The organism is Pseudomonas sp. URIL14HWK12:I6, assembly GCF_000514195.1.
GTDB lineage: Bacteria > Pseudomonadota > Gammaproteobacteria > Pseudomonadales > Pseudomonadaceae > Aquipseudomonas > Aquipseudomonas putida_A.
The window spans coordinates 57,672-244,768 of record NZ_AZVL01000010.1 but is presented as its reverse complement, the minus strand read 5'-3'; the positions used below and the strand labels follow the sequence as shown (position 1 = coordinate 244,768).

Annotated in this window: 172 protein-coding genes, 3 tRNA genes and 1 riboswitch (1 of these 176 only partly in view); of the genes, 73 read left to right on the top strand and 102 right to left on the bottom strand. The window is 59.5% G+C overall.

Annotated features, from left to right (window positions below):
* Positions 1-12 precede the first annotated feature (12 nt).
* The 6 genes from H043_RS0115690 to ltaE form a co-directional block, all read right to left on the bottom strand.
* Positions 13-89 (bottom strand) — tRNA-Arg (locus H043_RS0115690).
* Between the two features lie 107 nt (positions 90-196).
* Positions 197-287 (bottom strand) — tRNA-Ser (locus tag H043_RS0115685).
* A 62-nt stretch (positions 288-349) separates the two neighbouring features.
* A complete protein-coding gene (gene csrA / locus H043_RS0115680; protein ID WP_002554426.1) occupies positions 350-538 on the bottom strand; it encodes a carbon storage regulator CsrA in 189 nt (62 codons plus the stop codon).
* A gap of 188 nt (positions 539-726) precedes the next feature.
* Complete coding sequence (locus H043_RS0115675) at positions 727-1,968, bottom strand: aspartate kinase (protein WP_025112914.1); 1,242 nt, start codon at positions 1,966-1,968, stop codon at positions 727-729.
* Positions 1,969-2,058: 90 nt separating this feature from the next.
* On the bottom strand, positions 2,059-4,677 hold the full coding sequence (gene alaS / locus H043_RS0115670; RefSeq protein WP_027612645.1) for an alanine--tRNA ligase: 2,619 nt from the start codon (positions 4,675-4,677) through the stop codon (positions 2,059-2,061).
* A gap of 146 nt (positions 4,678-4,823) precedes the next feature.
* Positions 4,824-5,828, bottom strand: coding sequence for a low-specificity L-threonine aldolase (ltaE, locus tag H043_RS0115665; protein WP_027612644.1), 1,005 nt, complete (start codon positions 5,826-5,828; stop codon positions 4,824-4,826).
* Between the two features lie 275 nt (positions 5,829-6,103).
* Positions 6,104-6,275, top strand: a riboswitch (FMN riboswitch).
* Positions 6,276-6,376: 101 nt separating this feature from the next.
* On the opposite strand from ltaE, the gene H043_RS0115660 reads away from it, so the two are divergent.
* The gene (locus H043_RS0115660) at positions 6,377-6,886 is read left to right on the top strand and encodes a 6,7-dimethyl-8-ribityllumazine synthase (RefSeq protein ID WP_027612643.1); all 510 of its coding nucleotides are present in this window, start codon (positions 6,377-6,379) and stop codon (positions 6,884-6,886) included.
* Positions 6,887-7,038: 152 nt separating this feature from the next.
* On the opposite strand, the gene astE is transcribed toward H043_RS0115660, so the two are convergent.
* The 7 genes from astE to H043_RS0115625 all read right to left on the bottom strand — a co-directional run bounded on the left by astE (position 7,039) and on the right by H043_RS0115625 (position 14,904).
* Positions 7,039-8,049 (bottom strand): succinylglutamate desuccinylase, encoded by a 1,011-nt coding sequence (astE, locus tag H043_RS0115655; RefSeq protein ID WP_027612642.1) that lies wholly within the window; start codon positions 8,047-8,049, stop codon positions 7,039-7,041.
* A 12-nt stretch (positions 8,050-8,061) separates the two neighbouring features.
* A complete protein-coding gene (locus H043_RS0115650; protein WP_027612641.1) occupies positions 8,062-8,352 on the bottom strand; it encodes a hypothetical protein in 291 nt (96 codons plus the stop codon).
* A gap of 57 nt (positions 8,353-8,409) precedes the next feature.
* Positions 8,410-9,756 (bottom strand): N-succinylarginine dihydrolase, encoded by a 1,347-nt coding sequence (gene astB, locus H043_RS0115645; RefSeq protein WP_027612640.1) that lies wholly within the window; start codon positions 9,754-9,756, stop codon positions 8,410-8,412.
* Positions 9,757-9,919: 163 nt separating this feature from the next.
* A complete protein-coding gene (gene astD, locus H043_RS0115640) occupies positions 9,920-11,389 on the bottom strand; it encodes a succinylglutamate-semialdehyde dehydrogenase (RefSeq protein WP_177325634.1) in 1,470 nt (489 codons plus the stop codon).
* The gene (gene astA, locus H043_RS0115635; RefSeq protein ID WP_027612638.1) at positions 11,386-12,411 is read right to left on the bottom strand and encodes an arginine N-succinyltransferase; all 1,026 of its coding nucleotides are present in this window, start codon (positions 12,409-12,411) and stop codon (positions 11,386-11,388) included. Before astA ends, astD begins: the two co-directional genes overlap by 4 nt.
* A gap of 51 nt (positions 12,412-12,462) precedes the next feature.
* Complete coding sequence (aruF, locus tag H043_RS0115630; RefSeq protein WP_025112905.1) at positions 12,463-13,482, bottom strand: arginine/ornithine succinyltransferase subunit alpha; 1,020 nt, start codon at positions 13,480-13,482, stop codon at positions 12,463-12,465.
* Between the two features lie 201 nt (positions 13,483-13,683).
* On the bottom strand, positions 13,684-14,904 hold the full coding sequence (locus tag H043_RS0115625) for an aspartate aminotransferase family protein (protein ID WP_027612637.1): 1,221 nt from the start codon (positions 14,902-14,904) through the stop codon (positions 13,684-13,686).
* A 310-nt stretch (positions 14,905-15,214) separates the two neighbouring features.
* Between H043_RS0115625 and H043_RS0115620 the strand changes: the two genes are divergently transcribed.
* Positions 15,215-20,260: a DUF6543 domain-containing protein gene (locus H043_RS0115620; RefSeq protein ID WP_049827892.1), complete on the top strand. Its 5,046-nt coding sequence runs from the start codon at positions 15,215-15,217 to the stop codon at positions 20,258-20,260.
* 26 nt (positions 20,261-20,286) lie between these two features.
* On the opposite strand, the gene argR is transcribed toward H043_RS0115620, so the two are convergent.
* The 7 genes from argR to acs all read right to left on the bottom strand — a co-directional run bounded on the left by argR (position 20,287) and on the right by acs (position 28,564).
* Positions 20,287-21,279: a transcriptional regulator ArgR gene (argR, locus tag H043_RS0115615; protein ID WP_027612635.1), complete on the bottom strand. Its 993-nt coding sequence runs from the start codon at positions 21,277-21,279 to the stop codon at positions 20,287-20,289.
* Between the two features lie 232 nt (positions 21,280-21,511).
* The gene (locus H043_RS0115610) at positions 21,512-22,276 is read right to left on the bottom strand and encodes an ABC transporter ATP-binding protein (protein WP_003227281.1); all 765 of its coding nucleotides are present in this window, start codon (positions 22,274-22,276) and stop codon (positions 21,512-21,514) included.
* 27 nt (positions 22,277-22,303) lie between these two features.
* On the bottom strand, positions 22,304-23,416 hold the full coding sequence (locus tag H043_RS0115605; RefSeq protein WP_027612634.1) for a M14 family metallopeptidase: 1,113 nt from the start codon (positions 23,414-23,416) through the stop codon (positions 22,304-22,306).
* 1 nt (position 23,417) lies between these two features.
* Positions 23,418-24,116 (bottom strand): ABC transporter permease, encoded by a 699-nt coding sequence (locus H043_RS0115600; RefSeq protein ID WP_003227285.1) that lies wholly within the window; start codon positions 24,114-24,116, stop codon positions 23,418-23,420.
* Complete coding sequence (locus tag H043_RS0115595; RefSeq protein ID WP_003227287.1) at positions 24,113-24,802, bottom strand: ABC transporter permease; 690 nt, start codon at positions 24,800-24,802, stop codon at positions 24,113-24,115. The genes H043_RS0115600 and H043_RS0115595 overlap by 4 nt, the downstream gene beginning before the upstream one ends.
* A 91-nt stretch (positions 24,803-24,893) precedes the next feature.
* Positions 24,894-25,667: an ABC transporter substrate-binding protein gene (locus tag H043_RS0115590; RefSeq protein WP_027612633.1), complete on the bottom strand. Its 774-nt coding sequence runs from the start codon at positions 25,665-25,667 to the stop codon at positions 24,894-24,896.
* A gap of 941 nt (positions 25,668-26,608) precedes the next feature.
* Complete coding sequence (gene acs / locus H043_RS0115585; protein WP_027612632.1) at positions 26,609-28,564, bottom strand: acetate--CoA ligase; 1,956 nt, start codon at positions 28,562-28,564, stop codon at positions 26,609-26,611.
* Between the two features lie 475 nt (positions 28,565-29,039).
* Here acs and H043_RS0115580 point away from each other — a divergent pair, with 475 nt between their 5' ends.
* From H043_RS0115580 to H043_RS0115570, 3 genes are all read left to right on the top strand, one after another.
* Positions 29,040-29,300 (top strand): DUF2790 domain-containing protein, encoded by a 261-nt coding sequence (locus H043_RS0115580; RefSeq protein WP_027612631.1) that lies wholly within the window; start codon positions 29,040-29,042, stop codon positions 29,298-29,300.
* A 553-nt stretch (positions 29,301-29,853) separates the two neighbouring features.
* Positions 29,854-31,104, top strand: coding sequence for a ribonucleotide-diphosphate reductase subunit beta (locus tag H043_RS0115575; RefSeq protein WP_027612630.1), 1,251 nt, complete (start codon positions 29,854-29,856; stop codon positions 31,102-31,104).
* Between the two features lie 70 nt (positions 31,105-31,174).
* On the top strand, positions 31,175-32,029 hold the full coding sequence (locus H043_RS0115570) for a DUF2971 domain-containing protein (RefSeq protein WP_027612629.1): 855 nt from the start codon (positions 31,175-31,177) through the stop codon (positions 32,027-32,029).
* A gap of 60 nt (positions 32,030-32,089) precedes the next feature.
* Here the strand turns inward: H043_RS0115570 and H043_RS29155 are convergent, their stop codons facing one another.
* Genes H043_RS29155 through H043_RS29800 form a run of 3 tightly spaced genes read right to left on the bottom strand, consistent with a single transcriptional unit; the run spans position 32,090 to position 36,472 of the window.
* Positions 32,090-33,241, bottom strand: coding sequence for a hypothetical protein (locus H043_RS29155; RefSeq protein WP_049827891.1), 1,152 nt, complete (start codon positions 33,239-33,241; stop codon positions 32,090-32,092).
* Positions 33,241-35,454, bottom strand: coding sequence for an ATP-binding protein (locus H043_RS29805; RefSeq protein ID WP_027612628.1), 2,214 nt, complete (start codon positions 35,452-35,454; stop codon positions 33,241-33,243). The genes H043_RS29155 and H043_RS29805 overlap by 1 nt, the downstream gene beginning before the upstream one ends.
* 34 nt (positions 35,455-35,488) lie before the next feature.
* Positions 35,489-36,472 carry a DNA cytosine methyltransferase gene (locus tag H043_RS29800; protein ID WP_027612627.1) on the bottom strand — a complete coding sequence of 328 codons (984 nt, stop codon included), beginning with the start codon at positions 36,470-36,472 and terminating at the stop codon, positions 35,489-35,491.
* Positions 36,473-36,553: 81 nt separating this feature from the next.
* Between H043_RS29800 and H043_RS0115550 the strand changes: the two genes are divergently transcribed.
* The 3 genes from H043_RS0115550 (at position 36,554) to H043_RS0115540 (ending at position 39,059) form a co-directional block, all read left to right on the top strand.
* Entirely contained in the window at positions 36,554-37,741 is a 1,188-nt protein-coding gene (locus H043_RS0115550; protein WP_027612626.1) for a restriction endonuclease, read from the top strand.
* Positions 37,742-38,161 carry a very short patch repair endonuclease gene (locus tag H043_RS0115545; protein WP_027612625.1) on the top strand — a complete coding sequence of 140 codons (420 nt, stop codon included), beginning with the start codon at positions 37,742-37,744 and terminating at the stop codon, positions 38,159-38,161.
* A 388-nt stretch (positions 38,162-38,549) separates the two neighbouring features.
* A complete protein-coding gene (locus tag H043_RS0115540; protein ID WP_027612624.1) occupies positions 38,550-39,059 on the top strand; it encodes a Bro-N domain-containing protein in 510 nt (169 codons plus the stop codon).
* A 124-nt stretch (positions 39,060-39,183) separates the two neighbouring features.
* Here the strand turns inward: H043_RS0115540 and H043_RS0115535 are convergent, their stop codons facing one another.
* On the bottom strand, positions 39,184-39,612 hold the full coding sequence (locus H043_RS0115535) for a hypothetical protein (RefSeq protein ID WP_027612623.1): 429 nt from the start codon (positions 39,610-39,612) through the stop codon (positions 39,184-39,186).
* A 451-nt stretch (positions 39,613-40,063) separates the two neighbouring features.
* On the opposite strand from H043_RS0115535, the gene H043_RS0115530 reads away from it, so the two are divergent.
* Positions 40,064-41,047 (top strand): hypothetical protein, encoded by a 984-nt coding sequence (locus H043_RS0115530; RefSeq protein ID WP_027612622.1) that lies wholly within the window; start codon positions 40,064-40,066, stop codon positions 41,045-41,047.
* A gap of 3 nt (positions 41,048-41,050) precedes the next feature.
* Here H043_RS0115530 and H043_RS0115525 read toward each other — a convergent pair whose 3' ends face one another.
* The gene (locus tag H043_RS0115525) at positions 41,051-42,187 is read right to left on the bottom strand and encodes a hypothetical protein (RefSeq protein ID WP_027612621.1); all 1,137 of its coding nucleotides are present in this window, start codon (positions 42,185-42,187) and stop codon (positions 41,051-41,053) included.
* Positions 42,188-42,250: 63 nt separating this feature from the next.
* Positions 42,251-43,066, bottom strand: coding sequence for a sulfite exporter TauE/SafE family protein (locus H043_RS0115520; protein ID WP_027612620.1), 816 nt, complete (start codon positions 43,064-43,066; stop codon positions 42,251-42,253).
* Positions 43,067-43,177: 111 nt separating this feature from the next.
* Here H043_RS0115520 and H043_RS0115515 point away from each other — a divergent pair, with 111 nt between their 5' ends.
* Together H043_RS0115515 and H043_RS0115510 are read left to right on the top strand one after the other, a co-directional pair.
* The gene (locus H043_RS0115515; RefSeq protein ID WP_027612619.1) at positions 43,178-43,945 is read left to right on the top strand and encodes a helix-turn-helix domain-containing protein; all 768 of its coding nucleotides are present in this window, start codon (positions 43,178-43,180) and stop codon (positions 43,943-43,945) included.
* A 93-nt stretch (positions 43,946-44,038) separates the two neighbouring features.
* Positions 44,039-44,347 (top strand): hypothetical protein, encoded by a 309-nt coding sequence (locus tag H043_RS0115510; RefSeq protein ID WP_027612618.1) that lies wholly within the window; start codon positions 44,039-44,041, stop codon positions 44,345-44,347.
* A 9-nt stretch (positions 44,348-44,356) separates the two neighbouring features.
* On the opposite strand, the gene H043_RS0115505 is transcribed toward H043_RS0115510, so the two are convergent.
* Complete coding sequence (locus H043_RS0115505) at positions 44,357-45,874, bottom strand: amidase family protein (RefSeq protein ID WP_027612617.1); 1,518 nt, start codon at positions 45,872-45,874, stop codon at positions 44,357-44,359.
* 112 nt (positions 45,875-45,986) lie between these two features.
* On the bottom strand, positions 45,987-47,063 hold the full coding sequence (locus H043_RS0115500; RefSeq protein WP_027612616.1) for an MBL fold metallo-hydrolase: 1,077 nt from the start codon (positions 47,061-47,063) through the stop codon (positions 45,987-45,989).
* A gap of 216 nt (positions 47,064-47,279) precedes the next feature.
* On the opposite strand from H043_RS0115500, the gene H043_RS0115495 reads away from it, so the two are divergent.
* From H043_RS0115495 to H043_RS0115480, 4 genes are all read left to right on the top strand, one after another.
* A complete protein-coding gene (locus H043_RS0115495) occupies positions 47,280-47,888 on the top strand; it encodes a TetR/AcrR family transcriptional regulator (protein WP_027612615.1) in 609 nt (202 codons plus the stop codon).
* 156 nt (positions 47,889-48,044) lie between these two features.
* Positions 48,045-49,094 (top strand): diguanylate cyclase, encoded by a 1,050-nt coding sequence (locus H043_RS0115490; RefSeq protein WP_027612614.1) that lies wholly within the window; start codon positions 48,045-48,047, stop codon positions 49,092-49,094.
* 201 nt (positions 49,095-49,295) lie between these two features.
* On the top strand, positions 49,296-50,615 hold the full coding sequence (locus H043_RS0115485; protein ID WP_027612613.1) for a PAS domain-containing methyl-accepting chemotaxis protein: 1,320 nt from the start codon (positions 49,296-49,298) through the stop codon (positions 50,613-50,615).
* A 144-nt stretch (positions 50,616-50,759) separates the two neighbouring features.
* Positions 50,760-51,293 carry a DUF1003 domain-containing protein gene (locus H043_RS0115480; RefSeq protein WP_027612612.1) on the top strand — a complete coding sequence of 178 codons (534 nt, stop codon included), beginning with the start codon at positions 50,760-50,762 and terminating at the stop codon, positions 51,291-51,293.
* Here the strand turns inward: H043_RS0115480 and H043_RS0115475 are convergent, their stop codons facing one another.
* A complete protein-coding gene (locus H043_RS0115475) occupies positions 51,294-52,235 on the bottom strand; it encodes a LysR family transcriptional regulator (protein ID WP_027612611.1) in 942 nt (313 codons plus the stop codon).
* A 52-nt stretch (positions 52,236-52,287) separates the two neighbouring features.
* Between H043_RS0115475 and H043_RS0115470 the strand changes: the two genes are divergently transcribed.
* On the top strand, positions 52,288-52,989 hold the full coding sequence (locus H043_RS0115470) for a CTP synthase (protein WP_027612610.1): 702 nt from the start codon (positions 52,288-52,290) through the stop codon (positions 52,987-52,989).
* A complete protein-coding gene (locus H043_RS0115465; RefSeq protein ID WP_027612609.1) occupies positions 52,986-53,300 on the top strand; it encodes an antibiotic biosynthesis monooxygenase in 315 nt (104 codons plus the stop codon). Before H043_RS0115470 ends, H043_RS0115465 begins: the two co-directional genes overlap by 4 nt.
* 195 nt (positions 53,301-53,495) lie before the next feature.
* On the opposite strand, the gene H043_RS0115460 is transcribed toward H043_RS0115465, so the two are convergent.
* Entirely contained in the window at positions 53,496-53,822 is a 327-nt protein-coding gene (locus H043_RS0115460) for a DUF2025 family protein (protein ID WP_027612608.1), read from the bottom strand.
* A 222-nt stretch (positions 53,823-54,044) separates the two neighbouring features.
* On the opposite strand from H043_RS0115460, the gene H043_RS0115455 reads away from it, so the two are divergent.
* The 3 genes from H043_RS0115455 (at position 54,045) to H043_RS0115445 (ending at position 56,946) form a co-directional block, all read left to right on the top strand.
* Positions 54,045-55,169, top strand: coding sequence for a glycerophosphodiester phosphodiesterase (locus H043_RS0115455; protein WP_027612607.1), 1,125 nt, complete (start codon positions 54,045-54,047; stop codon positions 55,167-55,169).
* Between the two features lie 135 nt (positions 55,170-55,304).
* Positions 55,305-55,610 (top strand): PepSY domain-containing protein, encoded by a 306-nt coding sequence (locus H043_RS0115450; protein WP_007917758.1) that lies wholly within the window; start codon positions 55,305-55,307, stop codon positions 55,608-55,610.
* Positions 55,611-55,770: 160 nt separating this feature from the next.
* A complete protein-coding gene (locus H043_RS0115445; protein WP_027612606.1) occupies positions 55,771-56,946 on the top strand; it encodes a GAF domain-containing sensor histidine kinase in 1,176 nt (391 codons plus the stop codon).
* Positions 56,947-57,069: 123 nt separating this feature from the next.
* On the opposite strand, the gene H043_RS0115440 is transcribed toward H043_RS0115445, so the two are convergent.
* Both H043_RS0115440 and H043_RS30275 read right to left on the bottom strand, forming a co-directional pair.
* Positions 57,070-57,516, bottom strand: coding sequence for a hypothetical protein (locus H043_RS0115440; RefSeq protein WP_027612605.1), 447 nt, complete (start codon positions 57,514-57,516; stop codon positions 57,070-57,072).
* Between the two features lie 110 nt (positions 57,517-57,626).
* Complete coding sequence (locus tag H043_RS30275; protein ID WP_155953494.1) at positions 57,627-57,857, bottom strand: hypothetical protein; 231 nt, start codon at positions 57,855-57,857, stop codon at positions 57,627-57,629.
* 164 nt (positions 57,858-58,021) lie between these two features.
* Between H043_RS30275 and H043_RS0115435 the strand changes: the two genes are divergently transcribed.
* A complete protein-coding gene (locus tag H043_RS0115435) occupies positions 58,022-59,044 on the top strand; it encodes a transporter (RefSeq protein ID WP_027612604.1) in 1,023 nt (340 codons plus the stop codon).
* Between the two features lie 249 nt (positions 59,045-59,293).
* A complete protein-coding gene (locus H043_RS0115430; protein WP_027612603.1) occupies positions 59,294-60,910 on the top strand; it encodes an inorganic phosphate transporter in 1,617 nt (538 codons plus the stop codon).
* 120 nt (positions 60,911-61,030) lie between these two features.
* Here H043_RS0115430 and H043_RS0115425 read toward each other — a convergent pair whose 3' ends face one another.
* Positions 61,031-61,927, bottom strand: a complete 897-nt coding sequence (locus H043_RS0115425) for a LysR family transcriptional regulator (protein ID WP_027612602.1) — start codon at positions 61,925-61,927, stop codon at positions 61,031-61,033.
* 120 nt (positions 61,928-62,047) lie between these two features.
* Between H043_RS0115425 and H043_RS0115420 the strand changes: the two genes are divergently transcribed.
* Entirely contained in the window at positions 62,048-62,803 is a 756-nt protein-coding gene (locus H043_RS0115420; RefSeq protein WP_027612601.1) for an SDR family NAD(P)-dependent oxidoreductase, read from the top strand.
* A gap of 170 nt (positions 62,804-62,973) precedes the next feature.
* On the opposite strand, the gene H043_RS0115415 is transcribed toward H043_RS0115420, so the two are convergent.
* The gene (locus tag H043_RS0115415; RefSeq protein ID WP_027612600.1) at positions 62,974-63,411 is read right to left on the bottom strand and encodes a multidrug/biocide efflux PACE transporter; all 438 of its coding nucleotides are present in this window, start codon (positions 63,409-63,411) and stop codon (positions 62,974-62,976) included.
* An 89-nt stretch (positions 63,412-63,500) separates the two neighbouring features.
* Between H043_RS0115415 and H043_RS0115410 the strand changes: the two genes are divergently transcribed.
* Entirely contained in the window at positions 63,501-64,355 is an 855-nt protein-coding gene (locus tag H043_RS0115410; RefSeq protein WP_027612599.1) for a LysR family transcriptional regulator, read from the top strand.
* Between the two features lie 106 nt (positions 64,356-64,461).
* Here the strand turns inward: H043_RS0115410 and H043_RS0115405 are convergent, their stop codons facing one another.
* From H043_RS0115405 to H043_RS0115395, 3 genes are read right to left on the bottom strand one after another with little or no spacing between them, the layout of a single operon-like run.
* Positions 64,462-65,691 carry an RNA polymerase sigma factor gene (locus H043_RS0115405; protein WP_027612598.1) on the bottom strand — a complete coding sequence of 410 codons (1,230 nt, stop codon included), beginning with the start codon at positions 65,689-65,691 and terminating at the stop codon, positions 64,462-64,464.
* A complete protein-coding gene (locus H043_RS0115400; protein ID WP_027612597.1) occupies positions 65,684-66,028 on the bottom strand; it encodes a YciI family protein in 345 nt (114 codons plus the stop codon). Before H043_RS0115400 ends, H043_RS0115405 begins: the two co-directional genes overlap by 8 nt.
* Before the next feature lie 40 nt (positions 66,029-66,068).
* Positions 66,069-66,494, bottom strand: a complete 426-nt coding sequence (locus H043_RS0115395) for a nuclear transport factor 2 family protein (protein ID WP_027612596.1) — start codon at positions 66,492-66,494, stop codon at positions 66,069-66,071.
* A 141-nt stretch (positions 66,495-66,635) separates the two neighbouring features.
* On the opposite strand from H043_RS0115395, the gene H043_RS0115390 reads away from it, so the two are divergent.
* Positions 66,636-67,121: an N-acetyltransferase gene (locus H043_RS0115390; protein ID WP_027612595.1), complete on the top strand. Its 486-nt coding sequence runs from the start codon at positions 66,636-66,638 to the stop codon at positions 67,119-67,121.
* Positions 67,122-67,139: 18 nt separating this feature from the next.
* The gene (locus tag H043_RS0115385) at positions 67,140-67,745 is read left to right on the top strand and encodes a pyridoxamine 5'-phosphate oxidase family protein (protein WP_027612594.1); all 606 of its coding nucleotides are present in this window, start codon (positions 67,140-67,142) and stop codon (positions 67,743-67,745) included.
* A 135-nt stretch (positions 67,746-67,880) separates the two neighbouring features.
* Here the strand turns inward: H043_RS0115385 and H043_RS0115380 are convergent, their stop codons facing one another.
* From H043_RS0115380 to H043_RS0115365, 3 genes are all read right to left on the bottom strand, one after another.
* Complete coding sequence (locus H043_RS0115380) at positions 67,881-68,369, bottom strand: GNAT family N-acetyltransferase (RefSeq protein ID WP_027612593.1); 489 nt, start codon at positions 68,367-68,369, stop codon at positions 67,881-67,883.
* 324 nt (positions 68,370-68,693) lie between these two features.
* Positions 68,694-69,188 (bottom strand): GyrI-like domain-containing protein, encoded by a 495-nt coding sequence (locus H043_RS0115370; protein ID WP_027612592.1) that lies wholly within the window; start codon positions 69,186-69,188, stop codon positions 68,694-68,696.
* Between the two features lie 68 nt (positions 69,189-69,256).
* Positions 69,257-69,919, bottom strand: coding sequence for a LysE family translocator (locus tag H043_RS0115365; protein ID WP_007969355.1), 663 nt, complete (start codon positions 69,917-69,919; stop codon positions 69,257-69,259).
* 137 nt (positions 69,920-70,056) lie between these two features.
* On the opposite strand from H043_RS0115365, the gene alaC reads away from it, so the two are divergent.
* Positions 70,057-71,274: an alanine transaminase gene (gene alaC / locus H043_RS0115360; protein ID WP_027612591.1), complete on the top strand. Its 1,218-nt coding sequence runs from the start codon at positions 70,057-70,059 to the stop codon at positions 71,272-71,274.
* 177 nt (positions 71,275-71,451) lie between these two features.
* On the opposite strand, the gene H043_RS0115355 is transcribed toward alaC, so the two are convergent.
* Both H043_RS0115355 and H043_RS0115350 read right to left on the bottom strand, forming a co-directional pair.
* Positions 71,452-72,807 carry a GntP family permease gene (locus tag H043_RS0115355; RefSeq protein WP_027612590.1) on the bottom strand — a complete coding sequence of 452 codons (1,356 nt, stop codon included), beginning with the start codon at positions 72,805-72,807 and terminating at the stop codon, positions 71,452-71,454.
* Positions 72,808-72,889: 82 nt separating this feature from the next.
* Entirely contained in the window at positions 72,890-73,423 is a 534-nt protein-coding gene (locus H043_RS0115350) for a gluconokinase (protein WP_027612589.1), read from the bottom strand.
* Between the two features lie 216 nt (positions 73,424-73,639).
* On the opposite strand from H043_RS0115350, the gene H043_RS0115345 reads away from it, so the two are divergent.
* The gene (locus H043_RS0115345; protein WP_027612588.1) at positions 73,640-74,671 is read left to right on the top strand and encodes a LacI family DNA-binding transcriptional regulator; all 1,032 of its coding nucleotides are present in this window, start codon (positions 73,640-73,642) and stop codon (positions 74,669-74,671) included.
* A 147-nt stretch (positions 74,672-74,818) separates the two neighbouring features.
* Here the strand turns inward: H043_RS0115345 and H043_RS0115340 are convergent, their stop codons facing one another.
* Positions 74,819-75,691, bottom strand: coding sequence for a LysR family transcriptional regulator (locus tag H043_RS0115340; protein ID WP_027612587.1), 873 nt, complete (start codon positions 75,689-75,691; stop codon positions 74,819-74,821).
* 121 nt (positions 75,692-75,812) lie between these two features.
* On the opposite strand from H043_RS0115340, the gene H043_RS0115335 reads away from it, so the two are divergent.
* The 3 genes from H043_RS0115335 (at position 75,813) to H043_RS0115325 (ending at position 78,519) form a co-directional block, all read left to right on the top strand.
* A complete protein-coding gene (locus H043_RS0115335; protein ID WP_027612586.1) occupies positions 75,813-76,253 on the top strand; it encodes a PACE efflux transporter in 441 nt (146 codons plus the stop codon).
* A 125-nt stretch (positions 76,254-76,378) separates the two neighbouring features.
* Positions 76,379-77,803 (top strand): MFS transporter, encoded by a 1,425-nt coding sequence (locus H043_RS0115330; RefSeq protein WP_027612585.1) that lies wholly within the window; start codon positions 76,379-76,381, stop codon positions 77,801-77,803.
* Between the two features lie 155 nt (positions 77,804-77,958).
* Entirely contained in the window at positions 77,959-78,519 is a 561-nt protein-coding gene (locus H043_RS0115325) for a hypothetical protein (RefSeq protein ID WP_027612584.1), read from the top strand.
* Positions 78,520-78,645: 126 nt separating this feature from the next.
* Here H043_RS0115325 and H043_RS30935 read toward each other — a convergent pair whose 3' ends face one another.
* Both H043_RS30935 and H043_RS0115315 read right to left on the bottom strand, forming a co-directional pair.
* Positions 78,646-79,965 carry a PAS domain-containing methyl-accepting chemotaxis protein gene (locus H043_RS30935; protein WP_027612583.1) on the bottom strand — a complete coding sequence of 440 codons (1,320 nt, stop codon included), beginning with the start codon at positions 79,963-79,965 and terminating at the stop codon, positions 78,646-78,648.
* 405 nt (positions 79,966-80,370) lie between these two features.
* Entirely contained in the window at positions 80,371-81,261 is an 891-nt protein-coding gene (locus H043_RS0115315) for a LysR family transcriptional regulator (protein WP_027612582.1), read from the bottom strand.
* Positions 81,262-81,360: 99 nt separating this feature from the next.
* On the opposite strand from H043_RS0115315, the gene gstA reads away from it, so the two are divergent.
* Complete coding sequence (gene gstA, locus H043_RS0115310) at positions 81,361-81,954, top strand: glutathione transferase GstA (RefSeq protein WP_027612581.1); 594 nt, start codon at positions 81,361-81,363, stop codon at positions 81,952-81,954.
* Between the two features lie 125 nt (positions 81,955-82,079).
* Here the strand turns inward: gstA and H043_RS0115305 are convergent, their stop codons facing one another.
* From H043_RS0115305 to H043_RS0115290, 4 genes are all read right to left on the bottom strand, one after another.
* A complete protein-coding gene (locus H043_RS0115305) occupies positions 82,080-83,093 on the bottom strand; it encodes an ABC transporter substrate-binding protein (RefSeq protein ID WP_027612580.1) in 1,014 nt (337 codons plus the stop codon).
* Entirely contained in the window at positions 83,090-83,617 is a 528-nt protein-coding gene (locus H043_RS0115300) for a sigma-70 family RNA polymerase sigma factor (protein WP_027612579.1), read from the bottom strand. Before H043_RS0115300 ends, H043_RS0115305 begins: the two co-directional genes overlap by 4 nt.
* A 124-nt stretch (positions 83,618-83,741) precedes the next feature.
* Positions 83,742-84,533: a phosphate/phosphite/phosphonate ABC transporter substrate-binding protein gene (locus H043_RS0115295; RefSeq protein ID WP_027612578.1), complete on the bottom strand. Its 792-nt coding sequence runs from the start codon at positions 84,531-84,533 to the stop codon at positions 83,742-83,744.
* 157 nt (positions 84,534-84,690) lie between these two features.
* Complete coding sequence (locus H043_RS0115290; RefSeq protein ID WP_027612577.1) at positions 84,691-85,632, bottom strand: fatty acid desaturase; 942 nt, start codon at positions 85,630-85,632, stop codon at positions 84,691-84,693.
* Between the two features lie 324 nt (positions 85,633-85,956).
* Here H043_RS0115290 and H043_RS0115280 point away from each other — a divergent pair, with 324 nt between their 5' ends.
* Entirely contained in the window at positions 85,957-86,376 is a 420-nt protein-coding gene (locus H043_RS0115280; RefSeq protein ID WP_027612576.1) for a GNAT family N-acetyltransferase, read from the top strand.
* 128 nt (positions 86,377-86,504) lie between these two features.
* Here the strand turns inward: H043_RS0115280 and def are convergent, their stop codons facing one another.
* The 3 genes from def to H043_RS0115265 all read right to left on the bottom strand — a co-directional run bounded on the left by def (position 86,505) and on the right by H043_RS0115265 (position 88,352).
* The gene (gene def / locus H043_RS0115275; RefSeq protein ID WP_027612575.1) at positions 86,505-87,044 is read right to left on the bottom strand and encodes a peptide deformylase; all 540 of its coding nucleotides are present in this window, start codon (positions 87,042-87,044) and stop codon (positions 86,505-86,507) included.
* Entirely contained in the window at positions 87,041-87,997 is a 957-nt protein-coding gene (locus H043_RS0115270; protein ID WP_027612574.1) for a YihY/virulence factor BrkB family protein, read from the bottom strand. The genes def and H043_RS0115270 overlap by 4 nt, the downstream gene beginning before the upstream one ends.
* Before the next feature lie 163 nt (positions 87,998-88,160).
* Complete coding sequence (locus H043_RS0115265; RefSeq protein ID WP_027612573.1) at positions 88,161-88,352, bottom strand: CsbD family protein; 192 nt, start codon at positions 88,350-88,352, stop codon at positions 88,161-88,163.
* A gap of 195 nt (positions 88,353-88,547) precedes the next feature.
* Here H043_RS0115265 and H043_RS0115260 point away from each other — a divergent pair, with 195 nt between their 5' ends.
* Positions 88,548-88,925, top strand: coding sequence for a hypothetical protein (locus H043_RS0115260; protein ID WP_007969330.1), 378 nt, complete (start codon positions 88,548-88,550; stop codon positions 88,923-88,925).
* Between the two features lie 164 nt (positions 88,926-89,089).
* Here H043_RS0115260 and fadD1 read toward each other — a convergent pair whose 3' ends face one another.
* The gene (fadD1, locus tag H043_RS0115255; protein WP_003227414.1) at positions 89,090-90,787 is read right to left on the bottom strand and encodes a long-chain-fatty-acid--CoA ligase FadD1; all 1,698 of its coding nucleotides are present in this window, start codon (positions 90,785-90,787) and stop codon (positions 89,090-89,092) included.
* A gap of 362 nt (positions 90,788-91,149) precedes the next feature.
* Complete coding sequence (gene fadD2 / locus H043_RS0115250) at positions 91,150-92,838, bottom strand: long-chain-fatty-acid--CoA ligase FadD2 (protein WP_027612572.1); 1,689 nt, start codon at positions 92,836-92,838, stop codon at positions 91,150-91,152.
* 241 nt (positions 92,839-93,079) lie between these two features.
* On the opposite strand from fadD2, the gene H043_RS0115245 reads away from it, so the two are divergent.
* Both H043_RS0115245 and H043_RS0115240 read left to right on the top strand, forming a co-directional pair.
* Positions 93,080-94,024 carry an alpha/beta hydrolase gene (locus tag H043_RS0115245; RefSeq protein WP_027612571.1) on the top strand — a complete coding sequence of 315 codons (945 nt, stop codon included), beginning with the start codon at positions 93,080-93,082 and terminating at the stop codon, positions 94,022-94,024.
* A gap of 42 nt (positions 94,025-94,066) precedes the next feature.
* Positions 94,067-94,537 (top strand): MaoC family dehydratase, encoded by a 471-nt coding sequence (locus H043_RS0115240; protein ID WP_003227420.1) that lies wholly within the window; start codon positions 94,067-94,069, stop codon positions 94,535-94,537.
* A 124-nt stretch (positions 94,538-94,661) separates the two neighbouring features.
* Here the strand turns inward: H043_RS0115240 and H043_RS0115235 are convergent, their stop codons facing one another.
* The gene (locus H043_RS0115235) at positions 94,662-95,129 is read right to left on the bottom strand and encodes a PA2169 family four-helix-bundle protein (protein ID WP_003227422.1); all 468 of its coding nucleotides are present in this window, start codon (positions 95,127-95,129) and stop codon (positions 94,662-94,664) included.
* Positions 95,130-95,335: 206 nt separating this feature from the next.
* Here H043_RS0115235 and H043_RS0115230 point away from each other — a divergent pair, with 206 nt between their 5' ends.
* Together H043_RS0115230 and H043_RS0115225 are read left to right on the top strand one after the other, a co-directional pair.
* A complete protein-coding gene (locus H043_RS0115230) occupies positions 95,336-95,572 on the top strand; it encodes a DUF3820 family protein (protein WP_003227425.1) in 237 nt (78 codons plus the stop codon).
* 27 nt (positions 95,573-95,599) lie between these two features.
* A complete protein-coding gene (locus H043_RS0115225; RefSeq protein WP_027612570.1) occupies positions 95,600-96,781 on the top strand; it encodes an aminotransferase class V-fold PLP-dependent enzyme in 1,182 nt (393 codons plus the stop codon).
* 5 nt (positions 96,782-96,786) lie between these two features.
* Here the strand turns inward: H043_RS0115225 and H043_RS0115220 are convergent, their stop codons facing one another.
* The 4 genes from H043_RS0115220 to zwf all read right to left on the bottom strand — a co-directional run bounded on the left by H043_RS0115220 (position 96,787) and on the right by zwf (position 100,537).
* The gene (locus H043_RS0115220; RefSeq protein WP_027612569.1) at positions 96,787-97,512 is read right to left on the bottom strand and encodes an intradiol ring-cleavage dioxygenase; all 726 of its coding nucleotides are present in this window, start codon (positions 97,510-97,512) and stop codon (positions 96,787-96,789) included.
* Positions 97,513-97,687: 175 nt separating this feature from the next.
* A complete protein-coding gene (locus tag H043_RS0115215; protein WP_027612568.1) occupies positions 97,688-98,353 on the bottom strand; it encodes a bifunctional 4-hydroxy-2-oxoglutarate aldolase/2-dehydro-3-deoxy-phosphogluconate aldolase in 666 nt (221 codons plus the stop codon).
* A gap of 17 nt (positions 98,354-98,370) precedes the next feature.
* Positions 98,371-99,084, bottom strand: a complete 714-nt coding sequence (gene pgl / locus H043_RS0115210; protein WP_027612567.1) for a 6-phosphogluconolactonase — start codon at positions 99,082-99,084, stop codon at positions 98,371-98,373.
* On the bottom strand, positions 99,071-100,537 hold the full coding sequence (zwf, locus tag H043_RS0115205; protein WP_027612566.1) for a glucose-6-phosphate dehydrogenase: 1,467 nt from the start codon (positions 100,535-100,537) through the stop codon (positions 99,071-99,073). The genes pgl and zwf overlap by 14 nt, the downstream gene beginning before the upstream one ends.
* A gap of 226 nt (positions 100,538-100,763) precedes the next feature.
* On the opposite strand from zwf, the gene H043_RS0115200 reads away from it, so the two are divergent.
* Positions 100,764-101,624 carry a MurR/RpiR family transcriptional regulator gene (locus tag H043_RS0115200; RefSeq protein ID WP_169842436.1) on the top strand — a complete coding sequence of 287 codons (861 nt, stop codon included), beginning with the start codon at positions 100,764-100,766 and terminating at the stop codon, positions 101,622-101,624.
* Between the two features lie 137 nt (positions 101,625-101,761).
* Here H043_RS0115200 and H043_RS0115195 read toward each other — a convergent pair whose 3' ends face one another.
* The 11 genes from H043_RS0115195 to edd form a co-directional block, all read right to left on the bottom strand.
* On the bottom strand, positions 101,762-102,616 hold the full coding sequence (locus H043_RS0115195; RefSeq protein ID WP_007969321.1) for a D-hexose-6-phosphate mutarotase: 855 nt from the start codon (positions 102,614-102,616) through the stop codon (positions 101,762-101,764).
* Positions 102,617-102,728: 112 nt separating this feature from the next.
* The gene (locus tag H043_RS0115190) at positions 102,729-104,078 is read right to left on the bottom strand and encodes a carbohydrate porin (RefSeq protein WP_027612565.1); all 1,350 of its coding nucleotides are present in this window, start codon (positions 104,076-104,078) and stop codon (positions 102,729-102,731) included.
* 192 nt (positions 104,079-104,270) lie between these two features.
* On the bottom strand, positions 104,271-105,431 hold the full coding sequence (locus H043_RS0115185) for an ABC transporter ATP-binding protein (protein WP_027612564.1): 1,161 nt from the start codon (positions 105,429-105,431) through the stop codon (positions 104,271-104,273).
* Between the two features lie 2 nt (positions 105,432-105,433).
* Positions 105,434-106,279: a carbohydrate ABC transporter permease gene (locus tag H043_RS0115180; RefSeq protein ID WP_007969317.1), complete on the bottom strand. Its 846-nt coding sequence runs from the start codon at positions 106,277-106,279 to the stop codon at positions 105,434-105,436.
* Positions 106,272-107,180 carry a carbohydrate ABC transporter permease gene (locus H043_RS0115175; protein WP_007917874.1) on the bottom strand — a complete coding sequence of 303 codons (909 nt, stop codon included), beginning with the start codon at positions 107,178-107,180 and terminating at the stop codon, positions 106,272-106,274. Before H043_RS0115175 ends, H043_RS0115180 begins: the two co-directional genes overlap by 8 nt.
* Before the next feature lie 153 nt (positions 107,181-107,333).
* Positions 107,334-108,635 (bottom strand): ABC transporter substrate-binding protein, encoded by a 1,302-nt coding sequence (locus H043_RS0115170; protein ID WP_027612563.1) that lies wholly within the window; start codon positions 108,633-108,635, stop codon positions 107,334-107,336.
* A gap of 118 nt (positions 108,636-108,753) precedes the next feature.
* The gene (locus tag H043_RS0115165) at positions 108,754-110,013 is read right to left on the bottom strand and encodes an AGE family epimerase/isomerase (RefSeq protein ID WP_027612562.1); all 1,260 of its coding nucleotides are present in this window, start codon (positions 110,011-110,013) and stop codon (positions 108,754-108,756) included.
* Between the two features lie 225 nt (positions 110,014-110,238).
* Positions 110,239-111,708, bottom strand: coding sequence for an ATP-binding protein (locus H043_RS0115160; protein ID WP_027612561.1), 1,470 nt, complete (start codon positions 111,706-111,708; stop codon positions 110,239-110,241).
* A complete protein-coding gene (locus tag H043_RS0115155) occupies positions 111,698-112,429 on the bottom strand; it encodes a response regulator (protein ID WP_007917879.1) in 732 nt (243 codons plus the stop codon). The genes H043_RS0115160 and H043_RS0115155 overlap by 11 nt, the downstream gene beginning before the upstream one ends.
* 178 nt (positions 112,430-112,607) lie before the next feature.
* Positions 112,608-113,567: a glucokinase gene (locus tag H043_RS0115150; RefSeq protein ID WP_027612560.1), complete on the bottom strand. Its 960-nt coding sequence runs from the start codon at positions 113,565-113,567 to the stop codon at positions 112,608-112,610.
* Positions 113,564-115,390, bottom strand: coding sequence for a phosphogluconate dehydratase (gene edd, locus H043_RS0115145; protein ID WP_027612559.1), 1,827 nt, complete (start codon positions 115,388-115,390; stop codon positions 113,564-113,566). The genes H043_RS0115150 and edd overlap by 4 nt, the downstream gene beginning before the upstream one ends.
* Positions 115,391-115,610: 220 nt before the next feature.
* Between edd and gap the strand changes: the two genes are divergently transcribed.
* The 8 genes from gap to H043_RS0115105 all read left to right on the top strand — a co-directional run bounded on the left by gap (position 115,611) and on the right by H043_RS0115105 (position 126,471).
* Positions 115,611-116,612 (top strand): type I glyceraldehyde-3-phosphate dehydrogenase, encoded by a 1,002-nt coding sequence (gene gap / locus H043_RS0115140; protein ID WP_027612558.1) that lies wholly within the window; start codon positions 115,611-115,613, stop codon positions 116,610-116,612.
* Positions 116,613-116,803: 191 nt separating this feature from the next.
* Positions 116,804-117,322: an RNA polymerase sigma factor gene (locus H043_RS0115135; protein WP_027612557.1), complete on the top strand. Its 519-nt coding sequence runs from the start codon at positions 116,804-116,806 to the stop codon at positions 117,320-117,322.
* Between the two features lie 124 nt (positions 117,323-117,446).
* Positions 117,447-118,412 (top strand): FecR domain-containing protein, encoded by a 966-nt coding sequence (locus tag H043_RS0115130; RefSeq protein ID WP_027612556.1) that lies wholly within the window; start codon positions 117,447-117,449, stop codon positions 118,410-118,412.
* A gap of 122 nt (positions 118,413-118,534) precedes the next feature.
* On the top strand, positions 118,535-121,120 hold the full coding sequence (locus tag H043_RS0115125; RefSeq protein WP_027612555.1) for a TonB-dependent receptor: 2,586 nt from the start codon (positions 118,535-118,537) through the stop codon (positions 121,118-121,120).
* Positions 121,121-121,232: 112 nt separating this feature from the next.
* Complete coding sequence (locus tag H043_RS0115120; protein ID WP_027612554.1) at positions 121,233-121,829, top strand: biliverdin-producing heme oxygenase; 597 nt, start codon at positions 121,233-121,235, stop codon at positions 121,827-121,829.
* Between the two features lie 165 nt (positions 121,830-121,994).
* Positions 121,995-122,390: a YbaN family protein gene (locus H043_RS0115115; protein ID WP_027612553.1), complete on the top strand. Its 396-nt coding sequence runs from the start codon at positions 121,995-121,997 to the stop codon at positions 122,388-122,390.
* A 406-nt stretch (positions 122,391-122,796) separates the two neighbouring features.
* The gene (locus tag H043_RS0115110; protein ID WP_027612552.1) at positions 122,797-124,935 is read left to right on the top strand and encodes a methyl-accepting chemotaxis protein; all 2,139 of its coding nucleotides are present in this window, start codon (positions 122,797-122,799) and stop codon (positions 124,933-124,935) included.
* A 189-nt stretch (positions 124,936-125,124) separates the two neighbouring features.
* Positions 125,125-126,471, top strand: coding sequence for a CoA transferase (locus H043_RS0115105; protein ID WP_027612551.1), 1,347 nt, complete (start codon positions 125,125-125,127; stop codon positions 126,469-126,471).
* Between the two features lie 120 nt (positions 126,472-126,591).
* On the opposite strand, the gene arcD (H043_RS0115100) is transcribed toward H043_RS0115105, so the two are convergent.
* Positions 126,592-128,019, bottom strand: a complete 1,428-nt coding sequence (gene arcD, locus H043_RS0115100; RefSeq protein WP_027612550.1) for an arginine-ornithine antiporter — start codon at positions 128,017-128,019, stop codon at positions 126,592-126,594.
* Between the two features lie 423 nt (positions 128,020-128,442).
* Here arcD (H043_RS0115100) and arcD (H043_RS0115095) point away from each other — a divergent pair, with 423 nt between their 5' ends.
* The 12 genes from arcD (H043_RS0115095) (at position 128,443) to H043_RS0115040 (ending at position 143,234) form a co-directional block, all read left to right on the top strand.
* Complete coding sequence (gene arcD, locus H043_RS0115095; RefSeq protein ID WP_027612549.1) at positions 128,443-129,870, top strand: arginine-ornithine antiporter; 1,428 nt, start codon at positions 128,443-128,445, stop codon at positions 129,868-129,870.
* 31 nt (positions 129,871-129,901) lie between these two features.
* The gene (gene arcA / locus H043_RS0115090) at positions 129,902-131,158 is read left to right on the top strand and encodes an arginine deiminase (protein ID WP_027612548.1); all 1,257 of its coding nucleotides are present in this window, start codon (positions 129,902-129,904) and stop codon (positions 131,156-131,158) included.
* Between the two features lie 69 nt (positions 131,159-131,227).
* Positions 131,228-132,238, top strand: coding sequence for an ornithine carbamoyltransferase (locus H043_RS0115085; RefSeq protein ID WP_027612547.1), 1,011 nt, complete (start codon positions 131,228-131,230; stop codon positions 132,236-132,238).
* Positions 132,239-132,426: 188 nt separating this feature from the next.
* A complete protein-coding gene (arcC, locus tag H043_RS0115080) occupies positions 132,427-133,356 on the top strand; it encodes a carbamate kinase (RefSeq protein WP_027612546.1) in 930 nt (309 codons plus the stop codon).
* A 63-nt stretch (positions 133,357-133,419) separates the two neighbouring features.
* Positions 133,420-133,782 carry a DUF5064 family protein gene (locus H043_RS0115075; protein ID WP_027612545.1) on the top strand — a complete coding sequence of 121 codons (363 nt, stop codon included), beginning with the start codon at positions 133,420-133,422 and terminating at the stop codon, positions 133,780-133,782.
* A 212-nt stretch (positions 133,783-133,994) separates the two neighbouring features.
* Positions 133,995-135,503 (top strand): sigma-54-dependent transcriptional regulator, encoded by a 1,509-nt coding sequence (locus tag H043_RS0115070; protein ID WP_027612544.1) that lies wholly within the window; start codon positions 133,995-133,997, stop codon positions 135,501-135,503.
* Between the two features lie 438 nt (positions 135,504-135,941).
* The gene (gene gcvH / locus H043_RS0115065; RefSeq protein WP_027612543.1) at positions 135,942-136,325 is read left to right on the top strand and encodes a glycine cleavage system protein GcvH; all 384 of its coding nucleotides are present in this window, start codon (positions 135,942-135,944) and stop codon (positions 136,323-136,325) included.
* Complete coding sequence (gene gcvP, locus H043_RS0115060; RefSeq protein WP_177325633.1) at positions 136,322-139,189, top strand: aminomethyl-transferring glycine dehydrogenase; 2,868 nt, start codon at positions 136,322-136,324, stop codon at positions 139,187-139,189. Before gcvH ends, gcvP begins: the two co-directional genes overlap by 4 nt.
* A gap of 207 nt (positions 139,190-139,396) precedes the next feature.
* Positions 139,397-140,773, top strand: coding sequence for an L-serine ammonia-lyase (locus tag H043_RS0115055; RefSeq protein WP_027612541.1), 1,377 nt, complete (start codon positions 139,397-139,399; stop codon positions 140,771-140,773).
* Positions 140,774-140,907: 134 nt separating this feature from the next.
* Complete coding sequence (gene gcvT, locus H043_RS0115050; RefSeq protein ID WP_027612540.1) at positions 140,908-142,032, top strand: glycine cleavage system aminomethyltransferase GcvT; 1,125 nt, start codon at positions 140,908-140,910, stop codon at positions 142,030-142,032.
* A gap of 403 nt (positions 142,033-142,435) precedes the next feature.
* On the top strand, positions 142,436-142,648 hold the full coding sequence (locus H043_RS0115045; protein ID WP_007934683.1) for a cold-shock protein: 213 nt from the start codon (positions 142,436-142,438) through the stop codon (positions 142,646-142,648).
* A 97-nt stretch (positions 142,649-142,745) separates the two neighbouring features.
* Positions 142,746-143,234, top strand: coding sequence for an RDD family protein (locus H043_RS0115040; RefSeq protein WP_027612539.1), 489 nt, complete (start codon positions 142,746-142,748; stop codon positions 143,232-143,234).
* Between the two features lie 136 nt (positions 143,235-143,370).
* Here the strand turns inward: H043_RS0115040 and nadA are convergent, their stop codons facing one another.
* The 19 genes from nadA to H043_RS0114945 form a co-directional block, all read right to left on the bottom strand.
* Positions 143,371-144,429, bottom strand: a complete 1,059-nt coding sequence (nadA, locus tag H043_RS0115035) for a quinolinate synthase NadA (protein ID WP_003227499.1) — start codon at positions 144,427-144,429, stop codon at positions 143,371-143,373.
* A 271-nt stretch (positions 144,430-144,700) separates the two neighbouring features.
* Positions 144,701-144,776, bottom strand: a tRNA-Lys gene (locus H043_RS0115030).
* A gap of 62 nt (positions 144,777-144,838) precedes the next feature.
* Entirely contained in the window at positions 144,839-145,531 is a 693-nt protein-coding gene (gene queC, locus H043_RS0115025) for a 7-cyano-7-deazaguanine synthase QueC (RefSeq protein ID WP_027612538.1), read from the bottom strand.
* Position 145,532: 1 nt separating this feature from the next.
* Positions 145,533-146,180 (bottom strand): 7-carboxy-7-deazaguanine synthase QueE, encoded by a 648-nt coding sequence (queE, locus tag H043_RS0115020; protein ID WP_027612537.1) that lies wholly within the window; start codon positions 146,178-146,180, stop codon positions 145,533-145,535.
* A gap of 166 nt (positions 146,181-146,346) precedes the next feature.
* Positions 146,347-147,180: a tol-pal system protein YbgF gene (ybgF, locus tag H043_RS0115015; protein WP_027612536.1), complete on the bottom strand. Its 834-nt coding sequence runs from the start codon at positions 147,178-147,180 to the stop codon at positions 146,347-146,349.
* 6 nt (positions 147,181-147,186) lie between these two features.
* Positions 147,187-147,684 (bottom strand): peptidoglycan-associated lipoprotein Pal, encoded by a 498-nt coding sequence (pal, locus tag H043_RS0115010; RefSeq protein WP_003178634.1) that lies wholly within the window; start codon positions 147,682-147,684, stop codon positions 147,187-147,189.
* A 52-nt stretch (positions 147,685-147,736) separates the two neighbouring features.
* Entirely contained in the window at positions 147,737-149,017 is a 1,281-nt protein-coding gene (gene tolB, locus H043_RS0115005; RefSeq protein WP_164747834.1) for a Tol-Pal system beta propeller repeat protein TolB, read from the bottom strand.
* A 17-nt stretch (positions 149,018-149,034) separates the two neighbouring features.
* Positions 149,035-150,111, bottom strand: a complete 1,077-nt coding sequence (gene tolA / locus H043_RS0115000; protein WP_027612534.1) for a cell envelope integrity protein TolA — start codon at positions 150,109-150,111, stop codon at positions 149,035-149,037.
* On the bottom strand, positions 150,111-150,563 hold the full coding sequence (tolR, locus tag H043_RS0114995; RefSeq protein WP_161794900.1) for a protein TolR: 453 nt from the start codon (positions 150,561-150,563) through the stop codon (positions 150,111-150,113). Before tolR ends, tolA begins: the two co-directional genes overlap by 1 nt.
* A 23-nt stretch (positions 150,564-150,586) precedes the next feature.
* The gene (gene tolQ / locus H043_RS0114990) at positions 150,587-151,282 is read right to left on the bottom strand and encodes a protein TolQ (RefSeq protein WP_007912733.1); all 696 of its coding nucleotides are present in this window, start codon (positions 151,280-151,282) and stop codon (positions 150,587-150,589) included.
* The gene (gene ybgC / locus H043_RS0114985; protein WP_027612533.1) at positions 151,272-151,739 is read right to left on the bottom strand and encodes a tol-pal system-associated acyl-CoA thioesterase; all 468 of its coding nucleotides are present in this window, start codon (positions 151,737-151,739) and stop codon (positions 151,272-151,274) included. The genes tolQ and ybgC overlap by 11 nt, the downstream gene beginning before the upstream one ends.
* 127 nt (positions 151,740-151,866) lie before the next feature.
* Complete coding sequence (ruvB, locus tag H043_RS0114980) at positions 151,867-152,928, bottom strand: Holliday junction branch migration DNA helicase RuvB (protein WP_007962024.1); 1,062 nt, start codon at positions 152,926-152,928, stop codon at positions 151,867-151,869.
* Positions 152,929-153,537, bottom strand: coding sequence for a Holliday junction branch migration protein RuvA (ruvA, locus tag H043_RS0114975; protein ID WP_003227522.1), 609 nt, complete (start codon positions 153,535-153,537; stop codon positions 152,929-152,931). It lies immediately after the preceding gene.
* A 114-nt stretch (positions 153,538-153,651) separates the two neighbouring features.
* Entirely contained in the window at positions 153,652-154,179 is a 528-nt protein-coding gene (gene ruvC, locus H043_RS0114970; RefSeq protein WP_007962095.1) for a crossover junction endodeoxyribonuclease RuvC, read from the bottom strand.
* Positions 154,180-154,337: 158 nt separating this feature from the next.
* A complete protein-coding gene (locus tag H043_RS0114965) occupies positions 154,338-155,084 on the bottom strand; it encodes a YebC/PmpR family DNA-binding transcriptional regulator (RefSeq protein ID WP_003227527.1) in 747 nt (248 codons plus the stop codon).
* Between the two features lie 127 nt (positions 155,085-155,211).
* Positions 155,212-156,987, bottom strand: coding sequence for an aspartate--tRNA ligase (gene aspS / locus H043_RS0114960; protein WP_003227530.1), 1,776 nt, complete (start codon positions 156,985-156,987; stop codon positions 155,212-155,214).
* A gap of 100 nt (positions 156,988-157,087) precedes the next feature.
* Positions 157,088-157,309, bottom strand: coding sequence for an FmdB family zinc ribbon protein (locus tag H043_RS0114955; RefSeq protein ID WP_003227532.1), 222 nt, complete (start codon positions 157,307-157,309; stop codon positions 157,088-157,090).
* 133 nt (positions 157,310-157,442) lie between these two features.
* Positions 157,443-157,778, bottom strand: a complete 336-nt coding sequence (locus H043_RS0114950) for a ribbon-helix-helix domain-containing protein (RefSeq protein WP_027612532.1) — start codon at positions 157,776-157,778, stop codon at positions 157,443-157,445.
* 187 nt (positions 157,779-157,965) lie between these two features.
* A complete protein-coding gene (locus H043_RS0114945) occupies positions 157,966-158,436 on the bottom strand; it encodes a Dps family protein (RefSeq protein ID WP_007912745.1) in 471 nt (156 codons plus the stop codon).
* Positions 158,437-158,746: 310 nt separating this feature from the next.
* Between H043_RS0114945 and H043_RS30930 the strand changes: the two genes are divergently transcribed.
* A complete protein-coding gene (locus H043_RS30930; protein WP_027612531.1) occupies positions 158,747-159,349 on the top strand; it encodes a cold-shock protein in 603 nt (200 codons plus the stop codon).
* A 72-nt stretch (positions 159,350-159,421) separates the two neighbouring features.
* On the opposite strand, the gene H043_RS0114935 is transcribed toward H043_RS30930, so the two are convergent.
* Together H043_RS0114935 and H043_RS0114930 are read right to left on the bottom strand one after the other, a co-directional pair.
* Positions 159,422-159,628: a SlyX family protein gene (locus tag H043_RS0114935; RefSeq protein WP_007962092.1), complete on the bottom strand. Its 207-nt coding sequence runs from the start codon at positions 159,626-159,628 to the stop codon at positions 159,422-159,424.
* Between the two features lie 3 nt (positions 159,629-159,631).
* Positions 159,632-160,057: an HIT domain-containing protein gene (locus H043_RS0114930; RefSeq protein WP_027612530.1), complete on the bottom strand. Its 426-nt coding sequence runs from the start codon at positions 160,055-160,057 to the stop codon at positions 159,632-159,634.
* 897 nt (positions 160,058-160,954) lie between these two features.
* Here H043_RS0114930 and H043_RS0114925 point away from each other — a divergent pair.
* A complete protein-coding gene (locus tag H043_RS0114925) occupies positions 160,955-162,313 on the top strand; it encodes an OprD family porin (RefSeq protein WP_027612529.1) in 1,359 nt (452 codons plus the stop codon).
* Positions 162,314-162,557: 244 nt separating this feature from the next.
* Here H043_RS0114925 and H043_RS0114920 read toward each other — a convergent pair whose 3' ends face one another.
* A complete protein-coding gene (locus H043_RS0114920) occupies positions 162,558-163,400 on the bottom strand; it encodes a mechanosensitive ion channel family protein (protein ID WP_027612528.1) in 843 nt (280 codons plus the stop codon).
* 150 nt (positions 163,401-163,550) lie between these two features.
* Positions 163,551-164,036: a YajQ family cyclic di-GMP-binding protein gene (locus H043_RS0114915; RefSeq protein WP_003227548.1), complete on the bottom strand. Its 486-nt coding sequence runs from the start codon at positions 164,034-164,036 to the stop codon at positions 163,551-163,553.
* A gap of 140 nt (positions 164,037-164,176) precedes the next feature.
* Between H043_RS0114915 and H043_RS0114910 the strand changes: the two genes are divergently transcribed.
* From H043_RS0114910 to H043_RS0114900, 3 genes are read left to right on the top strand one after another with little or no spacing between them, the layout of a single operon-like run.
* The gene (locus H043_RS0114910; protein ID WP_027612527.1) at positions 164,177-165,094 is read left to right on the top strand and encodes a putative 2-dehydropantoate 2-reductase; all 918 of its coding nucleotides are present in this window, start codon (positions 164,177-164,179) and stop codon (positions 165,092-165,094) included.
* 45 nt (positions 165,095-165,139) lie between these two features.
* The gene (locus H043_RS0114905) at positions 165,140-167,176 is read left to right on the top strand and encodes a HAMP domain-containing sensor histidine kinase (protein ID WP_007962086.1); all 2,037 of its coding nucleotides are present in this window, start codon (positions 165,140-165,142) and stop codon (positions 167,174-167,176) included.
* A 3-nt stretch (positions 167,177-167,179) separates the two neighbouring features.
* Positions 167,180-167,764, top strand: a complete 585-nt coding sequence (locus H043_RS0114900; protein ID WP_027612526.1) for a cob(I)yrinic acid a,c-diamide adenosyltransferase — start codon at positions 167,180-167,182, stop codon at positions 167,762-167,764.
* 123 nt (positions 167,765-167,887) lie between these two features.
* Here H043_RS0114900 and H043_RS0114895 read toward each other — a convergent pair whose 3' ends face one another.
* The 4 genes from H043_RS0114895 to secA form a co-directional block, all read right to left on the bottom strand.
* On the bottom strand, positions 167,888-168,832 hold the full coding sequence (locus tag H043_RS0114895; protein ID WP_027612525.1) for a Nudix family hydrolase: 945 nt from the start codon (positions 168,830-168,832) through the stop codon (positions 167,888-167,890).
* Entirely contained in the window at positions 168,829-169,461 is a 633-nt protein-coding gene (locus H043_RS0114890; protein WP_027612524.1) for a glutathione S-transferase family protein, read from the bottom strand. The genes H043_RS0114895 and H043_RS0114890 overlap by 4 nt, the downstream gene beginning before the upstream one ends.
* Before the next feature lie 180 nt (positions 169,462-169,641).
* Positions 169,642-170,859, bottom strand: a complete 1,218-nt coding sequence (argJ, locus tag H043_RS0114885) for a bifunctional glutamate N-acetyltransferase/amino-acid acetyltransferase ArgJ (RefSeq protein ID WP_027612523.1) — start codon at positions 170,857-170,859, stop codon at positions 169,642-169,644.
* A 122-nt stretch (positions 170,860-170,981) separates the two neighbouring features.
* Positions 170,982-173,717 carry a preprotein translocase subunit SecA gene (gene secA, locus H043_RS0114880; protein ID WP_027612522.1) on the bottom strand — a complete coding sequence of 912 codons (2,736 nt, stop codon included), beginning with the start codon at positions 173,715-173,717 and terminating at the stop codon, positions 170,982-170,984.
* 307 nt (positions 173,718-174,024) lie between these two features.
* Between secA and H043_RS0114875 the strand changes: the two genes are divergently transcribed.
* A complete protein-coding gene (locus H043_RS0114875; RefSeq protein WP_027612521.1) occupies positions 174,025-174,498 on the top strand; it encodes a DUF721 domain-containing protein in 474 nt (157 codons plus the stop codon).
* Positions 174,499-174,606: 108 nt separating this feature from the next.
* Here the strand turns inward: H043_RS0114875 and H043_RS0114870 are convergent, their stop codons facing one another.
* Positions 174,607-176,094 carry a helicase HerA-like domain-containing protein gene (locus tag H043_RS0114870; RefSeq protein ID WP_027612520.1) on the bottom strand — a complete coding sequence of 496 codons (1,488 nt, stop codon included), beginning with the start codon at positions 176,092-176,094 and terminating at the stop codon, positions 174,607-174,609.
* Between the two features lie 186 nt (positions 176,095-176,280).
* Between H043_RS0114870 and H043_RS0114865 the strand changes: the two genes are divergently transcribed.
* From H043_RS0114865 to H043_RS0114850, 4 genes are all read left to right on the top strand, one after another.
* Positions 176,281-178,170, top strand: a complete 1,890-nt coding sequence (locus H043_RS0114865) for a methyl-accepting chemotaxis protein (RefSeq protein WP_027612519.1) — start codon at positions 176,281-176,283, stop codon at positions 178,168-178,170.
* A gap of 488 nt (positions 178,171-178,658) precedes the next feature.
* Positions 178,659-179,750 carry a glycosyltransferase family 1 protein gene (locus H043_RS0114860; RefSeq protein WP_177325632.1) on the top strand — a complete coding sequence of 364 codons (1,092 nt, stop codon included), beginning with the start codon at positions 178,659-178,661 and terminating at the stop codon, positions 179,748-179,750.
* Positions 179,743-180,519: a DUF2334 domain-containing protein gene (locus H043_RS0114855; RefSeq protein ID WP_027612517.1), complete on the top strand. Its 777-nt coding sequence runs from the start codon at positions 179,743-179,745 to the stop codon at positions 180,517-180,519. The genes H043_RS0114860 and H043_RS0114855 overlap by 8 nt, the downstream gene beginning before the upstream one ends.
* Positions 180,516-181,535, top strand: coding sequence for a lysylphosphatidylglycerol synthase transmembrane domain-containing protein (locus tag H043_RS0114850; RefSeq protein WP_027612516.1), 1,020 nt, complete (start codon positions 180,516-180,518; stop codon positions 181,533-181,535). Before H043_RS0114855 ends, H043_RS0114850 begins: the two co-directional genes overlap by 4 nt.
* Here the strand turns inward: H043_RS0114850 and H043_RS30430 are convergent.
* Complete coding sequence (locus H043_RS30430; RefSeq protein ID WP_177325631.1) at positions 181,498-181,674, bottom strand: hypothetical protein; 177 nt, start codon at positions 181,672-181,674, stop codon at positions 181,498-181,500. The genes H043_RS0114850 and H043_RS30430 overlap by 38 nt on opposite strands.
* 88 nt (positions 181,675-181,762) lie before the next feature.
* Positions 181,763-182,611, bottom strand: coding sequence for a formyltetrahydrofolate deformylase (gene purU / locus H043_RS0114840; RefSeq protein ID WP_003227580.1), 849 nt, complete (start codon positions 182,609-182,611; stop codon positions 181,763-181,765).
* A 338-nt stretch (positions 182,612-182,949) separates the two neighbouring features.
* Here purU and mvaT point away from each other — a divergent pair, with 338 nt between their 5' ends.
* A complete protein-coding gene (gene mvaT, locus H043_RS0114835; protein ID WP_003227581.1) occupies positions 182,950-183,327 on the top strand; it encodes a histone-like nucleoid-structuring protein MvaT in 378 nt (125 codons plus the stop codon).
* Between the two features lie 102 nt (positions 183,328-183,429).
* Here mvaT and sbcB read toward each other — a convergent pair whose 3' ends face one another.
* Positions 183,430-184,860 (bottom strand): exodeoxyribonuclease I, encoded by a 1,431-nt coding sequence (gene sbcB, locus H043_RS0114830; RefSeq protein ID WP_027612515.1) that lies wholly within the window; start codon positions 184,858-184,860, stop codon positions 183,430-183,432.
* A 181-nt stretch (positions 184,861-185,041) separates the two neighbouring features.
* Between sbcB and H043_RS0114825 the strand changes: the two genes are divergently transcribed.
* The 3 genes in view from H043_RS0114825 to H043_RS30425 are tightly spaced (each overlapping or abutting the next) and all read left to right on the top strand, a layout consistent with a single transcriptional unit that may run on beyond the window.
* On the top strand, positions 185,042-185,767 hold the full coding sequence (locus H043_RS0114825) for an RDD family protein (protein WP_027612514.1): 726 nt from the start codon (positions 185,042-185,044) through the stop codon (positions 185,765-185,767).
* Positions 185,764-186,741, top strand: coding sequence for a stage II sporulation protein M (locus tag H043_RS0114820; protein ID WP_027612513.1), 978 nt, complete (start codon positions 185,764-185,766; stop codon positions 186,739-186,741). The genes H043_RS0114825 and H043_RS0114820 overlap by 4 nt, the downstream gene beginning before the upstream one ends.
* Positions 186,728-187,097, top strand: the beginning of a protein-coding gene (locus H043_RS30425; protein ID WP_027612512.1) for a membrane protein. 1,175 nt of this gene lie beyond the right edge of the window; the window shows 370 of its 1,545 coding nt (coding positions 1-370); its start codon is at positions 186,728-186,730; its stop codon lies beyond the right edge, outside the window. The genes H043_RS0114820 and H043_RS30425 overlap by 14 nt, the downstream gene beginning before the upstream one ends.

Sequence of the window (187,097 nt, the reverse complement as noted above, 5' to 3'; positions counted from 1 at the left end):
ACAACTCTTAAATGGTGCACTCGACAGGATTCGAACCTGTGACCGCTCGGTTCGTAGCCGAGTACTCTATCCAGCTGAGCTACGAGTGCATTTGTTGCGCCGCATTATAGCCCGTCTAATCTCTATTCCAACCACTTTTTCTAATAAATTCAACAACTTACAGAAAAAGCCAGATTACAACGTACTAAGCAAATAATGGCGGAGAACGGGGGATTCGAACCCCCGACACCCTTTTGAGGTGTACTCCCTTAGCAGGGGAGCGCCTTCGGCCACTCGGCCAGCTCTCCGCAACACGGGGCGTATATTAACCACCTTCTTCCCCGTTTGCAAACATAAAAATCGATAAAAATTAATGGCTTGGTTCTTCGTCCTTCTCTTTCTTTATACGCAGGTAAATTTCCTCACGGTGCACGGCAACCTCTTTCGGGGCGTTGACGCCGATGCGCACTTGATTTCCTTTGACGCCGAGCACGGTCACGGTGATTTCGCCATCACCGATAATCAGGCTTTCTGCGCACCGACGAGTCAGAATCAGCATACCTTTCTCCTCACGCATTTCATTTCAGGGACAACAGTCTGCAAAAAAAAGGCACCCGACCTACAACCGGAGCGATCGTAGCCCTACATGCCTGAGTATTGACCAGCGCGAGCAAAAGAACAGTTCAGGGCTCGCGCCATTCAAAAAATAAAGGGCGCGGTCAGACCGCGCCCTTCAGGTGACCGGATTTACTCGCCCTGACGGGCCGGCGCGTCCAGTTCGAAAGCCGTGTGCAGGGCGCGCACGGCCAGCTCCAGATACTTCTCTTCGATCACCACGGAAACCTTGATTTCCGACGTCGAGATCATCTGGATGTTGATGCTTTCCTTGGCCAGGGATTCGAACATGCGGCTGGCCACGCCTGCGTGGGAACGCATGCCGACGCCGACGATCGAGACCTTGGCAATCTTGGTGTCGCCCACCACTTCCCGGGCACCGATCTCGCGAGCGGTGTTTTCCAGCACGGTCTGTGCGGCCTGGTAGTCGTTGCGGTGCACGGTGAAGGTGAAGTCGGTGGTGTTATCGTGCGCAACGTTCTGCACGATCATGTCGACTTCGATGTTCGCGGCACTGATCGGGCCGAGAATCTTGAACGCCACGCCCGGGGTGTCTGGCACGCCACGGATGGTCAGCTTGGCTTCATCGCGGTTGAAAGCGATGCCGGAAATGATCGGCTGTTCCATGGTTTCCTCTTCATCAATAGTAATGAGGGTGCCCGGACCCTCCTTGAAGCTGTGCAGTACGCGCAGCGGAACGTTGTACTTGCCGGCGAATTCCACCGCACGGATCTGCAGCACCTTGGAACCGAGACTGGCCATTTCCAGCATCTCTTCGAAGGTGATCTTGTCCAGACGCTGAGCGACCGGCACCACGCGCGGGTCAGTGGTGTAGACACCATCGACGTCGGTGTAGATCTGGCACTCGTCAGCCTTCAAGGCAGCCGCCAGTGCCACGCCTGTGGTGTCGGAACCGCCACGGCCGAGGGTGGTAATGTTGCCGTGCTCGTCGACGCCCTGGAAACCGGCGACAACCACCACGCGACCTGCTTTCAGATCACCGCGAATCTTCTGGTCATCAATCTGCAAGATACGCGCTTTATTGTGCGCACTGTCCGTCAGGATCCGCACCTGATTACCGGTGTACGACACCGCCGGCACACCGCGCTTGATCAGCGCCATGGCCAACAGGGCAATCGTCACCTGCTCACCGGTGGAAACGATCACGTCCAGTTCACGCGGAACCGGTTGCACGTCGCCACTGATTTGCTTGGCCAGATCGATCAGACGGTTGGTTTCGCCGCTCATTGCAGACAGCACAACCACCAGGTCATCGCCGGCATCGCGGAATTTCTTAACCTTGTCGGCGACCTGCTCGATTCTCTCGACAGTGCCGACCGAGGTGCCTCCAAATTTCTGTACGATCAAAGCCATTTCAAAGCCGCCTCTGCCCATGAAGGGCGCCCAATAATCACTCGAACAGCCGCCGGGCCCGCCACTAGACTGCGGGTCCGGCGGGCCGTCTTATAAACCCTGCTCGACGAATGGAACGGTCAGCGCCAGTGCGCCATCCAGTGCGCCGGCGTCAACACCGCCGCCCTGCGCCATGTCCGGACGACCACCGCCCTTCCCGCCCACTGCCGCAGCAGCCTGTTTCATCAAATCACCGGCTTTGAGTTGGCCAGTCAGGTCCTTGGTTACGCCTGCAACCAGTACGACCTTTTCCTCATGGACACTGCCGAGCAGGATCACTGCGCGGCCGAGTTTGTTTTTCAGCTGATCGACCAGCGCCAGCAGCGCCTTGCCGTCCTGACCATCCAGACGTGCAGCCAGAACCTTCACGCCCTTGACGTCGACTGCCGAGTTCGACAGATCGTCGCCCGCGGCGCTGGCGGCCTTGGCCTGCAACTGCTCGAGTTGCTTTTCCAGCGCGCGGTTGCGCTCCAGCACGGCCGACAGCTTGTCGATCAGATTGTCGCGGCTGCCCTTGACCAGGTTGGCCGCTTCCTTGAGTTGTTCTTCTGCAGCGTTCAAGTAGGCCAGTGCCGCAGCACCGGTGACTGCCTCGATACGACGCACACCCGATGCCACACCGCCTTCGCTGATGATCTTCAGCAGGCCGATGTCGCCGGTACGGTTGGCGTGGATACCGCCACACAGCTCGACGGAAAAATCGCCGCCCATGCTCAGCACGCGCACGTTGTCGCCGTACTTCTCGCCGAACAGCGCCATCGCGCCTTTCTGCTTGGCGGTTTCGATGTCGGTTTCTTCAGTTTCAACTGCGGAGTTCTTGCGGATCTCGGCGTTGACGATGTCTTCCAGCGCTTTGATCTGCTCCGGCTTGATCGCTTCAAAGTGGCTGAAGTCGAAGCGCAGACGCTGGCTATCCACCAACGACCCCTTCTGCTGAACGTGCTCGCCCAGTACCTGGCGTAGCGCAGCGTGCAGCAAGTGGGTGGCCGAGTGGTTCAGCGAAGTCGCGTGACGCACCTCGGCATCGACGTGGGTTTCCACTGGCGCGCCGATGGTCAGGCTGCCGGAATCCAGCACGCCGTGGTGCAGGAAGGCGCCGCCGGTCTTGGTGGTGTCACGGACGTCGAAACGTGCGTTACCGGCCTGGAGGAAACCGCAGTCGCCGATCTGGCCGCCGGATTCAGCGTAGAACGGCGTCTGGTTCAGCACGATCACCGCCTCTTCGCCTTCACTCAAGACGTCGACCGACTGGCCATCTTTATAGATAGCGACGATTTTTGCCGAACCGCTGGTGTCTTTGTAACCGGTGAACTCGGTGGCCACATCAACCTTGACCAGGGTGTTGTAGTCCAGACCGAACGAGCTGGCGGAACGCGCACGAACACGCTGGGCTTCCATTTCACGCTCGAAGCCGACTTCGTCGACGGTCAGGCCGCGCTCGCGAGCGATGTCGGCCGTCAGGTCCATCGGGAAACCGTAGGTGTCGTAGAGTTTGAACACCACGTCGCCCGGCACCACGGTGCCTTTGAGTTCCAGCAGATCCTGTTCGAGAATCTTCAAGCCGTGCTCCAGGGTCTTGGAGAACTGCTCTTCTTCGGCCTTGAGTACGCGCTCGATGTTGCTCTGCTGCTTCTTCAGTTCCGGGAAGGCTTCACCCATCTCGGCGACCAGCGCAGCGACGATCTTGTAGAAGAAGCTGCCAGTAGCGCCGAGCTTGTTGCCGTGACGGCAGGCGCGACGAATGATCCGACGCAGCACGTAGCCGCGACCTTCGTTGGACGGCAGCACGCCGTCGGCGATCAGGAAACCGCAGGAACGGATGTGGTCGGACACCACTTTCAGCGACGACTGGTCACCATTCTCGCAGCCGATGGCTTCAGCCGAGGCTTTGAGCAGGTTCTTGAACAGGTCGATGTCGTAGTTGGAATTGACGTGCTGCATCACCGCACTGATCCGCTCCAGGCCCATGCCGGTGTCGACCGACGGCGCTGGCAACGGATGCAACACGCCATCGGCGGTGCGGTTGAACTGCATGAACACGTTGTTCCAGATCTCGATGTAACGGTCGCCGTCTTCTTCCGGCGAACCCGGTGGGCCGCCCCAGATGTGGTCGCCGTGATCGTAGAAAATCTCGGTGCATGGGCCGCACGGGCCGGTATCGCCCATGGTCCAGAAGTTGTCGGACGCGTAAGGCGCGCCTTTGTTGTCGCCGATACGGATCATGCGCTCGACCGGCACGCCGATCTCTTTGGTCCAGATGTCATACGCTTCGTCGTCGGAGGCGTAGACGGTGACCCAGAGCTTTTCCTTCGGCAGTTTCAGAACGCCGGTCAGGAAGGTCCAGGCGAAGGTAATCGCGTCGTGCTTGAAATAGTCACCGAAGCTGAAGTTACCGAGCATTTCGAAGAAGGTGTGGTGACGAGCGGTATAACCGACGTTTTCCAGGTCGCTGTTCTTGCCACCGGCACGCACGCACTTCTGGCTGCTGGTTGCGCGGGTGTACGCGCGCTTTTCCTGGCCCAGGAAGCAGTCCTTGAACTGGTTCATCCCCGCGTTGGTGAACAGCAGGGTTGGGTCGTTGCCCGGAATCAAAGAGCTGGAGGCTACACGGGTGTGGCCTTGCTCTTCGAAGAAGCGAAGGAAGGCTTCACGGATTTCTGCGCTTTTCATTAGGTTCTTCCACGGAGGCTGCGGCCAAAGGCCTGTACGAAACGTCAACAGACGAAACGACGGCAAAGGGCCGCATTATATCGGCCCTTCGCGCGGGGTACAGCGTGTTTATACGATAGTAACGGTCAATTGGACGGCTAACGCTGTCACTTGCGCGAAAACTCGACGAATGTCGCGATCACTTGCTCGATTTGCGAGCGACTGACGTCCATGTGCGTGACCAGGCGCAAGCGCGCGGCGGCGCTCAACTTGATCCCGCGTTCGGCGGCAAACGCCTTGAGCGCTTCAGCCTGATCGCCCATTTGCACGTAAACCATGTTGGTCTGCACCGGCTCGACGCTGAACCCGGCCTCGCGCAGGCCTTCAGCCAGAAATTGCGCATTGGCATGGTCATCCGCCAGACGCTCGACATTGTGATCCAGCGCATACAGCCCCGCCGCTGCCAGCAATCCGGCCTGACGCATGCCGCCGCCGACCATCTTGCGCAGGCGACGCGCCTTGGCGATCAACTCGGCCGAACCGCACAACACGGAACCGACCGGCGCGCCAAGGCCCTTGGACAGGCACACCGACACCGAATCGAAATGCCGGGTGATTTCCCGCGCATCAACCCCAAGCTTGACCGCTGCGTTGTACAAGCGCGCGCCGTCCAAGTGCAGTTGCAGGCCGTTGTCCTGCGTGAACTTGCGCGCCCGCGCCAGATATTCCAGCGGCAGCACTTTGCCTTGCATGGTGTTTTCCAGCGCCAGCAATCGCGTCCGGGCAAAGTGGAAGTCATCGGGTTTGATCGCGGCGGCGACCTGATCGAGATCCAGCGAACCGTCGGCCTGCACTTCCAGCGGCTGCGGCTGGATCGAACCGAGCACCGCCGCGCCACCGCCCTCGTACTTATAGGTGTGCGCCTGCTGGCCGACGATGTACTCGTCACCGCGCTCGCAATGCGCCATCAGCCCGAGCAAGTTGCTCATGGTGCCGGTCGGAACGAACAGCGCAGCGGCGAAACCCAGCCTTTTCGCCAATTCGGCTTCCAGACGATTGACCGTCGGATCTTCGCCGTACACATCGTCACCGGTAGCCGCCGCAGTCATCGCGTCGAGCATGGCAGGAGTCGGTTGGGTGACGGTGTCGCTGCGAAGATCGATAACGCTCATGAACCTGGCCTCTGGTCAGCAGGGGAAATCCCTTTTCGAAGATGAATTACTGCGGTCATGGCGCCGATTAATCAACCCTTGAATGAGAAAAAGCACATTACTCCTTGAAAGGACGCAACCCAATGTGGGAGCGAGCCTGCTCGCGAAAGCGGTCTGTCAGTGACACATCTGCTGACTGACACATTGCTTTCGCGAGCAGGCTCGCTCCCACAGGTTCTGTGCAAGGCCGGAAAATATGTGATAAAAACGCTGCGCCGCCCGAGAAAGGGCGGCAAAAACGTTCTCAGGGCGGGGTGCAATTCCCCACCGGCGGTAATTGCGCGCAATGCGCATAGCCCGCGAGCGCTTGGCGACGAACACGGCAAAGGCTGTGATCGGCGACAAGGTCAGCAGACCCGGTGTGATTCCGGGGCCGACGGTCATAGTCCGGATGAAGAGAGAACGGGATTGACGCCAATGGGCCGCCCGCGCGCTTGTGTGCTCGTGCGTACCCTTGAATCCCTTTCAATTCATAACGCCCTGTTTTTCACACAAACAGGAGTCAGAACATGCAACCCACCGCTATCGACAGCAAAACCAAACACCCTCACGGCGAGCGCGTTGCGTTCATCCAGGCCTGCTGGCACAAGGAAATCGTCGACCAGAGCCGTAAAGGCTTCGTCGCCGAAATGCTGGCTCAGGGTTATCAGGAATCGGACATCGACTTCTTCGAAGTCGGCGGCGCCTTTGAAATGCCCCTGCACGCCAAGTTGCTGGCCAAAACTGGCCGTTATGCCGGCATCGTCGCGGCCGCTCTGGTCGTGGATGGCGGCATCTATCGTCACGAATTCGTCGCCCAGTCAGTGGTCAGCGGCCTGATGCAGGTGCAACTGGAAACCGAAGTGCCAGTGTTCTCGGTGTCCCTGACCCCGCATAACTTCCATGCCGGTGAAGAACATCAGAAGTTCTTCTTCGAGCATTTCGTGCACAAGGGTCAGGAAGCGGCGCGGACTTGCGCGGATACGCTGCAGAAGGTTCGTGCGTTGCGTCGCAGTGAGCCGCGAGCTGTAGCGGTCTAAAGCTGAGTGAGGTTTTGACCTCACTCAAATCAAATGTGGGAGCGAGCCTGCTCGCGAATGCGGTGTGTCAGCCATCATAATTGCTGGCTGACGGTCAGCATTCGCGAGCAGGCTCGCTCCCACAGGGGATTTGCGTCAGTTGCCTAATTGCGTCAGGCGAGATGTTCGTCAGTGGCCGGCACGATCAGGATGCCGGCGCGCAAGCCGTTCTTGACCTTGGGATTAGGGAAGATGATCCGCGCGCCCTCTTCCTCGATGACCCAGCGGGTATTGGCCAGATCTTCGGCCAGCACATAACCCACATCCAGTTCGGAAAAGTTCTCGATGTCCGCAGGCAGGTTCAGGCGGAACGCATCGCTGTGCTTGATGATTTCCCGGGCGACGCTGAACAGCTGCAAACCATCCAGTCCCTCTGCTGCCAGATCCGGCTCATTGCCTTCGATGATCTGCTTCAGACGAGTTTCCAGACGTGAAACATCCACCCCTTCGTTCTGCCCGAACGGCCGCGCCTTGCCCAGTTCCAGGGTGAAAGCCTCGGCACCGAGCTTGTCGTAGGTGTAGGAACTGAACACGATCGACGGCTTGTTCTGCAGCAGCACCGCTTCCATCCCGGCGGCGCGCAGACGCGCCAGTTCGCGGCGCGAATGCTGGCGACCTTCCTTCCACGGATACAGCGCGAACTGCTCGATCTTCGAACCACGAATGGCGGTGTGCAGGTCGTAGTGCAGTCGCTGCCGATCCGGCAGGCTGAAGAAGCTCGCCGCCAGCCGTTCCAGCTCACAGGCGCGGATGGCTTCGGAACCGCTGGTTTGTTCATGCCGGCCGTTGAACAGCCGGTTGACATCCTGCTCGACGAAGCGCTCGCCCTTGCGGATCGCTTCCGGGTTACCGAACAGAAACAGAATGCGTGCACGCGGCTTCAGATCGCCGCGAGCGATGTCATGCAGCAGCCGATCGAGCAACTCGATCGGCGCTGTTTCATTGCCGTGGATGCCTGCCGACAGCAGCAGGTCCAGGCCATTGTCGCGCGCTTCGGGCGGCCGGACTTCCAGCGCACCCTCGCTCAACCAGCGCATGCGCACGCCTTCGACAGTCAGTTGAGTCTTCTCCGCCGGTTCGCGGCCGGCGAGGGTCAGTTCAAGCAGTTTGCCGAGGGCGAGCATAGAGCGGTTTCCTTAGTGATCGTGGTTGCAATCCGGGCCGTGCACGTGGTCTTCGTCGTCGCCGACGTCAGCCGGTTCCATTTCCAGTTGCAGACTTACCAGATTAGTTGCCAATGGGCGCAGCAGCAGGTTGGCGTACTCTTCGTCACCTTCCTCGACGTCCACGCCGATCAGCAGTTGGCCACGGCCGTCCTGCTGGATCCACAGCTCTTTGCCTTGCCACATGACCGCGACGCGGGTGCACGAGGTTTGCAGTTGCGTGCCGTCGGTGTCTTCAAGGATCAGCTGCAGGGAATCGCTCATGTTTTTACTCTCTTGGGGAGACAAGCCGCGCGTCGTGTTCAGGCGACGCGCCGGCCATCAATTGATCTGGAATGGATAAACCGCGCCCAGTTTAAGGATTTGCGTCAGTTCATCCAGTGCCGTCCGGCATTCAAGCAGCAACTGCGGGTCCGCCAGATCGGTTTCGCTCAGGCGGTCGCGGTAGTGCTTTTCAACCCATGCGGTCAACGAACCGTACAACGGGGCCGTCATGATAACCCCTGGGTTGACCGCCGCCAGCTCGGTTTCGTTGAGCGCGACGCGCAGTCGCAGGCACGCCGGGCCACCGCCGTTCTGCATGCTTTGCTTGAGGTCGAAGACTTTGACTTCGCGGATCAGCCCGCCGGAGCTGGTCAGACCTTGCAGGTAGTTCCACACGCGCTCGTTGCCACGGCATTCTTCCGGCACGATCAGCAGCATCGAGCCATCCGGACGCGACAGCAACTGGCTGTTGAACAGGTAGGAGCGCACCGCATCGTCCACGGTGACCGCCGAACGCGGCACGCAGACCGACTGGAACTGGCCGCCGACCTTGGCCAGTTTGCCCTGCAACTCGGCCAGCATCTGTTCGGTGTCGAGGAACGCGTCCTCGTGATAGAACAGCACCTCGCCGTTACCCACCGCGATCACGTCGTTGTGGAATACGCCCTGGTCGATCACCGCCGGGTTCTGCTGCGCGTAAACCACGCCCTCGTCACGCAGACCGTGCAGACGCGCTACCGCTTGCGAGGCTTCCAGAGTCTGGCGCGCCGGGTACTTCTGCGGCGCTGGGTAGCGGGTGTCGAAGGCACTGCGACCGAACACGAAGAACTCGACACCGGCCTCGCCGTACTCACGGCAGAAACGCGTGTGGTTGGCTGCGCCTTCGTCACCGAACTGCGCCACTGCCGGCAACGCGGCGTGGTGGGCGAAGTGCTGCTGATCGGCGAACATCGCGCCGAGCACGCGGCTGGTGGTCGGGTGTTCGATGCTGCGGTGGTATTTGCAATTGAGGTTGGCGGCGGTGAAATGCACGCGACCATCAGCGGTGTCGGCACTCGGGCTGACAGTGGCAGCGTTGGCCACCCACATGCTCGATGCCGAGCAACTGGCGACCAGCAACGGCATGGCTTCTTTGGCGGCGCGCTCGATCACTTGCGCGTCGGTGCCGCTGAAACCCAGACGGCGCAGAGCGGCCACGTCAGGACGCTCCTGCGGCGCCAGCACGCCTTGCTGAAAGCCCATTTCCATCAGCGCTTTCATTTTCGCCAGACCTTGCAGCGCCGCTTCCTTCGGATTCGAGGATTGCTGGCTGTTGCTCTGGGACGCAACGTTGCCGTAGGACAGACCACCGTAGTTATGGGTCGGCCCCACTAGACCGTCAAAATTGACTTCATAGGATTTCATCAGCGAGGCTCCACGAGAATCTGTTGTTATAGGCTTCAAGTAACAATTCAGTCAGACCGAGGCGCGGCTATCGCGAGCAGGCTCACTCCTACAGGTTTGGCGGGGAACACACATGTTGTGTACGACACAAATCCTGTAGGAGTGAGCCTGCTCGCGATGGCCGTTACGCCATTTTGATGCCAGGCGTCAGGGCCGCCGGCAACACCAGGCTCGGTGTTTCCAGCGACGCCACCGGGTACGCGCAGTAATCCGCCGCGTAGTAGGCGCTGGCGCGATGGTTGCCCGAAGCGCCAACACCGCCGAACGGCGCGCTGCTCGCCGCACCGGTCAGCTGTTTGTTCCAGTTGACGATACCGGCGCGGCTTTCCAGCCAGAACTGCTGATAACGATCTTCGGAATCCGACAGCAAACCAGCCGCCAAGCCATAAGCGGTGTCGTTGGCCTCAGCGATCGCCGCAGCGAAATCGGCGTAGCGAATCACTTGCAGCAACGGGCCGAACAGTTCTTCGTCCGGACGCTCGGCCACGGCGGTCACATCCAGAATGCCCGGGGTCAGCAAGGCAGACTGCGCTTGCGGCTGAGTCATCGCCAGCAACGACACCGCGCCATTGGCCAGCAGGTGTTGCTGGGCATCCATCAGCGCTTTCGCCGCGCCAAGGGAAATCACCGAGCCCATGAATGGCGCCGGCTGTTGATCGAACGCACCGACTTCAATCGTTGCGCTGACTTCCACCAGACGCTTGAGCAGGCTGTCGCCCCATGCGCCTTGCGGCACCAGCAGACGACGCGCACACGTGCAGCGCTGACCGGCGGAGATGAACGCCGACTGAATGATCGTGTACACCGCCGCGTCCAGATCACCCACCTGATCAACCACCAGCGGGTTGTTGCCGCCCATTTCCAAAGCAAGAATCTTGTCCGGACGCCCGGCGAACTGCTGATGCAGGTGATTGCCGGTGCGGCTCGAACCGGTGAAGAACAAGCCATCGATGCCCGGGTTCGCCGCCAGGGCGATACCGGTTTCGCGAGCGCCTTGCAACAGGTTCAACACGCCGGCCGGCAGACCGGCTTCGATCCAGCACTTGACCGTCAGCTCGGCGACTTTCGGCGTCAGCTCGCTTGGCTTGAACAGCACGCTGTTACCGGCCAGCAGCGCCGGCACGATGTGCCCGTTCGGCAAATGGCCGGGGAAGTTGTAAGGGCCGAATACCGCCACCACACCGTGTGGCTTGTGGCGCAGTACGGCGGTGGCGTCGCCCAGCGGGCCACTCTTCTCGCCAGTACGTTCGCGGTAGCTCTGCACCGAGATCGCGATCTTGTTGACCATGCTGGTAACTTCGGTCGCGGCTTCCCACAGGGGCTTGCCGGTTTCCTCACCGATGGTGCGGGCCAGTTCGTCGCTGTGGTTTTTCAGGGCGGCGGCGAAGGCTTCGAGCACGCTGATGCGCTCGTCCAGCGAACGCCGCGCCCAACCCGGAAAGGCCTGACGCGCAGCCTGCACGGCCGACTCGACCTGAGCGGCGGTAGCGCCCTCCCCCGACCACAGGACTTGCTGGGTCACCGGGTTCAGCGACTGAAAGGCTTCGCCCTGACCGGCCAGCCATTCACCTGCGATGTATAGCGAATTCATTATTTCGACTCCCGAGCAGCAGACAACGCCACGGCGCGCACTTGATCGCCGGCGTTGAGTTGAAGACGTTTGGCGGTCAGCGGATCGACCACCAGCGTGCCAGCGGCCAGACGGGCCGGCGCAGCAGTGATGCGGCAGTCTTCGCGCTTGCGGTTATGGATGATGAACGGCGTGGCGTCATCGCCCGGTGTACCGATCGCCAGCACCAGCGCTTCGCTGTCGCGGACTGCGCGGATCTTGCTGGTTTCGCATTCGATGGCCGGGCCGGCGTCGAAGATGTCGACGTAACCCTGATAGCTGAAACCTTCGCTCTTGAGCATCGCCAGCGCCGGTTCGGTGTCCGGGTGCACCTGACCGATAACGTTACGCGCATCCGGCGACAGGAAGCAGGTGTACAGCGGGAATTTCGGCATCAGTTCGGCGATGAACGCCTTGTTGCCAACACCGGTCAGGTAGTCGGCCTGGCTGAATTCCATCTTGAAGAAGTGCCGACCCAGGCTTTCCCAGAACGGCGAACGACCGGCCTCATCGGAGACGCCGCGCATCTCGGCGATGATCTTGTTGCCGAACAGCTCAGGGAACTCGGCGATGAACAGCATGCGCGCCTTGGACAGCATGCGGCCGTTCAGACCGGTGCGGTAATCGGCATGCAGGAACAGCGAGCACAGCTCGGAGTTGCCGGTCAGGTCGTTGGCGAGGAACAGCGTCGGAATCTCGCGATAGATGTTCAGCTCTTGCGAGGCGCTGACGGTCAGGCCGACGCGGAAGTTGTACCACGGCTCGCGCAGACCGACCGCGCCAGCGATGGCGGAAATCCCCACCACGCGACCGTTGTCGTCTTCGAGCACGAACAGGTAGTCCGCATCGCCACGGCCGGCTTCGCCGCGAAAGGTCTTCTCGGCCCAGCCGACCCGATGGGTCAGGCGCTCTTCGTTGGCCGGCAAGGTGGTCAGGCCGGTGCCGGTGCTGCGGGCCAGGTCGATCAGCGCGGATAAATCGCTGCTGCGTACGGGACGAACAATCATGCTATCTCCTCAAACGGGCCGCCTTCGCCACCCGTGAAACTCGCTAAGGCGTTAAACCGCCACCAGGCGCACGCTGGCACCTTCACCGACGCCCAGGGCTTCGGCTGCTTCCAGATCCAGGGTCACCGGTTTGCCCGGCGCGTAATCGAGTTCCAGCAGCACCGCGCGGTAATCCTGCAACTGCGCGTTGGCCACCAGATACTGGCGCCCGGCGCCTTTCACCGGCTCGCCGATCTTCACTGGCACCACACGGCTCTGAGCGATCGAACGGATCCCCGAAACACGCGCATGCAGGGTCGGGCCACCGTCGAAAATGTCGATGTAGTGATCGGTCTCGAAGCCTTCGCGCATCAGGATGTCGAAAGTGATCTGCGCACGCGGGTGCACCTGGCCCATCGCTTCTTGAGCGGAATCCGGCAGCAGCGGCACATAGATCGGGTAATGCGGCATCAGTTCGGCGAGGAACGTGCGGCTCTTCAGGCCACACAGGCGTTCGGCCTCGGCGTAGTTGAGGTCGAAGAAGTTGCGCCCGATCGCGTCCCAGAATGGCGAATCGCCGTTCTCGTCGCTGTAACCGACGATCTCGGTCACCACCGAATCGGCGAAACGCTCCGGGTGGCTGGCGACGAACAGCAGGCGGCCACGGGAGTTGAGCTCGGCCCACGGCGACCCCACCAGCTCACGCTGCACGTAGAAACTGGTCAGCAAGCTGTTGCCGGTCAGGTCGTGGCATTGCGAGAGCACGTGGATCTTGTTGTGGATCTTCAGCTCGCGGGAGGCGTGGACGAAGGTCTCGTTGCGGAAGCTGTAGAACGGCTCGGAGTAACCGGCCGAGGCAACGATCGCCGAGCAGCCGACCAGTTTGCCGGTGGCGGTGTCTTCGAGGACGAAAAAGTAGCTCTCCTCACCGTTGAAACTCACTTCGGCAGCGAACGAGGCTTCGCTCGCGGCGATCTTGTCGCTCAGACGTTCCACGTCATCCGGCAAGGAAGTGACACCAATCGGACTGTCCGCAGCCAGACGCTGTACCTCGCCCAGATCAGCCATTTGCGCAGGGCGCATCACCAGCATGGTGTCACTCCTTTCTCTTATAAATTTACAGAAGAAAAAACACCGGACCTTGTAGGAGTGAGCCTGCTCGCGATTGCGGTCTGTCAGAAACCAATGAGTCGACTGACATACCGCAATCGCGAGCAGGCTCACTCCTACAGTGGATCGGGTCCGGCATAAAATTTTGATCGACGCCCGAATCCTCAGGCGTCGAAGGGTCTATCAGGCTTGCGTCAGTGCTGCTGCCGCGCGTTCGAAGCGGTCGAGACCGGCATCGATATCGGCGTCTTCCACCACCAGGCTCGGGGCGAAACGGATCACGTCCGGGCCGGCCTGCAGAATCATCAGGCCTTCTTTTTCAGCGGCGTTGAAGATGTCCTTGGCCTTGCCTTTCCAGGCATCGCTCAGCACACAACCGATCAGCAGACCGAGGCCACGCACCTGAGTGAACAGGCCGTACTTCTCGCCGATCTGCTGCAGGCGGGTCTTGAACTTGTCGTGCTTGGCGTTGACGCCGCTCAGCACCTCGGGGGTGTTGATCACGTCGATCACTGCCTCGGCAACGGCGCACGCCAGCGGGTTGCCGCCGTAAGTGGTGCCGTGGGTGCCGACGACCAGATGTTTGGCCAGCGCTTCGGTGGTCAGCATCGCGGCGATCGGGAAACCACCGCCCAGGCTCTTGGCGCTGGTCAGGATGTCCGGGGTCACGCCGTAATGCTGATAGGCGAACAGGTGGCCGGTACGGCCCATGCCGGTCTGCACTTCGTCGAACACCAGCAGCGCGTTGTTCGCGTCGCACAGTTCACGGGCACCTTGCAGGTAAGCCAGTTCGGCTGGCAGTACGCCGCCCTCGCCCTGGATCGGTTCGAGCACGACCGCACAGGTCTTGTCGGAAACCGCCGCTTTCAGCGCGGCCAGATCGTTGTAAGGAACGTGGGTGATGCCGGTGATTTTCGGACCGAAACCATCGGAGTACTTCGACTGGCCACCGACGTTGACGGTGAACAGGGTACGACCGTGGAAGCTGTTGAGCGCGGCGATGATCTCGTATTTTTCGCTGCCGAAACGGTCGAACGCCACGCGACGGGCCAGCTTGAACGCGGCCTCGTTGGCTTCGGCGCCCGAGTTGCAGAAGAACACGCGCTCGGCGAACGTGGCGTCGATCAGCTTGTGCGCCAGGCGCAGGGCCGGCTCATTGGTGAACACGTTGGACACGTGCCACAGCTTGTTCGCTTGCTCGGTCAAGGCACCGACCAGCGCCGGATGCGCGTGGCCCAATACGTTTACGGCAATCCCGCCGGCGAAGTCGATCAGCTCGCGACCGCTCTGGTCCCAGACGCGGGAACCGGCGCCACGCACCGGAATGAAAGCGGCAGGCGCGTAGTTGGGAACCATTACCTGGTCGAAATCGGCGCGTTGTACCGCAGCGTGCTCAACGGACATCGGAGTCTCCTGAAGAGGAACACCCGCCTGAAACTGGCGAGCGATGGGGGGATTGTAAGGACAGTTTGCAGCCCGGCCTTGCCGCCAAGCGACAACTTCTTATAGCGCAAACCCCGGATTTTCCCGGGTTTACGGCAATGCGACATATAGCGTCGCAAAGGCGCAGTTTAAACTGCACGCCGCCATTTGCGCAGACGTACCGGGGATCTTAATCAAGAGAGTTTTGTGGCGTGCGGTATATATGTACCGCACATTGAATCAACGGCCGGTGTTTGCTAGGGACCTTTCTCCAGGCAAACGGCCTCACCCCATGATTCAAGAAACCACACCCGCCCCCGCGACACTGCCCGACCCACTGCTGCTACCCCGGCAGGACGCACACTATCAACCGCTGCTCCAGGCCATCCCGACATGGCTGAGTCAGGCTGCGGCACACAAACGCGCGGCATTGAAACGGGCCAGTCCGCTACTGCCCGCCAACCTCAAACAGGCATCACGCACCGAGCATGCAAAACTGCGCGCGCTGAATGCCGCGCACTGGACCGCACACAACCGCGTCGAACGAAGCCTTGCCCGGTTGCAGGACGCCAAAGCGTTCGCCGAACCGCTGCTGCGCGCCGAACTGGAAAAGCGGTTTGGCTTGAATCTGGATGTCCGGCAAACCTTCCTGCGCCTGTACCTGCCCGACCATGTTCCGTGGCTACGCCTCAAATCCGGTGCCGCGCGCACCTGGACCGTCTCGTTGCTGGACGCCGCGCTGCACAATTTTGAAAGCAGCGAGACCAGCGCTGACGCCTTTGAGTCCGCCTCGGGTTATGTCAGCCAGCCCTCGTCCGACGGTCAGTTCAGCGTGCTGCCGAACATCCCCAAGGCGATGTCGATCCCTGCCTTCACCCGCCTGTGTCGCGAGCTGGATATCGGCCGCCGCTACAACACTTATCTGCAAGACAATTTGGGCGTCAGCAATCCGCTGGTCGCAGCCGTGCTGCAACCACAGGTTTGCACGAGTGACAAAGCCGCCCTGGTCGCCGCCCTGCAAATGGCCTACATGCAAAAGCTGCTGGGGGCCGATGTCCATCGCCTGATCCTCGGGCTGCTCGATGGCTTGCAGCATTTGCGCCTCAATCGTCAGGCGTGGCATTGCCATGTGCTGACGATGATGAAAGTCCGCCTGACCGGCATCGTGCTGTTCGCGCCGAATCTTGAAGCTGCACACGCAGCAGCGCGAGTCGTGGTTTACATTCCCGATGACCCACAACACCCAGTCAAGGAATACGCCAGTTCCGCTGCCTTCGCTGAGGAGCTGGCGCAACGCTTGCGCGATCCGGACTATCAGGTCTTCTTCAGCCGTTTTATCGACCACGCCGAGCGCGGCGCTTTCTTCGGTCAGTTGCGGGCCTTGCTCAGCCCCGTCACCTGGCAACCCTTACCGGCCGGCGATCCACGCCCCACCTGGCGCGAGCATCCGGCCGTGCGGCCTTTTATGCAGATCGTCGCGACCCCGATCCAGGGTGAGCTATGGGTGTATCTGTACCAACGCAAGCTCGACAAGATGCTCAACGATGCCCGCGTCATCGCCGTCTCGACGGCCATGGTCGATCGCAAGGCGCGCTGGGCACTCTGGGATTCCTTCACGGACATTGCACAGTCGCTGCTCAACCTCGTCGCGTTTGTCGCCTTGCCATTCGTGCCATTTCTCGGCGAGCTGATGCTTGCCTACACGGCCTATCAACTGCTCGACGAGACGTTCGAAAGCATCGTTGACTGGGCCGAAGGCCAGCCCCGCGAAGCGTTCGCGCATTTGATCGGCGTCGTAGAGTCCATGGTGCAGGTCGGCACTTTCGCCGCTGGCGGCGCTATCGCCGTCAGCAAGTTTCGCGCGCTGCTGCCTGCCGATGTCGTCCAGTTCATCGACCGCTTCATTCCGGTGAAAACGGCCAATGGCAAGACCCGCTACTGGAAACCCGACCTGCGCCCTTACGAGTGGTCCGGCACGCTGCCCAAAGACATCCGAACCGATGCACTGGGCCTGCAAACCCATTTGGGCAAGACCCTGCTGACCCTCGAAGACAAGTTGTATACCGTCAGCCTTGATGCCGAAACGGGCGCCTATCGCATCGACCATCCGACGCGTCCCGAGGCTTATAAACCCGCACTCAGGCACAACACCGCAGGCGCCTGGCAAACCGAAATTGACCAGCCACTGGCTTGGGATCGCGCCACCGTGCTGAGCCGCAGCAGTGCGCAGATGCAGCGCCTTCCCGCTGTTCTGCGGGAGCGCCTGCTGAATATCAGTGGCTGCGAGGAAAACACCCTGCGCCAGATGCACGTCGAGCGCGATCAATTGCCACCCTTACTCAGTGACACGCTGCAGCGCTGGCAGATCGATCAGGACATTCAATTGTTCATCGAGCAGATCGGCAGCCCGCATGCCGAGGATTACCTCAAGGCCGACCCGGCCACCCAACTGCAACTGCTTTTCGACAACGGCGACTGGCCTGCCGACCGAGGCCTGCAACTGATCGACCGTCAGGGCAGAACCCTGTGGCGCAGCCCCGTCGCCGACGTGCCCTTCATACAAATCGAGGGCTCACGACTGGACGATGGCGACCTGCTCAAGACCTGCCTGCAACGCCTGACAGAATCGCAACGAAGGCGGCTATTGAGCGAAGCCCTGCATACGCCCGCACCCTCGGCCGAGGCCCGCGCAACTAGTCTGCGGCGCAGCGTCGCCGAGCTGGCAAAGCGCAAACGCCAAAGCCTGTTCGAGGATCGATATCGTCAGTTACAGCGCGGCGCTAGCCCGCTGGTACAGGTACTGATGGATGCCGAACCCGGCCTGCCGAAGGCGTTGGCGCAATCGATACTGGAAACGGCAAGTGATGCTGAATACCTGCAACTACAGCGTGGAACACTCTCCGCAAGACTGGTCGCTCTGACCCAGGAAACGGGTCTGCAAGTGCGCGCAACCCGAGCCTTTGAAGGGCTGGAGCTGCAAGCGACAGTCAATAATCTGGATACGGATCGGCTGGCCCTCCATTCGCTGCCACGCTTGCCGGGCTGGTCGCCGTCGATACGAATGGAGCTCAGGCACTACAGCCATAGCGGGCAACTGATCGACAGCCTCGGCGCGCAGGACGCGCTCATTCGCAAAGTGCTGGTACTGACCGAACAGGGCGACTATCAGCCGTTCGACGCTAGCGGTGAGTCGCTCAGCGCGCCGGGGTCACTGTATTCAAGTCTGCTGCATGCCCTGCCCGACGCAGAACGTTCGGCGCTGAACATCCACATCACGCAAGACCTGCAGCTCAAGCAGCTGATTCGTGACCACGCGCTCGACCGTCAAGCGTTGCTGAACCTGCTGTCGCAAAATCCGATTCGCAAACCCGCTTACGACCCCACCGTGATGCGCCTGCGTGGCGGTACCAGTGGCTATCGGCGCATGCCTACCAATACGCCGACGCTGCACGCCCATGCCCACTGGCTGCTGCCGCACTTGCTGCCTGAAGAGCTCAACGCGTTCGTCGAGCGCCTGCAACGCCATCCGGACGGCCCGCGAGCGGAGCTGAGCCGTCTGATCACTGAACGCAACCGCCTCGACGCGGTGCTGAGTCCGTGGACTGAGGGTATTCCCCTCGTTCATCCGCAGTCCGGCGCCCGCCTCACCACCGAGCAATACGCGATCCAGCGTCATCGCCGACGGCAGATGCGGGTCGACATCCTGGACTGCTGGAAGCAGCAGGTTTCCTTGCCGGAGAACACCGAGCAGACCATCGATCTGCGCCTGTCACAGTCAATCATCGGAGAGCTGCCACAACTTGAGGTGAACTTCAGTCACGTGGACTACCTGACCGTCGAAGGGGTCGGCAGCACTCAGGGTATACACGGTTTTCTGAACTGCTTCTCCGGCTTGCGTCGCCTGGCGCTGCGCAATTTCCAGCTGGGCAACCTGCCGGAGTCGATCAGCCGTTCGCCACAACTGCGCGAGCTGATTCTCAGCGACTGCAGCATCACCCTGACAGCCGAGAGCCAAACCACACTGGCGGCGTTGACTCAACTGAGAACCCTGGACCTGTTCAGGAACCCGCTCGGGCTCACCCCCAACGTCGAAAAAATGCCCCGACTCAATTACATCGATGTGTCGGAGACCGGCATATCCGAACTGCCACCCGGCCTGCTCACGCGCCCGCTATTGCGCACCGCACTGCTCAACGACAACCAGATCCGATCGTTGTCGCCCGCCCTTTTCGAGCTGCCCTACAACGTTCCGGAAGGCTTCGACCTGAGCGGCAATCCGATTGCCAGCGCAGACCGGGAGCGCATCAAACGCCACTTCAACGACACCCGCCAGGACTTCGGCGTAATAGCCGAACAGGCTGATTTGCTGCGCGTACAGGCGCTGTACACACACATGGATCTGGAACAGGCCAGTGAATTTTTCTATCTGCTACCCGGCACCCTGGCCGAGGGTCGAATCGAACTTGCACGGCTTGAGCGTGAATACAGCGACTTGAGTAGCAACCTCGCCCACTGGGCGACCGACCATCCGGCCTTGCACCCGATCAGTGGCGAGCCCTTCACGATTGAGCAAGTGCTGAACGAGCACGCCGCACGTCACGAATTCAAATCGCTCATTGAGCAGTGCTGGCGCCGGGAAACCGAGCAAGACGAACCGGATCAGAACCTCCAGCCACTGCATGACTTGAACCTGGCGACAATCATCCGCGGCGACTTGCCCGTACTCAATGCCGATTTCAGCCATGTCACCCATCTGTACCTCAGAAGCCTGCCGGGCCAGACGTTTGGAATCGACAGGTTTGTCGAGACGTTCGCCAGCCTCAGAGGACTGACGATTTATCAATATCGGCTTGAACACATTCCGCCGGCGGTGTTTCGCATGGCTGAGCTGACCTATTTGTCGCTTTCACACTGCGATTTGACGCTCACGCCTCAAGCCGCCCTTGAGCTTGCGCAAATGGAGCGCCTGGATCACTTGGATCTGAGTGATAACCCGCTGGGTGAGACCCCGGATGTCAGCCAGATGACCCATCTGCAAACGCTGATGCTGGACAACAGCGGCATCACCAGCCTGCCGCCGGGCTTGCTGCAACTCGAACACCTGGAAATCGCCGACCTGAGCGACAACGCAATCACCCAGGTTCCCAGCGATATCCTGGAGTTGCCACAACAGCGTGCGGACAAATTCAGCCTGCTGGGCAATCCGCTCTCTGAGCTCAGCGTGCAACGGCTGATCGCCTACTTCAAAAAGCACCGCATCGATTTTGGCGTGGACGCCGTCATCGAACGGGCGGAAATGGAGGTGTCCACGTCTGAAGATTCGGGGGTCGATGAGTGACGCTCAGCGGGTTCTGCCGGGGTGCGTCAACCGCGCTCCGGCGGCACTGACGACAGTTCGAACGGACTGCTGCTGCGCCGCTGGTTGCGATCTTCACGCGGCGTGGCGCCGAAGAAGTTGCGGTAGGCGCTGGAGAAATGCGGCCCGGAGGAGAAACCGCAAGACAGGCCGATCTGGATGATCGACTTGCTGGTTTGCATCAACATCTGCCGGGCCTTGTTCAGGCGCAACTCCAGGTAGTACTGGCTCGGCACGCGGTTGAGGTATTGCTTGAAGATCCGCTCCAGCTGTCGACGGGACACGCACACGTGCTGGGCGATTTCGTCGGTGGTCAGCGGCTCTTCGATGTTGGCTTCCATGAGCAACACCGCTTGGGTGAGCTTCGGATGGCTTGAACCGAGGCGGTTCTGCAGTGGAATGCGCTGGCGTTCACCGCCCTCGCGGATGCGCTCGACCACCAGTTCTTCGGACACCGCACCGGCCAGTTCAGCCCCATGATCACGGGCCAGCACCGCCAGCAGCAGGTCGAGCACCGACATGCCGCCACACGCGGTCAGGCGATCGCGATCCCAGTCGAACAGGTGACTGGTGGCGATGACTTTCGGGAAACGTTCAGCGAAATCGTCCTGCCAGCGCCAGTGCACAGCCGCGCGGTAACCGTCGAGCAGACCGAGCTGCGCCAGCGGATAGACACCGGCCGACAAACCACCGATCACGCATCCGGCACGCACCAGTTGCTTGAGCGCGCTGCTGAGGGCCGGGGCCAGGGTGGTCGGCGGCTCGTCGGCGAGCAGGAACAGTTTCTGGAAGTTTTCCAGCTTGCCGGTCCACGCCTCGCCGGGCAGTTGCCACGCCCCCTCGGCCGCAACGTCTGTCACGGTTTCGGCCTGGAGGAACGACAATTCGTAAACCACCTCCGGATGCACCCGCTGAGCAACACGCAAGGCCTCCTCCGCCAGCGCCAGCGTCAGAGCTTTAGTGCTGGGCCAAATCAGGAAACCAATTCGATGGGCAGTCATGGGCGGGCAATCCGAAACGAAGAACGGTGATGAAGGCATGGGCCAATGCTAGCCCGTAATCGAAGCTGTCGCAGGTCCATTGTGGGAGCGGGCTTGCTCGCGAAGGCGGTGGTTCAGGCAGCAATGATGTTGACTGATCGACCGCTTTCGCGAGCAAGCCCGCTCCCACAGGGGGACCGAGCCAGCCTTCAGGTCGCGAAGCATGACCTAATCTGGTGCATAACGGCAGCGATTACTTGAGGCTGCCCGACAGGAATTGTTGCAAGCGCTCGGATTGCGGATTGACCAGCACTTCGCGCGGGTTGCCGCTCTCTTCCACAACTCCTTTGTGCAGGAACACCAACTGGTTCGACACTTCACGGGCGAAACCCATTTCGTGTGTGACCACGACCATGGTGCGGCCTTCCTGAGCGAGGGCCTGCATGACTTTGAGCACGTCGCCGACCAGTTCCGGGTCGAGCGCCGAAGTCGGTTCGTCGAACAGCATCACTTCCGGCTCCATCGCCAGCGCACGGGCAATTGCCACACGCTGCTGCTCGCCACCGGACATGTGTCCCGGGAACGCATCTTTACGATGGGCGACGCCAACCTTGTTCAGGTAGTGCTCGGCTTTCTCGCGGGCTTCGGCCTTGGACACGCCCAGTACGTGAACCGGCGCTTCCATGATGTTTTCCAGCGCAGTCATGTGCGACCACAGGTTGAAATGCTGGAACACCATCGACAGGCGCGAACGCATGCGCTGCAGCTGTTTCGGATCAGCGGCTTTCAGCGCGCCGTCCTTGTTCGCTACCAGCTTCAGCTCTTCGTTGTTGAGCAGGATCTTGCCCGCGTGCGGCTGTTCAAGCAGGTTGATGCAGCGCAGGAAAGTACTTTTGCCGGAGCCACTGGAGCCGATGATGCTGATCACATCGCCGGCTGCCGCTTTCAGGGACACGCCCTTGAGCACTTCGTGACTGCCATAGCGTTTATGCAGGTCTTGGACTTCAAGCTTGTACATGCGGTCGGTTCTCACAAAAACAGTCAGTCAGTCGTTGAGCAAGCGCCCGTGACGCAGCGCTTCGCGCCCCGCCACCTTGGCCAGCCAGAAACCGGGTTGGGCATAGCGCAGCCGTTCAATGGCAAACAGCACCCCGGACGTACCAGCACACACCGTGCTGACCCGATCGGACACAGGGTCGATCACTTCGAAAATCTCATCCCCGGCTTCAACCCACTCGCCGGGTTTACGCAGAAAACTCACCACACCGGGGTGCGGTGCCAACAGTAATTCAGTGCCTTCGAACGGCATGCCTTCGCACGGCTCGCTGGCCGGCTTCGGCCACTCGCCAGTGATCAGGCCTTGCTCGGCGAGGAACGCCAGAATGCCTTCAGCCCAGGCTTGCGCATCAACGCGGTCGGTATTGGCCTGACCGCCCAACTCGACGGTGGTCGCCAGGCACGCCAGAGGGATCTGCGCGTCCGGGAACTGCCGCGACAGACGCAACCACGGCAACGAGCACGCTTCATCGAAGGAGCTGCCGCCGGAATCTTCCGCCAGCAAACCGACCTTCACATTCAGATGTGCGGCCAGGGAGCGCCACTGCGGCCAGTGCTGCGGCAGCGCATACATGTGCAGCGCGGCTTCAGCGTCGCAATGCAAGTCGAGCACCACGTCGGCAGTGCAGGCGTGGCTGAGCAAAACGCGCTGCATGCCTTGCAACTGGCTGCTCGCCTCGGGCAATGCCGCCAGATGATCAGCCATGGCCTGACGGATCAGGCGAATGTTGGCGTGCGGATCGTCACCGAGACGCTCGGCCAGCTTCTCCGCAACCGGTGCGCTCAGCTCGACGAAATCGCGGTTGAAATTCTTGCCGCTGCCCGCCTCGAAACGCCCCTGATGATTGCCTTGCAGCAATTGGCCGAGGCCCAGCGGGTTGGCGACCGGTACCAACTCGATCACACCGTTGAGCAGGCCTTGGGCTTCGAGTTCGCCGAGGCGCTTTTTCAGCTCCCAGGCGGTGCGCATGCCCGGCAGTTCGTCGGCGTGCAGGCTGGCCTGGATGTAAGCCTTGCGCTCGCCGCTCCCAAACCGGAACACCGAAATCTTGCGCTCGCTGCCCAGGTGGCTCCACGGCAATACGTGGTCGATGCGTTCCATATCAGTGCTTCCGCGGGGCGAGGTAGCTCAACCAGCGGCGCTCGGCCAGCTTGAACAGCTTCACCAGGATGAAGGTCAGGCACAGGTAGAACACGCCAGCGGTGATGTACGCCTCGAACGGCAGGTAGTACTGCGCGTTGACGGTACGGGCCGCGCCGGTGATGTCGATCAGGGTCACGATGGACGCCAGACTGGTGGTCTGCAGCATCATGATCACTTCGTTGCTGTACTGCGGCAGCGCCCGGCGCAGGGCCGATGGCAACAGGATGCGCTTGTACAGTTTGAAGCGCGACATGCCCATGGCCTTGGCGGCTTCGATCTCGCCGTTCGGCGTGGCCTTGAGGCTGCCGGCGATGATCTCGGCGGTGTAGGCGCTGGTGTTGATCGCGAACGCCAGGCACGCACAGAACGTCGCGCTGGACAGCCACGGCCACAAGAAGCTTTCACGTACCGCTTCGAATTGCGCCAGACCGTAGTAGATCAAAAACAGCTGCACCAGCATCGGCGTGCCGCGGATCACGTAGGTGTAGAGCCACGCGGCGCCGTTAACGATCGGGTTCTTCGAGACGCGCATCAGGCCCAGCGGCAGTGCCGCCAACAGACCGAACAACAGCGACAGCGCGAGCAGTTTGAGGGTGGTCAGCAGGCCGCCGAGGTACAGCGGCATGGCCTCCCAAATGACGTTGTAGTCGAAGATCATAGATCAGCCGCCCTTACGCCTACCGAGTAGCGCTTCTCAAGGTGACGCAGCGCCAGCAACGAGACGCTGGTGATCACCAGGTACATCGCCGCCACTGCGAGGAAGAAGGTGAAAGGCTCGCGGGTGGCGTCTGCCGCCTGCTTGGCCTTGAACATCATGTCTTGCAGACCGACTACCGAAATCAGCGCGGTGGCCTTGGTCAGCACCAGCCAGTTGTTGGTGAAGCCGGGAATCGCCAGGCGAATCATCTGCGGCACCATCACCCGGAAGAACACCTGAAAACTGCTCATGCCGTACGCCATGCCCGCTTCGGCCTGGCCCTTGGGGATCGCCATGAACGCACCACGGAAGGTTTCCGACAGGTAGGCGCCGAAGATGAAACCGAGGGTGCCGATACCGGCGGCCAGCGGGTTCAGGTCGATGTAGTCGTCATAGCCGAGCATCGGCGCGACGCGGTTGAGCAAGTCCTGACCGCCGTAGAAAATCAGCAGGATCAGCACCAGGTCGGGTATCCCGCGGATCACCGTGGAATACAGATCGCCCAGCCACGCCAGCCAGCGAATCGGCGACAGGCGCAACGCGACCCCGATCAGCCCGAGAACGATGGCCAGGGCCATGGACGACAAGGCGAGCTGAAGCGTCAGCCATGCGCCATCGAGGATGACAGCCCCGTAGCCTTTCAACATGATTCAGGTCCTCGAAAGTTGGGATGAAAAAATGGCGCAAACCGCAGAGATCCTGTTGCTTGCGCCATTTCTGACTTGTCGCAGAGACGTGTTACTTGCCGTAGATATCGAAGGCGAAGTACTTGTCCTGGATGGCTTTGTATTTACCGTTTTCACGGATGGCCGCGATGGCAGCGTTGATCTTGTCTTTCAGCGCGTCACCCTTGCGCACAGCAATGCCTACGCCGTCGCCGAAGTATTTGACGTCGGTGAACTGCGGGCCAACGAAGGCGAAGCCTTTGCCGGAATCAGTGTTCAGGAAGCCGTCCTGCAGCAGGGTGGCATCCGCCACGGTACCGTCGAGGCGACCAGCAGCCACGTCGAGGTAGATTTCGTTCTGCGAGCCGTATGGCTTGATCTCGGCACCCAGCGGGGCCAGGACTTCGCGGGCGAAACGCTCGTGAATCGAACCACGTTGTACACCGATGTTCTTGCCTTTGAGCTCAGACAGGTTGTCGCTGACAACGGTGCCTTGCTTCATGACCAGACGGGCCGGGGTGTTGTAGTACTTGTTGGTGAAGTCCACGGACTTCTTGCGGTCTTCGGTGATCGACATCGACGACAGGATCGCGTCGATCTTGCGCACTTTGAGTGCCGGGATCAGACCGTCGAACTCTTGCTCGACCCACTGGCACTTGACCTTCATTTCTTCACACAGGGCATTGCCGATGTCGTAGTCGAAACCAACGATGCTGCCATCCGGCGCTTTGGAAGCGAACGGAGGGTAAGCCGCTTCGATACCGATCTTCAGAGGTTTTTCATCAGCGAAGGAATTCAGCGACAGCACGGACAGTGCCAGGGCGCCAAGCAGCACAAGTTTCTTCATCTTGGGACTCCATCGGTAAAGGGCAAAAACGGCAGAGTGAGCGACAGCCCAATATGCGAATGGGTGAATCGGGAAAGCGGTGCAGCATCGGTGGGAAATTTCCCGGTGAAACCTCCAGGGGTTTCAACGTCAGCCACGATGAGCGAGTGATCGGCATTCTAACGACAGGCCCGAAGCCGATATTTCTTCAATGCGACAACTAATTACAGATGCACAGAGAAACCCGCTTGAGCGCATTGACAGCCTTGCAAATTCATGCAAGAGCGAAAGACAGTGAACCGATCTATGCTGCAAATTGCGGGCCTATTATTCGCAAACCCTTCTAATCCGGCAAGCGCAGCGTTGTGTCTTATTTCTCACCGGGGGTTTTGAGGCTCTAAAACGGGGCATTGCGTTTCCCTTCGCCCCGCAGCGGGGCGGGCGGTTACACATTTGGTTACTCGGGTAGGCATGGGTAACAGCGGGAAATGGCTTGCACAGGAAATCGATAATTATTGGTTGGGTGGGTTTGGGTTTCTGACAGGGGATTACTGCGGCGTCTGACAGATTGTCTTCGCGAGCAAGCCCGCTCCCACAGGTTGATCGCATTCTGTCTGAAATAATGCAGGCCCACTGTGGGAGCGGGCTTGCTCGCGAAGAGGCCAGCAAAACCACCACAACCCCACCAGACAAAATAGCCCCGGCTGGACTGCATTCTTCCAGACAGAACACACATCGACCTGTGGGAGCGAGTTTGCTCGCGAAGAGGCCAGCAAAACCACCACAACCCCACCAGACGAAATAGCCCCGGCTGGACTGCATTCCTCCAGACAGAACACACCTCAACCTGTGGGAGCGGGCTTGCTCGCGAAGGGGCCAGCCCTGCCACCCCAAAAACCTCCAGACACAAAAAAGCCCCACCCGGCATCACCGGACAGGGCTTTTCAATGCATCAGACAGGCTTAAGCCACATTCATCGTCTTGTGCGTATCAATCAAATGCTGCACCACACCCGGATCCGCCAGGGTCGAGATATCCCCCAACCCATCGTACTCAGCCGTAGCAATTTTGCGCAGAATCCGCCGCATGATCTTGCCCGAACGGGTCTTCGGCAACCCCGGCGCCCACTGGATCACGTCCGGCGAAGCAATCGGGCCGATCTCTTTGCGCACCCAGTTCTTCAGTTCCAGACGCAGTTGCTCGCTCGGCTCTTCGCCATTCTTCAGGGTGACGTAAACATAAATGCCCTGCCCCTTGATGTCGTGCGGCACACCGACCACCGCCGCTTCGGCGACTTTCGGGTGGGCGACCATCGCGCTTTCGATCTCGGCGGTGCCCATGCGGTGGCCGGAGACGTTGAGCACGTCGTCCACGCGCCCGGTGATCCAGTAATAACCATCGGCATCACGCCGCGCACCGTCACCGGTGAAGTACATGCCACGGAAGGTCTTGAAGTAGGTGTCGACGAAACGGTCATGGTCGCCATACAGCGTGCGCGCCTGACCCGGCCACGAATCGAGAATCACCAGATTGCCCTCGGCCTCGCCTTCGATAATGTTGCCGAGGTTGTCGACCAGCGCCGGCACCACACCGAAGAATGGACGTGCCGCCGACCCCGGCTTCAGTGCATGCGCCCCCGGCAGCGGGCTCATCATGTTGCCGCCGGTTTCGGTCTGCCACCAGGTATCGACGATCGGGCAACGGGACTTGCCGACATTCTTGTAGTACCAGTCCCAGGCTTCCGGGTTGATCGGCTCGCCCACCGAACCGAGCAGACGCAGGCTGCTGCCATCAGCGCCCTCAACGGCAGCGGTGCCCGAAGCCATCATCGCGCGGATCGCGGTCGGTGCGGTGTAGAGGATGTTGACCTTGTGCTTGTCGACGATCTTCGCCACCCGGGTGATGTCCGGGTAGTTCGGCACGCCTTCGAACAGCAGCGTGGTCGCGCCATTGGCCAGCGGGCCGTAGACGATGTAACTGTGGCCGGTGACCCAGCCGACGTCGGCGGTGCACCAGTAGATTTCGCCCGGACGGTAGTCGAACACACGCTCGTGGGTCATCGCCGCGTACAGCAGATAACCGCCGGTGGTGTGCTGCACGCCCTTCGGTTTGCCGGTCGAGCCAGAGGTATAAAGGATGAACAGCGCTTCTTCGGCGCCCATCTCTTTTGGCGCGCAGACGGTGCCCGCCACTTTCATCAGATCTTCGTACCAGATGTCGCGATGCTGGTTCCACTTGATGTCGCCACCGGTGCGCTTGCACACGATGACTTTCTGGATACTGCTGGTTTCCGGGTTGGTCAGCGCGTCGTCGACGTTGGCCTTCAGCGAGATCTTCTTGCCGGCACGGATGCCTTCGTCAGCAGTGATCACCACTTTCGAGCGGCAGTCGATGATCCGCCCCGCCAGCGCTTCCGGCGAGAAACCACCGAACACCACCGAGTGAATCGCACCGATCCGGGTGCAGGCCAGCATGGCGACCACGGCTTCGGGGATCATCGGCATATAGATAGTCACCACGTCGCCGCGGTGTACGTCCTGACCACGCAGGGCGTTGGCTAGCTTGCACACTTGCTCGTGGAGTTCGCGATAAGTGATGTTGCGGCTTTCGGAAGGATCGTCGCCTTCCCAGATGATTGCGATCTGATCGCCGCGCTCGGCCAGATGACGGTCGAGGCAGTTGTAGGAAACGTTCAGGGTGCCGTCGGCGAACCATTTGATGTCGACATGGTGATCGTCGAAGGAAGTCTGCTTCACCGTGGTGAAAGGCTTGATCCAGTCGAGGCGCTTGGCTTGCTCGCGCCAGAAACCGTCAGGGTTGACGACCGACTGCTGGTACATGGCTTTGTAGGTCGCCTCGTCAGTCAGCGTATTGGCCAGAACCTCGGGACGAACGGGATACAGAGAAGCCGCACTCATCTTTCTTACCTCGGTGGAATAGTTGTTTTTGTATGACCCCGTTGTAGCCGGGCCGGGCCCATAGAACCATTCGACGATGGTAGTAACAAGCCCCTACAAAACATGGCGATACCCAGACAGCAAGCCCGACGCACTACCCCCAAACACCCCAAACCCCTTGTAGGAGCTTGCCTGCAAGCGATCCAGACAACTCGGTTCCCCAGACAAATTGCATCGCCAGAAAACGCTCTTCCCCACCCTGACGACCGATTGTTACCAAATCTGCCAAAAGTGTTTATCAAAACCCCACCTGTTTACCCCCACCCCACCTGCCTAAAATCGACTCCGCCAACAAGGCAAACGCGATTAACAACGTTACAGCCCCCACGAAGGCCGTTAATCCAGCTCTCAAGTAATAACTGCAAATGATGAAGTTCCACACGCAACCCTAAAAAGGTTGCGTGACCCCACTCGACCTCAAAAAGGTAAATCTGAAATGAAAGCTTTATTGGTTCTGGCCCTCAGCAGTCTGTGCGCAACCGCCATGGCAGACGAGGTCCCGACTGATGTCGCACAGCAACAACCGGTGATCGAGGAATACACTTACTCCACTCACCTGGACATCGCCAAAGTTGTATCGATGAGCGAAGTGCCGAATGTCTGCGAAGTGGTACCGGCCAAAATGGAGTACGACGACTCCAAGGGTCAGCGCCACATCCTGCGTTACAGCGTCATGGGTAACGGCTGCACCAATTGATGATCAAGACTGCACCGAATCGGACCGCTCAGCGCCTCATTTGAGGGTCGATTCCAGCCCGGCTTCGGTCGGGCTCAGTTGTGTCTGGAGTCGTCAAAAATGCTTGCAAAACACTAGATGTAGTGAAAATCCGGTTTTTCTGTTCGTTTTTTGAACAATTCCACAATCGCGAGATTTTTACGAAAAAAAATCTTCACCCGGCAAAGCCCTGTAAACCCGCACTCTCATCGAAAAACCACCCTCCTCGACCGCTTCATGCGCGGATTCGCCTCAGCACAGCCGTGTTTTTTTCCCTATAATGCCGCCCTAATCGGGTCAGCAATATTCCCTTACAGGGAACAAAAGCCATTCTGAAGCCCCGCAGCAGCGTCAACGCTGATCTGCGCCCGTCAGAGGCTCTCGGAAACCCGTACAAAATTCTGTTTTATTGCCTGCCTTGGCTGCCGCAAAAAACGATTCCTTAAGATCCAACGCGGTCTGTACGACCGTGTGAAAAACCAACCAATCAGGTTTCACACGGGGCGACAGGCCCTCACGCAGGAGACGACACGTCATGCTGAGCTGGGACGAATTCGACAAAGAAGACAGTGAAGTAGCAGCAGTGAAAGGCGCCAACGCCGGCCACGCTACTGAAGCCAACATGGACCGCCTCGACAGCGCCGGCGGTGCCGCAGCGCTGGAAGCCCGCGCCGTGACCGCCGACGACTCGGCCGCCGTGGCCCGCGCCAAGGCAGCACTGGATTCCCTCGACGTCGCCGAAGGCCTCGCCGAACTCGAAGGCGCCTCCGCCCGTGTCGCCGTTGACGAAAAGCGCATGATCAACTGCCGCGCCGACCTCAACCAACTCGTACCTTTCAAGTACGACTGGGCCTGGCAGAAGTACCTGGACGGCTGCGCAAACCACTGGATGCCGCAAGAAGTCAACATGACCGCCGACATCGCCCTCTGGAAAAACCCGGAAGGCCTGACCGACGACGAGCGCCGCATCGTGATGCGCAACCTCGGCTTCTTCTCCACCGCCGACTCCCTGGTTGCCAACAACCTGGTCCTGGCCGTGTACCGCCTGATCACCAACCCGGAATGCCGCCAGTACATCCTGCGCCAGGCCTTCGAAGAGGCGATCCACACCCACGCCTACCAGTACTGCATCGAATCGCTGGCCATGGATGAAGGCGAGATCTTCAACATGTACCACGAGATCCCATCGGTCGCCAAAAAGGCAGCCTGGGGCCTGAAATACACCCGCTCGATCTCCGATCCGAAGTTCGAAACCGGCACCCCGGACACCGACAAAGAACTGCTGCGCAACCTGATCGCCTACTACTGCGTTCTGGAAGGCATCTTCTTCTACTGCGGCTTCACCCAGATCCTCTCCATGGGCCGCCGCAACAAAATGACCGGCGTCGCCGAGCAGTTCCAGTACATCCTGCGCGACGAATCCATGCACCTGAACTTCGGCATCGACGTGATCAACCAGATCAAAATCGAAAACCCACACCTGTGGGACGCCGAAATGAAGGAAGAAGCGACCCAGATGATCCTGCAGGGTACGCAGCTGGAGATCGAATACGCACGCGACACCATGCCTCGCGGCGTACTGGGCATGAACGCGGCGATGATGGAGGACTACCTGAAGTTCATCGCTAACCGTCGTTTGTCGCAGATTGGTTTGAAAGAGGAATACCCAGGGACCACTAACCCGTTCCCTTGGATGAGCGAGATTATGGACTTGAAGAAAGAGAAGAATTTCTTTGAGACTCGGGTTATTGAGTATCAGACTGGTGGGGCGTTGAGCTGGGATTGATTAGAATCCTCCAAAAAACCCTGAGAAATCGGGGTTTTTTTTGGATATTTTTTATTATCAAGGAAGAAAAATGCTAGGTTACAAATATCGTGCAATAAATCAATACTCATTAGAAACCCTTCAGAACAATACAGTTTATTTCTCCCCATATACAGACTTCAATGATCCATTTGAATTCTCAACTCCCTTCCCTAATCTTCCGATTATGTACAGCAGGGCATCAACCGAACTGGACTTACTACACAAAAAAGGCATTTTAACCCGCCCCATATACTTACATCTAAAAAATATATGCGAAGATATAATAAAAAATGGAGATCCAAAGCTAGACAGCACTCATCATAAAATCAAAGAGAAGCTAAAAACCGTCGGAATTTATAGCTTGAGCAGCGTAAATGACGAAATACTAATGTGGAGCCATTATGCAGACAACCATAAAGGATTCTGTATAGGCTTCGATACGTTACACAAAAACACAACACCACAAACAAAGTCGTTCCCAGTAAATTACAGAAACACCTTTTCCGATCTTAACGACCCCGAAATAGTCATAAAATTCTACACAGATATTTTCAGTAAATACAAACATCTACCCCTCAAAGCGTGGCAGGCAAAGAGTGACAAGCTAGCCAGTGTTCTAAAAAGGGAAGATGATCTAAGGGGAGGGATATCCGTTTTAACAGACAAATACCACAAATGGTCTTATGAGCAGGAGTTTAGATTAGTAGATGAAAAAACTTACGGAGTGAAAAAATTCAAACCAAAATGCCTAAAGTCAATTACATTTGGGTTAAGAACTAGCGAAGAGGACAAGTTCAAAATAATTGAAATCTGTAAGAGGACAGATAAAAACCACGTTATTTTTTTTCAGGCAGAAAAGTCTAGGCATTCTTTCAAACTAGAAATAGTTGAAATTAAATCATAATAAACAGCATTTCTTAAAGAAAGCGGGAAACTAAAAAGTCTCCCTATACATTCCACCAATCTACGCACGCACGTTCTGCATCGCGAGAATTATGTCACCTGCAATAGTTTCAAAGTTAAGATCAGGCATACCAAATCGGCCATAATACCGTGCAAATTTAGCTTGAACACCCTCAGCAAACGGCGTATCCAAAGTTGCAATCTTAGTAAAACACTCGCCCTTTAAAAAGTCCTCCATCGGAATTTGCGATAGAAACTGGAAATCTGCAACAAGATGTGGGAGAAATGATGTACCCGGAAGATATTTATATCTATCTGGCTGCCCTCCAGCGATCTTTCTATTATCGCCGATCAAGCCAGTTAACTCCTTCCGTTTACCGCTACCGACAACCTGCTGCTCAGAAATCGCATTCCGAATACTCTCAAACTCAGAAAACTCTTCTATTCTGCTACATTTAACAAGCAAAACGACGTCAGCTTTTCCTTGCTCTAAATCGCAGGCCGGATTTATGACAAGGTAAATAGTTCCACTTTCATTAGCACTATACAAGTCACCCAAACTTACACGAAAATTCAGCGCGGGCCAGATATAATACTCAACAGGATGAACTTTTGAACCACCGACATATTCCGGATTAAAAAATTTTCGAATTGAAGACGCACTTAATGAGTTGGACAATCGACGAGCCAGGAGATAGGCCACTTCTCCTTCTTCCTTGAGCTCATCGGCGCTACCCCAATGTTCTTCAACATGCCCCCAAAGATACTTTCTTTGCTCATCCTGAATATAGCGAATCAATTCAGGCAACTTAGTCTCAAAAGTTTCTCTGACAACTCGACTCAGTTCACCTGCCGCCCCCTTCCTAACCACCTTAACGAAATGGCTTTGGAGGTGCATTATTTTCTCGGCATATCCAGTATTAAAAACAACAGGTATAAATTGCTTATCCTTGAGATAATCTAAAACCCTTTCGCCGCTTAGCCGATCGTCATCACCTTTATTATTTAGATCAGCACCTTCATCTTGAAGATCTAAAATAACCAAGTCAAAGTTCCCAGTTTCGACGTACCTCCTTGCATCTAAAAAATTATCTACGGTTGTACACTTGATTACATCCTCACCTAAAAATCCAGGCTCCTCTAACTCTTCAACTAAAAGCTCTAATATCTCTCGATCATCATCAAAAACCAAAAAATTCCATACCCTAGCCATCACACTCTCCTTTTCAATGTGACTCTAAAGGCAGCACCGCCCAATGGATTTGAATCCATCAGTTCAAAACTACCGCCGTAGTAGTCCGTTACAATATCACCAACGATGGACAGGCCCAATCCGATCCCATCATTTTTTGTAGTGAAATAAGGCTCAAAAATCAGCTCATGATTTTCCGTAGGAATTCCCGGCCCACTATCAGCTACAATAAGTTCGACTGCATTATCAGAGTTCCGCCTAACTGTAACAGCAATTACTCTTCGGTCTTCTGGCACTAGCCTTAACCAATAAAGACTATTTTGAAAGAGATTTACAATAATCTCTTGAAACTCAGACGGATCGACACTAACAAGAGTTTGTGAATTAGGAGAGGAAAACTCAACATTGTTCTTTTCAAACTCTTCAGCCAATATTTCATAAGAGTCTTTTATTAGCCTTTCTAAATACAGCTGCGAGGGACGCCCTCTTCTCCGTCCACCAAATGGCTCAATCCGACGGAACACACCATCTAGAACATCCCCCTGCCCTAAAATTTTAGTAAACCGCTCGATAAGCTTAGTCAAACTAGAACTGGAATTTCCTTCATCTCTCATACGCGTGACGCTATTCAAGCCTAATTGAGCATACCCAACTATCTTGGCTAGCGGATGACGCCCCTGATGCAGCAGCCGATCAATTAGCTGCCCAAGTGTAGCCAGTCCGTGATACCTAGCAACAACAAGTTTTATCTCTTCAATTTTTCGCAAATAATCTTTTTCTACTTTTTCGACGATATTTAGAGCAACCTTATCTGAAGGATGTTTTTCAGACAAATGGCTTTTAATACCTTCAAAATCTAAAGAATCGAATAGTCCCGGACGGCTTTTATCATCCTTCTTATCCTTCTTCTCATCTCCTTTTTTATACTGACGACGATGGACCTCTAACCTAGAGAGAATAGTGATCATTATCTCCCTCAAATCAAAGTACGCTTGATTCTCTCGCAACCCTTCACGATTTGACTGATCTTTCAGTTCTGGATTGCGATCCGCAGTTATCTGCACATAACCAAAAATCTGATTATTAGATATTCTAAGTGACGGATTCTGAATACGCCGTAAGTCTAAACGAAGCCAATCGTTATTAGGCTCACCGTAAGGTAAAACCCTAAAACCGTCCCGGTAAATATTCACACCTGCGAATGCATCGAGATCTTTTCGAACGTTAGAGATCGAGCTTTTAATCATCTGAACTATGTTTCCAAGATCATCACGATCCCAAACTCTAAGTTCAATATCCAAAGCGCCACATGCCGGGCTGCGAAAGTTCGCCTCATCACTTTCAGAGTTTGATTCCAGAAACTCCCAGCGCCCATCATCATTAACAGGAACAATACGCCCCTTTACTTTAACAGTACTGCCACTTGCTAGAACGGCATAAGTCAAATCCACTTCGCCGTTTTCAGAAATACTTCCAGAAACTGTGTAGTGAGGATATTTTACCGCCTGTGGAGGCTCGATGCTTTTAGAAAATTTCTCATATGGTGGGGGGGCTGATATTTTGATGTCAAAACCGTCCACCGCAGAAAAGGGCGAAACTAAACGAGAAAGGCCCCTCTGTAATGCAAGAAAGCTCATTTCCTCCCAGGAATTTCTCAGACCAATCATGCATAGCGCAGTACCATGCGCTTTATCTTCAGATTCAAAGAAATCACTAGGAACGTCTTTATTCAGAGGAGTAATTTCTGTCGGTGCACGCTGGAGGGTTTCAATCTTTATCTGATCAAGGTACTTTTCTTCATCATCAAATTGGCTCCAATCAAAAAATGCATAGGACTCAACGTCCTCACCTTTTTTCCGGCTTACCAGCGCTAATGAGACTGCCAAACGCGATGCAGCAAATCTCCCTACGCCTTTCTCTCCTAAAACGCGACGATTACCATCAAGACTATTTTTATTCTTTTTTTTCGAAGGAGTTGCAGGCTCCATCCAGGCTCCACGGACGGTATCGAGCCCCATTCCCATCCCATTATCGATGACAGTTATTCCGCCAGCCCCTGCCAACAGCTCATTCTCAAACCTAATTAAAACATTTTTTGCGCCGGCATCATAAGCGTTCTTGACAAGTTCGATAACGGCGACCGTATCGCTACTAATCAGCTCTTCACCCAGCGTCTTCATTATTCTAGCCCGAGGCCGAAAAGCTGAAGGCCCGTTTTCGTTATTATCTTCCATAGACACCTCGAAAACTTAAGATCTCACAGAAACATCAAGCTGCTTTACATACACTTCGCTTTGAAGATCTATCGACAATAGCCTTAACAATCTCCTCCATAACAGGCGAACATACCGCATTCCCCATCAGTTTTACTTTATCCCGCCTAGTAACTTCAGGAAAGATGTAATTATCAGGAAAACCCATCGCGCGCCTAAGTTCATCTGGCTGCAGCATTCTCATCATATGCCCACTAGGCGTAGGCATGACAAACGCAAACCTGTCGACCGTCGTTATAGTTCGCAGCGGATCATCCATTCTCTGCCAACCACCTGAACCATCTGTGCCGTAATAGACAATTAGAAACGCCTTATCTACCCCCAATTCAGCAATCGCTCGTTCCGCACGTGCAAGCGTATCTTTAGCTCGCCGAGGCGAACGTAGCGGATTCATTTTGTACTTCCCAGTTCGGTCCAAAATATCCCAAACATTTTTATATTGCGTATTACTTGGAACAATAACACCTGGAAGTTCTTGACGATCAGCAATCATAAACAATCGTCGCCGCCGTTGAGCAACCCCAAACTTCGACGCATCGATTACTTGCTCTCGAACTTTGTAATTCAACTTTTCTAATTCATTTAACAACTCGTCATAACGCGACCAAGGCTTCATATGAACCACATTTTCCAGCGTTATCCAACGAGGTTTCATTACTTTTGCATACCGGATAACTTGAAACGCAGTGTCCTTACTATCTTCAGAACGAGGTTTAGCACCACGCGCGCACGTATGATGAGTACATTCTGGTGATGAGATGAGCAGGTCAATAGGCCCAGTCGCTTTCAATATTTTCCTGGGGCTAAGCTTTCGCAGATCCCCCTGATAGACCTGAGCCTCTGGGAAGTTGAGCCGGAATGAGTCAACAGCTGGCCCCCAAAGATCCACGCCACCAACGATAGTCGCGCCCCCCTCTCGGGCTCCTAAACTGGCACCTCCTGCCCCGCAGAACATGTCAAACGCGCGAATCTGATCCATTTCAAGGCCTTTAAATTAATCTTCTAGCCAGGTTACCAGGTTCCCGGCACCATTCAACACTGATGGCACTAGGACACCACCATGACAGACAACCTGGTTTACTCTGTTGACGAGCTGTCAAGCTCAGATTTGATGATTGACGCCCGCTACGCCGGTAGCCGCAATGGCAATTCCAGCGATGATCCGCTGACGAAGCTACTGAACCTTAGCAATCAAGGTGGCTTCAGGATCAGAGGAAAACGAAATGACCCACGCCTCATAGCCCTGTTATCGAGCATGGAGGATCTTGATTGGCCCGACGAATTGGACCTCTCTACAGGTGTGTTCACCTACTACGGCGATAACAAGAAGCCCGGGCGTAAATTGGACGAAACCCATCGCTATGGCAACAATCTTTTAGAGCTTATTTTCGAGCGGCAGCACTCTGGCGACAGGGCAGATATCCCACCCATATTCGTTTTCACCAAAGCAGGAATCTATCGAGATGTAATTTTCAGGGGGCTTGCCGTTCCGGGTCGAATCGGAAGCACTCACAACGATGATTTGGTAGCTGTGTGGCATGCCAGCAAAGGTCAGCGCTTTCAGAACTACAGGGCGACTTTCACAATTCTTGACTTGCCAGAGATTTCACGGGATTGGCTGACGGACATCATCAATGGCATGCGAGCAAGCGATAGCGAACACGCACCGCTTGAGTGGATGAAATGGGTTCGCTCCGGGCAATACACTCCTCTGATTGCCAAGCGATCTCAGCCTATCCGCTCAAAAAAGGAACAGCTGCCATCTTCGAAAGAAGACATGAAAATGCTTTCGATCCTACACAAGCACTTCGAGTCAGATCCGTATGCATTTGAGGCATGCGCAGCACATCTGGTGAGGGTTTGTTTGCCTGATACGGTTGAACTCGATCTGACGAGGCGGTATCGCGATGGTGGTCGAGACGGTACGGGAAAACTCAGAATTGGAAGGCCAGAAACTTCAGTTCTAGTAGATTTTGCAATCGAAGCTAAATGCTACGGGATTGCTAACTCGGTAGGCGTTCGTGAAGTATCCAGGTTGATTTCTCGCCTACGGCACCGACAATTTGGCGTGATCATCACCACCTCCTGGCTTCATGACCAAGCCTACAAGGAGATCGTAGAAGACGGCCATCCTGTGATGATCCTTGCAGGAAGGGACATAGTTGAGCTTCTTCGCGAAACTGGACTACAAGACAGCAACGCAGTGATGACGTGGTTGAACATGAGCTTCCCCTTGAACGAGGTGTGAATGAGTGCAGACATAGTCTCCCCCGAGCACCGCTCCAGGATCATGTCCAAGATCCGGGGTAAGAACACAAAGCCAGAAATGGTCGTGCGTTCACTATGTCACCAGATGGGGCTCCGATTCCGCCTACACAGAAGAGACCTGCCGGGAACACCTGATCTGGTGTTCCCGAAATATCGCCTATGCATGTTCGTTCACGGCTGTTTTTGGCACCGACATCCCGAGTGTAAATATGCATATATGCCAAAAAGCAGGGTCGATTTTTGGCATACCAAATTTACGAAAAATGTTGAAAGGGATCTCAATGCCCAACAGGCTCTGATCAATCTTGGATGGCGGGTGGTAACAATCTGGGAGTGCCACACAAAAAACAGATATCTCCTACGCACTGAAATCCAAAAGGCGTTCAACGTTGAAGCCTAAGGACTACACGCATCTTCATCTCAGAATATTTCGCGTTTTTGAAGGCTTGACCATGCAACGTTGAGCCCCTAGGCTCACAACTCGGCGCCTAAGAAACGCCTCAACCAGAGCGGTCCTCCGCACCCGACAGTCATGCGGCTTTTTTCGTCTGCGGTTTCTCTACGCCTGCGAAAAATCCCGTTATGTCGGGAGTGGGCGAATACAAGACCCGAAAGGGGAATATGTCCGGCCCGTCTCTGGTGGGTTTCTTAGCTCCCGACACCCTAATGAATGCCCTAAGAAAGCAGCCAGAGGTAAATGGAAATGCCTGACTATCCAACCTTCATGATGAAGGTGAATCGCTGTAATCGCCGTTCGAATCCCGTGCTTCCAGGTCTGGAGGCATGCCATGTCTGAACCACTTCTCCCGACTCGTTTCACCCGCAACAAAACCCACCTGCATGCCCTACTGGTCGAGAACCAAGCGTGGTTCTGCGTCCATGAACTGGGCCGGTTAATGGGTAAACATCTTGATGAGCGCCAGTTGCGCAAACTCGACGCTGACCAGCGTCAGATGATTTGCGTGGAGACCTATGGCGAAGCTGAGGACCACATGATGGTGAGTGAGTCAGGTGTGTATGCACTGCTGATCTATCACTACTGTCCTGAGTACCGGCAGCTTCGTGAATGGCTGACGCATCAGGTCGTGCCTGCGCTGCGTGATGCTCGTCCGGCGCGCTCGGTTGAGCGTCCGATATTGAGTGTCTTGAGTTGGCCGCAGATGTCGCTGAGTACGTTGCACTGGCAGGACGAGCCGTGGATTCGGTTGCGGGATATGCCTTGTTTGCTGGCGAATGATCCGTTCACTAGGGAGAAGTCACGATGGCGTAATGCGCTACGGTTCCTTATAGAAAGGTAGTAGTTGGCAAATTAACTGATCCGCCGCCGTTTGCCGGCGGCGGATTAGATCGAGCAAAATACAGACGAAAAACTTGCAGTATTGAACGAGTCAGAGGAATTCAAAACGGGATAAAAATTAGCCTTCACCAAATGGAAAATGCGCGTGCGAGATGCTCCACGAGGGTATAAACGCAAAACAAAACAGAAAATATTATGGGCAGAAGTTTACCCATCACCATCGGACTGAAACCTTCCCATATGTTGTATTGCCGGATTTCTTCCAAAATCACACCTCCATCATCCTTACCTTTGTACTTATCCTCCAACTCCTTCATAACTCTCCACAGAGCACTATTTTTTCTATTGCCAGACTCCCGCAACAAAACACACAAGAAAAAAAACAAGACACATCCCATTACAAACAAATTAAAACCTGGAGATATCTTCGTGACAGATAGAGTAGCCAGAGAAAACCCAACCAAAATAACAATTAAACCACTTATTCCGGAAAGTCGTTTTTCGACGTAATCCGTATAAGCCTCGAGCAGTCTCTTCCGTTCGTAGTTGGTCATAACAATCAGTACCTGATATCAAATAATTAAAAATGAGCTCTTTTTAAACTCATACAGCTCAAAATTTTAGCGTGCGAGCTTTCGCCTCAGAACCAAACGGAACTAAAGGCCGAACAGCAAAAATCAAATCATCAACATGCATAATAACGCTCCTAGCGACAATCAATAGAAACACCGCCAAACAAACAACTTACCTTTCACTCCATAAAAGCCAATACCACTTTACGCTCACCAAACTAAAAAACCATCTTAAATGCATATATTTTTCTGCAGGTCGTCGCATCGTATAATATTTAAAGAAAAAAAACACCCCACACCAAGGTATCTAAAACGCGTATTGACACAGGTTATTCATTAGCCCAAATTCCACATCATCCTGAAAACAATCAGTGCAACCCGCCGCGCCTCCCGCTATTAATACCCCTCCCCACTCAAGGATCCGAGCCCCACCATGAAATTCGACCTCGCCTACTGCCTCAGCCTCGACGACAAGTTGTCGATCTATGACGTTCGCGATCTCAATTTCGATGAGACGGTGGCGTTTGACTCCGCGAAAGAGAATTTCCAGTGCCCCAACGATGCCTGTCGTTCGTCGTTCGATGCGTCGAACGAGTTAGGCACGTTCAACGCCAAGAACGTGAATTACGTGCGCACGCCGCACTTCAAGAATCTACCCACTACGCAGCATGTAGCGGGTTGTCCGTATGTAAGTTTGAAGGCGTCGGCATCTGGCGTTGAGACGGCGGATGGCGAAACGGATGACGCTCGCGAGGAACACTTCCCGTCGGAGTTGTTGCTGACGCGGCGTGAGTATGGGCACAAGCCAGCTGCGCCGGCGGGCGCGGCGGATGTGTTGCGGGATGATCCGGTGCGGGTGGCGCAGGTGAGTTCCAGGGAGTCGCCGGGGCGTGAGACGGCGCCGGACAAGACCAGTGTGTTTGCGCATCCGGTGGAGTGTTTTGTCTCTAATTTCGCCGACAAGGAGTTGCTCAAGCGCATGCCGTTGAAGATCGGCGAGCACACGGCGCCTTATGGCTCGTTCTTCAAGAAGATCGAGTATCTGACGGACAACAAGGGGCTGATTTACTGGGGCAAGATCAAGGAGATCAAGGATTACACCCAGAGTTTTCGCATCGATTTCGAGCAGAAGGTCTGGTTCAAGCAGGCGGATGAGGCGAAGAAGAAGCCGTATTCGGTGAACGTTTACTTGAGCAAGAAGTTGATCGACAACTACCGCAAGCGCAAGGCGTTTCTGGAAGAGATCAAGCATGCGATCGACAGCGACAAGGAGTTGTTCTGTTTCTTCTATGGCGTGACGCCGGAGTTGAAGCAGGTGCCGAGCAAGAAGAACCCCGAACAGACGTTCGGGGTGTTCAGTGCCAACATCGAGAACCTGGATCACTTCATTGTGCGGGAGGCGCCGGGGTTGGCGTGACGGTTAACCTTTGGGCAATTGCAGTTTGGCTGCGCCACGGTGCTGGTTGACCAGCGAGTACGGCAGCACTGACCAATCGGGGTTGTCGCAGTTACGTTGGTAACGGGCGAAGTAAGCGCCCAAGTAAATCCCCTTCGATGTGAAGTGCCAGTTGGAATAGCCCCAGACACTTTCATCGGTGTAATCGCAGTTGCCATCGTCTTCGGCGGGCTTCTTCATCTCTTCGGGATAGAGCGTGGTGAACTGTTTGACCAGCCACGGCGCCATGACTTTCATCTGATCGTATTCGGTGGTCGCGCTATTCGGTTCACCAATCCACACTACATCTTTGAGTTTCAACAATTCGCCAGTGTGGACGTCGAGGTTGATTGGCGAACTGCCGAAATCCGGGTGGGCACCGCCGCAGCTGTAACCGGTGGAGATGTCCAGGCTGACCACATCCGGCGAGAGAAACTCCGGGGCAGCCCCTTGATCGAACTCGGCATATTCCCCGCCATCCATCATGCAGCGGTGATAGTCGATGACTTCAGTCCAGAGCCGTCCGAGCAAGTGGTTGTTGATCCGCTGCTGCTCTTCCTTCGTATAGCCAGACTCGACACTGAACAGCGAAATCTTCGACTCAGGCTCCGTCCACCATTGCAGGTCGTAGCCCATGAAGTTTTCTTTCTTCTCCGGTTTGAGCTTGAGCCCCTGTAAGCGCAAATACTCGTAGGGATCGCTCTTCGGCAGAGTGGCAATAAAGGGCAGCGTAGTTGCGCTCGGCGCAGGAAGTTTGGCTTCGGTCAGTTGCACCGGTAGCTTCTTGCCCTTGGGGTTTTGCCATTCGCCCTGCCAGCCATTGGCGGTGGATTTCAACTTCAGGGTTGGCAGCGGTTTGTCGTCGCCATAGCGGTTGTTGCCTTCAACAAGGTTCAACGTGCTGTCTTGCAGCGAGCCACTGAGCTCCAGGTCGCGGTGATACTTCTCATAGAAGTAGCGGCCGGTAACTTCGTCCTGCTGCGTGGTGTTGAGCTCCACCACAATCGGCATCTTGCCCAGCGTACCGGTGAACACGCGTCGGCCATCTTCGGCATGGGCGGTGGAAATCAGTGTGAACAGCGCCGCAGCGTATGGCGCCAGGCGCAGCAGTCCCTTGAGCATGGATCGATCCTTGAATGAATGAGGCTGCGGAGTATGCAGAGGATGCGTGCAGGAATCGAGGCTCTACTTGAGCAGCATGCCCAACATCACGATGATCAGCAGCGCGATGTACACCCAAGCATGCAGCCGATCCGGTATCCGCCCGATCCACGGCGTGGCCATTCGAATCCCGACCAACGACCCCAGCGTCAGCACTGCAAACGCCAGCAAATCCACATACCCGACAAACCAAGCGCCCAGATCCGTCTCGCTGAAACCGGCCAGTGCCATGTAGGTCAACGTCCCGGCCACTGCCACCGGCACGCTCAACGGGTTCGCCATGGATGTGGCCTGGGACATGCTCAGTCCGCAGCGGCGCAGGAGCGGTACGGTCATGACGCTTCCTCCTACGCCGAGGAACGTGGCGATGGCGCCGATGCCTACACCGCCGGCGGATATTTCCTTGCGATCCAATCGGCGTGGGATGACGCCTTCGCTGCGGGTGAGGAAGCCGCGTCTGAGCAGGCAGTCGATGATGGTCACGCCGAGGTAGGCGATGAAGGTGTAGCGAATCACCTCGCCGCTGACCCACACCGCGGCGATCGCGCCGATGATCGCGCCCAGGGCGATGAAGCCGCCGAGGGGCCACAGGTAATGGCGGATCAGGTTGCCGGCGCGGCGGTGTTTGTCGGTGGCGATCAGGGCGTTGACGATCATCACGCAGGTCGAGGTGGCGACGGCGATGTGCATGGCCGATTGGCTGATGGGGTCGTCGGCGCCGTGGCTGGCGGTGAGCATGCGGTAGAGCAACGGCACGACGACGAAGCCGCCGCCGAAGCCGAAGAGCACGGCGGTGATGCCGGTCATACAGCCGAAAAGGGTCAACAAGAGATAGAACATGGCGCGTCTTCCGGTGGTGGCGAGCGGTTGACAATAGAGCGACGCGGCTTGGCCTGCTTCAGCAACTCAGCCAATAATGTTTGCGTTTACGCCAACTACCGGAAACGCTCGATGCGCAATGTTTCGATCAATCTGCTGGATCACACACCGCGCCCGGTGGTGGCGATCGGTACGGATTATTCCCACGGCCATCTGTTGCCGTTTCATACGCATCGACGGGCGCAGTTGTTGTACGGCGCGACGGGGGTGATGCAGGTTCGTACTCATGACGGCAACTGGGTGGTGCCGCCGCAGCGGGCGGTGTGGATTCCGCCGGGGGTGGCGCATGAGGTGCTGATGCTCGGCGTGAGTACGCGCAGTTTGTACATCGAGCCGGGGGCGGTGGACTTGGGTGGGCGCTGCCAGGTGCTCAGCGTTTCACCGTTGATGCGGCACTTGTTGATGGAAGCCGTGGAAGTGCCGCTGACTTATGACCTCGAAGGACGCGACGGCGTATTGATCGACCTGCTGCTGCATGAACTGGCGCGCAGTGCGCCCCTGCCCTTGCACATTCCGCTGCCGACTGACGGAAAGCTCCTGGCTTTGTGTCAGACCTTTCTGCTTCAGCCGAACGCCCATCAGTCGCCGCAACACTGGGCCGAGCAGTTGCACATAAGCTTGCGCACCTTCAACAGACTGTTTCGGCAGCAGACCGGGTTGAGCTTCAGCCAATGGCGGCAACAGGCCTGCGTGGTGCTGGCGCTGGCGCGGCTGGCGGCCGGTGAAGCGGTGACGCGGATCGCCCTGGACTTCGGTTACGAGAGCCCGGCGGCGTTCTCGACGATGTTTCGGCGCATCCTCGGACAGGCACCGTCCGTCTGGTTGGAGGCGGCGAACTAGGGCAAATCAAAAAATGCGTTTGATCCCGGCCGAAAACAACTGTACAAAAACACAGTACATTTTCAATCAGCACTCTTGAGCCCGGAGCACACCATGGCCTCTCTTGCGATGAACCACATCCTCGAACGCATTGCCCTTTTCCAGTTCACCCCGACGCACTGCGTCCAGGCCCGAGCGATGCTGGGCTGGAGCGTGGAACAACTGTCGCGCGAGGCGGAGGTTGCGGTGGATGATATCCAGCGGTTTGAAGCGCAGCAGGACGTGGCGGATGCGACGCGGCTGGCGTTGGCTTATCGGTTTGAGGCACAGGGGCTGGTGTTCTTTCCCGGGTTTGCGCCGGGTCGCAAATTGAATCCCCAGGCCATGCAGCAGAACGTTGCAGAGCGTGGGGATTTTGCTTAGGTGGAATGATTACTTGAACGCAGGGTGCCGCAGCTCGGCCGAGGCTTGTTCATAGCTGTAGGCCATGGCGAACAATTGCGGCTCGCTCCATGCTTTGCCGAAAAAGAACACGGACGTGGGTATACCGTTAGCGCTCATGCCCGATGGCAGGGTTACCGCCGGATAACCAGCCACTGCGGCAGAAAATTGCGAGTAACCATCCGCTTCGGCAACCATTGCGTCGAGGTTGTGTTCGCGCAGTTGCTCGTCAATGGCGTCCTTGAAGTTTTTGCTGATGCTCAAGATCGATCCGCTGGCCTGTTCGTGAGTCATGTCCAGCGCATTCATCGCTTCGAGCGTGGCCTGCCCATAGCCCTCCTTGCCGGGATTGAGCTGATTGAAGTCGATCAGGTCCTGCAACGACTGGATCGGCAGACCGGAACGGCTGACGAGATATTCAGGCAATTCGTACTTCATCGCGCCCATCAGACCGGGTACGAAATTATCGATATCAGGTAAACGAACGGTCACTGGCACGAGCGTCGCACCTTGTTTCTCGAGTGTGATCATTGCCTTCTGAAACTCCACTCCGGGAGTCAGAACCACGCCGTCCGTTCCCTCGTAAGCGGCGGGATAACCGATACGCTTGCCTTGCAGGGCATCGTTTGCCAGTAACGCGGTGTAGTCGATTCCTGTCGGGGCGATCGATGTCGCGGAGTCTGCCGCATCCGAGCCTTGCAACACGTTGAACATCATCGCCGCGTCACGGACAGTGCGTGTCAAAGTACCAGGGGTGTCTTGCAGACGGGTGATTGGCACCACCCCGGTGCGACTGAACAGACCCAAGGTGGGTTTGACGCCGATTACGCCATTGGCCGATGCCGGGCAAGTGATCGAACCGTTGGTTTCCGTGCCCAAGGAGATCGGCGCGAAACCGGCAGCCACGGCAGCGGCCGATCCAGAACTGGAACCGCAGATCTCCTCGCTCAGTGCATGCGGGTTTTTCCCTTGCCCACCACGTCCGCTCCAACCATGGGGTAACCCCATTTCCCGCACATAAGCCCATTCGCTCATGTTGGCTTTACCCAGAATAATCGCGCCGGCATCCCGTAGCTGTTTAACCACAAAAGCATCGTTGGCTGCCGGTTGACCGACCATGGCCAAGGAGCCGGCGCTGGTTTGCAGGCTGTCGGCGGTATCAAAATTGTCTTTGAGCAGCACCGGAATACCATGCAACGGGCCACGCGACTGTCCCTCGTTACGCTCGTTATCCAGCGCGGTAGCTATTTCGATGGCTTGTGAATTCAGTTCGACGATGGCGTGGATAGCAGGGCCTTGCTTGTCCAGCTCGGCAATTCGCTGATGGAAGTGTTCAACCAGTTCAACAGCAGTGAGCTCATTGTCGGCCATCATTTTGCTGAGTTCACTGACGCTGGCGTAATGAAGATCAGTGGCCGAATGGGCACTGGCGGCGACTCCTGTCGCTGCCAGTGCGACCAATATGGATCTCGTCAGCGTATTCACGCGACGTTTGAAGAAATGCGTCATGTCTATCGTCCTTGTTTAGGCTAATCACGAGTGATTCATTCACTCGCGACCAAGCCTACCGAGGACATAGGAAAGAGCTGTCAGCCAGCTGGACTACCGACAGTAGGAAAAGTCATCCCGACTTGTAGCCGCTACCAGCAATTGGGGCGTTTTCCGACACATCCTGCTCCATATTCAGCCACCACGTGTGCCCCCGCTGCGGCTGCATCAAATTAAACGCCTCGCCCATTCGCGGCGTGGTAATCGAAACACTACGCTCCCAGGCCAGCGCCAGAATCCGGTCAAACGGCTCATGCCAGGCGTGCATTGCCAGGTCGAAGGTGCCGTTGTGGATCGGAAACAGCCAGCGGCCCTTGAGGTCGAGGTGCGCTTGCAGGGTTTCTTCGGGTTGCATGTGCACGTGTGGCCATTCGACGTTGTAGGCGCCGGTTTCCATCAGGGTCAGGTCGAACGGGCCGTATTGTTCGCCGATGCGTTTGAAGCCGTCGAAGTAGCCGCTGTCGCCGCTGAAGAAGATCCGCGTGTCGCCGTCGATCATCACCCACGAGGCCCACAGGGTGCTGTTGCTGTCGAACAGGCTGCGGCCGGAGAAGTGCTGCGAGGGAGTGGCAACGAAGCGGATGCCGGCGATTTCGGTGCCCTGCCACCAGTCGTACTGGCGAACTTTACTGGCGTCGATGCCCCATTTGATCAGGGTGTCGCCGACGCCCAGCGGGGTCAGGAAATAGTTGGTTTTGGCCGCCAGTTGCAGTACCGCCTGGTAATCGAGGTGGTCGTAATGGTTGTGCGACAGGATCACCGCTTCGATCGGCGGCAACTGGTCGATGCTGATCGGCGGCTGGTGAAAACGTTTCGGGCCGGCCCATTGCACGGGCGACGCACGCTCGGCGAAGACCGGGTCAGTGATCCAGAATTTGTCGCGCATTTTCAGCAGCAGGGTCGAGTGACCGAGGCGATAGACGCTGTGATTCGGTGCTGCCAGCAGGTCTTCACGGGTCAGCGGTTGCACCGGGATCGCGGCGGCCGGTCGGGTATTGCGCGGCTTGTTGAAAATCATGTTCCACATGATCCGCAGCATCTTGCGCCCACCTTCGCGCTGCACCGGCGCATGGTTACGGAACAGCCCTTGATCCTGGCGAGAGGCTTCAGGCGTGGAAGTTTGATCCGCAGAAAAATCTGGATTGGCCATGACTGAGAGACTCCAGAAAAACCGCGCAATTCACGGTTTTTCACGGTGGGACGATAAATGGCCAAAGCACGCACGCATCAGCCGAACTGTCTGTTTTTTAGGTTGCGCGGATTAACGCAACATTACACTGGGCGGTGTAGTTTCTAGGTTGCATGAAACGTGATGACAAGTAAACTGCCAAGTGTAATTCCACCCCTTCTCTGCCGAAGCGTACTTATGACAGCTCCACAACGTCTCACCGACCGCAAACGCGAAGCCATCATCCAGGCGGCAATTGCCGAATTCCGTGCCAACGGGTTCGAGGTCACCAGCATGGACAAGATCGCGGCCACCGCCGGGGTGTCGAAGCGCACGGTGTACAACCACTTTCCCAGCAAAGAAGAGCTGTTCGCCGAAATTCTCAACCAACTCTGGGCACGGATTACCGACGAGCAAGCCGTGACCTATCGCGCGGATCAGCCGCTGCGCGAGCAACTGCTGCCCATGTTGCTGGCTAAACTGCAGATGATGGCCGATGACAACTTTCTCGGACTGGCGCGGGTGGCGATCGCTGCCACCATTCATTCTCCGGAGCGCGCGCAGGACATGGTGGCGCGCATGGGAGAGCGGGAGGAAGGCCTGACGGTGTGGATTCGCGCTGCGCTGGCGGATGGTCGGCTGAAAACCGTAAACGCAGAATTCGCCGCGCAACAGGTGCAAGGGCTGTTGAAGTCGTTCGGTTTCTGGCCGCAGATTTCCATGGGCCTGCCGCCGCTGGATGCAGACACGCAAAAAGCCGTGGCCGAGTCGGCCATGGAGATGTTTCTGGCCAGATACCAGCTCTAAACCGGCCCTCTCCTGCGCCCCGCCACGATTAAATGGCTCGGAAGGACACTGATTATTCCCGTTGGAATAAATGACAATGTCCGACAATTGACCGACGAACGGTCAACCTGAAAAAACACTTCAAAGTATTTCAGGATGAATCTGGCGCAGGACATCATGGAAAATCAACGCGGCAAAGGCTTGTCATTCGCCAGACGCATTTATCTGCCCAGGATTATCGGTCTGGGTGTCGGCTTTTTCAGCGTCGCGGCCGCGCTGTATCCGTTGCACATGCCGAACTGGCTCTGGGCGCTGCTGGTGTTCAACGGTTTTATCTGGCCGCATCTGGCCTATCAGATTTCGACCCGCTCGACCTTCCCCTACCATGCCGAACGCCGCAACCTGTTGTACGACTCGTTGTGCGGGGGGTTCTGGACCGCGTGCTTTCAGTTCAATCCGCTGACCACCGTGACCATCCTGTCGATGATGACCATGAACAATGTCGCCGCTGGTGGACGACGTCTGTTCCTGCTGGGCGCTCTCGCCCAAATCGCCGGCGTGCTGCTGGGCTGTTTACTGTTCGGCTTCAAGTTCAGCCTGACGATGACGCAAATCGAGGTTTGGGCCTGCCTGCCGATGCTGACCTTGTACCCCTTGGCCTTGGGCATGGTCAGTTACCAACTGGCGATCAAACTTGCACAACACAAACGTGCACTCAGAGACCTGAGCCGCACCGACAGCCTCACCGGGCTGCTCAATCACGGCGCCTGGAAGGATCTGCTCCATACGCGTTTCACCCGCTGCCGAGATAACAACACCCAGGACATTCTGGCGCTGATCGACATCGATCATTTCAAGACCATCAACGACAACTATGGGCACATCGTTGGCGACGCCGTGCTGCGCGAGTTGAGCCAGGCACTCAAAGGGCTGCTGGCCGAAGGTGAACGGGCCGGCCGTTATGGCGGCGACGAGTTTTGCCTGATCCTGCCCGACCAGCCACTCAATAAAGCCGAGGCGCAAATGGAACGATTGCGTCAGGCGATGGATCAATATCGGCACCCGGATGTGCCAGAGCTGCGCGTCAGCCTGAGTATCGGTCTGGCCCGGTTTCAGCCGTCGTACAGCGACGCGGTTGCCTGGCTGGATGACGCCGACAAAGCGCTGTACACCGCCAAACACACGGGGCGCAACACCATCAGCGTGGCGCTGAGCAGTCCGGGCTAAGAAGACGCCCCCCCGCCCTCAGCCTTGAAAAAACTGATTCGCAATTTCTTGTACAACTCAAGGTAGTTTGTATAAGATCGGCTCGTCAGCCTGGATGCTGGCACTTTGCAGTCAATGACAAATGCTCATCCAGCATTTGCTCTGCCAGCGCGGAAACAGGGACACAAACCTCGTCTTTCCCTACTTCCAGGTACTGCCCCTATGTTTTTCAAACGCCACCAGTCCGAACTCAACGACCTTCAACACACCATCACCGAACAGAACGGCCTGCTTGAAGCGATCAATCGCTCCATGGCGGTGATCGAGTTCGACCTTGAAGGCGTAGTGTTAAAGGCCAATGACAACTTCCTCAAAACCATGGGTTACCGCGCCGAACAGGTGATCGGCCAGCCGCATCGCTTGTTCTGCACCGCGGAGTTTGGCCGCAGCGCGCAATACACCGAACTGTGGTCGCGCCTGAAAAACGGCCAGTTCCAGTCCGGCACCTTCGAGCGGATCAACAGCCAGGGCCAGCCGGTCTGGCTGGAAGCCAATTACAACCCGATCAAGGATGCGTCGGGACGCGTGGTCAAAGTGGTCAAGTTCGCCATGGACGTGACGACCAAGGTTCAGCAGGAAAGCGAGGCCAACGCCAAGCTGCAGGCGATCGACCGGGCGATGGCGGTGATCGAATTCGACCTCAACGGCGGCATTCTCACCGCCAACCAGAATTTTCTGACGCGCATGGGTTACACGCTCGCCGAACTGAAGGGTAAACATCACCGTTTGTTCTGCCGCGCGGAGCTGGTCAACAGCAGCGCTTATGAGGATTTCTGGCGGCGCCTGAATCAGGGTGAACTGTTCCAGGGCCAGTTCGAACGTGTCGACAAGCGCGGCCAGAGTGTGTGGCTGGAGGCCAACTACAACCCGGTGTACGACGCCGCCGGGCGTTTGTGCAAAGTGGTGAAATTTGCCACGGACGTCACCGCCCGTGTCGAGCAGCACGAGCACGATGCGCGCAGCGCCAGCGCTGCTTATCACATCTCGGTGGAAACCCGGAAAGTCGCCGAGCAAGGCACTCAGGTGATCCAGCAGGCGGCCAGTGAGATGCGCGAAATCGCTGACGATATCGCGCAGTCATCAACGCTGATCGCGCAACTTGGCGAGCGCTCGGAGCAGATCACCGCGATCGTCAACACCATCCGCGCGATTGCCGACCAGACCAATCTGCTGGCGCTCAACGCAGCGATTGAAGCAGCGCGCGCCGGGGATCAGGGGCGCGGGTTTGCCGTGGTGGCGGACGAAGTGCGGCAACTGGCGGCGCGGACCAGCGGCTCGACGGCGGAGATATCCAACATGATCGGTTTGATCCAGAGCGAAACGCGACAGGCGATCAAAAGCATGGAAGGCACCCGCGGGCGTGCGGCGCAAGGCGTTGAACTGGCGGATCAGGCTGGCAGCGTGATTCTGCAGATCCGCGATGGCGCCAGTGAAGCGGTGCAGGCGGTGAGCATGTTTGCCAATGAGCGGGCGCCGGGCTGAGAGACCGCGTCGCGGCCTTCGCGAGCAGGCTCGCTCCCACATTGGAATGCGTTCCCCTGTAGGAGCGGGCTTGCTCGCGAAAGGGCCATAAGCCGCGATGCAGGACTATAGTGACCTTCAGTCCCAAGTCCTGCCGAGCCCATCATGACCACAGAAAAACCCGACGTCCCCGCGCCCGCCCCCGTCGACCACTTGCGCTTCCACCGCCCCCACGCCCACCTCAACACCACCTTCGGCAACGACACGTTCGCCTTGCGCGCTGAGGCCTTCGCGCGGTTCTTCGGCACGCCTACCTTTCTTGGCGCACAAACCCTGATCGTGCTGTTGTGGGTGTGCCTCAATGCGACGGGTATCACCACTTTCGACGTGTATCCGTTCATCCTGCTCAACCTCGCGTTCAGCCTGCAATCGGCTTATGCCGCGCCACTGATTCTGCTGGCACAAACCCGGCAAGCCGCGCGGGACAAGGCGCAATCGGACGCCGACGCGCAACACCGTGAAGCGCTGGCGGTGGCCAACAGCGAGCGCCAGGCGCAGGCCGCGCAGACCACCGCGCAACTGCTCGAACTGCTGGAGCAGAACACCCGCCTCACCGAAATGACCAAGAGCCTGACCGAACGCATCGAAGGCCTGACCCGCGAACTGCATGCGCACATCTGCCAGAACCCGCAACGCTGATCACGGCAACCGCAGTGCCCGCCCCAGTTCATCGAACAGCGTGACCACCGAGCGCAATGCTCGGCAATCCGGGCGGGTCAGCAACCACAGCGCGGTGTCGTAGCCGTGCAACGGTTCGCTGAGGGCCTGTAAACCTTCGGTAATGAGAAAGTCCGGCAACGCCGCCACACCGAGTCCGCCGCGCACCAGTTCCGTCACCGAGAGCATGCTGTTGCAGCGATAAGCCGGGGTCACACCGGGCAACTGCTGACGGCGCCAAGCGACGGTCGGGTGATCCGGCAGAAACTCGTCCGGGGCGATCCAGGTCAGCGCCGCCAGATCCGTCGCATCGACGTTTTGCAGATAACGCGCACTGGCGCAGACCCGGTAGGAAATCTTCGCCAGTTGCCGTCCGACCAGATGCTCTGGCGGCGTACGCGTCAGGCGCAGGGCGATGTCGGCATCGCGGCGGTTGAGGTTGGCGAAATCGTTGGAGGTGCTCAGCTCGAGAGTCAACGCCGGATAGTTCGGCATGAACTGCGCCAGCGCCGGCAACAGCAGGCCTTGCAGCACCGAGTCGGTGCAGGTCAGGCGCACCGTGCCGCTGACCACTTCGCCGCCCTGCTCGACACCGATCCGCGCCGCTTCCAGTGCCTGCTCGGCGCGTTCGGCCTGCTCGGCGAGAGTCTGCGCGAGGGTGGTTGGCAGGTACCCGGCGCGGCTCTTTTCGAACAGTTGCTGACCCAGCGCTGACTCCAGCCGCCGCACTGCGCGAAACACCGTAGACACATCTACCCTGAGCAGCTGCGACGCCCGGGCCAGAGAGCCGCCGCGCACCAACGCAAGGATCAGCGCCAGGTCCGGGTAATCGAGTCGATAGTGCGTTGCTGCATTGATCACTTGGGGAAACGCCAATATTGAGTGCGTGAACGCCAATCTATAGTGAGCCCCGGTGATCGACAACTGCACACCCTCACCACAGAGGTTCATCACTCACTCAAATCAAGGAAATCCCATGGACGCCATTTCCATCGCCCTGATCGGCGATCACGATCCGCAAGTCACCGCCCACCAGGCGATCCCCGTTGCCCTCGGCATGATCGCCGAGCAGTCCGGCCACAATGTGCAATTCGAATGGCTGCCCACCGAGCAGATCCACGCCGACACTGTGCTGGATCACTTCGACGGTTTCTGGTGCGTCCCGGCCAGCCCCTACAAAAGTGAGGCCGGTGCACTCAGGGCCATCCGTTTTGCCCGCGAACAACAGCGCCCTTTCCTCGGCACCTGCGGTGGTTTTCAGCATGCGCTGCTGGAGTTTTCCCGCAACGTGCTGGGCTGGGCCGATGCCGAGCATGGCGAAACATCACCGGATTCACCGCGAGCCGTGCTCACACCGCTGACCTGTGCGTTGGTGGAGGCGGTGGACAGCATTCATCTGGTCGCCGGTTCGTTGATCGCCAAGGCGTACGAAACGTCCGAGATTCATGAAGGCTATCGCTGCCGGTTCGGGGTGAATCCGCAGTTCGAACGAGATTTGCTGAGCCATCAGCTACGCGCCGTGGGGCATGATTCGGCAGGCGACTTGCGCGCAATCGAATTGCCTGACCATGTGTTTTTTGTCGCCACGTTGTTTCAACCGGAACGTGCGGCGCTCAAGGGCCAGGTTCCGCCATTGGTGCGGGCGTTCGTCGAAGCGTGTGCGGAGCAACGTCCATGAAGCCGAACGAGCCTTGCTTTGCGGTGATTTTCACCTCGACCCGCACCGAGGGTGACAACGGTTATGCGGCGGCGTCGGAACGGATGATGGAACTGGTCAGCCAGCAACCGGGGTTTCTCGGCATTGATTCGATTCGTGGGGAAGACGGGGTCGGGATCACCATTTCGTACTGGCAGAGCGAGGCGGCGATTCTGGCCTGGCGCGAGCATCCGGAGCACCGGGTGATTCAGGCGCGCGGGCGGGCGCAGTGGTATTCGAAGTTTCAGACCCGGGTGTGTCGGGTGGAGCGGGAGTATCGGTTTGGGCAGTGACTTTGGCGGCGCGCTGACTGGCCTCTTCGCGAGCAAGCCCGCTCCCACAGGTACCGCGTTTGGGTTTTGAATTTGGTTGTGTGCTCACTGGCCTCATCGCCAGCAGGCTGACTCCCACAGGGATTTGTGAACGCCACAGATCCAATGTGGGAGCGGGCTTGCTCGCGAAGAGGCCGGAACAGCCACTACAAAACTTCAGCCCTTCACCAGACTGCGCACCGCCACAATCTCCGGCACCTCAACCTTGCTCATGTACACCCGCAACGGCTCACTGATGTTGATCCGCTCATCGATGTTCTGATCCAGCAGCAACTGAATCAGCTCGCGCTTCAAGGTCATGGTCGTCTCAGAAGCCGGCGCCCAGATAAACTCGCTGGTGGGAATGATGCCGTCATCGGCGACGTCCATGCCGAACGAATCTTCGCTGAAACGCACGATGTACTGGCCGGTCTTGCGGTTGAGGCCGACGAAACCCTTGAGGTCATCGGCGGCCTGACAGATGAGTTGGGAAGTGATGCGCATGGTAAACCTCACGAAAAATCATCGATGGTTTACACGCAGGGCAACGGAATCGGCGCGCCCTCTGCCGGAGCGTCTGCCGAGGGCAAGCGTACTGCAAACCGCGCCACAAAAGTGCAGGAAAAATCGCTTTTAATACGTTTATGTCGGTCTGGCGATAGCACCCAATCGATTCAGTTGTTAAAAGGTACGTCTTTGAAAATGCCCTGCGAAAGGAACTCGAACATGCCCGCCACTTTCACCAAAAGCGCCCTCATGCTGAGCCTGCTGCTTGGTCTCGGCCAGGCCCACGCCGCCCAGACTGACGTCAACGCGCTTGCCGCCGCCCATGGCATCCCGCATCCAGCCGTGATCGCTCACCGTGGCGCGTCCTTTGATGCACCGGAGTCCACCGCCGCCTCCTACAAACTGGCCCGCGACCTCGGCGCCGACTACCTGGAAATGGATTTGCAGCGCAGCAAGGACGGCGTGCTGTTCGCCCTGCACGATAACAACCTGCAGCGCACCACAGACGTCGCGACCAAGTTCCCGGAGCGCAAGGACAGCCCGGCCACCGCCTTCACCATGGCCGAATTGAAAACCCTCGACGCCGGCAGCTGGTACAACAAGGCTTACCCGGATCGCGCGCGTCCATCCTACGCCGGGCTGAAAATCCTCACCCTCGACGAGATCATCGACATCGCCCAGGCCAATCCGAAACACAAGCCGGGTCTTTACATCGAAACCAAGGAGCCGCAGCTGTTTCCGGGCATCGAGCATGACCTGAAAGAGAAGCTGCAAGATCGCGGCTGGCTGAGCCCGGCCGGTTCGAAACTGGCGAAAAGCGAGTTGGCCGTCGGCCAGGGCAAAGGCAAGGTGATCCTGCAGACTTTCGAGAAGAACAGCCTCGAACTGCTGCAAAAGGAAATGCCGCAAGTGCCGAAAATCCTGCTGCTGTGGGTCGGCGAAGGCAGCATCGAGCCGAAATCGAAGGTGACCTTTGCCGAGTCCGGCGAGAAGGACAAAAACGTGTTCTACGGCAAGCAGGAGCCGAAGTCCGACGCCGAGTTCAAACAGTGGGTTGATTTCGCCAAGGCTCACGGCGCCATCGGCACCGGCCCTTCGGCGAAGCTGACCAAGAGTGGCGACCAGAGCTATTCGGATCTGGTGCAACCGTGGATGAACCAGTACACCCACGATCAGGGCATGCTGGTGCACGTGTACACCGTCGATGAGCCGGTGGACTTCGAGAAAGTCATGGCGGCCGGGGTTGATGGCATCTTCACCAACCGTGCCAGCGAACTGTTGAAGTTCTACAAGCGTCCGGCGACGGCCAGTGTTGATCAGGTGTTGAAGAACAACGGGTTCTGATCGGCAGACCGGGTTGTCCGCGCGAGCAGGCTCACTCCTACAAGAGCGCTGCACGCGATGTGGGGTTTTAAGGGTGAGTTAAGTTGTGGTGGTTAACCTGAACCCACTTCAACGAACAACCCAAGGAATGACCCGATGAAAACTTTGACTGCCCTGTTTACCGCCGCTGCCCTGACCCTGACTGCTGGCCTGGCCCAAGCCGATGTGCGTGTCGACCAGATCCCTGAGTTGGTCAAATCCGGCAAGATCAAGTCGCTGGAGTCGATGAACGCCGAAGCGCTGAAACTGCACCCGGGTGCGACCATCACCGACACCGATCTGGATAACCACTTCAACGGTTACGAGTACGAAGTCGAGCTGAAAACCGCCGATGGCAAAGAGTTCGACGTCGACTTCGACGCCACCACCGGCAAAGTGCTGAGCAACAAGCAAGACACCTGATACACCGCCAAAGCAAAGCCGCACGATCAGCGATCGTGCGGCTTTTTTGCGTCCGTTGCCCGGCGAATCACGCGGATGCAGCCTGAAGGGATGCCAAAACCGCCATCAGACCGCTAGTATGGCGACCATCAGATAACGATTGCAGCCGAGAACGATGGGCATGAGGCAGACAGCGGCAGCAGACATCGCGACAATCGGACGGATCAGCGCGGTTCCGGCGATCCTTCAGGTGATCCGCGAACTGACCGGCCTGCGCTTTGCCGCCGTAGCGCGGGTTACCGAGGATTCGTGGACAGCCTGCGCCGTCCTCGATCAGCTGGATTTCGGCCTGCAGGTTGGTGGCGAGCTGGATGTGGTCACCACGCTGTGCCACGAAATCCGTGCTGCGCACACCTCGGTGGTGATCGACAAGGCCAGCGAAGACCCGCTCTACCGTGATCATCACACCCCGCGTCTGTACAAGTTCGAGAGTTATATCTCGGTGCCGGTGTTCCGCACTGACGGACGGTTTTTCGGCACGATCTGCGCGCTCGATCCGAACCCGGCGCAACTCAAGTCGAGCAGCATCCAAAGCACCATGGAGTCGTTCGCGCGGATGCTCGCGTTGCAGATCGAAGCCGAGGAAAACGCGCAGCGCACCGAAACCGCGTTGTTGCAGGAACGCGAAACCGCCGAGTTGCGCGAACAGTTCATCGCCGTGCTCGGCCACGACTTGCGCAACCCGTTGTTCGCCATCAGCGCCGGCGCCGAAATGCTTCTGCGCAAGCATCCGGATCCGGCCATCGAAATGCGGGTACGCCATATCCTTGGCAGTGCGCAAAGGGCAACTCGGTTGGTGGATGATGTGCTCGACTTTGCTCGCGGACGTCTGGGCAATGGTATTCCGGTGGATATCCAGCCCTGCGCGGATTTGACCGAAGCCGTACAGCAAGTGGTGATGGAGATTCGCAACGTGCATCCGCAGCGCACGATTCGTGCGTCCATCGGCGACTTGCAGGGTGTGCCCTGCGACCGGGCGCGGATCGCTCAACTGCTGTCGAACCTGCTGGCCAATGCCGTGGCCCATGGCGACCCGGATGGGGATATCGAAGTGATCGCCCAGGTTGAGCACGGTGCGTTGATGCTGGCGGTGAAAAACCTGGGGCATATTCCCGAGGCGATCCTGCCGCATCTGTTCCAGCCTTACTCGCGCCCGACCGGCAACGCGCCCCAGGCCGGGCTCGGTCTGGGGCTGTATATCGCCAGCCAGATCGCCCAGTCCCATGGCGGGCATTTGCATGTGGCGTCCACCGCGCAGAGCGGCACGCTGTTCACCTTCAGCCTGCCAACCCTCTGAAACACACCGCAGTTCTCTGTAGGAGTGAGCCTGCTCGCGATAGCGGTGTGTCAGTCACCATGAATAAGGCAGATATACCGCTATCGCGAGCAGGCTCACTCCTACAGGGGAATCGCGTGATGCTTAAGCCGAAGTGCTGACCAGCGAGCCCGAGCTGCTCGATCCGGAATCCTGCAACGCCTGCAACAACGCCGCCGTCGCCGTCTGCAACGAAGCCGAGGTGCTGGAGATTTGCGACTCGGCGGACGCCACGTCGGCAGCCTTGGCATCAACGTCTTCCTGCTTGGCCTGAGCCGCTTGCAGCGCCTGCTGCTGTTCCTGCAATTGCTTTTGCAGCTCGGCGATCTGCTTGCGCAGTTCTTTCACCGAATCCGACTCACCGCTGCTGTCGGAACTGCTGTCGCCTGCCGGAGCCGCGCCACCGCCGGCCGCCACTTTGCTGGTATCGGCGCTGACGCCAGTGCTGCTGGTTGCAGGGGTCGAGGTGTCGTCACTGGCGTCGCTGATCCTGGTTTTGCTGGTGGCGGTGCTGACGGTCTGATTGATCGAAACGGAGGTGATGCTGACCATGGGCTGGCTCCAATGCCGGTTTTAGATAACCGGCCATCGGCGGCAGTCGTACGGATTTGAGATCGACTGTGTACCGACTCGGTATCCGAACCGGTACACGTCGGCGGACGTCAGGCGCTCAGGCGACGGATCACCGTGGCGGCATTGGCAATCTCACCACGCATCTGGGTGATGCTGTGAATGCGCTCTGCATGACTGACGTAACCAAGCGTGATCGGCGTACCAGAGCGCTTCTTGAAGAAAATCCGACCATTGGTAGGTGAATTAAAAGACTGTGATCGACCATGGCCCAGGGTGGGGCTTGCTCGCGAAAGCGGCGTGTCATCCACATCGTCACTCAATGAACATCCGCATTCGCGAGCAAGCCCCCTCCCACAGGGTTACCAGTGGATGAACCGGGTCACTGTCATTTTGCAGTCACGCAAACGTCATCTGCGGTTGCGATGATGCGGCTCAGTGAACCTGCCATTCCGCGACCGACGCGCCCTCCTCGCAGCGAGCCTCCATGAACCACAGCCTCGACCTCAGTCATCGCGATCCTGATTTGTTCGGTCTGCTTTACGGCTTCCGTTTTCGTCCCGGTGAACGTGGCCGCGAAGTCGATTCGGCGACCGCCCTGCGTTGTCTGCAAGACGACAGCGACAGTGATGAATTCCTCTGGCTGCACCTGAACCTGGCGCACGCCGCGTGCGAGCGCTGGATGAAAAGTCATCTGCAATTGCCCGAAGAGTTTTTCGAGGCGCTGCACGAAGGTTCGCGCTCGACGCGCATCGAACACGTTGACTCGGCCTTGCTGGCGGTGGTCAACGACGTGGTGTTCAACCTCAGCAGCATGGTTTCCTCGGACGTGTCGACGCTGTGGGTCTGCGTGCGCAGCAAACTGATCGTCAGCGCACGCCTGCAACCGCTGCACTCGGTGGACAAATTGCGTTCGTCGGTGAAGGCCGGCGAATGCTTTCGCTCGCCGTCGGAACTGCTGGTGCACTTGCTGCGTGATCAGGGTGAAGTGCTGACGCAGATCGTGCGCAAGACCAGCATGAGCGTCGATCTGGTCGAGGACGAATTGCTCTCCTCACGGCTGTCGACCAACCGCGCCGAACTCGGCGCCAATCGCCGGGTACTGGTGCGCCTGCAACGGCTGCTGGCGCTGGAGCCGGGTTCGCTGCTGCGCCTGCTCAACCGTCCGCCGCCGTGGCTGCAGAAGGAGGACGTCAAGGAGCTGCGCAAATCCACCGAGGAGTTCGCGCTGATCATCAACGACCTCACCGCCCTCGGCGAGCGGATCAAACTGCTCCAGGAAGAAATCGCCGCCAACCTCAACGAACAGAGCAACCGCACACTGTTCACCCTGACCGTGGTCACGGTGCTGGCGCTGCCGATCAACATCATCGCCGGTTTCTTTGGCATGAACGTGGGGGGAGTGCCACTGGCGACGGATCCGGAAGGGTTCTGGATTCTGGTGGCGCTGGTGGCGACGTTTACCGTGATTGCCGGGCGCTGGGCGTTTCGCAAGCGTGGGGATTATTGACCACCGAACCTGATGTCCAGCACAGTTCCCCTGTGGGAGCGAGCCTGCTCGCGAAAGCGATCTGTCATTCAACAATGATGGTGACTGACACGCCGTCTTCGCGAGCAGGCTCGCTCCCACAGGGGACCTCATTGACCTTCAGATCGGTGGTCTGGTTATTCAGCCAAACACTGACCTGCCGCAGTCTCTCTGTAATATTTAGCAACGATCATGACCGACACTCCTTCCCTCGCTCAGGACTGTCCGCTCATGGCTACTCCCTCCCTGACCGCCGCCCGCCCCACGTCCGCCGACGGCGGCCGGCCGGCACTTGATAAAAAACCCGGGCCGTTCACTTACGTGGTGTTCTTCGCGGTGCTCGCGATGGGGATGTTGTTCACCGCTTACAGCCTGATGCACGACATGCATGAGCTGGGCACCACCGTCACCACCTGGACCCCGTTCCTGCTGCTCGGCGTAGCGCTGCTGATTGCGCTGGGCTTCGAGTTCGTCAACGGTTTCCACGACACCGCCAACGCGGTCGCGACGGTGATCTACACCCACTCGCTGCCGCCAAATGTGGCGGTGGTCTGGTCGGGTTTCTTCAACTTCCTCGGGGTGTTGCTGTCCAGTGGCGCCGTGGCGTTCGGCATCATCGCCCTGCTGCCGGTGGAGCTGATTCTGCAGGTCGGTTCGTCCGCCGGTTTCGCGATGATCTTCGCCCTGTTGATCGCGGCGATCCTGTGGAACCTCGGTACCTGGTGGCTGGGCCTGCCGGCCTCCTCTTCCCACACGCTGATCGGCTCGATCATCGGCGTCGGCGTGGCCAACGCCTTGATGCACGGGCGCGACGGAACCAGCGGCGTGGACTGGGCGCAGGCGACCAAGATCGGTTATGCGCTGCTGCTGTCGCCGTTGGTGGGCTTCGGCTGCGCGGCGCTGTTGCTGCTGGCCATGCGCGCCTTCATCAAGAATCGCGCGCTGTACAAAGCGCCGGAAGGCAACAACCCGCCACCGTGGTGGATTCGTGGTTTGCTGATCGCCACCTGCACCGGCGTGTCTTTCGCCCACGGCTCCAACGACGGGCAGAAAGGCATGGGCCTGATCATGCTGATTCTGGTTGGCACCTTGCCGATGGCTTACGCGTTGAACCGCACCATGCCCGCCGATCAGGCGCTGCAATTCGCGGCCGTCGCCGAAGTCACCCAGCAAGCGCTGGTGAAAAACACCCCGCTGCCAGCCCCGGTGGATCCGCGTCCGGTGCTGTCGGATTACGTGCGCAGCAAGCAAGCCACGCCGCAACTGATCCCCGCCCTCGCCGCTCTCACCGGGCATATTGGCGAAGAGGTGAAAGGCTATGGCTCGCTGTCGAAAGTCCCGGCCGAGGCCATGGGCAACGTGCGTAACGACATGTACCTGGCCAGCGAAAGCATTCGCCTGATGGATAAAAACAAGGTCGGCAATTTCGACGCCGACACCACTGACAAACTGCAACTGTTCAAGCAGCAGATCGACAACGCCACGCGCTTTATTCCGTTGTGGGTGAAGATTGCGGTGGCCATCGCTCTGGGCCTCGGCACCATGGTCGGCTGGAAACGGATTGTGGTGACAGTCGGCGAAAAAATCGGCAAGACCCACCTGACCTACGCCCAGGGCGCCTCTGCGGAAACCGTGGCGATGCTGACCATCGGCGCGGCGGACATGTTCGGTTTGCCGGTGTCGACCACTCACGTGCTGTCATCGGGCGTGGCCGGGACCATGGTCGCCAATGGCGGCGGGCTGCAGATGAAGACCATCCGCAATCTGCTGATGGCGTGGGTGCTGACCTTGCCGGCGGCGATTCTGCTGTCGGGCAGCCTGTACTGGCTGTTCACCCAGATCTTCTGATCGACTCGGCCCCCCTGTAGGAGTGAGCCTGCTCGCGATAGCGGCGCTTCAGTCACATCTGCATCGACTGACAGCACGCCATCGCGAGCAGGCTCACTCCTACAGTTGATCTGCGGCGAGTTACAACGTCGAACGGATGACATCGCCCAACCACTCCATGAACACCCGCACCCGCAGCGGCAAATGCCGTTGCCGCGCATACAGGATTGAAATGCCCATCGCCGGCGCGGTGAACTGCGGCAGCACAGTCAGCAGCTCACCGGTGTCCAGATGCGGCTGCATGCCGGTGCGCGGCACCTGGATCAGGCCAAAGCCACCCAGGCACGCCGACTCGTAAGCATCGGTGCTGTTGACCGTGACGCTGCCAGCCATCGGCAATCGCCGCACCTGTCCGTCCTGTTCATACACAAACCCTTCCGAGCGCGAACCGAGCACGCCGACGTAGTGCACCAGCCGATGCTGCGCCAGATCCTCCAGCGTCTGCGGCACGCCGTAGCGCTGAAGGTACGCCGGGCTGGCGCAGTTGATCATCGGGAAGTCGCCCAAGTGCCGCGCCACCACCGATTGATCCGGCTGCGCGCCGATGCGCACCACGCAATCGAAACCCTCGCTGAGCAGATCGACACGGCGGTCGGTGCTGCTGATTTCCAGTTCCAGATTCGGGTGGCGCGCCATGAACTCCGGCAGCAGCGGCATGATCAGGCGCCGCGCGAGGATGTTCGGCATGTCGACACGAATCCGCCCGCTCAGCGAGGCCGGATCCTGCCGAAACAGCCCCTCGATCTCATCCATGTGTGACAGCAGATCCTTGCTGCGCTCGTACAACACCAGACCGTCCTGAGTCGCCTGCACCTTGCGCGTGGTGCGTTGCAACAGACGCGTGCCGAGCAGGGTTTCCAGGGCCTGGACGTGTTCGGAAACCGTCGAACGCGGCAGCCCGAGACTCTCGCCGGCCAGGGTGAAACTCGACAGTTCGCTGACCCGGACGAAGGTGCGCAGCAGTTCCAGTTTGTTCATCAGGACACCCGTTGATTGTTCGGCTGAGTCGATCAGTGATTCCGGTTTCAGTCTGTTTATCACCCCATGGCGGATAAATAAACTTTGCTCATCACCACTCACCGCAATCGAGGATTTCACATGAGCCGCAAAATCGCATTGATCACCGGTGCCAGCCGTGGCCTGGGCAAGAACGCCGCCCTGCACCTCGCCGCCGAAGGCGTGGACATCATCGGCACCTACAACAGCCGCGCCGATGAAGCCCAGGCGCTGGTGGCTGAACTGGAACAACGCGGCGCCAAAGCCGTGATGCTGCAACTGGATGTTGGTCGCAGCGAAACCTTTGCCGATTTCGCTTCGCGGGTGGAGCAGGCGCTGCAGCAACTGGAGCGTCCGCGTTTCGACTTCCTGATCAACAACGCCGGGATCGGAGTGCACGCGGCGTTCGCCGAGACCACCCCGGAACAGTTCGACCTGCTGATGAATATCCAGCTCAAAGGGCCGTTCTTCCTGACTCAGCAACTGCTGTCGCTGATCAATGACGGCGGCCGGATCATCAACATCTCCAGCGGCCTGACCCGCTTCAGCCTGCCGGGTTATGCCGCCTACGCGGCGATGAAAGGCGCGATGGAAGTGCTGACCCGCTATCAGGCCAAGGAGCTGGGCGCGCGGCAGATCGGCGTGAACATACTGGCGCCGGGCGCCATCGAGACCGACTTTGGCGGCGGTGCGGTGCGCGACAACGCCGCGTTGAACGCGATGGTTGCGAGCAACACCGCACTGGGGCGCGCCGGGCAACCGGATGATATTGGTGGCGCGCTGTCGATGCTGCTGGCGCCGGGTGCGCAGTGGATCAACGGGCAGAGGGTCGAGGCGTCGGGCGGGATGTTCCTTTAAATCCCCCATTCACTAAAAACTTTCTTGGTGAGAGCCTCTGTGGCGAGGGGATTTATCCCCGATGGACTGCGCAGCAGGCCCTTCTTTTCTGGATAAAAAGAAGGGCCGCTACGCGCCCCATCGGGGATAAATCCCCTCGCCACAGGTTTTGCATTAGCCACAGGTTGTGCTTATCCCGCGCATACCCGGCGGGTCACGAGGCGCTCGCGCACCACGTCATAGCCCCAGTGATACACATAGGTGTACGGCAGGAAAAACAGCAGAACGCCGATGTCGAGCAAGAACGCCTGCCACAGGCTGACCGACAACCACCAGGCAATCAGCGGCACGCCCATCACGATCAATCCGCCCTCAAACAGCAGCGCATGGACCACCCGCGTCCAGGCGTTGTGCGCGATGTTCAGGCGCTTGAGCATGCGGTCGAAAAAGCCGTTGAACAGCACGTTCCACGCCAGCGCCAGCAGGGCAATCAGCACGGTCACCGCGCCCATGTCCAGCAGCGGTTTGTCCATGATCCACGCCAGTAACGGGGTACAGATCAGGATCGCCAGACACTCGAAACCGATGGCCTGGAAGATACGTTCAGTGATGGATTTGTTGGCAGTCATGGCCTGACTCCTTGAGTGAAGAGGGTTGCCATGATCTGCCCTCGCACCGATACTTCATAATCAATAACCATCGATCAAGGCGATAGTTCATGGCTTCGCAGGAAGTGCTGCTGGCGTTTGTTCAAGCGGCCACTCAGGGTTCGTTTTCGGCAGCGGCGCGCAAACTGGGGCGCAGTCAGTCGACCATCAGTGCGGCGGTGGCCAGCCTGGAGATCGATCTGGATCTGGTGCTGTTCGACCGTAGCAGCCGCAAACCGACCCTGACCCCGGCCGGGCATGTGATGCTGCAACGGGCCGAGGCGATTCTGGCGGCCATCAATCGCATGGAAATGAGCGCCCGGCAACTGGCCCAAGGCGTTGAGCCGAAGCTGACCGTGGCGATTTCCGACACCTATCAATCGGCGCGTTTCGAAGCGGCGCTGGTCGGCTTCGAGCAGCGTTATCCGGACCTGGAACTGGAATGCCTGATCGCCGAGTGTGACGACCTGATCGAACTGGTCCAGCGTGGCCGCGCGCACCTGGCGTTTGCCGAAATGCAGGACACCTATCCACCGGATCTGGTGACCTCGACCGTCGCCGAGCGCACTGACCTGGCGCTGTTCGTCAAAGATGATCATGTGCTGACCCGTGTCGAACGGGTCGACCAGCAGGTGCTGGAGCAGCATCGCGAGTTGCGCCTGGCGACCATCGTCAATCCCTACGACAGCCGGGCGAAGGGCCGGGTGTGGTCGGCGCCGAGTTACCTGATGCTGATGGAAATGGCCGAGATGGGCTTCGGCTGGGCGGCGCTGCCGCGCTGGCTGGTGGCGCGTTTCGGTAATGGCTCGCTGGTGGAACTGACGGTGCGCGGCTGGCCGCGGCCGGTGTATGTCGATGCGTTGTGGTCGCGGATTTATCCGCCGGGGCCGGCGGGGAGCTGGTTGCTGAGCAAGATGCTGGAATAGCGGCGCGCCCATTCGCGAGCAGGCTCGCTCCCACAGTTGGAATGCGATCGCCTGTGGGAGCGGGCTTGCTCGCGAAGGGGCCGGCACTGCCAATGAATTCCTCGGATCAATCCAGCTCGCTCAGCCGCCCCTCGATAAACCGTTGCTCCGGCTCTTGCCGGGTCAGTTCCAGTGCTCGCCGATACGCCGCCCGCGCCTGCTCCACCCGACCCAACTGCCGACAAAACTCCGCCCGCGCCGAATGCGCCAGGTGGTAATCCTGCAACTCACCGCGATCCAGGATCCCCTCGATCAGCGCCAGCCCGGCCAACGCGCCATCGCGCTTGGCCACTGCCACCGCGCGGTTCAACTCGATCACCGGCGACGGCACCGCCCGCAACAGCACGTCATACAGCCCGACGATCTGCTGCCAGTCGGTTTCTGCCGCTGACGGCGCTTCGGCATGCACCGCGGCAATCGCCGCTTGCAGGCAATACGGCCCGAACCTTCGGGTGGTCAGCGCCCGCTCCACCAGCGCACAACCTTCGGCGATCAACCCGGCATCCCAGCGCGAGCGATCCTGGTCGTCCAGCAGGATCAATTCTCCACTGGGTGACGTGCGCGCCGGCCGACGTGATTCGTGCAACAGCATCAACGCCAGCAACCCCATGACCTCCGGCTCCGGCAGCAATTCCATCAGCAATCGCCCGAGCCGAATCGCCTCGCGGGTCAGATCCTCACGGGTCAGCTCGGCGCCCATCGATGCCGAATAGCCTTCGTTGAACACCAGATAAATCACCCGCAACACGCTGTCGAGGCGCTCGGGCAGTTCGCTCAGGCTGGGGACTTGATAAGGAATTCTGGCGTCGCGAATCTTCGCCTTGGCACGGACGATGCGCTGGGCAATCGCCGCCGGTGCCGAGAGAAACGCGCGGGCGATTTCCTCGGTGGTCAGGTCACAGACTTCACGCAGGGTCAGCGGCACTTGCGCATCCGCCGCCAGCGCCGGGTGACAGCAGGTGAAGATCAGCCGCAGGCGGTCGTCTTCCACGTCTTCGCCACTCCAGTCGGCCTGTTCCAATTCTTCGAGCTGCGCCAGCAACAGCGGCTGCGAGGCCTTGAACCGGGCGCGCCGGCGCAACACATCGATGGCCTTGAAGCGCCCGGTAGACACCAGCCAGGTGCGCGGGTTGTCCGGCACGCCATCGCGCTGCCAGCGCTCGACCGCGACGAAGAACGCCTCGTGCAAGGCTTCTTCGGCGAGGTCGAAATCCCCGAGCAGACGAATCAGGGTCGCCAGAATCCGCCGCGAGTCTTCGCGATAGACCTGCTCGACCCGCGCCCGGACTTCAGACATTCAACTGCCGCACCGGACGCACTTCAACGCTGCCGACCCGGGCCGCCGGAATGTTACCGGCGACCTGAATCGCTTCGTTGAGATCCTTGGCATCGATCAGGTAGAAACCGGCCAGTTGCTCCTTGGTTTCAGCGAACGGGCCATCTGTGATCGACAGCTTGCCGTTGCGCATGCGCACCGTGGTCGCGGTCTGCACCGACTCCAGCGCTTCGGCCGCGACCATCCGCCCGCTGCCCTGAATCGACTCGGCATAGGCCCAGCACTCGGCGTCTTCCGGGCTGTCGGGCGAGGTGTGCAGCAAGTGCTCGTCGCTGTAGACCAGGCATAGATACTTCATGGCTTTCTCCTGATTCGAACGGATCAACTATGGCTGAAGATCAGGGTTGCACATCGAACAGCGTGCTGCCGCTCATCGGATCGAACGGTGCAGACCAGTGCTCGTGAGCGATTTTCCACGTCCCGCCGACCTGCCGATAGCACGCGGTGGCGCGCATCCAGCAGCTCTGGGTTTCACCCTTGTCGTTGGTGCCGCCGCAATGCGTTACCCAATGGGCGAAGGCGAGGTTGTCGGCGGTCTCGATGGCGATCTCGTGAAACTCGAAAACGTGCGGGCCGGAACACATCTCCATGCAGGCTTCCCAGTGGGCACGGTAGGCCGCTTTGCCCTTGAATTGCAGGGCCTTGATCGCATCGAAGGAGACGATGTCGTCGGTGTACAACGTCATGACCTTGTCGACGTTCTTGGTCATTACCGCGTCGCGGTAGGTATTGATCAGGGTCTGGATTTCAGTCTGTGCGCTCATGGTGTTCTCCGTGGTTTTTGTGCTGAAGACACCCTTAGTCGTTCGGCCATCGTACGGATCGACAGACGAAACAAAAAATTTCCGCCGAACACAAAATCGCTAGAATCCGAGGCTCATCTTTGTAGGAAAAAGGAAATTCCCGTGTCAGCCCAACTCGTGCCGTACGACAGCCTGAACGCGTTGCAGCGTCAGCAGGTCGAGGCGATTGAAATCCATCCCGAGCAGATCAAGTTCTCCGGCGACATCCATGGCGCGCTGCACACGCTGCTGTCCAAACCTGGTCCCGGCGTCAAAGGCTTTGCCCTGCTGGCCGACCAGGTGCCGGTGGCGTTCCTGCTGCTCAAGCGCCCGCCCGTGTTGCCGGCCTGGGCCAATGAACACAGCGCCACCCTGCACGCCTTGCAGGTCGATCACCGGGCGCAGGGCAAAGGTTACGGCAAGGCCTGCCTGCAAGCGTTGCCCAAGGTGGCGCGTGAAGCATGGCCGGAGATCAAGGGGCTGGAACTGTCGGTGGATGCCGATAACGATGCCGCCATCGCGCTGTACGCCAAACACGGTTTCGTCGACAGCGGCGAAGCGTACAAGGGCCGGATCGGTTACGAGCGGCGTATGGGACTGTTTTTCTAAGTCATCGAGGGATGCACGATGATCGATTCAATCGAAGCACTGGAAGCTATTTACGGCCTGCCCCACGAGCGTGCGGTGCGCAAGCAGATCGGGTTTCTCAACGAGGATTATCAGGCGATGGTGCGCCTGTCGCCGCTGGTGATCATCAGCTCGGTGGGCGCCGACGGTCTCGACAATTCGCCGCGGGGTGATGCGCCGGGGTTCGTGCGGATCATCGACAGGAACACCCTGGCCCTGCCGGACCGCCCGGGCAACAACCGCATCGATACCCTGCGCAATGTGCTGCACGATCCTCGGGTGTCGTTGCTGTTCATCATTCCGGGCATTGGCGAGACCTTGCGGGTCAATGGCACCGTGACCATCAGCGCCGATCCTGAGCTGCTGGAAAGCTTTGCGGTGAACGGCAAACCGGCGAAAACGGTGTTGCTGGTGACGGTAGAGGCGGCGTTTTTCCACTGCTCGAAAGCCTTTGTGCGCTCTGACGCCTGGAACCCCGAAACCCACCTGCCGCGCTCGGCCCTGCCCTCTGCCGGCGCCTTCCACAAGCGCCTGAATGACGGGCAGTTTGACGCCGAGACCTACGACCGCGAAGCACCGAAAAGAGTAAGCGACACTCTCTACTGAACGGGGAACTCAAAACGCCACAACCCTCTGTGGGAGCGAGCCTGCTCGCGAAAGCGTCATATCAGTCAACAAATTGGTTGGTTGACACGCCCTCTTCGCGAGCAGGCTCGCTCCCACAGTTTTGAACGGGTTGAATCAGAGAGTAAGAATCATCTCGTGCCACGCCATCCCGCCATGGTCGGACTCCGACGGCTTGATGTAGGCAAAGCCGAACCCGGCGTACAGCGGAATATGCTTCTCCTTGCACATCAGATGAATCGTCGCTTTATCCATCCCGCGCATGCGTTCGATGAACTCGGCCATCAAGCGCTTGGCCAGACCCTGCCCCTGATAGTCCGGGTGCACCACCACCGACATGATCACCACGTTCGGCCCTTGCGGATCGTGACCGATCAGCTCCTTGAACGCCTCGTCGGACATCTGCACGTCAAATGCCGCACCGGAGTTCACGAAACCAGCGACTACGCCGTCCACTTCGGCGACGATAAAGCCCTCCGGCCAAGTAGCGATGCGCGTGGCGATCTTCTCGCGAGTGGCGGCTTCATCGCCTTCGTAGGCAACGGTTTCGATCGCGTAGCAGCGATCCAGGTCGGCGGCGGTGACGTTGCGGATGACGGTGTTCATGGCAGCTCGAAAATCAACGGAGAAAAGTGCGCAAAGCATAAAGGAATAAGGTGTTCATATCGATCCGCGCGGGGGGCGTAAAGCCTGCGTATAAGCGCTTTTCTTCGTGCCGGCGACGGGCTATTCCTGCGGTGTGTCTCTGATCACCCTTGGGGGTAACCGCTTATGAGCAGCGTTGAAATCGGCCTGTTGATGGTGTTGGGCATCAGTACGTTCGGCTTTATCACCCTGGGCATCGACCTGTTGCGGGCGCGACGGCTGGGCAAGGGCAAACGCGGTTGAACAGCATGAGGCGGATCAGTGATCCGCCTCATCGTCATGGGCTCATGCTTTGCTGTCGACCGGTACGCAGATTTCCAGTTTGCCGGTGTGCAGTCGCGGATTGAAATCGGCGCTGTAGCGTTCCAGTTCCGGGGCATTCAGTTCCACGTAATGGGAAGTCGGTAGCCAGGTCTTGTAGATGTATTGCAGGGTTTGCGGCAACTGGTCGAGCGGTCCCTTGTGCTCGAACACCGCGTACTGCCGGGGCAGCACTTCGACCCACTGGTAGACTTTCTGGTCGAGGTCATCGAGCTTGCTGATTTCCACCCCGGCGATGTAGTCGAAGCCACCCTTGCCGTCGAAATTGCTGCAGACGCCGTAGGTCACTTCGTTTTTTTGTCCCTGTATCTTTCCCAGGTGCGGCAAGAACTTTTCCCACAGCGCGGGGATGTCCTTGGCAGTGTCCTGGGTAAATCGTCCACGAAATCCCGCGATCAGCAGGAAGTGTCCATGTTCGAAGCGAGGTTCCGCCACTTCGACGCGTTTTTGCTCATCCATGACTCGACTCCTGGAACAAAAGTAGGGGTTCGGCTGCTGAGTATAGAAGCCAAACCCGATTCGCAATGTCACAAGGCGTGCAACTGGTCGGCGGCCCCGGAGCCAACGAACTCGTTATAACCGGATACGATCACGTAAACCGCGAAATAGCAGAAGATCGCCGCCGATGCCATGTAGGAGTAGCGCAACAGCTTGTCGCCGAGCAACTTGCCGCCGTGGCTCGCGGCAAAGCACAGACCGGCCGACCACAGCAGGCCGGCGCAGAGAAAACCGCCGAGAAACAGCGCCGAGCTGAGCGGGCCGCCGCCACCGGAACGGGCGATCAGGGTGCCGCCAACCGCGGCGAACCACAGAATCGCGCTAGGCGAGGACATAGCGAGGAAGATCCCTCGGAAGAATTCCTTGCGATGGGAGTTCTGCCCCACCTCCGCCGTCGCCGCCAACTGCGCTTCGTGGTGAATCGCCGAATAGATCATCTTCGCCGCAAAGTAGATCAGCAGCGCCGACCCGCCGATCCACAGCACCCAGCGCACGCTTTCGTACTGCAGCAGCACGGTCATCCCGGCCAGCGCCAGCACTGCGTAGATCAGGTCGCCGACGCAGGTGCCGAGGCCCAGCGCGAAGCCCTGAAAGTAACCGCGCTGCATCGCCAGGGTGATCATTGCGATGTTGGCTACGCCGATGTCCAGGCACAGCGAAAGGCTCAGCAAGAAGCCGCTGGTGAATTCCATTAAGCATTTCCTTGGAAAAAATTATTGTCGTGCACGCTGGACAGTCCGCCATCGCTGCCCTTATCTTCCGCCACAGGTCACCGCAGTGACCAGCGTCGCTCGGACGGTTCCGGGCGCTTACGTTATCCGAGGCAACAATGGCTGAACAAGGTTCGCCGCGCCGCTTTGCGCGCATTGATCGACTCCCCCCTTACGTTTTCAACATCACCGCCGAGCTGAAGATGGCCGCGCGGCGTCGTGGTGAAGACATCATTGACTTGAGCATGGGCAACCCCGACGGGGCCACACCGCCGCACATCGTCGAAAAACTCGTACAAGTTGCCCAACGTGAAGACACCCACGGTTACTCCACGTCCAAGGGCATTCCGCGCCTGCGTCGGGCGATTTCCAACTGGTACAAGCAACGCTACGCGGTCGACATCGACCCGGAAAGCGAAGCCATCGTCACCATCGGTTCCAAGGAAGGCCTGGCGCATTTGATGCTGGCCACCCTGGATCAGGGCGACACGGTGCTGGTGCCGAACCCGAGCTACCCGATTCACATCTACGGCGCAGTGATTGCCGGCGCCCAGGTGCGTTCGGTGCCGCTGGTGCCGGGCGTGGACTTCTTCGATGAACTGGAGCGGGCGATTCGCGGTTCGATCCCCAAGCCGAAAATGATGATCCTCGGCTTCCCGTCCAACCCCACCGCGCAGTGCGTCGAGCTGGATTTCTTCGAACGGGTGATCGCCCTCGCCAAGCAGTACGACGTACTGGTGATTCACGACCTGGCTTACGCCGATATCGTCTACGACGGCTGGAAAGCCCCGTCGATCATGCAGGTACCCGGCGCCAAGGACATCGCGGTGGAGTTTTTCACCCTGTCCAAGAGCTACAATATGGCTGGCTGGCGCATCGGTTTCATGGTCGGCAACCCGGAGCTGGTCAACGCCCTGGCACGGATCAAGAGCTATCACGACTACGGCACCTTCACTCCGCTGCAAGTGGCGGCGATTGCCGCGCTGGAAGGCGATCAGCAATGCGTGCGCGACATCGCCGAGCAGTATCGCCAGCGTCGTAACGTGCTGGTCAAAGGCCTGCATGAACTGGGCTGGATGGTCGAGAATCCGAAGGCTTCGATGTATGTCTGGGCGAAGATTCCCGAGGCGTACGCGCATCTGGGTTCGCTGGAATTTGCCAAGAAGCTGCTGGCCGAGGCCAAGGTCTGCGTCTCGCCGGGGGTGGGTTTTGGTGAGTATGGCGATGATCACGTGCGCTTCGCGCTGATCGAGAACCAGGACCGGATTCGTCAGGCGGTGCGCGGGATTCGCGGGATGTTCCGGGCGGATGGCTTAGTCACCAAAACTGGCGCCTGACACCTGCCCCCTGTGGGAGCGAGCCTGCTCGCGAAAGCGGTCTATCAGTCAACATATTGGTTGTCTGACATGGCCTCTTCGCGAGCAGGCTCGCTCCCACATTGGTTTTGGGTGAACCCTAAAATCAGCGCACAAAAAAACCGCATCGCTGCGGTTTTTTTGTGTCTGTGTGATCGCTTACACGAACAGCGACAACAGCAGGATAAAGCCCAGGCCCACCACCGACAGGATGGTTTCCATCGCGGTCCAGGTCTTGAAGGTTTCGGCCACGGTCATGTTGAAGTACTGCTTCACCAGCCAGAAGCCGGCGTCGTTCACATGAGACAGGATCAACGAACCGGCACCGGTGGCCAGCACCAGCAGCTCACGGTTGACGCCCGGAATCATTCCCACCACCGGCACCACGATGCCGGCGCCCGTGATGGTCGCCACGGTGGCCGAACCGGTGGCGATACGAATCACCGCCGCCACCAGCCATGCCAGCAGAATCGGCGAGATCTGCGCGCTGACTGCCATGTGGCCGATCACGTCGCCCACACCACTGGTCACCAGCATCTGCTTGAAGCCACCGCCAGCACCGATGATCAGGATGATCGCGGCGGTCGGCGCCAGGCTCGCGTCCAGCCACTTGAGCATCTGCTGCGAACCGATGCCCTGCTTGTGACCGAAGGTGTACAACGACAGCAGCAAGGCCAGCAGCAGTGCCGAGATCGGGTGACCGATCATGTCCATCCAGGTGCGGAAGAAGTGACCGTCCGGCAACGCGACGTCAGCGAAGGTTTTCAGCAGCATCAGGAACACCGGCAACAGCACGGTAATCAGGGTGATGCTGAAGCTCGGCAACTTGGTTGAGTCGTCGCTTTCACGGGCCAGTTGATCAACCAGTTCCTGATTCGGGTGACCGGGGATGTGCTTGGCGATGAAGGTACCGAAGATCGGACCGGCAATGATGGCGGTCGGCAGCGCGACGATCAGACCGTAGAGAATGGTCTTGCCGATGTCAGCGCCGAACACGCCGATGGCCAGCAGCGGGCCCGGGTGCGGCGGCACCAGACCGTGTACCGCGGACAGGCCGGCGAGCAGCGGGATACCGATCTTGATGATCGACACACCGGTACGGCGGGCAACGATGAACACCAGCGGAATCAGCAGCACGAAGCCGATTTCAAAGAACAGCGGAATACCGACGAGGAACGCGGCGAACATCATTGCCCACTGCACTTTGTCCTTGCCGAAGGCGCGGATCAGGGTCTGCGCGATCTGATCGGCGCCACCGGACTCGGCCATCATTTTGCCGAGCATGGTGCCCAGCGCGAGGATGATGCCGACGAAACCGAGCACACCACCGAAGCCGTCCTGGAACGCCTTGATGATGGTGCCGATCGGCATGCCGGACGTCAGGCCGAGGAACGCGGCCGCGATGGTCAGCGAGATAAAGGGGTGAATCTTGAATTTGGTGATCAGGATAATCAGGCCGATTACCGTGACCACTGCATCGAGCAGCAGGTAGGCGTCGTGGGACATGCCAAACATTGGGGGTGTCTCCTGGCTTGTTGTTGTTATTAAAGCGGGTTAAACAGAATTCGTGAGGACAGCGCTAGCTCTTTCAACACACTCATACCGCCTGTTTCAAACCGTGGGCCTGCCACCAGACGTGCGCCTGGGCAGCCAATTCTTCAACGCTGTGGATCGAAGCATTCAGCGCCAGGGTCAACGGCTCACCTACCGGCGATTCGAGGGTGGCGAACTGGCTTTCGATCAACGTTGCCGGCATGAAGTGTCCCGGGCGATGGGACACGCGGTCGGCGGCCACTTCCGGGGTCAGCTCAAGAAACACGAAGCCCAGGCCCGGCAAGGCACTGCGTAGCACTTCGCGATAACTGTGTTTAAGGGCCGAGCAGGTCAGCACCGGGCGTTTACCCGATGCATCGACGCGACGCAGTTCATCGCACAGGCTGTCGAGCCAGCCGGCACGGTCGTCGTCGTTCAAGGGGATCCCCGCGCTCATCTTTTCGATGTTGGCGGCCGGATGAAAAGTATCGCCTTCAATGGCAGTGGCGCCGCTCAATTGGCACAGGGCCTCGCTGACGCACGTCTTGCCGCAACCGGCAACGCCCATGATGACTAGGGCGGTGATGGGATGACTCATATAACACCTCAGCGCGCAGACAGCGCTACCTTTGCTAGCTATGACTCTAGTGCACAGGCAGAAGTTGCCGACGCCTTCTTGTCGTTTTTTTGGGTTGCAGCAGGTTTGTTCCCAACGCCAAAAAGCGAAGATCAGGCAGGACCTCGCTTACGCATTTGCAGCTGCATCAGGACAGCGCTACCTTAGTGCCTTGATTTTTGTTTGGCAAGCCGCCCGATGACCACCCCTAAAAACGATAAAAACACTCGCACCACCGGCCGTCCCACCCTTAATGAAGTTGCCCGCCTCGCCGGCGTGAGCCCGATTACCGCCTCCCGCGCCTTGCGCGGGGTCAGCACGGTCGCCACGGAACTGGTGGAAAAAGTGCAGAAAGCCGCGCTTGAACTCAACTACGTGGTCAACCCTGCCGCCCGCGCATTGGCCTCGGCGCAGAGCCATTCAGTGGTGGTGCTGGTGCCATCGCTGTCCAACCTGTTGTTCATCGATACGCTGGAAGCCATTCATCGGGTGCTGACACCCAAGGGCTTCGAAGTGCTGATCGGCAACTTCCACTATTCGCGCGATGAAGAAGAGAACCTGCTGCGCAACTACATGGCTTATCAGCCGCGTGGTTTGCTGCTGACCGGGTTTGATCGCACGGAAAGTTCGCGGCGGATGATCGAGGCCAGCAATATTCCCTGCGTGTACATGATGGAACTGGACAGCGCTGCCGGCGTGAATTGTGTGGGTTTCTCGCAGCTCAATGCCGGCGAAACTGCTGCCGAACATTTGCTCTCTCGTGGGCGCAAGCGTCTGGCCTACATCGGTGCGCAACTGGATCAGCGCACCTTGTTGCGCGGTGAAGGTTTCCGCAAAGCCCTGCAGAAGGCCGGGCGCTACGACCCGGATCTGGAAGTGCTGACGCCGCGCTCCTCGTCCGTGGGCCTGGGCGGTGAACTGTTCCTGCAACTGCTGGCAGCGCATCCGGATGTGGATGCGATCTTCTTTGGTAACGACGACCTGGCGCAGGGTGCGCTGCTGGAGGCGCTGCGCAACGGGATCAAGATCCCCGAGCAGGTGGCGATTCTCGGCTTCAACGATTTGCCGATGTCCGAACACATGGTGCCGCGCCTGAGCAGCATCAACACCCCACGCGAGGCGATCGGCCGGCGTGCGGCGGAGCAGATGTTGACGTTGATGGCGGGGAATAGTGTGGCGCGGCCGGTGGAAGATATGGGTTTTGAACTGAAGATTCGCGAGAGTACCTGAGCTCTGAAATCCTGTCGGAAGCAATCCCTGTGGGAGCTGGCTTGCCAGCGATGGCGTCAGGCCAGTCGATACAGTGTTGACTGATACACCGCAATCGCTGGCAAGCCAGCTCCCACAGTTTTTTGGTACACCCACCCTGTGCATGTATCAGTGGCTGAGCAGGTCGACGAGCGCCAGCGCGCCCTTCTGCAGCGGCTGGCTCTTGAGCCACACCGCGTGGACCGGCAGTACCAGGCCGTTTTCGATGTTGCGGAAATTCAGGCGCTTCAGTCGTCCGCTGTCCAGCCACGGCTGCACCACCGACAGCGGGAAATTGCCCCAGCCCAACCCCGCCTCGACCATCTCCAACGCAGTCTCCAGGGTGTCGGTGCGCCAGTGCGATTCGGCCACCAGCGGTCGAGTTTCGCTGATCGGCAAGTCGCGACTGGCGACGAAGATCTGCCGCACATGCACCAGGTCTTCGAGAAACAGATCCTGCCCCTGCAACAACGGACTGTCCGCCGCCAGCGTGGCGATCATCCGTTCGCTGCCGACAAACTGAAAACGCTCCAGCACGTTCATGCTCAACCCGGCGAACGCCAGGCACACGCTGACGCGGCCACGGTGCAGCATCGCCAGCACATCGTCCTGCGGCGCGGTCAGCACTTCGATGTCGAGCAGCGGATGACGCTCGGCAATCACCTTGATCGCGGCGAGCAAACGGCGACGGTCGACGTCCGCGACCACGCCTATCGACAGCCTGCTCTCCAGCCCCAGCGACAACTCCACCGCATGCACTTGCAGTTGCTTGAGCTGCTCGGCAATCAGCCGCGCGTGGGGCACCAGTGACAGTGCCATCGCTGTCGGCTGCGGCTCGCGATGGCTGCGGTCGAACAAGGCGTAGCCAAGCTCCGCCTCCAGATTGCCGATAGCCATGCTCACCGCCGACGGCACCCGCCCCAAAGCGCGGGCAGCAGCGGAAAACGAGCCACGCTCGATCACTGCGAGGAACAGTTCGATGCTGTCGCTGTTGAAATTCACTTCATCTACCTATCACCAAAACTGAAAGCTACTGACTTTTTCTGTCACGCCTATTGAAGCTATCTTTCGCCGCCTTCGCCAGTCCCGCTGGCCATCGAGTTCAAGACAGAGGCAAATCCCCATGCAAGGCGTCAAACGCAAACTGGTCTACGTGTCGCTCTACGAAGTGATCGGCATGACCTTCTCCGCCCTCGGCCTGGCGCTGTTATCCGGCACTTCGCCCGGCAGCACTGGCCCACTGGCGGTGATCATCACCACCATCGCCGTGACCTGGAATTTCATCTACACCTCGCTGTTCGAGCACTGGGAAAGCCGCCAGCAGTCACGCACCCGCACGGTCAAACGGCGCATCGCTCATGCAGTGGGTTTTCAACTGACGCTGATAGTGTTCCTGATTCCGCTGATTGCCTGGTGGATGAACATCAGTCTGGTGCAGGCGTTCCTGCTGGATCTGGCACTGATCATCTTCATCCCGTGCTACACGTTCGCCTTCAACTGGCTGTTCGATCGCATTTTCGGCTTGCCGGCGTCGGCGCTGCCCGATTCGACCGCTGCGGCATAAATCGTTAATTGGTAAGTAGTTATTGCAAGAAATCGGCGGTTCTCCGGGGCTAACCGCCGAAATTCACAATCCGTGAACTCCGATAGCAGGCTAAGCTTTTCCATCAATAAAAAATGGATCCGCCGATGACTGCTCACGCCCCCGCCGCCGCGCAACGCGACGGCATCGACCCGATACGCGCCGCCGAGATTTCCGCCCGCATCGACCGCCTGCCCGCCGTCGCCACCATCTGGCGACTGGTGGCGCTGTTGTCGATTGGCGGTTTCTTCGAACTCTACGATTTGTTCCAGACCGCCTACATCAGTCCGGGGCTGATCCGTGACGGGATCTTCGCCACCGGCAATCAGGGCGTGTTCGGTTTCTCCGATCAGGCGGCGTTCGCTTCCGCGACCTTCCTCGGCCTGTTCCTCGGCGCGAGCCTGCTCAGTCCGTTGGCTGACCGTTTCGGCCGCCGCGCAATCTTCACTTTTGCGCTGGTCTGGTACACCGTGGCCACGGTGCTGATGGGCGTTCAAAGCTCGGCGCTGGGCATTATCTGCATGCGTTTTCTGGTGGGCATCGGCCTCGGGATCGAGCTGGTGACCATCGACGCCTACCTCTCGGAGCTGGTGCCCAAACGCATGCGCAGTTCAGCGTTCGCCTTCGCCTTTTTTGTGCAGTTTCTCTCGGTGCCGGCGGTGGCACTCATGTCCTGGTGGCTGGTGCCGCAGGCGCCGTTCGGCGTGTCGGGCTGGCGTTGGGTGGTGCTGGCGAGTGCGGTGTTTGCGCTGTTCATCTGGTGGCTGCGCAAGCGCCTGCCGGAGTCGCCGCGCTGGCTGGCGCAGCATGGGCGGTTCGATGAAGCGAACAGGATTCTCGATGACATCGAAGCCCGCTGCGAGAAGGATCACCGCCAACCGCTGGACGCTCCGGAAACGGTGCCCGTGGATGTCGAGGGCAAGGGTCGCTTCGCCGACATCTGGCAGCCGCCATATCGGCGTCGCGCATTGATGCTGATCGTGTTTCACGTGTTCCAGGCGATCGGTTTCTTCGGTTTTGGTAACTGGCTGCCGGCGTTGCTTTCCGGCCAGGGCGTGAGCGTCACCCACAGCCTGATGTACGCGTTTATCATCACCCTCGCCTACCCGCTCGGGCCGTTGTTGTTCGTCAAGTTTGCCAACCGTTTCGAGAACAAGTGGCAGATCGTCGGCTCGGCCCTTGGCGCCATGACTTTCGGCACTTTGTTCGCGTTGCAGACCAGCGCCTTCGGCCTGATCTTCTGCGGGGTGATGATCACCTTTTGCAATGCGTGGCTGAGCTTCAGTTATCACTCGTACCAGAGCGAACTGTTCCCGACCAACATCCGCGCCCGAGCGGTGGGTTTCTGCTATTCGTTCAGCCGTTTATCGACGGTGTTCAGCAGCCTGCTGATTGGGCTGTTCCTCGATCACTTCGGCACGCCCGGGGTGCTCGCGTTCATCGTCAGCAGCATGCTGATCGTGATGCTGACCATCGGCTGGTTCGGCCCGCGCACGCGCAATCTGGCGCTGGAAAACATTGCCCACCGCTGAGGCCACACGGTCATCCTCTGCCGCCCGACGGCAAGGGATGACCGCTTTGTTCGGCGCACAAGTTGCGTAACTCGTTGAAATCATGTGTTTTTGCGCGAAGGCACGGTAATTGCTGCTTCAGGCCCGTCAGCAATTATCCATAGGGCTCCATCATGATGTTGGTCAGTGCCAAACAGCAGCAGCTCATTCACCTGCCCAAGCGGCTGGCGGATGACGCGACCACGACCGCCGCTGCCGGTCTGCAAAGCGGCCTGCACGGCGCCATGCTGCAATCGCTGCAGAACCAGGCCCAGTCGCAGGCGACCGACGCGACCTCCAAGGTTGAGGATTCGGCCACGCAGATCGCCACCCAGCAAGTGGCCGCCGCCACGCGCATCAGCGATAACGTCGACGAAGCGTTCGCCAAGACCCGTGTCGGCCTGCAAACCACCGACGCCACGGCGGCCGGCACCACCATCGGGACCTCGGCCACTGACGCGTTCAAGGACTACATGAGCAAGTCGCCGGAACAGCGCCTGCGCGACAGTATCCTTCAGAGCATGGGCATCACCGAAGACGACATCAAAGCCATGCCGCCAGAGAAACAACTGGCCATCGGCAAAGAGATCGCCGAGCGTCTGCAGGACAAGATGAAGCTGGCGCAAGCGGAAAAAGACAACGTCAATGACGTCAAGGACAGCGACAAACTGGCGGACAAGTTTCTCGCGGCGCTGTGATCTGAAAGTTGCTTAGAAACCAATGTAGGAGTGAGCCTGCTCGCGATAGCGATACATCAGTTACTTATCCTGTGACTGACGCACCGCAATCGCGAGCAGGCTCACTCCTACCGTTGTTGATGGGTGTCAGTTTAGTTGCAACGTCGCATTGAACTGCCCGATCGCATCCACCACATGCCGTGATCCCTGCTGAATCTCCAGAATCACCTCCCCCGCCTCGTTCGCCAGTTCCACACCCAGCCCGGTGCGGCTCAGGCTCGACTGCATGCTCGACACCGCGCTCAGCGACAGGTCATGGTTTTTGCGCACCACTTCGACAATCTCTAGGGTCGCCTGACTGGTGCGCGCCGCGAGACTGCGCACCTCGTCCGCCACCACCGCAAAACCGCGTCCGTGTTCACCGGCTCGCGCCGCTTCGATGGCCGCGTTGAGCGCCAGCAGGTTGGTCTGATCGGCGATGCCGCGGATGGTCTGGACGATGGTGCCGATGATGTCCGACTGCTTGCTGACCGCATCGATGCTCAGCGCCGCTTCGTTGAGGTCGCGGGAAATGTCCTGAATGATCTGCACCGTCTGCTGCACCACCTGTGAGCCTTTTTGCGCGCAGGCGTCGTTTTGAACCGAGGTGCTGTGGGCCGATTCCGCGGCGTTTTGCAACGTGGTCATTTGGCTGGTGATGTCGCTGGCGAACTTCACCACCTTGTACAAACGACCCTTGGTGTCGAACAGCGGGTTGTACGAGGCTTCGAGATAGACCATCTGCCCGGACTTGTTCTTGCGTTCGAAACGGTGCGAGTGATATTCGCCGCGATTGAGCGACGCCCAGAACGCCTTGTACTGCGCCGATTCGGATTCGGAACGGTGACAGAACATGCTGTGGTGATGGCCAACGATTTCGTTGAGCGAGTACTGCATGGTTTTCAGAAAGTTGTCGTTGGCGGTAATCACGTTGCCGTCCGGGGTGAACTCGATCACCGCCATCGAACGGCTGATCGCCGCCAGCATGCTTTCTTCTTCGTGTTCTTTATTGACCCGGGCGGTGATGTCCGACGCCACTTTGATCACACTTTTGACTTGTTTGTCCGGGCCGTACACCGGCATGTAACTGGCTTCGAGCCAGATCTCCTTGCCGGACTTGTTCAAACGCAGGAACGTGCCGCTGATCGGCTCACCCCGGGCCAGGTCGCGCCACAATCTGGCGTACTCCTCGCTGCGGTAAAACGCTTCTTCGCAAAACACCCGGTGATGTTTGCCGCGCACTTCCTCGGCGCTGTAACCCATGGTCTTGCAGAAGTTTTCGTTGGCATCCAGAACAATGCCCTCGGGGGTAAATTCGATCATCGCCATGGAGCGGCTGATCGCTTCGAGCTTGGCGTTGGCTTCGGTCAAGGCGCAGCTGAAACGCTCGATTTCCTGCAGGTCAGCCTTGTGATGTAGGTTGAACATGGTTGTATCACCTTCCGCGCGGTCTTTTGATTTGATGAAAGTCAGGTCTTTCAGCATCCACCACTACGTTCCACAGAACAGGCACACGCATTCCTCCACGGGAGGAAGTTGTCAGGTGATAAATGATGTTTAATCCGAGGGTCCATGCAGCGACGCTCTAATCAAGACATCCTTCTCTTGATAGCCCAGCAGCGGGCCAGCCCTAACGTGCAGAAAACTTCCATGTACAACTTGCTCCTTGTTGGTTCAGTGTCCGGTGCCTTGGGTTGCGCACTCTGGCAGCGTTGAAATCACGGCTAACAGATGACGGTCGACATAGTTAGTTACAGCTAGCATAGCCATCGCCATGCCGTGCGCAAGGCCACTAGTCGGCCAGTATCTGGCACTTTTTGCACAAGAAACGGTTCAGCGAGCTGTCGCGACCGCCGTCTCCGCCACCAGATCCAGCAACGCCTGCACCGCCGCTGGCGGCGTCTGCCCCGCAGGCAGCACCAGCGAAAAGACCCGTTCGATACGTGGCTGCAGGGCAATCACGCGCAAGCCCTGGCGCTCGGCCGGCAAGGTCATTTCCGGCACCAGGGTCACGCCGAGATTTTCCCGCACCAACGTGAAGGCGCTGCTCCATTCGCGCACCTCGACCCGCACGTCCTGCAACTGCAACCCGGCCTCGGCGGCGAGGCTGCGGGCGTTGGTCGAGCAACCGCCGGTGGCCAGCACAAAAGGCAGCGCCGTCAGTTCTTGCAGGCTGACGCCCTGCTCGGTTCCTCGCAGCGCCAGCGGATGCCCTGCCGGCACCACCGCTACCCATTCATCCCGACCCAATGGCCCGGCGTTACGCTCGGGTGTCGGGTTGAGCACCACACCAACATCCACCAGACCGGCCGCGAGCAGGGTTTCCACCTCGTCGTCGCTGACCTCCAGCGCCACCACTTCGATCCCCGGATACAGCCGATTGAACTGGCGCAACAGCGGCGGCAGAAAACTCGCCAGCACCATGGGAAAACTCGCCAGACGAATTGTCCCGCGCAGCATCGGGCGCACGCTGTCGACGGTCTGGCGAATGGTCTCCAACGCACCGAGCATCAGCCGCGCCTGCTCGATCACCGGCAGGCCGATGGCGGTGGGCAAGGTCTGTCGGCTTTCGCGGCTGAACAGTTGCACGCCGAGGGTTTCTTCCATCAGCGCCAAGGCCTGGCTCGCGCCGGACTGGGTCATGCCGACCCGCTCGGCCGCGCGGGTGATGTTGCCGTGATCGGCGACGGCGACCACCAGCCGCCAATGCATCAGGTTCATCATGCCAGTAGCTGTCCTTATGGCAGGTTTCTGAAAGATTAATTTTACCGAGGGTGCGGCGCACTATGACACTGGCGCCAATTCCTCACCAGAGAGCTGCCGATGAAGCTGTATTACGCCCCGCAAGCCTGTTCACTGGCGCCGCACATTGTGTTGCGCGAACTTAAGCTGCCCTTCGTGCTGATTCGCGTCGACAACCGCAGCAAGCGCACCGCCAGCGGTGAAGACTTTCTCGCGATCAATCCCAAGGGGTACGTCGCGGCCCTGCAACTGGACGACGGCACGGTACTGACCGAAGGCCCGGTGATCCTGCAATATCTGGCGGATCTGCAATCACAATCGGGACTGGCGCCAGCACCCGGCAGTTTTGAAAGGCTGCGTTTGCAGGAGTGGCTGAATTTCATTTCGAGCGAGATCCACGGCGGGCTTGGTGCGCTGTTCGATGAGCGGTTGCCGGCCGAGGTGATAAAGGAGAAGTTGTTCAAGCGTTTTGCGGAGTTGGTCAGGGTGCTGGAGCAGCAGGAGTATCTGTTGCCGAGCGGCTTCAGCGTCGCGGATGCCTTGTTGTTTGTGGTGTTGCGCTGGGCCGGGTTGTTCGGGATCGAACTGGCGCAGTGGCCGGCACTTGCGCGGTTTCAGGCGCGGATTGAGCAGCGGCCGACCGTGATGGCGGCGTTGGCGGCGGAAGCGGCGTAAGTCTTTAGATCATTCGCGAGCAAGCCCGCTCCCACAGGAGTTTTGTGCACGTCAAAAATCCAGTGTGGGAGCGAGCTTGCTCGCGAAGGCGGTAGCTCAAACGCCACCGATCAAACAGTTGAAACTCAAAGCCCCGCCGTCACCTTGCTCGCCACCTCCCCCGGCACCCACGCCCTCCACACCTGCGGCTGATCGCGCAAAAATGCTTCGGCTACCTGCCGTGGTGGCTGGCGCTTTTCGCTCATCCCGGCCAGCGTCTGGTTCAGCAGATCAATCGGCAAATCGACTTTCTCGAAGAACGACACCAGCTCCGGGTATTGCGCCTTGAACGGCGCCGACACGCCAATCGCCAGGCTGGCCGGCATCGAGCGGGTGCCCTTGGGATTCGGGTTGTTGGCATCGGCCAGGGTTTTCCAGGCTTCAGCATCGAACGGCGGCTCTTCGAGCTTCACCAGTTTGAAGCGCCCGAGCAGCGGCGTCGGCGACCAGTAATAGAACAGCACCGGTTTGCCGCGTTTGATCGACGACGCCACCTCGGCATCCAGCGCCGCGCCGGAGCCGGTGCGGAAGTTGACGTAGCTGTCGGTCAGCGCATAGGCCTTGAGCTTCTGGCTGTTGACGATCTCCGAAGTCCAGCCGGTCGGGCTGTTGAGGAAGCGTCCACGGCGCGGGTCTTCCGGGTCGCGGAACACGTCCTTGTAGCGCGGCAGGTCGGCCACCGATTTCAGCTCCGGGGCCAGCGGTTTGATCCCGCGTTCGGGGTCGCCCTTGATCACGTATTCCGGCACCCACCAGCCCTCGGTCGCGCCCTTGACCGTATCGCCAAGGCCGAACACCTTGCCTTCATTGGCCGCCTTGACCCACGCCGGACTGCGCCCGGCCCATTCCTCGCCGATCACCTGAATATCGTTTTTCGCCAGCGCCGCTTCCAGGCTGACGGTGCTGCCCGGCAGCGTGTCGGTCGGGTACCCGTAACCTTTTTCGACGATCAGGCGCAGCACTTCGGTGATGAAACTGCCGCTTTCCCAGGTGATGTCACCGAAGTGGATCGGTGCGGTTTTTTCCGCCGCCGAAACAGCGCCGACGCTCAGGCTCAGCGCCAGCAACGAACGGCCAAGCAGGGTTTTGATCGATCTCATGCGGACCTCTTGTCTGTCAGGATTTGGTTGGCGCTGTGGCGATCGCACAGGGCTTGGGAGCGGCTCATGTAAACGCTGACCGAACGCTGGGAGATGCCCAGTTCGGCGGCGATTTGCGGATAGGTCAGGCCATCGATGCGTGCCAGCAGGAAGGTCGAACGGACCTTGCCCGGCAGGCGTTGCAGGCTGTGATCGAGGCGTTTGAGGGTCTGGCTCAGTTGCGCGAGGTCTTCAGGCGAGATAGCGACCTCGACGTCGATCTGCTGCGCATGCCGGCGCTCCAGATCCGCCCGGCGCCAGCGCTGATAAAGCAAGCGCTGAGCAATCGTGGTGAGCATCGCGCGGGGTTCGCGAATCGCCGTGATACTGGGCGCCTGAAGCAATTGCGCGAAGGTTTCGGCGGCTATGTCTTCCGCGCCTGCGGAGTCGTGCAGATGTCGGCTCAGGTAAGTGCACAGCCAGCGGTAGTGGGCGCGGAACAGAGCGTCGAGATGATTGCGGTGAGCGGTGTCGGCGCCGGACATAAGGGCTCCTGGGTAAGGGTCGCTGAATGTCCGGTGATCCGGTGGCGCGATCGTAGCAAGGCGCCTTATGCATTAATAAGATTAATATTTCATTTTTATATTCTTTTTGGAAATATAAGGCTGTTCAGCGCAAGCGGCCGTAGCCCAACTCTTCAGCCTCACGTTGATAGTCGAGCAAGATCTGATAATCGCTTTCGCTGGCGGGCAACACTTCAGGCAAGCCGAGGATCTGCGCCACATCAGGCAATTCACGCAACGCCTGATTCATTACCCGGCGCAACTGTCCGATCTGCTCATTCGTGGCAGTCGCGGCGGTGATAAACGGCAACGTCGGGCTGAACGCACTACGCGCCACAACCCGCAATCCACTCACTTCTTCAGGCGCATGCTGAGCGAGGTAGGCATAGGTCACGCTGTCAATGGCCGCCAGATCGGCGCGCGCTTCACGCAACCAACGCAGACTTTCGCGGTGCGCCCCACTGATGCCGACCGTGGCGAAAAACTGCCCGTCGCGGTGTAAGGGCGCCAGACGCTGGCGCAACAGGTTCATGCCGCTGTTGGAGTCGTCACTGTTGATCACCCCACGGCTGCCGCGAAAATCCGCCAGGGTTTTGCGCGTATCGTCTGCACGGCTGAGGATCAGGCTGCAGTGATTGCCGGCGCTGGCGTCGGGCAGTTCGTAGCGTGGACGTCCGACGATGCGCACCTGATCGCGCAGCAAGGTCATCAAGGGATAGCCGCAGGTCTGGGTCAGCAGCAGATCCGGGGATAACCAAAGCTCGGGGAGCGACAGGCTTGCGGCGTTCAGGCGGGAGTGGCCGAGATGTTCGAGAATGCGAGAGATCCAGCGTTCGTTGGCCAAGCGGATGGGCTCGGGGGCGGTGTACATCAGCAGTTCGAGATGGTGTTGGGTCATACACGTTATTTCCCTGCAAATACTTACCCCTGTGGGAGCGGCGGTGCGACGATTCGACTTGCTCGCGAAAGCGGTGTGTCAGACACCAGACATGTCACTGTTCTACCGCTTTCGCGAGCAAGCCCGCTCCCACAGGGGTTTTGTGGTGTTTTTGAGGTTAGTGGTAAGGATGTTGCGGACTGTCGATCGGCTTCAAACCGTGCTGCCGCCACAACTGCCCATAACCCTGCACCAGAAACCCGCCACTGCGCGCTACCCATTGTTCGCGGCGCATCCGGTAGGCCGCCGGCAAGTCATACCACGCCAGCCCCGGCAGGTCGTGATGCACCAGATGCAAATTCAGATTCAGAAACAGCCAGCGCCACGGCCAGCCGGCTTCGTTAAGCACGGTGCGCTGCTCCGGCTGAACGTGCGGGCGGTGTTCATAGTAGGAGCGGATCATCGCGATCGACAGTGCCGGCACACTGATCAGCAGCAGGTAATGCCAGACCGGCAACACGCTGAAGCGCGCGATAAACCACAGCATCAACACGCTGAACGCACCGTGGGTCAGCCACATCGACCAGGCCTGACGCTCGCGGTTTTTCAGGCGTTGCAGTTCTTCGGCAGCCAGTGCGATCAATCCCAGCGGCGCACCAATGATGAAGCGGCCGATTACGGTTTTATTCAGCCAGTGCAGGCTGCGTTCGAACAAGGAACTGCCCTGCCAACGCGCGGCCGTCAGATAACGGCTTTCCGGATCGATACCGGGCACAGTCAGGTGTTCATCGCGGTGATGCAGCAGGTGGCTGTCGCGATACAAGGTATACGGGTACCACACCGCAAAAGGTGCGTAGCCGAGGATTTTATTGAAAAGCACCGAGCGGGTCGGATGCCCATGCAGCAATTCATGCTGCACCGACAGCCACAGCACCAGCAGCGGAATCAGCAGCAATGTGCTCAAGCCGCGACCGAGCCACTGACTGTTGATGATGATCGCGAACCAGCCGCCATACACGCCGATCAGCAGCAGCCATGTCGGCCATTCGGTGCGGGCGGTGAAGCGCTGGCGCAGGGTTTCGATCTGCTGGCGATGGTCGGCATCGAAGTAATTCGGCATGGCGTGGCTCGGAACGGGAGTCTTCCCCTTCTGTGCAACGAAGCCGAGCAATCTTGCAGATTATTTTTGCGCTGAAACGAGAGCCCGGGGGACGGGCTCCCGAAGGACGTGATCAATGACCGAAAATATCGACCTTCTTGGCTTTCTTCTCTGCACGCTTTTCAATCGCCGTCTTCACCGGTTTCTTCTTCGCGGCTTTCTTTGAATCCATACCTTTGGACATGATGCTTACTCCACTCACAGGGATGTAGGCTCAGGTATACACCTATCGCGCGGCGCGCGTTCTTTTATAATCGGCGCTTTGCCCGCCGCCAGTCCGATCCCATGCCCGATACCCGATACGTCCTGCTCGACGAGCCTTTGTGGCCGTTGATGAACAAGTTTTACCGCAGCCACCAATCGTCGATGAAGGCGGTGCGCGATGCGCAGTTATGGGTGGCCCGTCGAGAGGACATCGTTGCCGCATTGTGCTTGCGGCCGGTGGCGGGCGGGTACTGGTTGACCGGATTGTTTGTTGATCCGGGTTGCCGTGAACAAGGGATCGCCGGAGAGTTGATCACGGCGGCGGTGAAGGATTTGCAGGAGCCGGTGTGGCTGTTCTGTCATCCGGACTTGCGCGGGTTTTACGAGCGGCGCGGTTTCATTTTCGATCCCGCCCTGCCCTACGCACTGGCCGAGCGGTTGAGCCGGTATGCGCGGAGCAAGCCGATGATTGCGCTGGGGCTGGAACCACATTCAATCTAAGATCACAGATACCCTTGTGGGAGCGGGCTTGCTCGCGAAGGCGTCGTGTCAGTCGCTGCATCAATTGACTGATACGACGCCTTCGCGAGCAAGCCCGCTCCCACATTGGGATAGAGGTGTTCTCAGGATCAGTCATCGGCTGTGGGATCGAGATCCGGGAACATCACTTCGGTAAAACCGAATTTGCTGAAGTCAGTGATGCGCGACGGATACAAGCGGCCGATCAGGTGATCGCATTCGTGCTGCACTACCCGCGCATGGAAGCCTGACGCCACGCGTACGATCGGCTCGCCCTTGGGATCAAAGCCTTCGTAGCGAATCTGCTGATAACGATCCACCGCACCGCGCAGGCCGGGCACCGACAGACAGCCCTCAAAGCCCTCCTCGGTCAGCGGACTCAGCGGCGTGATCAGCGGATTGATCAGGATCGTCTGCGGTACCGCCTCAGCGTCCGGGTAGCGTTCGCTGTGCTCGAAACCGAAGATCACCAGTTGCAGGTCGACGCCGATCTGCGGCGCGGCGAGGCCGACGCCACCGACACTTTCCATGGTCTGGAACATGTCATCGATCAGTTGCCACAGCTCGGGGCTGTCGAACATTTCCGGCGGCACGGCTGGAGCAATGCGCAGCAGGCGTTCGTCGCCCATTTTGAGGATTTCACGGATCATGGTCGGGCTTCGTCAGTGTCCGGCTTGAGCGAGTGGTCGCGCCCCAGGCCAGAGACATGTTGTTTGGGATGTTCATCGAGTTCGCCGGGGACTTTCTCGCCCTCGTCCTTGCCCTCGCTGGACATGTGTTCGATCACCGCATTCATCTCGGCGCCGAGCAGCAGCACCGCCGAGGAAATGTAGAAATACAGCAACAGCACGATGATCGCCCCGATGCTGCCATACATCGCGTTGTAGTTGGCGAAGGTTTTGACGTAGAACGCAAAGCCCAGTGAGGCGATGATCCACACCACCACGGCGAGTACCGAGCCGGGGGTGATGAAACGGAATTCCTGTTTGACGTCGGGCATCACGTAATAGATCAGCGCCACCGCGACCATCATCAGAAACACGATCACCGGCCAGCGCGCAATCGTCCACACGGTGACGATGAAGTCTTCCAGCCCCACCTGCGCGGCAATCCAGCCCATCACTTGCGGCCCGAGCACCATCAGTGCGGCCGCCACCAGCAACATGCCGGCAATGCCGACGGTGTAGAACACCGACAGCGGAAAACGCTTCCAGATCGGCCGGCCCTCGACCACGTCGTAAGCGGCGTTCATCGCACTCATCATCAGGCGCACACCGGCAGACGCGGTGTACAGGGCGATGACGATACCGACCGAAAGCAAGCCGCCCTTGGACTGCTGCAACTGATCGATCACCGGGTTGACCTGTTCCAGCGCCTGCGGCGGCAGCACCAGTTCCGACTGCAGGCGCAACCAGGTGAAGAAGTCCGGCAGGTGCAGGAAACCGATCAGGGCAATCAGGAACAGAATGAACGGGAACAGCGAGAACAGCATCTGGTAGGCCAGTGCCGAGGCGTAGGTCGACATCTCGTCGTCGACGAATTCAGTGACCGTGCGCACCATCACCCGGTGCAGTGGCAGACCTTTCATGTCTGGAAAAATCATTCGCGTCTCCTTTCGCCGCATTACAGGTTGAAGTCGTGGCGACTCAGGGGCCGTTTTCTACATCACGGTAGCCTACTTGGCGACCTTCGTGGATGGCTGTCGGGTTTTGACACAAAAACGGCCATCCTTGGATGGCCGCTCGTGTGTTTCGTTTAAGGCGGAATTACGCCTTGTCGACACCTTTCTTGATGGCGTCTTTGGCTTTGCCGACAGCTTGCTGGGCTTCACCTTTTTTCTCTTGCAGTTTGCCTTCGGCTTGCAGCTTGGTGTTGTCGGTTGCTTTGCCGACGCCTTGCTTGACGTTGCCGACTGCTTCGTTAGCCATGCCTTTTACTTTATCGCCAGTGCTACTCATGGTGTTTCTCCTTGGTGCATTGAAGGGGAAAGTCAGTACGTAATGATTGACTGGCCGGGTTTGCCACGAGTTTCATTTATTTTTGCCGTTCATTTCGTCGTGCCATGCAGGTTGGGCTTTATGTTTGCCCCGCAAGCCCCGAGAATGCGCACCTATGGGCGCCGTGCGCCAACGATCAGATCCCGCAGGAATGTTATGAAACTCGATAAAAAGCAGGCCATTGCCCGTCGCAACCAGGAACTGGGCGGCGCCGTGCTCGGCACCAACAACTGCCACTTCGCCGAATTGAACCGCAACCGCAACATCTGGTGGTTCGACCTGCCGGTGACGCGCCTCGCCGTCGGTCAGTACGAGTGGATTCACCTGCTGATGCACACCCCGGCCACCGACGAACTGCTGCACCTGAAAGTGCCGACCGTGTTCCTGCGGGAAAAGCTCGAAGGCCTGGTGATTCGCAACGAAGGCAAGCGCAAGGCGGCGTTGAGCCTGGAATTGAGTGCAGACAAGGATTCGTATCTGCAGGACATGCGTCCGGCGGGAACCAATGTGAATTTCGCGCCGTTCCGGCAGTAACCGAAAAGCTTCGCGAGCAAGCCCGCTCCCACATTTGACTGTATTCCAACTGGAGGAACGCGGTTGAATGTGGGAGCGGGCTTGCTCGCGAAGGCGGCATCACAGTCACTACAGATCCACCACCTACTCCAACAAAAAGCCCCGCATCTGCGGGGCTTTTTGCTTCAGGCGGCGGACTTGGCCTTGATCTTCTTCAGCTCTTCATCACGCAACTCACGACGCAGGATCTTGCCGACGTTGGTGGTCGGCAGCGCATCGCGGAACTCCACCGAACGCGGCACCTTGTAACCGGTGACGTTGGCGCGCATGTGCTCCATCACGGTTTCCTTGGTCAGGGTCACGCCCGGCTTGGCCACGATGAAGATCTTGATCGCCTCGCCCGACTTCTCGTCCGGCACGCCGATGGCCGCGCACTGCAACACACCCGGCAGGGTCGCCAGCACGTCTTCCAGTTCGTTCGGGTAAACGTTGAAACCGGAGACCAGAATCATGTCTTTCTTGCGATCAACGATGCGCATGTAGCCATCGGGCTGGATCAGCGCGATGTCACCGGTCTTCAGCCAGCCTTCGCTGTCGAGGATCTCGTCGGTGGCTTCCTGACGCTGCCAGTAGCCCTTCATCACTTGCGGGCCCTTGACGCACAGCTCGCCGATTTCGCCCATAGGCTGCTCGACACCGGCATCGTCAATGACTTTGCACAGGGTCGACGGCACCGGAATGCCGATGGTGCCGATCTGAATGTTCTGGATCGGGTTGACCGTGGCCACCGGGCTGGTTTCGGTCATGCCGTAACCTTCGCAGATCGAGCAACCGGTCACTGCTTTCCAGCGCTCGGCGGCGGCCAGTTGCAGGGCCATGCCGCCGGACAGGGTGACTTTCAGATTGGAGAAATCCAGCTTGCGGAAACCTTCGTTGTTGCACAGCGCGACGAACAGCGTGTTCAGGCCGACAAAACCGCTGAACTTCCACTTCGACAGTTCCTTGACCATCGCCGGCAGGTCGCGCGGGTTGCTGATCAGGATGTTGTGGTTGCCGATCAGCATCATCGCCATGCAATGAAAGGTGAACGCATAGATGTGGTACAGCGGCAGAGGGGTGATCAGGATCTCGCAACCTTCATTGAGGTTGGAGCCCATCAGCGCCTTGCACTGCAGCATGTTGGCGACGAGGTTGCGATGGGTCAGCATCGCGCCTTTGGCCACGCCGGTGGTGCCGCCGGTGTACTGCAACACCGCGACATCGCTGCTGTGCGGATTGGCTTCGGCCACAGGCTGGCCCTGGCCCTTGCTCAGCACGTCGTTGAACTTGACGGCTTTGGGCAGGTGATAAGCCGGGACCATCTTCTTCACGTACTTGATCACGCTGTTGATCAGCAGGCGCTTGACCGGCGGCAGCAGGTCGGCGACTTCGGTGACGATGACGTGCTTGACCCCGGTTTTTGGCACCACGGCTTCCGCCAGGTGCGCCATGTTGGCCAGGCACACCAGGGCTTTGGCGCCGGAGTCATTGAATTGGTGTTCCATTTCCCGCGCGGTGTACAGCGGGTTGGTGTTGACCACGATCAGCCCGGCGCGGATCGCACCGAAGACGGCCACCGGGTACTGCAGAACGTTGGGCAGTTGCACGGCGATTCGATCACCGGGCTGCAAGTCGGTATGCTGTTGCAGATACGCGGCAAACGCACCGGACAATTCGTACAGTTCACCGTAGGTGATTGTCTTGCCCAGGTTGCTGAAAGCCGGCTTGTTGGCGAAGCGTTGGCAGGATTGCTTCAACACTGCCTGAATATTCGGGTACTCGTCTGGATTGATGTCGGCAGCAATTCCAGCCGGGTATTTATCCTTCCAAAAGTCTTCGATCATGGAAGCCCACTCCTCAGCAACGCGAATTCTTCACCGCATTTGATGCGATTATTATTGGTGTGTGTTTTGTATTGGTGAATCTGGCTTTTCTACAGGCCGAGAAGTCACAAAGCGCGCCGAGAGTAGCAGCTTTGCCGAGGGCCGACTAGAGCCAAAAGCGGCCTCCATGGTCACTTTAATGACTCAAGACTTTCTAACAGTCATTTTAGAGCAAAAATCCTATACCACCCTGAAAGCCCCGGTTTTCCGGGCCTTCAACCCCCAAAAAGCATCGCGGGCAAGCCCGCTCCCACAAGGTTGGTGGAGATCCCTGTGGGAGCGTGGCTTGCCCGCGATCCGCGCCACGCGCGGCCATTCACCGATCAGGCGATATCGCGCAACTCCCGCCGCAGAATCTTCCCGACCGGCGTCATCGGCAACGACTCACGCAGCACGATGTGTTTCGGCACCTTGTAAGCGGTGAAATTCTCTTTGCAGTACGCCTTGAGCTCTTCGAGGCTGACCCCGGTTTCCCGCGCCACCACAAACAGCTTCACCGCTTCGCCCGAACGCTCGTCCGGCACGCCGATCACCGCGCAGTTGGCGACTTTCGGGTGGGCCATCACCACGTCTTCGATCTCATTGGGATACACGTTGAAACCGGAGACGATGATCATGTCCTTCTTGCGATCGACGATGCGCACAAAACCGTCCGGGTCGATCACCGCAATATCACCGGATTTGAACCAGCCGTCGGCGTCCAGCACTTCGGCGGTGGCTTCGGGTTTGTGCCAGTAGCCTTTCATGATCTGCGGGCCTTTGATGCACAGCTCGCCGCGCTCGCCCATCGGCTGCTCGACACCTTCATCATCGATGACTTTCAGCAGCGTCCCCGGCACCGGCAGACCGACCGTGCCCAGACGCGACTTGTCGCCATACGGGTTGGTGCAGGCCACCGGCGACGTTTCGGTGAGGCCGTAACCCTCGGTGATGCGGCAACCGGTGATCTGCTCCCAGCGCTCGGCGGTGGCCTTGACCAGCGCGGTACCGCCGGAGTTGGTCAGCTTGAGGCTGGAGAAATCCAGTGTCTTGAAGTCCGGGTGCTCCATCAGCGCGACGAACAACGTATTCAGGCCGAGCAACGCCGAGAAGCGCCAGTTCTTCAGCTCTTTGATGAAGCCTGCGATGTCGCGCGGATTGGTGATCAGCACGTTGTGGTTGCCCGATACCATCATGCACATGCAATTCGCGGTGAAGGCATAGATGTGGTACAGCGGCAGTGGCGCCACCATCACCTCCTGCCCTTCGCGCAGCAGCGGCTGACCGTCTGGCCCCAATTGCGCAAGACACGCGCGCACCTGCTGCATGTTGGCCACGAGGTTGCCGTGGGTCAGCATCGCGCCCTTGGCCAGGCCGGTGGTGCCGCCGGTGTATTGCAACACGGCGATGTCGTCGAGACCGACTTTCAGCGGCTTGATCCCCAGACCACGGCCCAGGCGCAGCGCACTCTTGAGCGAGATCGCCTGCGGCAGCGAATAGTCCGGGACCATTTTCTTCACTTTGCTGACCACGGTGTTGATCAGCCAGCCCTTGGCGGTGGGCATCATGTCGCCCATCTTCGCTTCGATCAGGTACTGGATGTCAGTGTCCGGCAGCACTTCCTGAACCTTCTGCCCGAACATGTTCAGGTACACCAACGCGCGGGCACCGGAATCCTTGAACTGGTGGCGCATCTCGCGCGCGGTGTACAGCGGGTTGGTGTTGACCACGATCAGCCCGGCGCGCAAGGCACCGAACACGGCAATCGGATATTGCAGCACGTTGGGCATCTGCACCGCGATGCGATCCCCCGGCACCAGATCGGTGTGGGCTTGCAGGTAACCGGCGAACGCCGCGCTGTAGCGCTCGAGTTCAGCGTAGGTCAGGGTCACGCCCATATTGCTGAAGGCCGGCCGATCCGCGAATTTTTTGCAGGAACGCTCAAACACCTCGATCACCGACTTGAACTCGCCCATGTCGATGTCCAGTGGTACGCCGGCGGGGCGTTTGTCATTCCAGAAATCAGGTTGCATTGTTCTTGTCCTCTTTACCTGAATCGATCCGGGAGCCGCTTTTCTGTGGTTTCGCGCTGATCCCTGAGGGCACAAAGCAAAAAGCGGAGCTTCACGGACACTAGCAGTTATGGCCATTGAGGCAAATATGGGCGATGGCGACATTGATCGTATGAATCTTCCTGCCGTGGCGTGAGCTGATCGGACGCGCTATACAATGCAACGACTGCGGGCCGATACCGCTCGATAAAAAGGAATTGCCATGATCCACCGAGGCTTTTGGCTGGACGCGAGTGACCGCAGCCGCCTGTTCGTCAACCAGTGGCTGCCCGCCGCGCCCTTGAAAGCGCTGATCCTGCTGGCCCACGGCATGGCCGAACACAGCGCCCGCTACGAGCGGCTGGCAAATGCGTTCTGTGCTCAAGGGTATGGTGTGTACGCCCCGGATCTGCGCGGCCATGGCAAGACCGCCGAACACGGGACGCTCGGGCATTTCGCCGATGACGACGGCTGGTGCAAGGTGATCGGCGATCTGGCCAGCCTCAATCAGCACATCGGCCAGCAGCATCCCGACGTGCCAATCATCCTGCTCGGGCACAGCATGGGCAGCTACCTCGCTCAGGGTTACCTGCTGCATCACAGCGCCAGCCTGCATGGGGCGATTCTCAGCGGTTCGAACTTCCAGCCGGTGGCGCTTTACGGCGCGGCGCGACAAATCGCCCGTTTCGAAAAACTGCGTCAGGGTGGCAAGGGCCGCAGTGCGCTGATCGAGTGGTTGTCGTTCGGCTCGTTCAACAAGAAATTCAAACCGGCGCGCACGCCGTTCGACTGGCTGAGCCGCGACCCGGTCGAGGTCGATCTGTATGCCAACGACCCGTTGTGTGGCTTCCGCTGCACCAATCAATTGTGGATCGACTTGCTCGGCGGCTTGCAGCAGATCAGCAAAGCGTCCAATCTCGCCCAGATCGACCCGGGCCTGCCGCTGCTGGTGATCGGCGGTGAATGTGATCCGGTGAGCGAAGGCAAGCGTCTGACAGATCTGGCCGAAGCGTTGCGCTCGGCCGGCAGCCAGAACCTGCAATTGAAGATCTACCCGCAGGCGCGGCACGAATTGTTCAATGAAACCAATCGCGACGAGGTGATTGCCGATGTGCTGACCTGGATCGACCAGGCGCTGAGCCATCGCCGCCCCCATCGCAGCGAATAATTTTTGTGGATTCACTTTAATCCGTCACAGGAATCAAGACCGATGACCCAGGTTACCAACATCCCTTACGAAGCCCTCGAAGTCGGCCAGACCGCCAGCTACAGCAAGACTGTCGAAGAGCGCGACATTCAGCTGTTCGCCGCGATGTCGGGCGACCACAACCCGGTGCACCTGGATGCCGAGTTCGCCGCCGCCAGCATGTTCAAGGAACGCATCGCCCACGGCATGTTCAGCGGTGCACTGATCAGCGCGGCCGTAGCGTGCGAGCTGCCTGGGCCGGGCACCATCTACATCGGTCAGCAGATGAGCTTTCAGAAGCCGGTGAAGATCGGCGATACCCTGACCGTGCGCCTGGAAATCCTTGAGAAGCTGCCCAAGTTTCGCGTGCGCATCGCCACTCGCGTGTTCAACCAGCGTGATGAGCTGGTGGTGGATGGCGAGGCCGAGATTCTGGCACCGCGCAAGCAGCAGACCGTGACCTTGCCGACGTTGCCGGCGATCAGCATCGGCTGATCATCAGGTACACAAAACGAAAGTGGGAGCGGGCTTGCTCGCGAAGGGGTCGTGTCAGCAACAGCATCGTTGCATGACACACCGCTTCGCGAGCAAGCCCGCTCCCACAGTTTTTTAGCGTGGCTTACGAACGAGCGCGAGCTTGGTTACGCAGGGCTTTCACCTGGTCGTGATTGCGTTGTACGCCGTGGTACTGACGCTCAACCAGGTCACGAATACCGACCAGGCCGTGCTTGTTGATCTTCTCGATGGCTTCACGATAAGCCTTCAGGGCGTGGTCTTCACCGCGCTCGGCCTCGTTCAGCACAGCCTCTTCGTCCTTGCCGGTGAACATGGCTTTGACGTCGACCCAGCGACGGTGCAGGTCACCGCTGACGCTGGTAGAGGTTTCCGGATCACCGCCCAGTTTACGCACTTCAGCCTGCAGTTCAGCGGCGGCAGTCGCGCAATCGGCAGAACGGGTCACGAACAGGGTTTTGAGTTCTGGATGCTTGATGTCTTCAGCGCAAGTCTTGAACCCTTCCTGGCCGTCCTTGCAGGTTTCGATCAGGTCGTTGAGTACAGAGATCGCTTCTTTATTCATGTCAGTCATTTTTTCAATTCCTTGCGGTTGGTTGAAGATGCAAGGGTTATTGCAGTGTGCGTGCCAGCTTTTCATTCAAAAATAAATCGTTATATTTCAATAAGTTAAAGATATTTGAACTATCTGTATCACGGTTATTTGCATGATCTGTCATTTGGCCTGCATGCAGAATGCCTGTATTTTCCTGACTGATTGAATCCAGATGATTGCCACTGATGAATCCTGAAAAGCTTGAGCTGTTGATCACCCGTGAAATGCCCTTCGGCAAGTACAAGGGCCGGATCATTGCCGACCTGCCGGGGCCTTACCTCAACTGGTTTGCCCGCGAAGGCTTTCCCCACGGCGAACTCGGCGGACTGCTGGCGCTGATGCAGGAAATCGACCATAACGGCCTGTCGGATCTGCTCGAACCACTACGCGCCAAACACGGCAAACCTGCCCCGCGCCACTGAAGCGCCCTCCTCCCTAGAGCCTCGACCATGCCTGATAACACCCGCCGTGCCCGTGACGAAGCGTTCTGGCAAACCTTCGCCGATCGTTACGAAGCGCAAACCGGTCCGCTGAACCTGGAGAACGGTTACTTCGGGCGCATGTCGCGCACAGTGATCGAGGACTATCAGCGCAATATCGAGCTGATCAACACCAGCAACTCGGTGTACGTGCGCCAGCGTTTCGAACAGCACGACAGCCTGGAGATCCGTGCGCAACTGGCCGAGACCATCGGTGTGCGCGCGCAGAGCGTGGCCTTCACCCGCAACGCCAGTGATGCGCTGCAATCGCTGATCCGCAATTACAATCGCCTGCTTCCGGGCGATCAGGTGCTGATCAGCGACCTGGAATACGACACGGTCAAAGGTGCCATGCGCTGGCTGTCACGCTATCGCGGCGTCGACGTGATCGAGATCAACCACACTCACCCGGCCAGTTTCGACAGCCTGCTGGACAGTTACCGCGAAGCCTTCATCCGCTATCCGAAACTCAAACTGATGGCCCTGACCCATGTTACCCACCGCACCGGTCTGGTGATGCCGGTGCAGGCCATCGCCGAGCTGGCGAAACAGCATGGCGTGGACATCATCCTCGACGGCGCTCACGCCCTTGGCCAGATCGAGTTCAATCTGGAAGCGATGGGCATCGCCTTCGCCGGTTTCAACCTGCACAAGTGGATTGGCGCGCCATTGACCCTGGGCTTTCTGTACATCGCCCCGCAGCGCCTGGCCGACATCGATCCGGACATGGGCGAAATGCACTTTCCGGCCACCGACATCCGCGCCCGCACGCCGTACAGCACGCCGAACATTCCGGCGCTGATGTCGCTGCCGCTGGCGCTCGAGGAGCACCGCTCGCTCGGCGGCGCTGCGGCCAAAAGCGCACGGCTCAATTACCTGCGCAATCTGTGGGTCAGCGCGGTGCGGCACCTGCCGGGGATCGAGGTGATGACCCCGGACGATCCGCGCCTGTATTGCGGGATCACCTCGATGCGTTTCACTCGCCACGCCGATCAACAGGCAATGGTCGAGCGCCTGCTCAACGAGTACAACCTGTTCACCGTGGTACGCAACGGCGCAGCGAGCGGGCCGAGCATTCGCATCACGCCGGGGCTGACCACCACGGCGGCTGACATGCAGTTGCTGACCCGTGCACTCAACGAGCTGCGTTGATCGGTTCACACGGTGTACTTGTCGAAGTCCTCGGGTTTGATCTGCGACGAGGCGGCAAAGGTGTCGATGCCGATGGTCAGGTGGCCGAAGAAACCGTCCTCGTGAGAGTCGCGGCCGATCGGCCACACGGTCAGGGTCGAATCTTCGCCGCGCATGTTGCTGTAGTAGCTGTCATCGGCATTGTTCAAGGGTGTCGAGGCTCGCCCGCGATAGTCACGGGCATTGAGCACCGCGCGTGACACCACTTCGGGGAAATACAGCTGACCGACCCAGGCCACGTTGCGCTCCTCCAGATATTCACTGCCGCTGACCATGCGCACCGCCACATGAATGTGCAGCGCCCGACCGGCATAGAACCCCGGATAGATGGTGGTGAAGCGCACCCGCCCCTGCTGATCGCAGAACTGGCTGCCACGCAGATAGGTGTCATCGTCGGTGCGCGGCACCGAGCCGATAGCATCGGAGTCGACCTCCAGATCCGGATTGATCCGGCTCCACCCCGAATAGGCGCCTCGTGCATTGCAGTGCCAGATGTCCACCAATGCTCCGCTCACCGGTTGACCGGTCATCGCGTCGACAATGCTCAGGCGCAACAGCAAGGGCAGCCCTTCGGCGCCTTCGCTGATGTTGCGCCGCAGCAACTTCGGATTGCGAAAGTACGGCCCGGCGATCTGCTCGGGGGCCAACTGGTAGATTGATGATGACGATGCGGTTGAAGTGTCTCGTTCCATGACGCGTTCTCTTTTCCATAAGATGAACGCAGATTAACGGCGCACGAGCCCCGCGGTGCGGTAACTATGTGTCGCGCCGTTTCCATGAGTATTTTTGCCGGGCAAAAAAAAACGGTGCACCGACCAAGCGCACCGTAAAGCCGTAGAACACACAACGAAGTGTCAGGTAAAACGTTTAGTCCAGCAGCGCCAGGGCTTCGGCGGTGCAATCCTGAATGCGCGCCCAGTCGCCGTTCTTGATCCACTCGGGATCGAGCATCCAGCTACCGCCCACGCACATGACGTTTTTCAGCGCCATGTAGCTCTTGATGTTGGCCGGGCCGACGCCACCGGTCGGGCAGAATTTCACTTCGCCGAACGGGCCGCCGAGGGCCTTGATCGCTGCCACGCCACCGCTGACTTCCGCCGGGAACAGCTTGAAGCGGCGATAGCCCAGGCCATAGCCCTCCATGATGCCGGAGGCATTGCTGATGCCGGGCAGCAGCGGAATCGGGCTGTCGACGCTGGCTTCGAGCAGGTCACGGGTGATGCCCGGGGTGACGATGAATTGCGAACCCGCCGCTTCCGCTGCTGCAAGCATGTTGCGATCAAGCACGGTGCCGGCACCGGTCACCAGTTCCGGACGCTGCTCACGCAGGATCTGGATCGCCTTGAGACCGAACTGCGAACGCAGGGTCACTTCCAGCGCGGTCAGGCCACCGGCGGCCAGAGCGTCGGCCAGTGGCAGCACGTCCTGTTCACGGGCGATGGTGATCACTGGCAGGATCCGCGCCTTGGCGCAGAGGCTGTCGATCAGGGCAACTTTGTCCGCCATGGAAACGGTCGGGGATGGATTTTTCATAGCGGCTGATCCTTGGCTCATGGGCACCAGTAAATCTCTAACGTAGGTTGCAGAAACGCGCGCACCGGCATGGCCGCGACGTCGTCGGATGCCAGTGCGGCATTCAGAGTGGTCAGTTTCGACTGACCGGAAATCGACAGAATCTTGTGCTTCGCCGAAGCCAGCAGCGCACGGCTCATGGTCAGACGTTGACGCGGCACACTCGGCGCCAGCATCGGCCAGCAGCGACGGCTGCCGTCAGCCTGCAAGGCTTCAGTCAGGTTCGGGCTGTCGGGGAACAGCGACGCGGTGTGACCGTCATCGCCCATGCCCAGCACCAGCACGTCGATCGGCGGCAATTCCGCGAGCAGACGGTCGGCCTGTTCCGCAGCCTGCTCGACGTTGGCCGCCGCGCTATAAAGGCTTAGGAACTTTGCTTTTGCCGCCGGTCCCTTGAGCAGGTACTGCTTGAGCAGACCGGCGTTGCTGTCGGCGTGTTCGACCGGTACCCAGCGTTCGTCGGCGAGGGTCACGACGACCTTCGACCAATCCAGCTCCTGCTTGGCCAGGTGCTGAAAAAACGCCACCGGGCTGCGACCGCCTGAGACCACCAGCACCGCGTTGCCGCGTGCAGCGATGGCATCGCTCAACTGCTTGGCGACGTTCAGCGCCAGACCTTCGGCCAACAGCACCGGGCTCTTGAATTCGTGGGCATTCACGCCCGCGGGCAGTTTCACATCAGATATCGCCATACCACGACCTCCCGTCCCGCGTGATCAGTGCAATCGAGCTCATCGGCCCCCACGACCCGGCCGCATACGGCTTGGGCGCGTCACCGGACTTCTTCCAGCCGGCGATCAACTGGTCACACCACTTCCACGCGGCTTCGATTTCATCTTTACGGACAAACAGGTTCTGATTGCCGTTCATCACTTCCAGCAACAACCGCTCGTAGGCATCGGGGATCCGTGCGCTGCGCCAGGTGTCGGAGAAATTCAGTTGCAGCGGGCCGCTGCGCAGTTGCATGCCTTTGTCCAGGCCCTGCTCCTTGGTCATCACACGCAAGGAAATGCCTTCGTCCGGTTGCAGACGGATGATCAGCTTGTTGCTGATCTGCAGGCGCTGTTCCGGCGCGAAAATGTAGTGCGACGGTTCCTTGAAGTGGATAACGATCTGCGACAGCTTTTGCGGCATGCGCTTGCCGGTACGCAGGTAGAACGGCACGCCGGCCCAGCGCCAGTTGCGGATGTCGGCACGCAGGGCGACGAAGGTTTCGGTGTCGCTCTGGGTGTTGGAATTCGGCTCTTCGAGGTAGCCCGGCACGGACTTGCCTTCGCTGTGCCCGGCGATGTACTGACCGCGCACCACTTGGGTGGTCAGGCCTTCCGGGCTGATCGGCGCCAGGGCCTTGAGCACTTTCACCTTTTCGTCACGGATGCTGTCGGCGGACAGGTCGGCTGGCGGGTCCATCGCAATCAGGCACAGCAGCTGCAACAGGTGATTCTGGATCATGTCGCGCAGCTGGCCGGCCTTGTCGAAGTAGCCCCACCGGCCTTCGATGCCGACCTTCTCGGCCACGGTGATTTCCACGTGGGAGATGTAATTCTGGTTCCACTGGGTTTCGAACAGGCTGTTGGCGAAACGCAGCGCGATCAGGTTCTGGACGGTCTCTTTGCCCAGGTAGTGGTCGATGCGATAGGTGCGGTTCTCCGGGAAGAACTGCGCCACGGCGTCGTTGACTTTGCGCGAGGATTCCAGATCGGAGCCGATCGGCTTTTCCAGGACCACGCGGGTGTTTTCTGCCAGACCGACTTTTGCCAGGTTCTCGCAGATCGCGCCGTACACCGCTGCCGGTGTGGCGAAGTAGGCAATCATGCGTTGCGCGCTGCCGGCGGCTTCGGCCAGCGCCACATAGTCTTCAGCCTTGAGGAAGTCGACGTGCAGGTAGCTCAGGCGCGCCAGAAAGCGCTCGGCCACGGCCTCGTCCAGCTCTTTGCCGACGTAACGGCGCAATTCGGCGGCGATGAACGCCAGGTGCTGCTGCTCGGAGCCGGGTTCACGGGCCAGCGCGATGATGCGCGTGTCCTCGTGCAACAGGTCGGCGCCATCGAGGTGATAAAGGGCAGGAAACAGCTTGCGCAGGGCCAGATCGCCCAGAGCGCCGAACAAGGCAAAGGTGCACGGTTCAACCGTAATCGAAGGCATGATGTTTGTTCTTTTATCAAGTTAAGCTACAAATACCTTTTTTCAAGGCATCACTCAAGGGAAAATGTAGTAATAACCACAACATTTTCGCAAAATACAGATTCCGAGTGGTGGTCGGTCGGAGCCACCAGTAGGATAGGCCACCGTTACGGGCCACATCAAAGGCCCAATTTGCATAGCCCGGCGCACCTTTGCGCAGGTGAATTAGGAATTCCATATGGACCGCGTGCGAAATTTACTGGAACAGATCCAGAGTCGCCTTGAAGAGCTGAACAAGGCCGAACGCAAAGTCGCCGAGGTGATCCTGCTCAACCCGCAGCAGGCCACCCGCTTCAGCATCGCCGCCCTCGCCCAGGCGGCGTCGGTGAGCGAGCCGACGGTCAACCGTTTCTGCCGTTCGTTCGGTGTCAGCGGCTACCCTGAACTCAAGCTGCAACTGGCGCAAAGCCTGGCCAGTGGCGCGGCGTATGTCAGCCGCGCGGTGGAGGCCGATGACAATCCCGAGGCGTACACGCAGAAGATTTTCGGCAGCGCCATCGCTTCGCTGGACAGCGCTTGCCAGGCGCTCGATCCAAACCTGATCAGCCGCGCCGTCGACCTGTTGATTCAGGCGCGGCAGATTCACTTCTTCGGCCTCGGTGCGTCAGCGCCTGTGGCTTTGGATGCGCAGCACAAATTCTTCCGTTTCAACCTCGCCGTCACCGCCCATGCCGATGTGCTGATGCAGCGAATGATTGCTTCGGTGGCGCATACCGGTGAACTGTTCGTGATCATTTCCTACACCGGCCGCACCCGCGAACTGGTGGAAGTGGCGCGCATCGCCCGGGAGAACGGCGCTTCGGTGCTGGGCCTGACCGCCGAGAATTCACCGCTGGCCAAAGCCAGTACCCTGAGCCTGAACATTCCGCTGCCGGAAGACACCGACATCTATATGCCGATGACTTCGCGGATCATTCAACTGACGGTGCTGGATGTGCTGGCGACCGGCATGACGCTGCGCCGCGGGGTGGACTTCCAGCCGCATCTGCGCAAGATCAAAGAGAGCTTGAATGCCAGCCGGTATCCGGTGGGTGATGAGTTCAACTGATCCAGAATTTAGGCTGATTGATCCGGCCTCTTCGCGAGCAAGCCCGCTCCCACAGGTGATCGGGTTCCTTCAATTGGAATGCCATCTACTGTGGGAGCGGGCTTGCTCGCGAAGGCGCCAGTCGACTCACCGCAAATCTAGGCCGCCGCCCACGCCTGCAAACTCAAATGCGCCTTCTCCCCCGGCGCCAGATGCAGGCTGTCGGTACCGCCCGCCGCCGCTTCGACACAAACGAACTCCGTCACTTCATCCCAGCTCACGCCCAACAGGGGGCGCGAGCCAGGATGCCAGACCACGGTATCGCCGCTATCACCGGTATCGATGCACAACTCGCGCTGCCAGGCGTGATCCTTGAGCTGTAATTCGCCGTCGTGCTGGAACACCCGCTGACAGCCGCCATCGACGCGTAACTCGCCTTCCTGCTGGCAGGACTGGCGGCTCAACTGGTCGTAACCCTGCGCACCTTCGAGCCCAGACAGCGCTATCTCACCGACATCACCAATACGCCAGTAAGCGTGCAAAGCCTGGCTCAATTGGCACGGCATGTCGTCCTGATGCTCGGTGCTCAGGCGTAATTCCATGCGTTCACCGAGGTGCGCATGCAGGTCAACCTGCCAGTCGCACAACTGCAATTGCCAGTGCAGTCGCACGCCATCCTCGGCGCTGCTGCTGTCGAGCAATTTCCAGTCGAGCAGTCGTGCCCAGCCATGGGATGGCCAGGCATTTTCGCTCGGATGGCGGCCATACCACGGCCAGCACACCGGCACGCCGCCGCGAATGGCGCCAACGTGGGGCCACTTTGCCGCACACCACAGCCACGGTTTCTGCCCGCGTGGCTGAAAGTGCAGCAACTGCGCGCCCTGGCGGCTGAACACCGCCTGACACAGCGGATGGTCGATCACCAGCACATCGCGCATCTGATAGCGCTCCCAGGCGAACACCGGTCGCTCGCGCAGGGATTTGAAGAAGCGTTGCAGCGGATGCTCATGCATTGGCCACGGTTCCGAATTCGACTGTCATGGGTTGCGCCACCCTCAAAAAAAAGCGGACAGCCTTGGCTGTCCGCAAATATGCGCACATAGAGAGGAGCTTATCGCAACAACGTCAGAACGTAGACTGAATTTTCAGACCGGCGACCAATGCGTTGTCCACTTCATCCACACCACCCGGGTGAGTGATGTACTGCAGGTTAGGACGCACCGTCAGCCAGTTGGTGACGTGGAAGCCGTAGTTGATCTCGTAGTTGTATTCGGTTTCACGAATCGGCGAGAACACCGGATTGTCGTAGTCCGAAACACCGTTGGACGCATTCAGGAACTCGGCGTTTTTCTTCACGTCATCGTTGACATGAATACGCGCCGCACCGATACCGACGTCATCTTTAGGACGCGCGTCGAACGGGCCCTTGTAGACAAACATCACCGACTGGTAGTTGTCGATGAAGTTGGTGTCCTTGTCGTGGAACGTGGCGTTGGCCGCAATGTTCAGACCGCGCGAAGCATCACCGTTGTGGCTGGTGAGTTGCTGCTGCGCGACGAACCAGTAGCCGTGTTTGCTGCTGTGGGTCTTGTACGCGTCGCCAGTGGTTGCAGCGTCGAAGCCGTTGACGTCTTCACGGACGTCATTGGCGTCAGCCGTGCTCTTGTAGTAACCGACGCGGTATTCACCCGGCAGGCTGTTGACCTTCGGCGACCAGACCAGTTCGACTGGCAGAACAGTCCCTTTGGTGCCGCTGCCGCTAAGCTTGAAGCCGTTGCCGTGTTCCAGCTGCGACGGGTTCTGGTTGTAAGCACCGATCTGCGCGTAGAGCTCGTCGTTGATGTTGTACTTCACACGGATCGCGGCCTGGCTGACCGGCCAGTTGTACCAGATGTTGGTCGCCCAGTTACCCACTTGCGAGCCGCAGAACGCCAGGTTCTGGAAGTCGCACGGGAAGGTGTTGAAGTCTTCGCCTTCACCGAAGTAACCGGCCTTGACGTCGAGCTTGTTGTCGAAGAACTGGTGCTGAATCCACAACTGGGTCAGACGCACCATGTGGCCACGACCGTAGACTTCCTGCGAAGACGACAGAGTGCCGGCACGCGGATCGCCAACGCGGTCGTTGGAGATGTTTTGCCCGTTACGGTTGGTCAGCTGGATCTTGGCCTGAGTGTTGTCCCAGCCCCAGAGTTTTTGCAGGTCCAGCGCCACGCCCAGACCGAACTGATCGCTGTAGCGACCGGTCTTGTCGTCGTTGTAGCCGCCATGCAGGTTGGCACCCATTTCCCCAACGTAGTCAGCCTTGATGTCGATACCTTGCTCGATCAGCTTGGTCCGCTCGCCACCCCAGTCACCGGTCATCCATTTCGAGTCGGAGCTGAAGGCATCCGCCGCCATGGCGTTACCGGCCAGCACCAATGCCGCCGCAGCTGACACTTGGCAGATCAACCGGGCATTGACGTGTTTCTTTTTCATCCCTACATCCTCGTCTTTATTGTTATTAACTGTTTTTTTCCAACGCGGTTTACATAAATTGCGATGCTCGACAGGCCGGGCAGCGCTTGCTCCTTGTAGGAGTGAGCCTGCTCGCGATAGCGGTTTTACATTCAACATCACTGTCGACTGATACACCGTCATCGCGAGCAGGCTCACTCCTACAATTGATCTTCAGCGGCCTTTGAACTGGGCGACATTTGCCGACCGCGCTTCGGTCTGCGCCTGGCCCGCAACGCCCAGACGCTCGCCAGTCTTGGCATCGAACAACAACACTTTCGACGGATCGAATTGCAGGGTCAGGGTCTCACCCACCTGCGGTGCCACGTCCGGCGCCAGGCGGCAGCAGACCTTGGTCTCATTCAGGTTGACGAACACCAGGGTGTCCGGACCGGTCGGCTCGGTGACCTGCACTTCGGCCTTGATGCTCGGCAGACCATTGCCCTCGCCGTTCGCCAGAACAATCTGTTCCGGGCGCAGGCCGAGGATCACTTCGCGATCTTCCAGCCCTGCATCCTGCATGCTCATCGGCAACTCGCAACGCGCCTGGCCGCTGTCGAGCAGCGCCAGCAGACGACCGTCCTTGCGTTGCAGGCGCAGCGGAATGAAGTTCATCGGCGGCGAACCGATGAAGCTCGCCACGAACAGGTTGGCCGGGTCGTTGTAGATCTCTTTCGGCGTGCCGAACTGCTGAATGATCCCGTCCTTCATCACCGCCACTTTGTCACCCAGGGTCATCGCTTCGATCTGGTCGTGGGTCACGTAGACCGTGGTGGTTTTCAGGCGCTGGTGCATCAGTTTCATTTCGGTGCGCATCTCGACGCGCAGCTTGGCGTCGAGGTTGGACAGCGGTTCGTCGAACAGATAGATCTTCGGCCGACGCGCCAACGCACGGCCCATCGCCACGCGCTGTTGCTGACCACCGGAGAGCTGGCCCGGCTTGCGGTTGAGCAAGTGTTCGATCTGCAGCAGCTTGGCCACGCGCGCGACTTCTTCGTCGATCGCCGACTGGCTCATCTTGCGGATCTTCAGACCGAACTCGATGTTCTCGCGCACGCTCATGGTCGGGTACAGCGCGTAGGACTGGAACACCATGGCGATGTCACGATCCTTCGGGCTCATGCCGCTGACATCCTGATCGCCGATCATGATCGCGCCACCGGTGATGGTCTCGAGGCCGGCGATGCAATTCATCAGGGTCGATTTGCCGCAGCCCGACGGGCCGACCAGGATCAGGAACTCACCGTCCTTGATCGACAGTTCGATGTTCTTCAGGGTGTCCGGCAGGCCGGCACCGTAGGTCTTGTTGACGTTGCGAAGTTCGAGCGTTGCCATGATTACCCCTTGACTGCGCCGGCCGTCAGCCCGCGCACGAAATACTTGCCTGCGACCACATAGACCAGCAGGGTCGGCAGGCCGGCGATCATCGCCGCTGCCATATCCACGTTGTATTCCTTGGCCCCGGTGCTGGTGTTGACCAGGTTGTTCAGCGCCACCGTGATCGGTTGCGAATCACCGCTGGAGAACACCACACCGAACAGGAAGTCGTTCCAGATCTGGGTGAACTGCCAGATCAGGCAAACCATGATGATCGGGGTCGACATCGGCAGAATGATCTGCCGGAAGATCGTGAAGAAACCCGCGCCATCCAGCCGTGCAGCCTTGATCAGCGCATCGGGAATGCTCACGTAGTAGTTACGGAAAAACAGCGTGGTAAACGCCAGACCGTAGACCACGTGGACGAAGACGAGGCCGGTGGTGGTGCTCGCCAGGCCCATCTTGCCGAGGGTGAACGAGGCCGGCAGCAGCACGGTCTGGAACGGCAGGAAGCAGCCGAACAGCAGCAGACCGAAGAACAGCTGCGAACCGCGGAAGCGCCAGAACGACAGCACGTAGCCATTCAACGCGCCGATGGCGGTGGAGATGACCACGGCCGGCACGGTGATCTTGATCGAGTTCCAGAAGTAGCCGTCCACCGTGGCCCAGGCCTTGACCCAGCCGATGCCGCTGACCACGGTCGGCCAACTGAGCAGGTTGCCGGTGCTGATGTCTTCCGGGGTCTTGAAGCTGGTCAGCAGCATCACCACCAGCGGAATCAGGTACAGCAGGACCGCGAGGATCAGCACCGCGTAGATCGCGACGCGACTCAGGCTGAAAGCGGGTTTGGCAGCGAGACTAGTCATTACGCTTGGTCCTCAGCTCGGAGTACAGGTAAGGCACGATGATCGCGAGAATCGCACCGAGCATCAGAATCGCACTGGCCGAGCCCATGCCCATCTGGCCGCGACTGAAGGTGAAGGAGTACATGAACATCGCCGGCAGATCGGAGGAATAACCCGGGCCACCCGCCGTCATCGCCGCGACCAGGTCGAAGCTCTTGATCGCGATGTGGGCGAGGATCATCACCGCACTGAAGAACACCGGACGCAGGCTTGGCAACACGACTTTCCAGTAGATGGTCGGCATGCTCGCGCCATCGATCTGCGCGGCACGGATGATCGACTGATCAACCCCGCGCAGGCCGGCGAGGAACATTGCCATGATGAAGCCCGAGGCTTGCCACACAGCAGCGATCACCAGGCAGTAGACCACGCGATCCGGGTCGATCAGCCAGTCCAGACGGAAGCCTTCCCAGCCCCAGTCACGCAACAATTTGTCCAGGCCCATGCCCGGGTTGAGCAGCCATTTCCACGCGGTACCGGTGACGATCATCGAGAGCGCCATCGGGTACAGGTAAATGGTGCGGATAAAGCCTTCGCGACGGATGCGCTGGTCGAGGAACACTGCCAGCAGCACACCGATCACCAGGGTGATGCCGATGAACATGCCACCGAACACCGCGAGGTTCTTGCTCGCCACCCACCAGCGATCGTTGTCGAACAACCGCGCGTATTGCGCCAGGCCGGCCCACTTGTAGTTGGGCAGGAACGTCGAGGTGGTGAACGACAGCACGAACGTCCACAGGATGTAGCCATAGAAGCCCACCAGCACGATGAACATGCTCGGCGCCAGCACCAGTTTCGGTAGCCAGCGCTGCAGTGCATCGAACGGCGAGGCCTTGCTGAACACAGCAACAGAACTCATGGGGAAATCCAGTACAGGGAATAAAAACTACAGTGAGATCCCTTGTGGGAGCGAGCCTGCTCGCGAAAACGGTGTGTCCGTCGACGGATGTAGCGACTGACATGACGCCTTCGCGAGCAGGCTCGCTCCCACAGGGTTCGAGCCTGCTTTTAGTTATTTGGCCGACTGAACCGCCGCGCCCAGTTTCTTGGCCGCATCGGCCGGGTCGGCTTTCGGGTCGTTGATGTAGTTGGTCACGACATCAAAGAACGCGCCCTGCACCGCCAGCGTGGTCGCCATGTTGTGCGCCATGCTCGGCTGCAGGCCACCGGACTTGGCGTCTGCCAGGAAGTCCTTGGCGGCGGTCTGCGCGCAGGAGTCGAAACCGAGTTTGTCCATGTTGTTCAACATGTCGTTACGTACCGGGATCGAGCCTTTGTTGATGCTGAAGACTTTCTGGAAGTTTTCACCCAGCACGACTTTGGCGATGTCCTGCTGACCGGCCGCAGTGCCTTTGTCTTTCTGCTTGAACACCGCGAGGGAGTCGATGTTGTAGGTGAACGCCTTGTCGGTGCCGGGGAAGGCCACGCACTCGTAATCCTTGCCGGCGACTTTTTTGGCAGCGGTCCATTCGGACTTGGCCCAGTCACCCATGATCTGCATGCCGGCCTTGCCGTTGATGACCTTGGCCGCTTCCAGGTTCCAGTCCTGGCCTTTGCCGTCCTGATCCATGTAGGTCGCGACTTTCTTCAGCTCGGTCAGCGCCTTGACCATTTCCGGACCGGTCAGCGCTTTGTTGTCCAGATCGACCAGGGCTTTCTTGTAACCATCAACGCCCATGACCGAGAGCACCACGGCTTCGAACACGGTGCTGTCCTGCCAAGGCTGACCGCCGTGGGCCAGCGGGATGAAGCCCGCAGCCTTGAGCTTGTCGCCGGCGGCGTAGAATTCTTCGAGGGTGGTCGGGTTCTTGGTGATGCCGGCCTTTTTGAAGACTTCCGGGTTGATCCACAGCCAGTTCACCCGGTGAATGTTCACCGGTACGGCCACGTAATCACCGTCGTACTTCACGGTATCGGAGACTTTCTTGTCGAGCAGGCTGTCCCACTTCTCTTCTTTGGCCACGTCCTTCAGGACGTCGGTGTCGAGCAGACCGGTGGAGGCCCATTCCTGGATGTCCGGGCCCTTGATCTGGGCGACACCCGGCGGGTTACCGGCAACGGCGCGGCTTTTCAGCACGGTCATCGCCGTGGCACCGCCACCGCCGGCGACAGCGCCGTCTTTCCAGGTGAAACCGTCTTTTTCGACTTGCGCCTTGAGCACATCAACGGCGGCTTTTTCGCCACCGGACGTCCACCAGTGCACGACTTCGACCGAACCTTTGGATTCGGCAGCGGAAACACTGAGAGGCAGAATTGCGAGCGGGAACAGGGAGGCGACAGAAATGACAGTAGCGAGGCGAGAAATCGCATTCATCTGAGATGTACCTTTCTTGTTGTTATGCATGCAAGTCTGGTGCTTGCGCTGCACAGGAGTTTAAACAGGGCGATTCCCTTCGCAGGTAACGAAGGGACGCGCAAATGTCACCACATGGTTACACAGGAACAGCCCGGGATATTTGCGCCAGAGCTGTCGCCATACTCGGTGACAAGGGTAGACGAGGGATCAATACCGCCTGCCAGGCATGATACAGATCGGGTTTGCCCGGCCAGATATCGGCGCTCGGACGGTTTTGCGGATCGAGTTCGTGGTGCCAGCTGCCGTCGCAGCGATCGATGAAATGGCCTTCACAGAATTCCCAGAACCGCCGGTACCAGGTTTCGTATTGCGCATCACCGGTGCGTTTGAGCAAGGCGCTGGCAGCCGCGCTGGCTTCAGCATGGGTCCAGTGCAAGCGATGACGCACCACGGCTTTGTTGTCCCAGTCGAGGGTGTAAACGATCCCCGGCGCGCCATCGACGTCCCAGCCGTTGCAGCAGTTCTGCTCAAAGAGTTTTTGCGCGTCGGTCGCCAGCCAGCCGGGCGTAAGCATCCCGGCCTGGACCCGCGCCGCTTCGAGGTGCAGCAGCAGCCGCGCCCACTCGAAACCGTGGCCCGGGGTGGTGCCGTAAGGGCGGAAGCCGTCGGCCGGATTGTCGCGGTTGTATTCGCGCAGCGGTTGCCAGTCGCGGTCGAAGTGTTCGATGACCATGTAGCCATTGGCGGCGGCGTGACCGTGGATCACCCGCTCGACGATGCGCTGCGCACGTACCAGCCAGCGCGGATCTTCAGTGACATCGGCCAGCGCGAGGAACGCTTCGGTGGCGTGCATGTTGCTGTTGGCGCCGCGATAGGCCTCTTCTTCGCGCCAGTCGCGATTGAAGAATTCGCGCATGGCGCCCTCTTCTTCGCTCCAGAAATACGTGTCGATGATGTCGATCGCATCATCCAGCAGCGCCTGGGCGCCGGGACGCTGCGCGACCACTGCCGAGCTGGCCGCGAGCGCGACAAAGGCATGCAGATAGGCGTTCTTGCCGGTGTTGCCATCGCGGTGTTCGGCGACCGCAAACCAGCCGCCATGCAGCGCATCCCGCAACGGCCCCCGCAGCGCCGCAATGCCGTGATCGACCAGCTCCGCGAACCCCGGCAGACCCTGAATGTGAGCCATGGCGAAACTGTGGGTCATGCGTGCAGTGTTCATGGTTTCGGCTTGCGCGTGCGCCGGCAAACGGCCGCGCTCGTCGAGATTGCCGAAACCCTCGGGCAGTCTGGAAGCCTTGGCGAATGCCAGCAGGCGCAGACCTTCGTCGGCGAGCCATTGCTGGTGGGCAGGGGCATTCAGCCAACTGCTGAAGTCTGGGTGAAAGGTGTCCATGAGTGGCCCTTTTTTGTTGTTATGACTGCGGGCAGTCTAAACAACGGGCCGGGGCGGGCTTGTAACGAAGGGGGCGGGTTTTGTCACCAGCTCGTGACATTTGTGTTGGATGGACCGACGCCTTCGCGAGCAGGCTCGCTCCCACATTCGACTGCGTTCCTTCAGTTGAAACGCAATCAACTTGTGGGAGCGAGCCTGCTCGCGAAGAACGATAACTCGGTCTGACTAATCAACACTGCGCGGCAACTGCAACGTCACCCGCAACCCGCCCTCACGCAAATTCTGCAACGTCACCTCACCGCCATGGCTGTGGGCAATGTTGCGCGCAATGCCCAAACCGAGACCATAACCCTGCTGCTGGCCGGCCAAGCGAAAGTGCGGCTCGAACACCTGCTCCAGCCGCTGCTCCGGTACGCCCGGGCCTTCGTCGTCGACGTGCAGGACAAACGCGCGCTCATCGTCATCGATGTGCAGGTGCGCGTTCTGCCCGTACTTCAACGCGTTGTCGATCAGGTTGCCGATGCAGCGCTTCAACGCCAGAGGCTTGCCCGGATACGCCGCCAGTGCCTTGCCCTGCTGGGTCACGCGGCCATTGCCGTTGGGCGCCAGATACGGTTCTACGAGGCAGTCGAGCACATGATTGAGATCCACCGGCTCGATGTTCTCGTGGATGTCGGTGTCTTTCACGCACTGCAGCGCGCCTTTGACCAGCAACTCCAGTTCATCCAGATCGCGGCCGAACTTGGCTTGCAGCTTCTCATCTTCGAGCAGTTCGACGCGCAAGCGCAGACGGGTGATCGGCGTACGCAAGTCATGGGAAATCGCGCTGAACAACTGGCTGCGTTCGGTCAGGTAACGGCTGATGCGTTCGCGCATGGTGTTGAACGCACGGCCCACTTCCACCACTTCACTGCCGCCGCCCTCGGCCACCGGCTCGACATCGGCACCCAGCGACAGATCCCGCGCCGCCCGCGCCAGACGCTTGAGCGGCCGGCTCTGCCAGTGCACCAGCAGGCCGATGAACAGCAGCAAAAAGCCGCTGGTGAGGACGATGAACCACACCTGCTGTGCCGGCAGGCCTTGCTCTTCGAGACTGGTGTAGGGCTCGGGCAGCAACGAGGCGATGTACAGCCATTCGCCTGGGGCCATCTGAATCTGCGTGACCAGCACCGGCGGATTCACCGGTTCCAGCGTCAGCGCGTAATGCGCCCACGAGCGCGGCAGCTCATCAAGCTTCAGCCCGGCATTGAAGATCCGCAGATCCTCGGGGCTGACGAAGGTCACCGAGATATCAGTGTCATGGCCCAGCGACTGGCGCAGCACTTCATCCACCGCTTGAATCACCGCGGCCTTTCGCGGAGTGATCGGCAGCACGTCCATACCCAGCGGTTTGTCGTTGAGCGTCACCACGAAACGGGTGCCGCCCATGCTGCGCAACTGGTCGAGCACCAGCGGCCGGTAAGCCACCGGCAGCGAACGGAAATAGCTGACGCTGGCGGTCATCGAATGCGCAAGGCTGCGGGCGCTGGTGACCAGGCCTTCAAGCTGGGTGGCACGCAGTTGCGAGACCCAGATCACGCTCGACAACGTCTGCGCAAACAACACCGCCAACAAGGTCAGCAGCAGCATCCGCCCGAGCAGCGAACGCGGCACCGGCACTTTGCTGGCGAGCCGGCGCAGCGACTCAGTGAGCATTGCCGGCAACCACATTGGCTGCCAGTTGGTAGCCACTGCCGCGCACGGTGCGGATCAGTCGTGGCGGTTTTTCCGTGTCGCGCAGACGCTGGCGCAAGCGGCTGACGGCCATGTCGACAATCCGGTCGAGCGGCATCAGGTCACGGCCACGGGTGGCGTTGCCGATGGTGTCGCGGTCGAGAATTTCCTGCGGATGATCGAGAAACAACTTCAGCAGCGCAAAGTCGGCACCAGAGAGAATCACTTCCTCACCGTCGGTGTGAAACAGCCGATGACTGACCATGTCCAGCCGCCACTCGTCGAAGGCCAGTACGTCGCTGCCGCTGCGCTCTTGACCGAACTGCGCGCGACGCAGCAACGCCTTGATCCGGGCTTGCAGCTCGCGGGGGCTGAAAGGTTTGCCGAGGTAATCGTCAGCGCCGAGTTCCAGACCGATCACCCGGTCAGCCTCGTCGGAACTGGCGGTGAGCATGATGATCGGCACCTGCGCCTGACGCGGATGCTGACGCACCCAGCGGCACAGGCTGAAACCGTCTTCGTCGGGCAGCATCACATCGAGGATCACCAGATCGCTGGGCGCCTCGTTGAGGGCCTGGCGGAAACTGGCGCCATCGGCCGTGGCCCGCACCTGAAACCCGGCGCGGGTCAGGTAGGTTTCCAGCAACTCGCGTATTTCCTGGTCGTCATCGACCAACAATATCGACTTGTTGACTGAGCTCACTTCGAAGGCATCCTTGTTGTTGGAATTGGGGCGGATTATGCCTTAAGCATCGAACTTGCAAACACCACAGAACCACTGTGGGAGCGGGCTTGCTCGCGAAAGCGGTGTATCAGAGACATCTACGGTGACTGACACCCCGCTTTCGCGAGCAAGCCCGCTCCCACAATTGGATCGTGTTTCAGGCAGGGATTGCTTGCTCCAGTGCGACACCGGCACCCACCAACCCGGAATACGGCGCCGTCACCAGCCACACCGGAATGCCCTTGAAGTAATCGCTCATGCAGCCCTTGTCGGCAAAGCTGCGGGCGAAGCCGCTTTCGACGAAGAAATCGGCAAAGCGCGGAATCACCCCGCCAACGATGTACACGCCGCCGCGACCACCGGTGGTCAGCACATTGTTGCCGGCCACGCGACCGAGCCAGCAGCAGAACTGCTCCAGCACTTCCAGCGCGATCGGATCGCCAGCCAGACCGGCTGCGGTGATCGCTTCCGGCGTATCGAGTGTCGGCTCATGCCCATCCACCGCGCAGATCGCCCGATACACCCGAGGCAAGCCGCCACCGCTCAACGCCGTTTCCGCACTGACGTGGCCGATTTCGTTGTGGATGTGCTGCCAGAGCTGGGTTTCACGCGGGCTGCTCAGCGGCAGATCAACGTGACCGCCCTCCCCCGGCAAGGCGGCAAACCGCCCTTCGCCGAGATCGAGCAAGGTGCCGACGCCCAGGCCAGTGCCCGGGCCGATCACCACCGCCGGGCGCAACGGCTCCGGCGTGCCTTCGCAGACCACGCGGAATTCGCCGGGCTGCAAACGGGTCATGCCCAGCGCCATCGCCGAAAAGTCGTTGATCAGCAGCAGTTGCTCGACCTGCAAGGTCTGGCAGAACGCCGTGCGGCTCAGACGCCAGTGGTTGTTGGTGAATTTGAATTCATCACCACTTACCGGCCCTGCCACCGACAGGCACACCGAACCGATCGAACCCGGCGCCAGACCGAGGCCGCTCAGGTACAGGCTGATCGCCTCTTCCGGGCTGGCATGGTCGGCTGTCGCCAGCACCTGAACCGATTCCAGTTGCTGGTTTTTCCACAACGCGAACCGCGCGTTGGTGCCTCCGATATCACCGACCAAAGCCAGTTTCAATTAAGCGTCTCCAGGGCAGAAGTGAAGGCGCTGGCGCCCTGCTCCGCCGAGCTGAAGGCCAAACGCATGAAGCCAAACAGTTCGCGACCGCTGCCGATGTTGTTGCCCAACAGGCCTTTGGCAGGATCACGCGCTGCAAATTCGGCGGCGTCGACCTTGAGTTCCAAAGTGCCTTTGACGCCATCGACGCGGATGATATCGCCCTCTTGCACCCGCGCCAAAGCACCACCGACATAAGCTTCGGGGCTGACGTGAATCGCCGCCGGGATTTTCCCCGACGCGCCGGACATGCGCCCGTCGGTGACCAGCGCAACCTTGAAGCCGCGATCCTGCAGCACGCCGAGGAACGGCGTCATCTTGTGCAGCTCGGGCATGCCATTGGAGCGCGGGCCCTGGAAGCGCATCACCGCGACAAAATCCTTCTCCAGCAGACCGGCCTTGAACGCATCGGCCAGGTCTTGTTGATCCTGGAACACCATGGCCGGAGCTTCGACGATCTGGTTCTCCAGCGCCACCGCGGAAACCTTCATCACCCCACGACCGAGGTTGCCCTCCATCACCCGCAGACCGCCCTCGGCGGAGAATGCACGGGCGACCGGGCGCAGGATGTTTTCGTCGAGGCTTTCGATCGGCCCTTCGCGCCACACCAGTTCACCGTTATCGAGGAACGGCTCTTTGGTGTAACGGCTCAAGCCATGGCCGAGCACGGTGTTGACGTCTTCGTGGAGCAGGCCGGCTTCGAGCAATTCGCGGATCAGGAACGACATACCGCCAGCAGCCTGGAAGTGGTTGATGTCGGCCTTGCCGTTCGGGTAGACGTGGCTCAGGGTCGGCACGACTTCGGAGAGGTCGGCCATGTCCTGCCAGGTCAATTGAATGCCCGCAGCCATGGCGATCGCCGGCATGTGCAGGGTGTGGTTGGTCGAGCCGCCGGTGGCGTGCAGCGCGACGATCGAGTTGACCAGCGCCTTCTCGTCGACGATTTCGCCGATCGGCATGAAGTTGCCGTTCTGCTTGGTCAGGCGCGTCACCTGATGCGCGGCTTCGCGGGTCAGGGCATCACGCAGCGGAGTGTTCGGGTTGACGAAAGACGCGCCCGGCAAGTGCAGGCCCATGACTTCCATCAGCAACTGGTTGGTGTTGGCGGTGCCGTAGAAGGTGCAGGTACCCGGGCTGTGGTAGGACTTCATCTCCGATTCCAGCAGCTCTTCGCGGGTCGCCTTGCCTTCGGCGTACTTCTGCCGCACGTCGGCTTTTTCCTTGTTGGAAATCCCCGAGACCATCGGCCCGCCCGGGACGAAAATCGTCGGCAGATGGCCGAAGCGCAGCGAACCCATCATCAGGCCCGGCACGATCTTGTCGCAGATGCCGAGCATCAGCGCGCCGTCGAACATGTTGTGCGACAGCGCCACCGCCGTGGACATCGCGATCACTTCGCGGCTCGGCAGGCTCAGCTCCATGCCCGGCTCGCCCTGGGTCACGCCATCGCACATCGCCGGCGTACCACCGGCGAACTGGCCGACCGAGCCGATTTCGCGCAAGGCGTTTTTGATCTGCTGGGGAAAGACTTCGTACGGCTGGTGCGCCGAGAGCATGTCGTTATACGAAGAAACAATGGCGATGTTCGCCGAGTTCATCATCCGCAAGCTGTGCTTGTCTTCGCTACCACACCCGGCCACGCCGTGGGCGAAGTTGGCGCATTGCAGCTTGCCGCGCATCGGCCCGTCGGTCGCGGCGCCGCGAATCAGTGCAAGGTAAGCCTGACGCGTGGCGCGGCTGCGGGCGATAAGCCGTTCGGTGACCTCAAGAACGCGGGGATGCATGTGTAGAACTCCAGGCTAACGGATGTGGCGACCTGATTGTCTATGCTGATCAAACACCGTTGTTGTTGGAATGACAGACGGCTTTTTTGACCATTCGGACCAGTTGATTCAGGTCACTCGTTGTAGATAAAACAAAATATTGCCACTAAAAAGGCTTGTTTTCTATTTTTATGCGAATAATCTTGTAATTCCAACAACAAAACGACGGCGGCGCTGTTCAATGACTCTTCGAATCGCAATCAATGGTTTTGGCCGCATCGGCCGTAATGTCCTGCGCGCACTGTATACCCAAGGCTATCGACAGGATTTGCAGATCGTCGCCATCAACGATCTGGGCGACAGCGCCATCAATGCCCATCTGCTCAAATACGACACCGTTCACGGCACATTCGACGCCGAAGTGGCCCATGACAACGAGAGCCTGACGGTCAATGGCGACCGTATTGCGGTCAGCGCCATTCGCAACCCGGCCGAGCTGCCATGGGCGGCGGAAAAGATCGACGTGGTGTTCGAATGCACCGGTCTGTTCACCGACCGTGCCAAAGCCGCCGCGCATCTTACTGCCGGCGCGCGCAAAGTCATTATCTCGGCCCCGGCCAAAGGCGCCGACGCCACCGTGGTTTACGGCGTGAACCACGACATTCTGCGCCAGTCGCACCAGATCATCTCCAACGCGTCGTGCACCACCAACTGCCTGGCGCCAGTGGCGCAGGTGTTGCACCGCGAGCTGGGGATCGAAAGCGGCCTGATGACCACGATTCATGCCTACACCAACGACCAGAACCTGACCGACGTCTACCACACCGACCCGTACCGCGCGCGTTCGGCCACGCAGAACATGATCCCGAGCAAGACCGGCGCCGCCGAAGCGGTAGGCCTGGTGCTGCCGGAACTGGCGGGCAAACTGACCGGCATGGCCGTGCGGGTGCCGGTGATCAATGTGTCGCTGGTGGACCTGACAGTGCAGTTGAAAAAAGAAGCCTCGGCCGATGAGGTCAACGCGCTGATGAAAGCCGCCAGCCAGCACTCGAAAATTTTGGGTTACAACACGTTGCCGCTGGTTTCCAGCGACTTCAACCACAACCCGCTGTCGTCGATCTTCGACGCCAACCACACCAAAGCCAGCGGCAAACTGCTGAAGGTACTGGCCTGGTACGACAACGAATGGGGCTTCTCCAACCGCATGCTGGATAACTGCCTGGCGCTCTGCAACGCGGAGTAATTCCCTCCTCCCATGTGGGAGCGGGCTTGCTCGCGAAGGCGTCGTGTCAGGCAATTAATGTATCGACTGACTCACCGCATTCGCGAGCAAGCCCGCTCCCACAGGTTTTTGATTTCAATCTGAAATCAACACTTGACCACTCGGCTGGATGATAAGCATTATCATTCGCTCGAAATGGATCAGGTTCCCCCGTGAGTCAATCGCGCTTCAATCATGTCTTCCTCTCTCAGCGCACGTCCCTGCTGCGCACGATCGAACGGATGGTCAACAACCACAGCACCGCCGAAGACCTGTTGCAGGAGACCTACCTGCGCGTCACGCGGGCGCTGAGCGAGCGCGCCATCGATCACCTTGAACCCTTCGTGTTCCAGACCGCGCGCAATCTGGCGCTGGATCACCTGCGTGCGCGCAAGATCCATTCGCGGACCATGGTCGATGACGTGCCACAGGACGTGGTGCACAGCGTCGCCGCCCCCGCCAGCAGCGCCGAAGACGCCGCCCACGCCGAACAATTGCTGGAGCGCCTGAACGTGAGCCTCAGTCAACTCAGCCCGCGTCAGCAGCAGATTTTCATCCTCAGCCGCCTGCACGGGCACAGCTATCAGGAAATCGCCGACGAATTGAATGTGTCCCTCAGCACCGTGCAGAAGGAACTCAAGCTGATCATGTCGATCTGCATCGGTGTCGCCGAGCGCTTGAATGGCGACTGAGGCCAAAGGCGTTTGCTGTCATCCACAGGATCGACTGCACTGATGATCGGGCTTTGCTACCCTTGCCCGACTTTTACGCTTCACTAAAAAAACAGCCGTGCACAGACACTGCCGAGGACACACCGTGACGGACACCCACCGCTCGCCTTCGCCCGCAACGGCGCAGGACGCCGCCCGTGCAATGGACCAGGCTCTGGACTGGCTCATCGTGCTCGGCAGTGCGGACGAAGAGCAGACCCGGCAATTTCATGCGTGGCTGGCGGCCGATCCGTTGAATGCCGAGGCGTTCGCCAAGGCGCAGGCGATCTGGGACGGGCCGCAAGTCGTCCAGTGCGCGCAAAGCCTCGCGGCCAAACCGACGAAAGTCACCGTCCTCAAGCGGTTGCGTCCGCACTGGAAACCGTTGGCGACTGCTGCGGTGCTGATTCTGGGCCTGTTCAGTTTCAGCAATCTGCCGATGCGCCTGCAGGCCGATCACCTGACCGTGGTCGGCGAGCGTCAGCGCCTGCAACTGGAGGATGGCTCCAAGGTGCTGCTCAACACCAACTCGGCATTCTCCAGCACCATCAATGACCGGCAGCGCGTGGCGCGGCTGTATCAGGGCGAAGCGTTTTTCGAAGTGGCTGCCAACCGTGGCCAGCCGCTGCAAATCGATGCCGGCCCGGTGCAGGCCAGCGTGCGCGACACCGCGTTCGCCGTGCGCTATCTGGACGGCGTCGCGCAGGTCAATGTGCAACGCGGTGATGTCGATCTGCGCGCCACGCACAACGACGCACGAGTGCGTTTGAGCGCCGGCGAAAGCATTCGCATCGGCCCCAACGGTTTCGATCGTCCGGCCAAGCTCGATGCCGCCACCGATCTGGCCTGGGTCCAGGGCCGACTGGTGTTCGAGAACTGCCCGTTGAATCAGGTGCTGGCCGAATTGCGCCGCTACTACCCGGGCTGGATCATCAATACCAACGAGCAGTTGGCCGACGTCAACGTCACCGGCAACTACCGCCTCGACCAGCCGCTGGACGTGGTGCGTTCCCTAGCCCACATCACCTCGGCGCGCCTGCAGCAATTCCCCGCGCTGGTGATCCTGAACTAAATGAGAATTATTTTTACTCGATAGCCAAAGCCCGTTCGTCTCGTTATAGCCAATGCAATTGATTCGCATCTTCGGAGGCGAATCAGCACCTATAAAGATTCGTGCGACACGGAGCGCTATCGATGTCCTCTCGCCTTACCCGCCAGACTGCTACCCCTTCCCGCGTATTGTCGCTGCTGACGGCCGCCATCCTCATGGCCGGCACTGCACCGCTGATGGCTGCCAGCGAACAACCGGCGCGCAACATGGGTGATTATTCGTTCTCGATCGGCCAGCAACCGCTGGTGTCGGCGCTCAATGCCTTCACCAGCGTCACCGGCTGGCAGGTCGGCTTGCCGGCAGAACTGGGTCAAGGCGTGTCGTCGCCGGGCGTGCGCGGGTCGCTGCCGCCGGAAAAAGCCCTGGAGCGCCTGTTGGTGGGGACCAACCTGAGCTTCCGCAAGCTGAGCAACAACAATGTGGTGCTGGAGAAGCGCGCCACCAGCGGCGCACTCAATCTGGATCAGGTGACCATCAGCGCCACCCGCCAGGAACAGTCGGTCAATAGCGTGCCGGCCACCGTCACTGTGCAGACCCGCCAGGATCTGGATCGCAACAACGTCAACACCATCAAGGATCTGGTGCGTTACGAGCCGGGCGTATCCGTCGGCGGCGCCGGCCAGCGCGGCGGCATCAGCGGCTACAACATTCGCGGCATCGACGGCGACCGCATCCTGACGCAGGTCGACGGCGTCGAAGTGCCGGACGGTTTCTTCAACGGCCCGTACGCCAAGACCCAGCGCAATTACGTCGACCCGGAAATCGTCAAACGCGTGGAAATCCTCCGTGGCCCGGCCTCGGTGCTGTACGGCAGCAACGCCATCGGCGGCGCCGTCAGCTACTACACCCTCGACCCGGACGACATCATCAAGCCCGGCAAAGATGTCGGCGCTCGCTTCAAAACCGGTTACAGCTCCGCCGATGAGAGCTGGCTGAAATCCGCCACCGTCGCCGGGCGTGCCGAGCAGTTCGACGGCTTGCTGCACTTCAGCCAGCGCGACGGTCACGAAACCGATTCCTACGGCAGCAACAACGGCACTGGCCTGGCGCGCACCGCTGCCAACCCGGAAGACGTCAAGGCCACCAACGTTCTGGCGAAGATCGGCTGGAACTACAACGAAGATTCCCGTCTGGGCCTGACCTACGAGAAGTACAAGGACGATCGCGACACCGATCAGAAAAGTGCCTACGGCGGCCCGTACTTCAACGGCGCGCCGACCATCCCCAACAGCATGCTGCCCGGCGGCATGTACCAGTGGCGCACCGGCAATGACACCATCACCCGCGAGCGTTTCGGCCTCGAGCACAGCTTCGCCCTCGACAGCCTGCTGGCCGATAACGTGAAGTGGAGCCTCAATCACCAGATCGCCAAAACCGATCAGAGCACCGAAGAGTTCTACTATCCGATGACCCGTAAAGTGCTGCGCACCCGCGACACGGTCTACGAGGAGAAACAGTGGGTATTCGATGCGCAACTGGACAAGGCCTTCGCCATCGGTGACACCGATCACGTGCTGACCTACGGCACCACGATCAAACAGCAGAAAGTCACCGGTTCGCGCAGCGGCGACGGCAAGTGCCTGGCAGTCGGGCGTGGTTGCACCGCCATCGGCGCCACCAGCGCGGCGGACGTGCTGAAAAAATCCAGCGACTTCCCGGACCCGACCATCAACACCTACAGCCTGTTCGCCCAGGATCAGATCAGCTGGAACCAGTGGACCTTCCTGCCGGGCCTGCGCTACGACCACACCCAGCTCAAGCCGCACATCACTCAGGAATTCCTCAACACCGTGGCGGCCGATGGCAACGGCACGGTCAGCGACGCGAACAAGAGCTGGCACAAAGTCTCGCCCAAATTCGGCCTGACCTATGCCCTGACCGATAACTACACCTGGTACGGCCAGTACGCCGAAGGTTTCCGCACACCGACCGCGAAAGCGTTGTACGGGCGCTTCGAAAACAGCACCACCGGCTACAACGTGGCGCCCAACCCGAACCTGGAACCGGAGAAAAGCAAAAGCTATGAAACCGGTCTGCGCGGCAACTTCGAACAAGGCTCGTTCGACGTGGCGGTGTTCTATAACAAGTACCGCGATTTCATCAACGAAGACGCGGTCACTCCCGGTTACGACGAGCTGACCTTCCAGTCGAGCAACATCAAGCACGCGACCATCAAGGGCGCCGAAGTCAAAGGTCGCCTGAACCTCGATGCGTTCGGCGCGCCGCAGGGCCTCTACACCCAAGGCTCGATCGCTTACGCCTACGGTCGCAACAACGACAACGGCGAGCCGCTCAACAGCGTCAATCCGCTGACCGGCGTATTCGGTCTGGGTTACGACCAGGACAATTACGGCGGCCTGCTGAGCTGGACCGTGGTGAAGAAAAAGGATCGCGTCGACGACAGCAACTTCAAGTCGCCGGATGGCGTCAGCAGCCAGTTCAAGACCCCGGGCTTCGGCATTCTCGATCTGGCCGGCTATTACAAAGTCACCGACGACGTCACCGTCAGCGGCGGCATCTACAACCTGACCGACAAGAAGTACTGGTTGTGGGATGACGTGCGCGGTTACGACAGCGTCGGCGAAGCCTCGGTGACACAACCGGCCAACCTCGATCGCCTGACCCAGCCGGGCCGCAACTTCGCGATCAATCTGGTCTGGGACATCTGAACCGCACGGCCCTGCGACGCGCATTGATCAGCGCCTCGCGGGGCTTTTTTTACGGTTTGGCACCTGCCCGTTCGTCTCGTTATCAAGCGCCTCTTTTATCAAGGACACCCCCATGACCACTTCGGAAAAAGCCCTGCGTTCACAACGCCTGAACCAGATCACCCACGAGCCGCACAGCAAGCTCGACGCCCTGGTCAAGGCCCACGCGCCGTTCGAAACCCGCGCCAACTTCGCGCGTTTCGTGGTCGCGCAGTACCTGTTCCAGTCGGAACTGGTCGACCTGTATAACAATGCCGAACTGACTGCCATCGTCCCGGATCTGCCGGCCCGTTGCCGCGCGGATGCGGCCAAGGCTGACCTGGCGGATCTCGACACCGACATCCCGCCACCGGTGGCCGGTGCGCTGAAAAACCCGAGCAAGGCCCGTGCCCTCGGCTGGATCTTTGTTTCCGAAGGTTCGAAGCTTGGCGCTGCGTTCCTGATCAAACGTGCGGTGGCGCTGGAGCTGAGCGAAACCTTTGGTGCCCGTCACCTGGGTGAACCGGAAGGCGGCCGTGCCGAAGGCTGGAAAAGCTTCGTGCGCACCCTCGATTCCCTGCCGTTCACCGCCGAAGAGGAAGCCGAAGTCGAGCAAGGCGCAATCGACGCGTTCAACCGCTTCACCGTGCTGCTGGAACAGGCTTACGCCACCGAGGCCGAACCGGCCTGACACAACACAAACTCCCCTTGTGGGAGCGAGCCTGCTCGCGAAGGCGGCAGCACATTCAAGATTAATGTGACTGATCCACCGCTTTCGCGAGCAGGCTCGCTCCCACATTGGAACTGCAACAACCTGTAAGATCTCCCTTCCGCTTCAAAAGCAACCGCTGAGCCCATGCCGCAACCCGCCACCTCAAAACTCGCCCGCCTGCTGTTCGGCCTGCTGGCCTACGTCAGCCTCGGCATTGGCCTGATCGCCATCGTCGTGCCCGGCCTGCCGACCACCGAGTTCATCCTGCTCGCCGCCTGGGCCGCGACTCGCAGCTCGCCGCGCCTGAGCGCCTGGCTGGAAAACCATCGGCTGTTCGGGCCGATCCTGAGCAACTGGCGCAACGGCAAGATCATCGCGCGCAAAGCCAAGGTCAGCGCCACGATCAGCATGCTGCTGTGCGCGACGTTGATGCTGGTAATGCTCGATCACGGCTGGCCGGTGTATCTGGCGATTGCCGGGATGAGTCTGGGCAATCTGTGGATCTGGTCACGTCCGGAAGCGATTCCGCCCTCCGCCTGACCGCCCGCTATTTTTGGCAAATAAGCTTGTGTGGTGAGGGGATTTAGCGAAACGTCGCACCGCCCCGATGGACTGCGCAGCAGGTCCAAAACCAGAAAACCAGTTTTAACTGACACGCTGCGGATGCCTGATTAGTGGCTGCTGCGCAGCCAATCGGGGATAAATCCCCTCACCACAAAGCCTCATCACCAGCATTTCCTCAGCGTTCATCCGGCTGAAACTTCCCTGTAAATAATCGCCTTTTCAGCACAATCCCCTGCGCAAACGTTTAGCGCTGACCGTTCGTCGGCAAGCGGCTCATGCCCTCTCGCTGCGCGCCGATGAGCAATGCATGGCGCTGAATGGATTTGGCGAACCGGGTAGTTCATCCCGTGGCCACCTGCTCATTCATTCACGAGATCGCCCCATGTTCGACTCTCTCTCCATTCGCCTGAAAATCGTCCTGCTCTCCGGCCTGTGCCTGCTGGGTGTGGTTGCGCTGATCGTCGGCATGAACATTTACCAGACCAATCAGAACGACGAACTGGTCAGCAACTCCAGCAACCAGTTGCTCACTGCCAGTGTGCAGAACCTGTTGCAGGCCAAAGCCGCCGAACAAGCAGTGCGGGTGCAGAAGACCTTTGGCGAAAGCCTGACGGTGATCACCGCGCTGGCCGATCAGATCAAGGACATGCGCCTGCTGGCCGCCAAGCGTTCACTGGACGCCGGGGCCCTGCGTGAAGAGTTGAACCTGAGCCTGAAAACCGCGTTCGAGCGCAACGACAAGGTGCTCGGCATCTGGCTTGCCTTCGAACCCAACGGCCTCGACGGCAAGGACAGCGAGTTCGTCAACGACGCCGCGCGCCAGTCCAACGAAGCCGGGCGTTTTGCGAGCTACTGGAGCCGCGCTGCCGGCTCGGCGCTGAACACGATCATGGTCGAAGAAGACATGACCAAGACCACCCTCAGCGTCAGCGGCACGCCGTACAACAGCTGGTACACCTGCCCTCGCGACAACAAGCGTACTTGCCTGCTCGATCCGTATGCCGACACCGTGGGCGGCAAGGAAATGTTGATGACCACCATTTCCGTGCCGTTGATCGTCGACGGCAAGGCCATCGGCGTGGTCGGTGTCGACATCGCCCTTGATGCCCTGCAAGCGGCGGCGGTGGAGTCCCAACGCAACCTGTTCAACAACGCCGGACACATGCTGATCGTTTCGGGCAGCGGCGTGCTCGCTGCTGACAGTTCCGATGCGACCAAGGTCGGTAAAAAGATCAGCGATACCCTCGGTGCCGACGGCAAGGATCTGCTGCAACTGGTCAGCAGCGGCACGCCGAAGATTCTTGAACAGGGCGAGCTGATTCGCGCGGTGTACCCGGTCGATCCGATTGGCAACTCGCGGGCCTGGGGTGTGGTCATCGACCTGCCGAAACAGGTGCTGCTGGCCGACTCGGTGAAGCTGCAAGCGGTGCTCGACGACGCGCAGGAAACTGGTGTATTCACCGCATTGGCGGTGGCGGCAGTTGCCGGTTTGATTGGCTTGCTGCTGATCTGGCTGACCGCCTCCGGTGTCACTCGCCCGATCAACAATGTCGCCGAGATGCTGAAAAACATCGCCAGCGGTGAAGGCGATCTGACCCAGCGCCTGAACTACAGCAAGAAGGATGAACTGGGCGAACTGGTGAACTGGTTCAACCGCTTCCTCGACAAGCTGCAACCGACCATCGCCCAGATCAAACAGAGCATCACTGAAGCGCGTGGCACTGCTGATCAGTCATCGGAAATCGCCCGCCAGACCAGCGAAGGCATGCAGGTGCAGTTCCGCGAAATCGATCAGGTCGCCACCGCGTCCAACGAAATGAGCGCCACCGCCCACGACGTCGCCAACAGCGCGTCGAACGCGGCCAACGCCGCCAAGGGCGCCGATCAGTCGGCCAGGGACGGCCTGTCGATCATCGAGCGCAGCACCCGCGACATCAATCAACTGGCCGACGAAGTCAGCAAAGCGGTGACCGAAGTCGAAGCACTGGCAGTCAACAGCGAGCAGATCGGCTCGGTGCTGGAAGTGATCCGCAGCATCGCCGAACAGACCAACCTGCTGGCGCTCAACGCCGCCATCGAAGCGGCCCGCGCCGGGGAAAGCGGTCGTGGTTTTGCGGTGGTGGCCGACGAGGTGCGCAACCTCGCCAAGCGCACTCAGGATTCGGTGGAAGAAATCCGCATCGTCATTGAGCGCATCCAGACCGGCACCCGTGGAGTGGTCGCGACCATGCATTCGAGCCAGACCCAGGCGCACAACAACGCCGGGCAGATCCGCCAGGCCGTGGACGCACTGGGCAAGATCAGCGATGCGGTGACGGTGATCAGCGACATGAACCTGCAGATCGCCAGCGCCGCCGAACAGCAGAGCGCTGTGGCCGAAGAGGTCAACCGCAACGTCTCGGCGATTCGCACCGTGACTGAAACCCTGACCGAGCAAGCCACCGAGTCGGCGGCGATCAGCAGCCAGCTCAATGCCCTGGCGAGCCAGCAGATGAAGCTGATGGATCAGTTCCGCGTCTAGCAAACTGCAAAAATCCCTGTGGGAGCGAGCCTGCTCGCGAAGACGGCAGCACATTCAACATCAAAGTGACTGATCCACCGCTTTCGCGAGCAGGCTCGCTCCCACAGGGGTAAGTGTTCACCTGCCGGAATTTCATCTGGCCCGAGATTTTTTTGCACTATCATCGCCCTCTCTCCCGGAGGGCCTTCGATGACTGATTTACTCACGTCCATTCAAGCCGCACTCGGCTTGCCCCACACGCCGATTCCGTTCACCGCCAGTGGCGCCCTGCCCTCGGCGTTTGCCGTCAGCGACCTGGCCTGCGCCAGCATCGGCGCTGCCGGTCAGGCCGTCAGCGAACTGCTCCGGCAACAGACCGGGCACTTGCCCGCCGTAGAAGTTGATCGGCGTCTGGCGTCGTTCTGGTTTGCCACCTCGTTGCGGCCGATCGGCTGGGAGATCCCGCCGCTGTGGGATCCGATTGCTGGCGACTACGCAACCGAAGACGGCTGGATCCGCCTGCACACCAACGCCCCACATCACCGTGCTGCGGCTGAAAGCGTGCTCGGTGCCTGCGCCGATCGCGCTGCCATGGCGGCGAAAGTCGCGCAATGGCGCAGCGCCGATCTGGAACAAGCGGTGGTCGATGCCAAGGGCTGCGCCGCCGAAATGCGCAGTTGGGCGCAGTGGCAGCAGCATCCGCAAGGGATGGCAGTGAATGCCGAGCCGCTGGTGCATTTCATCGATTCGCAGGATGAAATCACCCACCCGTGGCAAAGCTCGGTGGCGCAACCGCTGGCCGGGCTCAAGGTGCTCGACCTGACCCGCGTGCTCGCCGGCCCCACCGCCAGCCGTTTTCTCGCGGGTCTCGGCGCCAACGTGCTGCGCATCGATCCGCCGAGCTGGAACGAGCCGGGCGTGGTGCCGGAAGTCACCCTGGGCAAACGCTGCGCACGGCTGAATCTGCAGCAACCGGACGATCGTGCAGTGTTCGAAAACCTGTTGAAGGACGCCGATATCCTCATACATGGCTACCGTGCCGATGCCCTGGAACACCTCGGTTTCGGCGCCGAACGCCGCCGACAACTGGCGCCGGGGCTGATCGACGTCAGTCTCAATGCCTACGGCTGGAGCGGCCCGTGGCAGAACCGTCGTGGTTTCGACAGCCTGGTGCAGATGAGCAGCGGCATCGCCGAGGCCGGACAGCGCTGGAAACAGGCTGACAAGCCGACGCCGCTGCCAGTGCAGGCACTGGATCACGGCACCGGGTATTTGATGGCGGCCAGTGCGATACGGCTTCTGACGCAGCGATTGAAGACGGGCCGCGGTGGTTCGGCGCGCTTGTCGCTGGCGCGTACCGCCAAGCTGTTGATCGAGCACGAACCAGGAACGAGCGAAGCGTTACGCATCGAGGATAAACAGGATCAAGACTCGCGAGTGGAGCAGACCCCATGGGGGCCGGCGCATCGCTTGCTGGCGCCGGTGAAGATCAGCGGGACGCCGCTGCAGTGGGCGTTGCCGGCTACTGAATTGGGTTCGCATCGCGCGCAGTGGTGATGACCATTCGGGCCTCTTCGCGAGCAAGCCCGCTCCCACAGGGGAATGCATTTCAAATGTGGGAGCGGGCTTGCTCGCGAAGAGGCCCGCACTGACACCACCGATGCACAATCAATCCACCTACAGCGACAACACCCCGCTGTACAAACCATACGCCGCCAGCCCTGCGCCGATCAGCACACAGGCAAAAATACCTTTCTCGACAGGGGTGAACAGCGGCTCGCCCTGCTCATGCTTGGCCTTGGCGAACAGGACCACCCCCGGCGCATACAGCAGCGCCGACAGCAGCAGGTATTTCACCCCGCCGGCATACAACAACCACACCGCGTAGCACAGGGCGATGCCGCCAATCAGCAGATCCTTGGTGCGTTCGGCCGAGGCATGTTCGTAGGTTTCGCCACGTCCGCTGAGCAACACCGCGTACGCCGCCGACCACAAATACGGCACCAGAATCATCGACGACGCCAGATAAATCAGGCTGGTGTAGGTGCCGGCGGAAAACAGTGTGATCAGCAGGAATATCTGAATCATCACGTTGGTCAGCCACAGCGCATTGACCGGCACATGGTTGGCGTTTTCCTTTTTCAGGAACGCCGGCATGGTCTTGTCCCGGGCCGTGGCGAAGAGGATTTCCGCGCACAGCAGCGCCCATGACAGCAATGCGCCAAGCAGCGACACCGCCAGACCGAGGCTGATCAACAATGCGCCCCACGGCCCGACGATGTGCTCCAGCACCGCCGCCAGCGACGGGTTCTGCAACGTGGCCAGTTCGGGCTGGCTCATGATCCCCAGCGACAGCACGTTGACCAGCACCAGCAGCGCCAGCACGCCGAGGAAACCGATCACCGTTGCGCGCCCGACGTCGCTACGTTTCTCCGCCCGTGCCGAATACACGCTGGCGCCCTCGATGCCGATGAACACGAACACCGTCACCAGCATCATGTTGCGCACCTGATCCATCACCCCGCCGAAGCTCGGGTTGCTGCGGCCCCAGATGTCGCGGGTGAAAATGTCGGCCTTGAACGCCACGGCGGCAATCACGATGAACATGATCAGCGGCACGATCTTGGCGACCGTGGTCACCTGATTGATGAACGCCGCCTCCTTGATCCCGCGCATCACCAGAAAATGCACGGCCCACAACAGCACCGACGCGCAGCCGATGGCGATTGGCGTGTTGCCCTGGCCGAACACCGGGAAGAAGTAACCGAGGGTGCTGAACAGCAACACGAAATAACCGACGTTGCCCAGCCACGCGCTGATCCAGTAGCCCCAGGCGGACGAGAAACCCATGTAGTCGCCAAACCCGGCCTTGGCGTAGGCATAGACCCCCGAGTCCAGCTCGGGCTTGCGGTTGGCCAGGGTCTGGAACACGAACGCCAGAGTCAACATGCCGATGGCGGTAATCCCCCAGCCGATCAGGATCGCCCCGGCATCGGCGCGGGCCGCCATGTTCTGCGGCAGGGAAAAAATCCCCCCGCCAATCATCGAACCCACCACCAGGGCGATCAACGCACCCAGTCGCAGCTTTTGCGTCGGTTGCGACATTCTTGTCTCCCTTCATTCATTTGTAACAACTATTAACTAAACGCCTAATACCAGACGACGTTTATCAGGTAATACCGAGAAACACTCGTTTATATATAGCGACTGACGCTAACGCCTAGCACGCTAAGACAGTTTTGTGCGCGAATCCTAATAAATCAATTCTGTACTGAAAACAGATGGCGAAAATTTGCCAAAAGCTGAAAAGGAACTAGCGTGATAATTCTAAAGTAATAAGACCAATTCCCAACCACATCAGTAAAAAGCCTCTAGGACGGGCTTTCCAGGCGATAGCGTTATGCCTCCAGTTGTTTCATAAGTCATTCATTAACAATGGAATGTGGCCATGCACTGATCTATGTCAGCTGATTGAACAGACAACAGATCTACGCTGTGAACTCTTCTCTCCTGCAATGGAGTCATGCAATGTCTGAAGATCCCGGAAAACTACGACTAGGTGCACTGGTTGCCTTGGTAGTCGGCTCAATGATTGGTGGCGGGATATTCTCTTTGCCACAAAACATGGCCGCGAGCGCCGACGTCGGCGCGGTACTGATTGGCTGGGCCATCACCGCTGTCGGCATGCTCACCCTCGCTTTTGTCTTTCAAACCCTCGCCAATCGCAAGCCTGACCTGGACGGCGGTGTCTACGCCTACGCCAAGGCCGGATTTGGCGACTACATGGGTTTCTCGTCCGCCTGGGGTTACTGGATCAGTGCCTGGCTGGGCAACGTTGGCTACTTTGTTCTGTTGTTCAGCACCCTCGGGTATTTCTTTCCGGTTTTCGGTGAAGGCAACACGGTGGCGGCGGTGATCGGCGCCTCGGTGCTGCTGTGGGCCGTGCACTTTCTGGTACTGCGCGGGATCAAGGAAGCGGCGTTCATCAACCTCGTGACCACCGTCGCCAAGGTCGTGCCATTGCTGCTGTTCGTGCTGATCGCGATCTTCGCCTTCAAACTGGACATCTTCACCGCCGACATCTGGGGTGTGAAAAACCCGGATCTGGGCAGCGTAATGAACCAGGTGCGCAACATGATGCTGGTCACCGTGTGGGTGTTCATCGGCATCGAAGGCGCAAGCATCTTCTCGGCGCGGGCGGAAAAACGCTCCGATGTCGGCAAGGCTACCGTCATCGGCTTCATCACCGTGCTGCTGTTCCTGGTGCTGGTCAACGTGCTGTCGCTGGGCATCATGACTCAGCCGGAACTGGCCAAACTGCAGAACCCGTCGATGGCCGCCGTGCTCGAACACGTGGTCGGTCACTGGGGCGCGGTGCTGATCAGCGTCGGCTTGATCATCTCGCTGCTGGGGGCGCTGCTGTCGTGGGTGCTGCTGTGTGCGGAGATCATGTTCGCCGCCGCCAAAGACCACACCATGCCAGAGTTCCTGCGCAAGGAAAACGCCAACCACGTACCGGTCAACGCCCTGTGGCTGACCAACGCGATGGTCCAGCTGTTCCTGATCATCACCCTGTTTTCGGCCAGCACTTATCTGTCGCTGATCTACCTCGCCACTTCGATGATTCTGGTGCCGTACCTGTGGTCGGCGGCCTATGCCCTGCTGCTGGCGGTGCGCGGCGAAAGCTACGAGGGCTTCGCGGCCGAACGACGCAAGGATCTGATTATCGGCGGCATCGCGCTGATCTACGCGGTGTGGCTGCTGTATGCCGGCGGGGTCAAGTATCTGCTGCTCTCGGCCCTGCTCTACGCACCCGGCGCGATCCTGTTCGCCAAGGCCAAGCTGGAACTCAAACAACCGATTTTCACTAACGTCGAGAAGCTGATTTTCGCCGCAGTGGTCGTGGGTGCCCTGGTGGCTGCCTACGGTCTCTACGACGGCTTCCTGACCTTGTAACCCTTGATTTGTAATCTGGAGGATCACTGCAATGACCACGGAAAAAGTTAAGTACGGCGTCCACTCCGAAGCCGGCAAACTGCGCAAAGTCATGGTTTGCTCCCCAGGTCTGGCCCACCAGCGCCTGACCCCGAACAACTGCGATGAACTGCTGTTCGACGACGTGCTCTGGGTCGCCCAGGCCAAGCGCGACCACTTCGACTTCGTGACCAAGATGCGTGAACGCGGGATCGACGTGCTGGAAATGCACAACCTGCTGACCGACATCGTCGCCATCCCTGAAGCGCTGGACTGGATTCTCGAGCGCAAGGTCACCGCCGACTCGGTGGGCCTGGGCCTGATCAGCGAAGTCAAATCCTGGCTGAAAAGCCTTGAGCCGCGACACATCGCCGAATACCTGATTGGTGGCGTATCCGCCGATGATCTGCCGGACAGCTTCGGTGGCAAGACCATCCAGATGTTCCGCGACTTCCTCGGCCACTCCAGCTTTATCCTGCCGCCGCTGCCGAACACCCAGTTCACCCGCGACACCACCTGCTGGATCTACGGTGGCGTGACGCTGAACCCGATGTACTGGCCGGCGCGACGTCAGGAAACCCTGCTGACCACCGCCATCTACAAATTCCACCCGCAGTTCACCAACGCCGATTTCGAGATCTGGTACGGCGACCCGGACAAGGACCATGGCAGCTCGACCCTTGAGGGCGGCGACGTGATGCCGATCGGCAACGGCGTGGTGTTGATCGGCATGGGCGAACGCTCATCCCGTCAGGCCATCGGCCAACTGGCGCTGAACCTGTTCAAGAACAAGGCCGTGGAAAAAGTCATCGTCGCCGGCCTGCCGAAGTCCCGCGCCGCGATGCACCTGGACACCGTGTTCAGTTTCTGCGATCGCGACCTGGTGACGATTTTCCCGGAAGTGGTCAACCAGATCGTCGCCTTCACCCTGCGTCCTGACGAAAGCAAACAGGGCGGCATCGACATCCGCCGCGAAGAAGGCAGCTTCCTCGACACTGTCGCCGCTGCGCTAAACCTGCCGAAGCTGCGCGTGGTGGAAACCGGCGGCAACAGCTTCGCCGCCGAACGCGAGCAATGGGACGACGGCAACAACGTGGTGGCCGTGGAACCGGGCGTGGTCATCGGCTACGACCGCAACACCTACACCAACACCCTGCTGCGCAAGGCGGGCGTGGAGGTCATCACCATCAGCGCCGGCGAACTCGGTCGTGGTCGCGGCGGCGGCCACTGCATGACCTGCCCGATCATCCGCGACCCAATCGATTACTAAACGACCATCTCCCCGGCCGCACTCACCCTGTAGCGGCCGGGCCGATTACCGAATCCAAGGAGAATCATCATGGCGTTCAACATCCACAACCGTAACCTGCTCAGCCTGGAACACCACACCCCACGTGAGCTGCGTTATCTGCTCGACCTGTCCCGCGATCTGAAACGCGCCAAGTACACCGGCACCGAGCAGCAACACCTCAAGGGCAACAACATCGCCCTGATCTTCGAAAAAACCTCGACCCGCACCCGTTGCGCGTTCGAAGTGGCGGCCTACGACCAAGGCGCCAGCGTCACCTACATCGACCCGAACTCATCGCAGATCGGCCACAAGGAAAGCATGAAAGACACGGCCCGCGTGCTGGGTCGCATGTACGACGCCATCGAATACCGTGGTTTCAAACAGGAAATTGTCGAAGAGCTGGCGAAGTTCGCCGGGGTGCCGGTGTTCAACGGCCTGACCGACGAATATCACCCAACGCAAATGATCGCCGACGTGCTGACCATGCGTGAACACGCCGACAAGCCGATCCACGAAATCAGCTACGCCTACCTCGGCGACGCGCGCAACAACATGGGCAACTCGCTGCTGCTGGTCGGCGCCAAGCTCGGCATGGACGTGCGCATCTGCGCGCCGAAAGCCCTGTGGCCGCACGACGATCTGGTCGATCGCTGCAAGAAATACGCGGAAGAATCCGGCGCGCGCATCACCCTGACCGAAGACCCGAAAGCCGCGGTCAAAGGCGTCGATTTCATCCACACCGATGTCTGGGTGTCGATGGGCGAGCCGGTTGAAGCCTGGGCCGAACGTATCCAGCAACTGCTGCCGTACCAGGTCAACAAAGAGCTGATGAAAGCCACCGGCAACCCGCGCACCAAGTTCATGCACTGCCTGCCGGCGTTTCACAACAGCGATACCAAGGTCGGCAAACAGATCGCCGAACAGTATCCGCACCTGGCCAACGGCATCGAAGTCACCGACGACGTGTTCGAGTCGCCCGCCTGCATCGCCTTCGAGCAAGCGGAAAACCGCATGCACACGATCAAGGCGATCCTGGTCTCGACCCTGGCTGATCTGTAACCGGAATAGCTCCCACTGAAGGAACCGGTTCTAGGGTGGGAGCGAGCCTGCTCGCGAAAGCAGTGGGTCATTCAACAGAGATGTCGACTGATCTGACGCCTTCGCGAGCAGGCTCGCTCCCACATGGAATTCCGGTTCCGACAGGGAAACCGAGTCGTTTGCCATTTCTCTGCTGAAAGGATTGCACCATGCGTATCGTCGTAGCTCTGGGCGGTAACGCCCTGCTCCGTCGTGGCGAGCCGATGACCGCTGACAACCAGCGCGCCAACATCCGCATCGCCACCGAGCAAATCGCCAAGATCCATCCCGGCAATCAACTGGTCATCGCCCACGGCAATGGCCCGCAAGTCGGCCTGCTGTCGCTGCAGGCAGCGGCCTACACCTCCGTCACCCCTTACCCGCTGGACGTGCTCGGTGCCGAAACCGAAGGCATGATCGGCTACATCATCGAACAGGAACTGGGCAACCTGCTGGACTTCGAAGTGCCGTTCGCCACCCTGCTGACCCAGGTTGAAGTCGACGCCAAGGACCCGGCCTTCCAGAATCCGACCAAACCGATCGGCCCGGTCTACGACAAAGCCGAAGCGGAAAAACTCGCCGCCGAGAAAGGTTGGGCCATCGCTCCGGACGGCGACAAGTTCCGTCGTGTGGTGGCCAGTCCACGGCCGAAACGCATCTTCGAGATCCGCCCGATCAAGTGGCTGCTGGACAAGGGCAGCATCGTGATTTGTGCGGGTGGCGGCGGCATTCCGACCATGTACGACGAGCACCGCAACCTCAAGGGCATCGAGGCGGTGATCGACAAAGACCTGTGCTCGTCGCTGCTCGCCGAGCAGCTGGAAGCTGACTTGCTGGTGATCGCCACCGACGTCAACGCGGCGTTCGTCGACTATGGCAAGCCGTCGCAGAAAGCCATCGCCGAAGCCCACCCGGATGAACTCGAACGCCTCGGTTTCGCCGCTGGCTCCATGGGGCCGAAGGTGCAGGCAGCCTGCGAATTCGCGCGCCATACTGGCAAGGTCGCGGTGATCGGTTCGCTCGCGGACATCGAAGCGATCGTCCAGGGCACTGCCGGCACACGCGTCAGCACGGCGAAGCCGGGCATCAGCTATCGATAATTAGAAACTCCGGGGGCAGGCCCAAGGTCTGCCCTTCTCCCATGCCTTGAGAAGGAGAAACCCATGGCCATATTCGAACCGGGTCATTTGCACATCGAGCGGCACGCGTTGACCAAGGACGATGTCGATTACGACCTGTGCCTCGACTACCAAGTGTTCACCGATCCCAAAGAAGGCAAAGGGATGCAGTTCACCCTGCACGGCAATATCCAGGGCAAGGATATGAAGGAAACCTTCTTCCTGCCCAAGGACCAGGCCTACAACTTCGCCAGCAACGTGACCAAGATTGCCGAAAAGTACGGCATTCCCAAAACTCACAGCAGCATCGGCTCGCAGCACAAACATTACGACCTGATGTTCGAGGATGTGCGGGTGCAGTTGAATATGAAGTCCGGGGATCCGGTCAAACCGGAACACCTCGAATAACCCGAACCCAGCACATTCCTCCTGTGGGAGCGGGCTTGCTCGCGAAGGCGCCAGGTCAGTCACCATTTATGCTGTCTGACCTGACGCCTTCGCGAGCAAGCCCGCTCCCACAAGGTATCCGTGTAGCGCTGACAATCGTTGCAGATTTCACCATTGCCCCGCCCCAAGGCATACTTGCCCCCCTCCGCATTCCAGAACACTGAACCGCCCCCATGCGTATCCACGTCAGCTTCATCGACCGCGTCGGCATCACCCAGGAAGTCCTGGCTATCCTCGGTGGGCGCAATCTCAATCTGGATGCGGTGGAGATGATTCCGCCCAACGTCTACATCGATGCACCGACCTTGAGCCCGCAAGTGCTCGAAGAGCTCAAAGATGCGTTGTTCCGGGTGCGCGGCGTGGAGGCCGTGGTGGTGGTCGACATCCTCCCTGGTCAGCGTCGGCACCTGCAGCTCGATGCGCTGCTCGCGGCGATGACCGATCCGGTACTGGCCCTCGATAGCGCCGGCAAGGTGCTGCTGGCCAACCCGGCACTGATCGCGCTGTACGGGCGTGAACCGGCAGGTGAAAGTGTCTCTGAGCTGTTCAACGACCCCGGTCTGCTGGAAACCCTGCTCGAGCAAGGCTTCCGCCTGCCGCTGCGCGAGATCACCGTCAATGGCCAGACCCTGCTGCTGGACGCCACGCCGATCACCGACGCCGGTGCGCTGCTGACCCTGTATCAGCCAAACCGTATCGGCGAACAGCTCTCGGCGTTGCACCATGACCATGCCGAAGGTTTCGATGCACTGCTCGGCGAATCCCCGGCGATCCGCACACTGAAGGCCCGCGCGCAACGAGTCGCAGCCCTCGACGCACCGCTGCTGATTCAAGGCGAAACCGGCACCGGTAAAGAACTGGTGGCCCGCGCTTGCCACGCGATCAGTGCGCGGCACAGTGCGCCGTTTCTCGCCTTGAACTGCGCGGCCCTGCCGGAGAACCTCGCCGAGAGCGAACTGTTCGGCTACGCCCCCGGTGCCTTTACCGGCGCGCAACGTGGCGGCAAACCGGGGCTGATGGAACTGGCCAACCAGGGCACGGTATTTCTCGACGAGATCGGCGAGATGTCGCCCTACTTGCAGGCCAAGTTATTGCGCTTTCTGAATGACGGCAGCTTCCGTCGGGTCGGCGGTGATCGCGAAGTGAAGGTCAACGTGCGGATCCTCAGCGCGACCCACCGCGACCTGGAAAAAATGGTCAGCGAAGGCCTGTTCCGCGAAGACCTGTTCTACCGTCTCAACGTGCTCAACGTCGAAGTGCCGCCGCTGCGTGAGCGAGGTCAGGACATTCTGCTGCTGGCGCGCTATTTCATGCAGCAGGCGTGTGCGCAGATTCAGCGTCCAGTCTGTCGCCTTGCGCCCGGTACCTATCCAGCGCTGCTCGGCAACCGCTGGCCGGGCAACGTGCGGCAACTGCAAAACGTGATCTTCCGCGCCGCGGCGATCTGCGAAAGCAGCCTGGTCGATATCGGTGATCTCGACATCGCCGGCACCTCGGTGGCGCGGCAGACCGACAGCGACGTCGACAGCCTCGAACAGGCCGTCGAGTCCTTCGAAAAATCGCTGCTGGAAAAACTCTACGTCAGCTACCCCTCGACCCGCCAACTGGCCAGCCGCCTGCAGACCTCGCACACGGCAATCGCCCATCGCCTGCGCAAGTACGGCATCCCCAATAAACCGTAAGCCGCACGCGGTCAAAAATGTGGGAGCGGGCTTGCTCGCGAATGCGGTGGGCCATTCAACAGTGATGTCGACTGACCTGACGCTTTCGCGAGCAAGCCCGCTCCCACAGGGGGTTCATGTGACGGATTCGAAATCCGTTCAAAACCGACCTCCATCTGTACTGAAAGCGCTACAGCGGAACGATATCGCTACACCCTCCTCCGATCACCGCTGCGCAAGGCTTTGATCCGCTTCAGCTTTTCTCCCCGCCCCAAGCTGTAGCGATTTCGCTACAGAAGCCCCACACCCATCACAACCAGAAACACATAACTATTTGATTTATATAGATAAATACAATCTGGCCGCGTTCTTGCTAAGTAACCGCTCATAAAACCAGGGCTTTCCCGCCCAAGCCTTCCACCGCGTCCACCAGACGAGTCTGGCCCCTTAGGAGTTTCCATGAGCGAGTTGCGTTTTACTGAAGATCACGAATGGCTGCGCACCGAAGCTGACGGCAGCGTTACTGTCGGCATCACCGCTTTCGCGCAGAACGCTTTGGGCGACGTGGTGTTCGTGCAACTGCCTGAGCTGCAGGCTTACGAAAAAGGCGCTGAAGCCGCCACCGTGGAATCGGTGAAAGCCGCCAGCGGCGTGTACATGCCGCTCGACGGTGAAGTTGTGGAAGTGAACCCGGCACTGGACGGCAGCCCGGAACTGGTCAACGAAGATCCGCTGGGCGAAGGCTGGTTCTTCCGCTTCCAGCCAAGCGACGCCGCCGCTGTCGGCAAACTGCTCGATCAAGACGCCTACGACCGCCTGATCAAAGCCCAAGCCGAAGCCTGAGGAGTAACGACATGACCCAAGTAAACCTCGGCACTGCCAACGAATTCATCGCCCGTCACATCGGCCCACGCGCCGGTGACGAGCAAGCCATGCTCAACAGCCTCGGCTTCGACTCGCTCGAAGCGCTGAGCGCCAGCGTCATCCCGGAAAGCATCAAGGGCACCAGCGTGCTCGGCCTGGACGACGGCCTGAGCGAAGCCGACGCACTGGCGATGATCAAATCCATCGCCGGCAAAAACCAACTGTTCAAGACCTACATCGGCCAGGGCTACTACAACTGCCACACGCCGTCGCCGATCCTGCGCAACCTGTTGGAAAACCCGGCCTGGTACACCGCTTACACCCCGTACCAGCCGGAAATTTCCCAGGGTCGTCTCGAAGCGCTGCTGAACTTCCAGACCCTGATCAGCGACCTCACCGGCCTGCCGATCGCCAACGCCTCGCTGCTCGACGAAGCCACCGCCGCTGCCGAAGCCATGACTTTCTGCAAACGCCTGAGCAAGAACAAGGGCAGCCACCAGTTCTTCGCCTCGATCCACAGCCACCCGCAAACGCTCGACGTGCTGCGCACCCGTGCCGAGCCGCTGGGCATCGACGTGGTGGTTGGCGATGAGCGTGAACTGAGCGACGTCACGCCGTTTTTCGGCGCGCTGCTGCAATACCCGGCGAGCAACGGTGATGTGTTCGACTACCGCGAACTGACCGAGCGCTTCCACGCCGCCAACGCGCTGGTCGCCGTGGCCGCTGATCTGCTGGCCCTGACGCTGCTGACCGCTCCGGGCGAGTTCGGCGCCGACGTCGCTATCGGTTCCGCGCAACGCTTCGGCGTGCCGCTGGGCTTCGGTGGCCCGCACGCGGCCTATTTCTCTACCAAGGATGCGTTCAAGCGCGACATGCCGGGCCGTCTGGTCGGAGTGTCGGTTGACCGCTTCGGCAAACCGGCCCTGCGTCTGGCGATGCAGACCCGCGAGCAACACATCCGCCGCGAGAAGGCCACCTCGAACATCTGCACCGCGCAGGTGCTGTTGGCCAACATCGCCAGCATGTACGCCGTGTACCACGGCCCGAAAGGCCTGACCCAGATCGCCAACCGCGTGCATCACCTGACCGCGATTCTGGCCAAGGGCCTGAGCGCACTGGGCGCTAAAGTCGAGCAGACAAGCTTCTTCGACACCCTGACCATCGCCACCGGCGCACACACCGCCGCGCTGCACGACAAGGCGCATGCCGCGCAGATCAACCTGCGGGTGATCGACGCCGAGCGTCTGGGCCTGTCAGTGGACGAAACCACCACTCAGACTGATATCGAAACCCTGTGGGGTCTGTTCGCCAACGGCAAGGCCCTGCCGGACTTCACTGCACTGGCTACTTCGGTGAAAAGCACCATCCCGGCGGCGCTAGTACGTCAGTCGCCGATCCTCAGCCACCCGGTTTTCAACCGTTATCACTCGGAAACCGAGCTGATGCGCTACCTGCGCAAACTGGCGGACAAGGACCTGGCACTGGATCGCACCATGATCCCGTTGGGCTCGTGCACCATGAAACTCAACGCCGCGAGCGAAATGATCCCGGTGACCTGGGCCGAATTCGGCGCCCTGCACCCGTTCGCCCCTACAGCGCAGAGCGCCGGTTATCAGCAATTGACCGACGAACTGGAAGCGATGCTCTGCGCCGCCACCGGTTACGACGCTATCTCGCTGCAACCGAACGCCGGTTCGCAAGGTGAATACGCTGGCCTGCTGGCGATTCGCGCCTACCACCAGAGCCGTGGCGACGAGCGCCGCGACATCTGCCTGATCCCGTCGTCAGCCCACGGCACCAACCCGGCCACCGCCAACATGGCCGGCATGCGCGTGGTGGTGACCGCGTGCGATGCGCGCGGCAACGTCGATATCGAAGACCTGCGCGCCAAAGCCATCGAGCACCGCGAACACCTCGCGGCGCTGATGATCACCTACCCGTCGACCCACGGTGTGTTCGAAGAAGGCATCCGCGAAATCTGCGGGATCATTCATGACAACGGCGGCCAGGTGTACATCGACGGCGCCAACATGAACGCGATGGTCGGCCTCTGCGCACCGGGTAAATTCGGCGGCGACGTTTCGCACTTGAACCTGCACAAGACCTTCTGCATCCCACACGGCGGTGGCGGCCCGGGCGTCGGCCCGATTGGCGTCAAGTCGCACCTGACCCCGTTCCTGCCGGGTCACGGCCAAATGGCACGCAAGGAAGGCGCAGTCTGCGCAGCGCCGTTCGGCAGCGCGAGCATTCTGCCGATCACCTGGATGTACATTCGCATGATGGGCGGCGCCGGTCTCAAGCGTGCTTCGCAACTGGCGATCCTCAATGCCAACTACATTTCCCGTCGCCTCGAAGAGCACTATCCAGTGCTGTACACCGGCAGCAACGGGCTGGTGGCGCACGAATGCATCCTCGACCTGCGTCCACTGAAAGACAGCAGCGGCATCAGCGTCGATGACGTCGCCAAGCGTCTGATCGACTTCGGCTTCCACGCCCCGACCATGTCGTTCCCGGTCGCCGGCACGCTGATGATCGAGCCGACCGAAAGTGAATCCAAGGAAGAACTGGACCGCTTCTGCGACGCCATGATCCGCATCCGCGAAGAAATCCGCGCAGTGGAAAACGGCACGCTGGACAAGGACGACAACCCGCTGAAGAACGCCCCGCACACTGCTGCGGAACTGGTCGGCGAGTGGACCCACCCGTACAGCCGCGAGCAGGCGGTATACCCGGTGGCGTCGTTGGTCGAAGGCAAATACTGGCCGCCGGTCGGTCGCGTCGACAACGTGTTCGGCGACCGCAACCTGGTCTGCGCCTGCCCGTCGATCGAAAGCTACGCTTAAGCGGATGAGGGGCAGGTCACCTGCCCCGATTTTCAGCAACACCATAGATCCAAATGTGGGAGCGGGCTTGCTCGCGAATGCGGTGTGTCAGGCAACATTGATGGCGACTGATAAACCGCATTCGCGAGCAAGCCCGCTCCCACAGGGGATTTGTGTCCAGCCTCGAGCTTGCGCCAATTCCTATAACAAGAAACCGGAGAACCACTCATGTCGTTAAGCGTGTTCGACCTGTTCAAGATTGGCATCGGCCCTTCCAGCTCCCACACCGTCGGCCCGATGCGTGCCGCTGCGCGCTTCGCCGAAGGCTTGCGCCGCGATGACCTGCTGTCGGCCACCAGCACCGTCAAAGTCGAGCTGTACGGCTCGCTCGGTGCTACCGGCAAGGGACACGGCAGCGACAAAGCGGTGCTGCTCGGCCTTGAAGGTGAACACCCGGACACCGTCGATACCGAAACCGTCGCCGCACGCCTGCAGGATATTCGCGGCAATGGCCGGCTGAATCTGCTCGGCGAACACAGCATTGCGTTCAACGAGAAAGAACACCTGGCGATGATCCGCAAGCCGTTGGCCTACCACCCCAACGGCATGATCTTTCGTGCCTTCGATGCTGCCGGTATTCAGATCCGCAGCCGCGAGTACTACTCGGTCGGTGGCGGCTTTGTGGTCGATGAAGATGCCGCCGGTGCCGACCGCATCGTCGAAGACGCGACACCGCTGACCTTCCCGTTCAAAAGTGCCAAGGACTTGCTCGGCCATTGCGCCACCTACGGTCTGTCGATCAGCCAGGTGATGCTGACCAATGAAAGTGCCTGGCGCCCGGAGGCGGAAACCCGCGCTGGTCTGCTGAAAATCTGGCAAGTGATGCAGGACTGCGTTGCCGCTGGCTGTCGCAACGAAGGCATTCTGCCGGGCGGGCTGAAGGTCAAACGCCGGGCGGCGGCGCTGCATCGGCAATTGTGCAAGAACCCGGAATCGGCGCTGCGCGATCCGCTGTCGGTGCTCGACTGGGTCAACCTGTACGCCCTGGCGGTCAACGAAGAAAACGCCAACGGCGGCCGCGTGGTCACCGCGCCCACCAACGGTGCGGCGGGGATTATTCCGGCGGTGCTGCATTACTACATGCGCTTTATCCCGGGTGCGAACGATGACGGCGTGGTGCGCTTTCTGCTGACCGCCGCCGCGATCGGCATTCTGTATAAGGAAAACGCCTCGATCTCCGGCGCCGAAGTCGGCTGTCAGGGCGAGGTCGGTGTGGCCTGCTCGATGGCCGCCGGCGCGTTGTGTGAAGTGCTCGGCGGCAGCGTGCAGCAAGTCGAGAACGCGGCGGAAATCGGCATGGAACACAACCTCGGCCTGACCTGCGATCCGATTGGCGGGCTGGTGCAGGTGCCGTGCATCGAGCGCAACGCCATGGGCTCGGTGAAAGCGATCAACGCGGTGCGCATGGCCATGCGCGGCGACGGGCAACACTTCGTCTCCCTCGACAAAGTCATCCGCACCATGCGCCAGACCGGCGCCGACATGAAAAGCAAATACAAAGAGACCGCCCGTGGCGGTCTCGCGGTCAACATTATCGAATGCTGATTTATGTCCTCGCCCTTTGGGAGCGGACCGCACTTAGCCCCCTCTCCCTCCGGGAGAGGGCTGGGTGAGGGGCTTTTGATCGTGATCTAAATCTAGCCCCATGCCCCCAAACTCAAACTTTCAAGGAGCCACGCATGTCCACCGAACAACTGTCGAAAACCCCGCTGCACGCTCTGCATATCGAACTCGGCGCCCGCATGGTGCCGTTCGCCGGCTACGACATGCCGGTGCAATACCCGCTGGGCGTGATGAAAGAACACCAGCACACCCGTGAGCAGGCCGGGCTGTTCGATGTCTCGCACATGGGCCAGATCCGCCTGACCGGCGCCAATGCCGCCAAGGCTCTGGAAACCCTGGTGCCGGTGGACATCATCGACCTGCCGGTGGGCATGCAGCGCTACGCAATGTTCACCAACGACAACGGCGGCATCCTCGACGACCTGATGGTCGCCAATCTCGGTAACGACGAGCTGTTCCTGGTGGTCAACGCCGCGTGCAAGGATCAGGATCTGGCGCATCTGCAAAAACACATTGGCGATCAGTGCACCATTACGGAGCTGTTCGAAGCGCGCGCGCTGCTGGCGTTGCAAGGCCCGGCTGCGGTCACCGTGCTGGCGCGTCTTGCGCCAGAGGTGGCGAAGATGACGTTCATGCAGTTCAATCGCGTGCAACTGCTGGGCGCGGATTGCTTCGTCAGCCGTTCGGGCTACACCGGTGAAGACGGTTTCGAAATCTCGGTGCCCGCCGCCGATGCAGAAAAACTCGCCCGCGCCCTGCTGGCCGAACCGGAAGTTCAGGCCATCGGCCTCGGCGCCCGCGACTCGCTGCGCCTGGAAGCCGGCCTGTGCTTGTACGGGCACGACATGAACACCGAGACCACGCCGATCGAAGCCAGCCTGTTGTGGGCAATCTCCAAGCCACGCCGTGCCGACGGCGCGCGGGCCGGTGGTTTCCCGGGGGCAGAGACAGTTTTTGCTCAGCAGCAGAATGGCGTCGCGCGCAAACGCGTCGGTCTGCTGCCACAGGAACGTACGCCGGTGCGTGAAGGCGCAGAAATCGTCAACGACGCGGGCGAAATCATCGGCAGCGTGTGCAGCGGCGGCTTCGGTCCGACCTTGGGCGGGCCGTTGGCAATGGGTTACCTCGACAGCGCTTATGTCACCCTGGATACGCCAGTCTGGGCCATCGTTCGTGGGAAAAAGGTGCAAATGCTTGTAAGCAAAATGCCATTTGTTCCACAACGCTACTATCGTGGTTGATTGACTGTTTCTATAAGTAACGCGATTGCGTTATGCGTGCACTAATGTGTAACGCAATCGCCACAAAAAAGTGCATTTTCTAACATTTGATTCGATTATGAACTTTACTTATAACGTTCGAAAACTTTTGAACAAGCTAATCGTCTAAGCCGCACTAGCAGACTGACTAACTGCCAGCAGAGACAGTAAAACCGGGGCCTTCGCGGGGCTTGTTTTTTCTCCCGTAGTTGGCGTAGAGTTTGTCCACTGTGTTTGCATGGGTCAGCTTGGAATCGTGACCTGGGCAGTAGCCTACAAGTTAGCTACATCCCGCTCGACGTCTTCTTACTCTCCTGCAACCAGCCCCAGTACTCTTTCATGAGAAAGAGGCTGTCATCAATTTATGCGTCAAAGGAAATAAGAAATGTCCCAACGTCAGAGCGGTACCGTCAAGTGGTTTAACGACGAGAAAGGTTTTGGTTTTATCACTCCAGAAAGCGGTCCGGATCTGTTCGTGCATTTCCGCGCTATTCAGGGCAACGGCTTCAAGAGCCTGAAAGAAGGCCAGAAAGTGACCTTCGTTGCTGTGCAAGGCCAGAAAGGCATGCAGGCTGATGAAGTACAAGCAGAAGGTTAATCTTCTGTAACGAAAAAGCCCCTGATATTGATATCAGGGGCTTTTTTGTGCGCGCGAATCCGTAAAATGGCGCTTCATTTTGCGTCCAGAGGCTGCCATGTCGAAGAACCTGCTCACTCCCCAGGGCGACTTTCCTGCTGTTGGCCTCGGCCGGCGCCTGGCCGCGATGTTCTATGACTTCCTGTTGTGCACTGCCCTGCTGATCGTCACCGGATTCGTCTACAAGTTGATCCAGGCAGCGATCATCGGTGAAGAACGCCTGCGCGTGCTGACCGACGCCGGAAAAATGGATGGCGATCCGCTGTATTCCACGGTGTTACTGCTGGTGCTGTTCGCATTTTTCGCCAAGTTCTGGACCCACGGCGGGCAGACACTGGGCATGCAGGTATGGGGCATACGCGTACAGAACGTCGATGGCAGCGCGATCAGCCTGTGGCAGGCGCTGCTGCGCTTCATGGTGTCGATCGCTTCGTGGCTGTGTGTGGGGCTAGGCTTCCTCTGGTCGCTGTACGACAAGCAGAAGCGCACCTGGCACGACATCTACTCCGATACCCGCGTGGTGCGGATTCCGAAGAAGACCAAATAGTTTCCAGACACCGAATACCACTGTGGGAGCGAGCCTGCTCGCGAAAGCGTAGTATCAGCCGACATTTATATTTGCTGATTCACCGCCTTCGCGAGCAGGCTCGCTCCCACAGGTTTTGCGCTGTTTCTGAAGGACCTCAGGCGTTACCCGCCAGCTTCATCCGCGCCGCCTGGGTGAAATCCAGCATGCGCTTCAACGGACGGATCGCCTGCGGAATCAGCGCCGGATCGACAAAGATCTCGTTCGTCCCTTCCTTCAGGCTCTTGAGCGTGCGCTCAAGGGTGTTCATGGCCATCCACGGGCAATGTGCGCAACTGCGGCACGCGGCGCCGTTACCGGCGGTTGGCGCCTCGATGAAGACCTTGTCCGGGCACAGCTGCTGCATCTTGTAGAAGATGCCACGGTCGGTGGCGACGATCAGGGTCTTGTTCGGGAGGCTTTGCGCAGCAGCGATCAACTGACTGGTGGAACCGACGGCGTCTGCCAGTTCGATCACCGAGGTCGGCGACTCCGGATGCACCAGAATCGCGGCGTCCGGATACAGCGCCTTCATGTCTTCGAGCTGCTTGGACTTGAACTCTTCGTGGACGATGCAGGCACCGTCCCACAGCAGCATGTCAGCGCCGGTCTTGCGCTGGATGTAAGTGCCCAGGTGCTTGTCCGGGCCCCAGATGATGGTCTCACCGTTGTCCATCAGGCTTTCGACGATCTCCAGTGCGCAGCTCGACGTTACCACCCAGTCAGCCCGGGCTTTGACCGCGGCCGAGGTGTTGGCGTACACCACCACCGTGCGCTCCGGGTGCTGATCGCAGAACGCCGAGAACTCGTCCACCGGGCAACCGAGGTCCAGCGAGCAGGTCGCGTCCAGGGTCGGCATCAGCACGCGTTTTTCCGGGTTGAGGATCTTCGCGGTCTCGCCCATGAACTTTACGCCGGCGACCACCACGGTCTTGGCCGGGTGAGCATTGCCGAAGCGCGCCATTTCGAGGGAGTCAGACACACAGCCGCCGGTTTCTTCGGCCAGGGCCTGAATCACCGGATCGCAATAGAAGTGGGCCACCAGCACCGCGTCCTGAGCCTTGAGCTCGGCGGCGATGGCGGAACGGTAGTAGGCCTCTTCCTCGGCAGTCAGCGGTTTGGGCTGTTTGGCATCGAGGTGGGCTTGAACCAGAAGGCGTTCGGAAATCTGCGTCATGTTCGCAAGACCTGCAGGCGCTTTCGCGCGAAAGTCGAGTATACACCCGGCTCCGGACCGCATGAGGGTACCGCCGGGAAAGTGAGTTTTATCAGGCACGGACAGCTTTGAAGCTGCGCAAGGCTACAGAATATCCCGTTGATACAAAAGATGATTCTGACCTGTGTCAGCACAGGCAACGATCAAGGGAGAGGTGCCTGAATCGCAGGCAAAAAAAAACCCGGAAATCCTCACTTTCGTGGGCCTTCCGGATTTTCTAAACCGCCAAATATGGTGGGTCGTGTGGGATTCGAACCTACGACCAATTGGTTAAAAGCCAACTGCTCTACCAACTGAGCTAACGACCCGCTGTGTGGTGGCGCGTATAATACTGATTTTTAAGGACTATTCAACACCTTTTTGAAAAAAATCAAAAATAAGGTGTTGGATCGCTTACACCGGCCGCTGCGAAGCCTTCTGCACGCAGGCGGCAGCTGTCGCATTTGCCGCACGCACGGCCGTCATCGTCCGCCTGATAGCAGGAAACAGTCAGGCCGTAATTCACGCCCAGCTTCACGCCCGCCTGGACGATCTGCGCCTTGCTCAGGTTCTGCAGCGGTGCCTGGATGCGGAAACCGTTGCCTTCCACGCCCGCTTTGGTCGCCAGGTTGGCCATGCGCTCGAACGACTCGATGAACTCCGGACGGCAATCCGGGTAACCGGAATAGTCCACCGCGTTGACACCGATAAAGATGTCACGCGCGCCGAGCACTTCAGCCCAGCCCAGTGCCAGCGACAGGAACACCGTGTTGCGCGCCGGTACGTAGGTCACCGGGATGCCCTCGCCCAGCTCTTCCGGGATGTCGATGCTGGTGTCGGTCAGTGCCGAGCCGCCCATGCCATTCAGGTTCAGGCCGATCACTTTGTGCTCGACCACACCCAGATCGCGAGCGACGCGCGCGGCGGCATGCAGCTCTGCATGGGAGCGCTGGCCGTAATCGAAACTCATGGTGTAGCAGGCGAAACCTTCGGCTCGGGCCATCGCCACGACCGTGGCCGAATCCAGACCGCCCGACAGTAAAATCACCGCACGCCGTTCGGTGGTGTTCAGTTGTTCAGTCATCTCAGCGCCCCGGCTCGTCATTCCAAAGATACTTGTGCAGCTGTAATTGCAGACGCACCGGCAGGTTGTCTGCCACCACCCAGTCCGCCAGATCCCTGGCATTGAGGTCATGATGACTTGGGGAAAACAGCACTTCACCCGCACGTTGATCGAGACCGTACTGGATCAGTTTGGAAACCGCCCAGTCATAGTCGTCCCGCGAACAGATGACAAACTTCACCTGATCGTTGGGCGTCAACAGTTCGATGTTTTCGTAGCGGTTGCGGTGCGCCTCTTTGGAGTCCGGTGTCTTCAAGTCGACCACGCGACTGACGCGCGAATCTACCGCCGAGATATCGAGTGCACCACTGGTTTCCAGTGACACTTCGTAACCGGCATCACACAATTGCTTGAGCAACGGGATGGCATTGGGCTGCGCCAGCGGTTCACCGCCGGTCACACAGACGTAGCGCGGGCGAAACCCGGCCACTTGTTCGAGGATATCGTCGAGGGTGCGGATCGTACCGCCGCTGAACGCATAGGCGCTGTCGCAGTATTGGCAACGCAATGGGCAACCGGTCAGGCGCACAAAAACCGTGGGCAGCCCGGCAGTCCGCGTTTCCCCCTGCAACGAGTAGAAAACTTCGGTAATTCTCAATGTGTCTTGCATAGTCGCCACGGGCGTAACAGCTAAACAGGCTGTCCGCCTCCGTCAGGCACTTCAGGCAACCCCGCCAACGCGTAGATCACCAGAAGCGTGTTTCAGAAAAAGGGCGTGAATTCTAACGAAAAAACCCGCGACAAGCGCGGGTTTCTTCCAAACGGGTCAAACACACTTACATGCGTTGCAGATCGCGTTGGGCCAACTGAGCAGCGGAGGTCCCCGGGTATTGGGAAACCACCTGTTGCAAAATGCCTTTGACCTTGTCGGTGTGACCGAGGCGGCGCTCTACATCAGCCAGCTTGTACAGCGAATCCGGCACTTTGGCGTGCTTGGGATAGAGCTGAGAAACTTTGGCAAAAGCCTGACCTGCACCTTGCAGATCGCCCTTGGCCAGGTTCACTTCGCCCAACCAGTACTGGGCATTGCCCGCGTATTGGCTGTTCGGGTATTTGCGCAGGAATGCCGAGAAAGCCTGGCTGGCCTTGTCGAAATCCTTGGCTTTGATCAGGTCGAAAGCGGCATCGTAATACAGCTTTTCCTTGGCCGGATCACCCGGTTCGCTACTTGCAGCAGGTGCCTGGGCAGCAGCCCCGGCGCCAGCGGCAGCACCGGCAGCAGCACTTGCATCGCCACCGGCAGAAGAATTCTCAGGAGTCGCGGCAGGTGCAACACCGGATCCTATGCGCCGATCAAGATCCTGGTATCGCTCCAGGGATTCCTGTTTCATGCGCGCAACCTGATTCTGCAGTTCTTCGATCACACCTTGCTGGCGCGATATCTGATCCTGCATCTGTTGCAGTTGGTTGAACAGCATGCCCTGTGCCGAGGCAGGGGCCGAAGCCGCTCCCCCGGCATAGGCGCCGTTCGTACCGTAACCCGCAGGCGGATAACTGCTCCCGCTATTGTTATAACCGGAGTTGTCATCGACCACAGGAACCGCAGCCCACACCGCAAGCGGTGCGAGGCTGAGAGCCAGAACAGTTACAGCACGACGGCACGTTCGCATATCGAATTACTTACGCAGTTCGACGCGACGGTTTTGAGCCCAGGACTGCTCGTCGTTGCCGGTAGCAACTGGACGCTCTTCGCCGTAGGAAACCAGTTCCAGCTGAGCTGGGGAAACACCTTGCAGTACCAGGTAGCGCTGAACGGCTTTCGCACGACGCTCGCCCAGTGCCATGTTGTACTCACGAGTACCACGTTCGTCGGTGTTGCCTTCCAGAACAACGCGAGCGCCGTTTGCTTTCAGGTCTTTGGCGTGAACGTCCAGAGCGCGCATGGCTTCTGGCTTCAGGTCCGAGCTGTCGTATTCGAAGTAGAAGGTGGTGATTGCGCGCAGAGCAGCTTCTTCGCTCAGGGAACCGTCAACGGCACCAGTGTTTGCGCCGTAACCAGCGTTTGGATCAACAGCGCCTTCACCGGCGTTGTCGCCGCCTTTGGACGAGCAACCTACAGCTACAGCCATGGCCAGAGCCAGCGCAGCAAATTTACCAAACTTCAGCATTTCCATCGTGAAACTCCTAATGAACCCCAGTGTGTTAAGTAAAACGTAAAGCGCCGCGTCAGTTCAGGTAAGGGGACCAGGACGGTTCTCTGACTTCGCCTTGTGCGGTAGGAAGCGGGAGCCTCACGCGTCCATTAATGGACACGAGCATCAAGACTCCCCGGCCCTGCTGGCGGGTGGCGTAGATTACCATGGTGCCGTTGGGCGCAACAGTAGGTGACTCGTCCAGAGTGCTATCAGTGAGGATCTTTACACTACCTCGCTGCAAATCCTGGGCCGCCACCTTGAAATTGGTGAAACCATCCTGGCGATGGATCATCACCAGCGTCTTTTCATCAGCCGACAGCTTCGGGTTGGCGTTGTAGTTGCCAATGAAGGTCACACGCTCGGCACCACCGCCGCTGGCGCTGGTTTTGTAGATCTGCGGCTTGCCGCCACGGTCCGAGGTGAAGTAGATGGTCGAACCATCCTTGCCCCAGTACGGTTCGGTGTTGATGCCAGGACCTGCAGTCACGCGAGTGATCTGACGCGAACCCAGGTTCATCACATAGATATCCGGGTTGCCGTCTTTCGACAGTACGAAAGCCAGACGATTGCCATCCGGCGACCAGGCTGGTGCGCCGTTCAGGCCTTCGAAGTTGGTGATCTGCTCACGGCGACCGGTGTCGATGTTCTGCATGAAGATCCGTGGACGCTTCTGCTCGAACGACACGTAGGCGATGCGCTTGCCATCCGGGGCGAAACGCGGCGACAGGATCGGCTCGCGCGATTGCAGCAGAGTCACGGCACGGGCACCGTCGTAGTCCGAACGCTGCAGGGTGTAGCGAGTGTTCTTCTCGGAGAAACGCTCGGCTGTCACGTACAGCAGACGGGTCGAAAACGCACCTTTGATACCGGTGAGTTTTTCGAACGACTGGTCAGAGATGAAGTGCGCCATGTCGCGCAGTTGCTCGGTGGTACCGGAAACACTGCCGTCAGCCACTTTCTGCTCGGTGGCCACGTTGAACAGTGCCCACTGCACCTGCAGACGACCACCCGCAGGAGCAATGCTGCCGACCATCATGTATTGAGCACCCACCGCCTTCCAGTCACGGAAGATGATTTCGCTCGGCTGGCTTGGCTGGCTGATCATGTTTTGCTTTGGAATCGGCGAGTAGTAGCCCGAGTTCCGCAAATCGTTACCAATGATTTCAGCCATGTCGTCCGGCAGCACCGCACCGCCCTGCATGCCGAACGGTACGACGGCGATCGGGGTGGCCCGATCGCTGCCGCTGGTGACCAGAATGTTCTTTTCATCAGCCATCGCGATCCCTGCCATGCAGCAGATCACGACCAGCATTCCTCGAAGAAGGTTTCTCACAAGGCTAGATCCTCAGGTGTGAATGTCATCTTGAATGAACGATACGGAGCGAAATCGCTCGGCTTCATTCCCTGCATTTCTGTCAAACGTCCAATATTCTTCACTGCCGCGACTGCCGACGCATCGAACGGACCATCGCCACTGGACTTGATCACGCTGACCGTGGTCACCGTACCGTCCGGCAACATGCCGATTCGCAATTCGACTGTCATGCCTTTGCGTGCCGAAGGCGGACGCGCCCAACCTTCCGCTGCTCGCGCACGAATCAGGTCATCGAAACTGCCCGCGACTTCGTCACCCTGTTCATCGGCCATGGCCTGCTCACGCTGTGGCGTGTCGGAAAGCAAATCTGCCAGGGCCTGAGCCTTTTTCTCTTCGGCGGATTTACGTGCCGCTTCCTGCGATTTCTTCTTCGCAGCATCGGCAGCAGCTTTCTTCTTCGCTTCGTCGGCGACTTTCTTCTTCGCCTCTTCAGCTTCAGCTTTTTTCTTGGCGTCTTCGGCGGCTTTCTTCTTCGCGTCTTCGACGATCTTCTTCTTGGCTTCTTCAGCGGCCGCTTTCTTGGCCTCTTCTTCAGCCGCCTTCTTGGCTTCTTCTTCGGCTTTCTTCTTGGCTATATCAGCCAATTGTTTCTCTTCTGCCTTCTTGGCCTCGGCTTTCTTCGCATCGTCGGCTTTCTTGGCTTCATCAGCCTTTTTCGCCTCGTCCGCTTTCTTCGCCTGATCGGCCTTCTTGGCTTCCTCGGCCTTTTGAGCCGCTTCTTCTTTCTTTTGTTCCGCAGCCTTCACCGCTTCCTGCTCTACCTTTTTCTGTTCCATCTGCTCGACTTCGGTCTGGCGCGCGGCGGATTTCTTCGCCTCACCCGCAATCTTCTGATTGGTCTGGGTGGTTGCCTGACTTTTCGATTTCAGCTGGTACAGGGTCGCCTGGACAATCGGCTTGGCCGGCGGCAACTCGGGTGTGAAGGCGAAACTGACGAACAGCATGCCGAACACCAGCACGTGCAGGACAATCGCCAGAACACTAGGCCAGAAGTAGCTTTCCGAGGCGGACGGCTCTCGCTGTTGCTGCATCAGGGGGCCTCGGTAATCAAACCAACATTACCGACCCCGGCTTTCTGCAACCCGCCCATGGCACCCATGACGGCGCCGTAGTCGACCGACTTGTCGCCACGGATAAAGACCTGGGTACGCTTGCCGCCTTCGGTGCCGGCGCGAATGATCTTGGTCACCGCGTCAGTCATCTGCGGCAGGGTCATTGCCCTGTCCTGCTGCTTTTCGGTATCGACTTCGCTGCCAAGGTTCCAGTAGTAGGTCTTGTCAGCCTTGATCGAAATGGTCAGCACCTGAGTGTTGTTGTCCTGCGGCAAGGCTTCGCTGGAAACCTTGGGCAGATCCACTTTCACGCCCTGATTGAGCATCGGCGCGGTCACCATGAAGATAACCAGCAGCACCAGCATCACGTCGATGTATGGCACCACGTTCATCTCGGCGACCGGCTTGCGCTTGTTTCGGGCTCGAGCGATTAAAGCCATCGGGAAATACCTGCTTATTCTTCGCTGGTGTGCACTTTGCGGTGCAGGATCGCCTGGAACTCATCGGCGAAGGTGTAGTAGCGGCTCAGCAAGGTTTCGCTGCGGGCAGAGAAACGGTTGTAAGCGATAACGGCCGGGATCGCGGCGAACAGGCCGATCGCGGTGGCGATCAGGGCTTCGGCAATACCCGGGGCCACGGTGGCCAGGGTCGCCTGCTGGGCGCTGGCCAGACCGCGGAAGGAGTTCATGATGCCCCACACGGTACCGAACAGACCGATGTACGGGCTGACCGAACCAACGGTGGCGAGGAACGGCAGGCTCTGCTCCAGCTTCTCTTCCTCACGGGAGATGGCAACGCGCATGGCCCGCGCCACACCTTCCATCACCGCTTCCGGGTCAACACCTGGCTGCTGACGCAGACGGGAGAATTCCTTGAAACCGGCACGGAAGATCTGCTCTACGCCCGAATCCGGATCAGGGTTGCTGCCGGCCTGACGGTACAGCTTGGACAGATCGATACCCGACCAGAAGCGCTCTTCGAAGCTCTCCAGGGCGCGTCGACCGGCGCGCAGCAGATTGCTGCGCTGAAAGATCATGATCCATGAGGTCACCGATGCGGCCACCAGGGTCAACATTACCAACTGCACCACGATGCTGGCATTGCTGACCAGGCTCCACATGGAGGAATGGTCGACGACGTTAGCTTCCACGCTTTATCTCCTGCTTTGAGTGTGTACCCGTGCCGCCCGCGTCGGCAAAGGCCGCACGCAAGGATTCGGGCATGGCCCGGGGTTTCAAACTGTCGGTGCGCACGCAGGCCACCAGAAACTGCCCTTCACAGAGCAGCACATTATCCGTGGCCCGCCTGACCTGCTGTTTGAAGCGCAGGCTGGCACGGTTCAATTCGATTACATCAGCGCTTACCAGCAGTTCGTCGTCCAGTCGCGCCGGTGCGTGGTAACGCGCTTCGCTGGAATGCACGACAAACAACAGGTCCTCCCCGGCCAGTTCCGACTGGGCAAAGCCCAGCGTCCGGAGCCGCTCGGTTCGAGCCCGTTCCATAAACTTGAGGTAATTAACGTAATACACGATGCCGCCCGCATCGGTGTCCTCGTAATAAACGCGACAACGATGTGCGAACGGCTCAAGCCCGTTTTGCGCGCGCATACTCTAGTGCTTACTCCTCGGGTTGCCAATCCGGCCAGGCAACTGTTTTTTCAGTGTTTAAGGCTTTACCGCAAAAGTACCGTCCTGTGACAGTACAAACGCTGAATAAATCGCCAAAAAATGTGTATCAATCGTCCACGGCATCGAGAAACTCGTCTGCCACGGGCATTTCACCCATTCGTGACGGAATGTTTAAACCGAAATGCAGGTACGCATGCCGTGTCACCACCCTGCCCCGTGGCGTACGCATGATGTAACCCTGCTGAATCAGGTACGGCTCCAGCACGTCTTCGATGGTATGGCGTTCCTCACTGATGGCAGCCGCAAGGCTGTCGATGCCCACCGGACCGCCATCGAACTTCTCGATCATGGTCAGCAGCAAGCGCCGGTCCTGATGATCGAAGCCGTGTTCATCGACATCCAGCAGATTCAACGCCAGATCGGCAACCGACTTGGTGATATGGCCCTTGGCCCGGACTTCGGCAAAATCGCGCACCCGCCGCAGCAGACGGTTGGCGATCCGTGGCGTACCACGGGCTCGACGAGCGATTTCGAAGGAACCCTCCGGATCCAGCGGCAGACCGAGAATCGCCGCCGACCGACTGACAATCGTCGCCAGATCCGCTGTGCTGTAGAACTCAAGACGCTGGACGATACCGAAGCGATCACGCAACGGGTTGGTCAGCATGCCGGCACGGGTGGTGGCGCCAACGAGGGTGAACGGTGGCAGATCAAGCTTGATCGAGCGCGCTGCCGGCCCTTCACCGATCATGATGTCGAGCTGGAAGTCTTCCATGGCCGGGTACAGCACTTCTTCGACAATTGGCGACAGGCGATGGATTTCGTCGATGAACAACACGTCGTGTGGCTCAAGATTGGTCAGCAGTGCCGCCAGATCTCCCGGACGCTCAAGCACCGGGCCCGACGTGCTCTTGATCGACACGCCCATTTCCTGGGCAATGATGTTGGCCAGCGTGGTTTTACCCAGACCCGGCGGGCCGAAGATCAACGTGTGATCCAGCGATTCACTGCGACCACGCGCCGCCTGGATGAACAGTTCCATCTGCTCGCGCACGGTCGGCTGGCCAATGTAGTCGGCCAGACTGACCGGGCGAATGGCCCGATCCTGGACTTCTTCGCGCTCGCGCGGGCTGTGCGCGGCGGCGATCAGACGATCAGCTTCAATCACTTAAATCATTCCCTTCAGGGCGCGGCGGATCAGGTCTTCACTGCTCAAATTCTTGTCCTTGATGGCGGTAATCGCCTTGCTCGCTTCCTGCGGCTTGTAGCCCAGGGAAATCAGCGCGCTGACCGCATCGTTTTCAGCGGTGTTGACCGGCGCCGGGCCGTCCGGCTGATTCGGCACCAGGGCGAACATGGCCGGCGAGGTTTCCCAGGCCTTGAAGCGATCCTTCAGTTCAACCAGCAGGCGCTCAGCGGTTTTCTTGCCGACCCCCGGGACCTTGGTCAGCGCCGAGGTGTCCTGGGATTGCACGCAGCGAATCAGTTCATCGACTTCCAGGCTCGACATCAAGGCCAGGGCCAGTTTCGGCCCGACACCATTGAGACGGATCAACTCGCGAAAAAAGTCTCGCTCACGCTTGCCGGCGAAACCATAGAGTAACTGCGCGTCTTCGCGTACGACCAAATGGGTGTGCAGCGTCAGCGGTTCACCGACCGACGGCAAGCGATAAAGGGTGGTCATGGGCACTTCCAGCTCATACCCGAGGCCGTTTACATCCAGAATCAGGTGCGGCGGCTGTTTCTCAGCCAGGGTGCCGCGCAAGCGTCCAATCACGTTTCAGATCCTTGAGCGTTGGCCAGCCGTGGGCTGGCGACAGATGGAAGGCGGGAATCGGGCCGACGACCCAGGCGCGAAATCCGCATTCCGCAAAAATGATTGCTGATGCTATCAGAGACGCAGGCGCCCGCCACGACTGCGTGCGGTACCCAGGCCATGCGGCAGCAGGCTGGAACGGGTGTGCGCGTGACAAATCGCGATGGCCAGGGCATCCGAGGCATCGATCTGCGGTTTGCTGGTCAGCTTGAGCATGTGCATGACCATCATCTGCACCTGTTCTTTATTGGCGGCGCCGGTGCCGACCACGGCTTGCTTGACCTGAGTGGCGGTGTACTCGGCAATCTCCAGACACTCTTCAGCGCCAGCCACAATGGCGGCGCCGCGAGCCTGCCCGAGCTTGAGAGCCGAATCGGCGTTTTTCGCCATGAACACTTTTTCGATGCCCATGGTCACCGGGCCATAGGTCTGAATGATTTCACGCACGCCGCGATAAACGATTTGCAGCCGCTCATGCAGCTCGCCGGCGCCGGTGCGGATGCAGCCCGACGCCACGTAGATGCAGCCGCCGCGTCCAGTATCGCGAACAATCCCGTAACCGGTGATGCGCGAGCCGGGGTCGATACCCAGAATTAAAGTCATAACGCCTGCGGAGTCGGTAAAAACAAGAAATTCAAAACAGCGAATAACCAATGTGGGAGCGGGCTTGCTCGCGAAAGCGGTGTGTCATTCAGCATTGATGCTTGCTGATACTCCGCCTTCGCGAGCAAGCCCGCTCCCACATTGAAGCCTAGTCGCTCTTAACCGAGCTGAGCGGCCACGTCTTCCGGAATGTCCGCGTTGGAGTAGACGTTCTGCACGTCATCCAGATCCTCGAGCATGTCGATCAGCTTGAGCACCTTCTCCGCGCCTTCCAGATCCAGCTCGGCGCTGGTGGTCGGCTGCATGACGATTTCTGCGTCGTCACCCTTGAACCCGGCCGCTTCCAACGCGTTACGCACCGCGTAGAAGCTGGTGAACGAGGTGAACACGTCGATCGAGCCGTCTTCATGGCTGACCACGTCGTCGGCATCCGCTTCCAGCGCCGCCTCGGTCAGGGCGTCTTCGTCGACGCCCGGGGCGAAGCTGATCTGCCCTTTGCGTTCGAACAGGTACGCAACCGAACCGTCGGTACCAAGGTTGCCGCCACATTTGCTGAACGCATGGCGCACGGCAGCTGCGGTACGGTTGCGGTTGTCGGTCATGCACTCGACCATGACCGCCACGCCGCCTGGGCCGTAACCTTCATAGGTCAGCTCTTCAACGTTGTCCGCTTCGGTCGCACCGGCGCCACGCGCAACGGCGCGGTCGATGATGTCGCGGCTCATGTTCGCACCGAGGGCCTTGTCCAGGGCCAGGCGCAGACGCGGATTGGAACCCGGATCGCCGCCGCCCTGACGGGCCGCAACGGTCAGCTCACGGATCCACTTGGTGAAGATCTTGCCTCTCTTGGCATCCTGACGTTCTTTGCGGTGCTTGATGTTCGCCCACTTGGAATGACCTGCCATAACTCGCTCCGAATTCTCTTGAAACGTTGCCCGCCCTGCTCACGCAGTGGCCAGCAAACAAAAAATCTCGACCTGCTCTCTATAGAAAGAAAAAAGGCGCATCCGAAGATGCGCCTTCAGGCCCGTCTTACTCAGCCTTTGGCGTTTCGCGCAAACGAATGTGCAGCTCGCGCAGCGCCTTGGCATCCACCACACCCGGCGCTTGCGTCATGACGTCCGCAGCACTCTGGGTTTTCGGGAAGGCAATCACTTCACGGATCGACTGGGCGCCGGTCATCAGCATCACCAGACGGTCCAGACCGAAGGCCAGACCACCGTGCGGCGGTGCACCGTACTTCAGCGCGTCGAGCAGGAAGCCGAACTTCTCTTCCTGTTCCGCTTCATTGATACCCAGCAGGCGGAACACCGCTTGTTGCATTTCCTTGCGATGGATACGAATCGAACCGCCACCCAGCTCGGTGCCGTTGAGCACCATGTCGTAGGCGCGGGACAGAGCGCCGGCCGGATTGGCTTCCAGCTCTTCTGGGGAGCACTTCGGTGCGGTGAACGGGTGGTGCAGCGCCGAGAAGCTGCCGTCGTCGTTTTCTTCGAACATCGGGAAGTCGACGACCCACATTGGCGCCCACTTGCAGGTCAGCAGGTCGAGGTCATGGCCCAGCTTGATACGCAGCGCGCCCAAGGCTTCGCTGACGATCTTGGCCTTGTCGGCGCCGAAGAACACGATGTCGCCGTCAACCGCGCCGACGCGATCGAGGATCACGTTGAGGTTGGCTTCAGGGATGTTTTTCACGATCGGCGATTGCAGACCCTCAACACCGGCAGCGCGCTCGTTGACCTTGATGTAGGCCAGGCCCTTGGCACCGTAGATGCCGACGAACTTGGTGTAGTCGTCGATCTGCTTGCGCGGCATGCTCGCCCCGCCTGGAACGCGCAGTGCAGCGATACGGCATTTCGGATCGTTGGCCGGGCCGCTGAACACCTTGAACTCGACTTCTTTGAGTTGGTCGGCAACGTCGACCAGTTCCAGCGGGTTACGCAGGTCCGGCTTGTCGGAACCGTAACGACGCATGGCTTCTTCAAAGGTCATGTGCGGGAATTCGCCGAATTCCAGATCCAGCACTTCCTTGAACAGGTTGCGGATCATGCCTTCGGTCAGGCCCATGATGTCTTTTTCGTCGAGGAAGCTGGTCTCGATGTCGATCTGAGTGAACTCAGGCTGACGGTCGGCACGCAGGTCTTCGTCGCGGAAGCATTTGGCGATCTGGTAGTAACGGTCGAAACCGGCAACCATCAGCAGTTGCTTGAACAGCTGAGGCGATTGCGGCAGCGCGAAGAACGAACCGGCGTGAGTACGGCTCGGCACCAGGTAGTCGCGGGCGCCTTCCGGGGTAGCACGGGTCAGAATCGGCGTTTCCACGTCGAGGAAACCGTTCTCGTCGAGGAAGCGACGGATGCTGGTGGTCATGCGCGAACGCAGACGCAGCTTCTCGGCCATTTCCGGACGACGCAGGTCCAGGAAGCGGTAGCGCAGGCGGGTTTCTTCGCCGACGTCGGAGTATTCGTTGAGCGGGAACGGCGGGGTTTCCGACTCGTTCAGCACTTCCAGCTCGTAGCCCAACACTTCGATCATGCCCGACGCCATGTTGGCGTTGGTCGCACCGGCCGGACGCAGACGCACCTTACCGGTGATTTTCACGACGTATTCGCTGCGCACGCGATCGGCGGCGGCGAAGCTCTCGGCGCGATCCGGATCGAACACCACCTGAGCCAGACCATCACGATCACGGATATCGAGGAAAATCACCCCGCCGTGGTCGCGACGACGGTGAACCCATCCGCAAAGGGTAATTTCCTGGCCTTCCAGGCTTTCGTTCAGTTGGCCGCAATAATGGCTGCGCATCATGGTAGTGGTTTCGCTTCTCGTAATTCGAAATTCGGTGGAGATCCCGTCGCACTCAAGCACTGCGAAATCTCACGCGTGTCGTTCGACCTGGGCCTGAACCCTAGTCAGATTTGTCGCCACCGGCCAGATTCTTCTTGGCTCCGGTCTTGAAATCGGTTTCGTACCAACCGCTGCCGCTGAGGCGAAAACCCGGCATGGACAGCTGTTTCTTGAGCTCTGGCGCCTGACAGGCAGGGCAGTCGACCAGCGGTGCCTCGCTGATCTTTTGAATGGCTTCCAACTGATGACCACAGGAAGCACATTGATAATCGTACATCGGCATGGGGGTGTCTCGGCGATCAGATTGCCACCGCGCGCAGGGCTTTGCGGCGAAAGAGCGGGATTATATCCATTAAATGCGGGCTGTGCAGCCGTAAGACTGCACAGCCCGCCACGTCATTTCAAGTATTGCCCGTTCAGGGCATGACGGCCGCCGGGGTATCCCGCAGGCCATTCATCACACACACCACCCGTACCAGACCGCTGAAGTTTTTCACCCCGCCGTGGCGCAGGTGCACTTCGCGGTCCACATGGGACAGCAGCGTACTGACCGAGCAGCCATTGTGCCCAGCCATGTCACCGAGAATGTTCCAGTAAACCTGCTCGAGCCTCAAGCAAGTGGCAAAGCCGTTCAAACGCACTGATCTGGCCAGCGGCCGGATCAGCTCGAAATCGAAATCGCTGACAAACGGATCGACCTTCATTTCCCGTTGCGAACCGACGTGCTCGCATCGCCTGTCTCCACCTACCATATCGCTGACACTCCTTTGTCATCGCTGCTTTTATAAAGACAACATCCTGTGCCTTCATAAAAACGCAGACGCAAAGTCAGCGCCAGATGACTAGTTGCCCAGCAGCGTAGGATAAGCCGACATCTTCAGTAAGATTTGAAACAGTATGCGGACATCCACACCCTGCGGACGTCCGCGCACCGGACTATCAGGCCTCGAGCAACGCGCGCAACATCCACGCGGTCTTCTCATGCACCTGCATGCGCTGGGTCAGCAAGTCGGCCGTCGGCTCGTCGCTGACCTTGTCCAACAGCGGGAAGATGCCGCGAGCGGTGCGAGTGACCGCTTCCTGGCCGTCGACCAACTGCTTGATCATGTCCTCGGCACTTGGCACCCCGACTTCTTCTTTAATAGAGGAGAGACGCGCGTAAGTCGCGTAGGCACCCGGCGCAGGAAAACCCAGAGCGCGGATACGCTCGGCGATCAGATCCACCGCCAGCGCCAGCTCGTTGTATTGCTCTTCGAACATCAGATGCAGGGTCCTGAACATGGGACCTGTGACGTTCCAGTGGAAGTTATGGGTTTTCAGATACAGCACGTAGGTGTCCGACAGCAGCCGCGACAGCCCCTCGACGATGGACTTGCGATCTTCTTCACTGATACCGATATCGATTGCCATGTTTACCCCCTAAGGCGATTGAATTCATCCAACAGGTGCAGACCCACTCTAGCAAGGCAGCCGCCACCTCGCAGCCGACAATCTTCACTCGCCATGCGACAAATCGACCGGGCACGTGCCGCTGGCCGGGGTAATTTGAGTAGCTGCAGGCTTTGCTGTTAAATAGGCAGTGTGTCGCTACGCCCCATTTTTCGGGGGTGTCGCGCATAGGCTGATGCCGGGCACGTGTCCAACGCCTCTTTATTGTTCCGAAGCGAACCGTGCGCCTTCAGCTCTTCCTTGTGAGCCGTCATAACGTGAGCCAATCAAAATGTTGAAAATCGTCCACCTGCTAATGGGCGCAGCGGCCTTGCTGCTGTCGTTCATACCTAGCTTGAAATCCGAAGCCGTTCCTTACCTGCAACAACCCGATGCACTTTACCTGGCCTTTTTCGGCCTGCTGAATCTGGTCATCGCTCCAGTGATTCCTTACTGGAACAAAGGCCCGCGCCAGCATCTGCAAAATCTGGTCAGCGCTCTTCTCGTGCTGACTGTCGTCCTGCAAACCCTGACCCTGATCGCACCGATGCCAGTCATCGCCGGTCAACCGGCGGTGTTGTTCAGCCTGGTGATCGCTCTGGTTGCCGTGGTCCTGCATCTGGCCATCAGCTTCTACAAGTCTTCACCGGCCGCCGCACCGACTACCTATGACATGAGCAACCGCGATACCGGTACCGTCAAGTGGTTCAACACCTCCAAAGGCTTCGGCTTTATCTCCCGGGATTCCGGCGATGATATTTTCGTGCACTTTCGTGCAATCCGTGGCGAAGGCCACCGCGTACTGGTCGAAGGCCAGCGCGTGGAGTTCTCGGTGATGAACCGGGATAAAGGCCTGCAAGCCGAGGATGTGATCGCCGCCCTGCCGCGTCGCTGATCCAAGGCAATAAAAAACCGCGAACAGCCAGGCTGCTCGCGGTTTTTTTACGCCTGCATAAAGGTGTTGGCATCAGTAATGCGGTGGTGGCGCCTCTTCCTCGAAAGAATCGAACTGCCCGACCATCTCCTCCTGACGCTTGAGCAACGCCGCCATTTGCAACTGCAGGCGCTCGATCACCCGCTGCTGCGCCACCAGTTCGTCGTTCAACGCCTGAATGGTGTCATCCTGAAAAGCCAGACGGCTTTCCAGATCGGTGACGCGTTCTTCAAGGTTCATGGTTCAACCCTCCAGAAACGTGAAGTGTTCGGTCAGCACCAGACGCAGCCGCTCACGAATGCTCGCGACCTGCTCGGCGCTGTAGGGTTTGGCCGGGTGTTTGCCCCAGACCGGCGCCGGCCATGCCGCATCGTCACGCTTGCGCACGATCACATGCATATGCAACTGGCTGACAACGTTGCCCAGCGTCGCGACGTTCAGCTTGTCGGCATCGAACAAGTCCTTGAGCAACTCGGCCAGCGCCGTGGTTTCCTGCCACAACTGCTGCTGGTCGGCGACATCCAACTGAAACAACTCGCTGATATCGTCGCGACGAGGCACCAGGATGAACCACGGGTAATTGGCATCGTTGGACAGCAGCAGCCGGCAGAGCGGGAAATCGCCGATGGTCAGGGTGTCCTGTTGAAGTCGTGAATCTAAAGCAAACACTGCGTGCACTCCCGGCTGATCTACACAATTCAGCTTAGCGGCCATCCAGACAGACATGACGCCAAGCGACAGGCAGGCAGCATACCTGCGAATGCGCCGGGCTTCACGATGAGCGTGCCAGGACAGACATTGCTCAACGCTCCTGCATGCGACATTTTCGGGCGGCACGCACCATGACGGAACCGACTGCGCGGTGCAGCACAATGAAATGACCAGAAAAGCCCAAAGCGTTCATCCCCTGCTCCCGCTCAAACTGTATGAATCCGGAACAACTGGAAAAATTTTTGCACCAAAACCGCACAGCGCGTCTACGCTCAGTGCGTCGGGCATCCGCCGAATACTCACCGGCGGGGTGAACCGGTAACGTTTTTCGTTGTCGCGCGCACGAACCTGCTCGACAACACCAAGCGAGGGATGGCGTCAAGCCCTGATAAAGAAGGGCTTGAGGCCCAGTATTTATGAGGTTTTTACAGCGAGTGACGAGTGTTCAGAAAAATAACCGCATAGAGAAAGCAGTTTGTGCACGCTTGTTGCATTCGTACCCATATGGACTATAAGCGCACCACGGGAAGTGGGAGCCTTAGGCCCAACAAAAACAGTGGCAGGGTTGCCCGATGGAGATTCAAGTGTTTTGCCAGGGACTCTTTTTTAGCGATGCAAAAGGCTAGAAAAACAGCGAGAAAGTTGTCGATCCGATTGCATCGGTACTGTGAATTTGCGACATCTACAAAGCCATCTGCGACAGCGTCGTAAAGAAGGTGAAAGGTTGGATTAGCAAGTATCGCCAACATTGTCGGCGTGATATAAGTTTGCGCCGACACAAAAAGAAAGAGCCGCCCAGATAATAAAACAGGTGGGACGGCAGTACTCTTCTAAAAACCAAAGGAGCAAATCACGATGCGCGTGATGAAGTGGAGCATGATCGCCCTGGCTGTTGCAGCAGGCACCTCGCAGTTCGCAATGGCATCTTCGCAGGATGACGCCAAAGGGTTCCTGGAAGACCAGAGTCTGAAACTGAAGACTCGTATGGAATACATGAACCGCGATTACAAAAATGGTGCCGGTAACGTTGCAAAGAAAGACGGCACCCCGGGTTTTGAAAGCGGCTATCGCCAGGACACCGGTGTCAGCCAACTGCTGACCTACGAATCGGGCTTCACTCAAGGCACCGTAGGTTTCGGTCTCGACGCCATGGCCATGGGTTCGGTCAAGCTGGACGGTGGCTCGGGTCGTCGTGGTAACGGCCTGTTCGCGATTGATAGCGACGGCAACGAAGAGAAATCCCAAGGCAAGATCGGCGGCGCTGTCAAATTCCGCGTTTCCGACACTGTGCTGAAATACGGTCAGCAATTCGTTGCCAGCCCGGTCTTCGCCACTGACGACAGCCGTCTGTTGCCAGAAGTGGCTACCGGTACCTTGATCACTTCCAAAGAGATCAAAGGCCTGGAACTGAGCGCAGGTCGCTTCACCGCCCTGAGCAAGCAAACCGGCATGGGCCGCGACAGCATCGGCGGTCTGCCTGATGAGAACGGCAACGGTGGCAAGGGCCTGACCAGCATCAACATCTTCGGCGCCAGCTATGCTTTCACCGACAACTTCACCGGTGCATTTGCCGCTTCGGATGCCGACCAGTACTTCAAGAAGCAATACATCAATCTGAACTACACCCTGCCTATCGCCGAAGACCAGTCGCTGAACTTCGACTTCAACGGTTATAAAACCGAAGGCGAGAAGCGTGGAAACCTGGTCAGCGCCATTGGCGACGAAACCCCTGACAACGACACCCGTGGCGTAGACAACAAACTGTGGTCCCTGGCAGCAGCCTACAGCCTCGGCGCGCACAAGTTCACCATCGCTCACCAGCGCTCCAGCGGCGACAATGCCTACTACTATGGCGTTGACGGCAACAGCACCATCTTCGTTGCCAACTCCATTCAGATCTCCGACTTCGTGGGCCGTGAAGAACGCTCCTGGCAAGCTCGTTACGACCTGAACATGAAGACTTATGGCGTTCCTGGCCTGAGCTTCATGACCCGTTACGTGAAGGGTGACAACATCAAGACCAACGGTCTGGGTGAAGGTAAAGAAAACGAGTGGAACGCCGAGTCCAAGTACGTGATCCAGGAAGGTCCAGCCAAGGATCTGTCGTTCCGTCTGCGTTACGCCATGTACCGTTCGAACGGCGCGTACAGCGGCTACGCGTCTGACAACAACGACACCCGTCTGATCGTCGAGTACCCACTGAACATCCTCTAATCGGGATATGCAGCTGACGTACTGTAGAGCTTTGCTCTAACAAGAACCGCTCACCTGACTCAGGTGAGCGGTTTTTTTATGAATCAAGTTTGCCCTGCCTTCCTGTTTCTGACCGTACAAACAATAGTAGCTAGCTACTTATTAGCCAACGAACATCTAGATCAGACATAAAAAACCCAAGAGTGCGGACAGCTCTTGGGTTAGTCCACTCATTAACTGACCGCAAGGCCAAGTATCAGTGGTATTACTGAACAGCCGATTCCTGAACTACTCGAATAACCCGCTGTGGAAACGGAATATCAATACCGGCAGTTTTCAAACGGTCACGGGACTGTTCGTTAAACATGAACATCACGTCCCAATAGTCTGCAGTTTTAACCCACACACGCAGGGAAACAGTGATCGAACTGTCACCCAACGTCGAAATGACCGCTTGTGGCGCAGGGTCCTGCAATACGCGCTCATCCTTGGCCAGATCCAGCAGCACCTGACGGGCCTTTTGCAGATCAGCTTCGTAATCCACACCCACGTCAAACACCACTTTGCGGGTTGGTTGACGGTTGGTGTTGGTGATGATGCCGTTCGACAGATTGCCGTTCGGGACGATGATGGTCTTGTTGTCACCGGTACGCAGCACGGTGTGGAAAATCTGGATGCTGTCGACCGTACCCGCCACACCTTGCGCTTCGATCCAGTCACCGATACGGAACGGACGGAACAGCAGAATCAACACGCCGCCGGCGAAATTCGCCAGGCTACCCTGCAACGCCAGACCGATCGCCAGACCGGCCGCACCGATCGCGGCCACGAACGAGGTGGTTTCCACGCCGATCATCGAGGCGACGCTGACAATCAGCAGCACCTTGAGGATGATGTTCGCCAGGCTGCTGATGAAGCCTTGCAGCGCCAGGTCGGCATTGCGCAGGGCCAGCAGACCGCCGAGTTTTTGCGTGACCTTGTTGATCAGCCACCAGCCAATGGCCAGGGTAATCACCGCCAGCAGCACGCGGCTGCCGTATTCCATGATCATCGGAATCCACGCCTGGGACGCCTTGACCAGGTTGTCTACCTCAGCATTCAAATCCATCTTCCATCTCCTGATTTCCGGCTACCCGGGCTGTACACATATAAAAAGTGGGAGCGGGCTTGCTCGCGAAAGCGCTGTGTCATTCAACAATGAGTTGCCTGACACAGCGCTTTCGCGAGCAAGCCCGCTCCCACAGCCATCTGACCGGACTTAGTCGCGGAAGTTGTTGAACTGCAGTGGCATGCCGAATTCCTTGGCGCGCAGAGCCGCGATGGCTTCCTGCAGGTCATCGCGCTTCTTGCCGGTCACCCGCACCTGCTCGCCCTGAATGGCGGCCTGCACCTTGAGCTTGGCGTCCTTGATGTGAGCGACGATTTTCTTCGCCAGCTCCTTGTCGATGCCTTCCTTGAGGATCGCGTCCTGCTTCATCAGCTTGCCCGAGGCGTAAGCGTCTTTGACTTCAAGGCACTGCACATCGATCTTGCGCTTGGTCAGGGCCAGCTTCAGGATCTCGATCATCGCTTCCAGCTGGAACCCGGCTTCAGCGGTCAGATTGACGGTCAGGTCCTTTTCCTTGAACTCGAAGCTGCCTTTGCCTTTCAGGTCATAGCGACGATCGAGTTCCTTCACGGCGTTCTCGACCGCGTTGGTCAGCTCGTGTTTGTCCAGTTCGGATACCACGTCGAACGACGGCATGTAATCTCTCCAATAAAAAGGCGCGCTCGATCAGGATGGAGCGCGCTTGGCTTGCGGTTAAAATCCGGCTCATTATAACGGGTCTTTTCCCACCGATACGGCGAGCCTTGCATGCCAGTACCTTACCGAGTGAAAAACTGATGTCCACCCCCTGGCACGTTCTCGGCGCCGGCAGCCTCGGCACTCTGTGGGCCACGCGTCTGGCGCGGGCCGGGCTGCCGGTGCGGCTGATCGTGCGTGATGCCGAGCGTTTGCGCAGTTATCAGGCGGCCGGCGGCCTGACGCTGGTCGAACACGGCGCAGCCACGACCTATGCCGTCCCTGCGCAAACGGCGGACGACCCGGAGCCGATCCGCCGCCTGCTGGTCGCCTGCAAAGCCTATGACGCCGAAAGCGCCGTCGCCCGCCTCGCCCCGCGCCTGAGCGCAGATGCCGAGCTGATCCTGCTGCAAAACGGCCTCGGCAGTCAGGACGCGGTCGCAGCGGTGGTTCCGCAGGCACGCTGCATCAGCGCCTCCAGCACCGAAGGCGCGTTCCGCGATGGCGACTGGCGCGTGGTGTTTGCCGGCCACGGTTTCACCTGGCTGGGCGATGCCAGCCATCCGGTAGCGCCAATCTGGCTGGACGATCTGGACGCAGCAAAAATCCCCCACGAGTGGAGCACCGACATCCTCACCCGGCTGTGGCGCAAACTGGCGCTCAATTGCGCGATCAATCCGCTGACCGTGCTCCATGATTGCCGTAACGGCGGGCTGGAGCAGCATCAATGCGAAGTCGCCACGCTGTGCAGCGAGCTGGCCGAATTGCTGGAGCGTTGCGGTCAACCGGCAGCCGCAGTCAATCTGCAACAGGAAGTCGAGCGAGTGATCCACGCCACAGCGGCCAACTACTCGTCGATGTATCAGGACGTGGCCAACCAGCGCCGCACCGAAATCAGCTATCTGCTGGGCCACGCCTGCAAAGTCGCCAGCCGTCATCAACTGAACCTGCCGCACCTCACTCAGTTGCAGCAACGTCTGGTCAGCCATCTGCGCAGCCTTGGATTGCCCAGCGACTGAGCAGCGGCTACGCTGGCCACTTGTTCCTTTGCTGCGATAAACCTGATGCCATTGCGCCAGCGCCTTGAAAACCTGCCGGTCGGCCAGAAACTGCTGGCCGCCCTGCTGGTGTTGTTGACCACCGTCCTGCTGGTCGCCAACCTGACCTTTATCAGCGCCGCCTATTACATCTCCCAGGAAAGCATGGCGCCGCAAGCTTTGCAGACCATCGGCCGGCTGATCTCCAACCCGAGCCTGGTCGCACAAGCCCTCGAGTCGCCCCAGAGCGCCGAACGCCTGCTCAAGGAACTCGACAGCTATTCGCCACTGCGCGCCGCCGCGTTGTATGACGGCAAGGGTGACCGCATCGCCCAGGTGCAGCGTGGCGACAAGCTCAATCTGCCGGAACGCTATCGACACGTCGAAGCCTGGCAGCTCACCGAGTTTCGCAGCAATCAGTTGATCACCCTGCCCCGCCCCGGCACCGCGCCCGGGCACTTGCTGCTGGTCGCCAGCAGTGAACTGCCGATGGCGTTCTACACCGGCACCCTGACTGCCAGTCTCGGCATCCTGATTTTCAGTGTGCTGCTGTGGCTGGTGATTGCGCGGCAGATCAAACGCCTGATCACCCGCCCGATCCATGAGCTGGAGGAGCTCTCGCGTCAGGTCACTCGCGAAGAGAACTATGCCCTGCGCGCCTCACGCGGCAACCACGATGAAATCGGCAGCCTCGCCGAGGCGTTCAATACCATGCTCTCGCGCATCGAAGCCCGCGAGCAGCAACTCAAGCGGGCCCGCGATGACTCGCAGGCCGCCTACGATCAGGCCCAGGGCCTGGCCGAAGAAACCCGCCACACCAACCGAAAACTGGAGCTGGAAGTCCAGGTTCGGAGCAAGATCGAGAAGAAGCTCACCGGATTCCAGAACTACCTCAACAGCATCATCGACTCCATGCCCTCGGCGCTGATTGCTCTGGACGAGCAACTCTACGTGACCCAGTGGAACCAGGAGGCCAGCGCCCTCTCCGGCACGCGTCTGGATGAAGCGCTGAACCAGCCGATCTTCCTCGCCTTCGAACCGCTCAAGCCGTTTCTGCCACAACTGAAGCAAACGGTCGAAGAACACACCGTGGCGAAGATCGAACGGGTGACCTGGTTCAAGGATGACGAACCCAAGCACTACGCCCTGACCTTTTATCCGCTGATGGGCGGCGCCGGGCGCGGTGTGGTGATCCGTATCGACGACATCACCCAGCGCCTGTCGCTGGAAGAAATGATGGTGCAGTCGGAAAAAATGCTCTCGGTCGGCGGCCTCGCCGCCGGCATGGCCCATGAGATCAACAACCCGCTCGGCGCGATCCTGCACAACGTGCAGAACATTCGCCGGCGGCTGTCGGCGGATCTGCCGAAGAACCTCGAAACCGCCGAACAGCTCGGCATCGAACTGGACACGGTCAACCGTTACCTGCAAAGCCGCGAAGTACCGAAATTGCTCGACGGCATCCAGCAGGCCGGCGCCCGCGCGGCAAAAATCGTCACGCACATGCTCAGTTTCAGCCGCCGCAGCACCCGGCAAATGGCCCCGTGCGATCTGCCGGCGTTGATCGATCAGGCGGTGGAAATTGCTGGCAACGACTTCGATCTGGCGATCGGTTTCGACTTCAAGGGCCAGGCGATCATCCGCCAGTTCGACCCGGCGCTCGGCCCGGTGCCGGGCACCGCCAACGAACTGGAACAAGTGCTGCTCAACCTGCTGAAAAACGCCGCGCAAGCCATTCACCAGCGCGAAGACGACAGCGAACCGGGGCGGATCATTTTGCGCACCAAACTGAACCCGCCATGGGCCGAGATTCAGGTCGAGGACAACGGCATCGGCATGAGCGAAAACGTGCGCAAACGCACCTTCGAGCCGTTCTTCACCACCAAGGAAATCGGCCAGGGCACAGGGCTGGGGCTGTCGGTGTCGTACTTCATCATCACCAACAACCACAAAGGGCAGATGGAAGTGCAATCCGCGCCGGGCCAGGGCACCTGCTTCACGTTGCGCCTGCCACTGACCCAACCGGCGGCCATCGCCGCCGAAACCAATCAACTACCGAGGTAACCCATGGGCTTTCGCTTGTCGAAGATCTACACCCGCACCGGCGACACCGGCGAAACCGGCCTGGGCGATGGCCGCCGCGTCCCCAAGGATCACCCGCGGATCGAAGCGATTGGCGAAGTCGACACGCTGAACAGTCAGGTCGGTGTGCTGCTGGCCGGGTTGATCGCCGAACGTGAGGCATTCCCGGGATTGAATGAACTGATCGACGTGCTCGCGCCTTGTCAGCATCGTCTGTTTGATCTTGGCGGTGAGCTGGCGATGCCGGAGTATCAGGCGCTGAACACGGCAGAAATCGAGCGCCTGGAAGCGGCGATTGATGTATGGAACGAGGAATTGGGGCCGCTGGAGAATTTCATTCTGCCCGGTGGGTCGATGCTGATCGCCCAGGCCCATGTTTGCCGCAGCCTGGCGCGCAGTGCCGAGCGCCGTTGTCAGCATTTGAATGCAATTGAGCCATTGGCCGGGGTTGGTTTGGCGTATATCAATCGGCTGTCGGATCTGTTGTTCGTGGCCGCAAGGTTGATTGCGCGGCGGCAGGGGATTGCGGAGATTTTGTGGCAGCCTGCTGCGAAGCCTTCAGATATCTAGCGCCTGTATGGACGCCTTCGCGAGCAAGCCCGCTCCCACATTTGATTGCATTCATCCAGTTGGAATGCAGTCAAATGTGGGAGCGGGCTTGCTCGCGAAGAGGCCATCAGCCTCACAACATAATCAAGCTTCTGGCCAGAACGCCCGAATCCCCGCCACACCCTGAGCCCCAACGCCCCACGCTTTCTCGCGCTCCGCCGGGCCAACCCCGCCGAGCAAGAACACCGGTTTGCTGAAGCCCTCGATCAACGTCGAAGCCTGCTCCCAGCCCAACGGCTGCGCATCCGGATGGGTCAAGGTTGGTTGAACCGGCGACAAGGTGACGAAATCCACGCCCATCTGCTCAGCCAGCGCCAGCTCTTCGGCGTTATGGCACGAAGCGGCCAACCAGCGCTCAGTTGGCAGCGGCCGCCCTGCTGCGGCGTATTTGCGCAGTTGCGCGGCGGTGATGTGCCAACCGGCCGACGGGAAATCGCCGAGCCATTCGAACGGCCCCTTGATCATCAACTGCGCCTTGCCGGCACACAGACCGGCTGCATCCACCGCCAGATCGCGGTATTTGGGGTCATAGCCGTTCGGTGCGCGCAGCTGAATCAGTTTGATCCCGCCGGCAATTGCCTTCTGAATGCCGCGCAGCAGGGCCGGGGCTTCCAGATCGTCCGGGGTGATCAGGTATTCGCCGGGCAGGCGCGCCGCGGCCACGATCGGCTGATTGGCCGCCGGGAACTCGTAGTTCAGCAGATCCTTGGCGGTCACCCAGGCCAGTGGCTGACCTTCGGCACCGTGTGGTTCACCGCTGAAGCTCGACACTTCCCAGACATCCAGCAATACCTGCTTGTCGGGGTAATCATGGCGGACCTTGATCAGTGGACGAGCGGCGCCAACGACAATGCCCAGCTCTTCGTGCAGCTCGCGCGCCAAGGCGCTTTCGACCGATTCGTCAGCCTCGACCTTGCCGCCGGGAAATTCCCACAAGCCGCCCTGATGCTGGGTATCGGCACGACGGGCGATGAGGATTTTGCCGCTGTCGTCACGAATGACGGCAGCCGCGACGTGTACGCGTTTCACGGATTCAACTCCTCCAGTCCAGCCTCTTGCCACGCCTTGAAGGCGGGCCATTGGTAGACGGTTTCAACATAGGCCTGATCAACCGCCGGCAACTGCACCTGGTAAGTCCGCAGGCGCACGGCAATCGGGGCGAAGAACGCGTCAGCCAGGCTCACCCGGCCAAACAGATACGGCCCAGGCTCAGTGGCGGCAGCGCGGCATTCGGCCCACAGCGCGAGCATGCGCTCGATATCGACCTTCACTTCCGGCGGCACCGGGTTGAGCGGTGCGTCGTGGCTCAGGTTGAACGGCATGTGATTGCGCATGGCGAAAAAGCCGCTGTGCATCTGCGCGCAGGCGGATCGCGCCTGGGCACGGGCGAACAGGTCGGTTGGCCAGAGCTGTTCGGACGGGAACTGCTCGGCCAGGTATTCGGCGATCGCCAGAGAGTCGGCGATGGTGCCGCGAGAAGTTTGCAGCAATGGCACCTTGGCAGTCGGCGAATGCTTGAGCAGCTTCTCGCGGGTGTCGGGCTTGCCGAGCTTGATCAGTTCTTCGCTGTAGGGAGCGCCGGTCAGCTCCAGCGCCAGAGCGGCGCGCAGGGACCAGGAGGAAAGCAGTTTGTCGCCGATGATCAGGTGCAGGGACATGGTGTGGCGCCTTTTCGTCAGTGGAAAGCTTCAAGACTTAGAGTGACTGGACCGACGCTTTCGCGGGCAAGCCCGCTCCCACAGTAGTTTCGGTCGTGCACAAATCTCGTGTACACCACAGAGCCCTGTGGGAGCGGGCTTGCCCGCGAAGAGGCCGGCAGCCCACCCTCACCCTTTGGATCAGGTGCGGTACTCGGCGTTGATCTTCACGTATTCATGCGACAGGTCGGTGGTCCAGATGGTTTCGCTGCAATCACCGCGACCCAGTTCGATGCGGATGGTGATCTCTTCCTGCTGCATCACCGCCGAACCCTGTGCCTCAGTGTAGGTGCTTGCGCGCGCGCCACGGCTGGCGATGCACACGTCGCCGAGGAACACGTCGATCTTGCTCACGTCCAGATCCGGCACGCCGGCACGGCCGACAGCGGCGAGAATACGGCCCCAGTTCGGGTCGGAGGCGAACAGCGCGGTCTTGATCAGCGGCGAGTGGGCCACGGTATAACCGACGTCCAGGCATTCCTGATGATTGCCGCCGCCGTTGACTTCAACAGTGACGAACTTGGTCGCGCCTTCGCCGTCACGCACGATGGCCTGAGCCACGTCCATGCACACTTCGAACACTGCCTGCTTCAGCTTGTTGAACAGCTCGCCTTCGGCACGGTTGATTTCCGGCAGCGCAGCCTTGCCGGTGGCAATCAGCATGCAGCAGTCGTTGGTCGAAGTGTCGCCGTCGATGGTGATGCGGTTGAACGACTTGTTCGCACCGTCGAGCATCAGGTTGTGCAGTACGTCGCGGGAGACTTTGGCGTCAGTGGCGATGTAGCCGAGCATGGTCGCCATGTTCGGGCGAATCATGCCTGCACCTTTGCTGATGCCGGTGACGGTAATGGTCACGCCATCATGCTCGAACTGGCGGCTGGCACCCTTGGGCAGGGTGTCGGTGGTCATGATGCCAGTGGCGGCAGCTTCCCAGTTGTTTTCCGACAGATCATCCAGCGCCGCTTGCAGTGCGCCTTCGATTTTCTCGACCGGCAGCGGCTCACCGATCACGCCGGTGGAGTACGGCAGGATCTGGCTGGCATCGACACCGGTCAGCTCGGCCAGTTTGGCGGTGGTGCGCTCGGCAGCCGCCAGACCCGGCTCACCGGTACCGGCGTTTGCGTTGCCGGTGTTGGTCAGCAGATAACGCACGTCGTTGTGCACGCGTTTTTTCGCCAGGATCACCGGCGCGGCGCAAAAGGCGTTCAACGTGAACACACCGGCCACGGTCGAACCTTCGGCGCAGCGCATCACTACCACATCCTTGCGCCCAGGGCGCTTGATGCCGGCCGAGGCAATACCGAGTTCAAAACCGGCAACCGGGTGCAACGTTGGCAAAGGACCAAGACCAACAGCCATGAATGCGCTCCTTACTCAATGATGTCAGCACCGCTCACAGGGATGGCGGTGGTGTAAATGGCAAAACGCCGCGACGGCAGGAGCCGGTCGCGGCGCGGGTATTTCAGCGATTGAAACGGGGGTTACTGGATCTGCCCGTGGCAATGCTTGAATTTCTTGCCCGAACCGCAGTAGCACAGTTCGTTGCGACCCAGCTTCTGCTCGTTGCGCACCGGCGCGGTGGCGAGGGCGACATCGACCTCTTCACCCAATACTTCCGGCTGCTCCAGACCAGGGGCCTCGGCGTGTTCGAACTGCATGCGCGCGGCCAGTGCTTCGGCTTCCTCACGCAGGCGTTGCTCTTCGGCTTCCGGATCTTCGCGGCGCACCTGAACGTGCGACAGCACACGAATCGAGTCGCGCTTGATCGAATCCAGCAGCTCGGAGAACAGCGTGAACGACTCGCGCTTGTATTCCTGCTTCGGGTTCTTCTGGGCGTAGCCACGCAGGTGGATGCCGTGACGCAGGTGATCCATGGTCGACAGGTGATCTTTCCACAGGTCGTCCAGCACGCGCAGAACGATTTGTTTCTCGAACGAACGCAGTGCTTCCGCACCGGCCTGATCTTCTTTCTCGTTGTACGCTGCCATCAGCTCGACCATCAGCTTCTCGCGCAGCGTCTCTTCGTACAGGTGATCGTCTTCGTCGAGCCATTGCTGGATCGGCAGTTTCACCCCGAAGTCGCTGGCAATCGACGCTTCCAGACCGGCCACGTCCCACTGCTCTGGCAGCGATTGCGGTGGAATGTGCGCGCTGACGGTGGCGTTGAGCACGTCCTGACGGAAATCGGCGATGGTTTCACCGATGTTGTCGGCGGCCAGCAACGTGTTACGCATGTGATAGATCACTTTACGCTGTTCGTTGTTGACGTCGTCGAACTCGAGCAGTTGTTTACGGATGTCGAAGTTGCGACCTTCCACCTTGCGCTGCGCCTTCTCGATCGCGTTGGTCACCATGCGGTGCTCGATCGCTTCGCCCGGCTGCATGCCCAGGGCTTTCATGAAGTTTTTCACCCGATCGGAGGCGAAGATGCGCATCAGGCTGTCTTCCAGCGACAGGTAGAAGCGGCTGGAACCGGCATCGCCCTGACGGCCGGCACGGCCACGCAACTGGTTGTCGATACGACGGGATTCGTGACGCTCGGAGGCGATCACCTGCAGACCGCCGGACTCCAGCACCTGCTGATGACGCTTCTGCCAGTCGGCCTTGATCTGGGCGATCTGCTCGGGGCTCGGGTTTTCCAGCGCCGCGACTTCCACTTCCCAGTTACCGCCCAGCAGGATGTCGGTACCACGACCGGCCATGTTGGTGGCGATGGTCAGGGCGCCCGGACGACCGGCTTGCGCGATGATCTCGGCTTCTTTTTCGTGGAACTTGGCGTTCAGCACCTTGTGTTCGATGCCTTCCTTGTTGAGCAGGTTGGACACATGCTCGGAAGTTTCGATGGTCGCGGTGCCCACCAGGATCGGACGGCCCTGGGCCATGCCTTCCTTGATGTCATTGATGATCGCCGCGTATTTCTCTTCGGCGGTCAGGAACACCAGGTCGTTGAAATCTTTACGCGCCAACGGCTTGTTCGGCGGAATCACCATGACCTGCAAGCCATAGATCTGGTGGAATTCGAACGCTTCGGTGTCGGCGGTACCGGTCATGCCGGACAGCTTGGTGTACAGACGGAAGTAGTTCTGGAACGTGGTCGAAGCCAGGGTCTGGCTCTCGGCCTGAATGTTCAGACCTTCCTTGGCTTCGATGGCCTGGTGCAGGCCTTCGGACAGACGACGACCCGGCATGGTACGACCGGTGTGTTCGTCGACCAGTACGACCTGACCGTCCTGCACGATGTATTCGACGTTGCGGTGGAACAGCTTGTGCGCACGCAGACCCGAGTAGACGTGGGTCAGCAGGCCCAGGTTATGCGCCGAGTAAAGGCTCTCGCCTTCGGCCAGCAAGCCGACGCCGGTGAGCATTTCTTCGATGTACTGGTGACCGGCTTCGTTGAGTTCGACCTGACGGGTCTTCTCGTCGATGGTGTAGTGACCGGCCTTGGTGACCTGGCCTTCGACTTCTTCGACGTGCAGTTCCAGCTGCGGGATCAGTTTGTTGATCTCCATGTACAGCTTGGAACTGTCCTCGGCCTGACCGGAAATGATCAGCGGGGTACGGGCTTCGTCGATGAGGATGGAGTCGACTTCGTCGATCACGGCAAAATTGAGTTCGCGCTGGAATTTCTCTTCCATGCTGAACGCCATGTTGTCGCGCAGGTAGTCGAACCCGAATTCGTTGTTGGTACCGTAGGTGATGTCGGCAGCGTAGGCGGCGCGCTTCTCTTCCGGCGGCTGGAACGGCGTCACGACGCCGACGGTCAGGCCGAGGAATTCATACAGCGGGCGCATCCAGTTGGCGTCACGGCGGGCCAGGTAGTCGTTCACGGTTACAACGTGCACGCCCTTGCCGGACAGCGCGTTGAGGTAAACGCCCAGGGTCGCTACGAGGGTTTTACCCTCACCGGTACGCATTTCGGCAATCATGCCTTCATGCAGGGTCATGCCGCCGATCAACTGGACGTCGAAGTGGCGCATGCCCATGACGCGCTTGCCGGCTTCACGGGCGACCGCGAAGGCTTCAGGCAACAGCTTGTCGAGGGATTCCCCTTTGGCGATACGGGCCTTGAACTCATTGGTCTTGGCGCGCAATTGATCGTCCGAAAGGGCCACCATTTGCTCTTCGAAGGCATTGACGAGCTGCACCGTCTTGAGCATGCGTTTGACTTCACGCTCGTTCTTGCTTCCAAAAAGTTTCTTTAACAAAGGCGCAAACATATCGGCAGGATCTTCCACACTAAAGGGATGGAGGGCGGCCCCGTGAGTCGCCCGTGCAGCCCTCATGGCCGCATGCGAACGAGCATTCTACCCGGAAACGGTGGTGAGGAAAGTGGCGATATTCCACGATGCTGGCACTGCGCTTTGACGGGGCTCACTTAAAATAAGGGCGTTTTGCTCAACTTCAACCCATCAAGGCAAGAAGTTAGTTGTTGATTTAATGGGTAAAGCAGGGACAAAAGCAATGGGCGAGTGGTTCCGTTGCTTTCTGCTAACATGGCGCTTCTGTTACTTCAGGTGTTCGATCATGGCATTTCGCCCCCTTACAGCCAGAGCGCCCGCCGTTCTGCTACGCGAAGCCAAGCCGCTCAAAGCCATTCTTGGTCATGCCCAACGCCTCGCTCATCTGCAACGCCTGCTTGAAAGCCAGCTGCAACCTGCCGCCCGCGCACATTGTCATGTGGCCAAGTGGCGTGAAGGCGAACTGTCGCTGGTGGTCACCGACGGCCATTGGGCGACACGCCTGCGCTACCAGCAAAAACGCCTGCAACGGCAATTGCAGCTGTTCGAAGAGTTCGCCAACCTGACGCGAATCAAATTCAGCGTGCGACCACCGATCGTCCAGCCTGGGGCTGTCGGGCACACGATGGACCTGTCGAGCAATGCGGCGGCGACCATTCAGTCCACGGCGGACGGGATCAGCGATCCGGGACTGCGCGCGGCGCTTGAGCGTCTGGCGGCGCACGCAAAGACAAAACCTGATATCAATTCAAAAAACTGACACTTATCCGATGTGAGAGCGGGCTTGCTCGCGAAGGCGTCCTTTCAGTCAACATTATTGTTGACTGGCAGACCGTTTTCGCGAGCAAGCCCGCTCCCACAGTTTGGATCAACGCCGTTTGCTGCCACCGAGCAACGACCCCATCAAGCCGCGCACCAGTTGTTTACCCAGATTATTGGCCGCCTGACGCATGGCTGACTTCAACGCCTGCCCCGCCGCCGTGCCCAGAAACTCTCCGGCACGATCAGCCAGGCTCGGCTCTTCGGCTGCCGGCTTACCCGCTGGCGCATCCGCCTCCGGCGCCAGATCCTTGCGGCCCATCAGGATTTCATATGCCGACTCACGATCGATCGGTTTGTCATATCGGCCCTTGAACGGCGACCCGGCGATCAGCATCGTGCGTTCGGTTTCGCTCAACGGTCCGATCCGCGACTGTGGCGGCGCCACCAGCACCCGCTGGACCGTCTCCGGCGTGCCTTTTTCCTGCAACGTCCCGACCAGTGCTTCACCGATGCCCAGCTCGGTCAGTACCGACAAGGTGTCGAACGCCGGATTCGGCCGGAAGCCATCGGCTACCGCTCGCAGGGATTTCTGTTCCTTGGCAGTGAACGCACGCAAGCCGTGCTGAATCCGCAGGCCAAGTTGCGCGAGCACGTCATCCGGCAGGTCGCCCGGCGACTGGGTGACGAAATACACGCCGACACCTTTCGAGCGGATCAGCCGCACCACCTGTTCCAGACGCTCCTGCAACGCCTTGGGCGTATCGCCGAACAACAAATGCGCTTCATCGAAGAACAGCGCCAGCAGCGGTTTGTCGGCATCGCCGCGCTCCGGCAATTGCTCGAACAGCTCGGCCAGCAGCCACAGCAGGAACGTCGCGTAGACCTTCGGTGCCTCATGCACCAGACGGCTGGCATCGAGCAAATGAATCCGCCCACGACCATCGGCGGCCGGTTGCAGAATGTCTTCCAGTTGCAGCGCCGGTTCGCCGAACAAGGCTTCAGCGCCCTGCTGCTCCAGGGTCGCCAGCCGACGCAACAGTGCCTGGCTGGAACCGGTGGTCATCAGCGCGGCGTCTTCGCCCAACAGTTGCGGGTTGTCCTTGAGGTGATTGAGCAGCGCCTTGAGGTCTTTCAGATCCAGCAGCAACAGGCCTTCGCGGTCGGCCACTTTAAACGCCGCGTACAGCGCCGACTGCTGGCTGTCGGTCAGCTCCAGCAGGCTGCCGATCAGCAGCGGGCCCATTTCACTCAAAGTCGTGCGCAACGGATGACCGGACTCCCCGTGAATATCCCACAGCGTCACCGGATAAGCCTGCGGTTTGTGGTCGAGCCAGGGCATCCCGGCGATGCGCTCGGCGACTTTGCCCTGCGGATTGCCGGCGGCGCCCAGGCCGCACAGGTCGCCCTTGATGTCGGCGGCGAACACCGCGACCCCGGCGTCACTGAATGCTTCGGCAAGGCGTTGCAAAGTCACGGTCTTGCCGGTCCCGGTCGCACCGGCGATCAGCCCGTGGCGGTTAGCCAGGCGCATGGCCTGAGCAATCGGTTGCCCCGCCAGATCGGCGCCGATAACGAGTTGCGATGTGTCAGGCATTTTGTCACCTATGGTTAATCTTTAATCCGCTGTGGCCGATAGATAAGGGCGAGAACCTGACTGAAAAGTCGGTCGGACATTTCCCTAAGGAGAGTCGGAAATATCAGTTTGTTTCACCCTTGCCCATATTGCGCGTCTTTATAAAAGCACGCCCAGGACATTAAGACCTTAGCGGAACCCCAAGCCATGAACAAAAACCTGCGCTTCAGCCATAAAATTTTGCTTGCCGCCGCCCTCATCGTCATCGCCGCTTTCGCCTCGTTCACGCTGTACAACGACTGGCTGCAACGCAACGCGATCCGCGATGACCTGAACAACTATCTCAACGAGATGGGCGAAGTCACCGCCGATAACATCCAGACCTGGCTCAACGGGCGCATTCTGCTGGTCGAGAATGCCGCCCAGAATATTGCCATCAATCCGGACCCGGCCAACGTCGCCAGCCTGCTGGAACAGAAATCCCTGACCTCGACGTTCATGGCCACTTACCTGGGCGATGCCACCGGTCACTTCACCATCCGTCCGGACGTGAAGATGCCGGACGGTTTCGATCCTCGGGTGCGCCCTTGGTATAAAGGGGCCGAGAGCAGCAGCGCGTCGACCCTGACCGAACCGTACATCGACGCCGCCACCGGCCAGTTGATCATCTCCATCGCCACCGCCTCGAAAAAGGCCGGTCAGAGCGTTGGCGTGGTGGGCGGTGACCTGAGCCTGCAAACCCTGGTCGACACCCTCACCGCCCGGGACTTCTCCGGCATGGGCTACGCCTTCCTGGTCAGCGCCGACGGCAAGATCCTGGTGCACCCGGACAAGGCACTGGTGATGAAATCACTGAAAGAAGCCTATCCGCAGGACACTCCGCGCATCAGCAGCGACTTCAGTGAAATCACCGTCGATGGCAAGACCCGCATCGTCAGCTTCGCGCCGATCAAAGGCCTGCCGTCAGTCAACTGGTACATCGGGCTGTCGGTGGACAAGGACAAAGCCTTCTCGATGCTCAGTGAGTTCCGCACCTCGGCGGTGATTGCCACGGTGATTGCGGTGGTGATCATCATCGCGTTGCTGGGCATGCTGATTCGCCTGCTGATCCAGCCGCTGCACGTCATGACCCGCGCCATGGAAGACATCGCCGACGGTGAGGGTGACCTGACCAAGCGCCTGACCATCGTCAATAACGATGAGTTTGGCGTGCTGGGTACCGCATTCAACCGTTTCGTCGAGCGTATTCACGGCTCGATCCGCGAAGTATCGTCGGCCACCGGCCAGGTCAACGAGGTTGCGCTGCGCGTGGTCGCGGCGTCCAACTCCTCGATGTACAACTCCGACCAGCAGGCTTCGCGCACCAGCAGCGTCGCCGCGGCGATCAATCAACTGGGCGCCGCCGCCCAGGAAATCGCCCGCAACGCCGCGCAAGCCTCGAACCAGGCCAGTGACGCCCGCGGCCTCGCCGAAGACGGCCAGCAAGTGGTGGATCGCAGCATCAAGGCGATGAATCAACTGTCGAGCATGCTCAGCGCCTCCAGCAGCAACATCGAGTCGCTGAACAGCAAAACCGTGAACATCGGGCAGATCCTCGAAGTGATCACCAGCATCTCCCAGCAGACCAATCTGCTGGCGCTCAATGCCGCCATCGAAGCGGCGCGTGCCGGTGAGGCCGGACGCGGTTTTGCCGTGGTCGCCGACGAAGTGCGCAATCTGGCGCACCGCACTCAGGAATCGGCGCAGCAGGTGCAAACCATGATCGAGGAGCTGCAGGTCGGCGCCCGTGAATCGGTGAGCACCATGAGCGACAGCCAGCGCCACAGCCAGGACAGCGTGGAAATCGCCAACCTCGCCGGCGAACGCCTCAACAGCGTGACCCAGCGCATCGGCGAGATCGACGGGATGAACCAGTCGGTGGCGACCGCGACCGAGGAGCAGACGGCGGTGGTCGAGTCGATCAACGTCGACATCACCGAGATCAATACGCTGAACCAGGAAGGCGTCGAGAACCTGCAGGCGACGTTGCGCGCCTGTTCGGATCTGGAGCAGCAGGCTTCGCGCCTGAAGCAGCTGGTCGGCAGTTTCCGCATCTAAGGCGCTGCTACTGGCCTCTTCGCGAGCAAGCCCGCTCCCACATGGGATCTGTGTCGTTTGCAGATCCCTGTGGGAGCGGGCTTGCTCGCGAAGGCATCCTGACAAACACCGCAACACCTCCCTGACACTCCCACCGCGCAGATCGCCGACATCCCCCCTGTTCTCCCACATTGGCTCTGTGTCATCTGCAGATCCCTGTGGGAGCGGGCTTGCTCGCGAAGGCATCCTGACAAACACCACAACACCTCCCTGACACTCCCACCGCGCAGATCGCCGACATCCCCTCATGTTCTCCCACATGGGATCTGTGTCGTTTGCAGATCCCCGTGGGAGCGGGCTTGCTCGCGAAGGCGTCCTGTCAAACACCACAACACCTCCCTGACACTCCCACCGCGCAATCCCGACCGAACATCTATTCTGGATAAAGGTCAACCAAGGGAGTGCAACGCAGCGGAGGGTTGATCACCGTGCATATCGCCGACATCACCATGTTCTACGCCCCGGCCAGCGGCGGCGTACGCACCTATCTGGATGCCAAGCATCGCCGGTTGGGGGGCAAAACGGGCATTCGTCATAGTCTGCTGATTCCCGGCGCACATTTCGGTGAAAACGACGGTATCTACACCGTGCCCGCACCCGCCCTACCCTTCGGCAAAGGCTATCGCTTCCCGCTGCGCCTCGCGCCGTGGCGCAATGTCCTGCAGGGTTTGCAGCCGGATCTGATCGAAGTCGGCGACCCGTACCTGACTGCCTGGGCGGCGCTGGATGCGCGACGGCAACTGGACGTGCCGGTGATCGGCTTTTATCACTCGGACCTGCCGCTACTGGTCGGCAATCGCATGGGCCATTGGGTCACGCCGAACGTCGAGGCGTACGTCACCAAGCTCTATGGCAACTTCGATCGAGTGCTGGCGCCCAGCCAGGTGATGGCCGACAAGCTCACTGGTCTGGGAGTGCGCAATGTATTCGTGCAGCCATTGGGCGTGGATCTGCAAACCTTTCACCCTGACGCCCGCGACAACGGCCTGCGCGCCGAACTGGGAATTGCCGAAGACACTCGTCTGCTGATCTTTGCCGGGCGCGGTTCCAAAGAGAAGAACCTGCCAGTGCTGCTCAAATGCATGCAGCGCCTCGGCCCACGCTACCAGCTGCTGCTGGTTGGCTCGTCGATGCCGGCCGTGGTCCCGGACAATGTCAGCGTGATCGACGGGTTCTGTCCCGCCGCCACCGTGGCCCGGTTGATGGCCAGCGCCGATGCCCTGATCCATGCCGGTGACCAGGAAACCTTTGGCCTGGTGATCCTCGAAGCCATGGCCTGCGGGATTCCGGTGGTCGCGGTGGCGGCCGGGGCGTTTGAAGAGATCGTCACCGACGACTGCGGCTTGCTCTGTGCGCCGAACAACCCACAAGCCATGGCCAATGCCGTGCGCGAGCTGTTCAGTCGCGGCTGCGTGAAACTCGGCCAACAGGCGCGACAACACGTTGAACGGCGTTATTCCTGGGACAGTGTGGTGGACAGCTTGCTCGGTCACTATCACGCGGTGCTCGGTCACTCGCTGCCAAGGGTGGCCAATGGCTGATTCCTTGAATGACCGCGCAGTGCTGCTGGTGCTGCACGACGTGGCACCGTCGACGTGGGCGGATTATCGGCCATTTGTCGAGGCGGTCGACGCAATGGGCGGCGTGCCGATGACCTGGCTGGTCGTGCCGGATTTCCATGGCCACGATGCGCTTGAGGATCATCCCGCGTTTTGCCGAATGCTCGGCGAGCGGCTGGCCCGTGGCGATGAACTGGCCTTGCACGGCTATTACCATGACGACCGCGAGCCAGCGCCAGCCACACCCCGCGACTGGTTCATGCGCCGAATCTACACCCACGAAGGGGAATTTTATCGCCTGTCCCGCGAAGCTGCGCTGGCTCGCCTGCGTGACGGCATCGAACTGTTCCGGCGCAATGACTGGCCGTTGCACGGCTTCGTCGCCCCGGCCTGGTTGATGAGCGAGGGCACGCGCCAGGCCCTTCGCGAAACACCATTGAGCTACACCAGCGACCCGCAACATCTTTATCAATTACCGGATTTCACCGCCATCAACGCCCCGGGTCTGGTGTGGAGTGCGCGCAGCGCCTGGCGCCGGGGTCTGTCAAAACTCGTCAGCGAGCAACGCGAACAGCAGTGGCGCGACGCCGCGGTGATTCGTCTAGGCTTGCACCCGGTAGACATGCGCCACGCCTTCGCGCGTGATTACTGGCTACGAACCCTTGAACGGCTGCTGGCAGAAGGACGCACGCCCATGACCAAAATCGACTGGCTCACCGAGCAACGCGAGCGAATGGAGCGCGCTGCATGAGTCGCGGCATTGTGTTGTTGATCGGCCTGCTCGCTGCTGTACTGATCCCGGTGTTGCTCGGCGGCGGCGAGATCGGTGCGCGCCTGCAAAATTTCCCCCTGCACTGGCTACTGATCATGTTCGGCATGATTCTGCTTTGCTGGGGCATCAACACTCTGCGTTTGCGCCTGCTGCTGGGTGATCAGCGCGATCAGGTAACGCCGCTGAAAAGCCTCGGCGTGGTCATGGCCGCCGAGTTCGCCTACTGCGCCACTCCCGGCGGCAGTGGCGGACCGCTGACGATCATGGCGTTGCTGGCGCGCTGCGGCGTACGCCCGGCCCGTGGCAGCGCAGTGTTTGCCATGGATCAGTTGAGCGATCTGCTGTTCTTTCTCTGCGCCCTGAGCGGCATCCTGATTTACGCGTTGTTTCAGCATCTCAGTGACCGCCTGGAGTGGTTGCTGATGGTCAGCGCCGTGTCGCTGTTCGGTGGGCTGTTCAGTTGCGTGCTGCTGGCGCGCTACCACCGCCGCCTGATCCTTCTGAGCGGACGCCTGCTTGCCCGCCTCAACGTGCAACCGGCCACGCGTCGGCGCTGGGCGCGCAAGCTGCTGCATTTTCTCGACGCGTTTATCGACACCCTCAAGTTGCCGTGGCAAACCCTGGTCAAGGTGTTCGCCCTGACCTGCATGCACTGGCTGCTACGCTACAGCGTGTTGTATCTGGCCCTGCGCGGACTGGGCGCGGATCTGCAGTGGGCCTGGAGTTTTCTGGTGCAGATGCTATCGCTGGGGGCTGGTCAAATGAGCCTGTTGCCCGGTGGTGCGGGCGCCGCAGAGCTGACCTCGGCGGCGCTGCTGGCGCCGATGGTCGGCAAATCCACTGCGGCGGCAGCGATTCTGATCTGGCGGGTGGTGACGTTCTATTTCTATCTGGTGGTGGGCGGCCCGGTGTTTCTATTGATGCTCGGGCGGCCGCTGCTCAAGAAGCTGTTGAAGATCAGGCAGGCTTCTCAGGTTCGTCCGCCTGCTCCTTGAGCTGCTCCCACAGCTCGGCGGCCCCGGGAAACTCGGTGCCGTCTTCCGGGCTCAGGTCATCCGGGTCGTAGCGGCTCAAACAGCCCTCCCCCACGGTGGCGGGCGCTTTCGAAGTGGCTTTGTCCAATGGGTCGCTCACGGGCAGTTCCTCAAGGGCTGAAACGAAAAAAGGGCCTGGGACGATTGAACGCCCAGGCCCCTCTTTATTCAAGTACGCGCAGGTTCGATCAGAACACCACGGTCTTGTTGCCGTGCACCAGCACACGGTCTTCGAGGTGATAACGCAAGCCTCGGGCCAACACCATCTTCTCGACGTCACGGCCGAAACGCACCATGTCTTCGATGCTGTCGCTGTGGCTGACACGCACCACGTCCTGCTCGATGATCGGACCGGCGTCCAGCTCTTCGGTCACGTAGTGGCAAGTCGCGCCGATCAGCTTCACGCCGCGCAGCGACGCCTGATGGTACGGCTTGGCGCCGACGAACGACGGCAGGAAGCTGTGGTGAATGTTGATCACCTTGTGCGCGTATTCGCGGCACAGGGCCGGCGGCAGGATCTGCATGTAGCGCGCCAGCACCACCACTTCGGCATCGTGCTGTTTGACCAGACGCGAGACTTCGGCGAACGCCGGCTCCTTGTCCTGCGGATTGACCGGGACATGGTAATAAGGAATGCCGTGCCACTCGACCATGCTGCGCAGGTCATTGTGGTTGGAAATCACGCAGGAGATTTCGCAATCGAGCTCGTCGCTGTGCCAGCGGTGCAGCAAGTCGGCCAGGCAGTGGGATTCGCGGCTGGCCATCAGCACCACGCGTTTCTTCTGCTCGGTGTCGGTGATGCGCCAGTCCATCGAGAACTCTTCGGCGATCGGCGCAAACTTCTCGCGCAGCACTTCAATACCGAACGGCAGCGAATCGGCGCGGATCTCGTGACGCATGAAGAACCAGCCGTTCTGATTATCCGAGTGGTGGCTCGCTTCGGTGATCCAGCCGTTGTGGGATGCCAGAAAGTTACTGACTTTGGCAACGATGCCAACGCGGTCAGGGCAGGAAATCACCAACCGAAAGGTGCGCATGGGGGGAAAACTCCAGAACTTCGCAAAGGCGGCCATTCTAGCGAGTGTGCGCGGAAACTGCAGTATTGATGACCACATGTCCGCACGCAGGCCCGATTCGCGACGCCTGACGCCACGCGCGGCGAAACGATAGTCCTGCAGTGAAGCTGTTCGGCCAGATAATTGTGAATATTCGTGATGACTGCATCACATTATTTAAATGACCATTCAATTTACCGGTTATTCCTTGCAACTAATTCAAATAAAAAAACCGGTTAAATGTTTACTTGATGAAACAGCCTGACTATTATTGCGGCACTGTCCCCTGCCATTCAACACATCTGCATAAGGTAGTTACCATGTCCTTGATCAACGAATATCGCGCCACCGAAGAAGCAATCAAAGAGCTGCAAGCGCGTTTGAAGAACCTGTCGCAAGACGACAAACTGCAAGCCGAGCTGGAATTCGAAGGCAAACTGCGCACCCTGATGGGCGAATACTCCAAGTCCCTGCGCGACATCATCGCCCTGCTGGATCCGGAATCGAAAACCAAAGGCACCCGTGGCGCCGCAGTAAAAACTACCGGCACCAAGCGCGCGCGCAAAGTTAAACAATACAAAAACCCGCATAACGGCGAAGTCATCGAAACCAAAGGTGGCAACCACAAGACTCTGAAAGAGTGGAAAGCCAAGTGGGGCGGTGACGTAGTTGAAGGCTGGGCTACCCTGCTGGGCTAAGCCGCAACGCCTGTCGCAGACTGATTCTGCGGCCCATGAAAAACGCCAGCATACGCTGGCGTTTTTTATGCCCGGCATTTCATGGGCACACTATGTTCGATTTCAAAGATTCAAACGTTTGCGCAATGCCTGGACATAATTCTGCCACTCATTGAGCACTTGATTCTGTATCGGCGTAGCACTAAGCGCCCATTGCTGCGCGGCCTCGGCAAAAGATTGCAGGGTATTAGGCGCGCCCATTTGCGGCTCGGACAAACGCTGCTGACAGAATATTCTCCAGCGTTCTTGCTCCTCAAAATTCAACGTGTCGGGAAAGTTGCGTGCGCGATATCGAAAGAGTAATTCCGGCAGACGTTCATCATCGAACGGCCAGTGCTCTTGCGCTAATTGCGCCGGATCCGCCGTTCTCACTTGCTCGCATAGACGCCGATCGCGATCACCGATAAATCCATCGTACAACTGCTGTTCCGGATCTTCGCTGGGCGTGAAGTCTTCGCTGGCGTAAATCGCTGCGACTTTATCTTTCCAAACTTGTTGTGCGTCACTTAGCCGCAGTGCACGTGCCTGATACAGCGCCATGTCCAGGCCCAGACGCTGCTGATCGTCGGCACGCAACACCGACAACGGCGCCACTACCGGGCAGCGATTGATGTGAATCAGTTTCAGCGGCACCGGCAGTTCACCCTCGGCGAGGTCGTCGCGGCGGGTGTACAGGCGCCGGCGCAGGGTTTCGGCGTCCAGGTCCAGCAAGCCTTGCGGATCAAGGTGCAGGTCACAGACGATCAGCGCATTGCGATTACGCGGATGCCAGGCCAATGGCAGCACCACACCGACATAGTGCCGCGCCGCCGAGAAGCGTCCGGAGATATGCACCAGCGGTTGCAGCAGGCGAATCTGATCCATGACCTTCTGTTTGCTGCGCAATTGAAACAGCCAGTCATACAACTTCGGCTGTTTCTCGCGGATCAACCGCGCCAGCGCAATGGTGGCGCGCACGTCCGAGAGCGCTTCGTGCGCATGCCCATGGTCGATGTTGTTGGCCGCCGTCAGGCGTTCGAGCTTGAGGGTGACCTTGCCTTCGTCGTCGGTCGGCCAGACCAGGCCATCCGGGCGCAACGCATACGCGGCGCGCACCACATCGATCAGGTCCCAGCGACTGTTGCCGCCTTGCCATTCACGGGCGTACGGGTCGAAGAAGTTGCGGTACAGGCTGTAGCGGGTCATCTCGTCGTCGAAACGCAAGGTGTTGTAACCCGCACCGCAAGTGCCGGGCGCCGCCAGTTGCGCGTGTACGCGGGTCATGAAGTCGGCTTCGCTCAAACCCTGTTCGGCGAGACAGCTCGGGGTAATACCGGTAATGGCGCACGCCGCCGGGTGCGGCAGGATGTCTTCGCTGGGCTGGCAGTAGAGGTTGACCGGTTCGTCGATTTCATTGAGGTCGTGGTCGGTGCGAATCCCGGCGACCTGCAGCGGACGGTCATTGCGCGGATTGATGCCGGTGGTCTCGTAGTCGTACCAGAAGATTGAAGTCACGGGCGGTTCCTGAACTGAAGATCGGCAAAGTCTAGGCGTTGAACCGCGGTCGCGGCCAGCGCTGTGTCATTCAACCAGCGTGCGCCACACGCGGTGCAATACATAGTTATGTCGTTTTCCCCCAAGAGGCTGCTAGCATCGGACGGACTTCGCATCCCGATCCGGCCCCATCAGGTAGCCCATGCTCGAGAACACAGCACTGCCACGGAAAGCACCGCTGAAACCGCCACTCGATACCCGCTATCAAGTGGAAACCCCGGAGGGCATCGACCTGCCGTTGCGCCCGGCCGGTCTGATGGTGCGCAGCCTCGCCTTCGGCATCGACCTGGGCATTCGCGGGGCCATCCTCGGCGTGCTGTTTCTGCTGCTGGCGTTTCTCGGCCAGCTCGGCATGGGCCTTGGTTCGCTGCTGCTGTTTGCCGTCAGCTGGTGGTACATGGTGCTGTTCGAAGTGTTGCGTCAGGGCCGTTCGCCGGGCAAGCAATGGATGGGCCTGCGGGTGATCCACGATGACGGCACACCGATCGGCTGGTCGGCCTCGCTGCTGCGCAACCTGCTGCGTTTTGTCGATCTGCTGCCGTTCGGCTATTTCCTCGGTGCCATCAGTTGCCTGCAACACCCGACCTTCAAACGCCTCGGCGACATCGCCGCCGGCACGCTGGTGGTCTATAGCGAACGCGCCCTGCTCCGCCCGCAGTTACCTGACGCCCAGCCACGCAGCTCGCCCGTGCCGCTCAACCTCGGCGAACAACGCGCCTTGCTCGCCTTCGCCGAACGTCAGGCTGAACTGTCGCCGGCGCGGGTCAATGAGCTGGCCGCGCTGCTCGCCCAACCGCTGCACATCTCGGCGCCCAAAGCGGTCAGCGAACTCAATGGCATCGCCCGCGGCTTGTTGGGTCCGACATGAAGCAGAGTCTTTTCGAAGCTCGTCACAAGGCCGAATGGGAGCGCTTCACCCTGGCCCTCGAACGCCTCGAACATGGCAAGGACACCTCGCAGGCAGCCAGTTTCCCCAAGGCTTATCGACGCCTCTGCCAGCATCTGGCGCTGGCACAGGCGCGTGGCTACAGCAGTTTTCTGATCGACTCGCTGCAACAACTGGTGTTGCGCGGCCACCAGCAGCTGTATCGGCACCGCAGTCGATTCGGCGCCAACCTCCTGGGTTTCATCCTCGCTGACTTTCCTCGACTGGTGCGTGCCGAATGGCCGTTTGTGCTGGCCGCTGGTCTGGTGTTTTTCGGCAGCCTGATCGGCTTTGCCTTGCTGGTGTATGCCTTTCCCGAACTGATCTACAACCTGATCCCCGCCGAACAGGTGCGCGACATGCAGAGCATGTACGACCCGGTGGCCGGGCACCTCGGGCGCTCGGCCGAACGGGCGGCCAGCGAAGACTGGGTGATGTTCGGCTATTACGTGATGCACAACATTGGCATCGCCTTTCAGACTTTCGCCAGCGGTTTGCTGCTGGGCGTCGGTAGCGCGTTCTTCCTGTTCTATAACGGCTTGATCATCGGCGCGGTGGCCGGGCACCTGACCGAAATCGGTTTTGGCCAGACGTTCTGGTCGTTCGTGATCGGCCACGGCGCCTTCGAGCTGAGCGCCATTGCCCTGGCGGGCGCGGCGGGGCTAAAGCTCGGCTGGGCAGTGATTGCACCGGGGCGGCTGACCCGTGGTGAAGCGCTGGTGCGAGCGGCGCGCAAAAGCGTGCTGCTGGTGTGTGGGGTCATGCTGTTCCTGCTGATCGCAGCGTTCATCGAAGCGTATTGGTCGTCGAAGACCGGGGTCACACCGCCGATCAAATATGCGGTCGGTGCCGCGTTGTGGCTCGCAGTGGCGGCCTATCTGCTGTTCGCCGGAAGGACACGCCATGCGCCTGAGTGATGCCACCGTGGCGATCCGTCCGCGCAGCACCTGGGAAGCCATGGACCTGGGCGTGCTCATGAGCCAGCAGCATCGACGCCTGCTGATGACCAGTTGGGCCATCGTCACCCTGCCGCTGTTCGCGGTGCTGACGTTGTTGCTATGGGATTCGCCGTCGCTGGCGGTATTCATTTTCTGGTGGCTGAAACCGGCGTACGAACGCCTGCCGCTGTACATCCTGTCCAAAGCCCTGTTCGGCGAAACACCGACACTGAAACAGGCCCTGCGCGAATTTCCTCGACTGCTAAAACCACAATGGCTGGCCAGCCTGACCTGGCGCCGGCTGAGCCTGAGTCGCAGCTTCCTGCTGCCGGTGG

Excerpts from the sequence above, each read along its gene's own strand:
- csrA (WP_002554426.1), bottom strand. The coding sequence starts at position 538 with ATGCTGATTCTGACTCGTCGGTGCGCAGAAAGCCTGATTATCGGTGAT.
- H043_RS0115675 (WP_025112914.1), bottom strand. The coding sequence starts at position 1,968 with ATGGCTTTGATCGTACAGAAATTTGGAGGCACCTCGGTCGGCACTGTC.
- alaS (WP_027612645.1), bottom strand. The coding sequence starts at position 4,677 with ATGAAAAGCGCAGAAATCCGTGAAGCCTTCCTTCGCTTCTTCGAAGAG.
- ltaE (WP_027612644.1), bottom strand. The coding sequence starts at position 5,828 with ATGAGCGTTATCGATCTTCGCAGCGACACCGTCACCCAACCGACTCCT.
- H043_RS0115660 (WP_027612643.1), top strand. The coding sequence starts at position 6,377 with ATGCAACCCACCGCTATCGACAGCAAAACCAAACACCCTCACGGCGAG.
- astE (WP_027612642.1), bottom strand. The coding sequence starts at position 8,049 with ATGCTCGCCCTCGGCAAACTGCTTGAACTGACCCTCGCCGGCCGCGAA.
- H043_RS0115650 (WP_027612641.1), bottom strand. The coding sequence starts at position 8,352 with ATGAGCGATTCCCTGCAGCTGATCCTTGAAGACACCGACGGCACGCAA.
- astB (WP_027612640.1), bottom strand. The coding sequence starts at position 9,756 with ATGAAATCCTATGAAGTCAATTTTGACGGTCTAGTGGGGCCGACCCAT.
- astA (WP_027612638.1), bottom strand. The coding sequence starts at position 12,411 with ATGATTGTTCGTCCCGTACGCAGCAGCGATTTATCCGCGCTGATCGAC.
- aruF (WP_025112905.1), bottom strand. The coding sequence starts at position 13,482 with ATGCTGGTGATGCGCCCTGCGCAAATGGCTGATCTGGGCGAGGTACAG.
- H043_RS0115625 (WP_027612637.1), bottom strand. The coding sequence starts at position 14,904 with ATGTCCGTTGAGCACGCTGCGGTACAACGCGCCGATTTCGACCAGGTA.
- H043_RS0115620 (WP_049827892.1), top strand. The coding sequence starts at position 15,215 with ATGATTCAAGAAACCACACCCGCCCCCGCGACACTGCCCGACCCACTG.
- argR (WP_027612635.1), bottom strand. The coding sequence starts at position 21,279 with ATGACTGCCCATCGAATTGGTTTCCTGATTTGGCCCAGCACTAAAGCT.
- H043_RS0115610 (WP_003227281.1), bottom strand. The coding sequence starts at position 22,276 with ATGTACAAGCTTGAAGTCCAAGACCTGCATAAACGCTATGGCAGTCAC.
- H043_RS0115605 (WP_027612634.1), bottom strand. The coding sequence starts at position 23,416 with ATGGAACGCATCGACCACGTATTGCCGTGGAGCCACCTGGGCAGCGAG.
- H043_RS0115600 (WP_003227285.1), bottom strand. The coding sequence starts at position 24,116 with ATGATCTTCGACTACAACGTCATTTGGGAGGCCATGCCGCTGTACCTC.
- H043_RS0115595 (WP_003227287.1), bottom strand. The coding sequence starts at position 24,802 with ATGTTGAAAGGCTACGGGGCTGTCATCCTCGATGGCGCATGGCTGACG.
- H043_RS0115590 (WP_027612633.1), bottom strand. The coding sequence starts at position 25,667 with ATGAAGAAACTTGTGCTGCTTGGCGCCCTGGCACTGTCCGTGCTGTCG.
- acs (WP_027612632.1), bottom strand. The coding sequence starts at position 28,564 with ATGAGTGCGGCTTCTCTGTATCCCGTTCGTCCCGAGGTTCTGGCCAAT.
- H043_RS0115580 (WP_027612631.1), top strand. The coding sequence starts at position 29,040 with ATGAAAGCTTTATTGGTTCTGGCCCTCAGCAGTCTGTGCGCAACCGCC.
- H043_RS0115575 (WP_027612630.1), top strand. The coding sequence starts at position 29,854 with ATGCTGAGCTGGGACGAATTCGACAAAGAAGACAGTGAAGTAGCAGCA.
- H043_RS0115570 (WP_027612629.1), top strand. The coding sequence starts at position 31,175 with ATGCTAGGTTACAAATATCGTGCAATAAATCAATACTCATTAGAAACC.
- H043_RS29155 (WP_049827891.1), bottom strand. The coding sequence starts at position 33,241 with ATGGCTAGGGTATGGAATTTTTTGGTTTTTGATGATGATCGAGAGATA.
- H043_RS29805 (WP_027612628.1), bottom strand. The coding sequence starts at position 35,454 with ATGGAAGATAATAACGAAAACGGGCCTTCAGCTTTTCGGCCTCGGGCT.
- H043_RS29800 (WP_027612627.1), bottom strand. The coding sequence starts at position 36,472 with ATGGATCAGATTCGCGCGTTTGACATGTTCTGCGGGGCAGGAGGTGCC.
- H043_RS0115550 (WP_027612626.1), top strand. The coding sequence starts at position 36,554 with ATGACAGACAACCTGGTTTACTCTGTTGACGAGCTGTCAAGCTCAGAT.
- H043_RS0115545 (WP_027612625.1), top strand. The coding sequence starts at position 37,742 with ATGAGTGCAGACATAGTCTCCCCCGAGCACCGCTCCAGGATCATGTCC.
- H043_RS0115540 (WP_027612624.1), top strand. The coding sequence starts at position 38,550 with ATGTCTGAACCACTTCTCCCGACTCGTTTCACCCGCAACAAAACCCAC.
- H043_RS0115535 (WP_027612623.1), bottom strand. The coding sequence starts at position 39,612 with ATGACCAACTACGAACGGAAGAGACTGCTCGAGGCTTATACGGATTAC.
- H043_RS0115530 (WP_027612622.1), top strand. The coding sequence starts at position 40,064 with ATGAAATTCGACCTCGCCTACTGCCTCAGCCTCGACGACAAGTTGTCG.
- H043_RS0115525 (WP_027612621.1), bottom strand. The coding sequence starts at position 42,187 with ATGCTCAAGGGACTGCTGCGCCTGGCGCCATACGCTGCGGCGCTGTTC.
- H043_RS0115520 (WP_027612620.1), bottom strand. The coding sequence starts at position 43,066 with ATGTTCTATCTCTTGTTGACCCTTTTCGGCTGTATGACCGGCATCACC.
- H043_RS0115515 (WP_027612619.1), top strand. The coding sequence starts at position 43,178 with ATGCGCAATGTTTCGATCAATCTGCTGGATCACACACCGCGCCCGGTG.
- H043_RS0115510 (WP_027612618.1), top strand. The coding sequence starts at position 44,039 with ATGGCCTCTCTTGCGATGAACCACATCCTCGAACGCATTGCCCTTTTC.
- H043_RS0115505 (WP_027612617.1), bottom strand. The coding sequence starts at position 45,874 with ATGACGCATTTCTTCAAACGTCGCGTGAATACGCTGACGAGATCCATA.
- H043_RS0115500 (WP_027612616.1), bottom strand. The coding sequence starts at position 47,063 with ATGGCCAATCCAGATTTTTCTGCGGATCAAACTTCCACGCCTGAAGCC.
- H043_RS0115495 (WP_027612615.1), top strand. The coding sequence starts at position 47,280 with ATGACAGCTCCACAACGTCTCACCGACCGCAAACGCGAAGCCATCATC.
- H043_RS0115490 (WP_027612614.1), top strand. The coding sequence starts at position 48,045 with ATGGAAAATCAACGCGGCAAAGGCTTGTCATTCGCCAGACGCATTTAT.
- H043_RS0115485 (WP_027612613.1), top strand. The coding sequence starts at position 49,296 with ATGTTTTTCAAACGCCACCAGTCCGAACTCAACGACCTTCAACACACC.
- H043_RS0115480 (WP_027612612.1), top strand. The coding sequence starts at position 50,760 with ATGACCACAGAAAAACCCGACGTCCCCGCGCCCGCCCCCGTCGACCAC.
- H043_RS0115470 (WP_027612610.1), top strand. The coding sequence starts at position 52,288 with ATGGACGCCATTTCCATCGCCCTGATCGGCGATCACGATCCGCAAGTC.
- H043_RS0115465 (WP_027612609.1), top strand. The coding sequence starts at position 52,986 with ATGAAGCCGAACGAGCCTTGCTTTGCGGTGATTTTCACCTCGACCCGC.
- H043_RS0115460 (WP_027612608.1), bottom strand. The coding sequence starts at position 53,822 with ATGCGCATCACTTCCCAACTCATCTGTCAGGCCGCCGATGACCTCAAG.
- H043_RS0115455 (WP_027612607.1), top strand. The coding sequence starts at position 54,045 with ATGCCCGCCACTTTCACCAAAAGCGCCCTCATGCTGAGCCTGCTGCTT.
- H043_RS0115450 (WP_007917758.1), top strand. The coding sequence starts at position 55,305 with ATGAAAACTTTGACTGCCCTGTTTACCGCCGCTGCCCTGACCCTGACT.
- H043_RS0115445 (WP_027612606.1), top strand. The coding sequence starts at position 55,771 with ATGAGGCAGACAGCGGCAGCAGACATCGCGACAATCGGACGGATCAGC.
- H043_RS0115440 (WP_027612605.1), bottom strand. The coding sequence starts at position 57,516 with ATGGTCAGCATCACCTCCGTTTCGATCAATCAGACCGTCAGCACCGCC.
- H043_RS0115435 (WP_027612604.1), top strand. The coding sequence starts at position 58,022 with ATGAACCACAGCCTCGACCTCAGTCATCGCGATCCTGATTTGTTCGGT.
- H043_RS0115430 (WP_027612603.1), top strand. The coding sequence starts at position 59,294 with ATGGCTACTCCCTCCCTGACCGCCGCCCGCCCCACGTCCGCCGACGGC.
- H043_RS0115425 (WP_027612602.1), bottom strand. The coding sequence starts at position 61,927 with ATGAACAAACTGGAACTGCTGCGCACCTTCGTCCGGGTCAGCGAACTG.
- H043_RS0115420 (WP_027612601.1), top strand. The coding sequence starts at position 62,048 with ATGAGCCGCAAAATCGCATTGATCACCGGTGCCAGCCGTGGCCTGGGC.
- H043_RS0115415 (WP_027612600.1), bottom strand. The coding sequence starts at position 63,411 with ATGACTGCCAACAAATCCATCACTGAACGTATCTTCCAGGCCATCGGT.
- H043_RS0115410 (WP_027612599.1), top strand. The coding sequence starts at position 63,501 with ATGGCTTCGCAGGAAGTGCTGCTGGCGTTTGTTCAAGCGGCCACTCAG.
- H043_RS0115405 (WP_027612598.1), bottom strand. The coding sequence starts at position 65,691 with ATGTCTGAAGTCCGGGCGCGGGTCGAGCAGGTCTATCGCGAAGACTCG.
- H043_RS0115400 (WP_027612597.1), bottom strand. The coding sequence starts at position 66,028 with ATGAAGTATCTATGCCTGGTCTACAGCGACGAGCACTTGCTGCACACC.
- H043_RS0115395 (WP_027612596.1), bottom strand. The coding sequence starts at position 66,494 with ATGAGCGCACAGACTGAAATCCAGACCCTGATCAATACCTACCGCGAC.
- H043_RS0115385 (WP_027612594.1), top strand. The coding sequence starts at position 67,140 with ATGATCGATTCAATCGAAGCACTGGAAGCTATTTACGGCCTGCCCCAC.
- H043_RS0115380 (WP_027612593.1), bottom strand. The coding sequence starts at position 68,369 with ATGAACACCGTCATCCGCAACGTCACCGCCGCCGACCTGGATCGCTGC.
- H043_RS0115370 (WP_027612592.1), bottom strand. The coding sequence starts at position 69,188 with ATGGATGAGCAAAAACGCGTCGAAGTGGCGGAACCTCGCTTCGAACAT.
- H043_RS0115365 (WP_007969355.1), bottom strand. The coding sequence starts at position 69,919 with ATGGAATTCACCAGCGGCTTCTTGCTGAGCCTTTCGCTGTGCCTGGAC.
- alaC (WP_027612591.1), top strand. The coding sequence starts at position 70,057 with ATGGCTGAACAAGGTTCGCCGCGCCGCTTTGCGCGCATTGATCGACTC.
- H043_RS0115355 (WP_027612590.1), bottom strand. The coding sequence starts at position 72,807 with ATGTTTGGCATGTCCCACGACGCCTACCTGCTGCTCGATGCAGTGGTC.
- H043_RS0115350 (WP_027612589.1), bottom strand. The coding sequence starts at position 73,423 with ATGAGTCATCCCATCACCGCCCTAGTCATCATGGGCGTTGCCGGTTGC.
- H043_RS0115345 (WP_027612588.1), top strand. The coding sequence starts at position 73,640 with ATGACCACCCCTAAAAACGATAAAAACACTCGCACCACCGGCCGTCCC.
- H043_RS0115335 (WP_027612586.1), top strand. The coding sequence starts at position 75,813 with ATGCAAGGCGTCAAACGCAAACTGGTCTACGTGTCGCTCTACGAAGTG.
- H043_RS0115330 (WP_027612585.1), top strand. The coding sequence starts at position 76,379 with ATGACTGCTCACGCCCCCGCCGCCGCGCAACGCGACGGCATCGACCCG.
- H043_RS0115325 (WP_027612584.1), top strand. The coding sequence starts at position 77,959 with ATGTTGGTCAGTGCCAAACAGCAGCAGCTCATTCACCTGCCCAAGCGG.
- H043_RS30935 (WP_027612583.1), bottom strand. The coding sequence starts at position 79,965 with ATGTTCAACCTACATCACAAGGCTGACCTGCAGGAAATCGAGCGTTTC.
- H043_RS0115315 (WP_027612582.1), bottom strand. The coding sequence starts at position 81,261 with ATGATGAACCTGATGCATTGGCGGCTGGTGGTCGCCGTCGCCGATCAC.
- gstA (WP_027612581.1), top strand. The coding sequence starts at position 81,361 with ATGAAGCTGTATTACGCCCCGCAAGCCTGTTCACTGGCGCCGCACATT.
- H043_RS0115305 (WP_027612580.1), bottom strand. The coding sequence starts at position 83,093 with ATGAGATCGATCAAAACCCTGCTTGGCCGTTCGTTGCTGGCGCTGAGC.
- H043_RS0115300 (WP_027612579.1), bottom strand. The coding sequence starts at position 83,617 with ATGTCCGGCGCCGACACCGCTCACCGCAATCATCTCGACGCTCTGTTC.
- H043_RS0115295 (WP_027612578.1), bottom strand. The coding sequence starts at position 84,533 with ATGACCCAACACCATCTCGAACTGCTGATGTACACCGCCCCCGAGCCC.
- H043_RS0115290 (WP_027612577.1), bottom strand. The coding sequence starts at position 85,632 with ATGCCGAATTACTTCGATGCCGACCATCGCCAGCAGATCGAAACCCTG.
- H043_RS0115280 (WP_027612576.1), top strand. The coding sequence starts at position 85,957 with ATGCCCGATACCCGATACGTCCTGCTCGACGAGCCTTTGTGGCCGTTG.
- def (WP_027612575.1), bottom strand. The coding sequence starts at position 87,044 with ATGATCCGTGAAATCCTCAAAATGGGCGACGAACGCCTGCTGCGCATT.
- H043_RS0115270 (WP_027612574.1), bottom strand. The coding sequence starts at position 87,997 with ATGATTTTTCCAGACATGAAAGGTCTGCCACTGCACCGGGTGATGGTG.
- H043_RS0115265 (WP_027612573.1), bottom strand. The coding sequence starts at position 88,352 with ATGAGTAGCACTGGCGATAAAGTAAAAGGCATGGCTAACGAAGCAGTC.
- H043_RS0115260 (WP_007969330.1), top strand. The coding sequence starts at position 88,548 with ATGAAACTCGATAAAAAGCAGGCCATTGCCCGTCGCAACCAGGAACTG.
- fadD1 (WP_003227414.1), bottom strand. The coding sequence starts at position 90,787 with ATGATCGAAGACTTTTGGAAGGATAAATACCCGGCTGGAATTGCTGCC.
- fadD2 (WP_027612572.1), bottom strand. The coding sequence starts at position 92,838 with ATGCAACCTGATTTCTGGAATGACAAACGCCCCGCCGGCGTACCACTG.
- H043_RS0115245 (WP_027612571.1), top strand. The coding sequence starts at position 93,080 with ATGATCCACCGAGGCTTTTGGCTGGACGCGAGTGACCGCAGCCGCCTG.
- H043_RS0115240 (WP_003227420.1), top strand. The coding sequence starts at position 94,067 with ATGACCCAGGTTACCAACATCCCTTACGAAGCCCTCGAAGTCGGCCAG.
- H043_RS0115235 (WP_003227422.1), bottom strand. The coding sequence starts at position 95,129 with ATGACTGACATGAATAAAGAAGCGATCTCTGTACTCAACGACCTGATC.
- H043_RS0115230 (WP_003227425.1), top strand. The coding sequence starts at position 95,336 with ATGAATCCTGAAAAGCTTGAGCTGTTGATCACCCGTGAAATGCCCTTC.
- H043_RS0115225 (WP_027612570.1), top strand. The coding sequence starts at position 95,600 with ATGCCTGATAACACCCGCCGTGCCCGTGACGAAGCGTTCTGGCAAACC.
- H043_RS0115220 (WP_027612569.1), bottom strand. The coding sequence starts at position 97,512 with ATGGAACGAGACACTTCAACCGCATCGTCATCATCAATCTACCAGTTG.
- H043_RS0115215 (WP_027612568.1), bottom strand. The coding sequence starts at position 98,353 with ATGAAAAATCCATCCCCGACCGTTTCCATGGCGGACAAAGTTGCCCTG.
- pgl (WP_027612567.1), bottom strand. The coding sequence starts at position 99,084 with ATGGCGATATCTGATGTGAAACTGCCCGCGGGCGTGAATGCCCACGAA.
- zwf (WP_027612566.1), bottom strand. The coding sequence starts at position 100,537 with ATGCCTTCGATTACGGTTGAACCGTGCACCTTTGCCTTGTTCGGCGCT.
- H043_RS0115195 (WP_007969321.1), bottom strand. The coding sequence starts at position 102,616 with ATGCATGAGCATCCGCTGCAACGCTTCTTCAAATCCCTGCGCGAGCGA.
- H043_RS0115190 (WP_027612565.1), bottom strand. The coding sequence starts at position 104,078 with ATGAAAAAGAAACACGTCAATGCCCGGTTGATCTGCCAAGTGTCAGCT.
- H043_RS0115185 (WP_027612564.1), bottom strand. The coding sequence starts at position 105,431 with ATGGCAACGCTCGAACTTCGCAACGTCAACAAGACCTACGGTGCCGGC.
- H043_RS0115180 (WP_007969317.1), bottom strand. The coding sequence starts at position 106,279 with ATGACTAGTCTCGCTGCCAAACCCGCTTTCAGCCTGAGTCGCGTCGCG.
- H043_RS0115175 (WP_007917874.1), bottom strand. The coding sequence starts at position 107,180 with ATGAGTTCTGTTGCTGTGTTCAGCAAGGCCTCGCCGTTCGATGCACTG.
- H043_RS0115170 (WP_027612563.1), bottom strand. The coding sequence starts at position 108,635 with ATGAATGCGATTTCTCGCCTCGCTACTGTCATTTCTGTCGCCTCCCTG.
- H043_RS0115165 (WP_027612562.1), bottom strand. The coding sequence starts at position 110,013 with ATGGACACCTTTCACCCAGACTTCAGCAGTTGGCTGAATGCCCCTGCC.
- H043_RS0115160 (WP_027612561.1), bottom strand. The coding sequence starts at position 111,708 with ATGCTCACTGAGTCGCTGCGCCGGCTCGCCAGCAAAGTGCCGGTGCCG.
- edd (WP_027612559.1), bottom strand. The coding sequence starts at position 115,390 with ATGCATCCCCGCGTTCTTGAGGTCACCGAACGGCTTATCGCCCGCAGC.
- gap (WP_027612558.1), top strand. The coding sequence starts at position 115,611 with ATGACTCTTCGAATCGCAATCAATGGTTTTGGCCGCATCGGCCGTAAT.
- H043_RS0115125 (WP_027612555.1), top strand. The coding sequence starts at position 118,535 with ATGTCCTCTCGCCTTACCCGCCAGACTGCTACCCCTTCCCGCGTATTG.
- H043_RS0115120 (WP_027612554.1), top strand. The coding sequence starts at position 121,233 with ATGACCACTTCGGAAAAAGCCCTGCGTTCACAACGCCTGAACCAGATC.
- H043_RS0115115 (WP_027612553.1), top strand. The coding sequence starts at position 121,995 with ATGCCGCAACCCGCCACCTCAAAACTCGCCCGCCTGCTGTTCGGCCTG.
- H043_RS0115110 (WP_027612552.1), top strand. The coding sequence starts at position 122,797 with ATGTTCGACTCTCTCTCCATTCGCCTGAAAATCGTCCTGCTCTCCGGC.
- H043_RS0115105 (WP_027612551.1), top strand. The coding sequence starts at position 125,125 with ATGACTGATTTACTCACGTCCATTCAAGCCGCACTCGGCTTGCCCCAC.
- arcD (WP_027612550.1), bottom strand. The coding sequence starts at position 128,019 with ATGTCGCAACCGACGCAAAAGCTGCGACTGGGTGCGTTGATCGCCCTG.
- arcD (WP_027612549.1), top strand. The coding sequence starts at position 128,443 with ATGTCTGAAGATCCCGGAAAACTACGACTAGGTGCACTGGTTGCCTTG.
- arcA (WP_027612548.1), top strand. The coding sequence starts at position 129,902 with ATGACCACGGAAAAAGTTAAGTACGGCGTCCACTCCGAAGCCGGCAAA.
- H043_RS0115085 (WP_027612547.1), top strand. The coding sequence starts at position 131,228 with ATGGCGTTCAACATCCACAACCGTAACCTGCTCAGCCTGGAACACCAC.
- arcC (WP_027612546.1), top strand. The coding sequence starts at position 132,427 with ATGCGTATCGTCGTAGCTCTGGGCGGTAACGCCCTGCTCCGTCGTGGC.
- H043_RS0115075 (WP_027612545.1), top strand. The coding sequence starts at position 133,420 with ATGGCCATATTCGAACCGGGTCATTTGCACATCGAGCGGCACGCGTTG.
- H043_RS0115070 (WP_027612544.1), top strand. The coding sequence starts at position 133,995 with ATGCGTATCCACGTCAGCTTCATCGACCGCGTCGGCATCACCCAGGAA.
- gcvH (WP_027612543.1), top strand. The coding sequence starts at position 135,942 with ATGAGCGAGTTGCGTTTTACTGAAGATCACGAATGGCTGCGCACCGAA.
- H043_RS0115055 (WP_027612541.1), top strand. The coding sequence starts at position 139,397 with ATGTCGTTAAGCGTGTTCGACCTGTTCAAGATTGGCATCGGCCCTTCC.
- gcvT (WP_027612540.1), top strand. The coding sequence starts at position 140,908 with ATGTCCACCGAACAACTGTCGAAAACCCCGCTGCACGCTCTGCATATC.
- H043_RS0115045 (WP_007934683.1), top strand. The coding sequence starts at position 142,436 with ATGTCCCAACGTCAGAGCGGTACCGTCAAGTGGTTTAACGACGAGAAA.
- H043_RS0115040 (WP_027612539.1), top strand. The coding sequence starts at position 142,746 with ATGTCGAAGAACCTGCTCACTCCCCAGGGCGACTTTCCTGCTGTTGGC.
- nadA (WP_003227499.1), bottom strand. The coding sequence starts at position 144,429 with ATGACGCAGATTTCCGAACGCCTTCTGGTTCAAGCCCACCTCGATGCC.
- queC (WP_027612538.1), bottom strand. The coding sequence starts at position 145,531 with ATGACTGAACAACTGAACACCACCGAACGGCGTGCGGTGATTTTACTG.
- queE (WP_027612537.1), bottom strand. The coding sequence starts at position 146,180 with ATGCAAGACACATTGAGAATTACCGAAGTTTTCTACTCGTTGCAGGGG.
- ybgF (WP_027612536.1), bottom strand. The coding sequence starts at position 147,180 with ATGCGAACGTGCCGTCGTGCTGTAACTGTTCTGGCTCTCAGCCTCGCA.
- pal (WP_003178634.1), bottom strand. The coding sequence starts at position 147,684 with ATGGAAATGCTGAAGTTTGGTAAATTTGCTGCGCTGGCTCTGGCCATG.
- tolB (WP_164747834.1), bottom strand. The coding sequence starts at position 149,017 with ATGCTGGTCGTGATCTGCTGCATGGCAGGGATCGCGATGGCTGATGAA.
- tolA (WP_027612534.1), bottom strand. The coding sequence starts at position 150,111 with ATGCAGCAACAGCGAGAGCCGTCCGCCTCGGAAAGCTACTTCTGGCCT.
- ybgC (WP_027612533.1), bottom strand. The coding sequence starts at position 151,739 with ATGCGCGCGCAAAACGGGCTTGAGCCGTTCGCACATCGTTGTCGCGTT.
- ruvC (WP_007962095.1), bottom strand. The coding sequence starts at position 154,179 with ATGACTTTAATTCTGGGTATCGACCCCGGCTCGCGCATCACCGGTTAC.
- H043_RS0114965 (WP_003227527.1), bottom strand. The coding sequence starts at position 155,084 with ATGGCAGGTCATTCCAAGTGGGCGAACATCAAGCACCGCAAAGAACGT.
- aspS (WP_003227530.1), bottom strand. The coding sequence starts at position 156,987 with ATGATGCGCAGCCATTATTGCGGCCAACTGAACGAAAGCCTGGAAGGC.
- H043_RS0114955 (WP_003227532.1), bottom strand. The coding sequence starts at position 157,309 with ATGCCGATGTACGATTATCAATGTGCTTCCTGTGGTCATCAGTTGGAA.
- H043_RS0114950 (WP_027612532.1), bottom strand. The coding sequence starts at position 157,778 with ATGGTAGGTGGAGACAGGCGATGCGAGCACGTCGGTTCGCAACGGGAA.
- H043_RS0114945 (WP_007912745.1), bottom strand. The coding sequence starts at position 158,436 with ATGGCAATCGATATCGGTATCAGTGAAGAAGATCGCAAGTCCATCGTC.
- H043_RS30930 (WP_027612531.1), top strand. The coding sequence starts at position 158,747 with ATGTTGAAAATCGTCCACCTGCTAATGGGCGCAGCGGCCTTGCTGCTG.
- H043_RS0114935 (WP_007962092.1), bottom strand. The coding sequence starts at position 159,628 with ATGAACCTTGAAGAACGCGTCACCGATCTGGAAAGCCGTCTGGCTTTT.
- H043_RS0114925 (WP_027612529.1), top strand. The coding sequence starts at position 160,955 with ATGCGCGTGATGAAGTGGAGCATGATCGCCCTGGCTGTTGCAGCAGGC.
- H043_RS0114920 (WP_027612528.1), bottom strand. The coding sequence starts at position 163,400 with ATGGATTTGAATGCTGAGGTAGACAACCTGGTCAAGGCGTCCCAGGCG.
- H043_RS0114915 (WP_003227548.1), bottom strand. The coding sequence starts at position 164,036 with ATGCCGTCGTTCGACGTGGTATCCGAACTGGACAAACACGAGCTGACC.
- H043_RS0114910 (WP_027612527.1), top strand. The coding sequence starts at position 164,177 with ATGTCCACCCCCTGGCACGTTCTCGGCGCCGGCAGCCTCGGCACTCTG.
- H043_RS0114905 (WP_007962086.1), top strand. The coding sequence starts at position 165,140 with ATGCCATTGCGCCAGCGCCTTGAAAACCTGCCGGTCGGCCAGAAACTG.
- H043_RS0114900 (WP_027612526.1), top strand. The coding sequence starts at position 167,180 with ATGGGCTTTCGCTTGTCGAAGATCTACACCCGCACCGGCGACACCGGC.
- H043_RS0114890 (WP_027612524.1), bottom strand. The coding sequence starts at position 169,461 with ATGTCCCTGCACCTGATCATCGGCGACAAACTGCTTTCCTCCTGGTCC.
- argJ (WP_027612523.1), bottom strand. The coding sequence starts at position 170,859 with ATGGCTGTTGGTCTTGGTCCTTTGCCAACGTTGCACCCGGTTGCCGGT.
- secA (WP_027612522.1), bottom strand. The coding sequence starts at position 173,717 with ATGTTTGCGCCTTTGTTAAAGAAACTTTTTGGAAGCAAGAACGAGCGT.
- H043_RS0114875 (WP_027612521.1), top strand. The coding sequence starts at position 174,025 with ATGGCATTTCGCCCCCTTACAGCCAGAGCGCCCGCCGTTCTGCTACGC.
- H043_RS0114870 (WP_027612520.1), bottom strand. The coding sequence starts at position 176,094 with ATGCCTGACACATCGCAACTCGTTATCGGCGCCGATCTGGCGGGGCAA.
- H043_RS0114865 (WP_027612519.1), top strand. The coding sequence starts at position 176,281 with ATGAACAAAAACCTGCGCTTCAGCCATAAAATTTTGCTTGCCGCCGCC.
- H043_RS0114860 (WP_177325632.1), top strand. The coding sequence starts at position 178,659 with ATGTTCTACGCCCCGGCCAGCGGCGGCGTACGCACCTATCTGGATGCC.
- H043_RS0114855 (WP_027612517.1), top strand. The coding sequence starts at position 179,743 with ATGGCTGATTCCTTGAATGACCGCGCAGTGCTGCTGGTGCTGCACGAC.
- H043_RS0114850 (WP_027612516.1), top strand. The coding sequence starts at position 180,516 with ATGAGTCGCGGCATTGTGTTGTTGATCGGCCTGCTCGCTGCTGTACTG.
- purU (WP_003227580.1), bottom strand. The coding sequence starts at position 182,611 with ATGCGCACCTTTCGGTTGGTGATTTCCTGCCCTGACCGCGTTGGCATC.
- mvaT (WP_003227581.1), top strand. The coding sequence starts at position 182,950 with ATGTCCTTGATCAACGAATATCGCGCCACCGAAGAAGCAATCAAAGAG.
- H043_RS0114825 (WP_027612514.1), top strand. The coding sequence starts at position 185,042 with ATGCTCGAGAACACAGCACTGCCACGGAAAGCACCGCTGAAACCGCCA.
- H043_RS0114820 (WP_027612513.1), top strand. The coding sequence starts at position 185,764 with ATGAAGCAGAGTCTTTTCGAAGCTCGTCACAAGGCCGAATGGGAGCGC.